The following is a 230,686-nucleotide window of genomic DNA, read 5'->3' as shown; positions in this document are numbered from 1 at the left end:
CGCCAGCTCGTCCGGTGAGGAGGCCTACAGCATGGCCATGACCCTGGCCGAGCGGGCGCGCACCCAGCATTGGTCGATCTTCGCCAGCGACCTCAGCCTGCGGGTGCTGGATCGGGCGCGTCAGGCCATCTACCCGTTGGAGCAGGCCGCGCAATTCCCCAGTGGCTGGCTGCAACGCCACTGCCTGCGGGGCGTCAACGAACATGCCGGCAACTTCCGCATCGGCCAGCCGCTGCGTCACCGTGTGGCCTTCGCCGAGCTCAACCTGATGCGCGATCTGCCCTCGGAAGTCGGCCCGTTCAACGTCATCTTCCTGCGCAACGTGCTGATCTATTTCGCGGCACCGGACAAGCGCGCCATCGTCCAGCGCCTGATTGGACGCCTGCGCCCGGGCGGCCTGCTGTTCATCGGCCACGCCGAGAGCCTGCACGGTTTCGACCTGCCGCTGCGGGCGCTGCGCCCTTCCGTGTTCGAACGCCAATGAGGTCGTCATGATCAAGGTCTTCATCGTCGACGACTCGGCCCTGGTCCGCCAGGTGCTGACCGCCTGTCTCGACAAGCATCCGGGCATCCACGTCATCGGCCAGGCCGCCGACCCGTTGTTCGCCCTTGAGAAGATGCGCCGGGAATGGCCCGACGTGCTGGTGCTGGACGTGGAGATGCCGCGCATGGATGGCATCACCTTCCTGCGCAAGATCATGGCCGAGCGCCCGACCCCGGCGATCATCTGCTCGACCCTCACCGAGGCGGGTGCCGACGTGACCCTCGAGGCCCTGGCTGCCGGCGCCGTGGGCGTGTTCACCAAGGCGCGCCTGGGCCTGAAGGACAGCCTGCAGCAGATCTCCGGCGACCTGATCAAGCAGATCGAGACCGCCGCCCGCAGCCAGCCGCACGCCATGCCGCGCGCCGCCGCGCCGGCGGCCACCACACCGGCCAGGGAGGCGAAGCCGGCCGCGCCCATGGGCTTCGCCACCACCGACCGGGTGGTGGCCCTGGGCACCTCCACCGGCGGCACCCAGGCGCTGGAAGTGCTGCTGCGCCAGCTGCCGGAGGACTGTCCCGGCATCGTCATCGTCCAGCACATGCCGGAGAAGTTCACCGCCGCCTTCGCCCAGCGCCTGGACAGCGTGTGCCGCATCGAGGTGCGCGAGGCGCGGCACATGGACCGGGTGCGTTCCGGCCTGGCGCTGGTGGCGCCGGGCGGGCGGCACATGCAGCTCAAGCGCAGCGGCGCGCAGTACCTGGTCGAGGTGCTCGACGGCCCGCCGGTGAACCGCCACAAGCCGTCGGTGGACGTGCTGTTCCGCTCCGTGGCGCGCCATGCCGGGCACAACGCCCTGGGCATCATCATGACCGGCATGGGCGACGACGGCGCCCGCGGCCTGCTGGCGATGCGCGAGGCCGGCGCGCGCACCGTGGCCCAGGACGAGGCCAGCTGCGTGGTGTTCGGCATGCCCAAGGAAGCCCTGCGCCTGGGCGCGGCGCAGAGCAGCGAAGCGCTGCAGTACCTGCCGTCGCTGATCGTCCAGTACGGCCGGGCACGACCGCAGGTCGCTTCGGGCGAACCTTGACCGTTCGGACGACTCCCTAGCTGAAACCGCTACCACTCGCCCCGGCGTGGCCAACGGCTACGCGTGTTCGGAATCGGGGCCGACGGGAGGGAACCAGAGATGCACGCCTTTGCGCCCTGCGCCGACTGCCCCGCACCACACGCCAGGAGATGGCGATGAGTCGCCGCCTGCTGCTCGCCGACGATCATGCCCTGATCCGCGTCGGCGTCCGCGCCATGGTCGACGACCTGCCCGACTTCGAGATCGTCGGCGAGGCCGAGGACGGCCAGCAGGTGGTCGAGAAGGCCCGCGAACTGAAGCCGGACATCATCCTGCTGGACATCTCGATGAAGGACGTCAGCGGCCTGGAGGCGCTGCAGCCCCTGGCCGAGGTGGCACCGACCAGCAAGGTGCTGATGCTGTCCATGCACAGCGAGGCCGGCGTGGTGCTGGACGCGCTGCGCCGCGGTGCCCAGGGCTACCTGCTGAAGGATGCGGCGATGGTCGAGCTGCCGCTGGCCCTGCGCGCCATCGACCGTGGCGAGCGCTATCTGAGCTCGGCCATCGCCCAGCCGGTGATCGAGCAGGCCCTGTCCAACGAAAACGCCCGGGCGGACCACGAGCTGACCCAGCGGCAGGTGGAGATTCTCCGGCTGATCACCCGCGGCGCCTCGACCCGCGCCATCGCCGACGGCCTGGGCCTCAGCGTGAAGACGGTGGAGGCCCATCGCGCGCAGATCATGAAGCGCCTCGACATCCACGACGTGCCCGGCTTGGTGCTCTACGCCCTGCGCGAGGGGATCATCAGCACCGACGACTAGCCGCCGAGCAGCGGCGAGATGTTCGGCAGGTGCAGGCGCAGAGCGCCCGGGCGGGCGGCGAAGCGCAGGCGGTGCCCTTCCAGCGGCTCGCCATCGAGGTTGATATCCAGCCCCTCGGGCGCCTCCACCTCCAGCCACGGCAGGCGCGCGCTGACCGACACCGCCTCGAGACCGAGAATGCCACCCGACAGCAGAGTGCCGAGGGTGCCGACCAGGTCCTGCGAGGCCGGCACGATGCAGATGTCCAGCAGGCCGTCGTCGATACAGGCCTGCGGACACATCACATGGCCGCCGCCGGCCTGGCGTCCGTTGCCGATGCCCAGAGCGAGGAAATCCCCTTCCCAACTGAAGTCCGGCCCGCGGAAGCGGCCGAAGGCCGAACGCACCTCGGAGAAACGACGCAGGCCGGTGAGAAAATAGGCGGCGCCGCCGAGCAGGCTCTTGAGTTCTTCCGGGGTATTGGCCGTGACTTTGGAGCCGAAACCGCCGGTGGCCATGTTGAGGAACAGCTGGCCGTCGACCTCGCCCAGATCGATCGACCGCGCCTCGATCCCCAGCAGGGACAGCGCCTCGGCCGGTGCCAACGGAATGCCGGCGGCGCGGGCGAAGTCGTTGGCGGTGCCCAGCGGCAGCAATGCCAGGCTGGCCGTGCCACCGGCCAGCGCCAGGGCCTCGGCCACCTCGCGCAGGGTGCCGTCGCCACCGCCGGCGATCAATGTCGGATAGCCGGCGGCCAGCGCCTCGTCCACCAGCCGCGCCGCGTCGCCGCCTTCCCAGGTCAGGCGCACGCCCAAGTCCCAACCCGCCTCGCGCCAGGCTGCCACGGCGGCGCGCACCTCCTCGTTCTGCGCCTGCTTGCCATGCAGGATCAGCAGTGCCCTTTGCTCGCTCACGGATCGCTCTCCCTCGGCGGTTCATCCGAGTACAGCAGACCGCGGACAACACGTGAAAGTGCCGGCTACCGCTGCGCTTGCCCGGCTAGGCCGGGTAGCCGGTGATCTCGCGAATGCTGCCGTACAGCGGCTTGAGCTGCCGGTACATGCGCAGGTAGACCTCGCGGTACAGGCGCTCGTACACCGCCACCGCCTGCGGGTTGGGCTGGAACACCTTGCCGACGCGAGTCATGGCGGCAATGGCCGTGGGGAAGTCCGGGTGCAGGCCGAGGCCGACAGCGCAGTCGATGGCCGCGCCCAGGCCGGAGGCCTCGTATAGGTGCGGGCGCTCGGCCGGCAGGTTGAAGATATCGGCGGTCAGCTGCATGGCCGCGTCGCTCTGCGAGCCGCCGCCTGAAATGCGCAGGCGCTGGATGCGCGTGCCGGAGCGCTTCTCGATGCGTTCCTTGCCCTGGCGCAGGGCGTAGGCCAGGCCCTCGAGAATCGCGCGGTACAGGTGCGCGCGGGTATGCACGTCGCCAAAACCGATGATCGAGCCCTTGGCCTCCAGCCCGGGCTCGCGGATGCCCGGCGACCAGAACGGCTGCAGCATCAGGCCCATGGAGCCCGGCGGCACACCCTCCACCAGTTCGTCGAACAGGGTCTCGGCGGCCACCCCCAGCTCCAGGCCGCGCTGACGCTCGGCATGGCCGAACTGCTCCTTGAACCAGCTGACCATCCAGAAACCGCGGAACACCATGACCTCGGTGTTGTAGTGGTCGGGAATCGCCGCCGGGTACGGCGGGATCAGCGGGATGGTCTCCAGATACTTGGCGCGCGTGGTGTTGATGGTCGCCGTGGTGCCGTAGGACAGGCACGCGGTGCTCGGCTCCACGCCGCCGGCGCCGATCACCTCGCAGGCCTTGTCGGAGGCGGCGGCGATCAGCGGCAGGCCCTCGGGGATGCCCGTGTGCCGGCTGGCCTCGGCACTGATGCTGCCGATGCGCTCACCCGGCTTGACCAGCTCCGGCAGCATGTCCGGGCGCACCGGGATGGCCTGCCACTTCCAGTCGCTGGGTTTGGCCCAGCACAGGCGCTTGTAGTCGAACGGCAGGTAGGCCACGCAGCTGCCCACCGAGTCGGCGAAGCGGCCGCAGAGGCGATGGGTGAGGAAGCCCGAGAGCAGCAGAAACTTGTGCGTACGCGCCCAGATCTCCGGCTGCTGCTGGGTGATCCAGTTGGCCTCGGCCTGGCTGCGGAAATAGTCGATGGTCTCTTCTTCGCGGATCAGCTTGAACAGCCAGCCCCATGGCCCGGTGATGCGGCCCTCGACCTCGGCGCGGCGCTGATCGAGCCAGAGGATGGCCGGGCGTAGCGGTTTGCCGGCCTCGTCGACGTTGATCAGGGTGCCGCGCTGGGTGGTCAGCGACACCCCGGCGATCCGGCTCTTGTCGATATCGACGCTGGCCCACAGCTGGCGGCACGCCTCACCGAGGCTGGCCCAGTAGTACTCCGGGTCCTGCTCGGCCCAGCCGGGGTGCTCGGAGTAATAGGGTTCGAGCTCCACCTTGCCCTTGCCGACCAGATTGCCGGCCAGGTCGAAGAGCAGCGCGCGCACGCTCTGGGTGCCGTTGTCGATGGCCAGCAGATAGCGTTCGGTCAACTCACAGTCCTCGAGTAGGGTGCGCCGCGCGCACCAGCCGGATGGTCACGGTGCGCAGGGCCTTGGCGGCCCCGCGCACTCTACGAGCGGGGCAGGCTGTAGCAGCTGCGCCACAGCTCCAGATAGCGTTGTTGTTGTTGTTCCCAGCGCGCATCGCTCCAGCCCAGGCGTGGCTGGCACAGAACGCGGATGCGCGGCATCTCGGCCGCGGCGCCGTTCGGCAGCAGCAGGCCGATGCGGGTGCGGCGCAGCAGCAGGTCGTCCAGCTGCAGCACCAGCTCGTTGTCGCAGGCCAGGGCCAGCTCGGCCCAGAGCGCGTTGCTGGTGCCGACGCATTCATTGCCCAGCTCGCCGATCAGCTCGGCCAGACGCGGTAGCGCATGACCATGGCGCCCAGCCAGGCGGCGCCGCTGGCTCAGGCACAGGTCAGGCAGTGCCACTTGCGGCGGCGCGCGGAAAACCGCCTGGCCGATGTCCGCCACCTCGCGCCCGAGCATCGGCGCACAGGCGCGCAGCACCTCCAGCGCCAGCAGGCGGAAGGTGGTCAGCTTGCCGCCGGCCAGGGTCACGCAGCCGGGCTCGATCCACAGGGCATGCTCGCGTTTCTCGTCCGAAGGCTTCCTGTTCAAGCCCTCCTCTGCTCTGACCACCGGGCGCACGCCGGCCCAGGTCGACAGCACATCGATGCGGCCGACGCCGGCACGGGGGAAGACGCTGGCGCAGGCCGCCAGCAGGTATTCGACCTCGGCATCAGTGATTCGCGCATCGCGGCTCAGCGCCTCGTCGTGGTCCAGGTCGGTGGTGCCGACTACCGTGGCGGCTTCCCAGGGAAATACGAAGACCGGCCTGCCATCCTCCGGGTGCATGAAGCTGATGGCCTGGGCCACCGGCAGGCGCCAGGCCGGCAGCAGCAGGTGGCTGCCGCGCAGCGGGCGGATGTGTTCCAGGCCGGTCTTCTTGCGCAGCTCATCGGCCCAGGCGCCAGTGGCCTGGGCCACGGCGCGGGCGCGGAACGCGAAGCGCCGACCGCTCTCGCTGTCCTCGGCGACCAGGCCGTTCACTCGTGCGCCGTCGCGGCTCAGCTCGATCACGCGCATGCCATTGAGCGCCTCGCCGCCTTCGGCCCGCGCCTCGCCCAGCACGCGCATCACCAGGCGCGCATCGTCGGTGACGGCGTCGGTAAACAGGGTGCCGCCGAGCAGCCCGGTGTCGTTCAGGCCCGGCGCCAGGTAGCGCAGCTCGCCGGTCGGGTGATAGCGGTGCAGGCGCTGGCCGGCCAGGGCGTCGTAGACGCCGAGCAGGCCGCCGAACACCCTGGGCCCGGGGAACTTGCCGCGGTAGTGGGGGAACAGGAACGGTAGCGGATCGACCAGGCCCGGGGCCTCGCCGAGCAGGCGCTGGCGCTCGCGCACCGAGTCGCGGGTCAGGCCCAGCTGGCCCTTGGCGATGTAGCGCAGGCCGCCGTGGACCATCTTCGACGAACGACTGGAGGTGCCCCAGGCGAAGTCGCGCTGCTCCAGCAGCAGGCAGCTCCAGCCACGCCGCGCCGCCTCGCGCAGGATGCCGGCGCCACTGATGCCGCCGCCGACGACGATCAGGTCCCAGTCGCGCGCCGCCAGCTCGGGCAGCGCCGCCTCGCGCCACTGCGCGTTCCAGCTCATCTCAGTCTTCCAGCAATACGCCCGGTGCCAAACGGCTTTCGGGATCGAAGTGCTGCGCCATGGCCTTGATCGCTGCCATGCCCAGCTCACCCTTCTCCGCCGCCAAGTACGGCGCATGGTCGCGGCCGACGCCGTGCTGGTGGCTGATGGTGCCGCGGTTGGCGGCGATGGTCTGGCTGGCCGCGTGCTTGAGCTTGCTCCAGCGCGCCAGGGTCTGCTCGTAACTGGTGCCCGGGCGGAACACGTAGGTGGTGTAGATGCTCGAGCCCTGGCCGTAGACGTGCGACAGGTGGGTGAACACGTGAACCCGCTCGCCCTCCTCCGCCAGGCCCTGACGCAGGCTGGCCTCGACCTGGTTCAGCAGGTGGTCGACGTTGTTCCAGTCGGTGGCGGTTTCCAGGGTGTCCACCGCGTAGCCGGCCTCCCACAGGCCGTGGCGCAGGTAGGGGAAACGGAAGCGATTCTCCGCCCACTTCTTGCCCAGCAAGGTGCCGGTGAACACGCCGCCGAAGCCCTTCAGCAGCTTTTTCGCCTGCTTCACCGACAGGGCGTTCTGGCCGCGGTTGCCGGTGACGCCGAAGGTCAGCATGCATTTGCCGGTGCGGGCGCCGCGCAGGGCCAGGTATTTCTCCAGCAGCGCGATCTGCTCGGGGTGGCCGGCCAGGGCCAGCTGGGTCTCGGTCTCGATGGCGTTGGACAGGCGCAGCATGGACAGCGGGATACGTGCCTGCACCAGCGCGCGGATGCCGGCCAGGGCCTGCTGCCAGCTGGGCAGGAACACGGCGAAGAACTTCTCCTGCTCGGCCAGCTTGGTCACCCGCACCTTAACCTCGGAGATCACGCCGAAGCGGCCCTCGCTGCCGAGGATCAGCTCGCGCAGATCCGGCCCCGCGGCCGAGGCCGGGAAGGTCGGGATGTCCAGGGTGCCGGCGAAGGTCTCGACCTTGCCGCCGGCGAACAGCTGCTCGATGCGTCCGTAACGCAGCGACTGCTGACCGCTGGAGCGGCTGGCGACCCAGCCGCCGAGGGTGGACAGCTCCCAGGACTGCGGGAAGTGGCCGAGAGTGTAGCCGCGTGCGCGCAGCTGCGCCTCCACCTGCGGGCCGTTGGCGCCGGGGCCGAAGGTGGCGATCTGGCTTTGCTCGTCGAGGTCGAGCAGCTGGGTCATGCGCTCCAGCGACAGGGTCAGCACCGGCTTCTCGGACTCGACCGGGTTGATATGCCCGGCCACCGAGGTGCCGCCGCCGTAGGGAATGACGATGGCGTCCTGCTGCCTGGCCCAGGACAGCAGCTCGCGGATCTGCGCGGCGGTTTCCGGCAGGGCCACGCCATCGGGGAACACGCCGAACTCGCCGGAGCGCATGGCCAGCCAGTCCGGCAGGCTCTGGCCGCGGGCGTGGCGCACGCGCATCTCGGCGTCCACGCAGACCAGCGGATGGCGCACGCCCAGACGCGACGCCGGCACCCGCGCCAGCACCTGTTCCAGGCTGGCATCCGGCAGGCGCCGGCCCGCGCCGACCAGCCCCTCGAGGAAGGCCGCGCCATGTGCCGGCAGCTCCACCGCGGTCGCCTCGTCGCCCCATCCGTTCCAACGTCGCATGCTTGCTTCCCGCCTATTCCGGTCATTCTCGATGGCTGCCTATACTAGCCAGCCGCCCGCTCCGGTCACTGTCGTATCGGGACAGGCGCTGTCGCCAATCAAGCCAAGCAGAACAACAAGAACATTATGCTGACCCTCGGCTATACCTCCGTCCCCGCCCTGCTCAAATACCTGCGCCATGCCGAACAGCTCGGCCTGGACATGGAGGCCGCGCGCGCCGCCGCCGGCGTGACGCTCGAGGACCTGGCCGACAATGGCCGGCGTATCCCCAGCGAGGCGCACGAGCGGTTGCTGGCGCACCTGATAAAGGTCTCGGGCGACCCGCTGTTCGGCCTGCACTCGGCTCGCCACGTGCAGCCAGGCTCCTGGAGCGTGCTCGGCTACATCACCATGAACTGCGCCACGCTCGGCGAGGCGATGAGCCGCATCGTGCCGTACGAGAAGCTGGTCGGCGACATGGGCACCAGCCGGGTGGAGATGGCCGGCGACCATGTGCGGCTGATCTGGAACTGCCGCCACGAGAGCGCCGGCATCCGCCGTCACATGGTGGAGAACGTGCTGGCCTCGTGGATGCTCTACGCGCGCTGGATCGCCGAGATGGACAAGTCACCGCGCGAGGTGTGGTTCGAGCACGAGTGCCCCGCCGAGGCGCCGCTGGCGGACTATGAGGAAGTGTTCGGCTGCCCGGTACTGTTCGGTCAGCCCTGCAACGCCCTGCTGGTTCCGCTGGACTATCTGGCCATTCCCCTGCGCCAGGCCGACGCCAACCTGTTGCGTACCCTGGAAGAACACGCGCTGACCATGATGGCCGGCCTCGACGACAACGAGCCGCTGCCGCTGCGGGTAAAGAACGCCCTGCGCCTGCTGCTCAAAGACGGCCTGCCGCGCAAGGAGCGCGTGGCGGAGAAATTCCACATGACGGTGCGCACCCTGCAGCGTCATCTGCAGCAGTCCGGTACCAGCTATCAGGAAATCCTAGATCAGCTGCGTCAGGAGCTGGCCGAGCACTACCTGCTGCGCAGCGATCTGGCAGTGCAGGACATCGCCAGCTACCTTGGTTTTACCGAGTCCCGATCGTTTCATCGCAGCTTCAAGACATGGACCGGGATGACGCCGGGTGCCTACCGGCAGAAATATCAAAAGGCCATTAGTTTTTAATTGCTGCCAGCACGATCTTCGTGATCCAATCGACAAAAAAGCGGCGACCATTAGCGTCAAGAAAATAATCGCCAATAGTTTGACCAACCAAACCCCGTCGACTACCGATTTAGTGGCCACTGCCGGGCCGACCGGGAGAGTTATTTTTGCGAGCGCAATCCACCGAAAGCCTGCTCTTGTCCAAGCCGGGCTTCGTTCAGTACTTCATCGCCTTCACCCGTTTGCTCCACGGCTTCACCTCCGTCTTGCCCGGGTTCGCCCTGCTGTGGATGCTCGACGGCGGCATCGCCGATCAGCGCTACCATTTCGCACTGCTGGTGTTCTTCGGCCTGATCACGGTGCTGGTATTCCAGGCCGGCGGCGTCTACAACGACGACTTGTTCAGCAAGCGGCTGCGCTTTCGCCTGATGTTCTTCAGTTGGCTGGCGGCCTTCTCGGTGCTGGTGTTCATGCACCAGGTGCTGGGCCTGTTCGCTTTCCTCTCCCCGCAGCAGCTACTGCTGTGGTTCCTCGCCGGCCTGACGCTGTACGGCGCCGAGCGCCTGCTGCTGCAGGCCATCCTGCGCCACTTCATCCGCCAGGGGCGGCACCTGCAGAACGCGGTGATTCTCGGCGGTACCGAGAACGGCGAGCGCATCGCCGAATACATGCGCCGCAACGGCGATATCCGCCTCGGCATCATCGGTTTCATCGACGACCGCCTCAGCCGCGTCAACGGTGAGCTGGCCGAACTGCCGGTACTGGGCGATTCCAAGACCCTCGAGCAGCTGATCCGCGAGGAGCGCGTGCAGCAGGTACTGGTAGCGCTGCCCTGGTCGGCGGAGAACCGCATCGGCCATATCGTCAGCCGCCTGCGCCGCCTGCCGGTCAGCGTGCTGCTGGCACCGGACATGCTGGCCCTGCGTCATGCCCACAATCGCATCACCGAGGTGGCCGGGCTGCCGATGTTCAATGCCTCCGAGCTGCCGCTGCGCGGCTGGTCGCCGCTGATCAAGCGCATCGAGGACCTGATCCTGGCCGGCCTCGCGCTGATCGCCGTGGCGCCACTGATGCTGCTGATCGCCATCGCCATCAAGCTGGATTCGCCCGGCCCGGTGCTGTTCCGGCAGAAGCGCTACGGCTACAACAACCGGCTGATCGAGGTGTACAAGTTCCGCTCGATGTACCACCAGATGGCCGACGCCAATGCCGAGCGCCAGACCGTGCGCGGCGATGCCCGCATCACGCGGGTCGGTGCCTTCATCCGGCGCAGCAGCATCGACGAGCTGCCGCAGCTGTTCAACGTCCTGCTCGGCAGCATGTCGATGGTCGGCCCCCGTCCCCATGCCACGGCCACCAAGGCCGCCGGCGTGCTCTTCGAGGACGCGGTGGAGGCCTATAGCGCGCGTCACCGGGTCAAGCCGGGCATCACCGGCTGGGCACAGATCAACGGCTACCGCGGCGAGACCGACACGCTGGAGAAGATCGAGCGGCGCATCGAGTTCGACCTGGAATACATCGAGCACTGGTCGGTCTGGTTCGACCTCTACATCCTCTTTCGCACCGTTCCGGCACTGGTCTTTACCAAGGAGGCCTACTGATGAGCATCCTGACCCCCTGCATCGTCGCCGGCGGGGCCGGAACTCGTCTCTGGCCGGTCTCCCGCGAGGCGCGACCCAAGCCGTTCATGCGCCTGCCCGACGGCGAGAGCCTGCTGCAGAAGACATTCCTGCGCGCCAGCCGCCTGCCGGGTGTGAACCGCGTGCTGACGGTGACCAACCGCGAACTGGTGTTCGGCACCCAGGATGACTATCGAGCCGTCAACGCCGGCCAGCTGCCGCTGGACTTCCTGCTCGAGCCCTGCGGTCGCAACACCGCGCCCGCCATCGCCGTCGCCGCCCTGCACGCCCAGCGCGAATATGGCGATGACGTGCAATTGCTGATCCTGCCGGCGGACCACCTGATCGGCGACGAAACGGCCTTCGCCGCCGCCGTGGCGCAGGCGCGCACGCTGGCCACCGCCGGTTATCTGGTGACCTTCGGCATACAGCCGACGCACGCCGAAACCGGCTACGGCTACATCGAAGCGGGCGAGGCGCTGGCGCAGGGCGGCCAGCGTGCGCAGCGCTTCGTCGAGAAGCCCGACGCCGCTACCGCCCAGCAGTATGTCGACGGTGGCCGCCACCTGTGGAACGCCGGCATGTTCTGCCTGCAGGTGGACACGCTGCTGGCCGAGCTGGCGCGCTGCGCGCCGGACGTGCTGGAGACGGCGCGCGTCAGCCTGGAAAGCGCCAGCGCCATGCGCGGCAGCGACTGCGTGCAGTGCGAACTGTCCGGCGAGACCTTCTCCCTGACGCCGGACATCTCCATCGACTACGCGCTGATGGAGCGCTCGGACAAGGTGGCCGTGGTGCCCTGCGACCTGGGCTGGAGCGACATCGGCTCCTGGCACGCCATGCGCGGCCTGTCGGCGACCGACGAGGCCGGCAACCAGGTGAACGGCGAGGCGATCCTGCACGAAGTCAGCAACTGCTTCATCGACAGCCGCGACCGCCTGGTCGGCGCGGTGGGCGTGCACGACCTGATCGTGGTCGACACCCCCGACGCCCTGCTGATCGCCGACGCCCGGCGCAGCCAGGACGTCAAGCACATCGCCCTGGAACTCAAGCGCCGGGGCCACGAGGCGTACCGTCTGCACCGCACGGTGAACCGCCCCTGGGGCACCTACAGCGTCATCGAAGAAGGCTCCAACTTCAAGATCAAGCGCATCGTGGTGCGTTCCGGCGCATCGCTGTCGCTGCAGATGCATCACCACCGCAGCGAGCACTGGATCGTGGTCAAGGGCATGGCCAGGGTGGTCAACGGCGAGCGCGACTTCCTCCTGGACACCAACCAGTCCACCTTCATCCCCGCGGGCCACAGCCATCGCCTGAGCAACCCGGGCATCATCGACCTGGTGATGATCGAGGTGCAGAGCGGCGAGTACCTGGGTGAAGACGACATCGTGCGTTTCGACGACATCTACGGCCGCGTCGCGAGTACCGAGACCAAGCCCTGATGCGGACCGCGCTGATCATTCCGACCCGCAACGCCGGCAGCCACCTCGACCGGCTGCTGCCCGCGCTTGCCGCGCAGACGTTGCGACCGGACGAGTTCCTGGTCGTCGACAGTGGCTCGCGTGACGAAACGGCCGCGCGCTGCCGCGCAGCCGGTGCGCGTGTCGAAGTGATCGATCCCGCCACCTTCAATCACGGCGGCACCCGCGGCTGGGCAGCGAGCCAAGTCGAAGCCGACGTACTGATCTATCTGACCCAGGACGCCATCCCCGCCGACCCACAAGCGTTGCAGCGGTTGCGCGACGAGCTGCTCTCGGAGCCCGACATCGGCGTGGCCTACGGCCGCCAGCTGCCGCACCCGCACGCGGGCCTGCTCGGCGCCCAGTCGCGCCACTTCAATTATCCGCCGCAGGGCCGCACCAAGCGCCTCGCCGACGCCGCCGAACTGGGCATCAAGACCTGCTTCAGCTCCGACTCCTTCGCCGCCTACCGACGCGAGGCGCTGCGGGCCGTGGGCGGATTCCCCGAGGACGTGATTGGCAGCGAGGACGCCTACGTGGCCGGCAAGATGCTGCTCGCCGGCTACGCCGTGCGCTACGCCGCCAGCGCCCGCGTCGAGCATTCGCACGATTATCGGCTGGCGGAGGAGTTTCGCCGTTACTTCGATATCGGCGTGTTTTACGGGCGAGAGAATTGGATCCACCACGCGTTTGGCTCGGCCGGTGGGGAAGGAAAGCGCTATGTAAGAGCCGAACTCCAAGCGGTGCGTGCCGCAGGCGCCTATCAACGAATACCTGAAGTCTTTTTACGCAGTGCATTGAAGCTACTGGGTTATCAGATCGGGCGTCGGGAGCGTTTTCTCGACGTCAAGTTGAAACGCCGACTCAGCATGTTCCCAGGCTATTGGAAGTGAAGATAATGTTTTTTAAGAAAGCTCCTGCAATAAAAGCACTTTTACTGCTGTTGCTGGCACTGGGTCTCACAGCCTGTACCACCCCCGCTCGCATCAGCCTGCCGGACTCCGATACCATGGAAGCCGGCCAAGCCGCCGCACGCACTCTTGCCGACCTGCCCCCGGTGGAAGAGCGTATTTATCCCGGCGATGTGTTGCGCATTGTCCGAAATAGCGGCGAAACCCCGACGATTTCAGCGTTTACGGCCAACTCCATCTACGAACTCACCCTTTATACCGTGATGAACGACGGCAGCTTCTCGTACCCGTTCATCGGCAAGGTACAGGCGGCAGGCAAGACGCCCGAGCAACTGAGCGACGAGCTTCAAGAGCGAATGACGCCGTACTACCGGGAGCCGGGAGTTACCGTGAATATCAACCAAGCGCCGGGGAATACCGTCTTCGTAGGAGGCTCGGTGCGCAATCCACAACCCTATTCGACCAACGTCGCGACCACATTGGAGCGGGCCATCATTGCGGCTGGGGGGGTCATGCCGAACGCCGATAGCCGCCACGTCGCCCTCCTACGCTCTGACGCTAGCGGTCGTTATAAAACCTATTTCGTCGACTTCAGCAAGCTTCTCCATGGTGGACAGCAGGGCCGGCAGGCCATCGCCCTGCAGCGCGGCGATGTCGTATTCATACCCAAATCGGGCGTGGGCGACCGGATAGAAGGTGTCGATCTGTATCTCAACCAGTTGATCCCCTTTACCAAATCAATCGGTATCGGCGCCAACTATGACCTGCGTAACAACAACTGACCGTTAGCGAAGAGCACATGATCGAAATCCGTACATTCCGTGATCTCCTACGTTTGTTCTTCATATTCCTACGGGAATTCAGACTGGCAGTGATCCTAACTTTCGCGGTGGTCGTACTGGGCGCATTTCTGCTGCCTACCTCTTACGAATCCAGCGCAAGACTCTTGGTCAAACCGGGGCGCGACACCAACACCTTGCCTATCGAGGTGGCGGATCGTCAGTCCATCGTCATGCCGGCCACGCAGCGCGATCCGATTCTGGATGAAGAGCGTCTGCTTACGGGAAGACCGATCAGCCGCCAGGTCGCCGAGCGATACCTGGAGCAGTTGGCCAACGCGCCTCGTCCGGTAGGTTTCTTCGCCAATATCAAGTACTACATCGGCCAGGCTATTGGGGGTGTTGTCGAGCTTGCCCGCGATGCGGTACAGCTGCTCGGCCTTACTGAAGAGCAGACGCCTGTAGATCGTCTGGCCACGAAGTTGAAAAAGAACTTCAGCGTCACCCATGCACCCGGATCATCCGTCATGGAAATCAGTTTCCGCTGGAGCGACCCCTCGGTTGCACAGTCGGTTGTACAAAGCTGGGTCGATCTCTACATGGAGGAACGTACCCGGGCACTGAGTAGACGTAGCCTCTACGACTTCTACGCGGCCCAAAGCGAAGCCAGCACCGCAGACATTCTGAAGCTCAAGAAGGGACTCGCGACGCGGCTCGACGAGTTGGGTGCGATAGGCATCGAAGCGCACCTGCAAAATCTTTCCGAGCGAATCAATCAGCTGCGCAGCGATCGATTCAATACTCGCCGACTTATTTCGTCGACCGAAGGCAGCCTGGCCACGCTCGACCAGCAGATAAAAAGCCTACCGGCGGAAGTACGCACCGTTCGAGAAATGGCGCTTAACCCCATCCACCAAGACCTCCTGCGGACTCTGAACGCCAAGAGGGCGGAGCGTGAGGACTTGCTGCGAACGTTCACAGAGAGCGCCCCGCCGGTAAAAAGCATCGACGAGACCATCGCTAGCCTAGAAAAGCGAATAGCCGTCGAGCCCGCAAACGTGCAGGTTTCCCAGAACCAGGCGCCCAACCCGATCGCCGAGCGCCTCAAGAGCAATTTCATGGATCAACAATCCGATCTTGCCCGCTTGAAGGCTCAGCTGGTGCGTCAAGAAGAACAATTGAATGCCCTTGAGAAAGATCGTACGAAGGCGTTGTCCATCGAACCCGAACTTGCTCGCATGCAAAGGGAATTGGACGCGGCAGAAAAGAACTTCGTGCTGTACAACGAAAGCCTCGAAAAAGCCCGGATCGACCGCGAACTCGACAACAGTCAGATCAGCAACATCGCTGTTATCGAGCAGGCGACGTTCAATCCCAGTCGAGTGTTCCCCAAAAGCCTGCTAATGATCCTGCTGGCGCTCCCCTTGAGCGTCTTAGTCGGGTTCCTGGTGGTGTATCTCTGCTATCTGTTGGATCAGCGCATACATGACGGGGGCCGCTTCGCCGACAAATTCGGGATCCCACTCTGGACTACGCTTCCCGAAGTGATCGGAGATCCACATAGCAATAGCGGCTTTGTCGCTGCACTGTATCGACTCTATGGTCTTCTACCGCTTGATCGGATTGAGCAGCAGGGCCTGGTCATAGCGCTCACCGCCGCTCGGCGGGGAGAAGGCGTCAGCTTCATCATCAGCCATCTACAGCGCCTGCTGGAGGAGCGTGGATACAAGACCCGTGTTGGCGAGGGTCCTGCCCTGCCAGGCGAAGTGGTATTGGTAGACGCTTCCGCACTGCTATCGAATCCGCAAGCGTTCGTCAGCCTGCGAGGAGCCGATCTTGTCGCCTTGGTGGTAGAGGCCCAGCAAAGTAATGTTCCCACTGTGGCTCACGCCATTGGTGTACTTAACACGGCTTTCAGTAAGGTTGACGGCGTGATCATCAACCGTCGCCGTTTCGAGGTGCCAGATCGAGTACTAAGAGTCATGGCCAAGGTGAGAGGCGCGGTCTGATGCGCATTGCGCTGTTAGCGCCGTTACCACCCGAACAGACCGGCATTGCCGATTACGCGGTTTTGCTCAGGAGCGCGTTGCAGTCTACAGGCCTTGAGGTGCTTACTCCTCTGGTGGGCTGCGGTAATGATCCGGAGCGCGCCATTGTCATGGTGGACCAGTTCGATTGGACAGGCATCGATCTTGTGCATGCGGAACTGGGCGGAGGCCGCCTTGCAGAATTTCATGCTCTGCGCACATTGCGCGCACGCTTTCCCAACTTGCCACTGACCGCAACGGTACACGATCCCGAGCGGCTGGTTTGGCGTCGAGCCGCGCTGCCTTGGCCGCTATCACTGGCTAATGCACTCGGCTCACCTTGGACTCAGATGGCCACGGTATTGGCAGACCCCCTTTGCCTGTATGAAGAGCGCGAGCTGGCTAACAGCCTCGATGCCCTAATTACCCTGACGGCCACCGGTCGCGATTGCCTGGCCAGGCGAATGCGATTGAAGGAAAGCAAAGTCCATGTCATTCAGCATGGAAACCAGAATATTGCATTCAAGCCTTTGCCTCCGATGGAGCCGCTGCGCCTGCTCTACTTCGGCTTCATTTACAGGGGAAAAGGCATCGAAGACCTGATCGATGCCTTTGCCATGGTCATCGGCCGTGTGCCTGCGATGGGCTCTCGGTTGCGCCTGACACTGGCGGGCGGCAGCGCTCCCGAGATGGCCTTCGAGCCTGGAGAAAGTTATCTCGACCAGTTGAGAAAACGCATTGTCGAAAAAGGGCTGGCGGCACAGATTGACTGGCGCCTGGATATTCCTGCAGCTGAAATCGCGGAAGAAATCCAGGCCCATCATGTGATGGTTCTGCCCTATCGAGAGTCGAAAAAGCTCGCCCTACTGGGCGCCCAGCGAGGTACTAGCGGTGCGCTGTCCTGGGCGGCGGCTTGCGGGCGAGGTGTTATCACCTCAGACGCACGGGCTTTCGCCGAAGAGGTTTCGACGGGCAACGGTACTATCTTTCCCGAGGGTGATGTCAGGGCCCTGGCCGACCGGCTACATGAGCTGCTGGAGCAGCCAGAGCGTTGTCAGCGGTGGGCCGAACGCGCGACCGAAATTGCACGCGAACGGCTCTGGCCAACGACCGCGGCACGCTTCAAGGCTCTGTTTACTGGCTTGAGCGGAGGAAAGAACCATGTCGCATAGACTCGCTCTCTGGGTAATGCTGTCCGTCATCTGCCTAGTAGTGGGCGCCGCCATATTCAGCTCCCGCGACGCCGAAGCGGAGATCACCAGCCTTAAGCCGACCCGAACTGTCGTCTGGAATGACTATCTGGGGGTCAACGCCCAGTTCCACTTTTTCCCGGAATCGACCTATCGCAAACAGATGGTCCGCCTGCGCGAGTTGGATCTGGAGTGGGTACGTATCGCAATGCACTGGGCAGTGCTTGAACCGAAGCGGGGTGAATATTTCCGTCCCTTCGACGAAGCCGCGCTGGTAATGAGCGAGTATGGGCTCAAACCCGTTGGTTTCCTGGCTGGATCCGCTCCCTTTGCCACTAGCGCTCCCAATGAGTCGCCTTATCAGGATTCGTACCCGCCGACTAATTACCGTCTGTACAGCGACAGTTTGACTCGATTCATCGAACGCTATCCCAACTTCCAGGCTTGGCAGATCTGGAACGAACCGAACCTGCCTTCTTTTTGGCGCCCACGGGAGGACCCGGATGCCTATGCGGCGCTCCTGGCGGATGCAGTTGATACGGTACGCCGACGCTTCCCCGACAAACCGCTGGGCACTGCCGGCATGGCCTATTTCAGCCAAATGCCGTCGCGCAACATGGAGCTGATGCTGAAAGCTCTGTTGGAGAAAGGGCTGGCGAGCAAAAACCTCATTGTTTCCTACCACCCCTATACCGAATACCCAGAGGGCAACGCGGCCGGCAAAAACGAGCTATTGGACACCGTGCGGTACATCAATGACGGGCTGCGCGGTGCAGGAATCAAACAGATCTGGGCGACCGAATGGGGATGGTCCAGCTACGCCGGCCCGGAAGAGGCACAGGCCATCATCGGAGTTTCCGGCCAGGCAGATTACACACTGCGCCGACTGGCCCTGATGAGCGCTTTGGATTTTGATCGGATATTCTTGTTCAACCTGAGCGATCTGGATGCAAGAGCCAGCATTCGAGACCAATCCTACGGCCTGCTCGATCTCAACGGCGACCCGAAACCCGTGTTCAATGCTTTGAAAAATTTCCTCAGGGTAACGGGCCCCAAGCTATCCCCGGCCGATCCTCCCTCCTTCGGCATCGCGCCAAAGGATCTCTACAGTGTGGCCTGGAAACGCGACGATGGGCGCCGGTTGCTTATGGTCTGGAGCGCTTCAGCGGGCAAGCTGAGCCTGCAAGGCATTCGTCAGGCGACTCTGCACGACCCCCTCACCGGTAAGGCAAAAAGTCTCACGGCGGAAGGGGATGTCTTAACGGTTCCTCTCAAACCCAGCCTGCAATTGTTGGTGACGGACTGATCGATGCCACTGAAGATTCTATGGGTTCTTCCCTATCTCCCCTGGCCAACCAGCAGCGGAGGCAAGACGCGCCAGTTTCACCTGTTGAAGGCACTTTCCGGAGCCGGCAATCGCATCACGCTGCTGGTACAAAGCAAGACGGCGCTCGACGACGAAGCCCGTGAAGCGCTGGAGCCCCTGCTCGAGCGATTGATCGTGCTACCGCGCCGACCGCTACGCAGTGCCAAGACGTTACTCGCCATGGCCGCTTCGCCCTTGCCAATGCTTGCCAGCGTCAATGGGTATTCGCCTACCCTGACCAAGAGCTTCGCCACTTTGCTGCGCGAGCCTTGGGACATCATTCAGATAGAGCACAGCTACAGTTTTCAGCCGTTCGAGCATGCGCTGAGAATGAGCAGTCATCCCTTCATTCTGACCGAGCACAACGTGGAGTCAGCTCTGGGCGGTGCGACCTACGACCGCTTCCCGGCCTGGCTAAAACCTCTGATCCTGCTCGACCAATGGCGTTATAAACGCTGGGAGCAGCGCGTCATGCGCCAAGCCGCCCGGGTCATCGCGGTGACCGAGAGCGACGCTGCTGCTTTCGGCCACATTGTCGGGAGGCCCGTTCCGGTAGTCGTCAATGGAGTCGATTGTGCGCGCTATGCCTCAGTCACTCCTGCCCACGGCAGTTCCCGAATGCTATTCATCGGCAATTACGAGTACCCACCCAATATCGATGCGGTGGAATGGGCGCTGAACGAAGTAATGCCCAAGGTTTGGCAAGCATGTCCGGATGCCTCCATCACTATCGCTGGATATGCACTACCAAAGAACTGGCCCCAGCGCTGGCCAGATGCCCGTATCGAGTGGCACGGTTTCGTCCCGGACCTGACCGCCTTGCAATCCAGCGCAGCGGTGTTTTTCGCCCCGCTGCGGCAAGGTGGCGGGTCGAAGCTAAAAGTACTCGAAGCAATGGCCGCTGGTCTCCCTGTGGTGACTACTTCACAAGGCGTCTCCGGCCTCGCCGTCAAGGCCGGACGTGAGTATGACGGCGCGGATACCTCCGATGAGCTCGCAGCCGCGTTATTGCGTCAACTGTCTGACCCAGCGGGTGCTGCTCTCATGGGTGAAGCGGGACGAGCGTATGTACGCCAGGCGCATGACTGGTCTGCCGCAGCCAGTCAGCTGGAAAGCGTCTACGCCGATTGCCTCGCCAAAAACCTAGAGGCTCTGTCATGCGCGTAGGGCTCGACTACCGTCCTGGAATCAGTAATCCAAACAACGGCATCGGCCGCCAAAATGTGGCACTGGCTTCGGTTCTAGGCAACCTTCCGGAAGTCGAGCTACATCTGTTCACACCCGCGCCCTTGGGCCATCCGCTCAGATTGAGCGCTCATTGCCCCTCCTGGGGCTGTAACACTGAGGGTCAACATCGCCTGCCTCGTCGTCTGCGTTTCGAGCTGGGCTATCTACCGAGCGCTCTGCGGCGCGCGAGTATCGACGTGCATATCAGTACGTTCAACATGGGCTTGCCTCTACCGCCCAAACCCCCAGCGACACGCTATGTCCTGCAGCTGCATGACCTATTTCAGCTACACCTGAAGAATCGCCACAGCTCTTGGGTGCGCGAAACGGTCTATCGGATCAGCGATAACCTCTCTATTCGTTACTCGGTAGCTGTCGCCGACCGCATCTGGACTCCGTCACAGTTCAGCGCCGACGAGGTGGCGCGCGCTTTTCCCAAGGCGGCCGGCAAAGTTCGAGTACTGCCTAATCTCGTGCCGGCATGTACCGCCGTGCCCACTCGACCAGCCACCGAGCTGCCGGAACGCTTCTGGCTGGCCGTCGGCACTCGAGAGCCACGCAAGAACATTCCCTGGTTCGTCGAGCACTGGGCTCAGGCACGCGTAATCTGCCCAGCGGTGCCAGAGCTGGTCTTGGTCGGCGGTGCAGAATTCTTGCCAACCGCGCAGCACGCGCTTCCGGGGCTGCATTTCATGCCCCCCCTCGGCGATGGAGAGTTGCTCTGGCTTTATCAGACCGCCGAACGCCTCTGGCAACCATCCTATGCCGAAGGTTTCGGCCTCCCGGTTATCGAAGCAATGGCAGCCGGCACACCTGTCGCTGTTGCTACCGGCACCTCCCTTGATGAAATCGTTCCGCCGGGAACGCCTCGGTTTAGTCCCTACAACGGAGCTGACGTAACTGCGCTGATGCTGGAGCTGTCTCGCCCCACTGCAACGGATCGCCAAATGCTGTTCGACTGGGCAGACAGGTTCGCAGAGCGCCCCTACCGAGCGAGGGTGACAGAGCTACTGCAGGAACTAAAAGCGTGACATTACCTTCCGGATTCCCCATCGCGGTCGCTGCGGGGCTGATGTTCGGCGTTCTGCTCTGGTTCCTTTCTCCACTGAAGGTAGCCGTGCTGATTGTCGCCATGGTGGTAGGCCTCAACCTACTGCGCCGTCCGCTTCTGGGCCTCCTGCTGTTCGCTGCCATTGCCACTTTCCTGCCCTACTCAACTATCAATCTGGGGATTCGTACCACCGTTTCAGAACTGCTCATCCTGGTCGTCTGGGCCTGCATCCTGTTTCAGAACATCTTCGAGCAAGCGCGCCCCAGGTTGATTAACGGCAGTACTGAGCGTTATGTGCTCGCGTTGATTCTATTCAGTGCCTTTCCATTCGTGGTGGGTCAGGTCATGGTCAATGCTGCCGGCAGCGGCGTGGCCAACTGGATTCGCTGGCTGGCCAACGTGTCGCTGCTATTTCTCGTCGCGCGCCTGGTTAGAGACGAATTGACGCGCGAACGAATAGTCCAGGCTCTGCTGATCGGCTCGCTGGCAATGCTAATGCTGTCCCTACCAATATTTTTACTGGAGCGATCTGCGGCGGCGATCAACCCGCTTCTTACCAAGCTGGGTTATGCCACGCTGGACGAAGTGATCCGCGATACGTCTGGTGCGGTTTTCCTGCGCATGGGCTCACCATGGATCCACCCCAATACCCTTGGCGGTGCTATGGCTCTGATTCTGCCATTGGCTCTCTGCTACGGGCTTACTCGAAGCAGATGGTGCCGAGCGCTCGGCATCAGCGTGGGTTCTCTGGGCGTGATCGCCCTATTGCTCAGCGGATCTAGGGGAGCCCTTTTGAGCTTGGCGGTCGTGCTGGTATGGATGGCGATTCGGCGCGTGCCATTTACCGGCCGCTTGCTGCTTACTGGCTCAGCCTTAGGTTTGCTGTTGGTGCTGTCCTATCCGCCGCTTCAGGAGCGCATCTCGACCATGTTCGAGTTTAGCGGCGATGCCAGTACTTCGGTTCGCTTCGACGAATACGCTAACTTCCCCCGAGCGATGGCGGCCTATCCTCTCGGCATCGGCTTCAAGGTGGAGCCACCAGTGCCAGGAACAGATTTGCTGGGCATCTCCAATCTTTGGCTGAACTTCATATATCGGCTCGGCCTACCTGGCATGCTGCTCTTTATTGCCGCCATTTGGAGCTGGTGGCGAGAGACGAAGCCACGCACCGCAAAAATCGACCTGACGCCAGACAACGCTATCTGGCTGGGTACGACCGCCGGCCTGGTGGCAGCTCTGTTTAGTGGCCTCTTCGACCATTATTTCGGCTTCCAACCGGTATTGGTCGGGTTGTTCTGGCTCATGATCGGATTGAGCTTACAGGAGGCACGCCGGCTAGGAACGATCGAGAATCGCGCCGAGAGCACGCCCTCTTCGTCATACGGCATCTAGCGGCATGTTCGGCTCTACACTATGGCTCACCCTGGCGACGCTAATCGGCCTGATGGCGGGCTTCGCACGAGAGTGGCTTTTGGTTGACGCCTGGGGGGCCAGCCTGCGCAGCGACGCCTTCCTGGTCGCGCTGTTCCTACCCGAGGCAGTGCGGATGGCAATGGCCACGGGCCTGTTCAGCTCCGCCGCTCTCCCCCTATATCAGGAGCGTAACGAAGATCGGCGAGCAGCCTGGCTGTCAGCATTGACTGTGCGGGTACTCTGCACCGGAGTTGCCATGGCGGGACTCTTTTACCTCGCGGCGCCTCTCTGGGTGTGGCTCATCGGCCCCGGTCTATCCGATGCCGGGCGAGACCTGGCCACGCAAAGCCTGCAATTGCTGGCTTGGTGCGTGCCCGGCTTTCTGCTTCATGCGTTGCTATGTATTCCATTGCAGGCCAATGCCCGCTTCGTCTTGGCCGGCCTGGGTTCACTGCTATTCAATCTGCCGCCGGTAACCTACCTGGCCCTCCAAGGAGGGCGGGCCGAGCCGACCGGGCTCGCCGCTAGCTGTCTGGTAGGCAGCCTGCTGATGCCTTTGGTCCTGATACCCGCATTACGCGGCATTGGCTGGCAGCCTTGGAGAGCGAGGGCGGATGAAAACTGTGGCCGACAACTGTTGAGCCGACTCGGCCCGCTGCTGGCCAGCACAATGGCGAGCCAAGGGCTGGCACTGCTAGAAAGAATGATCGCTTCTTTACTGGGAGAGGGTGCGGTCACCTGGCTGAACTTTGCTCGCAAGCTGATCAACCTGCCAATGGTCGCACTGATGAGCCTGAACCAGGTTCTGCTCGGCATGATGGGCGGTAAGTCGGAGTCGGAGCGATTGATGCTGTTGCGCCGCGGCACCGCGCTGGCGACGCTGCTGACACTACCGGTTGCGGTCGGCGTAGTCGGCGCAGCTGCGCCTCTAATTGAACTGCTCTTACCCTCTCAATCCAGTCATGGCGTGCTGGCCGCCTTGCTCGGCTGGCTAGGCCTGACGCTTCTGTTCGCCGCCTGGAACGCCCTACTGGCACGCTACGCGTACTCTGTTGGCGACACTCGTACACCGCTGGCCTGTGAGCTCAGTGGTAATGCGCTGAATGCCGGATTGCTTCTAACTTTTCCATGGTGGCTAGGACTAAAAGGCATCGCGCTGGCCGCACTATTGGGTGTGGTACTGACCGGTCTGTTGCTGATGCGCAAACAACAGCTGCTGAATAGCCTGGAATGGCGTAAGCAGTGGATACTCGCACTATCGCTGCCGGCCTTGGCCTCATTCATCCCTCAGGCCCTGACTCACGGCTGGTGGCAGCTCGGAGCCGCCGGCCTAGCAGGAGCAAGCCTGTTCGCTGTACTTGCATCGCTGCTCAAGCCCTGGAAATAGCCCACGCGGCGCGCAAGCCCGATGCTAGTTAGGCATTGGTCTTGTCAGCCAGCTGCGCCATGCCGTCCTGTGCGCGAACATAATGACTGTTCTTGAGCAACCAGCGCCTCTCAACGCAATGCCACATCAACACTGCTCCTAAAAGGGTTAGGGACACCGTGAGCGCCAGAGCCAGCCAAGGGTCTGCATCGAAAAAACCGAGGTGCACCAAGGTCTGCACGATGGGGAAATGCAGGATGTACACACCATAGGAAAAGTCACCAAACTTGCCGAAATTGCCCAAATAGTTGTAAAGCGCAAAGAAGATCACCAGAACGCCCAATGCCAGAGGCTTTAATGCCTCTGCTCCAGATGTCACAGGCAAAAGGAAGTACATACCCGACGCCAGTACGAGCCACTTTAGATGTCTTTCGTAATACGGAAGAAAGTAGTAGAGCAAAGCTCCCGCTATGAAGAAGCGCAGCTGCCCCGGCAACTGCTTTTCCAGAAGCTCATACACGCCACGCCCTGTGCTTTCGTGCAGATGCGACATAGCCATTGAATAAAGCGTCGACGCAACGAACAGCATCAACATCACTCGGGCATAGCCGGCACGCCGGCTTAACCAGGCAATAGCCGGTACACTTAAATAAAACATCACTTCAATCTTGATGGTCCACAGCGCGCCGTTCACTGAAGAAATTCTATTTTCGGCGAACACACCGGGAAGATCAGGTTGAATGAAATTTAGGAAACCCAGATTGAAAACCAAGTAGCGAAAGAATTCGTCAGACCGAAAGTAGCTCGCCACAGAAAGTTCACTTAGACCGCAAAGCAAAACCGCAGCTAATGCTACCGACACAAAATAAGCAGGGTAAATGCGGCGCCCGCGTTTTTCGAAGTAATCGACTAGCGAACGCGACTTCTCGTAACTCATAAAGATCAGGAAGCCACTGATCACAAAGAAAGACTCGATAGCAATTTTGCCAGAAAGAAGTTTATCGATGATCGACAATTCATCTCTAGCTGACAACTCGTAGGCATGCAGTAAACAAACCGCTATCGCCAGTAGCAGCCGGATCAGGTCAAAGTTATTTTGCCGCAAACGCGGACTGTCGACTCGCATTACCTTCTCAATCACTTGGCGTGTTTCACTGCCAGCTTGGCAGTATTTCCAAGATCGGGCTTCTTGAATAAGCGTTTACCCAAACGATTGGCTCCATTCATCAAAGGCTCCTCGACGAGCTTGAAGCCGACCAAGCCATAGATCATCACTGCCGCGAACATCATCACCAAGAATACAATATGGCCAAACAGACTTGGCGTGGCCGGCCCCAACAATACCCAAAGCTTGCCTACCACCCCTAACACCAAAAGATGTGAAAGGTATGTTGTATACGAGCTATCGCCGATAGCCACCATAAAACCGGGAACCTCCAGCTTCCCTCTGCGCTCGAGCAACGTCGCACCCATCGTCAGCAGGCCGAAGAGGCAGCCCAAACTGAACACCCGAACCAGTCCCTCACCTCTAAACAATCCATACGTATATCCGAGAGGCACCCCTACCAAAGGAACGAACAACAACATGCCAAGAGCAAGACGGTTGGAAACCCGTTCGCTGGAGGGGCTGAAATAGAATAATGCGATTATGCTTCCGAGAACAAATTCAATAGCGTATGGGTGCAGAATCAAGCGAAGGAAAGGATTCAGTTTAGATATATCAAGCAGAAGATTAGCGGAGATGATTAAAACAGCCCATGCAGCAAGAATCAAAGGCAAATAGCGTTCACTACAGAACATAAACGATGTGAACACTAAGTAGAACCACATCTCGAAGATCAGCGACCAAGCGACGATAACCAGAGGCAGACTCTTATCTGGAATCAAAAAAAATGACTTCCAGAGATTAGGCTCGTCATGCCCACTGTTAACCCACGCCGGCATAATCAAGAAAACCGCCAATGTGATAAAAAAATACACCCAGTAAGGCGGATATATTCTCGCGACTCGAGCATAGGCGAACTTCAAAATTTCCCGAGGGACTTGAAATCGTCCTCGGGAAACCATCACCATAATGAAACCACTTACGACAAAGAACCAATCGATGAATAGCTGATTGAAATCCTTGATAGCAGCTGGCAACAACGAAAAACCTGCGTACTTTTCCTCTGCAAAAGTCATGTGCCCGATAATCACCCCGGCCAGGCCTAGACAACGAAAAGCCTGGAGGCTGTTTAACTTCGACATGCCACATGCTCCGAAACGACAACGCCACTGGGGCGCAAAATGGACGCCAATAATTTGGCGAATGAAAAAGTACCTGATAAGAGACGATGCATCTCATGGGGCAGGATGCCATCATGCTTGCGAATCTGGCAAGACACGGTCGCCTCGATGAACACCCTCCCACCACCACGGCAGAGTTCTGACTACATTGCCTGCCGTTACGCTAGAAAAAACTCTTTAGGAAAAAGCGGTCGCTTATGAAGTATCACGCCAAAATCTGGAATATTGTTCGACTCCTGCTCACATCGCCGGCCTTGGTTTTTTCTCTCTCAGCCTATGCTGCTGACGATGAGCCGATTCGGATGATAGTCAAGCAGTATGACCGTGACGTGTACTCCACCATGGATGACCTTCTCTACATCCGCACCCATCAATGCCTTGAGCCTGCCTACAGCGAAAACGCCATCCTTTTCTATATCCCTTATTCCGACGATAACAAATTACAGTTCAGCTCGAAGGTAGAGTGCAAAGTTCTAGAGTTGTACGACCGGGGCGCGCATTACAGCAAGGAAGGTCGCTAGAGAACCCACAGCAGCTCAGCCCAGCAGCTCGCTCATGGGGATGAAGCGCAGCGCTTCGCCCTCGGCATAGGTCCGCTCTTCCAGCACCTCGACGAGCCCGTCGGCCCAGGCCGCACTGCGCAGCACCCCGGAACTCTGATTGGGATGCAGCACCGCGCGACCATTCTCCAGCCGCGCGCGCAGATACTCGCGCCGCTTGCCCGGACGCGGCCAGGCGAAGCCGGCCGGCACCTCGAAGGCTAGCGGCTCGACCCGCGGTACGCCGAGGCGGCGCAGCAGATACGGTCGCGCCAGCAAGGCGAAGGTCACCAGGGTCGAGGCCGGGTTGCCCGGCAGACCGAGCACCGGCACGCCGCGGAAATGGCCGCAGGTCAGCGGCTTGCCCGGTTTGATCGCCAGCTTCCACAGCGCCAGTTCGCCGTCCTCGCGCAATACCTGGCCGAGATAGTCGGCCTCGCCCACTGATACGCCGCCGGTCGACAGGATCAGGTCGGCGTCGCTGAGTGCCGCCAGGGCGTCGCGGGTGCGCTGGGCGTCGTCGGGCAGGATGCCGGCGTCGCGCACGTCGCAGCCCAGGCGCTGCAGCCAGACGCAGAGCAGGCTGCGGTTACTGTTGTAGATCTGCCCTGGGCCCAGCGGTCGACCGGGCTCGATCAGCTCGTCACCGGTAGAGAGCACCGCCACGCGCGGGCGTCGACGAACCGCCAGCACGGCGCAACCGAGCGACGCGGCCAGGCCGAGTTCCACCGGGCCCAGGCGCGTGCCGGCGCCCAGCACCACCTCGCCCACCCGGGTTTCCTGGCCTTGTGGGCGCACGTTCTGCCCGGCCTCGAGCGGCTCCTGGAACTGCACCCGCCCCTCCTCGAGCAGCTCGACGTTCTCCTGCATTTCTACCGTATCGGCGCCGGCCGGCATGGGCGCACCGGTGAAGATGCGCGCGCAGGTCCCGAGCTGCAGAGGCTCGGGCGCCTGGCCGGCGAGGATGCGCTGGGTGACCGGCAGCGGCTCGCCGCGCCAGTCGGCCAGGCGCAGGGCATAGCCATCCATGGCGCTGTTCGGCCAGGGCGGCAGATCCAGGCCGGCGACCAGATCGGTGGCCAGCACGCGTCCGTCGGCCGCCGCGAGGGTGACGATTTCCTGCTCGCGGATGGGGCTGGCCTGGGCCAGTGCCAGCAGACGCTGCAGGGCCTGCTCGACCGGCAGCAGGCTCATCCGCGCGTCTCGCAGGGAGCTGCGGCCTTGAGATGGGGCACGAAGTTGCAGGGCCGGTGACGGCTGTCCAGCTGTTCGCCAAGGATGCCGTCCCAGGCGGTGCGGCAGGCATTGGTCGAGCCCGGCACGCAGCACACCAGCGTGCCGTTGGCCAGGCCGGCCAGAGCCCGCGACTGCATGGTGGAAGTGCCGATGTCCGCCACCGAAATTTGCCGGAAATACTCGCCAAAACCATCCACCTGCTTGTCCAGCAAGCAGGCCACCGCCTCGGGCGTGCTGTCGCGAGCGGTGAAGCCGGTGCCGCCGGTGATCAGCACCACCTGGACCTCGTCCTCGGCGATCCACTGCGCCACCTGTGCGCGGATGCGGTAGAGATCGTCCTTGAGCAGCACCCGTGCCGCCAGGTGATGGCCGGCGGCGGTGAGGCGATCGACGAACAGTTGGCCGGAGGTGTCGGTGTCCAGGGTACGGGTATCGCTGACGGTGAGCACCGCGATGTTCAGCGGCGCAAAAGCCGCCTCGGCCTTGTGGCTCATGGCATGGTCCGGTTGTGGCGAAAACTGGCCGGTGTTATATCACAGGCCCCGACCCAGAGCGCCGCCATGACCACTGCCCTGCCGCCCTGCTCCATTCTGCTGCTGGCCGGCGGCCGCGGCCAACGCCTGGGCGGCCGGGACAAGGGCCTGGTCGAATGGCGCGGCCGTCCGCTGATCGATCACCTTTATCAGGTAGCGCGACCGCTGACGGACGACCTGATCCTCTCCTGCAATCGCAACGCCGAGCGCTATGCCGCGTTCGCCGATCGGCTGGTCGCCGATGACGCTGCCGATTTCCCTGGACCGCTGGCCGGGCTGCTGGGTGGACTGACTGCCGCACGCCACGACTGGCTGCTGATGCTGCCCTGCGACGCGCCCCGGGTCGACGGAGCGCTGCTGCGGCAGTTGCGTCAATGCGCCCTCCACTACGGCGACAAACCGGTGATGATTCGCCAGGGAGAACAGTGGCAGCCGCTGTTCGCAATGATGCCTGGCATGCTGCTGGCCCCGCTGCGCCAGGCCTGGGATGACGGCGAGCGCAGCCCGCTGCGGGCGCTGTTGGCGCTGGATGCCCGGCCCTGCCCATGCGACGAGACGGACCCACGCCTGGCCAACCTCAATACACCGGAGCTTTTGCGCGGCTAGCAGGGAACCGAGAGCCGCCTCGCTCGTCATACGTACCCCAACACAGGAGGTACCCATGACTCAGAGATTCCTCATCGCCTTGCTGGCCGCCGGCCTGCTCGCGGGCTGCTCGATGCCCAGCGTGATCACCCTCAACGACGGTACCCGCATCCAGACCGTGGACGTTCCCGATTTCGACGAGGATTCCGGTTTCTATGAATTCGAGGAACTCGACGGCAAGGCCGCGCGGGTGAACAAGGATCAGGTAATCACCGTCAGGGAACTGTGACCCTCGCACGGTCACAAGGAGCGAACCACTAAAAAACTTCTAGCTAACCCCTTGTGCCGCAAAACTTTTTCGGTAGAATGCGCGCAATTCTTCGGAGCGTAGCGCAGCTTGGTAGCGCGTCTCGTTCGGGACGAGAAGGTCGCTGGTTCGAATCCAGTCGCTCCGACCATTTCCCGAATCGGCGAAAGCCGATCAGAAAAACCGGCCCTGGCGCCGGTTTTTTCGTTTTCGTCGCCATAAAAAGAAAGCCCGCGCACCTCTATGGTCGCGGGCTTTTTCATGTGGCGTCCCAGAGAGGGGTCGAACCTCCAACCTTCCCCTTAGGAGGGGGATGCTCTATCCAATTGAGCTACTGGGACAACGGGGCGGCATGTTAACGGCCGGGCCAATATTTGTCATGCCATTCGCTTTGTTACGATTTTGCTTCAGCCAGCCTTCATAGCTCTAGCCCGCGCCATGCGTAGGCTTCGCACGCATCGACTCGGCCGCTTTTTGCCTACCTGCGCGCATTTCGGATAATTGGTGCTGGCAAAGCGCCTGCATTCGCACGACAATAGCGACGTGCAATTGGCGTCAAATAATCGACCAATCGATTAAAAATGAACTCGATGCTGTTACCGGCTGAACGGCTAGCGCCTATCATGGTCAAAGCAGCGACAATCCAGTAGCTGAATGCCAGCATCGCTCTCGTGAACTAACCGGTTAATTCAAACCCCCTATGAAACAGGCCATCTATTCCAGCCGCACGGCTGACAAGTTCGTAGTCCGCCTCCCCGATGGCATGCGCGAGCGCATCGCCGACGTGGCTCGCAACCATCATCGCAGCATGAACTCGGAGATCATCGCTCGCCTGGAGCAGAGCCTGATCCAGGAAGACGCGCTGGGTGACGATCTGAATCTGCGCCTGGACAGCCCGGAGCTGTCGCTGCACGAGCGCGAGCTGCTGCAGCGCTTCCGCCAGCTTTCTCGTCGACAGCAGAACGCCCTGGTGTCGCTCATCGCTCACGATGCGGAAATGGCGGCCGAAGAAGCCTGATAGTGATCTCATGAAAAAAGCCGGCTGATGCCGGCTTTTTTGTGTCCATCGATCAGAGCAGGAAGAGCGTTGCCAGCCCAAGGAAAATGAAGAAGCCGCCACTGTCGGTCATGGCGGTGATCATCACGCTGGCGCCCATGGCCGGGTCGCGCCCCAGGCGCATGAGCGTCATGGGAATCAGCACCCCCATCAGCGCCGCCAGCAGCAGATTCAAGGTCATCGCGCCGGTCATGACCAAGCCGAGAGACCAACTGTCATACAGCCAGAAGGCCACGGCGCCGATCACCCCGCCCCATAGCACGCCGTTGATCAGAGCCACGCCCAGCTCCTTACGCAGCAGGCGGGAAGTGTTGCCGGTGCTGACCTGGTCCAGCGCCAACGCGCGCACGATCATGGTGATGGTCTGGTTGCCCGAATTGCCGCCGATGCCCGCGACGATCGGCATCAGAGCCGCCAGCGCCACCAGTTTCTCGATGGAGCCCTCGAACAAGCCGATCACTCGTGATGCGAGGAAGGCCGTGACGAGGTTGACGGCGAGCCACGCCCAGCGGTTGCCGACCGACTTCCACACCGAGGCGAAGATGTCTTCTTCCTCGCGCAGACCGGCCATGTTGAGCACTTCGCTCTCGCTCTCCTCGCGGATCAAGTCGACCATTTCGTCGATGGTCAGACGCCCGATCAGCTTGCCATCCTTATCCACCACCGGTGCCGAGACGAGGTCGTAACGCTCGAAGGCCTGGGCCGCGTCATACGCATCCTCATCGGGGTTGAAGCTGACGGGATCGCTGGCCATCACTTCCACAACCTGCTTGTCGGGATCGTTGACCAGCAATCGCTTGATCGGCAGCACACCCTTGAGAACACCGTCGTAGTCGACCACGAACAGCTTGTCGGTATGGCCCGGTAGCTCCTTGAGCCGCCGCAGGTAACGCAGCACCACCTCGAGTGTGACATCCTCGCGGATGGTCACCATCTCGAAGTCCATCAGCGCGCCTACCTGATCCTCCTCATAGGACAGCGCCGAACGCACTCGCTCACGCTGCTGCGCATCCAGCGTCTCCATGAGCTCGAGTACCACATCGCGCGGCAACTCGGGAGCCAGGTCCGCCAGCTCGTCCGCATCCATATCCTTGGCGGCGGCGAGAATCTCGTGGTCGTCCATGTCCGCGATCAGCGATTCGCGGACCGCATCGGACACTTCAAGGAGGATATCGCCATCGCGCTCGGCCTTGACCAGCTGCCATACGGTCAGGCGATCGTCGAGCGGCAGGGCTTCGAGGATATGGGCGATGTCGGCGGAGTGGAGTTCGTCGAGCTTGCGCTGCAGCTCGGCGAGATTCTGCCGGTGGACCAGGTTTTCTACGAGGTCGTGATGCTGGCCTTCCTGACGGTGGGTCAGGTTTTCTACCAGCTTGTGACGGTGCAGCAGTTCGACCACCTGAGCGAGGCGATCCTGCAGGCTTTCTTGCGGCTTTTTGGCTTCTACTTCAGTCATACGGCACGCTCCACCCCAGCAGCGGGGCGCGCCACGGAGGTCAATCAGTCAAAACGATTGGGCGAAGAAAATATTGAGTAACTACTGGGTAAGTCCATGGTGGCGATCCACAAGCCCCGGCGGGGCTGACTTGGCAATCATAGCACCCCACACCGTTTCGACGCGAAAAAATCAGGCCTAGAACAAACGCTTGCAGCACTTTCCTAGAGCCCTACGCAGCTACTTTTCCGACGCATGCGCTACGTCACAAGACACGCTGGCGCAACGAAAAAGCCGGGCTAGGCTGCAGAGGCCAACGTCAAGGAGGACGAATATGCTGCGATCAATCTGCGCAGGTTTGTGCGCATGCCTGCTCTACCCCACCACTCATGCTCAGGCCGCTACCGTGCAGCGTTGCGAGGACGCCCAGGGCCACGTCACCTACACCCTGCATGGCTGCCCGGAAAACGCGAGCCTGGATCTGCAAGAGGCCTACAACCCCACGCCAGGAAAAGGCAAAGCAGTGCCCCTGGCAAAGGCGGCGAAGGTTCGCGCCAAAGCGAAGACCAACAAGAAGGACACGCAGCTGGTGGTGGTCGGGACCAAGCAGGACGGCTGCGGCAATCAGCTCAGCAGCAGCGACCGGCGCCGCGCGGTGATTCGTCAGCAGGTGCGTAGCGGGATGACTCAGAGCGACGTCAAAAGTACCCTGGGCGAGCCGGACAGGATCACCAGCAACGACGGCCAGACTCGCTATCACTACGACGATGAGAAGGGCAACAAGCGCCAGGTGAACTTCGATGAGTCCGGCTGCGTAAAAGCAAAAGGCAAACGCTAGAAAGACAAAAGGCCCGCATCACTGCGAGCCTTTTGCTGTATGGCGCACTCAGGAGGATTCGAACCTCCGACCGCCCGGTTCGTAGCCGGGTACTCTATCCAGCTGAGCTATGAGTGCGTGTGGCGCTTTTAGACCAGATCACCGCTGGTTGAAACAAAATGGCCTGCATCGCTGCAAGCCATTCGAGTGTGGCGCACTCAGGAGGATTCGAACCTCCGACCGCCCGGTTCGTAGCCGGGTACTCTATCCAGCTGAGCTATGAGTGCGTGTGGCGCTTTTAGACCAGATCACCGCTGGTTGAAACAAAATGGCCTGCATCGCTGCAAGCCATTCGAGTGTGGCGCACTCAGGAGGATTCGAACCTCCGACCGCCCGGTTCGTAGCCGGGTACTCTATCCAGCTGAGCTATGAGTGCGTGTGGCGCTTTTAGACCAGATCACCGCTGGTTGAAACAAAATGGCCTGCATCGCTGCAAGCCATTCGAGTGTGGCGCACTCAGGAGGATTCGAACCTCCGACCGCCCGGTTCGTAGCCGGGTACTCTATCCAGCTGAGCTATGAGTGCGTGGGCTGCGCATTTTAGTGGTCTCAACCATCAGGTCAAGCACTTTCCGAGTCAGCTCAACAACTTATCGGACTTCGCGCAAACACAACCGAAGTTGTGAATATGGCGGAGAAGGGGGGATTCGAACCCCCGACACCCTTTTGAGGTGTACTCCCTTAGCAGGGGAGCGCCTTCGGCCACTCGGCCACCTCTCCGCAACACGGGGCGCATGATAACCATGTTTTCCCCGTTTGCAAACCAAAATTTCGAGAAAAATTAGTGGCTTGGTTCGTCGCCCTTCTCTTTTTGGATGCGCTGGTAAATCTCTTCGCGGTGCACGGCAACTTCCTTCGGAGCATTGACGCCGATGCGCACCTGATTACCTTTCACACCCAACACGGTGACGGTGACATCATCACCCACCATCAGGGTCTCTCCGACCCGGCGAGTCAGAATCAGCATTCCTTTCTCCTTACGGATTCAATTACGGGACAACAGTCTGCAAGAACTAAAATGGTGGGTAGCAACGCACATATCAAGTGCAATGCCCTCCCCCAGTATTGACCAGCCTCGGCAAAAGAAAAGTCCCCTCCCAGGCAGCCAAAAAAACGAAAGGCGCGGAAGACCGCGCCTTTTGAGAAGACATCACTCGGCCTGTCGGGCCGGAGCGTCGAGCTCGAAAGCGGTGTGCAGGGCACGCACGGCCAGCTCGAGATACTTCTCTTCGATGACCACGGACACCTTGATCTCGGAGGTGGAAATCATCTGGATGTTGATGGTTTCCTTCGCCAGCGCCTCGAACATGCGGCTGGCGACGCCGGCGTGGGAACGCATGCCGACGCCTACAATCGAGACCTTGGCGATGTTGATGTCGCCGATCACCTCACGGGCACCCAGTTCGCGTGCGGTGTTCTCCAGCACGGTCTTGGCACCGTTGTAGTCGTTGCGGTGCACGGTGAACGTGAAGTCCGTGGTGTTATCGTGGGCCACGTTCTGCACGATCATGTCCACTTCGATGTTCGCGGCGCTGATCGGGCCGAGAATCTTGAAGGCCACGCCGGGGATATCCGGTACACCACGGATGGTCAGCTTGGCTTCGTCGCGATTGAAGGCGATGCCGGAAATGATCGGCTGTTCCATGGATTCCTCTTCGTCAAGGGTGATGAGGGTGCCCGGCCCCTCCTGGAAGCTGTGCAGCACGCGCAGCGGGACGTTGTACTTGCCGGCGAACTCCACCGAGCGAATCTGCAGCACCTTGGAACCGAGGCTGGCCATTTCCAGCATTTCTTCGAAGGTGATCTTGTCCAGACGCTGGGCCTTGGCCACCACGCGCGGGTCGGTGGTATAGACGCCGTCTACATCGGTGTAGATCTGGCACTCGTCGGCCTTCAGCGCCGCGGCCAGCGCCACGCCGGTGGTGTCGGAGCCACCGCGACCGAGGGTCGTGATGTTGCCCTCCTCATCCACACCCTGGAAGCCTGCGACCACCACGACCTTGCCGGCCTTGAGGTCGGTGCGGATGCGCTGGTCGTCGATCTGCAGGATGCGCGCCTTGGTGTGCGCGTTATCGGTGAGGATGCGTACCTGGTTGCCGGTGTAGGACACCGCCGGCACACCGCGACGGATCAGCGCCATGGCCAGCAGGGCGATGGTCACCTGCTCGCCCGTGGAAACCATCACGTCCAGCTCGCGCGGAACCGGGTCGCCGTCGGTAATCTGCTTGGCCAGCTCGATCAGGCGGTTGGTTTCGCCGCTCATGGCGGAAACCACGACGACGATGTCATCGCCGCCCTCGCGGAATTTCTTCACCTTGTCGGCCACCTGCTGGATGCGCTCGATGCTGCCGACGGAGGTGCCCCCAAATTTCTGTACGATCAACGCCATGTCAAAAAGCCGCCTGATTCCTCGAAGGGCGCCCATTAAACCCGCATCGGGTCACACTGCCAAGGCCCGCCGGACGCACTGCGGGCCCCGGTCTAGCCGTATCAGGCGCCTTGTTCGACGAAGGCCGCCGCCAGTGCCAGCGCCTCGTCCAGCTTGCCGGCATCCACGCCGCCGCCCTGGGCCATGTCCGGGCGGCCACCGCCCTTGCCGCCCACGGTGGCAGCGGCCTGACGCATCAGGTCGCCGGCCTTGAGCTTGGCGGTCAGGTCCTGGGTCACGCCGGCGACCAGCACGACTTTGTCCTCGAGCACGCCGCCGAGCAGGATCACCGCGCTGCCGAGTTTGTTCTTCAGCTGGTCGACCATGGCCAGCAGCGCCTTGCCGTCCAGCCCGTCGAGGCGAGAGGCCAGGACCTTGACGCCCTTGACGTCCACCGCCGAGCCGGCGAGGTCGTTGCCGGCCGCGCTGGCGGCCTTGGCCTTGAGCTGCTCCAGCTCTTTCTCCAGCTGACGGTTGCGCTCGATCAGCGCGGACAGCTTGTCCAGCACGTTGTCGCGGCTGCCCTTGACCAGGTTCGCCGCTTCCTTGAGCTGCTCCTCGGCGCCGTTCAGCCAGGCCAGAGCCGCCGCGCCGGTCACCGCCTCGATGCGGCGCACGCCGGCAGCCACGCCGCCTTCGCTGGTGATCTTGAACAGGCCGATGTCGCCGGTACGCGACACATGGGTACCGCCACACAGCTCGACGGAGAAGCCGCCGCCCATGCTCAGCACGCGCACCTGATCGCCGTACTTCTCGCCGAACAGCGCCATGGCGCCCTTGGCCTTGGCGGTGTCGATGTCGGTTTCCTCGGTCTCGACCGCGGAGTTCTTGCGGATCTCGGCATTGACCATGTCTTCGAGCAGCTTCAGCTGCTCCGGCTTGATCGCCTCGAAGTGACTGAAGTCGAAGCGCAGGCGCTGACTGTCGACCAGCGAGCCCTTCTGCTGTACGTGATCGCCCAGCACCTGACGCAGTGCGGCGTGCAGCAGGTGAGTGGCCGAGTGGTTCAGCGCGGTGGCCTGGCGCACCGAGGCGTCGACCTCGGCGCTGATGTCGGCACCGACGCTCAGGCCGCCCTGGGCGACCACGCCGTGATGCAGGAAGGCGCCGCCGGCCTTGGTGGTGACACGCACGTCGAAGCGCACGTCGGCGCCCTGCAGGTAGCCGCTGTCGCCGATCTGGCCGCCGGACTCGGCATAGAACGGAGTCTGGTCCAGCACCACCACGCCCTCGTCGCCTTCGGCGAGGCGGTCGACGGCAGCGCCGGCCTTGAACAGCGCCAAGACCTTGCCGTTGCCACGAGTGCCGGCGTAACCCATGAAGACGGTATCGCCGTCGACCTTGACCAGGCTGTTGTAGTCCATGCCGAAGGCGCTGGCGGAACGGGCGCGCTCGCGCTGGGCCTCCATCTCGCGTTCGAAGCCTTCTTCGTCGATGGACAGCTCGCGCTCACGGGCGATGTCGGCGGTCAGATCCACCGGGAAACCATAGGTGTCATACAGCTTGAACACGATGTCGCCGGGAATGACCTTGCCCTGCAAGCCGGCCAGATCCTGCTCGAGAATCCTCAGGCCCTGCTCCAGGGTCTTGGCGAACTGCTCTTCCTCGGTCTTCAGCACGCGCTCGATATGCGCCTGCTGCTGTTTCAGCTCGGGGAAGGCTTCGCCCATCTCGGCCACCAGGGCGGCGACGATCTGATAGAAGAAGCTGCCCTTGGCGCCCAGCTTGTTGCCATGACGGCAGGCGCGGCGAACGATGCGGCGCAGCACGTAGCCACGGCCCTCGTTGGACGGGGTCACGCCGTCGGCGATCAGGAAACCGCAGGAACGGATGTGGTCGGCGACGACCTTGAGCGAAGCCTGGCCTTCGTTGGCGCAGCCGATGGCCTTCGCCGCGGCGTTCAGCAGGCTCTGGAACAGGTCGATCTCGTAGTTCGAGTTGACGTGTTGCAGCACGGCGCTGATGCGCTCGAGGCCCATGCCAGTGTCCACGCTCGGCGCCGGCAGCGGGTGCAGCACGCCGTCCGCGGTGCGGTTGAACTGCATGAACACGTTGTTCCAGATCTCGATGTAGCGGTCGCCGTCTTCTTCCGGCGAGCCAGGCGGGCCGCCCCAGATGTGGTCGCCGTGGTCGAAGAATATCTCGGTGCAGGGGCCGCACGGGCCGGTGTCGCCCATCGCCCAGAAGTTGTCGGAAGCGTAGGGAGCGCCCTTGTTGTCGCCGATGCGCACCATGCGCTCGGCCGGGATGCCGACGTCCCGGGTCCAGATGTCGTAGGCCTCGTCATCGGTGGCGTAGACGGTGACCCAGAGCTTTTCCTTCGGCAAGTTCAGCCACTTTTCGCCGGTCAGGAATTCCCAGGCATAGGCGATGGCGTCGCGCTTGAAGTAGTCGCCGAAGCTGAAGTTGCCCAGCATCTCGAAGAAGGTGTGGTGGCGCGCGGTGTAGCCGACGTTCTCCAGGTCGTTGTGCTTGCCGCCGGCACGCACGCACTTCTGGCTGGTGGTGGCGCGGGTGTAGGCGCGCTTTTCCAGGCCGAGGAAGCAGTCCTTGAACTGGTTCATGCCGGCATTGGTGAACAGCAGGGTCGGGTCGTTCGCCGGGATCAGCGAACTGGAGGCGACGCGGGTGTGCCCCTTCTCTTCGAAGAAGCGGAGGAAGGCTTCACGGATTTCTGCGCTTTTCATCTATGTCATCCAGGCAAACGGCGGCCACGGCAGAGCCGGCAAAGGGCCGCATTATATCGGCCCTGCGCGGCGGGGACAGCCCGCCCGAAGGGAATTTGGATAGAAAACGACTATCGAGCGGCGCGACGGTCACGGAGCGAGCGGGCGGATGCGCCCCCGCTCCGCCGATCAGAGCTCGGCAGGGACGATCAGGATGCCGGCACGCAGGCCGTTCTTGACCTTGGGGTTGGGAAAGATGATGCGCGCGCCCTGCTCTTCGACCAGCCAGCGCGTGCCGGCGATATCCTCGGCCAGCAGAAAGCCCGTCTCCAGCTCGGTGAAGTTCTCGATGTCGTCGGGCAGGTGCAGCTTGAAGGCATCGCTGTGCTTGATCACCTCGCGGGACACCGCGAACAGCAGCAGGCCTTCAAGCGAGTCGCCGGCCGGCTCGCAGTTCTCGATCAGCTCGCGCAGGCGCTTCTCCAGCAGGTCGAGGTTGACCAGCTGGTTCTGCCCGAATGGCCGCGCCTTGCCCAGCTCCAGAGTGAAGGCCTCGGCGCCGAGGCGCGCATAGGTGTAGGAGCTGAAGGTGATGCCGGTCTTGCGCTGCAGCAGCACCGCGTCGATGCCGGCCGCATTCAGGCGGGCCAGTTCGGCGCGTGAGTGCTCGCGGCCTTCGACATAGGGATAGAGGGCGAACTGCTCGATCTTCGAGCCACGGATCGCGGTGTGCAGGTCGTAGTGCAGCCGCGCACGGCCTTCCCTGCTGAAGAACACCGCGGCATGTCGCTCCAGCTCGTTGGCACGCAGCGCCTCGGAACCGCTGCTCTGCTCGTGGCGACCGTCGAACAGACGATTGATGTCCTGCTCCACATAGCGCTCGCCGCGGCGCATAGCCTCGGGGTTGCCGAACAGGAACAGGATGCGCGCCCTCGGCAGCAGCTGGCCGGAGGCGACCGCCTGCACCAGGCGGTCGAGCAACTCGATCGGTGCCGTCTCGTTGCCGTGGATGCCGGCCGACAGCAGCAGGTCGAGACCGCTGTCCTCCTGCGCTGGCGGCGTCACTTCCAGCACGCCCTCGGCCAGCCAGTGCAGGCGCGCTCCCTCGCGGGTCAGCTGAATCTTCTCGGTCGGCTCGCGGCCGGCGAGGGTGAGTTCGAGCAGTTTGCCGAGGGCGAGCATGGGATTACCTCAGTCGGGCTCAATGATTGCAGTCGGGACCGTGCACATGATCCTCATCGTCGCCGCCCAGATCGGCCGGCTCCATTTCCAGCTGCAGGCCGACCAGGTTGGTCGCCTGTGGGCGCAGCAGCAGGTTGGCGTACTCGGTGTCGCCCTCCTCCACGTCGACGCCGATCAGCAGTTGATCACCCACTGCCTGGATCCACACTTCCTTGCCCTGCCAGATCACGGCGAAGCGTGTGCAGGAGGTTTCCAGCTGGGTGCCATCGGTGTCTTCAAGGACGAGTTGCAGGGCTTGGGACATGGTCGGGACTCTCACACGAGTTGGAAGGGGTAGACGGAGCCCAGTTTAAGGATCTGCGTCAGTTCATCCAATGCCGTACGGCATTCGATCAGCAGCTGCGGGTCGGCCAGGTCGCTTTCGGCCATACGGTCGCGGTAGTGCTTGTCGACCCAGGCGTTGAGGGTGTCAAACAGCGCGGGGGTCATCACCACACCCGGATTCACCGCGGCCAGCTCCTGCTGATTGAGCGCCACGCGCAGGCGCAGGCAGGCCGGGCCGCCGCCGTTCTGCATGCTCTGCTTGAGGTCGAAGACCTTCACCTCGCGGATCGGGCCGCTGCCGCTGGTGAGCTCGCTCAGGTAGCTCCACACGTTGGCGTTGTTGCGGCACTCCTCCGGCACGATCAGCAGCATGCCGCCGTCGGCGCGGGTCAGCAGCTGGCTGTTGAACAGGTAGGAGCGCACCGCGTCCTCGACGCTCACGGCGCTGGCCGGCACACGCACGGCCTGGAAGTTGCCGCCCCGGCGAGCCAGCTTGTCGCCCAGTTCGGCAAGGACCTTGTCGGTGTCGAGGAAGGCGTCCTGGTGATAGAACAGCACCTCGCCGTTGCCCACCGAGATCACGTCGTTGTGGAACACGCCCTGATCGATCACCGCCGGATTCTGCTGGGCGTAGACCACGCCCTCCTCGCCCAGCCCATGCAGGCGGGCCACCGCCTGGCAGGCTTCCAGAGTCTGCCGCGCCGGGTAGCGTTGCGGCGCCGGAAAGCGGCTGTCGAAGGCGCTGCGGCCGAACACGAAGAATTCCACGCCGGCCTCGCCATACCCCTTGCAGAAACGCGTGTGGTTGGCCGCGCCCTCGTCGCCGAACTGACCCACGGCCGGTAGCGCCGCGTGGTGGGCGAAGTGCTGTTCGTCGTTGAACATGGCGCGCAGCACGCGGCTGGTGGTCGGGTGCTCGATGCTGCGGTGGAACTTGCAATTGAGGTTGGCGGCGGTGAAGTGCACGCGGCCGTCCGCGGTGTCGGCGCTGGGGCTGACGGTGCAGGAGTTGGCCGTCCACATGCTGGAGGCGGAGCTGACGGCGGCCAGCAGTGGCATGGATTCCTTGGCGGCCTTGGCGATCACCTCGGCATCGCTGCCGGTGAAGCCGAGGCTGCGCAGCGCGGCGACGTCCTGGCGCTCCTGGGGGGCGAACACACCCTGCTGGAAGCCCATGTCCATCAGCGCCTTCATCTTGCCCAGGCCCTGCTTGGCGGCTTCCTTGGGGTTGGACACCGCCTGGCTGTTGCTCTGCGACGCCACGTTGCCGTAGGACAGGCCGCCGTAGTTGTGCGTCGGCCCGACCAGGCCGTCGACATTCATTTCAACAGCGGACATTTCATGGGCGGACATCAGAGACTCACTCCCGGGGTCAGGGTGGCGGGCAGGCTCAGGGTTTCGCTCTCCAGCGAGGCGACCGGGTAAGCGCAGTAGTCGGCGGCGTAATAGGCGCTGGCGCGGTGGTTACCGGAGGCGCCCACACCGCCGAACGGCGCGCTGCTGGCGGCGCCGGTCAGCTGCTTGTTCCAGTTGACGATGCCGGCACGGCTCTCGATCAGGAACTGCTGGTAGCGCTCGGCGCTATCCGATAGCAGGCCGGCGGCCAGGCCGTACTGGGTGTCGTTGGCCTCGGCAATCGCCGCGTCGAAATCGGCATAGCGAATCACCTGCAGCAGCGGGCCGAAGAACTCTTCGTCCACGCGCTCGGCGACTGCAGTGACGTCGAGAATGCCCGGGGTCAGCAGCGCGGCGTTGGCAATCGGCTGGATCATCTCCAGCAACGCCACGGCCCCGTTATCGAGCAGGTGACGCTGGGCCTCGAGCAGGTGCTCGGCGGCGGCGAGCGAGATCACCGAGCCCATGAAGGGCGCCGGCTGCTCGTCGAAGGCACCGACCTTGAGGGTCGCGGCCACCGCCACCAGGCGCGCCAGCAACGCATCGCCCCAGGCGCCGTCCGGCACCAGCAGGCGGCGCGCGCAGGTGCAGCGCTGGCCGGCCGAGATAAAGGCGGACTGGATGATGGTGTAGACGGCGGCATCGACGTCGGCGACCTCGTCCACCACCAGCGGGTTGTTGCCGCCCATCTCCAGCGCCAGGATCTTGTCCGGGCGGCCGGCGAACTGGCTGTGCAGCAGGTTACCGGTACGGCTGGAGCCGGTGAAGAACAGGCCGTCGATGCCAGTACTGCCGGCCAGGGCCACGCCGGTCTCGCGGGCGCCCTGCACCAGGTTGAGCACGCCGGCCGGCAGGCCGGCCTCGATCCAGCATTTGACGGTCAGTTCGGCGACCTTGGGGGTCAGCTCGCTGGGCTTGAACACCACCGCGTTGCCGGCCAGCAGCGCCGGCACGATGTGGCCGTTGGGCAGATGGCCGGGAAAGTTGTAGGGGCCGAACACGGCGACCACGCCGTGCGGCTTGTGGCGCAGCACGGCGGTGGCGTCAGCCAGCGGGCCGCTCTTCTCGCCGGTACGCTCGCGATAGCTCTGGACGGAGATGGCGACCTTGTTGACCATGCTGGTCACCTCGGTGGCGGACTCCCACAGCGGCTTGCCGGTTTCCTCGCCGATGGCACGGGCCAGTTCGTCGGCATGGCTCTTCAGCGTGGCGGCGAATTGCTCGAGCACGGTGATGCGCTCATCCAGCGAACGGCGGGCCCAGGCCGGGAAAGCGGCGCGGGCGGCGGCGACGGCCTGCTCGACCTGCGCGGCGCTGGCGCCCTGGCCGTTCCAAACGGATGCCTGGGTCACCGGATTGAGCGAGTCGAAGGCCTCGCCCTGCCCCGCCTGCCAGACGCCTGCGATGAAATGGGTCATGTCAGTTCTCCTTGGCCGACAGCGGCACGGCACGCACCTGGGCGCCGGCGCTGAGCTGCAGGCGCTTGGCGGTCAGCGGGTCGACCACCAGCGTGCCGGAGGCCACCCGCGCCGGCGCGGCGGCGATACGGCATTCCTGGCGTTTGCGGTTGTGGATCAGGTAGGGAACGGCGTCCTCGCCCGGGGTGCCCACGGCCAGCACCAGCGTCTGGCTGCCCTGCACCGCGCGAATCTTGTCGGTCTCCACCTCGATGGCCGGGCCGGCGTCGAAGATGTCGACGTAGCCCTGGTAGCTGAACCCCTCACCCTTGAGCATGGCCAGCGCCGGCTCGGTATCCGGGTGCACGCGGCCGATGACGCTGCGCGCCTCCTCGGACAGGAAGCAGGTATAGAGCGGAAACTTGGGCATCAGCTCGGCGATGAACGCCTTGTTGCCGACGCCGGTCAGGTAGTCGGCCTGGCTGAACTCCATCTTGAAGAAGTGGCGGCCCAGGCTTTCCCAGAACGGCGAGCGACCGCCCTCGTCGGACATGCCGCGCATCTCGGCGATCACCTTGTTGCCGAACAGCTCGCGGAACTCGGCGATGAACAGCAGGCGCGCCTTGGACAGCAGCCGGCCGTTCAGCCCGCTGCGATGGTCGGCATGCAGGAACAGCGAGCACAGCTCGGAGTTGCCGGTCAGGTCGTTGGCCAGGAACAGCGTGGGAATCTCGCGGTGGATCTTCAGCTCCTGGGAGGCGCTGACGGTGAGGCCGACCCGGTAGTTGTACCAGGGCTCGCGCAGGCCCACGGCGCCGGCCACGGCGGAGATGCCGACTACCCGGCCGTCGTCGTCCTCGAGCACGAACAGGTAGTCGGCGTCGGCACGCTCGACCTCGCCGCCGAAAGTCTTCTCCGCCCAACCGACCCGGTGCGCCAGGCGCTCCTCGTTGGCCGGCAGGGTGGTCAGGCCGGTGCCGGTGCTGCGGGCCAGGTCGATCAGCGCCGACAGGTCGCTGCTACGGACGGGACGAACGATCATATTGCCTCCAGAATTCTCTCCCCTCTCCTTGGAGAGGGGCCGGGGTGGCCCGCAGGCCGCCTTCTCCCGACGGGAAAAGGATCAACGCATCACACCGCTACCAGCCGGACGCTGCCGCCCTCGCCCACGCCCAGGGCCTCGATCGCTTCGGCGCTCAGGGAAACCGGCTTGCCGGGCACCCAGTCGAGCTCGGCGATGATGGCGCGGAAATCCTGCAGCTGGCCGTTGCTCACCAGATACTGGCGGCCGCCCTTGCGCGCTTCGCGCTCTTCGCTCGGCGCGGCCTGTACCGGCACCACGCGGCTCTGGGCGATGGAACGGATGCCCGAGGTGCGCGCATGCAGGGTCGGACCGCCATCGAAGATGTCGATGTAGTGGTCGGTCTCGAAGCCTTCGCGCATGAGGATGTCGAAGGTCACCTGCGCGCGGCTGTAGACCTGGCCCATGGCTTCCTGGGCGCTGTCCGGCAGCAGCGGCACGTAGATCGGGTAATGCGGCATCAGCTCGGCGAGGAAGGTGCGGCTCTTCAGCCCGCACAGGCGCTCGGCCTCGGTGTAGCTCATGTCGAAGAAGTTGCGCCCGACCGCGTCCCAGAACGGCGAGTCGCCGTTCTCGTCGCTGTAGCCAACGATCTCCACCACCACCGCATCGGCGAAGCGCTCCGGGTGGGCGGCCATGAACAGCAGACGGCCGCGCGAGTTGAGCTCGGCGAATGGCGAGTCGACCAGGTCGCGCTGCACGTAGAAGCTGGTCAGCAGGCTGTTGCCGGTGAGGTCGTGGCACAGCGAGAGAACATGGATCTTGTTGTGGATCTTCAGCTCGCGCGAGGCGTGCACGAAGGTCTCGTTGCGGAAGCTGTAGAACGGCTCGGAATAGCCCGCCGAGGCGACGATGGCCGAGCAGCCGACCAGCTTGCCGCTGGCGGAGTCCTCGAGCACGAAGAAGTAGCTCTCCTCGCCGTTGAAGCTGACCTCGGCGGCGAAGGAGGCGTCCGATGCGGCGATCTTGTCGCTCAGGCGGCCGGCATCGTCGGGCAGCGAAGTCACGCCCACCGGGCTGTCCGCGGCCAGACGCTGCACCTCGGCAAGGTCGGACATCTGCGCAGGGCGCATCACCAGCATGGCGTCACTCCTTCAAGAACCGCGCTCCACCGCAGCGGAGCGACTTCGAATAAAAACTCCAGCAGGCGCGCAGCCTCCCGGAGAAAGGCCGGAAGCAATCCGGCCTACGCATGGAACGGTCGTCCTGAGACAGCGGGCGGCGCCTCCTGCGCCGCCCCTCGGCGTCAGGCCTGGGTCAGCTTGGCGACGGCGCGCTCGAAGCGGTCCAGGCCCTCGGTGATGTCGGCGTCCTCCACCACCAGGCTGGGCGCGAAGCGCACGGTGTCCGGGCCGGCCTGCAGCACCATCAGACCTTCGGCGGCGGCGGCGTCCAGCACCACCTTGGCCTTGCCCTTCCAGGCATCGGTCAGGGCGCAGCCGAGCAGCAGGCCGAGCCCGCGGATCTCGCTGAACAGGCCGTACTTCTCACCGATTGCCTGCAGGCGCAGCTTGAACTGGGCGTGCTTGGCCTTGACGCCGTTCAGCACTTCCGGGGTATTGACGATGTCCAGCACCGCCTCGCCCACCGCACAGGCCAGCGGGTTGCCGCCATAGGTGGTGCCGTGGGTGCCGACGGCCAGGTGCTTGGCCAGCTCGGTGGTGGTGAGCATGGCGCCGATGGGGAAACCGCCGCCCAGGCTCTTGGCGCTGGAAAGGATGTCCGGGGTGACGCCGTAGTGCATGTAGGCGAACAGCTCGCCGGTACGGCCCATGCCGCTCTGCACTTCGTCGAACACCAGCAGCGCGTTGTGCTGGTCGCACAGGGCGCGGGCGCCTTCCAGGTAGGCCTGGTCGGCCGGCAGCACACCGCCCTCGCCCTGGATCGGCTCGATCACCACGGCGCAGGTCTTGTCGGAGATGGCGGCCTTCAGGGCATCCAGGTCGTTGTAGGGGATGTGGGTGATACCCTCGATCTTCGGACCGAAGCCATCGGAATACTTGGGCTGGCCACCGACGCTGACGGTGAACAGGGTGCGGCCATGGAAGCTGTTGAACGCGGCGATGATCTCGTGCTTCTCGGGACCGAAGCGGTCATGGGCGACGCGGCGGGCCAGCTTGAACGCGGCCTCGTTGGCCTCGGCGCCGGAGTTGCAGAAGAACACGCGCTCGGCGAAGGTCGCGTTGACCAGCTTGTGGGCCAGACGCAGGGTCGGCTCGTTGGTGAACACGTTGGAGATGTGCCACAGGGTGTTGGCCTGCTCGGTCAGCGCCTTGACCAGCGCCGGGTGGCAGTGACCGAGAGAATTGACGGCGATGCCGCCGGCGAAGTCGATCAGCTCGCGACCGCTCTGATCCCAGACTCGCGAGCCCTGACCGCGCACCGGAACGAAGGCGGCGGGGGCATAGTTGGGCACCAGGTACTGGTCGAAATCGGCGCGTTGCACCGGCTCGTGCTGAACGGACATCGGGGCTCTCCTGAAGAAGGAACACCGCCCAAAAGGCGAGTGATGAAAGGATTGTAGGGGCTGCCCACGGGCCCGCATTGCCGCCATGCGACAACTTCTTACAGCGGCAACCCGCGGATTTCCTGGGCTTTCGGCAATGCGACAGAAAGCTCTGGAATTGCGCAGTTTAAACGCTGCGTGGGGGGATCGGGGCATTTCGCTTCCCCAGATTGCCGGCCCGCATTCAATAACCTGAGCGCAACACTTTTCTCGGCACCGGGCTACAGATTGCACCCTACACGGCGCCTCACTTTTCTTTGTTTGCGCAAAGAAAGTAAGCAAAAGAAAGCGCACCCCGACATCCGTGTTCGGGCTGCGCCCGGACTTCCCTCTTTCCGGTGCCGCTCCAGGGGCCGGCTTACAAGGGCCATCCTTGGCCCTTCAAGCCTCTCGCCGCATCCATGCGGCTCGCTCCCCTACGCAACACCTCCACTCGGCCTACTGACGGGGACTTGGGCTCCGAGCCGCCTAATGGCTTTTCTTTATCTGATCGTTTGCACGCAATCCGCGGAAAAAGAAACGCAGAGCTATCAGGCAGCACCAGACGCCCCTTCAGGAGGGTGAGCGGAATCGTTGTGGAAGGAGTTGAGCGGCATGGATGCCGCGAGAGCGACGATGGACCAAGGATGGCCCTTCGACGCGCGCCCCTGGAGCGGCGATGGAGTGAACGACTCGGAGCGAAGCGTAGGGCCGGATGGCGGGGCAAGCGTTTTGGTTACTTTTGCCGCGACTGGCAAAAGTGACCCGCCAGGGCGGAACAGAAACATCAAACAGCGATACAAGCGGCAGCGGCACGGAAAACCGCAGACGAACCGGTTATCCGCGCTCGACAGAGGCCGGAGCAATCTCGAACGGGCTGGCGCTACGGCGCTGGTTACGATCTTCCCGCGGAGTGGCACCGAAGAAGTTGCGATAGGCGCTGGAGAAATGCGGCCCCGAGGAGAAGCCGCAGGACAGGCCGATCTGGATGATCGACTTGCTGGTCTGCATCAGCAGCTGGCGCGCCTTGTTCAGGCGCAGCTCCAGGTAGTACTGGCTGGGCACGCGATTGAGGTACTGCTTGAAGATCCGCTCCAGCTGGCGCCGCGACACGCACACGTGCTGGGCGATCTCGTCGGTGGTCAGCGGCTCCTCGATGTTCGCCTCCATCAGCAGCACCGCCTGGGTCAGCTTGGGATGGCTGGAGCCGATGCGATTCTGCAGCGGGATGCGCTGGCGCTCGCCGCCCTCGCGGATGCGCTCGACCACCAGCTCCTCGCTCACCGCGCCCGCCAGCTCGGCGCCGTGGTCACGGGCCAGCACGGCCAGCAGCAGGTCGAGCACGGCCAAGCCACCACAGGAGGTCAGGCGGTCGCGGTCCCAGTCGAACAGGTGACTGGTGGCGATGACCTTGGGGAAGCGCTCGGTGAAGTCGTCCTGCCAGCGCCAGTGCACGGCGGCGCGGTAGCCGTCGAGCAGGCCGAGCTGGGCGAGCGGGTAGACCCCGGCGGACAGCCCGCCGATAACCATGCCGCCGCGGGCCAGCTGCTTGAGCGCCTGGGCCAGTGCCGGGGCGACCTGGGCCGGCGGCTCGTCGGCCAGCAGGAACAGCTTGTGGCAGCCCTCCAGCCGCCCGCCCCAAGGCTCGCCGGGCATCTGCCAAGCGCCGGCCACCGGCGCCTCGGCCTGGAGAAAACGCAGTTCGTAGGAGACTTCCGGGTGGACACGCTGCGCCACGCGCAGGGCTTCCTCGGCCAGGGCCAGGGTCATGGGCCTGGTTTCCGGCCAGATCAGGAAACCGATGCAGTGGGCAGTAGCTGTCATGGGGGGCAGTTTAGTGTGCTGTCACGAAAATAACTGTTCATTTCTGATGGCATCTCTCGCGCCATCTCGCAGGGTGGCTCGCGGCCAGGGCGTGGCCGCGGGCTACTTCAGGCTGCCGGACAGGAACTGCTTGAGACGCTCGGATTGCGGATTGGCCAGCACCTCTTTCGGGCACCCGGTCTCTTCCACCAGCCCCTTGTGCAGGAAGATTAGCTGGTTGGACACCTCGCGGGCGAAGCCCATCTCGTGGGTCACCACCACCATGGTGCGGCCTTCCTGGGCCAGGTCCTGCATCACCTTGAGCACTTCGCCGACCAGCTCCGGGTCGAGGGCCGAGGTCGGCTCGTCGAACAGCATGACTTCCGGCTCCATGGCCAGGGCGCGGGCGATGGCCACGCGCTGCTGCTCGCCGCCGGACATATGCGCCGGGTACGCATCCTTCCTGTGCGCCACGCCGACCTTGGCCAGGTAGTGCTCGGCCTTCTCGATGGCTTCCTTTTTCGGCACACCGAGCACGTGCACCGGCGCCTCGATGACGTTCTCCAGCGCGCTCATGTGCGACCACAGGTTGAAGTGCTGGAACACCATGGACAGCCGCGAACGCATGCGCTGCAGCTGCTTGGCGTCGGCGGCCTTGAGCGCACCGTCCTTGTTGGCCACCAGCTTGAGCTCTTCGCCGTTGAGCAGGATCTTGCCGCCGTGGGGCTGCTCGAGCATGTTGATGCAGCGCAGGAAGGTGCTCTTGCCCGAGCCGCTCGAGCCGATGATGCTGATCACGTCGCCCGCCTTGGCCGCCAGGGAAACGCCCTTCAGCACTTCGTGGCTGCCGTAGCGCTTGTGCAGATCCTGAACTTCGAGTTTGTACATGGTTGGGTTCTCGTGTGGCTCAGTCGCTCAGCAGGCGACCCTGACGAATGGGGTGACGATCGGCTCGGCCAGCCACAGTCGGCAATGGACGGCGGCCTGGGACGGAGGGTGATCGATGCGCGGCATGACGTCGGCCTCAGTGCTTGCGCGGGGCCAGGTAGGCCAGCCAGCGGCGCTCGGCCAGCTTGAACAGGCGCACCAGGATGAAGGTCAGCGCCAGGTAGAACAGGCCGGCGGTGATGTAGGCCTCGAACGGCAGGTAGAACTGCGAGCTGACGGTCTTGGCCGCACCGGTGATGTCGATCAGCGTCACCACCGAGGCCAGGCTGGTGGTGTGCAGCATCATGATCACCTCGTTGCTGTACTGCGGCAGCGCGCGGCGCAGGGCCGACGGCAGCAGGATGCGGCGATACAGCTTGGCGCGCGACATGCCCATGGCCTTGGCCGCCTCGATCTCGCCGTGGGGCGTGGCCTTGAGGCTGCCGGCGAGGATTTCGGCGCTGTAGGCGCTGGTGTTGATGGCGAAGGCCAGGCAGGCGCAGAAGGTGGCGTTGGACAGGTAAGGCCACATGAAGCTCTCGCGCACCGCCTCGAACTGGGCCAGGCCGTAGTACAGCAGGTACAGCTGCACCAGCATCGGCGTGCCGCGGATCACGTAGGTATAGAGCCAGGCCGGGAAGTTGATCAGCGGCTGCCTGGACACCCGCATCATGGCCAGCGGCACGGCCGCGAGCAGGCCGACGGCCAGGGCGATCGCCAGCAGCTTGAGGGTGACCAGCACGCCGTCGAAATACAGCGGCAGGCTGTCGAGTACCACGTTGTAGTCGAAAAGCATGGCAGCTCCCTCAGATCTCGGCCGCTTTCACGCCGACCGAATAGCGGCGTTCGAGGTAGCGCAGCACCAGCAGCGACACGCTGGTCATCGCCAGGTAGATGGCGGCTGCCAAGAGGATGTAGGTGAACGGCTCGCGGGTCGCGTCGCCGGCGCTCTTGGCGCGGGCCATCATGTCCTGCAGGCCGACCAGGGAAATCAGCGCGGTGGCCTTGACCAGCACCAGCCAGTTGTTGGTCACGCCGGGAATGGCCAGGCGGATCATCTGCGGCACGAGGATGCGTAGGAACACCCGCAGCGGGCTCATGCCATAGGCCACGCCGGCTTCGCCCTGGCCCTTGGGGATGGCCATGAAGGCGCCGCGGAAGGTCTCCGACAGATAGGCGCCATAGATGAAGCCCAGGGTGCCGACACCGGCAACGAAGGGGTTGATGTCGATGTACCCGTCGTACTCCACCATCATGGCGATACGGTTCACCAGGTCCTGGCCGCCGTAGAAGATCAGCAGGATCAGCACCAGGTCGGGAATGCCGCGGATCACGGTGGCGTAGGTCTCGCCCATCAGCGCCAGCCATCTCACCGGCGACAGGCGAAAAGCCGCGCCGATCAGGCCGAGCACGACGGCCACCGCCATGGACAGCAGCGCCAGCTGAACGGTGAGCCAGGCGCCGTCGAGAATGGTCGAGCCGTAGCCGTTGAACATGAAATTTGTCCTCTGAAGCAGGAGGAGCGCTCTTGCCAGGAGCGAGGGGCATGGGGTGAGTCCGGGCTCACCCGGCCCGTGCCCACCCTCCCCGACCCGGGAAGGATGGGCGCAGCGGCGTTATTTGCCGTAGACGTTGAACTGGAAGTACTTGTCCTGCACTTCCTGGTACTTGCCGTTGGCGCGGATCGCCAGGATAGCGGCGCTGATCTTGTCGGCCAGGGCCTTGTCGCCCTTGCGCACGGCGATGCCCTGGCCTTCGCCGAAGTACTTCTCGTCGGTGAAGTCCGGACCTACCAGGGCAAAGCCCTTGCCGGCGTCGGTCTTGAGGAAGCCGTCGTCGATGTTGACGACATCGGCCAGGGTGCCGTCCAGGCGACCGGAGGCCAGGTCCAGGAAAACTTCGTTCTGCGAGCCGTAGCGCACGATCTCGGCACCCGCCGGGGCGAAGACGTCGGTGGCGTAACGGTCATACACGGACGAGCGCTGCACGCCGATCTTCTTGCCCTTGAGGCCGGCCACATCGCTGTACTCGGTGCCGGCCTTCATCGCCAGACGCGCCGGGGTGGCGTAGTACTTGCCGGTGAAGTCCACGGAGCGCTTGCGCTCTTCGGTGATGGACATGGACGACAGCACCGCGTCGAACTTGCGCACCTTGAGGGCCGGAATCAGGCCGTCGAACTCCTGCTCGATCCACTGGCACTTGACCTTCATCTCCTCGCACAGCGCGTTGCCGATGTCGTAGTCGAAGCCGGTGATGTTGCCGTCCGGGGTCTTGTAGGCGAAGGGCGGGTAGGCCGCTTCGATACCGATGCGCAGGGGTTTGTCTTCTGCCTGAACCAGCGCACTGAATGCGGTCAGCGCCAGGGCGCCGAGCAGGACGATCTTCTTCATCTTGTGCTCCTTCGAATGGGTACAGCGATGGGCAGAACGGGGGGTCGCCATGGCCATGGTGAATTGTAGAAAGTGTCACCGGCTTTGCTGCCGCCGAACGCGGCGCGAGCGGGTCGGCCAAGTGGGCGGCATTCTATCGACAGGGGGTAGGTCGATATTTCTTCAAAGCGACAACAAATTACAGAAGCACTGGACGGACGCGGGGTCTGTATTGACAGGTCAGCCGAAACGTGACCAGCGGGACATAAAAGCTCAACCGGTTACTCAGGCAATAACCACGCCACTTCCCCAGCACCCTGCGGATAGCGCGGCCTGCAGCACTAAGGGCATTTTTCGCGAGCTCTGCGCATGGGCGCAAGGTGTTCCCGCGCGCCCCGTTTCGGTGCGCCGCGTTACCGCCACGCCAATAAAAACCCCGGCTCGTGGCCGGGGTCGTGCATGTCCGCGGGTGCGCCGGGTCAGGCGGCCTGCATGGTGCGATGGGTGTCGATGAGGTGTTGCACCACGCCGGGGTCGGCCAGCGTGGAGATGTCGCCGAGGGCATCGTATTCGGCGGTGGCGATCTTGCGCAGGATGCGGCGCATGATCTTGCCCGAGCGGGTCTTCGGCAGTCCCGGAGCCCACTGGATGACGTCGGGCGAGGCGATCGGGCCGATCTCCTTGCGCACCCAGTTCTTCAGTTCCTGACGCAGCTGCTCGGAAGGCTCCTCGCCCGCATTCAGGGTCACGTACACATAGATGCCCTGCCCCTTGATGTCGTGTGGCACGCCGACCACGGCGGCCTCGGCGACTTTCGGGTGGGCGACCATGGCGCTCTCGATCTCGGCGGTGCCCATACGATGGCCGGAGACGTTGAGCACGTCGTCGACGCGGCCGGTGATCCACCAGTAGCCGTCTTCATCGCGACGGGCGCCGTCGCCGGTGAAATACATGCCCTTGAAGGTCTTGAAGTAGGTGTCGACGAAGCGGTCGTGATCGCCGTACAGGCTGCGCGCCTGGCCCGGCCAGGAGTCGATGATCACCAGGTTGCCTTCGGCCGGCCCCTCGATCAGGTTGCCCAGGTTGTCTACCAGCGCCGGCTGCACGCCGAAGAACGGACGGGTCGCCGAGCCGGGTTTGAGCGCGGTGGCGCCCGGCAGCGGACTGATCAGTACGCCGCCGGTCTCGGTCTGCCACCAGGTATCGACGATCGGGCAGCGCTCGCGGCCGACGTTCTCGTGGTACCAGTGCCAGGCTTCCGGGTTGATGGGCTCGCCCACCGAGCCGAGCAGGCGCAGGCTGGAGCCATCGGCGCCCTCCACGGCGGCCCTGCCCTCGGCCATCATGGCGCGAATGGCGGTCGGCGCGGTGTAGAGGATATTGACCTTGTGCTTGTCGATGATCTTGGCGACGCGGGTCACGTCCGGGTAGTTCGGCACGCCCTCGAACAGCAGGGTGGTGGCGCCGTTGGCCAGCGGGCCGTAGACGATGTAGCTGTGGCCGGTGACCCAGCCCACGTCAGCGGTGCACCAGTAGACTTCGCCCGGCTTGTAGTCGAACACCCGCTCGTGGGTCAGCGCGGCGTACACCAGGTAGCCGCCGGTGGTGTGCAGCACTCCCTTGGGCTTACCGGTACTACCCGACGTATAGAGGATAAACAGCGCTTCCTCGGCGCCCATCTCCTTCGGCGCGCAGACGCTGCCGGCCACCTTCATCAGGTCCTCGAACCAGATGTCGCGGTGCTGGTTCCACTTGATGTCGGAACCGGTGCGCTTGACCACGATGACCTTCTGGATGCTGCGGGTCTCGGGGTTGGTCAGGGCGTCGTCGACGTTGGCTTTCAGCGGGATCTTCTTGCCGCCGCGCAGGCCCTCGTCAGCGGTGATCACGACCTTGGACTGGCAGTCGATGATGCGTCCGGCCAGGGCCTCCGGCGAGAAGCCGCCGAACACCACGGAGTGGATGGCGCCGATGCGCGCGCAGGCCAGCATGGCCACCACGGCCTCGGGGATCATCGGCATGTAGATGGTCACCACGTCGCCGCGGTGCACGTCCTGGCCACGCAGGGCGTTGGCGAACTTGCAGACCTGCTCGTGCAGCTCGCGGTAGGTGATTTCCTTGTGCTCGGAGGGATCGTCGCCTTCCCAGATGATTGCCAGCTGATCGCCGCGCTCTTCGAGGTGACGGTCCAGGCAGTTGGCCGAGACGTTGAGGGTGCCGTCGGCGAACCACTTGATGTCGACATGGTGGTCGTCGAACGAGGTCTGCTTCACCTTGGTGAAGGGCTTGATCCAGTCGATGCGCTTGGCCTGCTCGCGCCAGAAGCCGTCCGGGTTGATCACCGACTGCTGATACATCGCCTTGTAGGTGGCTTCGTCGGTCAGCGTGTTGGCGGCCACCTCGGGGCGGACGGGGTAGAGGGAAGCAGCGGTCATTTGGGTACCTCGGCGGGCGTTGTTTTTGTATGCCGCCTTTTGTATCCCCCGACCCGGAGTGGGGCCATTCGACCATGGTCTTACCGCTCTACGACCATGGTCGCGAGCGCGTGCACCGGGCCTCGCGCGGCCATGACCAGGAGCGGTCCGCGGCGGTCATCCGGGTGGTCCAGCCCCATTCGCCGGGCAAAAAAAAGGCGACCCATCGGGGCCGCCGCCAACTTCATTCCGGGGAGGAATGTCAGAAACGCATCCGGGTATCGCAGGAGCCGGATGGGGCCAGTCTGGCGATGTCCCGCCGCGCCTGCCATTACACCTTGGTCTTAGTCGCCGCCCTGTTCCTTGCCCAAGCCGTGCTGGCGCAGCTTGTTGGCGATGGTGGTGTGCGACACCCCCAGGCGCTTGCCCAGCTGGCGGCTGCTCGGGTGGTCGGCGTACAGGCGCTCCAGCACCGCGCGCTCGAAGCGACCGAGGATGGTGTCCAGATCGCCCTCGGTGGAGAACTCGCCCAGCGGCTGGGGCGCGCCGTAGTCCGGCAGGCGGATGTGCTCGGCCTTGACCGTGCCGCCGTCGCACAGCGAAACGGCCTGGAACAGCACGTTCTCCAGCTGACGCACGTTGCCCGGCCAGTGGTAATGGGCCATGCGCTCGAAGGCCTGGGGCGCCAGCTTGGGCAGCGGGCAGCCGATCTGCCGGCTGGCCGAATCGAGGAAGTGCTCCACCAGCGGACCGAGGCCATCCAGACACTCGCGCAGCGGCGGAATGTGCAGGCTCAGCACGTTCAAGCGGTGGTACAGGTCCTGGCGGAATTCGCCCTTGGCGCACAGCTCGGACAGGTCGACCTGGGTGGCGCAGATCACCCGCACGTCTAGGTACACCTCCTCGTCGCTGCCCACCCGGCGGAAGCAACCGTCCTGCAAAAAACGCAGCAGCTTGGCCTGCAGGCGCGGGCTCATCTCGCCGACGCCATCGAGAAACAGCGTGCCACCGGCGGTCAATTCCAGCAGGCCGAGCTTGCCTTCCGGCCGCGCGCCCTCGAAGGCGCCGGGGCCGTAGCCGAACAGTTCGGTCTCGGCCATGGACTCTGGCAATCCCGCGCAATTGAGCGCCATGAACGGCGCCTGGCCGCGCGGGCTGGCCAGGTGGCAGGCGCGCGCCAGCAGCTCCTTGCCGGTGCCGGTCTCGCCCTCGATCAGCAGCGGCGCATCCAGCGGCGCCATGCGCCGCGCCTCACGCACCACCGCGGCCATCACCCTGGAGCTCTGGAAGATCGAGTCGAAGCCGCGCAGCTCGTGCTTGCGCACGTTGTAGATGCGCTCGCCGACCCGGTCGGCGCGGTGCAGGGTGAGTACGGCGCCGGCCAGCGCCTCGCTCTCGTCGTGCTCGGACTGCAGCGGCGCGATGTCGGCGAGGAACACGTCGCCCTTCACCTTGACCCGCAGACCGTTGACCCGCGACTTGTTGGCGCGCACCAGCTCGGGCAGGTCGAAGTCTTCGATATAGCGCGACAGCGCCATGCCCGGCACCTCGTCCACCCGCACGCCGAGCAGCTGGGCGGCGCTGCGGTTGGCGGCGACGATGGAGCCGCCCATGTCGATGGACAGCACCGGGAAGTCCAAGGCTCCGAGCAGCGCGTTGAGCTCCAGGTGGCGGCGCTCGCTGGGCATCAGGCCGACGCGCTTGACCCCGAACACCCCGGCGATGGACTCCAGCTTGGGCCGCAGGGCCTGGAACTGCAGGTTGATGAGATTGGGGCAGTGCAGGTAGATGGCGTTGCCCTGCTCGCCGCCGACTTCGCCGCGGGCGACATTGATGCCGTAGTCGACCAGCAGTTCGAGGATGTCGCGCAGGATGCCGACGCGGTTCTGGCAATGGACCTTGATTCGCACGGTGATTCGACCCTGATTCGTTGTTGTGAGTGGGTCGCGGCCTGATTTTCTGCATGGCGGCCGTCGATTTCCGTCAAGAATATGTGACAGATCGCCGTGCCGACAACGCGAACAATCGCAGCCCGGCGGCTTTTGTCACTGTTTCTTTACGAAAGTCCCGAACAGCGGACCGCCTCGCCCTCGCCCACCCCCGCTGTAAGCGCCGCGCTTTCGCGGTACCTATGGGTCAACACAACAACACTCCGCGGCCCGCCCGCAGACGAGGAGGCGATTCGATGACGCAATACGTGGCCCGGCAACCCGACGAAGCGGGTTTCATCCACTACTCGGACACCGAGCATCAGGTGTGGAACACCCTGATCACCCGGCAGATGAAAGTGCTCAAGGGCCGCGCCTGCCAGGAATACTTCGACGGCATCGAACAGCTCGCCCTGCCCACGGACCGCATCCCCCAGCTGGGCGAGATCAACAAAGTGCTCGGCGCCACCACCGGCTGGAGCGTGGCCCAGGTGCCGGCGCTGATCCCCTTCCAGACCTTCTTCGAGCTGCTGGCCAGCAAGCGCTTCCCGGTCGCGACCTTCATCCGCACTCCGCAGGAGCTGGATTACCTGCAGGAGCCGGACATCTTCCACGAGATCTTCGGCCACTGCCCGCTGCTGACCAATCCCTGGTTCGCCGAATTCACTCACACCTACGGCAAGCTCGGCCTGGCCGCGACCAAGGAGCAGCGCGTGTACCTGGCGCGGCTGTACTGGATGACCATCGAGTTCGGCCTGGTCGACACGCCGCAGGGTCGGCGCATCTACGGCGGCGGCATCCTCTCCTCGCCGAAGGAGACGGTGTACTGCCTGTCCGACGAGCCGGAGCACCAGGCCTTCGACCCGCTGGATGCGATGCGCACCCCTTACCGCATCGACATCCTGCAGCCGCTGTATTTCGTGCTGCCGGACCTCAAGCGCCTGTTCCAGCTGGCCCACGAAGACATCATGGGCCTGGTGCACCAGGCCACGGCGCTCGGCCTGCACGCACCGAAGTTTCCGCCCAAGGCCGCCTGATCCGGCGGAACCCGACCCCGCTTTTCATCTCTACCCTTAAGCACTCTCACCCTGGAGACCCGAATGTCCCTCGCCCAAGCCCAATGCGAAGCCTGCCGCGCCGATGCGCCCCACGTCTCGGACGAGGAGCTGGCCACGCTGATCCGCGAGATCCCGGACTGGAACATCGAAACCCGCGACGGCCACATGGAGCTGGAGCGCGTCTACCTGTTCAGGAACTTCCGCCACGCCCTGGCCTTCACCAACGCGGTGGGCGCCATCGCCGAGGAAGTCGGCCACCACCCGGCGCTGCTCACCGAATGGGGCAAGGTCACCGTCACCTGGTGGAGCCACGAAATGAAGGGCCTGCACCGCAACGACTTCATCATGGCCGCGCGTACCGACGTGCTGGCCGCCAGCGCCGAAGGCCGCAAGTGAGCCATTTCGCCGCCATCGACCGGGTGCCGGGCGACCCCATCCTCGGCCTCCTCGACGCCTACCGCATCGACACCAACCCGGCCAAGCTGGACCTCGGCGTGGGCGTGTACAAGGACGCCACCGGGCTGACGCCCATTCCCCGTGCCGTGAAGCTGGCAGCCCAGCGCCTGCTGGAGAGCGAGACCACCAAGACCTATATCGGCGGCCACGGCGCCGTGGAGTTCGGCGAGCGCCTGTTGCAGCTGACCTTCGGCAGCGGCAACGCGCTGCTCGCCGATCAGTTGGTCGGCGCCACCCAGGCCCCCGGCGGTACCGGCGCCCTGCGCCTGGCCGGCGAGTTCATCGCGCGCCACCTGCCGGGCCGCGGCATCTGGCTGAGCAACCCAACCTGGCCGATCCACGAGACGCTGTTCGCCGCCTGCGGCCTGCGCGTCGAGCATTACCCCTATGTCGGCGCCGACAATCGCCTGGACGTCGATGCCATGCTCGACGCCCTGCAGCGTGTGCCGGCCGGCGACGTGGTGCTGCTGCATGCCTGCTGCCACAACCCCACCGGTTTCGACCTCACCCCGCGCGACTGGAAACGCGTGCTGGAAGTGGTGCGCTCGCGCGAGCTGCTGCCGCTGATCGACTTCGCCTACCAGGGTTTCGGCGACGGTCTGGAGGAAGACGCCTGGGCCGTGCGCCTGTTCGCCGCCGAGCTGCCGGAGCTGCTGATCACCAGCTCCTGCTCGAAGAACTTCGGCCTGTACCGCGAACGCACCGGCGCGCTGATCGTGCGGGCGAGCCACCACGACAAGCTGATCGACCTGCGCAGCCAGCTGGCCTCGCTGGCCCGCAACCTGTGGTCCACCCCACCGTCCCACGGCGCCGCGGTGGTGGCGGAGATTCTCGGCAATGCCGAGTTGAAGACCCTGTGGGCCGGCGAGGTGGACACCATGCGCCAGCGCGTGGCCGACCTGCGCCGCGGCCTGGTCGAGGCCCTGCGCCCGCACGGTCTGGCCGAGCGCTTCGCCCACGTGGCGGCGCAGCGCGGCATGTTCTCCTACACCGGGCTGACGCCGGAACAGGTGGCGCGGCTGCGCGACGAGTTCAGCGTCTACATGGTCGGCAGCGGCCGCGCCAGCGTGGCGGGGATGAGCGAGGAGCGCCTGGACTATCTGGCCGGCGCCATCGCCAGGGTGTGCGAGGCTTGAGGTCACTCGGTTCCTTCGTGGGGGCAGTCCCTCTCCCTAACCCTCTCCCCGCTGGGGAGAGGGGACGGTCTGCACCGTGCGGATGCTATCGGTGCGCATGGCGCACCCTACGTCGCGTCGACTCCGCGTAGGGTGCGCCATGCGCACCAGCGGGCCTTACCGCTACACCAATGCCTCGCCAGCGTGGCGGGAACGAGCGAAGAATGCCTCTGGCCATATCGCCACACCGACGGTGCGCGCAGCCCGTAGCCCGGATGAAATCCGGGAATGCGCTCAGGACCATGCAAGCCCCGGATTGAATCCGGGCTACGAGCATGTACCGGCTTCGGATTGACCTCCCCTATCCCTAACCCTCTCCCCGGTGGGGAGAGGGAATACCTCCGGGCCGTAGCCCAGATGAAATCCGGGAAATGCGCTCAGGACCATGCAAACCCCGGATTGCATCCGGGCTACGAGCTGGGGAGAGGGGATGGTCCGCACCGTGCGGATGCTATCGGTGCGCATGGCGCACCCTACGTCGCGTCGACTCCGCGTAGGGTGCGCCATGCGCACCAGCGGGTCTTACCGCTACACCAATACCTCGCCAGCGTGACGGGAATGAGCGGAAATGCGCTCAGGGCCATGCCAGCCCCGGATTGCATCCGGGTTAAGAATGCACCGGATTCGGGAGTGGTCTTTCCGGTGGGGAGAGGGAAGCCTCCGTCAATCCAGCTGGTCGTCGCGGATCAGCACATAGCTGGCGTCGGCGCGGTCGTAGACGTAGTACATCTCCACCGTCATCCCGCGCATCACCGCCACGTAGTCACCGGGCTCGGCGATGAAGAAATCGTTGCTGTCGGCCTTGGCCGGGCTTTCGATGCGGGCGTTGAAGAACAGCGCCGGGTCGCTGCCGTCGAAGTAGTCCTCGCGTTCGACGGCGTCCCATTCGGCCGGCGCCTCGAAGGCGCCCTCGAACAGCACATGACCGTCGCCGAGCTCTGCTTCCTCGGCATCCGGGTCGTTCTCGTCCGGACGGTAGAGGGTGCAGTCCAGCGCGTCGGGGTGGTCTTTCAGGCTCATCAGCTTCTCCGTTGCGCGCGTTCGCGCAGGTAGGCCAGCACCGCATCCTGCTCGCCGGCGAATTCGATGCGCGAGGCCTTGCTCTCGCGCTGGTAGGCGTACATGGGATCGTAGTACTCGCTCAGCAGGCCCTCGATCCAGCCGCGGTGCAGGTCCACCGCGCCGCTGCTGCCCTGCTCTTCCAGCGCCTGCTGGAGAATGCCGCGCAGCCGCGCGTGGCGCTCGCCGCCCAGGCGTTTCTGGATATTGTCCATGCTCTGCAGCAGGCGCGCGGCGAACAGCGCGAAGCCCTGCTCCTCGCCATGCACGGCGAGGAATTCGGCGGCCAGGTCGATCACGTAGTCCTTGAGGATGCGCTCGACGCGGCCCTCGACGCTGTCCTCCAGCCACACCAGCGGGTACTGCTGCATGCCGTGGTGCAAGGACAGCGGCAGCGAGCAGGTGCCGATCAGACGGCTCTCGTCCTCCAGCACGAACTGCTGCTGGCCGCGGGCGCGGCGCTTGAGCAGGTCGATGGCCAGGCGGTTTTCGAAGTCGATCTGCGCCGGTTGCCCGGTGGCGCGTTTGCCGAAGCTGGAGCCGCGGTGGTTGGCGTGGCCTTCGAGGTCGACGCTGTTGTCCAGGGCCGCGACCACCTCGGTCTTGCCGGTGCCGGTCATGCCGCCGACGATGACAAAGTCGCACTCGGCCACGGCGCTGTCCAGGGTCTCGATCAGGAAGGTACGCATGGCCTTGTAGCCGCCGATCACCCGCGGGTAATCGATGCCGGCGTCCTTCAGCCACTGCTGGACGATCTGCGAGCGCAGGCCGCCGCGGAAGCAGTACAGGTAGCCATTCGGGTTGGCCTTGGCGAAGGCCGCCCAGGCCTCGACGCGCTCGGCCTTGACCTTGCCGGCGACCAGCTGGTGGCCCAGCTCGATGGCCGCCTGCTGGCCGTGCTGCTTGTAGCAGGTGCCGACCTTCTGCCGCTCGATGTCGGTCATCAGCGGCAGGCTGACGGTGTGCGGGAAGGCGCCCTTGGTGAATTCGACCGGGGCGCGCATGTCCATCATCGGCAGGTCGCCCAGGAAGATCTCGCGGTAGTCGGCGGTGTTGTCGCGCATCACAGCACCTCTACCGCGTGGCTCTGTCGCGAGACCAGTCGGCCGATGGGCGCCAGGTCCAGGCCCAGCTCGGCGGCCACGGCGAGGAACTCGGCCTCGCCCTCCGGCGCCACGGCCACCAGCAGGCCGCCACTGGTCTGCGGGTCGCACAGCAGGTCGCGCTGCGCCTCGGAGATCGGCGCGATCTTCTCGCCGTAGCTGTCGAAGTTGCGCAGGGTGCCGCCGGGCACGCAACCCTCGGCCAGGTAGTGCTCGACGCCCGGCAGGCGCGGCACGGCGGCGTACTCCAGCTGGGCGGTGAGACCCGCGCCATCGGCCATCTCCACCAGATGGCCGAGCAGGCCGAAGCCGGTGACGTCGGTCATCGCCTTCACGCCGGCCAGCTTGCCGAAGCGCGCGCCCGGCTTGTTCAGGGTGCACATCCAGTCACGCGCCAGGCCCACGTCCTGCTCGCGCAGCTTGGCCTTCTTCTCGGCAGTGGTGAGGATGCCGATGCCCAGCGGCTTGGTCAGGTACAGCTGGCAGCCGGCGCTGGCGGTGTCGTTGCGCTTCATGTGCTTCTTCTCGACCACGCCAGTCACGGCCAGGCCGAAGATCGGCTCCGGCGCGTCGATCGAATGGCCGCCGGCCAGCGGAATGCCGGCGGCGTCGCACACGGTGCGGCCGCCGCGGATCACCTCGCGGGCCACTTCCGGCGGCAGCAGGTTGACCGGCCAGCCGAGGATGGCGATGGCCATCAGCGGGTCGCCGCCCATGGCGTAGATGTCGCTGATGGCGTTGGTGGCGGCGATGCGGCCGAAGTCGAACGGATCATCGACGATGGGCATGAAGAAGTCGGTGGTGGAGACCACCCCGCGCTCCTCGTCCAGCGCGTAGACCGCCGCATCGTCCTTGGAGGCGTTGCCGACCCACAGCTTCGGGTCGAGATTCTGCGCGCCACTGCCGGCGAGTATCACTTCCAGCACCTTGGGGGAAATCTTGCAGCCGCAGCCAGCGCCGTGGCTGTACTGGGTCAGGCGGATCGGCTCGCTCATCGAACTCTCTCGGCAAATGCAAAAAACAGGCGGCGGATTCTAGCAAAGCTGACCAATCGGCAATCGCTCTCTATAATCGCGCCGCTTTCGACGAACCCTTCAGGGGACTCGCGAGCGACCGAAGGGCCACGTAGCAGGCACCCCGGGCCACGCCCAGGCGATCTGCGAGCACCACGCAACGCCGCCATTCTGTCGCGCAGCCGTCCCAACAAGCCTTTTCCGCTATTGAACCGGAGAATCCTTATGTTCAAGCGTACCCTGGCGCTCGCCGCCGGTTTTGCCCTGTCCCTGTCCGCCACCCTGGCCCAGGCCGCCGACGTGCTGAAAGTCAGCGCCATCCCCGACGAGGCTCCCACCGAGCTGCTGCGCAAGTTCAAACCACTGGGCGCCTACCTGGAAAAACAGCTGGGCATGAAGGTCGAGTTCGTCCCGGTCGCCGACTACCCGGCGGTGGTCGAGGCCCTGGCCACCGACCGCCTGGACCTGGCCTGGCTCGGCGGCTTCACCTTCGTTCAGGTGCACCTGAAGACCGGCAACGCCATCCCGCTGGTGCAGCGCGAGCAGGACGCCCAGTTCACCAGCAAATTCATCACCGCCAACCCGGAGGTGAAGTCGCTGGCCGACCTCAAGGGCAAGACCTTCGCCTTCGGCTCCATCTCCTCCACCTCCGGCAGCCTGATGCCGCGCTACTTCATGCTCAAGGACGGCATCAAGCCGGAGAGCTACTTCAGCCGTATCGGCTACTCCGGCGCCCACGACGCCACCGCCGCCTGGGTGCAGGCCGGCAAGGTCGAAGCCGGCGTGCTCAACGCCAGCGTGTGGGACAAGCTGGTCGCCGCCGGCAAGGTCGACACCAGCAAGGTCAAGGTCTTCGCCACCACTCCGGCCTACTACGACTACAACTGGACCGTGCGTGGCACTCTCGACCCGGCGCTGACCGAGAAGATCAAGCAGGCCTTCCTCGCCCTCGACCCGGCCAACCCGGAGCACAAGGCGATCCTCGACCTGCAGGCCGCCAGCCGCTTCATCGAGACCAAACCGGAAAACTACAAGGGCATCGAGGACGCCGCCCGCGCCGCCGACCTGCTGAAATGAGCCTGCGCCTGACCGGCGCCGACCTGCAGCACGCCAATGGCGTCCACGCCCTGCGCGGCGTGGACCTGGCTATCGCGGCCGGCGAGCGGGTCGCCGTCATCGGCCCGTCCGGCGCCGGCAAGTCCAGCCTGCTCGCCTTGCTGGCCAGCGCCCTGCAACCCGGCGGCGGCAGCGTCGAGCTGCTGGGGGAGAACCCCTGGCAGCTCTCCGCTCGCGCCCGCCAGCAGCTGCGCGCCCGCATCGGCCTGATCCACCAGGCGCCGCCGCTGCCACCGCGGCAACGGGTGGTCACCGCCGTGCTGGCCGGCAAGCTCGGCCAGTGGGGCCTGGGCAAGAGCCTGTTCAACCTGCTGCATCCGGTCGATATCCCCGGCGCCCGCGACGTGCTGGCACGTCTGGACCTGGCCGACAAGCTGTTCGCCCAGTGCCAGCAACTCTCCGGCGGCCAGCTGCAGCGCGTCGGCATCGCCCGCGCGCTGTACCAGGACCCCGAGCTGCTGCTGGCCGACGAGCCGGTATCGGCCATGGACCCGGTGCTCGCCGACCACACCCTGAGCGTGCTCTGCCGGCATGCCGAGGCGCGTGGCGTGACCCTGGTCGCCAGCCTGCACGCGGTGGACCTGGCGCTGGCGCACTTCCCGCGCATCGTCGGCGTGCGCGAGGGCCGCATCGCCTTCGATTGTCCGGCGAATGAAGTCACCCGGGAGCTGCTCGACGCCCTCTACGCCAACGAGCAGCTGGTGTCGCCACAGGCGCCGGCGGTGACGCTGACCCTGCAGATTCCGCGATGCTGAGCCCCATGCCGCGAAAGTCGCCTGCAGAACCAGCCTTGGCCGCGCCGCTATCGCGCTGTCTGAATCGCGGCGAGGGCCGCCGCTCCTCGGGCAGAGCCGAGATGGGCGAGAGCGGCTTCGGCCGCGACGGGAGCAATCGCAAAAACCTCGCGGCTATGGCGGAGTGTCGTTCAGCCGCTCCCACCGGGAACCGTAACCGCGCCGGGGCTGCGCCATGCTGAGCCGGGATAATCGCGACCCCGCCGCCCTGCCCCGCCTGTTGCTGACGGTGCTGGCTGTGGCGTTGCTGTGGCCGGGCATCCAGCTCGCCGAGCTGAACCCGGGCGTGCTGCTGGCCGCCGACAGCCGGAGCGAGATGGGCCGTTTCGTCGCGGGCTTCTGGCCGCCGGCGCACACGCCGGACTTCCTCGACCTGCTACTGCAGGCCACCCTGCAGACCCTGGCCATCGCCACCGCCGGCATGGCCCTGGCGCTGCTGGTGGCGATCCCCGCCGGCCTGGCCGCTAGCCGCGCCCTGTCGCTGTCGGCGGCCTCACGGGGCGGCCGCCCGAGTGCGTTCGGCCAGGCTTTGCGCTGGCCAGTACGCGGACTGCTGATCTTCCTGCGCAGCGTGCCGGAGATCGTCTGGGCGCTGTTGTTCGTCCGCGCCGTCGGCCTCGGCCCCACCGCCGGGGTGCTGGCCATCGCCATCACCTACGCCGGCATGCTCGGCAAGGTCTACGCGGAAATCCTCGAGTCGGTCGATCAGCGCCCCATGCACGCCCTGCTGCAGGGCGGCAGCGGCCGGCTCGCCGCCTTCGTCTACGGCCTGCTGCCGAATGCCGCCGCCGAGCTGACCTCCTACACCGTGTACCGCTGGGAATGCGCGATCCGCGCCTCGGTGGTCATGGGCTTCGTCGGCGCCGGCGGCCTGGGCCAGCAGATCGACCTGTCGCTGCGCATGTTCGCCGGCGGCGAGGTGGCCAGCATGCTGCTGACCTTCCTGCTCCTGGTGCTGCTGGCCGACGCGCTGAGCCGCGTGCTGCGCGGGAGGCTGGCATGAACCGGCTGGTCAACCTCGCGCTGCTGCTGGCAATGCTCGTCGCGGTGATCGCTTCTTTCGCCTACCTGGGCCTGGACCTGGCCGCACTGGGGCAGACGGACAACCTGCGGCACATGGCCGATTACGCCGCGCGCTTCCTGCAGCCGGACCTGAGCGGCGGGCACCTGTTGGCCATCGGCCGTGGCGCCCTGGAGACCCTGGCCATGTCGGCCCTCGGCACCCTGCTCGCCGCCCTGCTCGGCCTGCTCCTGGCGCTGCCCGCGGCCGGACGCTTCGGCGGTCTCGCCCAGAGCCTGGTGCGCCTGCTGCTCAACGGCCTGCGGGCAATTCCCGAGTTGGTATGGGCGGCGCTGATGGTGCTGGCCGCCGGCCTCGGCCCCAACGCCGGCACCCTGGCCCTGGCGCTGCACACGGCGGGTGTACTCGGCAGATTGTTCGCCGAGGCGCTGGAGAACACCCCCACGGCGCCGGCCGAAGCGATTCGCCTGCAGGGCGGCAGCCAGCTCGCGGCCTTCTGCTACGGCACCCTGCCCAACCTGTGGCCGCAGTTGCTGGCCTATACGCTGTACCGTTGGGAAAACAATATCCGCATGGCCAGCGTGCTCGGCTTCGTCGGCGCTGGCGGCCTGGGGCAGATGCTCTACGTCAGCCTCAGCCTGTTCCAGGAAGCCCAGGCCAGCACGGTGATCCTGGCCATGCTGGTGCTGGTGTTCGCGGTAGATGCCCTGAGCGGCTGGACCCGCCAACGCTGGGTCCGCGCCTGACGACGCCGAAGGGCTGTCACACCGTAGGGCGGCCTCGCCGCGCAAGCGGCAGCCTGCCAAGTGAAGTCCCGTACGCCACCGTCGGTGGGCTGTCGCTGCGCTCCGAGACCACCCTACGGAGCCCGACGCCGGCCATGACGCCGCAACCACCCGCCACACCCGCCCACCCGTAGGGCGGCCTTGCCGCGCAGCGGCAGCCCGCCAAGGAAGCCCGGTGCGCCACGGTCGGTGGGCTGTCGCTACGCTCCGAGACCACCCTACGAGCCCGACGCCAGCCATAACGCCGCAACCACCCGCCACTCCCGTAGGGCGGCCTCGCCGCGTAGCGGCAGCCCGCCAAGGGAGACTCCGGAGTGCCACGGTCGGTGGGCTGTCGCTTCGCTCCGAGACCACCCTACGAGCCCGACGCCGGCCATAACGCCGCAACCACCCGCTCACCCCGTAGGGCGGCCTCGCCGCGCAGCGGCAGCCCGCCATGTGGTATCCGGCGCTGGCTCGGAGCATGGGACGGCGAAGTCGTGGCCTCAGTAATCCACCTTGCCGCGTCCGGCCTTGATCGCGCCGCGCTTGGACTTGCCCTCCAGGCGGCGCTTCTTCGAGCCTAGGGTCGGCTTGGTCGGGCGGCGCGCCTTCTCGGTCTTGCCGGCGCTGCGGATCAGCTCGGCCAGGCGTTCCAGGGCGTCGGCGCGGTTCTGCTCCTGGGTGCGGTACTGCTGGGCCTTGATGATCACCACACCGTCTTCGGTGATGCGGCTGTCGCGCAGCTGCAGCAGGCGCTCCTTGTAGAACGGCGGCAGCGACGAGGCCTGGCTGTCGAAGCGCAGGTGCACGGCGCTGGAGACCTTGTTGACGTTCTGCCCGCCGGCACCCTGGGCGCGTATGGCGGTCAGCTCGACCTCGCTATCGGGTAGGTGGACGCTGTTGGAAATCACCAGCATGAAAAACGGCCTCGAAAAAATCCGCCCAGCATACCCCGGCGCGCATTGCCGGCCCTGCAGCTTTCTCCGTGGCCTGCCCTTCGAGAAGGCCAGCGCATGCCGTGCGCTAGCCGACATCATAAGGGTCATCCGCTCCGCGGGCCTCGACCGGCCACCAAAGAACTCGGCGCGATTGAGGACATGCACGAGAGTAAACGTGCCGGTGCCGTCGGAGTTCGCTGGCGTCGCGGCAGAACCGAGATACGCCCCCCCCCGCATGCCTCGGCGGACCTGCCGCACACGCGCTAACCAATCCCAGCCCACCGATGAACGAGGCGCAGGCATGCCTGCGCGAGCAGTTCGACCGGGAAACCACCGAGGCGCTGCAGCGGGCCGTCTGAGGCTCAGGCCGGGGGCTGGCAGTCGCCGCTGTAGTTGATCATCCACGGCACGCCGAAGCGGTCGGTGAGCATGGCGAAGCCCTCGGCCCAGAAGGTCCTCTGCAGCTCCATCTGCACCGAGCCCTGGGCGCCGAGCTCCCGATACAGGCGCTCGGCGTGGGCCATGTCGTCGGCCTGGATCGACATGTGGCAGCCCTTGACGCCCTCGTGGTCATCGCCCGGCATGCAGTCGGAGGCCATCAGCAGCTGGTCGCCGACGCACAGGCAGGCGTGCATGGTGTGGTCGCGGTGCTCCGGCGCCACATCGCCGCAGGCCGGGCTGTCGCCGAAGGTCATCACCTGCAGCTCCCCGCCGAGCACCTGCTGGTAGAAGCGGAAGGCCTCGGCACAGTTGCCGTCGAAGATCAGGTAGGCATGGATGTTCATCGCGTCTCTCCTTATTCGTTGGCCAGGCGGGCGCGCAGGCGTTCTTCCTGCTCGCGCAGCTCGGGGGTGAATTCCTCGCCGAAGTCCTCGGCCTCGAACACCTGGCGGATCTCGATATCCGACTCGCCCGGCATCGGGTTGGGGCAGCGCTTGACCCACTCGATGCACTCTTCCAGCGAGCCGACTTCCCACAGCCAGAAGCCGGCGATCAGCTCCTTGGTTTCGGCGAAGGGCCCGTCGATCACGCTGCGGTCGGCCCCGGAGAAACGCACGCGCACGCCCTTGCTGCTCGGGTGCAGGCCCTCGCCGGCCTTCATGATGCCGGCGGCCACCAGTTCCTCGTTGTACTTGCCCATGGCCGCCAGCAGTTCCTCGCTGGGCATCACGCCGGCTTCCGAATCGGCCGTGGCCTTGACTATCACCATGAATCGCATCGTCCTTCTCCTCGTCGTGGTGGGCTCGCCGAAGGGCGACCCGGGCTGATCGATGAACCCCGACAGGGGGTTCTGTCCCTTGGTCGATTGGCGTTTCGGCAAATCGACAGGCCCGCGAAAAAATTTTCGCCGCCGCCGCAGATTGTGCCTGCACAGAAAGGTCACGGCGCAGATCGTAGGGTGCGCCGTGCACACCGCCTCCCTCGCACGCACCTCGCGCCGTTACGGCGACCAATGCACCTGCAGCGGCGCCTGCAGGAATGCGCGGATCGGCAATTCGCTGGCGGGCCCCGGCCGCAGGGCCTGGTTCAGCGTAGCCAGCTTGCCGGCCCCCTGGATCGCCAGCAGCGCCAGGTGCGCCCCGGCCAGCGCCGGCAGCGTCAGGGTCAGGCGCTGGCGGGGCTCGCTCGGCGCCTGCATCGGCAACACCCGGCGCGGGCAGCCGGCGTCGAGCGCGGCGGTCAGATTCGGGCTGTCGGGAAACAGCGAGGCGGTGTGGCCGTCGTCGCCCATGCCCAGCACCAGCACGTCGATGGCCGGCAGCCCGGCCAGGGCCTGCTCGGCCAGCCGTGCCGCCTCGTCCAGATCCTCCGCCGCCCGATACAGGCCGAGCATCGTCGCCTGGGCCGCAGGCCCCTGCAGCAGGTGACGGCGCGCCAGCGCCTCGTTGCTGTCGGCATGGCTCGGCGGCACCCAGCGCTCGTCGGCCAGGCTCACCTGGACCTTGGCCCAGGGCAGGTCTTCACGCGAAAGCCGCTCGAAGAACGGCACCGGGCTGCGCCCGCCGGACACCACTAGCAGCGCCCGGCCCCGCTCGGCCACGGCGCCGCGCAGCGCCTCGGCCACCTGCTCCGCCAAGGCCTCGGCCATGGCCGCGGCATCGGCGTGGGTGTGGCCCAGCACACCGTCCGGCAGGATCAGGTCGGCGACGTCGCTCATTGCAGCGTCCTCAGATTGGCGATGAAGGCACTGGCGCCCTCTTCCGCCGAGCTGAAGCTGGCACGCATGAAGGCGAACAGCTCGCGGCCGCAGCCGATCTCCGCCGGCGGCGGCGCCACCGCTTCGCGCACGGCGAATTCGCCGGCGTCCACCCGCACGTTGAGCTCGCCGCTGCGGCCGTCCACGCAGATCAGGTCGCCGTCGCGCACCCGTGCCAGCGGACCGCCGTCGAAGGCTTCCGGGCACACGTGGATGGCCGCCGGCACCTTGCCGGAGGCGCCGGACATGCGCCCGTCGGTGACCAGCGCCACCTTGTAGCCGCGGTCCTGCAGCACGCCGAGGAACGGCGTGAGTTTGTGCAGCTCCGGCATGCCGTTGCAGCGCGGCCCCTGGAAGCGCATGACGGCGACGAAGTCGCGGTCCAGCTCGCCGGCCTGGAAGGCGTCGGCGAAGGCCTGCTGATCCTGGAACACCCGCGCCGGCGCCTCCACCACATGGCGCTCGGGCGCCACGGCGGAAAGCTTCATCACCCCGCGGCCGAGGTTGCCGTCGAGCAGGCGCAGCCCGCCCTCGGGCGAGAACGGCTGCGCCGCCGGGCGCAGGATGTTTTCGTCGAGGCTGGCGCTGGTGCCCTCGCGCCACACCAGGCGGCCGTCGTCGACGAAGGGCTCCTGGGCGTAACGCAGCAGGCCAGGACCGGCGACGGTGTTGACGTCGGTGTGCAGCAGGCCGGCGCCGAGCAGCTCGCGGATCAGCAGCGCGGTGCCGCCGGCGGCGTGGAAGTGATTGATGTCGGCCTTGCCGTTGGGATAGACGTGGGCCAGGGTCGGCACCACCTCGGAGAGATCGGCCATGTCCTGCCAGGTCAGCTGGATACCGGCGGCCTGGGCGATCGCGGGCAGGTGCAGGGTGTGGTTGGTCGAGCCACCGGTGGCGTGCAGCGCCACCACCGAATTGATCAGGCAGCGCTCGTCGACGATCCGCCCCAACGGTAGGTACTGGCCACCCTGGCGGGTCAGGCGCACCACCTGCTGCGCCGCCTCGCGGGTCAGGGCGTCGCGCAGCGGCGTGCCGGGGTTGACGAAGGAGGCGCCGGGCAGGTGCAGGCCCATCACCTCCATCAGCATCTGGTTGGTGTTGGCCGTGCCGTAGAAGGTGCAGGTGCCGGGGCTGTGGTAGGCGGCCATTTCCGAGGCAAGCAGTTCCTCGCGGCTGGCCTTGCCCTCGGCGTAGCGCTCGCGCACCTCGGCCTTTTCCTTGTTGGAGAGGCCCGAGGGCATCGGCCCGGCCGGCACGAAGATCGTCGGCAGGTGGCCGAAGCGCAGGGCCCCGACCAGCAGGCCGGGGACGATCTTGTCGCAGATGCCCAGGCACAGCGCGGCGTCGAACATGTTGTGCGACAGCGCCACGGCGGTGCTCATGGCGATGGTCTCGCGGCTGGCGATGCCGATCTCCATGCCCGGCTCGCCCTGGGTCACGCCGTCGCACATGGCCGGCACACCGCCGGCCACCTGGCCGACCGAGCCGACCTCGTGCAGCGCCGCCTTGATCCGCTGCGGGTAATCCTCGTAGGGCTGGTGCGCCGAGAGCATGTCGTTGTAGGCGGTGACGATGGCCACATTGGCCGCGTCCGGCAGGCGCAGGGTCTGCTTGTCCGCGCCGCTGCAGCCGGCCACGCCGTGGGCGAAGTTGGCGCACTGCAGCTTGCCGCGCTGCGGGCCCTGGTCGGCGGCCGCGGCGATCATCGCCAGGTAGCGCGCGCGGGTGGCGCGGCTGCGCTCGATCAGGCGCTCGGTGACTTCGAGAACGCGGGGATGCATGGGTCGGCTCCTCAGGCTTTGCTATTGCGACACTGTAACCCCGCAGGCGGTTGAAATCTTTCGTCGGAATTCCGGGCTGCCGCCCATACCGCACCGGCGCTAACGTAGCCGCCTGGCTTTCTCAAGGACGCATCATGGATTCACTCACCCAGGCGGTACTCGGCGCCAGCATTCAGGGCGCCCTGCTCGGCCGCTGGCAGGGCCGCCGCGCGCTGCTCTACGGCGCCATGCTCGGCACCCTGCCCGACCTCGACGTGGTGATCGATTACGGCGACGCCGTGGCCGACATGACCTACCATCGCGGCTTCAGCCACTCACTGCTGGTGCTCAGCCTGCTGGCGGTGGCGATCACCCTGCTGGCGCGCTGGCTGCGGCCCGATCCGGGCTACTCGGGGCGACGGCTGTTCTTCGCCGTGTGGCTGGTGTTGATCACCCACCCGCTGCTCGATGCCTTCACCAGCTACGGCACCCAGCTGTTCTGGCCGCTGCAGACGCCGCCGATCGCCTGGTCGTCGATCTTCATCATCGACCCGCTGTACACCGTGCCGCTGCTGGTGGCGGTGGTGGTCGGCCTGGTCCGCGGCCTGCGTGACCGCCCGCAGTGGCTGGCGATCTCGGCGCTGTGCCTGTCCAGCGTGTACCTGGCCAGCACCCTGGCCGGCAAGTGGATGGCCGAACAGCGCGTACAGGATGTGCTGGCCGAGCGCGGCATCCAGTCCGACGTGCTGTTCAGCACGCCGACGCCGTTCAACAGCCTGCTGTGGCGGGTGACGGTGGTGGACGGCGCCGACTACCACGAGGCATTGGTCAGCTGGTTCGACGAGCGCCCGCCGCGGCTCGAGCGCATCCCGCGTGGCACCGAGCTGGCCGAACGGCTGCGCGACTCGCCGCAGCACCAGCGCCTGGAATGGTTCACCCACGGCGTGCTGCGCTACGACCAGGTCGGCGACCAACTGATCGTCACCGACCTGCGCCTGGGCATGACCGGCTACCACCCCTTCCGCTTCGTCATGGCCGAGCGGAGCGACGGCCAGTGGCAGCCGCTGCCCTGGGTGGACCGTCTGCCCTTCAGCCGCGGCGGCGCCGAACAGTTGCAGGTGCTCTGGCGGCGCATCTGGGACGAGCGCCAGCCGATAGCGCTGCTGGCCTGGTCCAGGGCGCTGCAGGAAAAGCCCTGAGCCTCGCGCGCTGCCGCCTCTGAACTAGGCTTGACGAACAGTCGGCCCTCGGAGACAGCAGCATGAACATCCGCCAGAAAATGATCGCCTGCGGCGCCATCAGCGTGGTCGCCGCCACCCTGCTCGGCGGCGTCGGCTTCTGGGGGCAGATGCGCCTGAGCGAGGTGCTCGCGGACAGCGAGCTGAGCGTCAGTGCCCTGCGCAACCACCTGGAAGGCGACATGATGCACGACGCCCTGCGCGCCGACGTGCTGGCCGCCTTCTATGCCCAGCCGGGCGACACGGCGGCGGCCGAGCAGGTCCGGGCCGACCTGCGCGAACACAGCCAGTGGTTCCAGCGCACCATGGCGGCCAACGCCGAGCTGCCGCTGAGCGAGGAAATCCGCAGCGCCATCGGCCAGTCGCAACCGGCGCTCAACGCCTACATCGCCCAGGCCGAGCGCATCGTCGGCCTGGCCCTGGGCGACCCGCAGCGCGCACGCGGCGAGATGCCGGCGTTCGAGCAGAGCTTTTCCGAACTGGAAGCGAAGAACGAGGCCTTGAGCGAGCTGATCGAACAGCACGCCGCCCAGGTACGTGCCGAGAGCCAGGCGGCCACGCGCAACGCCGCCTGGCTGCTGGTCGGCGGCATCCTGCTGGTCTGCCTGCTGCTCGCCCTGCTTACTGGCCACCTGATGAAGGCCGTGCTTCGTCCGCTCGGCAAGACTGTTGCCGTGGCCCGCGCCATCGCCCAGGGCAACCTGCGCAGCATCATCCAGGTCGACAGCAACGACGAAGCCGGCCAGCTGCAGCAGTCGCTGGCCGACATGCAGAACAACCTCAAGCAGATGATCGAGACCATTCGCCGCGATAGCGAACAGCTGCAGGACACCGCGCAGAACCTCAGCGGCGCCTCGCAGAGCATCGTCCACAGCGCTCACGAGGAGTCGGACAATGCCACCAGCATGGCCGCGGCCATGGAGCAGATGATCCTCAACATCGCGCAGATCGCCGAGCACGCACGCAACGCGCAGACCATTTCATCCCAGTCCGAGCGGCTGGCCAGCGACGGCGGTCAGGTGATTCTCGGCGTGGTCGACGGCATGAGCCGCATCGCCGAGGCGGTCAACGAGTCGTCCACCACCATCACCGCGCTGGGCCAGTCGTCCGAGGAAATCCACTCGATCATCCAGGTGATCAACGGCATCGCCGAGCAGACGAACCTGCTGGCGCTCAACGCCGCCATCGAGGCGGCGCGTGCCGGCGAGGCCGGCCGCGGCTTCGCCGTGGTCGCCGACGAGGTGCGCAACCTGGCGGCGCGCACGGCGCAGTCGACCCAGGAGATCACCGGCATGATCGAACGCATTCGCAGCAGCACGACGCAGGCGGTGAACAGCATGCAGGCCGGGGTAACGCAGGTGAACGACGGCGTGCACCTGGCGCGCCAGGCCGGCGAGTCGATCAGCGAGATTCGCGGCGGCGCCCAGCGGGCGGCCGAGGTGGTGGAGGAGATTTCCCACACCATCGGCGAGCAGAGCAAGGCCTCCGGCGAGGTGGCCCAGCGCGTCGAGCAGATCGCCCGCATGTCGCAGCAGAACAGCCAGACCGTGGACGAACTGGCCGCCGCCGCGCGGCACCTGGACAAGGTCGCGCGCAGCATGCAGAGTTCGGTGCTGCAGTTCCAGACCTGACCCGCGCCCTCCAAGCAGCCAGCGCAGGGCGGCCTCGCCGCAAAGCGGCAGCCCACCAAATACGCCCGCACGCAGCCCCGGCGGTGCGCACGGCGCACCCTACGCCGGATGCCTCGCCGCAGAGCCCGCCACAACGGACCTCCCTCGAACGCTCAACGCCCAGCCGGCACGTCACCCTCGTAGGGTGGTCTCGCCGCAAAGCGGCAGCCCACCAACCGCACCCGCACGCAGCCCCGGCGGAGCGCACGGCGCACCCTACGTCGAATGCCCCTCCGCGTAGCCCGCCACAACGGGCCTCGCCCGAACGCTCAACGCCCAGCAGACACGCCGCCCTCGTAGGGTGGTCTCGCCGCAAAGCGGCAGCCCACCAACTACGCCCGCACGCAGCCCCGGCGGTGCGCACGGCGCACCCTACGTCGATGCCTCGCCGCGAGCCAACCCCAAGGGGCGTCCCCGAACGCTCAACGCCCAGCCGCCACGCCGCCCTCGTAGGGTGGTCTCGCCGCAAAGCGGCAGCCCACCAAATACGCTCGCACGCAGCCCCGGCGGTGCGCACGGCGCACCCTACGTCGATGCCTCGCCGCGAGCCAACCACAATGGGCGTCCCCGAACGCTCAACGCCCAGCAGACACGCCGCCCTCGGAGGGTGGTCTCGCCGCAAAGCGGCAGCCCACCAACTACGGCCGCACGCAGCCCTGGCGGTGCGCTCGGCGCACCCTACGTCGATGCCTCGCCGCGAGCCAACCACAATGGGCGACCCAGAACCCTCAACGCCCAGCAGACACGCCGCCCTCGGAGGGTGGTCTCGCCGCAAAGCGGCAGCCCACCAAATACGGCCGCACGCAGCCCTGGCGGTGCGCGCGGCGCACCCTACGTCGCAAGCCCGCCAGAACGGGCCTCCCCCGAACGCTCAATGCCCAGCCGGCACGCCGCCCTCGTAGGGTGGTCTCGCCGCAAAGCGGCAGCCCACCAAATACGGCCGCACGCAGCCCTGGCGGTGCGCGCGGCGCACCCTACGTCGCAAGCCCGCCAGAACGGGCCTCCCCCGAACGCTCAATGCCCAGCCGGCACGCCGCCCTCGTAGGGTGGTCTCGCCGCAAAGCGGCAGCCCACCAACTGCACCCGCACGCAGCCCCGGCGGTGCGCACGGCGCACCTGTCGGGATCAGCCCTGGCTGGCCAGCGACCTCGCCCCGATCGCCAACTTGGCGCGGTAGCAGACCCAGATGAACGCCAGCCACACCGGGATGGCGTACACCGACACCTGAATGCCCGGGATCATCAGCATCACCCCGAGGATGAACAGCACGAACGCCAGGCACAGGTAGTTGGCGAAGGGGAACCAGAAGGCCTTGAAGCTCGGCTGCACACCCTTGGCCATCATGGCCTTGCGGAACTTCAGGTGCGCCAGGCTGATCATCGCCCAGTTGATCACCAGGGCGGCAACCACCAGCGACATCAGCAGCTCCAGCGCGCTCTGCGGCACCACGTAGTTGACCACCACGCAGAGCAGCGTCACCGCCGCCGACAGGGCGATGGCCAGCACCGGCACGCCACGCGCGTTGACCTTCATCAGCGCCCTGGGCGCGTCGCCCTGCTCGGCCAGGCCGTAGAGCATGCGGCTGTTGCAGTACACGCCGCTGTTGTAGACCGACAGCGCCGCGGTCAGCACCACGAAGTTGAGCACGTGGGCAGCGGTGCCCTCGCCGATCAGCGAGAAGATCTGCACGAACGGGCTGCTGGCGTAGGCGTCGCCGCCCGAGTTCAGGGTCTTCACCAGATCGTCCCAGGGGTGCAGCGACAGAAGTATGGTCAGCGCGCCGATGTAGAAGATCAGGATGCGCCAGACCACCTGGTTGATCGCCTTGGGGATCACCGTCTTCGGCTGATCGGCCTCGGCGGCGGTGATGCCTACAAGTTCCAGGCCGCCGAAGCTGAACATGATGATGGCCATCATCATCACCAGCCCGGACACGCCGTTGGGGAAAAAGCCGCCATGGCTCCACAGGTTGCTGACGCTGGCCTGCTCGCCGCCCGCACCGCTGAACAGCAGGTAGCCACCGAGCAGGATCATGCCGATGATCGCCACCACCTTGATGATGGCGAACCAGAACTCGGTCTCGCCGAAGGCCTTCACGTTGACCAGGTTGATCAGGTTGATCAGCACGAAGAAGGCCAGCGCCGTGGCCCAGGTTGGGATCTCCGGCCACCAGTACTGCACGTATTTGCCCACGGCCGTCAGTTCGGCCATGCCCACCAGCACGTAGAGCACCCAGTAGTTCCAGCCGGACAGGAAGCCGGCGAACGGGCCCCAGTAGCTATGGGCGAAGTGACTGAAGGAGCCGGCGACCGGCTCCTCGACGATCATCTCGCCAAGCTGGCGCATGATCAGGAAGGCGATGAAACCGCCGATGGCGTAACCCAGGATCATCGAAGGGCCGGCACTCTGCATCACCCCGGCGGAGCCGAGGAACAGGCCGGTGCCGATGGCGCCGCCGAGGGCGATCAGCTGGATATGGCGGTTCTTCAGGCCGCGCTTGAGCGGGCCGGTGTGCAACTGCTCGGACATCAGCGAGCGCTCCAGATCGAGCGGAGGGAGAGGCAAGTGCGAGGCATGGGTTCACCTGTCTGGAAAATATGCCGCCGGACTTGTGATCCGGCGGGCGAGGCCCGCGGGCCGTGGGCTCCGGGGCGCGGGGAGTATACACCCGCCGGGCCGGCGGCCGGCAGGCGGGGCGGGAACTGGCGGGGCGGGAGACGAGCAAAAAGCCACCCTCTCCCCGACCCTCTCCCGTGAACGGGAGAGGGAGTGAAGCCCCGGCCTGTGGCAATGTCGGCGCTTAGCGGCCCAGGCGCTCCCGGGCCATGCGGTCGGCGATAGCGGTGGTGGTCGCGCCTTCCTGGGTCGCACGCTCGAAGATCTCCTCCAGGGTGGTTTCGATGCCTTCGATATGCGCCTTCAGCTCGGCCGCGCTGCCGCCGGTGCGCTCGTAACACACGTCGATGATGCCGCCGGCGTTGATCGCGTAGTCCGGCGCGTACAGGCAGCCGCGGCGGCGCAGCGCCTCGGCCAGCTCCGGGCTGGCCAGCTGGTTGTTGGCGGCGCCGGCGATGATCGGCGCGCGCAGCGCCTCGAGGGTCTGCGGATTGATGATGGCGCCCAGGGCGCAGGGCGCGAACACATCGACATCGAGACCGAAGATCTCGTGCTGGTCCACGGCCCGGGCACCCAATTGCTCGACGGCGCGGCGCTGGTTGGCCTCGAAGATGTCGGTCACCCACAGCTCGGCGCCGGCGTCCTTCAGATGCTTGGCCAGGCCGAAGCCGACCTGCCCGACGCCCTGGATGGCCACCTTGAGACCGTTGAGATCGTTGCGACCGAGGCGATGGCGCACGGCCGAGCGAATGCCGACGAACACGCCATAGGCGGTGGACGGCGACGGATCGCCATCGCGGGTGCCGCCGCCGAACGCCTCGCGCTGGCCGGCGCCCGCCACGTGGCGGGTACGCTCGGCCATGATCTGCATCTCGGCCACGCCGGTGCCGGAGTCGGCGGCGGTGATGTAGCGCCCGCCGAGGCTGTCGACGAAATCGCCCATGGCCTGGAACAGCGCTTCGCTCTTGCCGCTGCGCGGGTCGCCGATGATCACCGCCTTGCCGCCGCCCAGTGGCAGGCGCGCCAGGGCGGATTTGTAGGTCATGCCGCGGGACAGGCGCAGCACGTCGCGCAGGGCCTCCTCGTCGCTGGCGTAGTTCCACATGCGGCAGCCGCCCAGGGCCGGGCCGAGGGTGGTGTCGTGGACGGCGATGATGGCCTTGAGGCCGCTGGCCTGGTCGTGGCCGAAGACCACCTGCTCGTGGTGGTCGAAGTCGATATGGGTGAAGACGGGCATGGGAATTCCTTGATGTTCTTGTTGGATACGCAATGTTGGGTATGCACGGAGACCCCTCTCCCTCCGGGAGAAGGTGGCCGAAGGCCGGATGAGGGAATCCCAGGTGCCCGGAGACCCTCACCCCTGCCCCTCTCCCAAAGGGAGAGGGGTGGTCTGCTCCGGAGGGGGGTTCGATCAGGCCGCAGGCTCGAACAGCTGGACGGCGGAGATCTCGCTGACCAGCAGGCGCGTCTTGAGCTGCTCGGCCTGCTCGCGGGCCTTGGCCAGGGACTTGTCCTTGACGTGGCCGTAGCCGCGGATCTGCCCCGGCAGCTCGGCCAGGGCCACCGCGGTGCGGTAGTTGTCCGGGCGCTGTTCCTTGAGCAGCAGCTCGACCAGCTCCTCGTACTCGCCGATCAGCTCGCGCTCGACCTTGCGCTCGGCGCTGTGGCCGAACGGGTCGATCACGCTACCGCGCAGGAACTTGAAGCGCGCCAGTACGGCGAAGGCCTTGAGCATCCAGGGCCCGAAGGTGCGCTTGATCGGTGCGCCGGTGCGCGGGTCGGGCTTGGCCAGCCAGCTCGGCGCCAGGTGGAACTGCAGCTGGTAGTCGCCCTCGAACTGCGCTTCCAGGCGCTGACGGAAGGCCGGCTCGCTGTACAGCCGCGCCACCTCGTACTCGTCCTTGTAGGCCAGCAGCTTGAAGTAGTAGCGCGCCACGGCGCGGCTCAGGGCCTGGTCGGCGCCGCTGTCGGCCTGGCGCACACGGGTCACCAGGTCCAGGTAACGCTGGGCGTAGGCGGCGTCCTGGTAGGCGGTGAGACGGGCCATGCGGTCGGCGACGATCTCGTCGAAGCTCTCGCAGCGCGGCGCCTCGGGGTTCTTCGGCTTGGCCAGCTGCTCCACGGCGGCCAGGTCATGGGCGGCACGACGGCCCCAGAGGAAGGCCTGCTGGTTGAGCTTGATCGACACGCCGTTGAGCTCGATGGCCTTGTCGATGGCCTCGGCGGACACCGGTACCAAGCCCTTCTGATACGCATAGCCGAGCATAAACAGGTTGCTGGCGATGGTATCGCCGAGCAGCGCGGTGGCCAGGCGGGTGGCGTCGACGAAGTGGGTCTTGCTCTCGCCCACCGCCTCCACCAGCGCCTCGTGCATGGCCGCGCCGGGCACCCGGGCGTCCGGGTTGCGGGTGAACTCGGCGGTGGCCGCCTCGTGGCTGTTGACCACGGCGTTGGCGATCTTGTCGTTGAGCTTGGCCAGGGATTCCTCACCGGCCGCCACCACCAGGTCGCAGGCCAGCAGCAGGTCGGTCTCGCCGGCGGCGATGCGCACGGCGTAGATATCGTCCTGCTTCGCGGCGATGCGGATATGGCTGATCACCGGGCCGAACTTCTGCGCCAGGCCAGCCTGGTCGAGCACGGTGCAGCCCTTGCCTTCCAGGTGCGCGGCCATGCCCAGCAGCGCGCCGACGGTGGTCACACCGCTGCCGCCGACACCCGGCAGGAGGATGTTCCACGGCCGCGCCAGATCAGGCTGACGCGGTTCCGGCAGGGCCACGAACAGCGCCTTGGCACCCAGCGCCTCGGGCTTGCGCAGGCCGCCGCCGTGCACGGTGACGAAGCTCGGGCAGAAGCCTTCGACGCAGGAGAAGTCCTTGTTGCAGGCGTTCTGGTCGATCTCGCGCTTGCGCCCCAGCTCGGTCTCCAGCGGCAGCACGGAGAGGCAGTTGGACTTCACGCTGCAATCGCCGCAGCCCTCGCACACGGCCGGGTTGATGTAGGCGCGCTTCTGCGGGTCGGCCAGCTTGCCGCGCTTGCGCCGACGGCGCTTCTCGGTGGCGCAGGTCTGGTCGTAGAGGATCACCGAGGTGCCCTTGATCTCGCGCAGCTCGCGCTGCACGGCGTCCAGCTCGCGGCGATGGTGGAAGGTGACGATGGGCGCGAAGGTGGCGCGGGTCGGGTACTTGTCCGGCTCGTCGCTGACCAGGGCGATGCGCTTCACACCCTCGGCGAACACCTGCTGGCTGAGCTGGTCGATGCGCAGCTCGCCGTCGATGGGCTGGCCGCCGGTCATGGCCACCGCATCGTTGTAGAGGATCTTGTAGGTGATGTTGACGCCTGCGGCGACCGCCGCGCGCAGGGCCAGCTGGCCGGAGTGGAAGTAGGTGCCGTCGCCGAGGTTCTGGAACACGTGGGGAGTGTCGGTGAACGGCGCCTGGCCGATCCAGGTGGCGCCCTCGCCGCCCATCTGGGTGAAGGTGTCGGTGCGGCGGTCCATCCACTGAGTCATGTAGTGGCAGCCGATGCCGCCGAGGGCGCGGCTGCCTTCCGGCAACTGGGTGGAGCTGTTGTGCGGGCAGCCGGAGCAGAAGTGCGGGGTGCGCTTGGTGTCGTGCTTGGGCGCGGCCAGCGCGGCTTCCTTGGCGGCGAGGAAGGCCAGGCGCTCGTCGATGGTGGCGCTGGTGTAGATCGGCGCCAGGCGCTTGGCGATGACCCGGGCGATCATCGCCGGGGTCAACTCGGCCAGGTTGGGCAGCAACGAGTTGCCCTCCTCGTCGAACTCGCCGACCACCCGCGGACGCTTGCCGACTGGCCAGTTGTACAGCTGGCCGGTGAGCTGGTCCTCGATGATGCTGCGCTTCTCCTCGACCACCAGGATCTCGTCCAGGCCCTCGGCGAACTGGTGTACCGAGACCGGCTCCAGCGGCCAGCTCATGCCGACCTTCAGCACGCGCAGGCCCACTTGGGCGCACAGCTCGTCGTCCAGGCCCAGGTCGTTCAGCGCCTGGCGCACGTCCAGGTAGGACTTGCCGGTGGTGATGATGCCCAGGCGCGGGTTGGGCGAATCGAGCTTGATCTGGTTCAGGTCGTTGGCCAGGGCGAAGGCCCGGGCGGCGTAGATCTTGAACTGGTTGAGGCGCTTTTCCTGGGCCAGGGGCGGGTCCGGCCAGCGGATGTGTACGCCGTCTTCCGGCAGCTGGAAGTCGGTCGGCAGCTTGATCTGCACGCGCAGCGGATCAACTTCCACCACCGCCGAGGAATCGACGTTCTCGGCGATGGTCTTCAGCGCCACCCAGCAGCCGCTGTAGCGCGACAGCTCCCAGCCGATGATGCCGTAGTCGAGAATCTCCTGGACGTTGGCCGGGTTCAGCACCGGAATCGACGCGGCGATAAAGGCATGCTCGCTCTGGTGCGCGATGGTCGAGGACTTGCAGCCGTGGTCGTCGCCGGCCAGCAGCAGCACGCCGCCCTTCTCCGCCACACCGGCCGAGTTGCCGTGCTTGAACACGTCGCCGCAGCGGTCCACGCCCGGGCCTTTGCCATACCACATGGCGAACACGCCGTCGTAGCGCGCGCCGGGGAACAGGTTGGCCTGCTGGCTGCCCCACACGGCGGTGGCGCCCAGTTCTTCGTTGACGCCGGGCTGGAAGTGGATGTGGTTTTCCTGAAGAAACTGCTTGGCCTCCCACAGGCTCTTGTCGAGGTTGCCCAGGGGCGAACCCCGGTAACCGGAGATGAAGCAGGCGGTATTCAGGCCGAAGGCAGCATCACGCTGCTTCTGCAGCATGGGCAGGCGGGTCAGGGCCTGGGTACCGGTGAGGTACAGCTGGCCCGTGGCTACACGGTATTTGTCGTCCAGACGGATTTCGGCCAGAGACATGGGGCGCGCTCCTTTTGTTCTTGTGGTGAGCGAGGCGTGCCGGTTAGGCACAGCCGTTGAACCCTGGCGCGGGATCACCGCGACGGGTCGTTGCCAAAACTATGACCGAGGGGTTCTGGCTTTTTCTTTCTTTTTTTGAGCGGCAAGCGGGATACTGCGCATGAGTTATCCCGCCATGACAAATAAAGAGAAGAATTCATGCAGGAAAAACTGAGCCCCATCGATCGCCGCATCCTTCGTCTGCTGCAACACGACGCCGACCTCTCCGCCGCGGAGATCGCCGAAAAGGTGGAGCTGTCGCAATCGCCCTGCTGGCGGCGCATCCACCGCATGCAGGAAGAAGGGCTGATCGAACGCAAGGTCGCCCTGCTCAACCCGAAGAAGCTCGGCCTGGGCATCACGGTGTTCGTCGACATCAAGCTCTCGGCCCACGGCCGCAATAACCTGGACGAGTTCGAACAGGCGGTGGTCGGCTACCCCCAAGTGCTGGAGTGCCACACCATGGCCGGCGGCTCGGACTACCTGCTCAAGGTAGTGGCCAAGGACATCGCCGATTACGAACGCTTCCTGCGCGACCACCTGCTGCAACGCCCGCACGTGCACGAGGCGCACTCGCATATTGCGATGAGTGAGGTGAAGAGGACTACGGAGTTGCCGTTGGATTGACCGCCGCAAGGGCGAGGCACTTGATTATTCGAAGGGCAGATGGGTATTTGTATCGATATGAATGATCAACTGCACCCAGATTAACCATTAACCAACAACATGCAGCAAAAAATCCAAAGTTGAAACAGCCAGCTGCAACCTACTACAAACAATAAAGCCTTGCATAACCGCTAGGAGACTGGATGAGTATTGAAAAGTACCAGCAGGAGATCCGACTTATAAGTCACGAATTGGAAAGATACAACCATTTCTCAGTGATAAGCGCTGCAGTAGGTTCCCTAACAGCTGACAACTCAGACCGCAAAAAAGCAATTATGCGCATGCCCTGGGTTTTGCTATTGCTTTTAAAACTGGCGCTACTTGGTAAAAGTGGCGAAAAAAGCATGTCTCGAGAAGAATATTATGGATTCTCCAACAGACTATATGGAATCCAACACCTCGCATCAAATCTTGACGCGCAAACAATAGAGCTACAACTGCGCCCAATGCTTCTTCAGCAATTGTGGTACCAGCGCGGAGACGAATCAGCGCTGCTTTCCCTTTTTAGACAAAGCCTATTATTGAATGGAGAGAACCCTTGGTATGCAGATGAATTCAGAAAAATCAGCGGCATAAAGCTCCGAAATTTTTACATAATCACCATACATATAATGCTATCAGTTAAAAATCATAAATTAACCGTGTTGGATATAAATCTATTCCAGCTAATACACAATCTTTGCCCACAGATACCCTTCAATGAACTATTTCGCTATCTTGCCTTGATCGGCGTGAGGACCAGCGACCTTCAAGCCTTCATTGAATCGCATCGCCTCGATGATATTTACCAGAGCGAATATTACCAAGACACACCATTCAAAGAACGCCCAATATTAATCAATGGAGACCAACTCCTAGTAGTTGATTCAACTTTATTCTTTGCGAGCATGGCAGAATTCGTCCCTAGGTATCTAAAGAAAATCCCCGGACACAAAGATCAATTCGGACCGGATTTTGAAAAATATATTAACGAACTCTTAGAATTCTCCAAACTAAAATATTGGCCAGAAAATATCATAGAATCGCTTTACAAGAAGTACGGAATCCAAGGCAAAGTTGTTGACTTTCTAACCCACGACGAAAAACATGTCATCCTCATTGAAAGCAAGGCCATAGAGCCCAGCTCAATAGTTAAGACAGCAACAGATCCAGAGCTACTTAAGAAATTATTAGAGAAAAGCTTTATCAAGGCAATTCACCAAGGCATGCACTCCGCGACAGAGCTGGCAAAAACACCCGAGTTCAAGGATAAGAAATTCTCTTTATTGATAGTAACCCACGAGGACTTTGGAATTTTCGGGGGGCGCTGGGTTGCAGATCACATCGATACAAACTTACAGTGTGAATTAAATAAAAAACACCCTACCACACCTCTTTCTTTAGACGACATCTTCTACTGCACAATTAATGACCTAGAAGATCTAGCACGAGGTCAAGCAGCGGGAACAGTTGATTTATTTAACTTGGTTGAGTCGGCCTCAACGGCCGAGAAATCAGGACTTGAGCGTCGCATGATTTTTCAACAGGTAATTGACGACCATCTAAAAGGATCTGCTGATCGACATCAGAGCATGATGAGAGAAATGGATCTATACCTAGCAGACATGAGGCATGTAATTGAGTTAAATATTAAATTCTGGAGTGGCAAAGCAATGCTACTGATGGCAACCAGAGAGCAATTCTTGCGCGAGCTGAATCTTCGACAAGGTCAGTTCTAAATTTATTTCTAACCCACCACACGGAACTAACCAGCCCCTTTCGCCCTTACGGCGAGTCACTTTCTCTTGCCTGGCCAAGAGAAAGTAACCAAAGAGAAGGCCACTTCGACATCCGGGTCTGGCCTACGGCCAGACTTCCCTCCCTCCGGTGCCGCTCCGGGGGCCGGCTTACAAGGGCCGTCCCTGGCCCTTTAAGCCTCTCGCCGCATCCATGCGGCTCGTCCCCCTGCGCAACACCTCCACTCGGCCTACTGACGGGGACTCTGGCTCCGGGTTGCCTTGTGGTTTTTGTCTCGGCAGGTCGCGGCCAAACGCCCTCCTAGAGGAACTAGTCAGCATGGTTATGGTTGTGGGAGCGGTCAGCCGCGATATTTGGCAACTGCTGGGTAACCTGAATCGCGGCTGAAGCCGCTCCAACAGACAGCATTCGCTGGTGCCCTTTCAGGCCGCGCCAAACGCCCCATAGGGAGAGTGAGCAGAGCGGCATGGACCTCCGAGAGCACCATGCCGACGGACAGACGCAGTGGGAAAAGGGGACTGATTTATTTTCCATTGGATGAAGTTCAAGGGTGCCCGTTTGATGCCCTATCAAATCCAGTAACTATCGAGCATCGCTCTGCGCCGCCAGCACTATCGGCACGCAAAAACCTGACCGAATCGGTGAAAATGGGCGAGCTGACTTGATTTCGTCCAAGCCCCGCCGCTAGATTCCGAGACCTCTCTGCCGTAGGGCTTTTCGCCCTGCGATGGTCTCAACAGCAAAGGATTGTCGCCATGTGCCCTTCTCTCAGGCATTTACTGCCTGCCTTGCTCCTCAGTACTTCGTTCGCCGCGCAGGCGGATGTCCCGCCTACCGGCGACTTCTGGATCGTCCATCAGGAAGAGGCGGAGTCTGGATACCGCCACATTTACTACATCGATGATCGTACGGGGGCTAATGCCAGTCGCCCTGGGGGCATTCGCACGGCAGGCGTTTTCCAGTCGGAAAGTCGGGAGGGTGGAGCAGCGTGGGTCGGTTTCCTCGATATCGAAGTGGACTGTGCCAAGCAAAGAGCTCGCGTCACCAACATCCAGGTGCATAACGACTGGAGCAACACCTGGTCCGGCAAGGATGTAGACGGCGAATGGCTCAAGAAACCAGAAGACTGGATGATCAAGAGCCGGGACTTTGTCTGCAAGCCCGGTGAACGAGCGTCGAATCGTGCATACCACCACCTTGGGAAGATGCAGGTTTCGACCTTGGACGAGCAGTCCGGTGCGATTTTCGCCGCTCAAGGACGTGAGCTGGCAAAAGAAGCCATCCTGAAGAAAATCGATGAAGCATTCGACATGATGCCTCAGCCGGCAACCGGCGGCTCGAAGGAGAGCGTGCAATGAAAAAGATCATCGCGCTCGGAATGACGACCCTGCTGCTGAGCGGCTGCGCGGGCATGAACGTCCCGGATACCCTGGCCCGTAATTACTGGCAGGGTCGGCCGGCGGCTGAAGTCATCGACTACTTCGGCGCGCCACAACAGATAGGCGGAATAACCGACAAGCAGTGGGTCGTACTGGTGTATGGCTACGACACCTCGTACACCACGCGCGAAGCCCTCGGCACCTACACCGGCCCGGTAAATGGGCAAGTGGTGCACCAAGAATACTGGGGTGATGTGTTTAACCAAGCCAACTGCGAAATGCGTGTTGCAATCAACCGGGACAGGCGGGTGGACATGATCGCCACCAAGGGCTCCAACTGCGGCAGCATTGATCTGGTTCCGAACTAGCCGCGTGCCTTTCGCAGACGCAGATCGCCGCCTGCATGACCCAGAAAGCAAAACGCCCGGATGTTCCGGGCGTTTTGTTTAAAGCATTGAAACTGCATCAGCCAGCTCATTGCAGCTTCTCACCGCCATCAAACTACAGCCGTCTGCAGCCGACATCAGCTCTCCACTTGATCGTTGCCACCCTGTGCGTGGGAATGTTGCTTTCGGCGCTCTGCGTCCATTGCGTGTTTTGCGCTGCCGGCGGCTCTGTGACGCGGAGCGTCACGGGATGGGTTCCCACGCGGAGCGTGGGAACCATCGGGAAAGGAATACAGAGCTTTCAGGCAACTCCAAACGCCCCCTTCAGGAGGCCGAACGGAATCATTGCGCAAGGGGTTGAGCGGCATGGATGCCGCGAGAGACGCGATGGGCCAGGGATGGCCCTTCGCGGCGTGCCCCTGGAGCGATGATGGAGTGAGGGAACCCCGCCGCAGGCGGGGCCGGATGTCGGGGGCAAGCGTTTTTGGTTACTTTTTCCGCGATTGGAAAAAGTGACCCGCCCAGCAGGGCGGAACCACTGCCGAAGCCAACACGAAAACCAGCAGCGGCACGAAAGCACGCAGGAACAAAAGCGCCCTCTCCCTAACCCTCTCCCGTAAACGGGAGAGGGGATTAGAGCTAGAGCACTGCGTCTGGCTGAGCTTCCGGTGCTGCGGCCTTGAAAGCATCCAACGCCAGGCAGCGATCCTCCATCTCCAGCAGCTTCGGAAAAGCATCCAGCGAGCAGGCAAACCGCCGCGCGTTGTACAGCTGCGGAATCACGCAGGCCTCCAGATAGCCCGGCCGGTTGCCCAGCGACAGGCCACCCCTGAGCCCACCCAGCCCCTGCTCCACCGCCGCCAGGCCCTTCTCCACCCAGTGGCGGTACCAGGTGTTCTTCGCCTCGTCGTCGACGCCCAGCTCGGCGCTGAGGTACTGCAGCACGCGCAGGTTGTTCAGCGGGTGGATATCGCAGGCGATATGCAGGGCCAGGGCGCGCACCTGGGCGCGATGGACCGGATCGCCAGGCAACAGCGCCGGCACCGGGAAGACCTCGTCGAGGTATTCGAGGATGGCCAGCGACTGGGCGATGCGTGCGCCGCCGTTGACATCGTCCACCAGCAGCGGCACCAGTTCCTGCGGGTTCAGCTCACGGTACTCGGCCGCGTGTTGCTGGCCGCCGTCCTTGACCAGGTGCACCGACTCCTGCCGGTAGGCCAGGCCCTTGAGGCCCAGGGCGATGCGTACCCGGTAGGCGGCGCTGGAGCGCCAGTAGCCGTAGAGCGTCAGCATGGACTCGCCCACCCCGTAGCCCGGATGCAATCCGGGACAGGCCTGAGGATTTCCCGGACTGAATCCGGGCTACTCATACTTTTCCACCGTCTGGTCGATGGCGCCGAAGATGCTCTGGCCGGCGGCGTCGAACATCTCGATGCGCACCCGGTCGCCGAACTTGAGGAACGGCGTTTTCGCCTCGCCCTGCTCGATGATCTCCAGCATGCGCTTCTCGGCCAGGCAGCTGGAGCCGGCGCTGCGGTCGTAGTTGGACACGGTGCCGGAGCCGATGATGGTGCCGGCGCCCAGGGGGCGGGTCTTGGCGGCGTGGGCGACGAGGATCGGGAAGTTGAAGGTCATGTCCACGCCGGCGTTGGGCTGGCCGAACAGCGCACCGTTGATATGCGAGACCAGCGGCCGATGCACCTTGCCGTCCTTCCAGGCCTCGCCCAGCTCGTCCGGCGTCACCGCCACCGGCGAGAAGCTCGACGACGGCTTGCTCTGGTAGAAGCCGAAGCCCTTGGCCAGCTCGCCGGGGATCAGGTTGCGCAGCGACACGTCGTTGACCAGCATCAGCAGCTGGATGCGCTCGGCCGCCTGGGCCGCCGTGGCGCCCATGGGCACGTCGTCGGTGATCACCGCGATCTCCGCCTCCAGGTCGATGCCCCAGGCCTCGTCGGCCATCTGGATCGCTGCGTGCGGCGCGATGAAGCTGTCGGCGCCGCCCTGGTACATCAGCGGGTCGTGCCAGAAGGATTCCGGCATTTCCGCGCCACGCGCCTTGCGCACCAGCTCGACATGGTTGACGTAGGCGCTGCCGTCGGCCCAGTGATAGGCGCGCGGTAGCGGGCTGTGGCAGTCGGCCTGGTCGAAGACGAAGGCCTCGTCGATCAGCCCGTCGTTGAGGCGCTGGTAGACCGACTCCAGCAGCGGGCGCTTGGTCGCCCAGTCGTCCAGCGCGGCCTGCAGGGTAGCGGCGATCTGCGGCACCTTGACGGCGCGGGTCAGATCGCGGGAGACGACGACCAGTTCGCCGTCGCGGCCCTGGTTGAGTGATGCGAGTTTCATGAGTTGTTCCTATGCATTGAGCTGTTCTCCCCTCTACCACTCGTGGGAGAGGGGTCGGGGCGGGCCGCGTAGGCAGAGGGTGAGATTGCCTGCCCCTCTCCCTGGCCCTCTCCCCCGAGGGGAGAGGGAATAGTCCGTGTAGTTCTCAGCCTTGTTTCCCCGGCGCACGCCAGGAGTTCACGTACTCGGGCACGTCCACCGCGGCGGCGGCCTCGGCCACCTCCAGCGCGCGGCGGGTGTCGATCATCACGGCCACTTCCTCGGCGAAGGTGGCCGGGTCTTCCTGGGCCTTCTTCAGCGCCTTGGGGTGCGGGCCATGGGGGAAGCCGCAAGGGTGCAACGTCACCATCCCAGCCTCGATGTTGTCGCGGCTGAAGAAGTTGCCGCGGTGGTAGAACAGCACCTCGTCGTAATCGTCGTTGTTGTGGAAGAACGGCACCTTGAGCGCGCCGGGATCTGACTCGACGGGACGCGGAGTAAAGGTGCAGACCACGAAGCCGCTGGCGACGAAGGTGGTGTGCGCCGACGGCGGCAGGTGGTAGCGATGGCTCATCAGCGGGCGGATATCGCGCCAGTTCAGGCGCACCACCGTGTTGTCGCCGTGCCAGCCGACCGCATCCAGCGGGTTGTACGGATAGGTGACGGTGCTGATCTGGTTGCGCCGCTTGATGCGGATCTGCCAGGTGCGCTCGTCCTGCTGGGCCTTGAAGGCGTCGTCGATGCGCGGGTGGTCGAGCACCGCCGGGTCGAAGATCGCCTGCGGGCCGAGCAGGCCCTTGTCCGGCAGCTGGTAGGCGCCGTCGGTGTTCTCGATCAACAGGAAGTGGCTGGGCGCGCTCGGCTCGATGCGCCAGGCGGTGCCGCGCGGGATTACCAGGTAGTCGCCATCGCGGTATTCCAGGTGGCCGAAGTCGCAGTAGAAGTGCCCTGCCCCGTCATGCACGAACAGCAGCTCGTCACCGTCGCTGTTGCGCACCAGGTGGCGCATGGTTTCGGCGGTCTTCCACACGCGCAGCTTCACGTCGGCGTTGTGCAGGCACAGCGGCGCCTCCAGCGGGCAGTCGCGCTCGCTGGCAATCCTGTTGAAGTTGAACGCGTGTGGGCGCAGCGGGCCTTCCCAATCGATCCAGCCGGTGGGCGGGTGCTTGTGGTGCAGGTGGGTCACCGGGCCGAAGAAGCCCTCGCGGCCCATCTCCCGCTCGTAGGTGCCCTCGGGAAAATCGCAGTGGGCCTGGCGCGAATGCTCGCCCTCGCGCAGGGGGAAGCTGATCCATTTGCGGCTCATGAGCTGACTCCCGGCAGGGTGTCGCGGGCGCACCGCATGACGAGGCCTTTATGGTGCGCGCGGCGCACCCTACGGAAGGGGCTCATCGTTCCTCGGCCTTGATCACGCCGCGACGGACCTGGTCCTCTTCGATGGATTCGAACAGGGCCTTGAAGTTGCCCTCGCCGAAGCCCTGGTTGCCCTTGCGCTGGATGATCTCGAAGAAGATCGGGCCGATCACCGTGTTGGTGAAGATCTGCAGCAGGATGCCGTCGTCGCCGGGCGCGCCATCGATGAGGATGTTCAGATCGCGCAGGGTGGCGGTCGGCTCGCCATGGCCGGCCACGCGGGTGTCGACCTTTTCGTAGTAGGTGTCCGGGGTGGACATGAAGTCCACGCCGTTGGCGCGCAGGCGGCGCACCGTTTCGTAGATATCGTCGGTGCTCATGGCGATGTGCTGAATGCCTTCGCCCTCGTACTCGCGGATGAATTCCTCGATCTGCGACTTGTCGTCGGCCGACTCGTTGATCGGGATGCGGATCTTGCCGCAGGGCGCGGTCATGGCCCGGGAGAACAGGCCGGTGAGCTTGCCCTCGATGTCGAAGTAGCGGATCTCGCGGAAGTTGGCGATGCGCTCGTAGAAGCCGGACCAGACGTCCATCTGCCCGCGCTTGACGTTGTGGGTCAGGTGGTCGATCTGCTGCAGACCGACGGCGTTGTCGCCCGGCTTGCGGCCCTCGATGTACTCGAAGTCGACGTCGTAGATGGTCTTGTCGCCAAAGCGGTCCACCAGATACAGCAGCGAGCCGCCGATGCCCTCGACACAGGGGATGTTCAGCTCGCCGAAGTTGGCGTGGCTGCCAACCAGGGTGGCGCCCTGCTGCTCGACATAGGCGGCGGCCTGGGCGGCGTTCTTCACCCGGAAGGCCATGGCGCAGGCGCTCGGCCCGTGCTTCTCGCCGAAGGCGCGCACGTGGCCGGTGGGGCTGCCGTTGAGCACAAAGTTGATGTCGTTCTGCTGGAACAGCCAGACCTGCTTGGAGCGGTGCTTGGCGGTTTCGGTGAAGCCCATGGCGCTGAACAGCTGGCGCAGCTGCTCGATGCCCTCGGCGGTGGGCGCGGTGAATTCGACGAACTCGAAACCGTCGGTTCCGATGGGGTTGTGCTGATCGATCTTGGCCACGGCGTTCATCCGGCCTCCATGATTGTTGTTGTGGGCGGTCGCCCGTGCTCGCTGTGGCACGGGTGGATGACCTCATCACAACCGCGCGGCGGCCCTGCGACAAGCCGCCGCAACAGTCGCCGCCGTGCTCGGCACCGGGGGCCTCGGCAAGTTTTCCTTACAGCGCCGCCGGCCACCTAGATGCACTCGAAACTGCGTAAGGAATTCTTGCCAAGGCGGTGCGAAGAGCTGCCACTCGCTCGCAGGCCGTTCCCTGGCCCGCCCTGACACGGCGCTTCAAGCCTGAATGTGCTGCATGTTCGCCTCGCTCAGTTGATCGGCGACCACGCCGAGCAGGTACACCTTGCTGTGGTTGTTCGCCTCGATCAGGGTGCCGGTGCCGGACGCGCTCTGGTGCTCGCTGATGTTCAGCTGACTGAAGGCGCTGGTGGAGGCGACGAACTGGAGAAGGTCTTCCCGGGGATTGAAATCCAGGATCGTATCGGTACCGAAGTCGGCATCCAGAAAGCCGCCCGAATCCGGCTCCCGGATGCTCAGGCGAACCTGGAAGGTGTCCCGGCCCTCGCCGCCGCTCAGGTAGTCGTTGCCATCCGCCTCGACGCTGCTCACGCCACCGAACAGCCAATCGTCGCCGGCCCCGCCGTACAGACGATCGCTGCCGCCCAGGCCGATCAGCCGGTCGTCGCCGTCACGGCCGTAGAGACGGTTGTCGCCCTGACTGCCGCGCAGGTCGTCGTCGAATCGGCTGCCGCCCAGGTTCTCGATGTTCAGCAGCAGATCACCATCGGCCTCGCTGTCGTCCACCAGGGCGGTCAGCGAATCGAGACGGACCCAGACGCGCGACGCGGCATCGGCGTAGTCGGCGGTGTCCTGGCCCTCCCCGCCGTCCAGGTGGTCGGCGCCGGCACCGCCACGCAGCAGGTCGTTGCCCCAGCCGCCATACAGACGGTCGTCACCGGCGTTGCCGGAGAGACGGTCGTCGCCGCTGGGCTGCCAACGCGAATCGCCGTGGATGACATCGTCGCCGTTGCCGCCACTGATACGGTCCGCGCCGCCCTCGCCGCGCAGCTGGTCGCTACCGACGCCACCGCTGATCACATCGCCGTCATAGCCGCCGTAGAGCCAGTCGGCCTCCCCACTGCCACGCAGCACGTCCTCGCCGAAACCGCCCCAGGCATAACCACTGGAACGCAACTGCATGGCGTCGTCGCCGCCGCGGCCGTAGAGCAGGGTCAGCTCGTTCCCGCCGGTCAGCACCTCGTCGCCGTCGCCGCCGATCACCTGGCCGACGACCGCATCGTCCGGTACCCAGGCGCCGTAGAGATGGATCTGCACGTCGTCGTCATCGCGGAAGAAGAAGCCGCCGGCGTCGGCCTGGCTCATCCAGAAGTTCGGCCCATCCGGATCGTCCTCGGAGAACAGGAAGGCCTGGGCATCGGCCAGCGGCTTGTCCAGGCCCTGGCTGGTCAGGGTCAGCACCGGCGCGCTCCAGGGCGTGAAGTCGTCTTGGTCCAGCCCGCCGACCCGCGGCACCGGCAGCGCAAAATCTACGCCGGCGCCGGCATCCAGGGCCACGCTGCCCAGCCCGGCGCCGTCCAGCGCGGCGAGGTAGGCGGTCAGCGCCGCGCCGCCGAGGGTGAGCTGGCCCTGCACCTGCTCGCCGGCGCTGTAACCGTAGGCGCCGGGGTCCATGTTGACGTAGTGATCGCCGCTGTCGTCGAAGAAGCGGTCTTCGACCAGACCGTAGAAGGTCCAGCCCATGCTGTCGGTGGTAGCCATATCCAGTTCCTGTCAGCGATTAGACCGACCGGGCCGGCGCATGATCCGAAATGCGCCCGGGTGGAATCCTCATGCACGCCCCGGCGGGATTGCCCCGCCCGCGCATTGGACCGGCCCGCCTGGGCTAACGCTCGGGCCCCTCCGACGAAAGGCCGACCGCACCATCTGATACGGTTTTTGCCGATCAACCTGAGTCTGTTATCCAAACAGCCCGACGCGCACAGTTCGCTCAGCCTGATTACAAGCCCGAGGGGCACCACCATGAGCGAGCGCATCCCCGCGCGGATCATCGAGAGCATCGACCCGCGCCAGCCCATCCGCCTGACGCCGGCGCAAGCCGGCGGGCCGATCCACACCCGCAGTTTCAGCGGCCGCTTTCGCGATCTGCGGCGCTACGGGGCGGGCCTGCTGTTCCTGTTGTTCTTCGGCACCGCCTGGCTGAACTGGGGCGGGCGCCAGGCCGTGCTCTGGGACCTCTCCGAACACCGCTACTACATCTTCGGTGCCACCTTCTGGCCGCAGGACTTCATCCTGCTCTCGGCGCTGCTGATCATCTGCGCCTTCGGCCTGTTCACCATCACCGTATTCGCCGGCCGCGTCTGGTGCGGCTACACCTGCCCGCAGAGCGTGTGGACCTGGGTGTTCATGTGGGTGGAAAAGGTCACCGAGGGCGAACGCCACCAGCGCATCAAGCTCGACGCCGCGCCCTGGGGGCCCGCCAAGCTGCTGCGCCGCGGCGCCAAGCACGGCCTGTGGCTGGTGGTGAGCCTGGTCACGGCGCTGACCTTCGTCGGCTATTTCACGCCGATCCGCGAGCTGGTCGCGGCGCCCTTCAACGGCGAGCTGGACGGCGCCACGGCGTTCTGGGTGCTGTTCTTCACCGCCGCCACCTACCTCAATGCCGGCTGGCTGCGCGAGAAGGTCTGCGTGTACATGTGCCCCTACGCGCGCTTCCAGGGCGTGATGTTCGACCAGGACACGCTGATCGTCTCCTACGACGCCGGCCGCGGCGAGCGGCGTGGCCCGCGCAAGAAGGAGATCGACCACAAGGCCGAAGGCCTCGGCGACTGCATCGACTGCACCGTCTGCGTGCAGGTCTGCCCCACCGGCATCGACATCCGCGACGGCCTGCAGGTCGACTGCATCGGTTGCGCCGCCTGCATCGACGCCTGCGACAGCATCATGGACCGCATGGGCTACGAGCGCGGGCTGATCCGCTACACCTCCGAGCGCGAACTGCAGGGCGGCCGCACCCGGCTGCTGCGCCCGCGCCTCGTAGGCTATGCGGCGGCGCTACTACTGATGATCGGCGCCTTCTGCTGGGCCCTTGACGCCCGCTCGCTGGTCTCGCTGGACGTGGCCAAGGACCGCGGCATGTTCCGCGAGAACGCCGCCGGGCAGATCGAGAACGTGTACCGGCTCAAGGTGATCAACAAGACCCAGCAGCCGCAGCGCTACCACCTCGGCCTGGCGCCGAACCAGCCGTTCCGGCTCAGCGGGCCGGGCGACCTCGCGCTGGCGGCCGGCGAGATCGTCGACGTGCCGGTGAGCGTGGTACTGGAGCGCGAGCCTCTGGGCCGCAGCGCCGCGCCGGTGTATTTCGAGGTGATCAACCTGGCCGACCCGAGCCAGCGCCAGGAGGCCGACAGCACCTTCCTCGCCCCGAGCGGCCGCTGATGGCGGATGGCCGCACGCTGCCCGTAGACTGTGGCCCGTCATGGACCACAGTCGGGAACGGGATGAAGCGCTACGAGCAGTTGGCCGACCAGATCGCCGAGCTGATCCGCAGCGGCGTGCTCGCCCCCGGTGAGCGGGTGCCCTCGGTGCGCCACGCCCGGCGTACCTACGGGGTCAGCCCGTCCACCGTGTTCCAGGCCTATTACCTGCTGGAGGACCGCGGTCTGATCCAGGCCCGCGCCCGCTCCGGCTACTTCGTTCGCGAACTGGCCCGCCAGCCGCTGGCCGAGCCGGGCAGCAGCGCGCCGACCGCCGCCAGCACCGAGGTGGACGTCAGCGAGCTGGTGTTCTCCGTGCTCGGCTCGCTCAAGGACCCGCACACCGTGCCGTTCGGCTCGGCCTTCCCCAGCCCCGAGCTGTTCCCCCTGCCGCGCCTGGCCCGCTCCATGGCCCACGCGCTGCGCGACATGCCCGGCCACGCGGTGATCGCCGACATGACCGCCGGCAACCCGGACCTGCGCCGGCAGATCGCCCTGCGCTACATGGTCGCCGGGGTGCGCCTGCCACTGGAGGAACTGGTGATCACCACCGGCGCGCTGGAAGCCCTCAACCTCTGCCTGCAGACGGTGACCCGCCCCGGCGACCTGGTGGCCATCGAGTCGCCGGCCTTCTACGCCACGCTGCAGGTGCTCGAGCGCCTCAAGCTCAAGGCGGTGGAGATCCCCGTGCACCCGCGCGAGGGCATCGACCTCGGCGTACTGGCCGAGCGCCTGGAGCACCTGCCGATCAAGGCCTGCTGGTTCATGAGCAGCCTGCAGAACCCCATGGGCGCGAGCCTGAGCGAGGCGAAGAAGATCGAGCTGTATGCCCTGCTCAAGCGCCACCAGGTGCCGCTGATCGAGGACGACGTGTACGCCGAGCTGCACTACGGGCCGCAGCCGCCCAAGCCGGTGAAGAGCTTCGACGACGACGGCCTGGTGATGCACTGCGGCTCCTTCTCCAAGAGCCTGGCGCCGGGCTATCGGGTGGGCTGGGTGGCCGGCGGGCGCTACGCCGACCAGGTCGCCCGGCTCAAGCTGATGACCACCATTTCGCCGTCGGTGCCGGCCCAGGCCGCCATCGCCGACTACCTGCAGCACGGCGGCTACGACCGTCACCTGCGCAAGCTGCGCATCGCCCTGGAGACCCAGCAGGCGGCGATGCTCGCCTCCGCCGCCCGGCACTTCCCGGCCGAGACGCGGGTCACCCGGCCCAACGGTGGCTACTTCCTGTGGTTCGAATTCCCCGAACGGGTCGACTCGCTGCAGCTGTTCCAGCTCGCCCTGGCCCAGGGCATCAGCCTGGCGCCGGGGCCGATCTTCTCCGCCACCCGCGGCTTTCGCAGTTGCGCCAGGCTGAACCATGGGCACGCCTGGGATGCCCAAAGCGAGAGGGCGATGGAAGTGCTCGGGCGCATCCTCGCCTCGTTCTAGCGCGCCGCCGTTGCCTGCGACGGCCGCTGGAGCGCGCTGTCTATGCTGCCAGTAGGCAGCCAGCGACTCGCCGACCATAATGGCAACATGCCATGCCAAAGCAAGGACAGACGATCATGAGCGACGACAGCGAAACGCCCAGCAGCGATGGGCTCACCGAACAGCAGCGCCTCGAGCAGCTGGAAAAGGCCGGCCGGCTCAACCGCATGCTGATCTTCGGCCTGGCCGGCGCGCTGGTGCTGAACCTGGTTGCCTGGGTGCTGGTCGCCATCTTCGGCGGCTCGGAGACGCCCGAAGGCGAGGAGCAGCCGAGCGCCGCGAGCATGGCCAGCGTCGAGGCGCTGCAGAAGGAAATCGGCGCGCTGCAGTTGCAGATCGCCCCGCTGCAGCAGCAGGTCAAGGACCAGCAGCGGCTGATCCTGCTCCAGGCGCAGCAGCAGGTAGTCCCGCCTACTGAGGCCGAGGCCCCGGAGGTGAACCCGGCCCCGCGCGAACAGGACCGGGAGAACGTGCGCATGGTGTCACGCACCCTGATCGGCCAGGAGCACAACTACCAGCAGACGCTCAACGCGCTCAAGGAAGGCATGCGCGAACTGGCCGCCATGACCCCGGGCTCGCGCAGCTGGCTGGACTTCTACGTCGAATCCCTGGCCAAGCCGATGGCCGACAGCCAGGCGCGGGTCAAGGCGCTGCAGGCGTGGGAGAGCAAGCAGGCTGCCAACCCCTGAGTTTCTCTCGTCTCATGCCACCTCGCCGCAAAACGTCACCGCAACCCGTCGGCGAAGCCGCGATCCACGGCTGCCTGACCTTTATCATGAGATGGCCTCAATACCGGCGGATAGACCTCCGACAGTGATGACGCCGCCTTCCCCCAGGGGTAATACCAGCGGCACCGACATCGAAGCCGACTATTGGCTCCAGCTGCAGCTTCTCCGCCGACCTGCACCTGCACCTGCAAAGTAAAGCCATCCGCAGCAAGCCGGTGGAACAGCTACCTGATCGCGCCCAGGGTCAGCACGGCTCCGACTGGCAATAACTACGGCGGAGGGTCAGGAACTTATCCGACTTTCACTTGGGCCCGCTACGAATGCGAGCTGCCATACGAAATCACCGCCTCCGTCCCAGGCTGACGCACTATAAGGCCGACGGCGAGGCTACCACCGACCTGGGCCAGAGCATGCTAGCTTGGGTTTCAGCCCCCATACAGCGAACCGATCGGCGCGGAAGTCTGCGAAGGCTTCTACGACAGGGACGACTGACTACTGCAGGTTCCAACCTGACCATCGCCGGATCCAAGTCCCTCTGATCGCAACCGCTCGCCATCTAACATCGTGCATGACCTTTTTTGAGCCGCCATCCGGAACGGTTTTTACTAGTCGCCCGCACAACATTTGCGGCTTGGTACTTCTTCCGTACACTGCCGGCACAAGAAATACAGGGACGCCGCCATGCATTACTCGCCAAGCCTCTTTGGCCTAGCTCTGAGCCTGATCATCGCCCAAGCGAGCCACGCGGAAAGCCCAGCAGACGACCCGCTCCTGGATTCGACGCTCAGCGCTGTCCAAAGCACCAGTGAACGTGCCGTGCGAGGCGTGCTGCGCGCCCGCGATCAGGCAGTACTGTCCAGCGAGCTGGCGGGGCGCATCGTCGAAATGCCTTACGCCGACGGCCAGGACTTCAAGAAAGGTGCCGCATTGGTGCGCTTCGACTGCAGCGCTTATCAGGCCCAGCTCAATGCCGCCCAAGCCGCCGTGCGAGCTGCGCGCGAGGAATTAGGCCACAACAAACAGCTGGCCGCCCTCAACTCGGTAGGCCGCTTCGAAGTGGCACTCTCCGAAGCCAAGCAGGCCCAGGCCCAGGCCGAAGCCCAGGTCTATCAGGTACAGGTCAAGCGCTGCAGCGTGACCGCCCCCTTCGACGGCCGTGTCGTGCAGCGCAGGGCACAGCCGCACGAGAGCGTCGCCAGCGGCACGCCGCTTCTGGAGATCGTCGACAACCGCACCCTGGAGGTTCGTCTGTTGGTGCCGTCGAGCTGGCTCGGCCGCCTGCAACCCGGCACGCACTTCGAATTCACCCCCGATGAAACCGGCAGGCCACTGCAGGTCGAGATCAAGCGCCTCGGCGCACGTATCGACGAAGGCAGCCAGACACTGCTATTGATCGGCACGTTGCCGACCGATACTCAGGGCCTGCTAGCCGGCATGAGCGGCAGCGCCCGCTTCACGGAGGCGCCATGACCGCGCAGGTTCCTGGTCTGGCCGAGCGGGTATTCGCACAGATACTGGCTCTGCAACAGCAGGCACGCGCCGCCAAGGACATCGACAGCCTGGCCTACGCTCTGGTCAACGATGCACAAGGCCTGTTCGGCTTTCGCCATGCAGCGCTGCTGATTGCCGGCAAGGTACGCGCGCTGACAGGCATCAGCGTGGTCGAGCCCAACGCGCCCTTCGTCGCCTTTGTCGAGAACGCAGCCGGCCAGCTGCACGTCCAAGGCCGTTCGGCGCAGGCACAAAGCGTGGCCTCCGACTCACTCGACTCTCAGGCTCAAGCCGACTGGCACAGCCTGTCCTCGGGCTTCGTGTTCTGGTTGCCACTGCTGGACCGCCAGCAGCAACCCTTCGGCGGCCTGTGGATTGCCCGGGAGCAACCCTGGAGCGAGGCCGAGCAGGCACTGCTGAGTCAGCTCGGCAACTGCTACGCGCATGCCTGGCTGGCCCTGCAGCCCCGCAAGCCCTGGCGCCTGCGCTGGCCACGCAAGAAGATTCTCGCGGTAGCTGCAGCAGCCCTGTTGCTTCTATTAATACCGATACGCCAATCCGTGCTGGCCCCTGCCGAAGTGGTGCCACTGGGCGGCCAGGTAGTGGCAGCCCCTCTGGACGGGGTTATCGCCGAGTTCCTGGTCAAGCCCAACCAGACCGTGAATAAAGGCGACGTACTGCTGCGTTTCGACGCCACCAGCATCAAGGCCCAGGCCGACGTTGCCGAACGCAGCCTGAATGTCGCCGAAGCCGAGCTCAAATCCAACACTCAGCGCGCCTTCGCCGACGCCGAATCCAGCGCGCGAATCGATCTGTTCGCCGCCCGAGTGGAACAGAAGCGTGCCGAGCGCGACTATGCCCGCAAGCTGCTGGCCCGCACCGAGGTACGCGCCGAGCGCAACGGCATTGCGGTATTTGCAGACGCTCAGCGCTGGATCGGCAAACCGGTACAGACCGGTGAGCGTCTGATGGAGATCGCCGATCCCCTACAGGCGGAACTGCGCATCGAGCTGGCCGTCGGTGATGCCCTGGGCTTCCAGCCCGGCAGCGAAATCGCCCTGTTCCTCGACAGCGACCCGCTCCACCGCCATGAAGCACGCCTGCAACGCAGCGCCTACGAGGCGCAGAAAACAGCAAGCGGACAACTGGCCTATCGCCTGGATGGCGAATTCACCGACGCACCACCTCGCATAGGCCTGCGTGGCACCGCCAAACTCTATGGCGAACGCGGCCCGCTGGCCCTCTATCTGCTGCGCCGCCCACTCGCCGCGCTGCGCCAAACGATAGGTCTGTAAATGCAACTGCCCGCACTGCGCGCCGATCTGCAGTTATCCGAAGCGGCACCGGGCTTGGACGGCGCGCCACAATGGACGCTTGCCGACCCGTTGCGCGGCCGCTACTTCAAGCTCGGTGCCCAGGCCATACGCCTGCTCCGCCATTGGCCACTCGGCGACGCCGCACAAGTACTGCAGGCGGCCAATCGCGAGCCTGGTGCACCTCTGGGAGAAACGGATCTGCAAGAGCTACTGAGCTTTCTGCGCAGCTATGATCTGATCGCTGCCGTGGATACCGAGCAGCGCCAGAGCTACACCGGCAAGGCCGCCCAGCAGCGCCAGGGCCTGTGGAAAAGCCTGCTGCACCAGTACCTGTTCTTCCGTATCCCGCTATGGCGCCCCGATGCATTTCTGGACCGCACCTGGCCCTGGCTGCAGCGTCACGGCATCAAGCTGCTGCGCATCGGCCTGCCGTTGCTGCTGTGTTTGGGCATATTCCTGGTAGCCCGCGACTGGGAACGCTTCATCGCCACCTTCCCCCATCTATTCAGCCTCGGTGGCGCCCTGTCGTTCGGCATCGCCCTGACCTTTGCCAAACTCTGTCATGAGTTCGGCCATGCCTACATGGCCAAGCGTGCCGGCTGCCGGGTACAGAGCATGGGACTGGCATTCATGGTCATGCTGCCGATGTTCTATACCGATGTCAGCGATGCCTGGCGCGTCAAAGACCGCCGCTCGCGCCTGCTCATCGGTGCCGGCGGCGTGCTCGCCGAACTGCTGCTGGCCTGTATCGCCCTCCTCGCCTGGTCGCTACTGCCTGACGGGCCGGCGCGTACGGCAGCCTTCATGCTGGCCAGTGCCACCTGGATCACCACGCTGATCATCAACCTCAACCCCTTTATGCGATTCGACGGTTACTTCCTGCTCAGCGACTTGTGGGGCGTGGACAACCTGCAGGGGCGCGGCTTCGCCCTGTGTCGCTGGCGCCTGCGCGAAGCATTGTTCGGCTATGGCGAGCCGGCCCCCGAGCCGTGGTCGCCGAGCATGCAGCGCAAGTTGCTGATCTGGGGCTACGGCTCCTGGCTGTGGCGTGCAGCACTGTTCCTCGGCATTGCCCTGGCCGTGTACCACATGTTCTTCAAGGTGCTGGGCATCTTTCTGATGCTGGTCGAACTGGTATGGTTCATCGGTCTGCCGGTCTGGCGGGAAATGCAGGAGTGGTGGCAACGCCGCGGCCATGCCCATCCGGGCAAGAGCCTGCTGACAGGTGCCGCCCTGCTGCTGGTGCTTGGCATTCTCGTCGTCCCTTGGCGCAGCTCTGTGGAAATCCCAGCCATGCTGGAGGCCGCCGGCAACCATGCACTACACGCCCCCGTGGCGGCGCGCCTCAAGCAGCTACACGCACGCGATGGGCAACAGGTGGAAAAAGGCGCCTTGCTGCTGGAGCTGGAGTCTCCCGACCTCGACTCACGCCAGATCATCGTGCGCCGCGAGATAGACATCCTTCAGCTGCAGTTGCGCCGCCAGGCCGGACGCAGCGAGACCATCGGCGATGCCGCCGTGCTCGAACAGCAACTGGCCGAAGCCATCGCCGAGTACCGCGGCCTGGCGGCACAACGCCAACGATTGGAGATTCGTGCTCCGGCGGCCGGTACCGTACGCGATCTGCCGTCCGACCTCGCGCCTGGGCGCTGGCTATCGCCGCAGACGACTCTGGCCCGCATCGTCGAACCCGGCCTGCAACTGCGCGGCTACCTGGCAGAAGCAGAACTGTGGCGCATCGAGCCGGGCACGGAAGGCAGCTTCATTTTCGATGACCCCAGCCACAGTGCTGCAGCGGTCCGTCTGGACGAGATCGATACCACCGGAGTCGCGCACATCCAGCTCGAAGCCCTGACCTCGGACCATGGCGGCCCCCTCGCCGTACGCCGCAACGAGCTTCAGGAAGCCGAGCCGACCAGCGCCCAATACGGCGCTCGCCTGCAGCTGCTCGACACACAGCTCGAAGTGACACAACCCCTGCGCGGCCTGGTGGTACTGAGCGGGCAAGGCCAGTCGATCCTGGGCTTCGTCTGGCGCAGGATCGCTGCACTGGGCATACGCGAGAGTGGTTTCTAAGCGGTAAAAAAGTGGCTCTGTTACATAAGCGGGGTTGCGCCGACCCGCGATTCTCTCGATAGTTCCGCAAAATCTAAGAATTGGTACAACCGTGCCGACATGGAGGTTCCTGTGAAATTCCTTGACCTGTTCAAACGCCAGGCAAGCCCCTACACAGCCAAGCGCGCCTCTGGTGGCCGCGCTGGAACCTCGCACCAATAACGCATGCCAGCCCCCATCCCACGAAGCCCAGGTATGTCAGCAGCCAACTACCACTTCATCTCTGGATTGCCGCGTTCGGGCTCGACGCTACTGTCAGCGTTGCTCTTACAAAATCCACGCTTCCAAGCAGGCATGACCAGCCCAATAGGCACGCTGTTCAGTGCCGTGCTGGCGCAATGTAGCGCCGGTAGTGAGTTCGGCGCAGTGATCGACCGGGAGCAGCGGCGCCGACTGCTAAAGGGGCTGTTCGACAACTACTACGCCGATTGCCAACAACCGGTGATATTCGACACCAATCGACAGTGGTGCTCACGCCTGCCGGCTCTGCATGATCTTTTCCCACAGGCCAAGGTAATCGCCTGTGTACGCAACGTGGCCTGGGTAATGGATAGCATCGAGCGGTTGTACCGTGCCAATCCTTACGAGAATACCAAGCTGTTCGTGGACGACGCAGAGCGCAATACCGTCTACAGCCGAGTAGATACCCTCGCGCAGCGCAACCGGTTGGTGGGCTTCGCTTGGGCTGCGCTGAAGGAAGCCTATTACGGCGAACATGCAGACTCTTTGCTGCTGGTGGATTACGACCTGCTGGTTCGTGCACCCGAACAGGTGCTACGGCTCATATACGCTTTCATTGGCGAACAGTGGTTTGAGCACGACTTCAATAACCTGCACTACGACGCTCCGGAGTTCGATCAGGCTCTGGGGGTCAGTGGGTTGCATCGAGTAAGACCACAAGTGACGCCGCAGGCACGAAACACCGTACTACCGCCTGACTTGTTCGAGCAGTATTCCAAATTGTCATTCTGGGAAGATGGTTCAGCGAGCACCGCCAGCGTCATCCGGCGAAATCAGGAACAAAAAGCAGTCGTTGCGACGGCATAGACACGCCAGAAATTTCAGGCCGCCGGGAACGATCAGGCGGTAAATGCCGCCAAGGCGGTCGCATGTCAGGGGATAGAAGCATGTGGTGGAACAAGCTTAAGACAACAAAAACTGCCCACGACAATAAGCGCACCCAAGCCCGCTCGCCTCTAATGCAAGCACTTGAACCACGCGTCATGTTCGACGGCGCTGCCGTTGCCACCGCGACTCAAGCCGCCGAAGCTGCGCCCAAGGACTCTTCTGCCCATTCAACCCCCACCACGGACAGCTCCGACTATGGCCAAGCCGCGGCAGCGGCTGCGCCCTCGCAAGACACACCCGGCACACGCAACGTCCTGTTCATCGATGCCCGCGTGAAGGACGCCAGCGGATTGGTCGCCGACCTCAAGCCCGGCACCGAGGTGGTTTATCTGCGCGCCGACCAAGACGGCCTGGCCCAGATGAGTGCCTATCTTGCCGAGCACGCCGGAGCTGCCTCGGTGCAGATCCTGGCCCACGGTTACAGCGGCGACCTGTGGCTGGGCAGCAGCTACCTCTCCGCGGAGAACATCAACAGTTACTCTGACAACCTCGCGCGCCTCGGCAGCAACATGGCGCAGGGCGGCGACATCCTGATCTACGCCTGCAATACCGCCGACGGCGAACGAGGGCTGGCCTTCGTCGATGCACTGGCCATCAGCACCGGACGCGACATCGCCGCGTCCAGCAACCGCACCGGCGCCGGCAGCGACTGGGTGCTGGAAGTCACGCGCGGCAGCATCGAAAGCACCTCGGTGCTGTCGGCCCAGGCCGAGCGCGGCTATCAGTACAACCTGGCTACCATTACCGTCACCAGTAACGCCGACACCGGCGCCGGCACCCTGCGCAACCAGATCGCCGCAGCCACCACCGGCGACACCATCACCTTCAACAGCGGCATGACCGTTGGCCTGACCTCGGGCCAGTTGGTGATCAACAAGAACCTGACCATCGATGGCGACCTCAACAATGACGGCGTCGCCGACGTGACCCTGGACGCCAATTACCGCAGTCGGGTGCTCCAGGTGCAGGCCGGCAGCAACGTGATGCTCGACGGTTTGGTGATCACCCGTGGCCTGGTATCTGGCGACGGCAGCGATGCCGGCAACGGCTTGGCCGCCGCCAACGCCCTCGGTGGCGGCATTTGGAACGCCGGCACGCTCACCCTCCTCAACACCTCGATCACCGCCAACGCAGCGGCCGGCGGCGGTGGCGGCGGCGGCAACTTCGCCTATGACGGCGGGGGCGGGGGCGGCGGCGGCGCGCTGGGCGGCGGCATCGGCGGCCGCGGCGGCGAATCGGGCGTCTCCAACAATCTGGGAGGCAGCGGCAGCGCCAACCAGGGTGGCCGTGGCGGCGCCGATAGCGCCTTCCCCGGCATGGGCGGCCAGGGCGGTACCGGCGTCGGCGGCGCCGGCGGCAGCTACCTGGGCTACTCCACCGGTGGCACGGGCGGCACCGCCACCAACGGCAGCATCAGCATCGGCGGCGGCGGCGGCGGCCTGGGCACCGACGCGACGGGCGGCCGAGGCGGCTCCGCGGCAGGCGGCCTCTACAACGCGGTCGGCGGCACCATCAACGTCATCGGCAACTCGATCATCAGTAACAACCTCGGCGCCGGCGGCGGCGGCGGGGGTGGCGGCGCTGGCGGCTCGCTGGGCAACCAGAACGGCGGCGAAGGTGGGCGTGGCGTCGGCGCAGTGTGGAACAAAGGCACTTTCAATATCACTGCGGCCAACAACGCGGCCATGACCAACAACGGTGCCGGCAGTGGCGCCGGCGGTCAGGAACTGGGCACCGGCTCGCCTGGCGCTAGCCCCGCCGCAGTCACCGGCATATACAACGACGGCGGCGCACTCAATACCAGCTACGTGCCCAATGCTCCGTCCGTGCTAGGCGGTCTGCAAGGCGACAGCGTCACCTTCACCGAGGGCGACAGCGCCCGGCTGATCGACCTGGGCAGCAATGCCACGGTGTCGGACGGCGACTCAGCCGATTTCAACGGCGGCAGCGTGCGGGTGTCGATCACCACCAACCGCGTCACCACCGAAGACCTGCTGTCGATCCGCAACCAGGGCACCGGCGCCGGGCAAATCGGCGTCAGCGGCAGCACCATCACCTATGGTGGCGTCGCCATCGGCACCTTCACCGGCGGCAGCGGCAGCAACGATTTGGTGATCACCTTCAACTCGGCCTCGGCCACGCCGGCCGCAGTCGAAGCGCTGCTGCACAACTTGGTGTACGACAACAGCAACGTCGACAACCCCACCGCGTCGGCGCGCACCCTGAGCGTCACCGTCTACGACGGCGACAGCTACACCGCCACCACCAACACCGTCACCGTCACCGTGGTGGCGGTGAACGACGCGCCGACGCTCAGCCCGGCCAACAGCAACACCAGCTACACCGAGGGCGGCAGCGCTGTCGTGCTCAGCGGCAGCCTGACGCTCGCCGACGTGGACAGCACCACCTTCCAGGGCGCCACCGTCACCGTCAGCGACTTCCGTGCCGGCGACGTGCTGTCCGTCGGCGCACCCAACGGCTTCACCGTCAGCTACGACAGCGGCACCGGCGTGCTGACACTGAGCGGTGGCGGCTCGCTGGCCTCGTTGCAGGCCGCGCTGCGCTCGATCACCTATTCCTCGACCTCGGACGACCCCACCGCCGGCGGCACCGACGCCACCCGCCAGATCAACTTCACCGTCACCGACAGTGGCGGCGCCACCTCCACGGCGGTCACCGCGCAAGTGGCCCTCACCGGCGTCAACGACGCGCCCACGCTGTCCGGCGGCCCTTACACCTGGGCCGGCACCAGCGAAGACGCCACCTCGTCCGCCGTCACCGTCGCCACCCTGCTGGGCAGCGCCACCCACGCCGACCCGGACGGCCCCGCCAGCGGCATCGCCATCACCGGCAGCAGCGGCGGCGGCGCCTGGGAATACTCCACCGATGGTGTCACCTGGACCGGCGTCGGTGCCGTCTCCAACAGCGCCGCGCTGCTGCTATCCAGTACCACCCAGTTGCGCTTCGTGCCGGATGGCGCCAACGGCAGCGCGGCCGGCCTCACCTTCCGCGCTTGGGACCAGAGCGCCGGCACCGCCTCCAGCAACGGCATACGCAGTACCGCCGATACCAGCACCAACGGCGGCAGCGCCGCGTACTCCAGCGGCACCGCGCAGGCTTCGCTCACCGTCAGCAGCGTCAATGACGCCCCGGTGCTGACCCCGGTCGGCCCGACGCTGACCGGCCTGACCGACTCCGACACCAACAACCCCGGCGTGGCGGTGTCCAGCTTCCTGACCGGCCATGTCACCGATGCGGACACCAGCGCGGTGCAGGGCATCGCCCTCACCGGCCTGACCTCCGGTACCGGCACCTGGCAATACAGCACCAACGGCGGCGCTAGCTGGCAGAACGTCGGAGCGGTCTCCGACGCCTCCGCGCTGCTGCTGCGCAGCGGCGACCGGGTACGCTTCGTGCCCGATGGCATCAACGGCGGCAACGTTAGCCTGACCTACCACGCCTGGGATCAGAGCGGCACCACCGCCGGCCAGCAGGGCACCAAGGTCGACGCCAGCGCCACCGGCGGCGCCAATCCGTTCTCGGCCGCCAGCGATACCGCCACCCTGACCGTCACCGCCATCGATGACGCGCCGGTGGTCACCGCCAGCGGCGGCAGCGCCGCCTTCGTCGAAGGCAACAACGTGACCTCGACCCCGGTAGTGATCGACAGCAGCCTCACCGTGTCCGACAGCGATTCGCCGCAGCTCTCCAGCGCTACGGTGGCGATCAGCGGCAACTTCCTCGGCAGTCAGGACGTGCTGGCCTTCACCAACAATCCGGCCACTATGGGCGACATCGTCGCCAGCTACGACAGCGGCACCGGCATCCTGACGCTGAGCTCGGCCGCGGGCGCTTCCGCCGCGCAATGGCAGGCCGCGCTGCGCAGCGTCACCTACAGCAACAGCTCGGATATCCCATCGAGCCTCGACCGCACCATCACCTTCAAGGTCAACGACGGCAACAGCGACAGCAGCGGCGCCAACCGCACCGTCACCATCGCTGCCACCAATGACGCGCCGACCGTGTCGATGCCAGCCAGCCTGACCGCAGCCGAGGACACCGCCACCGCCATCACAGGCATCAGCTTTGCCGACGCGGACGCCGGCAGCGCCAGTGTCACCGTCACCCTGTCGGTCGGCAGTGGCACGCTGTCCGCCACCAGCGGCGGCGGCGTCACCATCGGCGGCACCGCCAGCGCGCTGACGCTGTCGGGCTCGATCGCCAACATCAACGCCTTCATCGCCGGCGGCGCCGTGCAGTTCCTGGGTGCGGCCAACAGCACCGCCAGCGTCACCCTCACCGCCGGCATCGACGACGGCGGCCAATCCGGCGGCGCAGCGCAGACCGGCAGCGGCACAGTCACCATCGCCATCACCCCGATCAACGATGCACCGCACGTCAGCGCGCCCCCGTCCATCGCCGTCACCGAGGACGTGACCACCGCGCTGAGCGGCATCAGCTTCAGCGACGTCGACGCCGGCTCGGGCACGGTGAGCGTGCAGTTCAGCGTCGCGCCGGGCAGCGGCACCCTCAGCGCCACCGGCGCGTCCGGCGTCACCGTGCTCGGCTCGGGCACCGGCACGCTCAGCCTCAGCGGCACGCTGTCCGACATCAATGCCTTCGTCACCGGCGGCGCGGTCAGCTACACCACCGCCGTCAACGCCACCGGCAACGTGGCGCTCGACGTGACCATCGACGACGGCGGCAACACCGGCAGCGGCGGCAGCCAGACCGACCACACCACCGTCACCCTTACCGTCACCACCGTCAACGACGCCCCGGTCAACAGCGTGCCAGGCACCCAGAGCGTGTTGCAGGACGGCACCCTGGTGTTCAGCACCGGCAACGGCAACGCGCTGTCGATCACAGACGTGGACGTCGGCGGCGGCACGATACGCGTCACCCTCACCGCCAGCAACGGCCTACTCACCCTGGGCAGCCTCAGCGGCTTGAGCTTCCTGGTCGGCAACGGCACCGGCGACGGCACCATGGTGTTCGAAGGCAACCTCAGCGCCATCAACAACGCCCTGGCCGGTCTGTCGTTCGCCCCCACCGGTGGCTACTACGGCCCCGCCTCGGTGCAAATCACCACCAACGATCTCGGCCAATCGGGCAGCGGCGGTGGCCAGACCGATACCGACACCATCCTGATCAACGTGGCCCAACCGAACCCGGGGATCATCAGCGTGGCCAGCAGCAGCGCCAACGGCAGCTACAAGGTCGGCGAGACCGTCAATATCACCGTCACCTTCGACCAGGCCGTCAACGTCAGCGGCGGCACGCCGACCTTGCTGCTGGAAACCGGCGCCATCGACCGCAATGCCGTCTACGTGGGCGGCAGCGGCAGCAGCACGCTCACCTTCGCCTATGTGGTGCAGGCTGGCGACCACAGCGCCGACCTCGACTACATCGGCACCAACGCGCTGTCGCTCAATGGCGCCACCATCGACAGCGTCAGCCTTGGCAACCCGGCCTTCAACACCCTGCCCTTGTCCGGTGCGGCGGATAGTCTGGGCGCCAATGCCGCGCTGGTGATCGATGGCGTAGCACCTGTCGTCAGCTCGGTCAGCGTGCCCGCCAACGGCACCTATGTGGCCGGCCAGAACCTCGACTTCACCGTCAACTTTAGCGAGAACATCACCGTCGACACTAGCGGCGGCACGCCGCGTCTCGCCATCACGCTCGATACCGGCGGTACCGTCTATGCCAGCTACCTGTCCGGCTCGGGCACAAGCGCACTGGTGTTCCGCCTCACCGTCGCGAGTGGCCAGAATGACAGCAACGGCATCAGTGTGGGCAGCACCATCCAGATCAATGGCGGCACGCTGAAGGATGGCGTCGGCAACGATGCCGTCACGACGCTGAATGGTGTCGGGACCACCAGTAGCGTGAGGATCGATGCAGCACCTCCCACCGCTACGATCAGCGTGGCCGATAACGTCTTGGCCGCCGGCGAAACCACTACCGTCACCATCACCTTCAACGAGGCCGTCACCGGCTTGACTACCGCCGACTTTGCAGTCGCCAACGGTACGCTCAGCGGACTGAGCTCGTCCGATGGCGGCATCACTTGGACCGCCACCCTGACGCCAACGGCCAACGTCAATGACGTCAGCAACGTGATCACTTTAAATAACGCCGGATTACAGGACCTCGCTGGCAATATCGGCAGCGGCAACACTGACTCCAACAACTACGCCATCGATCATCTGCCGCCAACTGCCAGCATTGTCGTGAGTGATACAGAGCTCACTGCCGGCGAAACATCAACGGTGATCATCACCTTCAACGAGGCCGTTACCGGGCTTACGGCTGCAGACTTCACCGTCGCCAATGGCACCTTGAGCAACTTGAGCAGCAACGACGGTAGCATCACCTGGACGGCCGCCTTCACACCGACTCTCAACGTCGAAAATGCGGCCAACAGCATCACGCTGAATAACGCAGGCGTACAAGACGCTGCTGGCAATGCCGGAGTTGGCACAACCACCTCAAACAGCTATGCCATCGACACCCTACGTCCGACAGCCAGCATTGTCGTCAGCGACACGGCACTGATCGCTGGCGAAACATCGACTGTCACCATCACCTTCAGCGAGGTCATCACTGGCCTGACTGTCGCGGACTTCACCGTCGCCAATGGCACCTTGAGCAACTTGAGCAGCAACGACGGTGGCATTACCTGGACGGCGGTGCTGACACCGTTCACCAATATCAACAACACAAACAATCTGATCACGCTCAATACCGACACTGTGACGGATCTCGCTGGTAACACGGGCAATCAGCTGATCAGCTCCAATGCCTACACGGTCACGACAATTGCCCAAGGCGGTGATCCAGAGTTCATGGCCTATCCACCCGTAACCGCACAACCTACTCAAGCGCCACCGATCCAACCGCTGCTGCCGGCGGCATCTCAGGCGCCAACCATGTCTCCGCTGTTGCCTCCACCGTTGTTTGAGGCGCCTACGCTGGGCAGCGGCATCTCGACTCTGGGCAATATCTTTATCACCCAGGGAGCGCTGGCACCCAGCTTCCTCGCCCAGGTATTCGCGAGCAACTCCAGCGATATCGGCGGTGATGGCTCAGGCAACGGTTTCCTCGGCTTTGGTGGCGGCGATGGCGGGCTCTTCGGTTCCAGCTCGCTATCCAACATCTTCGGCCAGGACGCTCTGCAGGAGTCGGAGCCGCTGAAAGTCTTCGATGGAAAGAAATGGAGCAGTGGCTTCGGCGGCGAGCGTGGGGGAAGTGCAGTCTTCGGCGCACCATCTCTGGGTCAGCAGCTGCATGATCTGCACGAGAACGAACAAGCTCAGTTGCGCACACTGGTCTCGGCCTTCAGCCAGATCGGCAATGCCGACGCTGCTAGCTGAAACAAACAATAAAGCTGCAAATTTAAGCCGTTTTTAGGGGGCGGCCCAAGGATGAATAAAAGTCAGAAACTCTTCGGCGTGAGCCTGCTCGCGCTGGCCATCAGCGGTTGCGCCGTCACCAGCCAGCCTATCGAGCGCAGCACCAGCGAGCAGCGGGCACAGAGCGATCTGCAGAGCATGTTCAAGGACCAGGAGCCCCTCAGCGGCCCACTGACCCTGCACGAGGCCATGGCTCGTGCGGTGAAGTACAACCTCGAAGCTCGCCTGAAGGTCATGGAAGAAGCCATGGCCCAGCGCCAGGTCGACCTGGCCACCTTCGACATGCTGCCGCGTATGGCGCTGTCCGCCGGTTATGCGGGCCGCAACAACGTCAGCGCCTCCAGCAGCCAGAGCATCGAGACCGGCACCCAGTCGCTGGAGCCGTCCACCTCGCAGGATCGCGACCGTGGCGTGGCCGATCTGACCATGGTGTGGAACGTACTCGACTTCGGTGTCAGCTACGTCAGCGCCAAGCAGCAGGGCGACCAGCGCCTGATCGTGCAGGAGCGCCGCCGCAAAGTAGTTCACACCATCATCCAGGACGTGCGCTCCGCTTACTGGCGCGCCGTGGCGGCCGAGCGCCTGCTGAAGCAGATCGACAGTCTGATGGCGCGTGTCGACGAGGCGCGCAGCAGCAGCCAGCGCATGAGCAGCGAACGCATCGGTGACCCGGTCCAGGCGCTGAGCTACCAGCGCGCGCTGATCGAGGCCACCCGCCAGCTGGAAGAGCAGCGCAGTGCCTTGTCGCTGGCCAAGACCGAACTGGCCACCCTCATCAACCTGCCCCTGGGCACCGATCTGACCCTCGCCGCCAGCAACGATTATTCGGTGCCAGAGCTGAAGGTCGACATGGATCACCTCGCCCAGGTGGCGCTGGCCAACCGCCCGGAACTGCGTGAGCAGGACTATCAGGCTCGCATCAGTGCAGCAGAAACGCGCAAGGCCATGCTGCGCCTGCTACCAGGCCTGGAGTTCTCCGCCGGCGGGCACTATGACAGCAACAGTTTCCTGGTGAACCAGAGCTGGGCAGACTATGGCGTCAAGGTGACCTGGAACCTGTTCAACGTGCTGTCCGCGCCTGCCGCCATCGATGTCGCCAAGGCCGGGCAGGAAGTAGCCGATGCGCGGCGCCAGGCCATGTCCATGGCGGTGCTAGCGCAGCTGTATGTCGCCAACGCCAACTTCAACGAGGCACAGCGCCAGTTCCAGACCAGTCAAGAGCTAGCCCAGTTGGACAGTCAGATCGCCGATCAGCTGCGCAATCGCCACAAGGCACAGGGAATCGGCGAGTTGGAGCTGATTCAGGGCGAACTCAACGCCCTGCAGGCCGACCTGCGCCGGGACCTAGCCTATGCAGAACTGCGCAACAGCTATGGCCAACTGTTCGCCAGCGTCGGTCTCGATCCGCTGCCCAAGGAGCTGCCGTCGACTCAGCTAAGTGATATTGCCCAGGCGCTCAATGACAGCGAAAACCGCTGGCAGTCCGGTGACATTCAGCCCCGCTGAGCACTTCGTCAAATGAAAAAGGCCGCCTGCGGGCGGCCTTTTTTATTCAGTGCTGCAGATGGCCGTAGAGTTTGGCGTACAACCCGCCTTCGGCGATCAACTGCTGGTGGTCGCCGTCCTCGGCGATGCTGCCGCCGTCGAACACCAGCACCCGGTCGGCCTGCTTAACCGCGGAAAGGCGGTGAGCGACGATCAGCGTGGTGCGGCCGCCGAGGAAGCGACCGAGGGCCTCGTGCAGGGCGTATTCGGTGGCGGCGTCGAGGGCCGAAGTGGCCTCGTCGAGGATCACCACCTTGGGTTCGGCCAGCACCATGCGGGCGATCGCCAGGCGCTGGCGCTGACCGCCGGAGAGGCGCACGCCGGAGCGGCCGACCATGCTGTCGAGCCCTTCCGGCAACGCGCGGATGGTCGTCGCCAGCTGAGCGATTTCCAGCGCCTGCCAGCAGGCCTCGTCGCTGCGTTCGCGGCCCATGCACAGGTTGGCGCGCACGGTGTCGTTGAACAGCGCCGGATGCTGCAGCACCACCGCGACATGCTCGCGCACCCGCTCCAAGCCGATCTCTTCCAGGCTGGCGCCGCCGAAGCGGATGGTGCCGGCCTGGGCCGTGTAGAGGCCGAGCAGCAATTGCACCAGGGTGCTCTTGCCGCCGCCGCTGGCGCCGACCAGGGCGACCTTCTCACCCGGCGCGATGGACAGGTCGAGACCGTGCAGCACCGTGTCGTCGCGGTAGGAAAAGGACAGGCCGCGCACCTCGATGCCGACCGTCTCACGGCCCTCGAAGGGGTCGACGCGGCCCGCGTGCTGCGGTTCGTCGGCGCGGGCCAGCAGCTCGTTGATCCGCGCCATCGCGCCGCCGGCCGCGTAATAGGCGTACTGCAGGCTGAGCAGTTGCTCCACCGGGCCGATCATGAACCAGAGGTAGCTGAACACGGCGAGCATCTGGCCGATGGTGAGGTCGGAGAACAGCACGGTGAGCATGGCGGCGGCGCGGAAGGCGTCGATGCCGAACTGGAACAGCAGGCCGCTGGTGCGCCCGGCCGCATCGCTCTTCCACTGCGAGGCGACGGCGTAGTCGCGCACCTCGCGGGCGCGCAGGCCGAGGCGACCGAGGAAATAGCCCTGGCGGTTGCCGGCGCGCACTTCCTGGATCGCCTCCAGGGTCTCGGTCAGCGCCTGGGTGAAGCGCGAGGTGCTGTCGTTCTCCAGCTTCTTCAGGTGCTTGACCTGCTTGCCCAGCTGCACCGTGGCGTAGATCACCAGCGGGTTGAACAGCAGGATCAGCAGGGCCAGCTGCCAGTGCATCCAGATCAGGATCGCCGCGGTGCCGGTCAACGTCAGCAGCGCCACCAGGACCTTGCTCAGGGTCTCGCCGACGAACTTGTCGAGGGTGTCCAGATCGGTGACCAGGTGTGCGCTGACGGTGCCGCCGCCGAGGTTCTCGTACTCGCCCAGGGCGATGCGCTTGAGCCGCTCGATCAGGCGCACGCGCAGTCGGTAGATCACGTCCTTGGACAGGCGCGCGAACAAGCGCGCCTGCAGCACGTTGCTGACCAGCGCGCCCAGGCGCAGCGTCAGGGTCAGCGCCAGCATCAGGCCGATGTAGCCGGCGGCCGTCTCCCATGCGGGGGGCAGGAAGCGGTCCATCACCTTGAGCGCCGCGTCGCCCTGCTCCAGCAGGATCTCGTCGACCAGCAGCGGCAGCAGCAGCGGGATCGGCACGCTGCACAGGGTGGCGACTACGGCGATCAGGTTGGCCAGGATCAGGCCCTTGCGGTGGCGCAGCGCGAGGCGGCGGATCTCCGCCCAAGTCAGCCGGTCAGGCATGGGCCGCGTGCTCCAGCCAGCGGCCCAGCAGCGGTTGCAATACCTCCAGCGGCTGGTAGCCATTGGTCAGCAGGGCCAGCTGCCCCTCGCGCTCGGCCAGCAGGGTCGGGAAGCCGGCGATACCGAGGTCCTGAACCCAGGTGAAGTCGGCTTCGGTGGCCGCCTGCATGGCAGGGCTGTCGAAGGCCGCGGCGAACTCGATGCGCGGAATCCCGGCGCGCTCGGCCAGTTCCACCAGCACCTGGGCGCGGGTCACGTCGCGGCCTTCGGCGTAGAAGGCTTCCTGGATCAGCTTGGCCAACGGCCAGACGCTCTGCTCGTCCAGCTGGCGCGCGATGACCAGGGCGCGGCAGGCCGGCTCGGTGTCGTAGACGAAGCCTTCGGGCAGCGCATCGTGAAAGTTGAACAGTTGGCCGGTGCTGGCGTTGACCGCCTGCCAGTGGGCGAGGATGCGCACCCGCGCGGCCGGCTCCATGGCCGCGCGCTCGCGGCGCAGGCCGCCGGTGACCAGATGCAACGGAACACCCGCCGCGGCGGCCTGCTCGGCCAGGACCTCGACCACCGGGGCGAAGCCCCAGCACCAGGAGCACATGGGGTCCATCACGTAGATCAGGCGGGCTGGGCGCACTGGCGGTCCTTAGTCGGCGGGCGACGTCGAGTGGAGGCTGCAGTGTAGGCACAGAGCAGCCGTTCCGGGGTGGTGGTTCAGCCTTCCTGCAGCGCCTTGTAGTTGAAACCGATGGGGTGCGGCAGGTTGCGCGCCTGGGCGATCTCGATCTGCTTCTGGCGCTCGCGGGCGGCCTGGCGGGTCTTCTCCGGCAGCGAGTCCCAGCAATGCGGGCAGCTGATGCCGGGCGAATAGTGCTCGCTCTCGCGGTCGGCGGCCGAGATCGGGTTGCGGCAGGCATGGCACTGGTCGTAGTCGCCCTCGGACAGGTCGTGGCGCACCGTCACCCGGTTGTCGAAGACGAAGCAGTCGCCCTGCCACTTGCTCTGCTCCTGCGGGACCTCCTCGAGGTACTTGAGGATGCCGCCCTTGAGGTGGAAGACCTCCTCGAAGCCTTCGCCGAGCATGTAACTGGAGGCCTTCTCGCAACGGATGCCGCCGGTGCAGAACATGGCGATCTTCTTGTGCCTGGCCGGGTCGTAGTGCGCCTTGACGTACTGCGGGAAATCGCGGAACGACTTGGTCTTCGGATCGACGGCGCCCTCGAAGGTGCCGATGGCCACCTCGTAGTCGTTGCGGGTGTCGATCAGCAGCACCTCGGGGTCGCTGATCAGGGCGTTCCAGTCCTGCGGCTCGACGTAGGTGCCGACCCGCTGGTTGGGGTCTACGCCCGGCACGCCGAGGGTGACGATTTCCTTCTTCAGCTTGACCTTGGTGCGGTAGAAGGGCTGCTCGTCGCAGTAGGACTTCTTGTGGTCCACGTCGGCGAGGCGCGCATCGCGCCTGAGCCAGGCCAGCAGGCCGTCGATGCCGGCGCGCGTGCCGGATACGGTGCCGTTGATGCCTTCCTCGGCGAGCAGCAGGGTGCCCTTCACGCCGTGTTCGACCATGGTGTTCAGCAGGGGCTCGCGCAGTGCCTCGTAGTCCGGCAGGGAGACGAACTTGTACAGCGCGGCGACGACGATCTTCGCAGTCATGAGGCTCTCCAGTGGTCACCCTCGCAAAGGGCGGACCGGGGATAGAAATGAAAGCGCCGGCTGGGGCCGGCGCGGGGGCGATTCTAACCCAGGCGGGCGTGGCTCACATCCTACCTTGGACCAATGGCCGGCCTCGCAGCGGGGGTCAGAGGTCGTGCTTGCTGCCGCCGCGGCAGGTCGGCGAGTCGGGCGCGGCGCCCTGCGCCTGCCATTCCTCGGGGGTGTAGGTGTGCAGCGCCAGGGCGTGGAACTGGCGCATCAGCTCGCCCAGGGTGGCATAGACCTTCTGGTGGCGCCTGACCGCGTTGAGGCCGGCGAAGGCCTCGCTGACGATTACTGCCTTGTAGTGGGTCTCCTGGCCGCGGCTGTGCATGTGGCTCTCGTCCAGCACGTCCAGGTGTTCGGCCTGCAGCGGTTGCAGGGCGGCGATGATGCTGTCGCGCATGCTCATGTCGGAGTACTCCTTATTGCTTGGAAGGCGCGAGTTCGGCGGCCATCTCGCCGAGCAGCTTGTCGACTTCCGGCACGGCGCGCTGCAGGCGCTCCTGGGTCAGCTGGGCGGCGTGCGCCATCAGCTGCGGCATCTGCTCCAGCACCTTGCGCCCGACCGGAGTCTGGTAGAAGGCCAGCAGTTCCTTTAGTTCGGCCTCGGTGAAGGCGTCGGTGTAGAGGGCCACCAGCGCCTCGTCCAGCTGGCCCTCACCCACCACCTTGTCCAGCGCGGTGTTGGCCTGGGCCTGATAGCGCTCCAGCACCGCCTTCTGCGCCTCGCCGCCGCCCGCCTGGGCGAAACGCTGGGCGAACATCTGGCGCACCTGCATGTAGGCCGGCACGGCGAGCCTGTCGGCGCGGCTCAGCTCGAGGAAGCGCTTAGCCTCGGCGACATGGCTGGGCGAGGCATCGGCCAGCAGCGGCCCGCTGGCGAGCAGCAGCAACAGGGAACAGAGGGCGCGCAGGCGAATCATGGGATTTCCTCGGGAAATAGAGCGGGCGGCCATTCTGCGCGCAGCGCCTGCCCCGCTCAAGCGCGGCGCGCAGAGCAAAGGGCCAGTACTTGCCCCTGGGCCCGGCAACTGGGCATGATTGTCATTCTCTGGCGGCGGACCGGCATTTCAGCAACCGCCCCACACATGGATGTGTTCGATGAACAGCTTCGCCCGACCGCTCGCTCCGCAGCGCCTGTGCGACCCCCGGGGGCGCCTCGACCCCGCCGCCGTCGGCTGGTCGAACCGCCCGCAGGTGAGCTGCGCCCTGCCCTGCAACCTGGGCCGGCGCAAGCGCTGGAACCACTGGTGCATCACCACGCCGGACTGGATGCTGGCCCTGACCTTCGCCGACCTCGACTACCTAGGCTACGGCGCCGCCTATTTCCTCGACCTGCACAGCGGCAAATCGGCCTCGCACACCCGGATACGCCCGTTCGGCCGTGGCTGCAGCCTGCCCGAGACGCCGCTGGAGAGTCATGCCTTCCAGCACGCCCAGCTGTCGATGCGCGCCGAGGACCGCGGCAGTGCGGTGCGGCTGAGCGTGATGGCCACGGATATCGGCGGCCAGCCGCTGCAGGTGGGCCTGGACATCCTGCGCCCGCCGCACCTGGAATCGGTCAATCTGGTCTGCCCCATGGGCCGCCGCACCTTCCACGCCACCACTCGCCAGCTCGGCCTGCCGGTGAGCGGCAACCTGCAGCTCGGGGGCCGGCAGTACCTGTGCACGCCGGGGCAGAGCTTCGCCTCGCTGGACTTCGCCCGCGGCGTCTGGCCACTGAACAGCCACTGGACGCGCGCCGCCTTCGCCGCCCCCGGCGGCATCGCCGGCAACTTCGGCGCGGGCTGGACCGACCACAGCGGGCTCTCGGAAAACGCCCTGTGGTTCGGCGGCGAGTTGCGCCATCTGGAACAACCGGTGCAGATCGAACAGAGCCCCCAGGGTCCCTTGGAGCCCTGGCACCTGCATGGCGCCGACGGCCAGGTCGACCTCTGTTTCACCCCCCGCCAACTGCACGAGGCCTGCCCACGGCTGGGCCCCTTCTACGCCGACACCCGCCAGTGGTTCGGCCGTTTCGACGGCGTGCTGCGCGGCCCGCAAGGCGAGAAGGTACCGGTCAGCAGCGCCTATGGGTGGCTCGGTGCCACGCGCGCGCGCTGGTAAATCGAACCGATAGAGACGGCGGGGAACCCGTCCCACCCCCGGCAGCCTAAACTGCCGGAAACAGACCGGAGACCGTTCATGAGCCGTATCGAAACCGACAGCATCGGTGCCATCGAAGTACCCGAGGAGGCCTACTGGGGCGCCCAGACCCAGCGCTCGCTGATCAACTTCGCCATCGGCGAGCAGCGCATGCCGCTGGCGGTGGTGCACGCCCTGGCGCTGATCAAGAAGGCCGCTGCGCGAGTCAACAACCGTATCGGCGACCTGCCGCCCGATATCGCCCGGCTGATCGAACAGGCCGCCGACGAGGTGCTGGCCGGCCAGCACGACGAGCAGTTCCCGCTGGTGGTCTGGCAGACCGGCAGCGGCACCCAGAGCAACATGAACGTCAACGAGGTGATCGCCGGCCGCGCCAACGAGCTGGCCGGACAGGGCCGCGGCGGCAAGAGCCCGGTGCACCCCAACGATCACGTCAATCGCGCGCAGAGTTCCAACGACAGCTTCCCCACCGCCATGCACATCGCCGCGGTGCAGGCCGTGCAGCACCAGCTGCTGCCGGCCGTGGCCGAGCTGTCCGGAGCGTTGTCGGAACAGGCCACCCGCCACATGCGCCTGGTCAAGACCGGGCGCACCCACCTGATGGATGCGACGCCGGTAACCTTCGGCCAGGAGCTGTCGGCCTTCGTCGCCCAGCTCGACTACGCCGAGAAGGCCATCCGCGCCGCCCTGCCGGCGGTGTGCGAGCTGGCCCAGGGCGGCACCGCCGTCGGCACCGGGCTCAACGCCCCCAAGGGTTTCGCCGAGGCGATGGCCGCGGAGCTGGCCGCGCTGGCCGGCCTGCCCTTCGTCTCTGCGCCGAACAAGTTCGCCGCCCTCGCCGGCCACGAGCCGCTCACCGCGCTGTCCGGCGCGCTGAAGACCCTGGCCGTGGCGCTGATGAAGATCGCCAACGACCTGCGCCTGCTCGGCTCCGGCCCGCGCGCCGGCTTCGCCGAGGTGAAGCTGCCGGCCAACGAGCCGGGCAGCTCGATCATGCCCGGCAAGGTCAACCCCACCCAGTGCGAGGCGCTGTCCATGCTCGCCTGCCAGGTGCTCGGCAACGACGCCACCGTCGCCTTCGCCGCGAGCCAGGGCCATCTTCAGCTCAACGTGTTCAAGCCGGTGATCATCCACAACCTGCTGCAGTCGATCCGCCTGCTCGCCGACGGCAGCCGCAACTTCGCCCAGCACTGCGTCGCCGGCATGGAGCCGGACGCGCGGCAGATGGCCGCCCACCTGGAGCGCGGGCTGATGCTGGTGACCGCGCTGAACCCGCATATCGGCTACGACAAGGCCGCGGACATCGCCAAGAAGGCCTACGCCGAAGGACTCAGCTTGCGCGAGGCGGCCCTGCAGCTCGGTCATCTGAGCAACGAGCAGTTCGACGCCTGGGTGCGCCCGGAAAACATGCTGGAGTCCGGACAACATGGTTGACGAGGCGAAGAGTGGCGCCACCCCGCTGGAGGGCGACGGCAAGCGCATCCTGCTGATTCTCGGTACGTCCAAGCACGACAGCCTGTGCCACGCCCTCGCCGAGGCCTACAGCAACGGCGCGCGCGGCAAGGGCCACGTGGTGCGGCAGCTCCGCCTCGGCGAGCTGCAGTTCGACCCCATCCTGCGCGAAGGCTATGGCCAGAACCAGGCACTGGAGCCGGACCTGCTGGAGGCCCAGCGGCAGATCCACTGGGCCGAGCACCTGGTGTTCGTCTACCCGGTCTGGTGGGGCGGCGTGCCGGCGCTGCTCAAGGGCTTCTTCGATCGCACCTTCCTGCCCGGCTTCGCCTTCAAGTACCGCAACCGCTCGCAGCTGTGGGATAAGCTGCTGACCGGGCGCAGCGCCGACCTGCTGGTAACCCTCGACACGCCGCCCTGGTATTTCCGCTGGGTATACGGCGCGCCGGCGCACCGGCAGATGGTGCGCACCATCCTCGGTTTCTGCGGCATCAAGACCCGCCGTCTGACCGAGTTTTCCCCGGTGCGCCCCTCCTCCGAGGAACAGCGCCAGGGCTGGCTGCGCAAGGCCGAGAACTTAGGCATCAGAGCCTAGGCCGGGGGCACCACGGCCATGAGAAACCCTCGGTGCGCGCGGCGCACCCTATGGCACGACCACCCTGCGGGTCCGGCGTGCCTGCCAGCCGGCCAGCAGTGAGGGGCCGAGCGCGGTCAGCGCCGAGCCCAGCACCACCAGCAAAGCCCCGCCGTAGCCGAGCAGGTTGATCTGCTCCGGCTGCACATGGTCGGGCCACCACAGCGCGGCCAGCGCCACGGCGCAGAAGGTCACCAGAGGCGTGACGGACAGCGTCGCACTCACCCGCGAGGCCTCCCAGTGCGCCAGCGCCTCGGCGAAGGCGCCATAGGCCACCAGGGTGTTCAGGCAGCAGGCCAGCAGCAGCCAGAACTGCAACGGGCTGAGCTGCAGCACCTGCAGCGGATGGGCCCAGGGCGAGAGCAGCAGCGCGCAGGCGAGGTAGATCACCATCATGATCTGTGGCGAGCTCCACTGGGTCAGCAGCTGCTTCTGCGCCAGGCCGTAGAAGACCCAGACGAAAGCCGCCAGAAGAATCACCAGCACGCCCGTCGTGTAGGTAGTCAGCGACGTCAGCAGCTCGTCCAGGCGCTGGTTGAAGAACAGGCCGAAGCCCGCCAGCAGGATCAGCATGCCGATGCCCTGGGCGAGGCTGAAGGACTCGCGGAACACGATGAGGCTGGCGACCAGGAACAGGATCGGCGCCATCTGGATCACCAGTTGCGTGGTACCCGGGGTGAGCATGCGCAGGCCGATCAGGTACAGCACGTAGTTGGCGGTGAGGCCGCCGATGGCCAGCCCCAGCAGCCCGAGGCCGCGCCGGCCCAACGGGGCGAAACGCGGCAGCCGGCGGCTGGCCGACAGCCAGATCAGCAGCAGCGCGCCGGAGACCAGCAGGCGGTACCAGGTGACGGTGATCGGGTCCATCACCTGCAGCACTTCCTTGAGCTTGATCGGCAGGATGCCCCAGAGCACGGCGGTGGTCAGGGCGAGCAGCAGACCGGCGAGCCAGCGGCCGGATGAAACGTGCATGGGAGCCTCGGAGGAAAACGAGCAGGCGGGCCGATCATTCTAGGGCGCCGGCAGCAACGGTCGGCAGCCACAGTTGGGCGCCGCTGGCGGCAGCAACTGTGTCGCAGCTGATCATTTTATGACCACCCGTCGCACGCAGCGGCGCCCCTCGCCCTGCGCACTACACTCAAAACAGTGCACCCTTCGCGCAGGAGCCACCGCCATGTACGGACAACGCGTCGTCGATCCCAGCCCCGCCACCCACTACCGCAGCGAGCGGATCAGTTCAGTAAACGGCCAGTACTTCTTCGCCACCCGCGAGGGCACGCTGGAAGGCCCCTACTTCACCCGTGTCGACGCCGAGCGGGAAATCGCCTTCTACGTCCGCCGCATGAAGCAGGCCAACGACATCATCGAAAGCCGCGCCTTCTAGTCCTGCGCGAAGGCCCGCTCCAGGGCCTCGTTGATGGTGCGCAGCACCTTGACCCGGGCAAAGCGCTTGTCGTTGGCCTCCACCAGCGTCCAGGGCGCAATCGAGGTGCTGGTTCGGTCGACCATGTCGCTCACCGCATCGCAGTAGGCCTCCCACTTGTCGCGGTTGCGCCAGTCCTCTTCGGTGATCTTGAAGCGCTTAAAGGGGATTTCCTCGCGCTCGGTGAAACGGCGGAACTGCTCCTCCTGGTCGATGGCCAGCCAGAACTTCACCAGCACCACACCGGCATCGACGAGCTGCTCTTCGAAATCGTTGATCTCGCCGTAGGCGCGCAGCCAATCGCCCGGTTCGCAAAAGCCCTCCACCCGCTCCACCAGTACCCGGCCGTACCAGGAACGGTCGAACACGGTGAATTTGCCGCGTGCCGGGATGTGCCGCCAGAAGCGCCACAGATAGGGCTGAGCACGCTCTTCCTCGGTGGGCGCGGCGATCGGCACGATGCGGTACTGGCGCGGGTCCAGCGCCGCCGCCACGCGGCGGATGGCGCCGCCCTTGCCGGCCGCGTCGTTGCCTTCGAACACTGCTACCAGGGCGTGCCGGCGCATGCGCTTGTCGCGCATCAGCGTGGCCAGGCGCGCCTGTTCGGCATCGAGCGCCTGGCGGTAGTCGAGCTTTTCCAGATGCTGGCCGAGATCCAGGCTGCTGAGCAGGGTGCGACTGTCCAGGCTGGCCACCAGCGGCGCGGTATGCGCCCGGTGCGGGCGTGGCGCCTGGTCCTTGAGCGCGGCCTGCAGGCCGTCGAGCAGGATGCGCCCCACGGTCAGGCTGCGGTAGCACTCGTCGCTGCCCTCCACCACGTACCAGGGCGCGAAGTCGCGGCTGCTGCGGCGCAGCACGCGCTCGCCGTGGTGCACGAACTTGTCGTAGGTCTTCGACTGCTGCCAGTCCAGCGGGCTGAGGCGCCAGGCGCGTTGCGGGTCGTCCTGTAGCTCCTTGAGCCGCGCCTTCATGCGCTTCTTGGACAGGTGGAACCAGAACTTGAAGATCAGCGCGCCCTCGTCGCAGAGCATCTCCTCCAGCGCCAGCGCCCGGTCGATCGCCTGATCCAGCACCGCGTCCTTGAAATGCCCATGCACGCGGCCCTGGATCATCTGGCTGTACCAGTTGCCGAAGAAGATGCCGATGCGGCCCTTGGGCGGCAGCTGGCGCCAGAAGCGCCAGGCCGGCGGCCGCGCCAGTTCCTCGTCGGTCTGCACATCGAAGGTGTTGACCTGAATCAGCCGCGGGTCCATCCACTCGTTGAGCAGCTTGACCGTCTCGCCCTTGCCGGCGCCCTCGATGCCGTTGATCAGGATGATCACCGGGAAGCGCTTCTGCTGCTGCAGCTCGAACTGCGCCTCCAGCAGCGCCTCGCGCAGTGCGGGCAGCTCCTTCTCGTAATCGGCCTCGTCGATCTTGTGCCCCAGTTCGGCGGATTCGAACATGCTCACCTCCGTGCGTCGATTTGCCCAGCCTAGCGGATCACCCCGGTTTTTGGCATGCCGCTACAATGCCGCACCTTCCTTTTCGGTGCCCCGATGTCCGACTCCAGCAACGCCCAGCTCGACTGGGACGACCAAGGCCAGCCGCTGTCGCGTCAGTACGGCGACGTGTATTTCTCCCGCGAGGGCGCGCTGGGCGAGACGCGCCACGTGTTCCTCGACGGCAGCCAGCTGGCGCAACGCTGCGCCGAGCTGACCGTCGACGACCGCCTGGTGATCGGCGAAACCGGGTTCGGCACCGGACTGAATTTTCTCTGCGCCTGGCAACTGTTCGACCGGCTCGCCCCGGTCGGCGCCCGGCTGCATTTCGTCAGCGTCGAGAAGTACCCGCTGGCGGCGGCCGACCTGCGACGCGCCCTCGCCCTGTGGCCGGAACTGGCGCCCTGGTCGGCGCAGCTGCTGGAGCAGTACGTGGCCATCCACCCGGGCTTTCAGCGCCTGGTGCTGGCTGGCGGACGGGTCATCCTGACCCTGCTGATCGGTGATGCACTGGAACAGCTGCCGCAGCTGGATGCGCGCATCGACGCCTGGTTCCTCGACGGCTTCGCCCCGGCGAAGAACCCCGAGATGTGGACCGACGCCCTGTTCGCCCAGCTGGCGCGCCTCTCCGCGCCCGGCGCCAGCCTCGCCACCTTCGCCAGCACCGGCTTCGTGCGGCGCGGGCTGATCGCCGCCGGGTTCGCCGTGCGCCGACTGCCCGGCCATGGCACGAAATGGGAGATGCTCGGCGGCCGCTACGAGGGCGCCACACCACGGTACGACAAGCCCTGGTACGCCCACCCGCCGCGCAGCACCGTGCGCCAAGCGCTGGTGATCGGTGCCGGCATGGCCGGCTGCGCCACGGCCGCCAGCCTGGCCGCGCGGGGCTGGCAGGTGACGCTGCTGGAGCGTCATGCAGACATCGCCCAGGAAGCCTCGGGCAACCCCCAGGGCGTGCTCTATCTCAAGCTGTCCGCCCATGGCACCGCGCTGTCGCAGCTGGTGCTGGCCGGCTTCGGCCACACCCGGCGCCTGCTGCAGCGCCTGCAACCGGACGACTGGGCCGCCTGCGGCGTGTTGCAGCTGGCCTTCGATGCCAAGGAGGCCGAGCGCCAGGCCCGGCTGGCCGAGGCCTTTCCCACCGACCTGCTCTACACGCTAAGCCGCGACGAGGCCGAGGCCATCGCCGACGTCGGCCTGCCCGCCGGCGGGCTGTTCTACCCGCAGGCCGGCTGGGTGCATCCGCCGGCGCTGTGCCGGCTGCTGGCCGAGCATTCCAACATCCGCCTGCTGCGCCACAGCGAAGCCCTGGAGCTGCGCCGCGTCGATGGCCAGTGGCAGGCGCTGGACAGCGAACGGCTGCTGGCCGCGGCGTCGGTCGCCGTGCTCGCCGGCGCCGCCGAGGTGCGCCGCTTCGCCGAGCTGCCGCTAAAACGCATCCGCGGCCAGATCAGCCGCCTGCCACAGACCGAAGCCAGCGCCGCGCTGAGCTGCGTGGTCTGCGCCGAGGGCTACGTCGCCCCGCCGCGCCATGGCGAGCACACTCTGGGCGCCAGCTTCGACTTCCAGCGCCAGGATTGCGAGCCGACCGCCGCCGAGCACGCCGGCAACCTGGAGCTGCTGCGCGAGATCTCCACCGATCTCGCCACCCGCCTGCACGCCGACACCCTCGACCCGGCGCAGCTGCAGGGTCGCGCCGCCTTCCGCTGCACCAGCCCGGATTACCTGCCCATCGTCGGGCCGCTGGCCGACGAGGCCGCCTTCGCCGAGGCCTACGCGGTGCTCGGCAAGGATGCGCGCCAGGTGCCGGAGATCCCGTGCCCCTGGCGCGAGGGCCTGTACGTCAATAGCGGCCACGGCTCGCGCGGGTTGATCAGCGCGCCGCTGTCGGCCGAGCTGCTGGCCGCCTGGCTGGAAGACGAGCCGCTGCCGCTCCCCCGCGCGGTGGCCGAGGCCTGCCACCCCAACCGCTTCGCCCTGCGCAAGCTGATCCGCGGGCAATAACGGCCGCGCCGCGGATCAGTCCGCCTCCCCGCACAGCTCCGCCACCCGCAACAGCGCCGCGGTGAGGCTGTGTCGTTCCCACTCCGGCAGCGCCGCGAAGGCGTCGCGCAACGTCGGCGGTAATAGCGGCGGCGCCTCGCCCAGCAGCGCACGCCCGGCGTCGCTGACCGTCAGCCACTGCCGACGACGATCCTCATCGTCGCGCTGGCGCATCAACAGGCCCTTTTCTTCCAGACGCTCGAGCATGCCGGACAGAGTCGCCGCGCTGAGGCTGACCCGGCCGCTCAGCTCGCTGGCGGTGAGCCGCCGCTCTCCGGCCAGCACCCCGAGAATCAGCAGCTGCATGGGCGTCAGCCCGCCGTAACGGGTCAGGCGTTTGGCGTGCACTTCGCCGGCTTGTTGCAGGCGCCGAATGGCACGGAACAAGGCGGGCTCGAACAATGTCATATCAGATTGAGTTGTAAGCATATTTATTAATTAGCGGAGTCCTTAGCAGGAATAAAGCTTTGACATCAAAGCATTTTCTTGTTTGGCTGAAAAAGGTTCGTGACCGCACGAACCACTCCCCAACGGCAAAACCGGTAAGGAATTATGTGCGGAATAGCTGGAGAGTTACGTTTCGATCAACAACCGGCCGATCTGGCCGCCCTCGCCCGGATCACCCATCATCTCGCGCCGCGCGGCCCCGACGCCAGCGGCTTCCACGCCAGCGGCCCGCTGGCCCTGGGCCACAGACGCCTGAAGGTCATGGACCTGGCGCCGGCCTCCGGCCAGCCCATGGTCGACCAGCAGCTCGGCCTGGCCATGGTGTTCAACGGCGCCATCTACAACTACCCCGAACTGCGTAGCGAGCTGCAGGCGCTGGGCTACCAGTTCCACTCCGACGGCGACACCGAGGTCCTGCTCAAGGGCTACCACGCCTGGGGCGAGAACCTGCTGCCCCGGCTCAACGGCATGTTCGCCTTCGCCATCTGGGAGCGCGACACGGAACGCCTGTTCCTCGCCCGCGACCGCCTCGGCGTCAAGCCGCTGTACCTCAACGAGGACGGCAAGCGCCTGCGCTTCGCCTCCACCCTGCCGGCCCTGCTGCAGGGCGGCGACGTGGACACCTCGCTGGACCCGGCGGCCCTCGACCACTACCTCAACTTCCACTCCGTGGTGCCCGCGCCGCGCACCCTGCTCAACGGCGTGCGCAAACTGCCGCCGGCCACCTGGCTGCGCATCGAGCGCGACGGCCGCCGCGAGCAGCACACCTGGTGGCAGCTGCCGTTCGGCCCGCACGAGAGCGAGCGCGACTTCAGCCTCGACGACTGGCGCGACCGCGTGCTCGACGGCATGCGCCAGGCGGTACAGGTTCGCCAGCGCGCGGCACTGGATGTGGGCGTGCTGCTGTCCGGCGGGGTCGACTCCAGCCTGCTGGTCGGCCTGCTGCACGAGGCCGGCGTCGACAACCTGGCGACCTTCTCGATCGGCTTCGAGGATGCCGGCGGCGAGCGCGGCGACGAGTTCTATTACTCCGACCTGATCGCCCGTCACTACGGCACCCGCCACCGCCAGCTGCGCATCGGCGAGCACGAAATCATCGAGCAGCTGCCGGCGGCCTTCCGCGCCATGAGCGAGCCGATGGTCAGCCACGACTGCATCGCCTTCTATTTGCTCGGCCGCGAGGTGTCGCGCCACTGCACCGTGGTGCAGTGCGGCCAGGGCGCCGACGAGCTGTTCGCCGGCTACCACTGGTATCCGCTGGTAGACGGTGCGGCGGACCCCGAAGCCGCCTACCGCGCCGCCTTCTTCGACCGCGACCGCGCCGAGACGCTGGCCACCCTGCGCCCGCAATGGCATGGCCCGGACTGGTCCGGCGAGTTCCTTCGCGAGCACTTCGCCATGCCCGGCGCCGAGGCGGCGGTGGACAAGGCGCTGCGCCTGGACGGCACGGTGATGCTGGTCGACGACCCGGTGAAGCGGGTCGACAACTTGACCATGGCCTGGGGCCTGGAGGCACGCACGCCGTTCCTCGACTACCGCCTGGTGGAGCTGGCGGCGCGCGTCCCGGCACGCTTCAAGCTGCCGGACGGCGGCAAGCACGTGCTCAAGGAAGCCGCCCGCCTGGTGATTCCCCACGCCGTGATCGATCGCCCCAAGGGCTACTTCCCGGTGCCGGGCCTCAAACACCTGCAGGGCGCGACGCTCGGCTGGGTGCAGCAGTTGCTGCTCGACCCGAGCCAGGACCGCGGCCTCTATCAGCCCGCCGTGCTCGACCGCCTGCTCAGCGACCCGGCCGGCCAGCTCACGCCCCTGCGTGGCTCCAAGCTCTGGCAGCTCGCCGCTCTCAACCTTTGGCTCAGTGAACAGGGCCTGTAGATCGACACAAGGAGTCTCATCATGCGTGCATCTGCCTTCACCCAACGCCTGCAGCGCGGCCAACCGCCCTCGTACGAGCGCCTGCAGGCGCACCTGGCCAAGGACGGCATCGAACAATCCGCACCACTGTGCCTGCGCTGCGGCTGGGGTCGCCTGCTGATCGGCCACACCTATCCGAACGCCGAGGCCCTGGCCCAGGCGCTACTCGAGGAGCGCCCCGGCGAGCGCGACATCGCCCTGTACGTCGCCGCGCCGCATCAGGTGCTGGCGCACGCGCCGCAGCAGCTGTTCCTCGACCCCTCCGACACCCTGCGCCTGTGGTTTACCGACTACCGGCCGGCCCGCGACAGCTTCCGGGGCTTCCAGATCCGCCGGGTGCAGAGCGAACAGGACTGGGAGGCCATCAACGGCCTGTACCGCCAGCGCGGCATGCTGCCGATCGACACCGAACAACTGACCCCGCGCGAGGACGGCGGCCCCAGCTACTGGCTGGCCGAGGACGAGAGCGACGGCCGGGTCATCGGCGCGGTGATGGGTCTCAACCACCGCGAGGCGTTCGCCGACCCGGAGGCCGGCAGCAGCCTGTGGTGCCTGGCGGTCGCTCCGGACTGCCAGCGTCCCGGCGTCGGCGAGGCGCTGGTGCGCCACCTGATCGAATACTCGATGAGCCGCGGCCTGAACTACCTGGACCTGTCGGTGCTGCACGACAACAAGGGCGCCAAGTCGCTCTACGCCAAGCTCGGCTTCCGCGTGTTGCCGACCTTCGCGGTGAAACGGCGCAACGGCATCAACCAGTCGCTGTTCCTCGGCCCCGGCCCGGAGGCCGAGCTCAATCCGTACGCCAAGATCATCGTCGACGAGGCCCGTCGGCGCGGCATCGAAGTGCGCGTGGACGACGCCGAGGGAGGGCTGTTCACCCTCAGCCAGGGCGGCCGGCGCATTCGCTGCCGTGAGTCGCTGTCCGATCTCACCAGTGCGGTCAGCATGACCCTGTGCCAGGACAAGCGCCTCACCCATCGCACCCTGGCCCGCGCCGGCCTACGCCAGCCGGCCCAGCGCCTGGCCGGCAGCGCCGAGGACAACGCCGACTTCCTCGCCGAGCACAGCAGCATCGTGGTCAAGCCGGTGGACGGCGAGCAAGGCCAGGGCGTGGCCGTGGACCTGCGCAGCGAGGAAGCGGTGCAGCAAGCCATCGAACGCGCGCGCCAGTTTGACCAGCGCGTGCTGCTGGAGAGCTATCACCATGGCCAGGACCTGCGCATCGTGGTGATCGGCTACCAAGTGGTGGCGGCCGCCATTCGCCACCCGGCGGAGGTGATCGGCGACGGTGTGCACACCATCGGCGCGCTGATCGAGGCCCAGAGCCGTCGACGCCAGTCCGCCACCGGTGGCGAGAGCCGCATCCCGCTGGATGCGGAGACCCAGCGCACCCTGCACGACGCCGGTTACGACTACTCCAGCGTGCTGCCCGCCGACACCCGCCTCGCCGTGCGCAAGACCGCCAACCTGCATACCGGCGGCGTACTGGAAGACGTGACCGAACGCCTGCACCCGACCCTGCGCCAGGCGGCGGTGCAGGCTGCCCGCGCCCTGGATATCCCGGTGGTCGGCCTGGACCTGCTGGTGCCCGACGCGGAGCAGGAGGAGTACGTGATCATCGAGGCCAACGAGCGGGTCGGCCTGGCCAACCACCAGCCGCAGCCCACCGCGGAGCGCTTCGTCGACCTGCTGTTTCCGCTGAGCCGCGCCCATCCCTGAGGCGCATCTGCCTTCACTGCTGCGCGGGACGCGGGGCCTCGGCCCCGCTCCCGCTGCACACCGCTGAACTCGGCACGTCCTGAGGAGGATTTCATGCATCGTCTGCCCGAACCCGACCTCGGCTACCTGCGCCAGGTCCTGCTGGAACTGCTGGCCATTCCCAGCCCCACCGGCTTCACCGACACCGTGGTGCGCTACGTGGCCGAGCGCCTGGACGAATTGAAGATACCCTTCGAGCTGACCCGCCGCGGCACTATCCGCGCCACCCTGCGCGGACGCCAGTCCAGCCCGGACCGAGCCGTCTCGGCGCACCTGGACACCATCGGCGCCATCGTCCGCGAGATCAAGGACAGCGGACGCCCGGCCCTGGCGCCGGTGGGTTGCTGGTCCAGCCGCTTCGCCGAAGGCAGCCGGGTCAGCCTGTTCACCGATCACAGCGTGCTGCGCGGCAGCGTGCTGCCGCTGATGGCCTCCGGCCACGCCTTCAACACCCAGGTCGACAGCCTGCCGGTGAGCTGGGAACACATCGAGCTGCGCCTCGACGCGCCCTGCTACAGCCGCGCCGAGTGCGAGGCGCTGGGCGTTTCGGTGGGCGATTTCGTCGCCTTCGATCCGCTGCCGGAATTCACCGACAGCGGCCACATCAGCGCCCGCCACCTGGACGACAAGGCCGGCGTGGCCGCACTGCTGACGGCGCTCAAGGCCGTCGTCGACAGCGGCCTGGAGCCGCAGATCGATTGTCACCCGCTGTTCACCATCACCGAGGAAGTGGGCTCCGGGGCCGCGGCGGCCCTGCCCTGGGACGTCAGCGAGTTCGTCGGTATCGACATCGCCCCGGTGGCGCCCGGCCAGCAGTCCACCGAACACGCGGTGAGCGTGGCCCTGCAGGATTCCGGCGGCCCGTACGACTATCACCTGTCGCGCCACCTGTTGCGCCTGGCCGGCGAGCAGGACATCCCGGTGCGCCGCGACCTGTTCCGCTACTACCACAGCGACGCCCAGTCGGCGGTGACCGCCGGCCACGACATCCGCGTCGCCCTGCTGGCGTTTGGCTGCGACGCCACCCACGGCTACGAGCGCACCCACATCGACAGCCTGGCCGCGCTGACCCGACTCATCGGCGCCTACCTGCTCAGCCCGCCGGTGTTCGCTTCGGACGCCAAGCCGGCCCAGGAGCATTCACTGGAGCGCTTCAGCCATCAAATAGAGCACGACGCGCAGATGGCCAACGATACCCAGGTGCCCAACTTGGACAGCGTGCTCGGAGCGCGCCCGGAAAGCAGCGACTAAGCTTCCCTTCCCGGCCGCGCGCAGGCTCTGCGGCGGCCGCTTGAAGGCTGGCCGACAACTAGGCAAAGTGCTGGCATAACCGATAAGAAAGATGAGGTAGGCCAATGCCTCGCTTGTGTCTGGCCATGTTGCTGCTCTGCCTGAGCGGGCCGCTGTGGGCACTGGCCCCGGCGCCACTGGATCGCGACGAGCTGCGTCTGTCCCTGGCGCCGTACATGGGCTATTACCGCGACCGCGACGGCCGGCTGGAGGCCGATGCGGTGCAGCACTTGCCGGACAGCGCGTTCCAGCAGGTTCGCGGCGATCACGCCAACCTGGGCAAGAACGACTCCGTGTGGTGGTTCAAGGTGCGCCTGGTCAACAGCCGCCCGCAGCCGCTGTCCGGCTACCTGGAAGTCAACTACGCCCTGCTCGACCGCATCGATGTCTTTTTGCAGGACGAACACGGCCGCCTGCAACGGCAGTCCAGCGGCGACAGCTACGCCTTCGCCCAGCGCCCGGTGCAGGTGCGCCACTTCTGGTTTCCCATGACCTTGCCGCACGGCAGCAACACCGTGCTGGTGCGGGTGCAGAGCACCAGCACCGTTTTCGTGCCGATGTTCTTCAGCACCCATGGTGCCAGCGCGGCGGCCCAGGAAAACCTGATGGGCATCAACGGCGCGTTCTACGGCGTGCTGTTCGCCATGTTCATCTACAACCTGTTCCTGTTCATCTCGCTGCGCGAGCGGGCCTACCTCTGGTACCTGGTGTACAACGTCAACGTCGGCCTGTTCGCCGCCTGCTTCGACGGCATGCTGTTCAAGCTGCTGCCCGAGCACGTGGGCCTGCAGTCGGTGAGTATCTACGTGCTGATGTACCTGCACTGTCTGACCGCAGCCCAATTCAGCCGCCACTTCCTGCACATCCCGCAGCACTTCCCGCGCCTGGACAAAGGCATGCGCGTGCTGATGCTGGGCATCGTTGGCTGCCTGCTGTCGGTACCGCTTATCGGCCTCGCCGCCTGGAACATCCTCGCTAGCCTGGCAGTGCTGTGCATGTCGCTGATCCTGCTGCTCACCGGCATCTACGCCTGGCGCCGCGGCGTGCGCCACGGCTCCTACTACGTGCTGGCGTGGAGCGTGCTGCTGGTGGCCTTCATGCTGGTCACCAGCGGCTCTCTGGGCGTGGAGATCTTCGGCATCTACGGCTCGGCGGTGGTGAAAGTGGGCGTGACCATCGAGCTGCTCAGCCTGTCCATCGGCCTGGCCGATCGCATCAACCTGCTCAAGGAAGAGGGCTTCCGCTCACGCCGCGCGGCCGAGCAGGCCGAGTACGAGAACCAGGCCAAGAGCCGCTTCCTGGCCAAGATGAGCCACGAGATCCGCACCCCGCTCAACGGCGTGCTAGGCATGCTGCAGCTGCTGCGCGAGACCCCGCTGGACCGCAACCAGCGCTTCTATGTCGACACCATCAGCAGTTCCGGCAGCTCGCTGATGGCGGTGATCAACGACATCCTCGACTACGCCCGCATCGAGTCCGGCAAGCTCAGCCTGGAGGAGATCGAGTTCGACCTGGAGCAGATGATCTCCGAGACCCTGGTGCTGTTCACCGCCCAAGCCCTGGAGAAGCGCCTGCGCCTCTACGTCCGCCTGGAGGGCGGCGTGCCGCGGCGCATCCAGGGCGACCCGACGCGGCTCAAGCAAGTGCTGATGAACCTGCTGGGCAACGCCCTGAAGTTCACCCAGGAAGGCCAGGTGTCGCTCTCGGTGAGCCGGCGCAGCGACAGCCAGGGCGGCCAGCATCTGGTCTTCGCCGTCAGCGACAGCGGCGTCGGCATCCATGCCGACAGCCTCGGCCAGCTTTTCAGGTCCTTCGCCCAGGGAGACTCCAGCACCACCCGCCGCTACGGCGGCAGCGGCCTGGGCCTGGCCATCAGCAAGGAGCTGGTGGAAATGATGGCTGGCCATATCGAGGTGCAGAGCACGCCCGGCCAGGGCTCGCGCTTCGCCTTCAATATCCCGCTGCGCAGCGCCGCGGACGATCACGACGAGCTGCTGGCGCTCCTGGAGAACCGCTCCGCCCTGCTCTGCTCGCTCGACAGCCAGGGCCTCGACTGCCTGGGCCACCTGCTCGGCCGCTGGGGCATGCGTACCCAGCGCTGCCAGGACCCGGAGCGGCTGCGCGAATACCTGGAGGACTTCACCGCACCGCCACTGCTGGTGCTGATGGCGCCCTGGCCGGGCAGCAGCGGGCACTGGCTAGACAGCCTGCGCCCGCACCTGGAGAGCGGCCAGCGCGTGCTCATCCTCAGCCCGCCGGAGCAGCACCAACAACTGCCGGACTGCCGCGGCCTGCGCCTGCTCGCCCAACCGCTGCCGCTATCGGTGGTCGGTCTGCGCGACGCGCTGCAAGAGCTGTACAGCGAGCGGCGCCGCGACAAGCCGGCGCCGACACCGCCGCACTGGCAGCGCCCCGACGGCGCGCCGTGCATCCTGGTGGCCGAAGACAATCGGGTAAACCAGATGGTGGTGCAGGGCTTTCTGGCCAAACGCGGCTATTCGGTGCGCATGGTGGGCGACGGGCGTGCCGCGGTCGAGGAATACCGCCGCGATCCGAGCGCCATCCAGCTGATCCTGATGGACTGCGAGATGCCGGAGATGGACGGATTCGAGGCGACCCGGCAGATTCGCCGGCTGGAGCATGGCCAGCAGCTCGCCGCCGTGCCGATCATCGCGCTGACCGCGCACATCCTCGAAGAGCACCGCGACCAGGGCCTGGCCGCCGGCATGGACGAATTCCTCGGCAAGCCGCTGGATGGCCAGGCGCTCTACGCCCTGCTCGACCGTTACCTGCTCGCGCAGGCGCACGCGACCGATTAGCATGGCCGCCCGCGGTAGAGTCTGTTGAGGCTTAACCGCGGCCGCGACGGAGCCAGTTTTTGCGCGAGAGGCGAAGTTTGGTCGTTCGAGTAACGACGTTCCGCGCAAAAACCGGCCCGTCCCTACGGTTCGCGCCGAAACGTCAACAGACCCTAGAAACCGCCATGCTGATCCCGCACCACATGCTCGAAGCCGATACCCTCGTACGCCTGCTCGAGGACTTCGTCACCCGCGAAGGCACCGACAACGGCGACGACACGCCGCTGGAAATCCGCGTCGAACGGGCACGGCGGGCGCTGGAGAAGGGACAGGCGGTGATCGTCTTCGACCCGGACAGCCAGCAATGCCAGCTGGCCCTGCGCGACGAAGTACCGAAGGAGTGGCTGGCGGACTAACGGCCTCAGCCGCGCACGCTACCCTCGCGCTCCCACACGCAACGCATGCGCAGGTCGCCTTCCTGGGGGCTGTGGAAGCCGCTCTCGGACTCCCAGCGGAAGGTGTGCAGGCCGTTCAGCTCGGTCTCCAGATGCACCACGGCGCTGGCCCAGTACAGCCGCTGCAGCAGCGCCTCGAACTCCTTGACCCACAAGGCCCACTCGTACTCGATGGCCTGGTAGCTGGCGCCGAAGTGGATCACCTGGGTCTGGTACAGGCCCTGCCCTTCGTGGCCGCAGAAGGAAAACATCTCACGCCCGAGGAACGGCCAGGCCTCATCCCGGGGCAATTGCTCCAGCACCCGGCGATTGCTACCACGGCGCAGCTGATGTTGCTCGCGGTCGCCGGAAGGCCAGTCACGGATGCAGCCATAGACGATGGATTCGGACTCCACGCGGGTACTCCAGAAAGTGCAGGCAGCCTTCTAACACAGGGCCTGGCCGATGCAAAGGAACCAGCGCCCCGTCTGCGACAAAAACCCAGCAGGCAATGCCGAAGCCCCAGGTCGCACCGCGCGTGTCCCGCCTGTGCATCTGCCGCGTCGGCGTTGGGACTCGGTGCGCGCGGCGCACCCTACGGCCCTGCATGGCCGATGACGGCGAGCGGTCGCGGGCCTGCGGCTGAGCTAGCGAGGCTGACGCGGCGTTCGCAGCGCCCAGGCGATCAGGGTCATCAACGCGCCCAGGAAGATCAGCACCATGAACGGCGTCTGATAGTTGCCGGCCAGGTCGCGGCCGAGGCCCGCCAGGATCGGCGCCAGGCAGGCCATGCAATAGCCTGCGCAGAGCATCATCGCGGTCCAGCGGCTGACGGCCAGCGGCGTGTGCACCTCGTACAACGGCAGTACCAGCGACAGGGCGAAGGAGCCGCTGAGGGCGAAGCCCATCAGCACCGCCCAGACCTCCGGCAGCAGGGTGGGCTGGAAGGTGATCATGGTCAGGCACAGGGTCAGGGTCAGCCCGCAGGCCACCAGCAGCGGCTGGCGGATATCGAAGCGCTGGGCCAGCCAGGGCAGCAGCCAGGAGCTGGGCAGGCCGACCAGCATGAACAGGCTGAACAGACCGTTGCTGTACAGCAGGCTCAGGCCGGCCTCGTGGTAGCGCGCCACCAGCCAGGTGGCCATGGTGTAGAAGAAGCCGGCCTGGATGGCGAAGAAGCCGGTCACCAGCCAGGCCCGCGGTTCACGCCACGGCAGGCCCTGGCCGTCGTCGGCCAACGCTTGCTCGGCTCGATTGGGCAGGCGCAGCCAGAGCAGCAGCGCGAGCAACGCGGGAACGCACCAGGCCGCCAGACCAAAGGCCCAGTCGTCGCCCAGGCCACGCGTCAGCGGCACCGTGAGCACGGCACCGCCGGCGCCGCCGATGGCCATGCTGAAGGAATACCAGCCGACCACCTTGCCGACCTGGTCGCGGAAATGGCGCTTGATGAAGCCCGACAGCAGCGGCCCCGCCACGGCGATGCCGGTGCCGAGCAGCGCGGCGCTGCCGATCAGCAGCGGGCCGAGATGGCCGCCCATACGCAACAGCAGCGCCAGCGCGATCAGCCCAAGGCAACAGGTGATGGTGCGCTCCAGCCCGAAACGCACGGCCAGGCGCGGCGCCAGCGGCGCCAGCAGGCCCATGCAGAGCACGGGCACGGCGGTCGTCAGGCTGATCAGGCCGCGGCTGAGGGAAAGCTCTTCAGCGATACGCTCGATCAGCGGGGCAAAGGAAGTGATGCCGGGGCGCAGGTTGATCGCCGCCAGCACCAACGCCAGCATCAGCATGGCCCTGGATACGGATTTCACGTGATTTCAACGACATGACGACCTGGCCGGTCGGGGCAGTCACCCTACCCTCGACCACCAGGACGGGCAAGCTCCACGGCGATAATTCTGACCATACGGGCAAGTATCGGCGAAGCCCGATTACGATTGGGCGGTTATGACGGCGCGAAAACTTCAGCTCGCTTCATTACGAGGTCGATACGACGCCTCGCCTGAGCTTCGCGATGGGATAGCCATAGCGCGCCGCAAAGCCATTCACGCCATGCCATGGCGCCCCCGTGATCTCTAGGCCAGCCGCTACCTGCGCAAGAAGCGCCGCGTCGAGGAGCCCTGGATATTTTCGCGACTAGGGTTTGCAGCGCCCCTCTTCGCGCCACTCGGACAGCCAGGCGAGGCTATCCGTGGTAGCGCCGGAAGGACGATATTCGGCGCCCAGCCAGCCTCGATACCCGGTTTCTGCCAGCCTCTGCAGCAAGGGTTCGAAGATGAGCGCCCCCGTCCCTGGCGCCCCGCGTCCCGGACAATCGGCGAACTGCACGTGCCCCGTCCGGTCCGCGAGGAAGGCAATGCCGGCGCCAACGTCCAGGCCCTGGCGAGCCATGTGGTAGAAGTCGAGCTGCGCCAGACAGTTCGGGTGGCCGACGCGCTCGAGTAACTCACCCAACTGCTCCGCCGTGTTGACCAGGAAGCCGGGCATGTCCAGCGGGTTGATGGCCTCGCACAGCACCTTGACGCCCAGCTCCCCAAAGCGCTCCGCCGCTCGGCGCAGATTGGTCTCGAGCGTGACCAGTGCGCTCGCGCGGGAGACGCCTTCGGCCAATCGGCCCGGCAATACGTTGACGCACCGCGGACGCACCTCGACCGCATAGTCGAACGCCTCCTGTAGCGCGGCATCGAATTGCACCTGGCGCTCGGGAACTGCGGCCAGGCCGCAACCGCCGGCCATCAGGTCGCCGGCTGGCAGGTTGATCAGTACCAGCGGCATCGCCGCGCGCTCCAGTTCCTCACGCAACTGCGATGCAGGCACCTCGTAGGGGAACTGGACTTCCACGCCGTCGAACCCCGCTGCGGCGGCTGCCTGCACGCGCTGCAACAGCGGCAGTTCGCAAAACAGCAGGGACAGGTTCGCCGCGATCTTCACGAGCGTTCCTCGCTAAACAATTCGACCAGAGTCGCCGGGTCGTGCTCGAGGTGGCCCTGGCTGCCATGCAGCCGCATCAGTTGGGCGGCGAGCCCGCTCATGGGAATCGCGCTGCCCTGCTGGTGCGCTAGCCCAACGGCCGTATCCAAGTCCTTGAGCAGCGTACGCACGTGCCACTTGATCGGCTCGAAACGGCGCTCGGCCATTTGCGGAGCCAGTATCTGCAATGGGCGGGAATCGGCGAAGCCTCCCGCCAATGCCTGCGCGAGCGCGCCGGCATCGACTCCGGAACGCTCGGCCAGGGCGACCGCTTCGGCGATCACCAGCGCATTGCAGGCGACCAGCATCTGGTTGCAGACCTTGGTGACCTGACCGGCGCCGACTTCGCCCATGCGTGTCAGGCGCTGCCCCACTTGCATTAGCACGGGGCGAACCCGCTCGATGTCCTCGCGGCGCCCGCCCGCCATGATGGTCAGCGTGCCGGCCTCGGCGCCGGGCGTGCCACCGGAGACCGGCGCGTCGACCCAGCGCATTCCCGTCCGGCTCTCCAGCTCGGCCGCCATCTGGCGGGTCGCTTCGGGATCGAGACTGGAGAAGTCGACCAGCAGCTGCCCGGGCCGGGCCCGCTCGACGATGCCTCCCGGGCCGAAGATGACTTGCCTCACCGCCGCGGTGTCGGCCAGGCAGAGCATCACCAGCTCGGTTTCGTCACACAGAAGCGCCGCCGAGGTGACGGTTGCAGCACCGGCGTCGACCAGTGCCGTGCATTTCTCCGGCGACCGATTCCAGACGCGTAAGGGATGGCCCGCCGCAAGCAGGCGGCGCGCAATCGGCAAGCCCATCAGGCCGATGCCGGCGAATCCGAGAGAAGGTTGCATGGAAGACTCCTGGCAGCTGCGACGCGGCATTGTATATCCGCCCCGCAGAAAGCAAAAAAGCCGGTCAGGGACCGGCTTTTTCTTTGCTGCAGGACTTCAGTTGACGCTCAGCCTGTCGCGGTTCTTCTCCAGCGTCGCCGGGCCGATGCCCTTGACCTCGAGCAGCTCGTCGACCGACGCGAACGGCCCGTTGCTGTTGCGGTGATCGACGATGGCCTGGGCCTTGGCCGGACCGATGCCGACCATCCCCGACTCCAGCGCGGCGGCATCGGCGGTATTCAGATTGAGCTGACTGGCTGCCGCCTGAACCTGCTCGGCAGTGCCCGTCGTGGTTGCGGCGGTCTCGGCTGAATAGGCTTGGGCGGACAACAGGGCGAAGCAGGAGAACAGCAGTGCGGCAAACGACTTCTTGATCATGGCGAAGCTCCTTTTCATGAGGGGTAGCGTGAACTCCAAATCACGCTCCGAGAAAAGCTAGCCAGTGTCACGAAGCCGTCAAATGGCCACTACTTGGGTTCTGTGAGGCGCTGCACATGCATCCAGTCGACTATGTCACCTTCCGGAACGTATCCGCTGACCGACTCACGCAACAGCTGCCGAACCCGGTCGTAATCGTCCTGATCCAGGGCGAGCAAGAGGTCATTCAGCAAGGCCTTCACCCGATCCCAGGTCAGGTGCTCCTCGCTGGCGCGCATGATCATCGGATGGGCTGTGGGGCTGACGTTGTCGCCGATCAGCAGCTCCTCGTAGAGTTTCTCGCCAGGGCGAAGGCCGCTGAACTGGATCTCGATATCGCCCTGCGGGTTGCCTTCGGAACGGACGCTGAGGCCAGAAAGATGAATCATCTTTTCGGCCAGCTCGAGAATCTTGACCGGCTGTCCCATGTCCAGCACGAAGACTTCGCCGCCCTGCCCCATGGCGCCTGCCTGGATCACCAACTGAGCGGCCTCGGAGATGGTCATGAAGTAGCGGGTGATGGCGGGATGGGTCACGGTGACCGGACCGCCCCGCTTGATCTGCGCACGGAACAGCGGAATGACCGACCCCGACGAGCCCAGCACGTTGCCGAAGCGGACCATGGTGAAGCGCGTCTTGTTGACCTGGTGCACGGTGCCCGAGTCGCGGAACAGAACCGGCGCCGATTCCCGGCTCAGGGCCTGCAACACCAGTTCGGCCAGTCGCTTGGTGCTGCCCATGACGTTGGTGGGGCGAACGGCCTTGTCGGTGGAGATCAATACGAAATGCTCGACGCCCGCCTTGAGGGCGGCCTGCGCGGCGCTCAGGGTGCCCAGTACATTGTTGCGCACCCCTTCGGCGATATTGTGCTCGACCATCGGCACATGCTTGTAGGCCGCGGCGTGATAAACGGTGTGCACGCCCCAGGCCCGCATCACCTCGACCAGTTGCTCCTGGGAGCGCACGTTACCCAGGATGGGCAGCAGCCGCACGGACAGCGCTTCACGGCGAATCAGCGCCTCCAGCTCGCCATGAATGCTGTAGAGGTTGAATTCGGCGTGCTCGAACAGGATCAGTGTCCGCGGCTGGCTGCCGATCAGTTGCCGACACAACTCCGAGCCGATCGACCCTCCCGCTCCGGTGACCAGCACCACCTTGTCACGAATGCAACGCTCGAAGAGTTGGCGCTGGGGAGGTACCGCATCGCGGCCGAGCAGATCCGCGATATCGACTTCCTGGATATCGTCGACGCGCACCCGGCCGCTGGCCAGATCCATGATTCCGGGTACGGAACGAACATGCAGGGGAAAAGGCTCGAGCAGATGGAGGATTTCCTTGCGCCGTGCCCGGCTAGCCGAGGGGATCGCCAGGAGAACTTCCTGGGCACCGGTCTCGTTGATCAGCTGGGCGATATGCTTGGGTTTGTAGACCTTCAGCCCGGCGATGACTCGGGTGGCGATGCTGTGATCGTCGTCGATGAAGGCCACGGGGCGCATCGAGCGGCCCATGCGCAGGGCCGCGACCAGCTGGTTGCCGGCGGTGCCGGCACCGTAGATGGCCACGCGCGGCAGGCTGTCATCCTTGCTCGGCAGGTTGATGACCGCGCGCACGTTGAACCAGTCGCCCAGGAAGTACTGCCGCATCACCAGGCGCAGGCCGCCGGCGAGAATCAGGCTCAGCCACCAGTAATTGAAGACGATGGAACGTGGCACCACCGCGGGCGAGCCCTTGTACCAGTAGACCGCCAATGCCAGCAGCAGCGCCGATATCGCTACCGCCTTGAAGATGGTCACCAGCGCGTCGTTGCCCATGTAGCGCAGCACCGCGCGGTACATGCCGGAACGGATATACACGGGGATGGCGACCGCCGGAGCGGCGAGGAACAGCCACAAGTAGTCGCCCAGGGGGTTGATCAGCCGATCGGAGCCGAGACGCACCCAGAAGGCCAGCCAGAGCGCGATCCAGCAGACCAGTATGTCGGCGCTGACCTGCAGCAGGCGTTTGTAACGGCGGGGCTGGTTGACCAGCCAGAGACGCAAATTCATAAGCTCCATGCCCTATTCCATCAGACTACTCTGCTAGACCCGCTCGATACTTGAGCGCCAAGCAGACCAACGGCACATATGCCAGTGGCAGGATGATCATGGCATTGCCCCCCAATGCCACCCATATCGCCAGAGGCGTCAGCCAGCACCAGTTTATCGCCATCACCGCCAAGGTGACCGGCAGATGTCGACCATGCATGCGCGAGGCATGCTGATAGGCATGGCTGCGATGCGCCTGGTACACCTTTTCGCCACGCACCAGTCGGCGCAGGAGGGTGATACTGGCGTCCACCAGGAATACCCCCAGCAGCACCAGCCAGGCGAACAACAGCTGCGACTCGCTCCAGGCCATATGGAACGACAGCAGGCCCAGCATCAGGCCGACGAAACCGCTGCCCGCGTCACCCATGAAAATCTTCGCTGGGGGGAAGTTCCAGATCAGGAAGCCGGCCGCCGCCAGGCCGAGCATGGCGGGCAACAGAGCGGCGCTCCAGTCGTTCAGAAGAAGACAGATGAGCACGATCGAGAGGCAGGTGGTCACGGCCTCGACTCCCGCGATGCCATCGATGCCGTCCATGAAGTTATAGAGGTTGAGGAGCCAGACCAGATAGAAGACGCCCAGTAGCGCTCCTAGCCAGCCAAGCTCGATGCTCGTACCGCCAAGCACGAGGCTGGGCGCTCCTCCGAGCCAGTAGAGCCCCCAGCTCGCCGACGCAACGTGCACCAGTAGGCGCCAGCGAGCCGGCACATGACCGTGATCGTCGAGAAAGCCGATGAGCGCAACAGCAACTCCCGCCCCCAGTAGACCCACCGCGGACTGCCAGGCAATCCACCCGAAGGCCAGCGACAGAAGCAATGCCAGGACGAAGCTGACGACGATCGCCATGCCACCGCCACGGGGTGTCGGCACGCTGTGAGAGCTGCGCTGATTCGGCACATCCAGAAGATTACGCCGCAGGGCGTAGTGCCGCAGCCGCCCCGTCATCGCCCAGGACAGCAGCAGCACTGCGGGCAGGCTCGCCAGCGTCAGCATGTCTGTCTCCCCAGGAAATCCTGAGCGGTCTGGTTCAAGGCGTCCCCGCTGGTCATCACCGGCGACCAGCCGAGCAGTGTGCGGGTCTTGTCGATGTCCACCTGCAGCGACCCGAACAAGCGCTGAACCAGAGCCTCGCGCCCCGCCCAGCGCAACAACAGGCGAAGCGGGCGCGACGCCCACGCCACGAGGCGAGCAGGCCGACGTAAGGCATGACCGAGACGACGCAGGAGTTCGCTGGTGGACAGATCCTCGCCATCGCTGACGAGAAAGGTCTGATTGGCTGCCGCCGGATGCCGCAGACAGCACACCAGCAGATCGACGAGGTTGTCCAGCGCCACCAGGCTGCGCCGGTTGTCTATCCCGCCGAGTGGCAGGGGAATGCCGCGGTGCAGCCAGCGCATCATGCTCAGGAAATTGGCACGCACCCCTGGCCCGTAGACCAGAGGGGGGCGCACGATCACCACCTCTAGGCCGGTTTCATCGGCAATGCGCTGCAGCCCTCTTTCGGCCTCTAGCTTGGAGAGGCCGTACGGGTCCTGCGGACACGGTGGGTCATCGGCACGAAACGGAACGCCAGGCAGGCTCGACTCGCCGTTGACCTTGATCGAACTGAGAAACACGAAGCGCCTTACCCCCGCCTCGGCCGCCATTCGAGCGAGAGCCAGGGTGCCTTCGACATTGACGCGCCGGAACTCCGACAGCGGATCGCTGGAGCGCTCGTGCATGACGTGCACACGTGCCGCGGTATGCACGATCACCGACACGCCTTGCAGCTGCTGAGGGCCGATCAACAGGTCTTCGAGGTTACCCAGAACCAGCTGTTCGCAATGAGGCGAGGCAGGATCCTGCTCGCGTACTCCGGCGACCCCCTCGACATCAGGCTCCTCGGCGAGGCGCCGCAGCAATGCGCCACCTACGAAGCCGGAGGCTCCGGTCACCAGCACACGCGCTGGCAAGCGTTCAGAATCCATTTTTTCACGCGTTACGAAACGAAAGATGATTACTTAGACTTGCCGCTGCTTTTGAAGGCCCGGCGCCCTGCGAGCCACAGACTCAACAGCAAGGCAGTAACGGAGCCCAGCGCGAAGGCCAGCATCAGCAGGATGGAAAACGGCAGCTCCGGAGTGATCCAGAACAGAAAGCGGAATTGGGACTGCTGCGGATTCTGCAGGATAAGCACCAGGACCGAAACCCCGATGAGCAGAAGTACCGCCAGCCAGACGAGTCGTTTAACACCACTCAGCATGCCTTGGCTCCTTGCACGACTTACTCCTCGTCATTGACGCGATCACGCAGCTCCTTGCCGGGCTTGAAATGCGGCACATATTTGCCGTCCAACCGCACGGACTCGCCCGTCTTGGGATTGCGTCCTACCCGGGGGGCGCGATAGTGCAAGGAAAAACTGCCGAAGCCGCGAATCTCGATACGATCTCCCGTGGCCAGAGCCTGGGACATCTGCTCCAGCATCGTCTTGATCGCCAGTTCCACGTCCTTCGAGGACAGCAGGCCCTGATGGCTGACTATGCGCTCGATCAACTCCGACTTGGTCATGGTTTTCCCTTCTTTTTCAAGCGGCTAGATCAACTGAGAGGTGTTTTAGCACGCTCACCAGCGTTTGGATAGCCCGCTGTCAAGAGGAAAATGTATCGACTCGCCGGAAAAGAAAAAGGGCGACCTGAGTCGCCCTTTCTCGATGCACCGAAACTGTTAGTTCTGGTTCATCTGTGCACGGATCAGATCGCCGATGGTGGTCGGACCGGTGGTTTCGGCTTCCTGCTTGTTACGCAGCTCTTTCATCGCGTCCTTTTCGTCTTCGACGTCTTTGGACTTGACGGACAGGCTGATAACGCGGGACTTGCGGTCGATGCTGATGATCTTGGCTTCGACTTCGTCGCCTTCCTTCAGCACGTTACGGGCGTCTTCAACGCGGTCGCGGCTGATTTCGGAAGCCTTCAGGATGCCTTCGATGTCGCCACCCAGGCTGATCACGGCGCCCTTGGCGTCCACTTCCTTGACGGTACCGCGCACGATGGTGCCTTTCTCGTTCAGGGAGGCGTAGTTGGAGAACGGATCGTCTTCCAGCTGCTTGATGCCCAGGGAGATGCGCTCGCGCTCCGGATCAACGGAGAGGATGACGGTTTCTAGCTCGTCGCCCTTCTTGAAACGACGTACGGCTTCTTCGCCCACTTCGTTCCAAGAGATGTCGGACAGGTGAACCAGGCCGTCGATGCCGCCGTCCAGGCCGATGAAGATACCGAAATCGGTGATCGACTTGATGGTGCCGGAGATCTTGTCGCCCTTGTTGAACTGGCCGGAGAAATCTTCCCACGGGTTCGACTTGCACTGCTTGATGCCCAGGGAGATACGACGACGCTCTTCGTCGATGTCCAGAACCTGAACTTCCACTTCGTCGCCGACCTGAACGACCTTGGACGGGTGGATGTTCTTGTTGGTCCAATCCATCTCGGAAACGTGCACCAGGCCTTCCACGCCCTCTTCCAGCTCGGCGAAGCAGCCGTAGTCGGTCAGGTTGGTGACTTTGGCAGTGACACGGGTGCCTTCCGGATAACGGGCCTTGATGGCGACCCACGGATCTTCGCCCAGCTGCTTCAGACCCAGGGAGACGCGGTTGCGCTCGCGGTCGTACTTCAGGACCTTGACGTCGATCTCGTCGCCAACATTGACGATCTCGGACGGGTGCTTGATGCGCTTCCAGGCCATGTCGGTGATGTGCAGCAGACCATCTACGCCGCCCAGGTCAACGAACGCACCGTAGTCGGTGAGGTTCTTGACGATACCTTTGACCTGCTGGCCTTCCTGCAGGGATTCCAGCAGAGCTTCGCGCTCGGCGCTGTTCTCGGCTTCCAGCACGCTGCGACGGGAAACGACAACGTTGTTGCGCTTCTGGTCCAGCTTGATGACCTTGAACTCCAGCTCTTTGCCTTCCAGGTGGGTGGTATCACGCACCGGACGGACATCGACCAGGGAGCCCGGCAGGAACGCGCGGATGCCGTTGACGTCAACGGTGAAGCCGCCTTTGACCTTGCCGTTGATAACGCCCTTGACCACTTCCTCAGCGTTGAACGCAGCTTCCAGAACCAGCCAGGACTCGGCGCGCTTGGCTTTCTCGCGGGACAGCTTGGTTTCACCGAAGCCGTCTTCCACAGCGTCCAGCGCAACGTGGACTTCGTCACCGACCTTGATGGTCAGCTCGCCTTGTTCGTTGAAGAACTGGTCGAGCGGGATGACGCCCTCGGACTTCAGGCCGGCATGTACGGTAACCCAGTCACCGTCGATGTCGACCACGATGCCGGTGATGATTGCACCCGGCTGCATGTCGAGGGATTTCAGGCTTTCTTCAAAAAGTTCTGCAAAGCTTTCGCTCATGTTGATTCCTGTTGATCAAGGGCGGGGATTCGCCCAAACCACACTCCAGACAATGTGGGTTCGTTCATGTAAAAAGAGGCCTGCGGGACTATGACTGGTCTCCCGCATGCCTCCTTGCGAGCCTTTCGACTTAAGTCAGCCGCGGCTCATTTACCCGGCGAGATCGCGATCGGCGACCTCACTGAGAATTCTGTCCAGCACCTGCTCGATGCTCAGCTCGGTGGAATCCAGCTGGATGGCGTCTACCGCCGGCTTCAGCGGAGCCACCGCACGCTGCATGTCGCGCTCGTCGCGAGCACGAATCTCGTCTAGCAGACTCGGCAGGCTAACACCTTCGACTTTTCCTTTCAACTGCAGGTAGCGACGGCGAGCGCGCTCCTCCGCACTGGCGGTCAGGTAGATCTTCAGCGGGGCATCCGGAAATACTACGGTGCCCATGTCGCGGCCATCGGCCACCAGACCCGGCGCTTCGAGGAAGGCACGCTGACGCTGCAGCAGCGCCTCGCGCACGGCGGGCAGGGAGGCGACCATGGAAGCACCGGCACCGACCTGCTCGTTGCGAATGGCGTCGGTGACCTCCTCGCCCTCGAGGATGATGCGCTTGTCGACGAACTGCACGTCCAGGTGGGCAGCCAGGGTCTTTAGCGCCTCCTCGTTGGTCAGGTCGATACCATGATTGCCGGCGGCGAAGGCCAGCAGGCGATAAAGAGCCCCGGAATCCAGCAGTTTCCAGCCCAGCTTGTTGGCCAGCAGACCGGCGATGGTCCCCTTGCCCGAGCCGCTCGGCCCGTCGATGGTGATGACTACGGCGCTCATTTGCCCTCCTCCGTTACGCGAATACCGGTCTGAGCGGCCAAACCGAGGAAATTCGGAAAGGACGTAGCGACGTTGGCGCAATCATGGATGCGAATCGGCGCCGTGGCGCGCAGGGAGGCGACGCTGAAGGACATGGCGATGCGGTGGTCGCCGTGACTCCACACCTCGCCGCCGCCAATGGCGCCGCCCTCAATGATGATGCCGTCCGGCGTCGGCTCGGCTTTCACGCCCAGGGCGATCAGGCCGTCGGCCATCACCTGGATACGGTCGGATTCCTTGACCCGCAGCTCCTCGGCGCCACGCAGCACGGTGCGCCCTTCGGCGCAGGCGGCGGCGACGAACAGCACCGGGAATTCATCAATGGCCAGCGGCACCAGGTCTTCCGGAATGTCGATGCCCTTGAGCTTGGCGGCACGCACGCGGATGTCCGCAACCGGCTCACCGCCGACTTCGCGTTGGTTTTCCAGGGTGAGGTCGGCACCCATCAGCTTGAGGATGTCGATCACGCCGGTGCGGGTCGGGTTGATGCCGACGTGCTCCAGCACCAGCTCCGAGCCCTCGGCGATGCTGGCGGCAACCAGGAAGAAGGCAGCCGAGGAGATATCCGCCGGCACTTCGATATGGGTGGCGCTCAGCTTGTGGCCGGACTCGACGGTGGCGACGTTACCGTCGACGGTCACCGGATAGCCGAAGCCGCGCAGCATGCGCTCGGTGTGGTCGCGAGTCGGCGCCGGTTCGGTCACGCTGGTTTCGCCGGCGGCATACAGACCGGCCAGCAACAGGCAGGACTTGACCTGAGCGCTGGCCATCGGCATCTCGTAGCTCATGCCAGTCAGTCGCTGACCGCCCTTGATGTGCATCGGCGGACGACCTTCCGGGCCGGTCTCGATCACCGCGCCCATCTCGCGCAGCGGCTTGGCCACGCGGTTCATCGGGCGCTTGGACAGTGAGGCGTCGCCGGTCAGCACGGTATCGAACGGCTGCGCGGCCAGCAGGCCGGAGAGCAGGCGCATGGAGGTGCCGGAGTTGCCCAGGTACAGCGGGCCGGGTGGCGGCTTCAGGCCATTCAGGCCTACACCGTGAATGGCCACTTTGCCGTGATGCGGACCTTCGATCACCACGCCCATGTCGCGGAAGGCCTGCAGGGTAGCCAGGGCATCTTCGCCCTCGAGGAAGCCCTCCACCTGGGTAGTACCCTCGGCCAGCGAGCCGAGCATGATCGAGCGGTGCGAGATGGACTTGTCGCCCGGTACGCGGATACGGCCGGAGAGGGAACCACCGGGATTGGCGAGGTAGATCAGGTCGTTCGAGTGCATGGCGTCCACATAGGCCCTGCGGGCCAGGATTTTGCTGAAATGCTCGCGGGCGTGACGGGCGCGGGTGAACACGCCCAGCAGCTGACGCCCGTCCCCAGCGTCGACCGCGCCGCGCAGGGCGTCGAGGTCGTCGCGAAACGCGTCGAGGGTGCGCAACACCGCCTCGCGATTGGCGAGGAAGATGTCGTGCCACATCACCGGATCGCTGCCGGCGATCCGCGTGAAATCGCGGAAGCCGCCGGCGGCGTAACGGAAGATCTCCAGGTTCTCGCTGCGCTTGGCCAGCGAGTCCACCAGGGTGAAGGCCAGCAGGTGCGGCAAGTGGCTGGTGGCAGCGAGCACCTGATCGTGGTGCTCCACCTCCATGTGTTCCACATCGGCGCCCAAGGCGCGCCACAGGCCGTCGATCAGCGCCAGCGCGCCGGCATCGGTGCACGGCTGCGGAGTAAGGATGACCTTGTGACGGCGGAACAGTTCGGCATTGGAGGCCTCCACCCCGCTCTGCTCGGAGCCGGCGATCGGATGACCAGGAACGAAGCGCTTCACCTCGCCACCGAAGGCCAGGCGCGCCGCGCGCACCACATTGCCCTTGGCGCTGCCCACGTCGGTGAGCACCGCATCGCCAAGGTCGCACTGCGCCAGCTGGGCCAGCACCTTTTCCATGGCCAGGATAGGCACCGCCAGCTGGATCACCGCGGCGCCCTGACAGGCGGCCGACAGCTCCGTCTCGCAGCGATCGACCACGCCCAGCTCCACGGCCAGGCGGCGCGACTCGGCATCCAGGTCTACGCCTACCACTTCGCTGAACAGCCCTTTCTCGCGAATCCCCTTGGCGAAGGAGCCGCCGATCAGGCCGAGCCCCACCACCACGAGGCGGCCGAGTTTGCGCGAGGCTTGTTGCAGCGGCATTGCCTCAACCACGGAGAATCGACTCCAGGGCCTCGAGGAAACGGGCGTTCTCCTGCTCAGTGCCGATGGACACGCGCAGGAAGGTCGGCATGCCGTAGCCGGCCACCGGACGCACGATCACGCCGGCCTGCAGCAGCGCCTGGTTGATCGGCGCGGCGTCGCGGCCGAAGTCCACTGCGATGAAGTTGCCCTTGGATGGAATCCAGGTCAGGCCCAAGCGGTGGAAGCCCTCTTCCAACTGCGCCATGCCGGCATCGTTGGTACGGCGGCTGGCCGCCAGGTAGTCGGCATCGTCCAGCGCCGCGCAGGCGGCGGCCAGGGCCAGGCTGTTGACGTTGAACGGCGCACGCACGCGATTGAGCGCATCGGCGACCTGCGGCGAGCTCAGCGCGTAGCCGACGCGCAGCGAGGCCAGGCCGTAGGCCTTGGAGAAAGTGCGCGAGACCAGCAGATTCGGATAGCGCGCCAGGTAATCGAGGCCGTCCGGCAGCTCGTCACCCTCTGCGTATTCGATATAGGCCTCGTCCAGCACCACCAGCACGTTCTCCGGCATACGAGCGAGGAAGGCCTCCAGCGCGTCCGGGCCGAACCAGGTGCCGGTCGGGTTGTTCGGATTGGCGACGAACACCACACGGGTGTTGGTATCGATGGCCGCCAGCATGGCTTCGAGGTCGTGCCCATGTTCCTTGGCCGGCACCACCTTGCCCTGGGCGCCGACCGCCTGGGTGGCAATCGGGTACACGGCGAAGGCGTACTGGCTGAACACGGCATTCAGCCCCGGCGCCAGCCAGGCGCGTGCGACCAGATCGAGAATGTCGTTGGAGCCGTTGCCCAGGGTTACCTGGGCCGGAGTCACGCCACAGCGTGCGGCCAACCTGGATTTCAGCTCGAAACCATTGCCGTCCGGGTAACGGGTCAGCTCGGCCAGTTCGGCGCGGATCGCTTCCAGTGCCTTGGGCGACGGGCCCAGCGGGTTCTCGTTGCTGGCCAGCTTGACGATGCCGGCGGGATCGAGATTCAGCTCGCGGGCCAGCTCATCGACCGGCTTGCCCGGCACGTAGGGCGAGAGTTTCTGCACGCCCGGCACGGCCAGGGCGAGGAAGTCGCAGCTCATGAGCTCTCCTCAGGCAATCACGCGGCTCAAAGAACCGCTTTCGGGTAGGAACCCAGCACTTTCAGGGCGACGGCTTCGCCGTTGATCTTTTCCAGCACGTCCTTGATCAGCGGGTCGCGATGGTGGCCAACGAAGTCGATGAAGAACACGTAGGTCCACTTGCCGCTGCGCGACGGGCGCGTCTCGATGCGGGTCAGATCGATGCCGTTGGTGTGGAACGGCACCAGCAACTCGTGCAGCGCCCCCGGCTTGTTACGCATGGAGACGATGACCGAGGTCTTGTCGTCGCCGGTCGGCGGCACTTCCTGGCTACCGATAATGAGGAAGCGCGTGGAGTTGTCCGGACGATCTTCGATCTTTTCCTGCAGTTTGGTCAGGCCGTAGAGGTTGGCCGCCATATCGCCGGCGATCGCCGCCGAGTTCCACTCGCTCTTCACCCGTTTGGCCGCGTCGGCGTTGCTGGAAACCGCCACGCGCTCGACGTTCGGGTAGTGCGCGTCCAGCCATTTGCGGCACTGGGCCAGGGACTGGGCGTGGGAATAGATGCGGGTGATCTTGTCGGTCTTGGTGGTCTCGCCGACCAGCAGGTGGTGGTGGATACGCAGCTCCACCTCGCCACAGATGACCATGTCGTGCTCGAGGAAGCTGTCCAGGGTGTGGTTGATCGCGCCCTCGGTGGAGTTCTCCACCGGTACCACGCCGAAGTTGACCGCACCGGCGGCCACTTCGCGGAACACCTCATCGATGGCGGCCATCGGCACGCTGATCACCGAGTGGCCGAAGTGCTTCATCGCTGCCGCCTGGCTGAAGGTACCTTCCGGGCCGAGATAGGCGACCTTGAGCGGCTGCTCCAGAGCCAGGCAGGAGGACATGATCTCGCGGAAAAGCCGCGCCATCTCCTCGTTGTCCAGCGGCCCCTTGTTCAGCTCCATGATGTGCTTGAGCACCCAGGCTTCACGCTCGGGACGGTAGAACACCGGCTTCTCGCCCTCTGGCAGGGACTGCATCTTGACCCGCGCCACGTCCTGGGCGCAGCGCGCGCGCTCGCTGATCAGCTCGAGGATCTTTTCGTCGAGGCTGTCGATGCGAACCCGCAGCGCCTTGAGCTGATCGGCGTCGCTCATCAGCCGTGCTCCTTCTCGAACTCCGCCATGTAGGCCACCAGCGCCTCCACGGCGTCCAGGCCGGTGGCGTTATAGATGGAGGCGCGCATGCCGCCCACCGAACGATGGCCCTTGAGGTTGAGCAGGCCGCGCGCATCGGCGCCGGCGAGGAAGGTCTTGTCGAGCTTCTCGTCGGCCAGACGGAATGGCACGTTCATCCAGGAGCGCGAACCGGTCTGGATCGGGTTGGTGTAGAAGTCGCTGCCGTCGATGAAGGTGTAGAGCAGGTCCTTCTTCGCGCGGTTGCGCTGCTCCATCGCGGCGACGCCGCCCTGTTCCTTCAGCCACTCGAAGACCAGGCCGGAGAGGTACCAGGAATACGTCGCCGGAGTGTTGTACATGGAGCCGTTGTCGGCGGCGATCTTGTAATTGAGCATGGTCGGGCAGACGCTGCGGGCGCGACCCAGCAGGTCTTCACGGACGATGACGACGACCAGGCCGCTCGGGCCGATGTTCTTCTGCGCGCCGGCGTAGATCAGGCCGAACTGCGACACGTCGACCGGGCGCGAGAGAATGTCCGAGGACATGTCTACCACCAGCGGCACGTCGCCGGTCTGCGGCACCCAGTCGAACTGCAGACCACCGATGGTCTCGTTGCTGGCGTAGTGCAGGTAGGCAGCGTCCTTCGACAGCTGCCATTCGTTCTGCCCGGGAATGGCGAAGTAGTCGTAGCCCTTGGCGCTGGCGGCGACATTGACGCTGCCGTAGCGACGCGCCTCCTCGATGGCCTTCTTTGACCAGATGCCGGTCTCGATGTAGTCGGCGGTGCCGTCTTCCGGCAGCAGGTTCAGCGGGATCTCGGCGAACTGCTGGCTGGCGCCGCCCTGCAGGAACAGCACCTTGTAGTCGCTGGGAATGGCCATGAGATCGCGCAGATCCTGCTCGGCCTTCTCGGCGATCGCCACGTACTCATCGCTGCGGTGGCTCATCTCCATCACGGAGAGGCCGCGGCCCTGCCAGTCGAGCATCTCGGCCTGGGCGCGTTGCAGTACAGCGGTCGGCAGTGCGGCCGGGCCGGCGCAGAAGTTATGGGCGCGTTTGCTCACTTCGACTCTCTCACTCTTCGTCGCTGGGGGCGTCCACCGGGGTCTCGCCCTCGTCCGCCGCTTCCACTGGTTCGGCCTCGGCGCCTTCGGCAAGCACCTCGCCTTCGATGTCGTCATCCGAGCCGGACGGCTCCTGCACACGCTCCAGGCCCACCAGTGTCTCGTCGTCGGCCAGCTTGATCAGGATCACGCCCTGGGTGTTACGGCCGGCGCCGCGGACCTCGTCGACACGGGTACGCACCAGAGTGCCCTGGTCGGAGATCAGCATGATCTCCTCGCCGTCCTGCACCTGCACGGCGCCAACCAGCTTGCCGTTACGCTCGTTGATCACCATGGCGATCACGCCCTGGCCGCCACGGCCGCGGCGCGGGTAGTCGGCCAGCGGAGTGCGCTTGCCGTAGCCACGCTCGGAAGCGGAAAGGATCTGCGCGCCGGCTTCCGGAATCAGCATGGAGATGATGCGCTGCTCGTCGGCCAGGCGCATGCCACGCACGCCACGGGCCAGGCGACCCATGATGCGCACCTTGCTTTCCTTGAAGCGGATGACCTTGCCGGAGTCGGAGAACATCATCACATCCTTCGAGCCATCGGTGATGGCGGCGGCGATCAGCGAGTCGCCCTCCTCCAGCTTCAGCGCGATCAGGCCATTGGAGCGCGGCTTGGTGAACTGGATCAGCGGAGTCTTCTTCACGGTGCCGTAGGCGGTCGCCATGAAGATATAGGCGCCGGTCGGCTCGTCCTGGCTGAAGTCGGCGTCGTCACCTTCTTCGGCTTCCTCGACCTCGACCACCTCAGCGACCTGCTCGGCGACGACGTCGTCGTCATCGTTTTCTTCGTCGACGAAGCGTGCACGCACGGCCTCGAGGTCGATCTGCAGCATGGCGGTGATGCGCTCACCCTCGTCCAGCGGTAGCAGGTTGACCAGCGGACGACCACGCGCGGTACGCGAGGCTTCCGGAATCTCGAAGGTACGCAGCCAGTAAACCTTGCCCTTGCTGGAGAACAGCAGCAGGGTGGCGTGGCTGTTGGCGACCAGCAGGTGTTCGATGTAGTCCTCGTCTTTCACTCCGGTGGCCGACTTGCCCTTGCCGCCACGACGCTGGGCCTGGTAGGCGGCCAGCGGCTGGGACTTGGCGTAGCCGCCGTGGGAGATGGTGACGACGCGCTCTTCCTCGGTGATCAGGTCGGCGATGGTCAGGTCCATCTGCGAAGCCATGATCTCGGTGCGACGGGCATCGCCGAACTCGGCCTTGACCTTTTCCAGCTCCTCGCGGATGACTTCCATCAGGTGCTCGGGGCTGGTCAGGATGCGGATCAACTCGCCGATCTGAGTCAGGATTTCCTGATACTCGGACAGCAGCTTCTCGTGCTCCAGACCGGTCAGGCGGTGCAGGCGCAGCTCGAGGATGGCCTGAGCCTGCTCGGGCGACAGGTAGTACTTGCCGTCGCGCAGGCCGTACTGCGGGTCCAGGTCTTCCGGACGGCAGGAATCGGCGCCAGCGCGCTCGACCATCGCCTCCACGGCGCTGGAAGCCCAGGCGGTGGCGATCAGGCGCTCCTTGGCCTCGGCCGGGGTCGGCGAGGTCTTGATCAGCTCGATCACCGGGTCGATGTTCGACAGCGCGACGGCCTGACCTTCGAGGATGTGACCACGCTCGCGGGCCTTGCGCAGCTCGTAGACGGTCCGGCGGGTCACCACTTCGCGGCGGTGACGGACGAACACTTCGAGCATGTCCTTGAGGTTCAGCGTGCGTGGCTGGCCATCGACCAGGGCCACGACGTTGATGCCGAACACGCTCTGCATCTGGGTCTGGGCGTAGAGGTTGTTCAGCACCACCTCGCCGACTTCGCCACGGCGCAGCTCGATGACCACGCGCATGCCGTCCTTGTCGGACTCGTCGCGCAGCTCGGTGATGCCCTCGATCTTCTTCTCTTTGACCAGTTCGGCGATCTTCTCGATCAGACGCGCCTTGTTCAGCTGGTACGGCAGTTCGGTGACGATGATCTGCTGGCGGTTGCCGCCCTTCTCCATGTCCTCGATCGTCGCACGGGCACGCATGTAGATGCGGCCACGGCCGGTGCGGTAGGCCTCGATGATGCCCGCGCGACCGTTGATGATGCCGGCAGTGGGGAAGTCCGGACCGGGGATGTACTGCATCAGCTCGTCGACGGTCAGCTCGGGGTTGTCGATCAGCGCCAGGCAGCCGTCGATCACCTCGGCCAGGTTGTGCGGCGGAATGTTGGTCGCCATGCCCACGGCGATACCGGACGAGCCGTTGACCAGCAGGTTGGGGATCTTGGTCGGCATGACCGCCGGGATCTGCTCGGTGCCGTCGTAGTTGGGCACCCAGTCGACGGTTTCCTTGTCCAGGTCGGCCAGCAGCTCATGGGCCAGCTTGGCCATGCGCACTTCGGTGTATCGCATGGCCGCGGCGTTGTCGCCGTCCACCGAGCCGAAGTTGCCCTGGCCATCGACCAGCATGTAGCGCAGGGAGAATGGCTGAGCCATACGCACGATGGTGTCGTAGACAGCCGTGTCGCCGTGCGGGTGGTACTTACCGATCACGTCACCGACCACACGGGCGGACTTCTTGTAGGCCTTGTTCCAGTCGTTGCCTAGCTCGCTCATGGCGTAGAGCACGCGGCGGTGCACGGGCTTCAGGCCGTCACGCGCATCTGGCAGCGCACGCCCGACGATCACGCTCATGGCGTAGTCGAGGTAGGACTGTTTCAGCTCGTCTTCGATGTTGACCGGGAGGATTTCTTTGGCCAGTTCGCCCATGAGAAGCCTGGTTCCTTATTCTGGTGAAACCCCGCCGCACCCATCCTGGGTCGGACCGGAGTCCGCCGTAGTCGCCCCTGCTCGGCAGCGACTCACGACAAATCAAAGAGTTAACTCGGTTATTTGCGCTATTGAAGCGACCCTCACGGGGCCGCCCGAGAACTGGCGGAGATTACCACAGTCACCCGCCGGCACCTACCCCGCCCGGCGCCCCCACCAAGGGATTCAGTGCAGACGCTTGCGACACATGAGTTGCGCCATTTTCGCCGCATCCGGCCGCTCGACCACACCCTTTTCGGTGACGATCGCGTCGATCAGGTCGGCCGGAGTCACGTCGAACACCGGGTTGACCGCGTGCACGTCGGCGGCGATGCGCTGGCCGCCGACATCCAGCAGCTCGCAGCCGTCGCGCTCCTCGATGGGGATGTCCTCGCCGTCTTCCAGGTTCATGTCGATGGTCGAGCTGGGCGCGACCACCATGAAGCGCACGCCGTGGTGCATGGCGTTGACCGCCAGCTGGTAGGTGCCGATCTTGTTGGCCACGTCGCCATTGGCGGTGATGCGGTCGGCCCCGACGATGACCCAGGTGATGCCTTCGGTCTTCATCAGATGCGCGGCGGCGGAGTCGGCGTTCAGGCTCACCGGCACGCCCTCGCCCGCCAGCTCCCAGGCGGTCAGGCGCGAGCCCTGCAGCCAGGGACGGGTCTCGTCGGCGAAGACGCGCTCGACCAAGCCGGCCAGATGCGCGGCGCGGATCACGCCCAGGGCCGTGCCGAAGCCGCCGGTGGCCAGCGCGCCGGTATTGCAGTGGGTGAGCAGCTTCTGCGGGGCCGCCTGGTGCTTGCGGATCAGCTCCATGCCGAGCTGGGCCATGGTCAGGTTGGCCTCGCGGTCGCTATCGAAGATGCCGACGGCCTCCGCCTCCAGCGCCGCCAGGGTGTTTTCGCCCTCCTTCAGGCGCTGCAGGCGCTCGCGCATGCGATCCAGGGCCCAGAACAGGTTGACCGCGGTCGGCCGCGATTCGGCCAGCACCTTGAAGTCTTCTTCCAGCGCAGCCCGCCAGTCGCCACCTTCGGCCAGGCGCGCCCGCGCGCCCAGCACCACACCGAAGGCGGCGGCGATGCCGATGGCCGGTGCGCCGCGCACCACCATGCTGCGGATCGCCTCAGCCACACCGGTGGCCGAATCGTAGGCCAGCCAGGTCTCCTCGCGCGGCAGTACGCGCTGGTCCAGGAGGAACAACGTGCCGTCGCGCCACTCGATGGCTTTAACCTTCTCTGCTGCCAACAGTTCGTCGCGCATGACATCCCCTCGAAAAGCCGCGGATTATAGCGAGCCGCCGCCAACATGGCTCAGTTATACTGCCGCCCTGTTTCTCCAGCCCGGATGCCTGTCATGCCCGAACCGCACCAGCCGCTCGACCTGTTGCTCCTGCCCACCTGGCTGGTGCCCGTCGAGCCCGCTGGCGTGGTACTGCGCGACCATGCCCTGGGCATCCGCGAGGGCCGCATCGCCCTGATCGCGCCGCGCGCCGAGGCCCTGCGCCATCCGGCCACAGAGGTACGCGAGCTGCCGGATTGCGTGCTCACTCCCGGCCTGGTCAACGCCCACGGCCACGCCGCCATGACCCTGTTCCGCGGCCTGGCCGACGACCTGCCGCTGATGAGCTGGCTGCAGGATCATATCTGGCCGGCCGAGGCCAGGTGGGTCGACGAGGCATTCGTGCGCGACGGCACCGAGCTGGCCATCGCCGAGCAGCTCAAGGGTGGCGTCAGCTGCTTCTCCGACATGTACTTCTTCCCGGAGGTGGCCAGCGAGCTAGTGCACAAGAGCGGCATCCGCGCCCAGCTGACCATTCCCGTGCTGGACTTCCCCACCCCCGGCGCCCGCGACGCCGAGGAGGCACTGCGCAAGGGCCTGCGCCTGTTCGACGACCTCAAGCAGCACCCGCGCATCAAGGTCGCCTTCGGCCCCCATGCACCCTATTCGGTCAGCGACGACAAGCTGCAGCAGGTGCTGATGCTGGCCGAGGAGCTCGACGCCGGCGTCCACATGCACGTCCACGAGACCGCCTTCGAGGTACAGCAGAGCCTGGAGCTGCACGGCGTGCGTCCGCTGCAGCGGCTGGCGAACCTGGGATTGCTGGGCCCGCGTTTCCAGGCCGTGCACATGACCCAGATAGACGAGGCGGACATCGAGCTGCTGGTGGCCAGCAACAGCAGCGTGATCCATTGCCCCGAGTCCAATCTCAAGCTGGCCAGCGGCTTCTGCCCGGTGGAGAAGCTCTGGCAGGCCGGCGTCAATGTCGCCATCGGCACCGACGGCGCCGCCAGCAACAATGACCTGGATCTGCTCGGCGAGACCCGCACCGCCGCCCTGCTGGCCAAGGCGGTGGCAGGCAGCGCCACCGCCCTCGGCGCCCACAGCGCCCTGCGCATGGCCACTCTGAACGGCGCCCGCGCCCTGGGCCTGGACGACTGCACGGGCTCCCTGGAGCTGGGCAAGCTGGCCGATCTGGCGGCATTCGATCTGTCGGGCCTGGCCCAGCAACCGGTCTACGACCCGGTCTCGCAGCTGATCTACGCCGGCGGCCGCGCCTGCGCCAAACATCTGTGGGTCGGCGGCAAGCAGCTGCTCGACGACGGCCGTCTGACCCGCCTGGACGAGCAGCGCATTGTCGCCAACGCGCGCGCCTGGGGCGAGCGCATCGCCGCCAAACACTGAATTCGTTTCGAGACTTAAGAGCACGCCATGAGCAACGTCGACCACGCCGAAATCGCCAAATTCGAGGCCCTCGCCCACCGCTGGTGGGATCGCGAGAGCGAGTTCAAGCCGCTGCACGACATCAACCCGCTGCGGGTCAACTGGATCGACGAGCGCGTCGGCCTGGCCGGCAAGAAGGTGCTGGACGTCGGCTGCGGCGGCGGCATCCTCAGCGAGGCGATGGCCCAGCGCGGCGCGACGGTGACCGGCATCGACATGGGCGAGGCACCACTGGCCGTGGCACAGCTGCATCAGCTGGAGTCCGGAGTGGCGGTGGAGTACCGGCAGATCACCGCCGAGGCCCTGGCCGAGGAGATGCCTGGCCAGTTCGACGTGGTCACCTGCCTGGAGATGCTCGAGCACGTGCCCGACCCGTCGTCGGTGATCCGCGCCTGCCACAAGATGGTCAAGCCCGGCGGCCAGGTGTTCTTCTCCACCATCAACCGCAACCCCAAGGCCTATCTGTTCGCCGTGGTCGGTGCGGAGTACCTGCTGCGCCTGCTGCCGCGCGGCACCCACGACTTCAAGAAGTTCATCCGCCCCTCCGAGCTGGGCGCCTGGAGCCGCGCCGCCGGCCTGCAGGTCAAGGACATCATCGGCCTGACCTACAACCCGCTGACCAAGCACTACAAGCTGGAGGCGGATGTCGACGTCAACTACATGATCCAGACCCTGCGCGAGGAGTAAGCGCATGACCCTGCGAGCAGTTCTCTTCGACATGGACGGCACCCTGCTGGACACCGCGCCGGACTTCGTCGCCGTGTGCCAGGCCATGCGCGCCGCCCATTGCCTGGAACCGATCGACGACCAGTTGGTACGCGACGTGATTTCCGGCGGCGCCCGCGCCATGGTCGCCGCCACCTTCGGCATCGAGGTCGGCGCCGAAGGCTTCGAGGCCCTGCGCCTGGAGTTCCTCGAGCGCTACCAGCAGCACTGCGCGGTGCTCAGCAAGCCGTTCGACGGCATGCTCGAACTGCTCGACGACATCGAGCGCGCGCGACTGATCTGGGGCGTGGCCACCAACAAGCCGGTGATCTTCGCCGAACCGATCATGCAGCAGCTGGAACTGGCCGACCGCTCCGCCGTGCTGGTGTGCCCGGACCACGTGGCCCGTAGCAAGCCGGCGCCGGACATGCTCCTGCTGGCCTGCGAGAAGATCGGCATCGCTCCCGCCGACGTCCTGTTCATCGGCGACGACGCCCGCGACATTGAGGCCGGCCGCGCCGCCGGCTGCAAGACCGCCGCCGTCACCTACGGCTATATCCACCCCGAAGACAACCCCCGCCACTGGGGCGCCGACGTGGTGGTGGACCATCCCCTGGAGCTGCGCGCCGTGCTCGACCGCGCCCTGTGCAGCTGCTGATCCGATTACGCAACAACGAGATTTCGCCCATGTTCGACTACAGCGCCCGCCCCGACCTGCTCAAGGGCCGCGTGATCCTGGTGACCGGCGCCGGCCGTGGCATCGGTGCCGCCGCCGCCAAGGCCTATGCCGCCCATGGCGCCACCGTGTTGCTGCTGGGCAAGACCGAGGAAAACCTCAACCAGGTGTATGACGAGATCGAGGCCGCCGGCCACCCGCAGCCGGTGGTGATCCCGTTCAACCTGGAAACCGCCCTGCCGCACCAGTACGACGAACTGGCCGCCACGGTGGAGACCGAGTTCGGTCGCCTCGACGGCCTGCTGCACAACGCCGCCATCGTCGGCCCACGCACACCGCTGGAGCAGCTGTCCGGCGACAATTTCATGCGCGTCATGCAGATCAACGTCAACGCCATGTTCATGCTGACCAGCACCCTGCTGCCGCTGCTCAAGCTCTCCGACGACGCCTCGGTGGTTTTCACCTCCAGCAGCGTCGGCCGCAAGGGCCGCGCCTACTGGGGCGCCTACGGCGTGTCGAAGTTCGCCACCGAGGGCCTGATGCAGACCCTGGCCGACGAGGTAGAAGGCGTATCCATGGTACGCGCCAATAGCGTCAACCCCGGCGCGACCCGCACCGGCATGCGCGCCCAGGCATACCCTGGCGAGAATCCGGCGAACAATCCGCTGCCGGAAGACATCATGCCGGTCTATCTGTACCTGATGGGCCCGGACAGCCGGGACGTGAACGGCAAGGCCTTCAACGCCCAATAGGTTGGCCGAGCGGGCGCCGGTTTTCCGGCGGCTGCAAGCGCAGCGGCATCAGATTGCCAGCATCGGCGTCAACGCGACGGCAATGCATTGCCGGAAACGCACCCGCAAATCTCTTAAGTACATGAAATAAAAGATATTTTCCAAATTGGCACAGAATTAGCTCTATCTCGGCCAACGGGCGCTCAAGCGCCAGAGGTCGAGCAGCATGATTCCAACCCCCCCATCCAACACCGTCGATTTCGATGCCGCCAAACTGCAGCGCCTGGGCTACGCGAGCCGTGGCCAGCGTCTGCTCAAGCCGGTCAGCCTGGCGCAGCTGCGCCAGCAATTGAGCCTGCAGCTGCAGACCTCACTGGAAGTCGACCGCATCCTCGACCTGTTCTTCCGCGAAGTGCAGCGCCTGGTGCCGCTGGATGCCCTGAGCTATCAGTTGGCGGCCCGCGATCTGCGCATCGAGCTGGGCGCTCGCGCCAACCATTCGGCCGCCTACCGCCTGAGCCACCAGGGCGAATACATGGGCGAGCTGACTTTCCGCCGCAATCAGCGCTTCAGCGACGAGGAGCTCGGCCAGCTGGAATCCCTGCTGGCCAGCCTGCTGTTCCCGCTGCGCAATGCCCTGCTCTACCGCGCCGCGCTGCAGAGCGCGCTGCGCGACCCGCTGACCGACACCGGCAACCGCATCGCCATGAACCAGGCGATGCAGCGCGAGGTCGACCTGGCCCGCCGCAGCCTGCAGCCACTGTCGGTGCTGATGGTCGACATCGATCTCTTCAAGAACATCAACGACCGCTTCGGCCACGCCACCGGCGACGAAGTGCTGAAAGGCGTGGCCGCCGTGATCAAGGGCAGCCTGCGCAATATCGACATGGTGTTCCGCTACGGCGGCGAGGAATTCCTGGTGCTGCTGGCCAATACCAGCCGCGAGGCCGCGCAGATGGTCGGCGAGCGCCTGCGCCTGGCGGTCATGGGCCTGCAGCATCTGGAGCAAGGCCAGGCACTGGACCTGTCCATCAGCCTGGGTTGCGCCACCCTGCTGGCGGGCGAGTCGATGGACAGCCTGCAGCGCCGCGCCGACAGCGCCCTCTACGTCTCCAAGCGCGAGGGCCGCAACCGCCTGTCCATGGCTGGCTGATACTTATCGGCATGAAAAAGGGGCTCCGCGGAGCCCCTTTTTTTTGCGCCTGTCGGACCGGTTGCCGGACCGATGCGTCCTGCATCAACGCTTGCGGCCGAACCCCGGACGCTGGCCGTCGCCGCTGGGCGGGCGCTTGCTCGGCGCGGCCGGGCGCGGCTTGCGGGCCGGCCGGTCGGCCAGCTCACTCGCCGGACGCGGCGTGCGCTTCTTGTTCACATCGGCCGGACGCTCGGCCACCGGAGTACCACGTCCGCCCTCGCGGCGCTCACCCCGCTCGCCGGCCGGCTTGCGCGGCGCGCGCTGCGGACGCTCGCTACCCTCGCCACGCGGAGCGCGAGCCGGGCGCGACTGCTCGGCCGGGGCGCCTTCACCCTGGGCCGGGCGCAGAACGCGCTTGGGCCGCTCGCCACGCCCCAGCGGCTTGGCCGCCTTGCGCTGCAAGCGGTCGAGCTTCTCGCGCATTTTCTCTTTCATCGCCGGCAGGGCCACCGGCTTGAGACCGACTTCCTCGCTGAGGATGTCCACCTCGCGCTGCTCCATCTCGCGCCAGCGCCCCATCGGCAGGTCGGAAGTCATGAAGACCGGGCCGAAACGCACGCGCTTCAGGCGGCTGACCACCACGTCCTGGGATTCCCACAGGCGGCGCACCTCGCGGTTGCGACCTTCCATCACCACGCAGTGATACCAGTGGTTGAGGCCGTCGCCGCCCGGCGCTTCCTTGATGTCGGTGAATTTGGCCGGGCCGTCTTCCAGCATCACGCCGGCCTTGAGCTGCTCGATCATCTCCTCGGTGACCTCGCCGCGCACGCGCACGGCGTACTCGCGGTCCATCTCGTAGGAGGGGTGCATCAGGCGGTTGGCCAGCTCACCGTCGGTGGTGAACAGCAGCAGGCCGGTGGTGTTGATGTCCAGCCGGCCGATATTGATCCAGCGGCCTTCCTTCGGTCGCGGCAGGCGGTCGAACACGGTGGGGCGGCCTTCCGGGTCGTCGCGGGTGCAGATCTCGCCTTCCGGCTTGTTGTAGATCAGCACGCGACGCACGACCTGGGCGTCTTCGCGCTTGAGCAGTTGGCCGTCGACGCTGATGGCGTCGCGCGGCTCGACACGGGCACCGAGGTTGGCGACCGCGCCATTGACCTTGACGCGGCCGTCGGCGATCCACTGCTCGATGTCGCGGCGCGAGCCGAGGCCGGCGCGGGCCAGGACCTTCTGCAGTTTTTCGCCGCTGGGACGGGGTTCGAATTCGGATTCGCTCATCTGGGCACCTCCCGGTGTAACTGAGGATGAAAACTCATGGACTGCGTAAGCGCACACGCCGCCGGCCATGAAAGGGCCGCGCATCATACGCGGATCGCCGCGTCCGCGCACGGCCGTCTGACTATAGCCCCTGGCAACCGGCTGGACGCGCTCGACGGGCGGAAACGAGACGGACGGAGCTAGCGCGTCTTGCGCCGCCCCGTGGCCTCGAAGGCCAGCAGGCGCATGTCGGCCTCGGCCAGCAAGGCCATGCGTTCGGTCTTGCCAAGCTTCTTCCAGCCTTTGATTTCATGCTTGCTGCGCCCGCAGCCGACGCAGATATCGGCGTCGAACTCGCAGACCTTGATGCAGGGATTCTTGCTCATGGCGGCACGTGTGAAAGAAGGCGCCGCCAGCTTAGGCCGAGACGGCCTCTGGCCGGGATTGAATGTCTCAATCCCCTCAATGCACGGAGTCGCCGGCGTCCAGGGTTTCGCCCTGGTCCTCCTCGGATTCCTCGGCGGCCTGCGGCAGGTCGCTGAAATCGGTCTTCAGCCCCTGCTCCATCTGGTCCAGCTCCACCAGCAGGCTGCGGAAGCTGGTTTCCTCGCGCGGCTCGGCCGGCGCTTCGTCGCCCAGCTCGGCATCCACCCGTGCCTGCAGCGCCGCCGGCACCGGCAGGTCGTCGTCCAGCGCCAGCATCGGTTCGGGCTCCAGCTCGCGCAGGGCGGCAAGCGGCGGCAGCTCTTCCAGGCTCTTCAGGTTGAAATAGTCGAGAAAGGCGCGGGTAGTGGCGAACATCGCCGGCTTGCCCGGAACGTCGCGGTAACCGACCACGCGAATCCAGTCACGCTCCTGCAGGGTCTTGACGATCTGGCTGTTGACCGCCACGCCGCGGATGTCCTCGATCTCGCCGCGGGTGATCGGTTGGCGGTAGGCGATCAGCGACAGGGTCTCGAGCATGGCGCGCGAGTAGCGCTGCGGGCGCTCCTCCCACAGCCGGCCGACCCAGGGCGCGAACTTCTCGCGCACCTGCAGGCGGTAGCCGGAGGCCACTTCCTTCAGCTCGAAGGCGCGTCCCTCGCAGGATTGGCGCAGCACCTCCAGGGCCTCGCGGATCTGCGCCGGTTCCGGGCGCTCGGCCTCCTCGAACAGCTCGCCGAGGCGCTCCAGCGACAACGGTCGGCCCTGGGCCAGCAGCCAGGCTTCGAGCAGGGAGGCGAGTTCCTTCGGGTCGTTCAGGTTCATCATTCGGCTCGGGCACGGACGTGGATAGGCGCGAAGGGCTCATTCTGCACCAGTTCCACCAGCTGTTCCTTGATCAGTTCGAGCACCGCCATGAAGGTGACGACCACGCCGAGCCGGCCCTCCTCGGCCGTGAACAGCGTGACGAACGGAACGAAGCCGGCGCCCTTGAGGCGCTCCAGCACCTCGCTCATACGCTCGCGGGTGGACAGCGCCTCGCGCGTCACCTGGTGGCTTTCGAACATGTCGGCGCGGCGCAGTACCTCGGCCATGGACAGCAGCAACTCCTCCAGGCTCACATCCGGCAGCAGCTTGCGCGCCCGCGCCTCGGGGGCGTCGAGACGCGGCACGCTGATGTCGCGACCGACCCGCGGCAGCTCGTCCAGGCCCTCGGCGGCGGCCTTGTAGCGCTCGTACTCCTGCAGGCGGCGGATCAGCTCGGCGCGCGGGTCGTCTTCCTCTTCCTCGGTTTCGGCCGAACGCGGCAGCAGCATGCGCGACTTGATCTCGGCCAGCATGGCGGCCATCACCAGGTACTCGGCGGCCAGCTCCAGGCGCACCGACTTCATCAGCTCGACGTAGCCCATGTACTGCTTGGTGATCTCGGCCACCGGGATGTCGAGGATGTCGATGTTCTGCTTGCGGATCAGGTACAGCAGCAGGTCCAGCGGGCCCTCGAAGGCCTCGAGGAACACTTCGAGAGCATCCGGCGGGATGTACAGGTCGATCGGCAGCTCGGTGACCGCCTGACCGTAGACCAGGGCAAACGGCAGCTCTTGCTGGGCGCCGGCCTGGCTGTCCTGTTCGGCAACCTCACTCATGCGGCGTCATCCTGAAACGGGCTCGGATCGCCGCAGCCGACGCGAATCACCTCCGGCTCGCCCTCGGCCAGATTGATCACGGTGGAGGCTTCGAGGCCGCCGTAGCCGCCGTCGATGATCAGATCGACCTGATGTTCGAGGATCTGGCGCATCTCGTAGGGGTCGCTCATCGGCAGGTCGTCACCGGGCAGGATCAGGCTCACGCTCATCAGCGGCTCGCCCAGCTGCTCGGCCAACGCCAGGGCGATGGGGTGCGCAGGCACGCGCAGGCCGATGGTGCGGCGCTTGGGGTGCAGCAGCATGCGCGGCACCTCGCGGGTGGCGCCGAGGATGAAGGTGTAGGGCCCCGGCGTATGCGCCTTGAGCAGGCGGAAGGCGCCGGTGTCGACCTTGGCGAACAGGCCGATCTGTGACAGGTCGCTGCACACCAGGGTGAAGTTGTGCTTGTCGTCCAGCTGGCGCAGGCGGCGTATGCGCTCCACCGCGCCCTTGTCGCCGATCAGGCAGCCGATGGCGTAGGAGGAGTCGGTGGGATAGACGATCACCCCGCCGCTACGCAGGATCTCCACCGCCTGCTTGATCAGCCGCGGTTGCGGGTTCTCAGGATGAACCTGGAAGAACTGGCTCATGAACTCTCCCTGTTCAGGCGGTAGCAGCGCGTGCATGGTCGAAACGCTCCCACAGAGGAGACAGGTCTTCCGGCAACGGACGGTACATGCCCAGCTCCGACCAGTCTCCCGGGGCGTGAAAATCGCTGCCGACACTGGCCAGCATGCCGAACTCGCGGGCCAGGATGGCCAGGCCGCCAACCTGCTCGGCCGGCTGCAGGCCGTTGACCACTTCCAGCGCGTGGCCGCCGGCGGCGAGGAAGTCGGCCACCAGGCGACGGCGCTTGCTGCGGGTGAAATCGTACTGCCAGGGATGCGCCAGGCTGATCCAGGCGCCGGCGGAGCGAAGCGTGCCGACCGCCTGCTCCAGGCTCGGCCAGTGCTGCTTGACGTCGCCCAGCTTGCCGGAGCCCAGCCACTTGCGAAACGCCTCGGCGTGGTCGCGCACGTGCCCCGCACGCACCAGGAACTCGGCGAAGTGCGGGCGCGCCGGGGCGTTGCCGCTGTCGCCCAGGCCCTGCTGGATCGCCCGTGCACCTTCCAGGGCGCCGGGCATGCCCTTGGCGGCGAGGCGGCGGTCGATTTCCTCGGCGCGCAGCCAACGGCCCTGATGCAGATCCTCGATGGCCTGGCGCAGCGCCGGGGCGTCGGTGGCGAAGGCATAGCCGAGCACGTGGATGGTCGCGCCGCCCCAGGTGCAGGACAGCTCCACGCCGTTGACCAGACGCATGCCCAGCCCGTCGGCGGCGTGCCGCGCTTCGTCCAGCCCTTCGAGGGTGTCGTGGTCGGTCAGCGCCAGCAGTTCCACGCCACGACCATGGGCGCGCGCGACCACTTCCGCCGGCGCGAGAACGCCGTCGGACGCGGTGCTGTGGCAGTGCAGATCGACCTTCATGGGCGCGTCTTTCGTTAACGGGGTTGTTTGTTATTATGCCGCCACATCCCGCTTCTGGCTGCCGCAGTGAAACAATTCATCGATTTCATCCCGCTCATCCTGTTCTTCATCGTCTACAAGCTCGATCCCCGCACCGTCGAACTGGCCGGCCAGACCTTCGAGCTGGGCGGCATCTTCAGCGCCACCGCGGTGCTCATCATCAGTTCGATCGTGGTGTACGGCATCCTGTTCCTCCTGCAGCGCAAGCTGGAGAAGAGCCAGTGGCTGACGCTGCTGGCGTGCCTGATCTTCGGCAGCCTGACCCTGGCCTTCCACAGCGAGACCTTCCTCAAGTGGAAGGCGCCGGTGGTCAACTGGCTGTTCGCCGCGGGTTTCCTCGGCAGCCACTTCATCGGCGACAAGGTGCTGATCCAGCGCGTCATGGGCCATGCCGTGAACCTGCCGCAGCCCATCTGGACGCGCCTGAACCTGGCCTGGGTGGCGTTCTTCATCTTCAGCGGCTGCGCCAACCTGTTCGTCGCCTTCACCTTCCACGACATCTGGGTCGACTTCAAAGTCTTCGGCAGCCTCGGCATGACCGTGCTGTTCCTCGTCGCCCAGGGCGTTTACCTGGCGCGCCACATCCACGATGACGCCCCTCAGCAAAGCAAGGACTGACATGCTCTACGCCATCATCGCCAGCGACGCCCCCGAATCCCTGGAGAAGCGCCTGGCCACCCGCCCGGCCCACCTGGCCCGCCTGGAGCAGTTGAAGAACGAGGGCCGCCTGGTGCTGGCCGGCCCGCATCCGGCCATCGACAGCAACGACCCGGGCCCGGCCGGCTTCTCCGGCAGTCTGGTGGTCGCCGAATTCGAGTCCCTCGCCGCCGCCCAGAGCTGGGCCGACGCCGACCCCTACCGTGCCGCCGGCGTCTACGCCAGCGTGCTGGTCAAGCCCTTCAAGAAAGTACTGCCCTGACCGACCGGTCCATAACAATAATTCGCCAACAGGGAATGCCATGCGCCAAGGTCCGTTGCTCCTGCTGTTCGTCGCGCTCTCCGTCACGCCGGGCCTGCAGGCCGAGGAATCCCAGCCGCAACCGATCGCCCCGCCCCAGGCGCCCGCCGTCGCCGACGACAGCGCCGCGCGCATCGCCGCCCTGCAGCAGGAGCTGACCGAAAGCCAGCGCCAGCTCGGCGAGTTGCAGGCCGCGACCGGCGAGCGCGAGAGCGCGCAGATCGGCCGCCTGCGCCAGGACAATCAGCGCCTCAAACTGCAGCTCAAGCAGGCCCAGGCCAACGTCCCGCCGCGCCTGTTCAGCGAGCAGCAGCTGTGGTTCGCCATCGGCGCCGGCACTGCGCTGCTCGCCTTCATCGTCGGCCGCCTGAGCGCCGGCGGGCGCAACAAAAGGCGCAGCGAGTGGGTGTGAAGCACCGACCATGACCGACCTGCTGCTGATCGACGACGACCACGAGCTCTGCGAACTGCTGGCCAGCTGGCTGCAGCAGGAGGGCTTCTCGGTGCGCGCCTGCCACGACGGCGTCAGCGCCCGCAACGCCCTGGCCGCAACGGCGCCGGCGGCGGTGATCCTCGATGTGATGCTGCCCGACGGCAGCGGGCTGGAGCTGCTCAAGCAGCTGCGCGGCGAGCACCCGGACCTGCCAGTGCTGATGCTCTCGGCCCGTGGCGAACCCTTCGACCGCATCCTCGGCCTGGAGCTGGGCGCCGACGACTACCTGGCCAAGCCCTGCGACCCGCGTGAGCTGACCGCGCGCCTGCGCGCCGTGCTGCGCCGCAGCCAGCCGGTGGCGAGCCCGTCGCGCCAGGAGCAGGGCGACCTCAGCTACAGCCCGCAACGCGGCATGGCCAGCCTCGGCGAACACGAGATCGCCCTGACCCTCTCCGAAGGCCGCATCCTCGAGGCGCTGCTGCAGCAGCCCGGCGAACCGCTGGACAAGCAGGCCCTGGCGCAACTGGCTCTGGGACGCAAACTGACCCTCTACGATCGCAGCCTGGACATGCACGTCAGCAACCTGCGCAAGAAGCTCGGCCCGCACCCGGACGGCCGCCCGCGCATCGTCGCCCTGCGCGGTCGCGGCTACTACTACGCGCCCTGATCCGGAGGCCGGCGATCAGGCGCGCCGGCTTTACCCTGTCTTTACCCACCGCTGACCGCGCTTGACCTTGCCCTCCCTAGACTGGGCTCATCCGATAACCCACCGGTTTAGAGACAAGGAGACACACCATGCGCAAGACCCTTACCGCCCTGTTCCTGGCCGCCAGCCTGCCGACCCTCGCCGTGGCGATGCCGGAAGGCGCGCCCTGCCACAAACCGTTGCATGGCGAGCACCGCGGCCACGGCATGCGGATGTTCAAGGACCTGGACCTCAGCGCCGAACAGCGCGAGCAGCTCGGCAAACTGATGCACGAACGCAGGAACGACCCGCGCGAGATCACCCAGAAGTATCTGCAGAAGCTGCCCAAGGCCGATCAGGACGCGCTGAAGAAAGAGCTGGAAACCGCCCGCCTGGAGCACGACAAGGCCTTCCGCGCCATCCTCACCCCGAAGCAGCAGAAGACCCTCGACGCACGCAAGGCCGAGATGCAGAAACGCCGCGCCGAACGCGCCGAGTTCGAGGCCTGGAAAGCCGAGAAGGCCAAGCAGGCCCAGTAATTCCCACGCCCTACCCGCCCGGCTCCTCGAGCCGGGCTTTGTCGTTCGAGGAGCCCCTCCATGCGTTCACTGTTCTGGCGCATCTTCGCCAGTTTCTGGCTGGCGGTCGCCCTGGTCGCCGGCCTGTCCATGCTGCTGGGCCGGGCACTGAACCAGGACGCCTGGGTGCTCGCCCACCACCCCGCGCTGGACGACTTCGCCGAGCGCTGGAGCCGGGTGTATCGCAGCGAAGGGCCGGTCGCCGCGCAGCGTTTTCTCGAGCGACGCAAGCAGCGCTACCGGGTCGACACCCAGGTGCTCGGCGAAGACGGCCAGCCGTTGGTAGACGGCACCTTCCCGGCCCGGGCCGCCGCCTACGAGGCGCGCCAGGACAATCCGCGCCGCCTGCCCTGGCGGCGCCTGACCGAGGAATACAGCAATCCCGCCACGGGCGAGACCTACCTGTTCATCTACCGCATCCCCCACCCGGAAATGATGGCCTGGCACCGCGAAAGCCTGTTCTGGCCGCTCAGTGCGCTGGCCATCGCCCTGGTGGTGCTGACCGCCGTCAGCCTGCTGCTGACCCTGTCCATCACCCGCCCGCTCGGGCGCCTGCGCGGCGCGGTACACGACCTGGGCCAGACCACCTACCAGCAGAACAGCCTGGCGCGGCTGGCCGACCGCGGCGACGAGTTCGGCGTACTGGCCCGCGACTTCAACCGCATGGGCTCGCGCCTGCAGGACCTGATCGGCAGCCAGCGCCAGCTGCTGCGCGACGTGTCCCACGAGCTGCGCTCGCCACTGGCGCGCCTGCGCGTGGCGCTGGCACTGGCCGAACGCGCCGAGCCGGCCCAGCGCGAGCAGCTGTGGGGGCGCCTGACCCAGGAGTGCGACCGCCTGGAGGCGCTGATCGGTGAGATTCTCGAACTCGCGCGCCTGGACGCCGACCCCGGCGCCGCGCGCCCGGTGGCGCTGCGCCCGCTGCTCGAGGAACTGATCGGCGATGCCGCGCTGGCCGCGCCCGAGCAGCGCGTGGAAGTCGTCCTGCAAGACACGCAGGCCACGGCCCAGGGCTGGCCGGACATGCTGGCGAGGGCGCTGGACAACCTGCTGCGCAATGCCCTGCGCTTCAACCCCGCGGACCGGCCGATCGAGGTGACCGTGACGCAGCAGGCCGGTCAATTGAATATCGCCGTGCGCGACCACGGCCCCGGCGCCCCGCCGGAACTGCTCGAGCGGCTCGGCGAGCCGTTCTTCCGCGCCCCTCACCAGCAGGCGCCGGGCCACGGCCTGGGGCTGGCCATCGCCCGTCGCGCCGCCGAGCGCCATGGCGGTCGGCTGCTGCTAGCCAACCATCCGCAGGGCGGCTTCGTCGCCACCCTGGAGTTGCCGCTGACGGCCTGAACAGCGGGCTCAGCCCTGCCAGGCGCTGACGAAATCGGCCGTGGCCAGCACCGGCGGGCTGCGGCGCTCGCCCTCGAAGCTACCAATATAGAGGAATCCGACGATCCTCTCGTCGGCGCCCAGACCGAGACCGGCCAGCACGTGCGGATGATGAGCCAGATCGCCGGTCCGCCAGATCGCGCCGAAGCCCAGCGCCTGGGCCGCCAGCTGCATGCCGTGCACGGCGCAGCCGGCCGACAGCACCTGCTCCTCCCGCGGCACCTTGGGATGGTCGCCCAGACGCGCGACGGCCACCACCAGCAACGGCGCGCGCAACGGCATGGCGCGGGCCTTGTCCAGCATCTCGGGGCGCGTGGCCGGGTCGCTCGCCAGCGCGCCGGCGAACAGCTCACCGAGGCGACGGCGCGCCTCGCCTTCCACCGTGATGAAACGCCAGGGCCGCAACTGGCCATGGTCCGGTGCGCGCAGGGCGGCGCGGAACATCAGTTCGCGCTGGGCCGCGTCGGGCGCCGGCTCCAGCAGACGGCCGACAGAGACGCGATTGAGCAACAGATCGAGGGCTTGCATGGCCTTCTCCCGAGGAAACAGGCGGCCATTCTAGGGGCTTAGGCGCGACGCGCCAAAGCCGCGGGCGCTCAGGCGACCTGTTCCGGCATCAACGGCGGGGTCAGCGGCGGCAGGCCGTGGGCGGCGCGGGCGGCGTCGCAACGCGGGTTGTGCTCGCCGTCCTCCCAGCTGGCAGTGAACTCGCGACAGGAGCTGGATCGCTGCTCGTAGATGCTGCAGCGGGTGCCGCAGCCGACGTCGCCGAGCAGGCTGGTGCAGCGCGCGGGCTTGGCGGTGGTGCCGATCATCGCCACCAGATGCGGGCTGATCTGCTCCACCAGATGATCGGGCACGCTGCCGCCGGCGGACTGGCATTCGCCCCAGAAGAAGGACACACGGAAATGCGCGCAGCAGGCGCCGCACGTGAGACAGGGATTTTCGAACATGGTCGTTTGACTCTGGAAACCGGTGGGCACCGGCGAGCTGCGCCTATTCTATGAATCGGCATGCCGCTGGGAAGCCCCCTCAGCGAAGATTTACAGCGCAGGTCGTCGGGGTAGAATGGCGCCCCGCCGCTCTCCCGGCCCGCTCGCGGGATTTCCTGGCACACTCGACTCACGGCAACCGCGCAAAGGAACCCGATGTCCCTGCCCACCCTTCGCATCCTGGCCTTCATCAACGGCATCTTCCTGATCACCCTGGCCGTGAGCATGCTGGTGCCGGTGGGCACCTTGCTGGTGTTCGAGCAGCCCCAGGGCATCAACGCATTTCTCTGGTCGAGCCTGATCACCTTCGTCACCGGCATCGCCATGATCGCCCAGGGCCGCCCGCAACACGGCCAGCTGCGCCCGCGCGACATGTACATGCTGACCGTCTCCAGCTGGGTGCTGGTGTCGGTCTTCGCCACCCTGCCGTTCATCTTCACCCAGCACGCCAGCTTCACCGACGCCTACTTCGAGAGCATGTCGGGCATCACCGCCACCGGCGCGACCATCTTCACCGGTCTCGACGACATGTCGCCGGGCATCCTGATCTGGCGTTCGCTGCTGCACTGGCTCGGCGGCATCGGCTTCATCGCCATGGCCGTGGCGATCCTGCCGATGCTGCGCATCGGCGGCATGCGCCTGTTCCAGACTGAATCCTCGGACCGCTCGGACAAGGTCATGCCGCGCTCGCACATGGTGGCCAAGTACATGGTGGTGGCCTATGTCGGCCTCAGCGCGCTGGCGGTGCTGGGCTTCTGGCTGGCCGGCATGAGCCTGTTCGACGCCATCAACCACGCCATGTCGGCCATCTCCACCGGCGGCTTCTCCACCTCCGACTCCTCGCTGGCGAAATGGCAGCAGCCGGCCGTGCACTGGGTGGCCGTGGTGGTGATGATCTGCGGCAGCCTGCCGTTCGTGCTCTATGTCTCGACCCTGCGCGGCAACTTCCGCGCGCTGGTGCGCGACGACCAGGTACGCGGCTTCATCCTGGTACTGGTCGGCAGCTGGCTGGTGCTGGCCACCTGGTACACCCTGACCACCCAGCTGCACTGGCTGGAAGCCCTGCGCCACGTGGCGGTGAACACCACCTCGATCATGACCACCACCGGCTTCGCCCTTGGCGACTACAGCCTGTGGGGCGGCTTCTCGACCATGCTGTTCTTCTACCTGGGCTTCGTCGGCGGCTGCTCCGGCTCCACCGCCGGTGGCCTCAAGGTGTTCCGCTTCCAGGTCGCCTTCATCCTGCTCAAGGCCAACCTGATGCAGCTGGTGCACCCGCGCGCGGTGATCAAGCAGCAGTACAACCGCCACCGTCTGGACGAGGACATCGTCCGCTCGATCCTGGCCTTCTCGTTCTTCTTCACCATCACCATCGCCGCTCTGGCGCTGGCCCTGAGCCTGTGCGGGCTGGACTGGATCACCGCGCTGTCCGGCGCGGCCAGCATCGTCTCCGGCGTGGGTCCGGGCATGGGTCCGATCATCGGCCCGGCCGGCAACTTCTCCAGCCTGCCAGATACGGCCAAGTGGCTGCTGAGCGCCGGCATGCTGCTGGGCAGGCTGGAAATCCTCACCGTACTGGTACTCCTCCTCCCCGCCTTCTGGCGCCACTAAAAAATTCGCCCTGACCTGCTGCGCACGCCTGATCCGCGTGCGGGCAGTGCTCGCAATGCTCATGGACCTTGCGTCCACTGCGCTTGCTGCGCGCTGGCCGCCCACGGCTGAGGCGCGCTCGCGACGCTCAGAACGAATTTTTTACCCAGAAAAAACCCGCTGAAACCTCACAACCGCGCGCGGTACTCGCCCGGGGTGGCGTCGAACCAGCGGCGGAAGGCGCGGAAGAAGTTGCTGGGGTCGGCGAAGCCGAGCAGGTAGGCGATTTCCAGCAGGGTCAGATTGGGCTGGGCCAGGTACTGTTCGGCCAGCTCGCGGCGGGTGTCGTCGAGCAGGTGCTGGTAGCTGGTGCCCTCCTCCTGCAGGCGGCGCTGCAGGGTGCGTTCGGACAACAGCAGGGCCTGGGCCACCGCCTCGCGCTTGGGCTCGCCCTGGGGCAGCAGGCGGCACAGCACCTGGCGCACCTGGTGGGTGACGCGGCTCTCGGAGAAGCGCGCCAGGTACTCGCCGGCGAAACGGTCGTGCAGCTGCGCCAGCGCCTCGTTGGCCGTGGGCAGCGGCGCCTCCAGGTCGGCGCGGGCGTAGAGCAGCGAATAGTGTTCGGCGTTGAATTTCAGCGGCGCCTGGAAGGCCTGCTGGTAAGGCTCCAGGCTCGCCGGCGGCGGCCCCTGGAAGCTCACCCGCAGCGGCGTGATCGGCTTGCCGGTGAGCCAGCGGCAGAAGGCCAGCGAATAGGCCAGCGACGCCTCGGCACTCTGCCGTGCCGGCGGCAGACGATCGCCGTGGATCGCCAGGATCAGCTCGTAGCCCTCCGGCAGCGGCCGCAGGCTGAGGTCGGAGCCCTCGGCGATGATGCGCTGGTAGCGCACCAGGCGATTGAAGCCTTCCAGCAGGTTGCGGCTGGACATCAGCGCGTAGCCCACCACGTGGAAGGACGAAGGCCGCACCACGCGCGCCATGTTCAGGCCGATGGCCGGATCGCCCGAGGTCTCCACCGCCAGGTGCCACAGGCGGGTCATGGCGTCCTGCGGGAAGCGTGCGTCCGGATCGTCGAGGGCGCGGTAGTCGAGGCCCAGTCGCTCGAACAGCGCCCGGCAGTCGACGCCGCCCAGCTCCAATGCCTGGACGATGCCGGAAGCCCAGCTGGAGGAAGTGGTACGTTCGCTCATCGGCTTTTTTGTTTTATGAATCGCACGGGTTGGCGGCGCAAGGATACTAATCCGCCCCGGCAATTGACAGCGCCGGCCCCGAGCGTGCCGCGGCCATGAGCCGACCGGCGCCCGGTTTCGGCGCAGGCCATTTGGCGCTAGGATTCGGCAAAACAGCACAGGCAGTACGGGGCATCATCATGATCGGATCGGACGACGAGCTGCAGGCAGCCGAAGACCGCAACGCGCAACAGGCCACCGAGGCGGAGGTCGCTACCAAGCCGGCGGACGAAGAGACCCTGGCCGACGACGTCCTCGTCGATATCGCGCCCGCGCAGCCGGAAGACGTCGCCAGAAAGATCCTGCGCGAGACGCTGAAGTCCTTCCCCATTCCCGGCAAGAAGTAAGCGGGGCCGGCGCGCAGGGATACTAAACTGGCACCCTATGTCACTGACCGTCGGGGCGAGGCCCGCCTAGACTGCGGTCGACAATGACAGGAGGTACGCCATGAGCGCTGAAACCACCGCACGCTTCAACAGCTTTGCCGAGTTCTACCCCTACTACCTGCAGGAACACAGCAACGACGTGTGCCGCCGGCTGCACTACGTCGGCAGCCTGCTGGTGCTGAGCATCCTCGCCTACGCCATCGTCACCCAGCAGTGGCTGTGGCTGCTGGCCCTGCCCCTGGCCGGATACGGCTTCGCCTGGGTCGGCCATTTCGTCTTCGAGAAGAACAAGCCGGCCACTTTCAAATACCCGCTGTACAGCTTCATGGGCGACTGGGTGATGCTCAAGGACGCCTTCACCGGCCGCATCCGCTTCTGATCTCGGGATAAAAACCCTCGCGGGCGACGCCGCCCAGCTCGAGGGCCCGAACCGCAAGACCTGCCGGTCAGTTCAGGAGCGCCGCTCGGCGCTCCGGGCTGGCTGTGTGACCTGCGTCCCGCTATGATCCCGCCTGGCTCGGCTCTTGCAGAGCCCGTAGACGCCCGCCAGAGGCGTCAGAAATCCAGCAGGGATCGTCCACACTTGATGAAACTCACCGTCCAGGAAACACCCAGGGCGCAGCCTGCCCCGTTGCTTCGCGAATACTATTCGCGCGTGCTGGCCTACATCGCGCCTGCCGCGGCGGTCGCCGCCGGCACCTACAGCCAGCACTTCGGCTACGAGATTCTCTGGCTGGTGCCCTACGCCCTGCTCTATCCGCATCTGGCCTATCACCTGGGCAACCGCTTCAAGCGCGATTACCCGCAGCAGACCAACCTGATCCTGCTCTTCCTGGACGCCGTCCACGCCGGCGCGGCCGCCGTGCTGATGGGCTTCTCCGTCGTGCCGACGCTGATGTTCCTGCTGACCCTGGCCTTCAGTTCGCTGGTCGCCGGCGGCCTGCGCAACATGGGCGTGGCCCTGCTGGTGGCGACCGGCAGCATCGCCCTGAATACCGCGCTGATCCGCCCGGAAATCGACGTTGCCACGCCCAGCCTGGTGGCGCTGGTCAGCATGCTGCTGACCACGCTGTACATCTGCATCACCGCCTTCTTCGTCCACGAACAGGGCATGCGCCTGACCCAGGCGCGCGTCGAGATCAAGCGCGAACAGGAAAAGGCCGCGCGGCTGGCGCGCAACCTGGCCAAGTACCTGTCGCCGCAGGTCTGGGAAATGATCTTCAGCGGCAAGAAGCACGTACGCCTGGAGACCCAGCGCAAGAAGCTCACCGTGTTCTTCTCCGATATCAAGGGCTTCACCGAGCTCTCCGAGGAGCTGGAAGCCGAGCAGCTCACCGACCTGCTCAACACCTACCTCAACGAGATGTCGAAGATCGCTCTCAAGTACGGCGGCACCATCGACAAGTTCGTCGGCGACAGCGTGCTGGTGTTCTTCGGCGACCCTTCCAGCCAGGGCGCCAAGAAGGACGCGCTGAACGCCGTGTCCATGGCCATCGCCATGCGCAAGCACATGAAGGTGCTGCGCCAGCAGTGGCGCTCCCAGGGCATCACCAAGCCGCTGGAGATCCGCATGGGCCTCAATACCGGCTACTGCACCGTGGGCAACTTCGGCGCCGACACGCGCATGGACTACACCATCATCGGCCGCGAAGTGAACCTGGCCAGCCGCCTGGAAAGCTCCTCCGAGGCCGGCGAGATCCTCATCTCCCACGAGACCTACTCGCTGGTGAAGGACCTGATCATGTGCCGCGACAAGGGCCAGATCGCGGTCAAGGGCTTCAGCCGTCCGGTGCAGATCTACCATGTGGTGGACCATCGCCGCGATCTGGGCGCCCGCTCCAGCTATGTCGAGCACGAGTTGCCGGGCTTCTCCATGTACCTGGATACCAACGGCATCCAGAACTACGACAAGGAGAAGGTCATCCAGGCGCTCAACCTGGCGGCCAAGAAGCTGCGCGACAAGGTCATCGTCTGACCGCGTCGATCTGCCAGCAGGCCGCCACGAATTCCACCCGATCGCCTCTCACGAACGGCTCGAAGGCCTCCCGCAACCGCGCCGCCAGCGCGGTTCGCGCGCCCTCCTCCAGTTGCTGCAGCGCCAGCCCGACCGGTCCCAGGCGGCTCAGATAGGGCAACAGCGCCGCCTCCGCCATGCTCAGCGGCACATCCAGCCTGCGGATTTCCACGTCACTCCAGCCGGCCGTCTGCAGCAGCCCGCGCACCCGCTGCGCGTCGGCGAAGGCGAACTGCCCCGGCGCGCCCGGCCGGCGCACCGGCAGATCCGGCAACGATCCGGCGGCCGCCCGCTCGGCGGTGGTCATGAAGGGATTCTCGGCGGCGCTGCGCCAGACGACCAGGCGCAGGCACGCGCCTTGCCGCGCGGCGCCACGGAGGTTGGCGAACGCCGCAACCGGGTCGGCGAAGAACATCACGCCGAAGCGCGAGATCAGCCGGTCGAAGGACGCCGGCGCGAAGTCGTGGCTCTGAGCATCGGCGCAGACGAAGCGGGCCGCGCTGCCCGCTTCCCGCGCGCGGTTCCGGGCCAGTGCGAGCATCGGCCCGGAGAGGTCGACGCCCAGGCAATCGGCGCCGAGGCCCGTCGCGGCCAGGCTGGTTGCGCCGGTGCCGCAGCCGATGTCCAGCACCCGTTCGCCCGCGCGCAGGCCCTCGAGCAACGGTGCTACCAGCGGGGCGAACAGCTCATCGAGCAGCGGCTGGGAGTCGACCCAGGCGCGGCCGCCGGGGCCGTTCCACAGGCGGCTCTGTTCGTCGGGTGGGGATTGCAGGGTCATGTCGTGCTCCGCGTCATCGAGTGAGGGGAGCACCTTGCCGGTTCAAGTGGACTTGAGGTCAAGCCCCTGCAGTCGATACCACGCCCAGAGCCTCCAGCGCCGGCTCGCCGTCCAGGCGCGGCTGTCCGGCCAGGAACTGCAGCGCCGAGGCACGCCAGGACTGACGCGCGGCCTGCTCGGCGCAGCGCTGACGGTCCAGCTGCAGCGCCGCCAGGCAGGCGCGGCCCAGGTCCTCGTCCATCACGCCGGTCACGCCCGGCTGCAGCACGTCCAGCGGGCCGGGCACCGGGAAGGCCGCCACCGGCGTGCCGCAGGCCAGCGCCTCGAGCATCACCAGGCCGAGGGTGTCGGTGCGCGACGGAAACACCAGCACGCTGGCGGTGGCGAACTGCGCGGCCAGCGCCTCGCCCTGCTGGTAACCGAGGAAGCGCGCCTGTGGGTACTGCGCCTGCAACGCCTCGCGCTCGGGGCCGTCGCCGACCAGGCGCTTTTCGCCCGGCAGGCCCAGTTCGAGAAAGGCGCGCAGGTTCTTCTCCGCCGCCAGGCGGCCGACGTAGAGGAACACCGGCTCGCCGGCCGCGCGCGGGCGCGGCTGGAACAGTTCGGTGTCCACGCCCTTGCGCCACAGCCGCAGTCGACGCAGGCCGTGGGCGGCGAACTCGTCGCGCAGACGCTCGGTGCTCACCAGTACCGCCTGGCTCGGCCGGTGGAAGCGGCGCAAAAAGGCGTAGCCCCAGGCCAGCGGGATGCGCGGCCAGCGGGTGTTCACGTATTCGGGGAAGCGCGTGTGAATGGCGCTGGAAAAGGCCAGCCCGCGGCGCATCAGCCAGCGTCGCGCGGCCCAGCCCAGCGGACCCTCGGTGGCCAGGTGCACGCAGTCCGGGCGGAAGTCGCGAATCGCCGGGCCGACCCGCCACAGGTCCCAGGCCAGCGGAATCTCCGGGTAGCTCGGGCACGGCAGATGACGGAAATCGTGCGGCGACAGCACCTTGACCAGGTGCCCCATGCCGCGCAGTTCGGCCACCAGCGCCTGCAGGCTGGTGACCACGCCGTTGACCTGCGGCGCCCAGGCATCGCTGACGACGAGAATCCTCATGCCGCCTGCCCGATGGCCGCCACTTCGGCGGTCTGCGCCTGGTCCTCGGCCAGCCGGTAGAGCTGGATGCTGCCGTCCAGGTGCTCGATCAGCGCGGAGCAGGACTCGACCCAGTCGCCGCAGTTCATGTACTCGACGCCGTTCACGCGGCGAATCTCGGCGTGGTGAATGTGGCCGCAGACGGCGCCATCCAGACCGCGCTTGACGCACTCATGGGCGATGGACTCCTCGAAGTCGCTGATGAAGTTCACCGCCGTCTTGACCTTGTGCTTGAGGAACGCCGACAGCGACCAGTAGCCGTAGCCCCAGCGCTCGCGCCAGTGGTTGAGCCAGCGGTTGAGGGTCAGGGTGAACTCGTAGGCGGAGTCGCCGAGGAAGGCCAGCCACTTGTGGTAGCGGGTGATGACGTCGAACTGGTCGCCGTGGATCACCAGCAACCGGCGGCCATCGGCGGTCTCGTGCACCGCCTCGTCGACCAGTTGGATGTTGCCGAGGATCAGCGTGGAGTAGCGGCGCAGGAATTCGTCGTGGTTGCCGGTGACGTAGATCACCTCGGTGCCGCGCTTGCTCATGGTCAGCAGGCGGCGGATCACGTTGGTGTGGGCCTGCGGCCAGTAGATGCCGCCGCGCAGCTTCCAGCCGTCGATGATGTCGCCGACCAGGTACACCCGGTCGGCCTGGTAGCGTTTGAGGAAGGCCGCCAGGCGCTCGGCCTGGCAGTCTCGGGTACCGAGGTGGACATCGGAAATCCACAGGGTGCGGACATGCTGCTTGCGGCTGGGCTTGCTGCGCTCGGCGATGCTCATGGGCGGCCTCCGGCTGGGTTTAGCCGAGATTGCGCGAGGGTGGTGAATCGGACATGACAGGCGAATGACGATTGCATGACCACCAGCCGGACCGCCTCGCCATGTACACTGACCGTTCGATCAGGAGCCCGTCATGTCATCGCTGCTCTCCCTGCGCCACTACCATGAACAGATCGCCCACAGCCACGACCACGGGCAACTGGTGTTCGGCCTGTCCGGCATGCTCGATTTCGAGGTGGAGGGCCGCGGTTGCCGCGTCGCCAGCCACAGCCTGGCCGTCGTGCCGCCGGGCAGTCATCACGTCTGCGCCAGCCCGCGCGGCAGCCTGTGTCTGGTGCTCGACGTACCGCACGACGGCTGGCTGCAGCAGCGCCTGGGCCATCATCTGGACGCCGGTCGTCGCCTGCTGGAGACGCCCGGCCGCCTCGACCTGAGCCCGGCCCAGGGCCGCCTGGTCGACTGGCTGGCGGCCAGCCCGATCAACGACGACGTCATCGCCCAACAGGGCGCCGCCCTGCTGCTGGCCAGCCTCAGCGGCGCGCCCTCGCGGCCGGCGGCGCCACGGGCCGGACTGCCCCTGGCGGCCATCGATGCGCACATCGACCGGCACTGTGCCCATCCGCTGCAGGTGGCTGACCTGGCGCGCCTGTGCGGCCTTTCCAGCGCGCGTTTCCACGCCCGCTTCCTGGCCGAGACCGGCCACACACCGATGGACCATGTGCGCCTGCGTCGTCTGCGCATGGGCCGCGAATTGCTGCTGTCCAGCCACCTGCCGGTCGGCGAGGTGGCCGCGCGGGTCGGCTACGGTTCGCAAAGCGCCTTCACCGCGGCGCTGGTGCGAGAGTTCGGCACCACTCCGCGCCAATTGCGCGCCGGAATCTGACGCGAGTCCCGCGACAAAGCCCGCGAGCGGCGCGACAGAATCCGCGCCGGGGTGTGCCTAGACTCTGCCGATCACTCAGGAGCCATCCATGCAGACCATCGAATGGCAGGACTTCGAACGCGTGGAGCTGCGCGTCGGCACCCTGCTCAGCGCGCGCCTCAACGACAAGGCGATCAAACCGGCCTACGTGCTGGAAGTGGACCTCGGCGAACTCGGCGTAAAGACCTCCAGCGCCCAGCTCACCGCCCACTATGGCGCGGACGAGCTGGTCGGCCGCCAGGTGCTCTGCGTGTGCAACTTCGCGCCCAAGCGGGTTGCCGGAGTGCGTTCGGAGGTGCTGGTCACCGGCGTCTACGACCAGGACGGCAAGGTGGTGCTAACCAGCTTCGACAGGCCCCTGCCCAACGGCGCGCGCCTGGCCTGAGAAGCTGCGCGCCGCCCTCGTCTGCCACGGATGTGAATCGCGCGATCCACGAAAAGCGTCAACCACTCACCCTAACCTACACTCAGTCGTCTGGAACGCCCCATGCAACACCGCACCGCCCTCTTCGCCCTGCACCTGGGCGCCCTGTTCTTCGGTCTCTCCGGCATCTTCGGCAAGCTGGCCCTGGCCGCGCCGCTGGTGATCGTCTGCGGCCGCGCCCTGTTCGCGGTCGGCGCGCTGGCGGTGTTCGCCCGCCTCGGCGAACCGCTGGCCAGGATCACCTGGCGCCGCCGCCTGGCCCTGGCCGGCGCCGGCCTGCTGCTGGGCGGCCACTGGTGGTCGTTCTTCATCGCGGTGAAAGTGTCTGGCGTGGCGGTGGCGACCCTCGGCTTCGCCAGCTTCCCCGCTTTCACCGTGCTGCTCGAGGGCCTGCTGTTCCGCGAGAAAGTGCGCCTCGCCGAGTGGGGCGTGGTGGCGCTGGTCAGCCTCGGGCTGGTGCTGGTCACCCCGCATTTCGACCTGGGCAGCGACGCCACCCTCGGCCTGGCCTGGGCGGTGCTCTCGGGGCTGCTGTTCGCGATGGTCTCGGTGTCCAACCGCGCCACCACCGCCGGGGTCAAGCCGGCCCAGGCCGCGCTCTGGCAGAACCTGGCGATCCTGCTGGCCAGCCTGCCGCTGGTTTGGTCGGCGCTGCCGGAGGTACGGGCGCTGGACTGGCTGTGGATCGCCCTGCTCGGCCTGCTCTGCACCGCGCTGGCACACAGCCTGTTCGTCGCCAGCCTGCGGGTGCTCAATGCGCGCAGCGCCTCGGTGGTGTTCGCCCTGGAGCCGGTCTACGGCATCCTCTTCGCCTGGTGGATCTTCGCCGAGCAACCGAGTCTGCGCATGCTCTTCGGCGGCGCGCTGATCCTGCTGGCGACGCTGGTTTCGGCGCGCCTGAGCAAGCGCGCGGCGAGCCCGGAGAATGTCGGTCAGGACCAGGGCTGCGCAGACGGTTCCCGCCGCTAGCGGTCGTTGTGGCCCAGGTCGCGCTCGGGGTCGATCAGGTCGCGCAGCCGCTGCTTCAGCACCTTGGCCTCGGGGAAGCCGCCGTCGGCCTTGCGTTCCCACAGCTGCGCTTCGCCGCAGGTGATGCGGAACACCCCACCGGTGCCCGGCTCCAGGCTGACGCGGCCCAGCTCCTCGGAAAACGTACTGAGCAGCTCCTGGGCCAGCCAGGCGGCGCGCAGCAGCCATTGGCACTGGGTGCAGTAGGTGATCACCACTTCGGGCTTGTTCGACATGACGCGCTCCGGCTGACGGGGCGGCCATCATAACCCGCACAAAGAACAACGCCGCGGTCGTGCCGCGGCGTCGCCCTCCCGCCCTGATCGTCAGGCGATCTTCGCCAGCAATTCCCGCGCCTGGGCGCGTTCCTGCTCGTCGCCCTCGCTGATCACCTCGTTGAGAATGTCGCAGGCGCTACCGATGTCACCCTGTTCGATATAGGCCAGCGCCAGGTTGAGCTTGACCAGGTGCTCGCGGTTGCCGGCCAGCTCGTCGAGGTCGCCGCCGGTCTCGCGCAGGAAGGCCTCGGAAAGCTCGTCGTCCAGCGCCTGCTCCTGCGGCAGCTCGTCCATCTCCAGCACCTCCGGCAGGCGCTGCAGGTCCGAGTGGAAGTGCGGATCGATCTCGTGCCCCTGGCTGGGCCGAGCCTTGGCGGCCCGCTCCGGCTTGAAGGGGCTGACCAGGTCCCAGTCGGCATCCAGCGACAGGTCGTCGAGGTTGAGTTGAAAATCGTCCTGGGGAACGACCGGCGGCTCCGCGTCGTCTAGCTGCAGCACGGCGTCGGCCAGTGTCGCTTCCTCCTCAGGGCGTCGCAAATGGGCGTAGCGGGCACCGATCTGCTCCAGCTGGGCCGGATTGGCCCCCCGTTCGCGCAGTTCGTGCTCCTGCTCGGCGAAGGCGCCGCCTTCGCCCAGCTCGCCCAGCACCTCCAGCAGGCGCAGGCGCAGCTCGAGCCGCGCGGGCTGCTGGTCGACGCCACGACGCAGCACCTTGGCCGCCTCGGCGAAGCGACCGTAGGCGATATAGATGTTGGCGCCTTCCAGAGGATCGGACGAACTCCCGGGAAGGCGCGGCGGTGCCAGCCCCGGTGCGGCGGCCGGCAGGATTGGCTCGTCGACCTCCGGCTCAGGCCGCGCCAGCGGCTGAGAGGCGACAGTACCCGCGGCCAACACCTTGGGTTCAGCTTCCGGCCTGGGCGGCTCGGCGCGCCGCGCGGGCCAGCGACGACGCGCGAACAACAGGATCGCAAGCAGTACCAACAATAGGAGTAGCGCTGCGACCGCCCATGGATACCAGCGGCCTTCTGCTTCTGCCTCGACAACGGGCGCCACCGGCTCGGCTGGCGCTGCCGCAGTGGGCTCTGCCACCGGCTCTGGTCGCGCCTCCTGGCGCTGGCGAAGCTCATCCTGAATCTGCTGCAACTGGCGATCCTTTTCCGCCATCTGCGCCTGCAGCTGTTCGAGCTGACTCTGCAGCTGCAGAAGGCTGCTCTGCAGCGCCTGGTTCTGCTCGTTGACCAACGCCAGTTCACCGTCCACCTGCCGCTGCTCGGACTCGGCCTGAGCCGCGTCGGTGCTGGCCTCCGGCGCAGTGGGTGCGTCGGGAACAGTGGTTGCTGTGGTTGCTGTGGTTGCTGTGGTTGCTGTGGTTGCGGAAGGCTGTGCTGTCGGCGCTACGCTGTCAGGTAGCAGCAACTCGACGTCGGCGAGCAGGCGATTGCGATCGCCTCCACCGAATGCGGCCGGGTTGAGCGCGTGGATATCGGCCATCAGCGCCTCACGATCAGTCGTGCCACCGGCGGCCTGCAGCCGCCCGGCGATAGTCCACAGGCTATCGCCACGTTGCACCCGATAACGTTCGCCGCGGTTGGCCGTGGGCAGCGGGCGCTGCGATACCGCCGACGCCTCGTTGCGCGCTACCGGGGCAGCCATTTCGAACTCCGGCTCGGGCTCACGCGCGGTCGAGTAGGCCATGCCCGGAGGATCGATCAGCACCGTGTATTCGCGCAGCAGGCTGCCGCCTGGGCGCACCAGCTCGACGATGAAATTCAGGTAGGGCTCGCGCACCGGCTTGGCGGATGTCACACGGATGTGCGGCCGCCCTCCGCTCAGCACGGGCGTGAAGCGCAGATCGCTGAGGAAGAACAGGCGCTCTACCCCGGCGCGCTGGAAATCCTCGTTGGAGGCCAGGCGCACGTTGAGGTCATCGCTGCCGAGATCGCCGACCTGGTACAGCTCGATGCGCGCGTCCAAAGGCTGGTTGAGCGCCGACTGCAGATCGATATCCCCCAGGCCCAGTGCGGATACCAGCCCGGAGTAGAACGTCGAAGTCGACGCCAAGGTCAAGAAAAGGTTACGGATTCGAGCCATGCGGCCCCTCTAGCTCCCGGTCACACGGCCTGGCCGGCTGTCCCTGGGTGGAATGGTTATCCCCGTCGGGCCTGGCATGTGGGATGAGGTCGCGGGTGGCTCTCCGTCGCGACCCGCAGGCCCGCTGCCCGGGCCTGGTTATCAGCTTATGTAAGAGACGCCGGGAAAGCCAAGCGGCAGTTATGTCTAATCGCGATTAGACAGGCGGCCAGCGCAACGGGAATAACGGCGTCAGTTCTTTTCCAGATTGCCCAGGATGCGCGCATGAATGTCCTGGCATAGACGCTGCTCTTCCTCGCTGACCCCGGCGAACAGCTCCTTGCGCAGCTGCAGCGCAATGCTCTCGATCTGCTCGATCAGCGGCCGCGCCTTGTCGGCGAGTACCACCTTCTTGGCGCGGCGGTCCTCGGGCACGGCAATGCGCCGCACCAGCTCCTGAGCTTCCAGGCCATCGAGCAAGCGGGCCAAGGTCGGACCCTCGACACCTACGGTCTGCGCCAGCTCACGCTGGGTCGGTGCCTCTTTGAGCAGGGCCAGGTGAAGCAGCACCAACCAGCGCGCCTGGGACAGGCCGAGGCCGGAGAGACGACGGTCCAGCTCGGCGCGCCAGGCGCGGGAAAGTTGGGCCAGCTGCATGCCGAAACTGTGGTGCGCGAAGTTGTGCATAGAAGACTCTCGTGGGTTCCTGCCACGGTCCACTCCCCAAGATCGTGTGGACAGCAGAAAAACCTAATTATTAGTCAACTAACCATAACTCCCGAACAGCGCGTCGCCAACCCCGCTGTCACCATTTGACATACTGATCCTCGACGAAGCCCCACAGACTGTCGATCACCAACGGCGCCCGTCCCGGCGGCCGCAGGGTGCCCTGGAAACAGCCGAACACCTGCTTGAAGTTGCTGGCCAACAGGCCCAGGTTGAGGTGTTCGCGGTGCAGGCCATGGCCGCGGAAGCTCAGCTCCACCTGGCCATCGCCCGACACGATGCGCCAGGGTTTGAGCGGGTCGTCGCGGTCGAACTGGAAGTGCACACCGCCCACCGGCAGCAGTTCGCCGTCCAGCCAGTAGCAGTTCTCGCTGAAGCTGGTCTCGTTGACCCCGCATGACAGGTTGAGCCCGACCCGCGTGCCGCCGACCTGGCCGGACAGGCAGGCCCAGTTCCAGAACGTTTCGGGGCGCATGTAGCCGGCCGACCAGTCGTGGTGGGCGAAGGCGTCCAGCGCCTGCAGGTCGAAGTCGCCCAGCGCGCTGCGCACGCTGCCGCGGCAACGCACGCCAGCGACCTTCTGCGCATAGACCCAGCCGTTGACCGCAGTCGGCGTGCATAGGCACATTGGCTGAAACTGCTGCTCGGTGAAGCTCGCCTCGATGCGCGTGCCATCGTCCAGCTCCACCAGCAGCTGTTTGTCGAGCCCTTGGTTGCTCAGGCGCAGCAGGTTGGCGCCGCTGCGCAGCTCGCAGATGCCCTCGTTGGGCCGCTGCGAAAACGCGGTGCCATGGCCCAGCGGCCGCTTGAACTCGCGCTCGACCATGCGCCCGCTGGCCGGATGGAACAGGTAGACGAAGCCCGCGGTGAGCAGGCTGATGTCGGCCAGCGCGCAGCCGCCGATCAGCTCGTCACTGACGATGCCGAAGTACTGGAACTGGTGAAAGCGCCGCCACTTGGCCAGCGCGCCGAGGCGCCGGCCCATGGGCGAGCGGAAGTCGAAGTCGCGCCAGTTCACCTCGCCCGGCGCCGTCGGAAAGATGCCGTAGTGGGGCTGGCCGTCGGCCTGGATTAGACGTTCCATGAATCCGGCTCCGCAGAAAGCGCCGATGCTAGCAGCCGCAACGGCGGCCGGCAGGGACGATTCGCGCCAGCCCGGGTGGCGCTTCAGGTCACCACCTGGTTGCGACCGAAGGCCTTGGCCTCGTACAACGCGCGGTCGGCATGTTCGAACAGGCTGTCCACACTCGCCTGCGCCGTCGGCCGCACGCAGCACAGGCCGACCGACAGGGTCAGCACCGCCGCCGCGGACGAGCCGGCATGCTCGATGGCGCGAGCCTCGAGGCTCTGGCGCAGCGCCTCGGCGCGCTGCCTGGCCTCGTCGGGCGCGATGTCGTAGAGCAGCACGGCGAACTCTTCGCCGCCCAGGCGCGCCGCCATGTCCAGCGGACGCCGGGCGGCCTGCAGCAGCACCTCACCGACCTGCTGCAACGCGCGGTCGCCGGCCTGGTGGCCGTAGCGGTCGTTGTAGGCCTTGAAGTGGTCGACGTCGCACAGCAGCAGGGCCAGCGAGCGCTCCTCGCGCTGGGCCTGGCGCCACAGCCGGCCCAGCTCGCGGTAGAAGCTGCGCCGGTTGTGCAGCCCGGTGAGGCCGTCCTGGTCGGCCAGTACACGCAGCAGGCCATCCACCAGGAAATGCTCGCGCGATTTCAGTTCGAGCTGATAGCAGCCCACCGCGCCGATCAGGTTGCCGGCCAGCAGGAACAGCAGGTTATTGAACAGCCGCTCCGGCGCCAGGCCGCCGAGCCACTCGAGCACCCCGTAGGCCAGCAGCACCAGGAACGAGGTGACCGCCGCTTCCACCAGGCGCAGGCCGACCAGGAAGTAGGCCGCGATGCACACCAGCAGCAGCCCCTCGTAGGGGAACGAAGGATCCTGCCCGTGGGCCAGAGCGATGATGACCGCCGCCCCGAGCCCCATGGTGCCGATGCAGGCGATGCCCAGCGGAGCCGCCAGATGGGGATGGCGCCGGCTGAGGATCAGCCGGCCGCAGACCACCAGCAGCAACGCCACGCCGACGCGGATCGCCAGCAGCGCCGCCAGCAGCGGGCCCTCGATCATCCAAATGTCGACGCCGGCGAAGGACAGCCACACCAGCAGCGCGAAGATCACCGCGACGCGCTTGAGCTCCAGCGTGTCGCGCAGCATGTAGGCGCGGTATTCCAGCTCCAGGCCTGGCGCGAAACGCAACAGGCGATAGCCGCGCGAGAGCTGCTCGGCGTAGGGATTGGGGCGGACATCGGCCAGCCAGTCGGAGTGCAGCGACACAGAACCTCGCAAAATCGATCGCCTGGAGCCACCCTAGCGTTTTGAGAAGCACGTCACAAGTTTGTCGCCAATCCTTTGGCGTAAAGAATCGTTACCGCAGCGACATCAGACCTCGAACTCCGCCTGCAGCGCGGCGCGCACGCAGTGCAGCACGCCCTCCGGCACCTGACCGGCAAACTGTTCGGCCACCGCTGCCACCGGCGGCAGCTCGCCCTCGCCGTCGAGGAAGGCATCCTGAATCTCGCCGAGCAGGTCTTCAGGCAAATCCAGTGCCTGCTCCAGGGACAACTGCTGGCGACCGATGGCGTCGGCCAGCAGGTTATACACGCTCTTCTCGCCGCAATTCAGCTGGCTGGCGATCTGGGCGGGCGTCATGCCGGCGCGGGCCAGGCTGACCAGTTCGTGGCGCAGGTCGGTGACGACCTTGGGCGCCTCGGCGGACTCGCCACCATTCAGCACTTCCAGGAAGGCCTCGCCATAGCGCTCCAGCTTGCGCGCGCCGACGCCACTGACCTGGGCCATGTCGGACAGCGTGCGCGGTTGGCTGCGCAGCATCTCCAGCAGGGTCGAATCGGGGAAGATGACGTAGGGCGGCACGCTGTGCTCCTCGGCCAGCTTGCGCCGCAGGGCGCGCAGGGCTTCCCACTGCTCGCGCTCCTCGCCGCGCACCAGTTGGCTGGCGCTGCTGCCGCTGGCCTTGGCCGCCTGCTGGGGCTTGAGGTCGCGACGCAGTTCGAGCTTCACCTCGCCACGCAGCAGCGGCCGGCAGGCGTCGGTCAGACGCAGGCCGCCGTAGCCGTCCAGATCGACGTCGGCCAAGCCGCGCGCCACCAGCTGGCGGAACAGCGTGCGCCACTCGGCCTCCGCCAGCGTCTTGCCGATGCCGAACACCGGCAGGTGCTGGTGGCCGGAGGCACGGATCTTGTCGTTCTCGCGGCCCAGCAGGATGTCCACCAGGTGGCCGACGCCATAGCGCTGGCCGCTGCGATAGATGGCCGACAGCGCCTGACGAGCCGGCTCGGTGGCGTCCCAGGTCTGCACGTTGTCGACGCAGGAGTCGCAGTGGCCGCAGGGCTTTTCCAGTACCTCGTCGAAGTACGCCAGCAGGGCCTGACGACGGCAGCGGGTTTCCTCGCAGAGGGCGAGCATGGCATCGAGCTTGTGCTGCTCGATGCGCTTGTGGCGTTCGTCACCCTCGGAGTTGCTGAGCATCTGCTTGAGGAAGATCACGTCCTGCAGGCCGTAAGCCATCCAGGCGTCCGCCGGCAGGCCGTCGCGGCCGGCGCGGCCGGTTTCCTGGTAATAGGCTTCCAGGCTCTTGGGCAGGTCCATGTGGCAGACGAAGCGCACGTTGGGCTTGTCGATGCCCATGCCGAAGGCGATGGTCGCCACCATGATCAGGCCCTCCTCGTTGAGGAAGCGCTTCTGGTGGTAGGCACGCAGCTCGTTGGCCAGACCGGCGTGGTACGGCAGCGCCGGAAAGCCCTGGGCGCTGAGGAAGTCGGCGACCTCCTCCACCTTCTTGCGCGACAGGCAGTAGACGATGCCGGCATCGCCCTTGCGCGCGGCGAGGAAGGCCAGCAATTGCTTGCGCGGCTGATCCTTGGGCTGGATGCGGTAGAAGATGTTCGGCCGGTCGAAGCTGGAGAGAAAGCGCTCGGCCTGCTCCAGGTGCAGACGCTGGGCGATTTCCTCGCGGGTGCGCATGTCCGCCGTGGCGGTCAGGGCGATGCGCGGCACGCCGGGGAACAGTTCGGCCAGTTGGCCCAGTTGCAGGTACTCGGGACGGAAGTCGTGGCCCCACTGCGAGACGCAATGCGCCTCGTCGATGGCGAACAGGGCGATCTGCGGCAGGCGCTGCAGGAAGTCGAGCATGCGCGGCTGCACCAGGCGCTCGGGCGCCAAGTAGAGGAACTTGATCTCGTTGCGACGAATGCGCTCGGCGATGTCGCGCTGCTCATCGGCGCTCAGGGTGGAGTTCAGCGCCACGGCCGCCACGCCCAGTTCGTCGAGGGTGGCGACCTGGTCGTCCATCAGCGCGATCAGCGGCGAGACGATCACCGCCAGCCCTTCGCGCAGCAGCCCCGGCACCTGGTAGCACAGCGACTTGCCGCCGCCGGTGGGCATCAGCACCAGGGCATCGCCGCCGCCCGCGACGCGCTCGATGATCGCCGCCTGGTTGCCGCGGAAGGCGTCGTATCCGAAAACGTCTTTGAGAATGCGTAGGGCGGCGGACATGGGCGGCGAGATCATCCGAAGACAGGAAGCGGTCGCGCAGTATACGCGAGCGAGGACGGCGGCAGACCCTCGCCCGTCGGCCGTGCTTTTGCCGGCCCGGGCGGCTAGAATCCCGGTGTTGACCCACTCAAGGTAGTTCCCACGATGTCCTTCGCCGAGCAACTGTCCCGCCTGCAAGCCTTCCTCGATGCCGACGACCTGCACGAGGAGGCCCTGGACTACGTGGCCGCGCATGGCTACCTGACCGCCCTCTGCATCTGCCCCGAGCAGGTGCCGGAGCGTGAATGGATTGACGCACTGTTCGCCGAGCCGCCGCACTACCGCAGCGACATCGAGCGCGAGTCGATCGAGGCCAGCCTGCAGTTGCTCAAGGGCCACATCGCCCGCCAGCTGGCCAGCGACGACGACCCGGAAATCCCCTGCGACCTGGACCTGGGCGACGAGCCGGACGACTCCGACCTGCGCGGCTGGTGCATCGGCTTCATGGAAGGCGTGTTCCTGCGCGAGGCCGTCTGGTTCGAGGACTCCGAGGACGAAGTCAGCGAGCTGCTGCTGCCCATCATGGTCGCCTCCGGCCTGTTCGACGAACAGCCGGAATTCGCCGAGATCGCCCGTGACCATCAGCTGGTGGACAGCATGGTCGACCAGATTCCGGAAGTGCTCACCGCGCTGTTCCTGCTCTGCCAGGCGCCGGAAGAGAAGCCCGCACTGCTCAAGCCCCGCCATCACTAAGCCGCGCTTGTGGCGCACCAGGACATTCGGCAGAGCCGCCACCGCAGCGTTCGTTACCTGCTGCTGGCGGTTGGCTGGCTGAGCGTGGTGCTGGGGGTGATCGGCATCTTCATCCCGGTGCTGCCGACCACGCCCTTCCTGCTGCTCGCCGCGGCCTGCTTCGTGCGCAGCTCGCGGCGCTTCTATCTGTGGCTGGTCGAGCATCCGCGGCTCGGGCCGTGGATTCGCGAATACCTGGAAGGCAACGGCATTCCGCTGAAGGGCAAGGTCTACGCGCTGGTGACGATGTGGCTCAGCATCGGCCTGTCCTGCTACCTGGTGCCGATGCCCTGGGCACGGGCCTTCATGCTCACCAGCGCGGTGCTGGTGAGCGGCTACATCCTCCGCCAGAAGACCCTGCCGCCACGCAATCGCGCCTAACCGGGCGGAAAATGGGCGCGCGCCTGCCTACACTTTCTCCACTTCCCGTGGAGAGCCCCACATGCAGCTCCGGCCGCGCCTTCAAGGACGAGCCCCGTGCCGCCCGGCAGCTCGGCTGCTGCTCGGCGCCCTGCTCGTCCTGCTGCTGGCGTTCACGGCGCGGGCCAACTGGGACTTCGGCCTGGTGTTGCAGAAGGCCGAGCAGCGCTACGGCAACTTGGGCATGGCCAAGGGCCGTATCGAGGCCTGGGACGAGCTGATCCGCGCCAGCGAAAGCCTGCCGGAGAGCCAGAAGCTGGCCGCGGTGAACCGCTTCTTCAATCGCCAGTTCCGTTTCGCCGACGACATCCGCATCTGGCAGCTGAACGACTACTGGGCCACCCCCGTCGAGGCGCTGGTCAAGGGCGCCGGCGACTGCGAGGACTACTCCATCGCCAAGTACTTCACCCTGCGCCGCCTCGGCGTGCCCAGCGAGCGGCTGCGCATCACCTACGTCAAGGCCCTGCGCTACAACCAGGCGCACATGGTGCTCACCTATTACGCCAGCCCGGCCGCCGAGCCGCTGGTGCTGGACAACCTGATCGGCGAGATCCGCCCCGCCTCCCAGCGCAAGGATCTGCTGCCGGTCTACGCCTTCAATGCCGAGGGCCTGTACCTGCCGGGCCAGAGCGGCAGGAAGAGCGACACCAAGAAACTGTCGCGCTGGCAGGATCTGTTGAAAAAGATGCGAGCCGAAGGCTTCGACATCGGAGAAGGTTAGGAGAGCCTATGTCCCTGCTGAAACAGCTGTTTCTCGCCATCTGCCTGTTCCTCGTGGTGGCCTTCACGGGCAGCTTCGTCGCCAGCGTGGAGAACTCCCGCGAACAGTTGCTCAGCCAGCTGCGCTCCCACGCCCAGGACGCGGCCACGGCGCTGGGCCTGTCGATGACCCCGCACGTGGACGACCCGGCGATGATCGAGCTGATGGTCAATTCCATCTTCGACAGCGGCTATTTCGCCACCATCCGTGTGGTGCGCATCCCCGGCGAGGAGGTGATCGTCGAACGCAACGTGCCGCTCGGCTCGGACCGAGTGCCGCAGTGGTTCATCGATCTGGTCGACCTCGACCCGGAAGGCGGCGACGCGCTGATCATGCGCGGCTGGGAGCAGGCGGCGCGGGTCGAGGTGCTCAGCCATCCGCAGTTCGCCCTGGCCCGGCTGTGGGACGGCGCCATCGGCAGCCTGCTCTGGCTGCTGCTGTGCGGCGTGATCAGCGCCATCCTCGGCGGCTGGCTGCTGCGCACCCAGCTGCGCCCGCTGGACAACATGGTCAACCAAGCCCAGGCCATCAGCCGCCGCGAGTTCTTCACCCTGCCCCGCGTCCCGCGCACGCCCGAACTCAAGCGTGTGGTGCTGGCCATGAACCAGATGGTGGAGAAGCTCAAGCAGCTGTTCGCCGAAGAAGCCGCACGCAGCGAAAAACTGCGCGAGGAGGCCTATCAGGACAGCCTCACCGGCCTGGCCAACCGCCGCCTGTTCGAGATCAAGCTGGCCAACCAGCTAGCCGTGACCGAACAGAACGCCTCCGGGTACCTGATGATGCTGCGGGTCAACGACCTGGGCGGCCTCAACCAGCGCATGGGCGGCCAGCACACCGACGCGCTGATCTGCAGCATCGGCGACTTGCTCAAGCGCCTTCTGGAGCAGCGCGGCACGCCGGAATGGCTGGCCGCGCGCAGCCGCGGCGGCGAGTTCACCCTGCTCGCCCCCGGCCTGGCCACCGAGGACGCCGACCGCCTTGCAGCCGAACTGGCAGGAGGCCTGGATAGCCTGTGCCAGACCGGCGCCAGCGACTGCACGCCGGTGGCCCATCTGGGCATTGCCGCGTTCCGCCCGGGCGAGACCCCGGCCAACGTCATCGGCCGCGCCGACCAGGCCCTGGCCCAGGCACAGAGCAACGTCGGCAAGGCCTGGGAGCGGCTGGACGACTTCACCACCACCAACGGCCAGGGTCTGTACGACTGGCGTCGCTGGATCGACGATGCCCTCAACCAGAGCATGCTGCAGCTGTATTTCCAGCCGGTGGTCACTTGCGCCGATACCGAACGACTGCTGCACCGCAAGGTGCTGGCGCGCCTGCTGGCGCCGGACGGCGAGGCGGTGCCGGCGGGGCGCTTCCTGCCGTGGATCGAGCGCCTCGGCTGGACGGCACGCTTCGACCTGGCCATGCTCGAACACAGCCTGGCCCATCTGGCCAAGCATCCCCAGCCGCTGGCCCTCAGCCTGTCCGCCACCACCCTGCGCGACGCTGCCAGCCGCGAGCGCCTGCTGGACATGCTCAGGACCAACCCGCAGCAGGGCGACCTGATGACCCTGGAGCTGGACGAACGCTACCTGCCGCCGGCCGCCGAACTGGAGGCGCTGAGCCAGCAGATCCGCGAGGTCGGCTATCAGCTGGGGCTGCAGCACTTCGGTGGGCGCTTCAGCCTGATCGGCAACCTGACCCACCTGGGCCTGGCCTATCTGAAGATCGATGGCAGCTACATCCGCGGCATCGACCAGGAAAACGACAAGCGCGTGTTCATCGAGGCGATCTTCCGCGCCACCAACAGCATCGATCTGCCGCTGATCGCCGAGATGGTGGAAACCGAAGGCGAGCTGAACGTGCTCAGGGAACTGGGCCTGGACGGCGCCATGGGCCGGCTGATCGGTGCACCGGCGCCCTGGCAGGGCTGATCGGCGCGGTCGTATCGCGGCAGGGACGCCGCATGGCGATCAGAGCAGGTGGTGCTCGTCGTCGCCCAGCAGACCGCTGAGGCCCACGATCTCGGCGCGGGTCTCGGCGCGCCGGTCCAGCTTGCGCCGGGCCGCCTCGGGCAGGTCGGTATAGCGGATCAGCCCGCGCGCCACCAGCACGCCGACCACGTCCTCCAGCACGCGGACCAGTTCCAGGTCGGACTCCTTCAGGCTGGCCAGCCGGTCCTTCACCTCTTCGCGCGCCGACAGCCAGTTGTGCAACTCCTCGCTCTCAACCGCCAGCGTCTCCGTCATGCCCTCGAACGGATCGTGCTCCACCCGCAGCAGCCGTCCCTCGGCATCCCTTTGCGCGTACACCATGTGGTTTCCTCCAGGCATGAAAAGCCCGCTACCCCGTAAGGGTAGCGGGCCGCCGTACAAATGCCCGATCAGGCCGTTTTCAGTGCGTTGTCGTCCATGAGGTTGGTGATGATGGTCGCCTCGTTGGTGGTGGCGTACAGGGTCGACAGGTTGACGTTGTCCAGCACCACCTGCTGCTCGACCGGGCCCGCCGCCACCGAACGAACGCCGATGGTGGTGGTGCTACCGGAGAACGCGAAGTCCAGGTAGTTCTGCAGGTCGGTCGGGTTGCTGCCCACGCCCGACAGCAGCTGCGACAGGTCGAGGATGTCGGAGTTGGCTCCGCTGGCATCGATGTTGAAGTCGGTGATGTGGTCCACACCACCGCCCAGGCCGCCCTTCTGCCAGACGTAGGTGTCCTTGCCCGAACCGCCGGTCATGGTGTCGGCACCCTGCCCTCCGATCAGGAAGTCCGCGCCGCCGAGGCCGAACAGGCTGTCGTTGCCGCCGCCACCGGCCAGCAGGTTGGAACCGCCGTCGCCCGTCAGGACGTCGGCGAAGTTCGAGCCGATCAGGTTCTCCAGCTGGCTGAGGGTGTCGTTGCCCGCGCCGACCGTGTTCTGGGCACCGCCGACGCTCAGGCTGACCGTCACCCCGGCCGTCGCATCGACATAGGTGGCGGTGTCGACGCCGACGCCGCCGATCAGGGTGTCGTTGCCCGCACCACCGGCAAGTATGTCGTTGCCGCTGCCGCCGTTCAGGGTGTCGTTGCCACCCAAACCGATCAGTACGTCGTCGCCATCGCCACCGTTGAGCGTGTCAGCCGTGCCATTGCGCCCCAGCAGGATCTCGTTGCGGAAGGTGCCGTTGAGAGTTGCGACACCGCTGTTGCGGACAACCTCTACCGTCGCCGTATCCAGCGCCGAGCTGCCGTTCAACGATGCACCGTAGGTGAAGGCGCCGCCATCGCTGGAGTTGCCATCCTCAGTGAAAGTCACGGCGCCCGCGCCTAGCGCCGCCGAGCCGTCGGAAACGCCGGAGACATTCAGCACCGACAGCAGGCCACTGTTCGGACCGGTATCGTTGGCCAGCAGCGCCCAGGTGGGGATATTGATGACATCCGCCCCGGACTGAGTATCGACGTTGGTCAGCACCATGTCGTCGCGTACCACCATCGGACTCTGGCTGGGACTAATGCTGATATTGAGGCTGGCGGCCGCCGTATCGCCGTCGCTGTCCATCAGGATGAAGGCGATGGTCGCCACCACCACGGCGTTGACTGCGCTGGGCGGCGTGTAGGTGTAGGAACCGCTGAGCATGTTCACCGCGATGCTCGAACCGCCCCCCATGCTCACCGTCAGCGTATTGCCGGTGAGGCTGCCGTTATTGGCCCCCGGTCCGGACGCCGAGAAGCTGTTGCTCGCCTTGTCGTAGGTGTACAGCTTGCCGGCGATCTCGATGCTACGGACGAAACCGCCGTCATTGCCGAAGCCGCCGCCGTTGGTGAGGTTGCCGGGAATCGGCGAGGCCTGGGCCGTGGCGACCAAGGTGGCGGTCAGGTCGTTCAGGTCATCGACCACGATCGCATTGCTCTGGCTGCCGCCGTTGGTGCCGTTGTAGGCGATCGGGTTGAGCGCCGACGCGTCCACATTGGTGCCCATGCCCAGGGCATAGGCACGGATGTTGTTGGCGGTAAGGAAGTTGATCCAGGCCTGTTCCTCGGAGGCAGAGCCTCCATAGGGGGTCGGCCACCCCCAGGACGACCAGCCAGAGTTGGAGATGCCGGCATCGCCAACCGGCTCGTTGGGATAACCGTCCGAGAGGAAGTACGCGACGTTCTGCACGGTGCCGCTGGAGAGCTTGCCGCCGTCGTTATAGACGTTGATGGCGTCGATCAGGGCCGCGTCGTAGTTGGTATTGCCACCCGAACTGGTGGCGAGGATGGCCGCTTTGGCCTGCGCCACCGTGACCCAGGTGCTCTCGACATCCGCACCGGAGGAGAAGGTCACGAAGCTGATCCGCACGTCGCCCATGGCGTCGTACTGCTCCAGCAGTTCCAGCAGCGCGTTCTTCGCCACCTGCAGGCGATCCATGTCACCCACGCCGGAGTCGTCCGCCATGCTGCCGGACACATCCAGCACGATCAGCAGGTTGCTGCTGATGTTGACCGCGGCCTGTCCGGACTGGGTCTGGTTGGCCGCCGTCGGTGCATCGTCCCTGAAGCTGATTGCGTTGCCCAGGTTGAGCGTGGCGCTGCTGGTGTCGCCATCCTTGTCGGTAATGGTGGCGGTGAGCCGCACCAGATTGGCGGCCAGGCTGGTTTCCTGATCGGCACCGCTATTGGGTGTGTGCAGGATCGCCCGCTGCTGGTCGAGAGTGACCTGGCCATTGCCGCTGTTCACCGACAGAGTGAAGGCCACCGGCCCGCCGGCACCGACCTTGCCCACCACATTGCCGCCTTCGAGGTACAGCAGGATGCTGTTGCCGGTGGCGGAATCGTCCAGCCCGCTGTCCACCCCGGAGGAGCTGACGCCCAGGCTGTAGGTGGTGGTGCCTGCCCCATCGGCGCCGTACTGGCCATTGAAGGCCCCCGCGAAGGAGGCACTGGCGTTGGCGGCCAGGTTGGTTTCGTCCACCTGCAGCGAGTCGGCGCTGGCGGAGCCGGCCGAGACGGTCGGCACGTCATCTTCGATCTGCACCAGGAAGTCGCCCGCCAGCACAGCCGGTCCCGAGCCATTGCTGGCCTGCAGCACGCTGGCGAAATTCATCGCCAGCAGCTCGGCGTCGTCGCCATTGCCCTGCGGATGGTCGATCCGCTGGTTCAAGGTAAAGATGTAATCGCCGTTGCTCAGCACCTGCAGCGTGAATACGGTAGCCCCGGCCGCACCGGCCTTGGCCGTCAGGGTGCTGCCCGACACGCTGTAGACCAACGCCACGCCACCCGAGCTGGCAGACGCCAGCCCTCCGGTGTTGCCGGAGAGGCTGAACTGCACGCCGGTCGGCGCGCCGACCAACAGCTCGCCGAGGTTGCCGGTGGCGACGGTGGTCACCCCGTCCCCATCGGAAATGCCGCCGGACAGCTCGTCCTCGTCGACCTTGGCCACCAGCGGGCCGGTGTCTTCCACGTAGACGGTCAGGGTGGAGGTGGAGGGATCGCCGTCCTTGTCCACCAGGGTGTAGGTGAAGGTTTCGCTCTGGTCGCCGCTGACGCTGCCGGGCGCACGGTAGCTCCACGCCCCATTGGCGAAGTTGAAGCTCAGCCGGCCGCCATCCGCGGTGACGATGTTGCTCAGCTGGCTGCCGGCGATGTTCGCCCCGCTGCTCGGATCGATGGTGCCGACGCCATCCCAGACGTAGGTGATGCCGTTGATCTCGATGGACTGGATGCGACCGGGGCCATCGGCGCCGTAACCGTCATCGTCGCCACCGCCGACGGCGTTGTCGCTGCCCAGCAGGACGTTGCCGCTGACCAGGCCGCCGACGACCTGATCGACCAGGGTATCGACCAAGTCGTCGAAGTCGTCGACCCGCAGCGGGTCGTTGTTCGGGCCGGCATCCAGGTCGACGTCCTCCAGCCGGTCATCGTCGATTCCGTCACCGACGCCGATGGTGGTGACGGTGATGTCGTGGTCTTCGATGTACTCGTCCCACGCGGTTCGGGTGGTGCTATTCAGCGAATTGCCGCCAGGGCCGGTCTGCTGGTTGGGATTGCCGTCGCTGATGAACACCACCTGGTTGTTCCAGCCCACCAGCGGCTGGTAGGCGGCGATGGTCTCCTGGATCGCGTCGGTGAAGTCGGTTTCGTCGTCCAGCGGCCGTGTGCCGCCCGGCTCCGCCGGGTTGAGCGAGTTCACCAGGGCGGTGAAGGCGGCGACGTTCTCGACGACCGGATAGGATAGCGAGTCACTGGAGAAGGCCACGATCTGCACCTTGACCTCGCCGGTCGCGGTGGCGAATAGCTCCTGCCCCGCCGTACGCACGGCATCCAGCATCTGATCCAGTTCGCTGTTGCTGATGCTGCCGCTGAAGTCGAGGACGAATACCAGGTTGATGTCCTCGGTCTGGCCGGTCGACACGTAGGCGGTGTCGTTCTGCGAGACCGGCGAATCGTCGTCGACGTTGATCGACAGAGTACCGGTGGCGTTGTCGCCGTCCTTGTCGGTGACCCGGTAGGTCAGCTCGAAGGCCTGGTTATTCTCCTGGTTGGCCTCGGCGTGCCGGATCGGCGCGTTCTGGGTGACGCTGTAGGCGCCCGTGGTGGCGTTCAGCGTCACGGTCAGCACCGTGGCGCCGCCCTGCTTGATCAGCAAGGCGCCGCCGGGGCCCGACTCGTAGCTGAAGCCGCTGGGGCTGCCGCTGGTGAGCCAGCTCACGCTGCCGGCTCCGTCGGCGCCGAAGTTCAGCGCCAGGGTGCCGTTCACGTTTACCGCATTGGCATCGTCACTGCCGCCCGGACCGCCGGGAATGCCATTGGCCAGCGCATCGTCGTCCAGCCGCACCACGGAATTGCTGCCGGTGCTCGGGCCGTCGTCGCGGAAGCTGATGGCGGCGCCCAGGTTGACGGTGGCGGTGGCGCTGTCGCCGTCCTTGTCGGTGAGGGTCGCGGTCAATTGCACCAGGCCGGAGAAGCCGAGGCTGGACTCCTGGTCGGCGCCGTTATTGGGTGAATGGACGATCGAGCGTTGCTGGTCGAGCGTGACCTGGCCAGCGCCGTTCACCGCGACGGTGAAGGACACCTCCCCGCTCGGCCCGCCGACCCGCCCGACGACCACGCCGCCCTCCTTGTACAGCAGGATGCTGCTGCCGGTGGCCGAGTCGTCCAGGCCGCTGTCCACGCCAGTCGAACTCACGTCCAGGCTGTACGTGGTGGCGCCTGCGCCATCGCCGCCGGGGTTGCCGCTGAACAGGCCGGCGAAGTTGACGGTGGCATCGGTACCCAGGACCGTTTCGTCGACTTGCAGGGAATTGGCGGTGGCGGAGCCGGCCGAGAGGGTCGGCACGTCATCCTCGATGTGCACCAGGAAGTCGCCGGCCAGGGCGACCGATGTCGCTCCGTTGGTGGCCTGCAACAGGCTGGCGAAGTTCATCACCACCAGCTCGTTGTCGTCACCGTTGCCCAGCGGATGATCGATCGGCTGGCTGAGGGTGAAGGTGTAGTCGCCGTCGCTGTCCACCGTCAGGGTGAACACGGTCGAGCCGGTTGCCCCGGCCTTGGCGGTCAGGGTGTTGCCCGACACGCCGTAGACCAGCGCCACGCCGCCGGAGCTGGCAGGTGCCAGCCCCGCGGTGTTGCCGGAGAGGCCGAACTGCACCCCGGCCGGAGAGCCGACGACCAGTTCGCCGAGATTGCCGGTGGCCACGGTGGTGACCGTGTCGCCATCGGAGATGCCGGTGGGCAGCTCGTCCTCGTCGACCTTGGCGATGACCGGGCTGAGGTCCTCCACATAGACGGTCAGCGTGGCGCCGGACGGGTCGCCGTCCTTGTCGACGATGACGTAGTCGAAGGCCTCGACCTGGTCGCCGCTGGCGCTGGCGGGCGCACGGTAGGTCCAGGCGCCGGTGGCGAAGTCGAAGTCCAGCTTGCCACCGGAGGCGGTGGCGATGCCGGTCAGCTGGCTGCCGGCGATGTTGGCTCCGCTGCTCGGATCGATGGTGCCCACGCCGTCCCAGACGTACGTGACGCCGTTGATCTCGATGGACAGGATCCGTCCAGCGCCGTCGGCGCCGAAGCCGTCGTCGTCACCACCGCCCACGGCGTTGTCGCTGCCCAGCAGCACATTTCCGCTCACCAGGCCGCCCACCACGTCGTCGAGCAGGGTATCGACCAGATCGTCGAAGTCATCGGCGCGCAGTGCGTCGTTCGAGCCACTATCGATATCAATGTCTTCCAGGCGAGCGTCGTCGATGTCGTTACCGACCCCGATGGCGGTGACGTTGATGCTGTTGTTGGCGACGAAGTCGGCCCACTGGCTGGCCGTCGGCTCGATCAGCGACGGTGCGCCGCCGGGGCCGGTCTGCTCGTTGGGGTTGCCGTCGCTGATGAACACCACCTGGTTGTTCCACCCCGGCAGCGGGGTGTAGGCGCTCATGGTTTCCTGAATCGCATCGGCGAAGTCGGTGGTGCTGTGCACCGGACGGGTACCGCCCTCGACCGGGTTGATCGAGGCGATGAGCGCGGCGAAATCGGCGAAGTTGTCGATCGCCGGGTAGGATCTCGAGTCGTCCGAGAAGGCGACGATCTGCACTTTCACCTCACCGGTCGCGGTGCTGAACAGCTCCTGGCCGGCGGTGCGCACGGCATCGAGCATCTGGTCCAGCTCGATGTCGCTGATGCTGCCGCTGAAGTCGAGGACGAACACCATGTTGATGTCCTCGGTCTGGCCGTTGGCACCGAAGGCCACGTCGTCCCGGGCAACCGGGGTGTCGTCGTCGACATCGATGTTCAGCGTGCCATTGACCGTGTCGCCGTCCTTGTCGGTGACCTGGTAGCTCAGGGTGAAGCCCTGGTTGTTCTCCAGGTTGGCGTCGGCATGGCGGATAGCCGCGTTCTGCGTCACGCCGTACTCACCGGTGGCGGTGTTCAGCGCCAGGGTCAGCACCGTGGTGCCGCCCTGCTTGACCAGCAGCTGCGAGCCATCGGCGCTGGCCTGGTAGGTGAAGCCACCCGGCGCGCCCGAATCCAGCCATTTCACCGTGCCGGCACCGTCGGCGCCGAAGCTGTGGTTCAGGGTGCCTGTCAGGTTCAGCGCGTCGGCGTCGTCGGTGGCGCCGGGGCCGCCGGGGATGCCGTTAGCCAGGGCGTCATCGTCCAGCCGCACCGCAAGGTTGCTGGTGACGCTGGGACCGTCGTCCTTGAAGCTGATGGCGTGGCCGAGGTTGACGGTGGCCGAGTCGCTGTCGCCATCCCGGTCGGTCATGGTGGCGGTCAGCTGCACCATGTTGGCGTTGGCCAGGCTGGCTTCCTGATCCGCCGTGGTGTTGGGGTCATGCTCGATGGCGCGCAGCTGGTCCAGCTTGACCACGCCGTTGCCATCGACCGACAGGCGGAAGGCAATAGCGCCGCCCGAGCCGCCGACGCGACCGACCACGTCGTTACCATCCATGTACAGGCGAATATTCTGGCCGGTGGCGCTGTCGTCCAGCCCGCTGTCGGCGCCGCTGCTGCTGACGCCCAGGCTGTAGGTCAGCGTGCCCGCCCCATCGGCGCCATAGCTGCCGCTGAAGTTGCCGCTGAAGTCCTGCGAGGCATCGGTCGCCAGGAAGCTTTCATCCACCTGCAGACTGTCGGTGGAGGCGGCGCTGGCATTCAGGGTCGGGCCGTCGTCGCGGAAGCTGATGGCGTTGCCCAGGTTGATGGTGGCCGAGTCGCTGTCACCGTCCTTGTCGGTGATGGTGGCGCTGAGCTGGATCAGGTTGGCGGACGCCAGGCTGGTTTCCTGATTGCTGCCGGTGTTCGGCGAATGGACGATCGCCCGCTGCTGGTCGAGGGTGACCACGCCGGTGGCGGGATTCACCGAGACGGTGAACGACACTTCGCCCGTGGGGCCACCGACCCGGCCGACGATCACTCCGCCCTCGTTGTACAGCAGGATGTCCTGCCCGGTGGCGGTGTCGTCCAGCCCGCTGTTGGCACCGGCCGCGCTGACATTCAGGCCGTACACCGTGTTACCGGCACCGTCGGCGCCGTAGTCGCGAGCGAAGCTGCCGGAGAAGTCGGTGCTGTCGTTGACGGCCAGGCTGGTCTCGTCCACCTGCAGGCTGTCACTGGCCGGGGTACGCCCGTCGATCTCGGGAGCATCGTCTTCGAAGGCCAGGCTCTGGCCGATGTTGATGGTCGCGCTGGCGTCGTCGCCGTCCTTGTCGGTGATGGTGGCGGTCAGCTTGATCAGCTCGGCCGCGGCCAGGAAGGCGGTCTGATCGGGACCGGCGTTGGGTTCGTGGAGGATCGCACGCTGCTGATCCAGGGTGACGTCGCCGCTGCCGTCGACCGAGACGCGGAAGGCGATGGCACCGCCCGCTCCACCGACGCGGCCAACTACATCACCACCCTGCATGTACAGGAGGATGTCCTGGCCGCTGGCCGAGTCCCGCAGCCCGCTGTCGGCGCCAGTGGCGCTGATGCTCAGGCCGTAGTCGATGTCGCCTGGGCCGTCGGCGCCGAAATTGCCACTGAACAGGCCGCTGAAGTCATCCGTGTCGTTACTACCCAAGGCACTCTCATCCACCCGCAGGGTACCTACCGAGGCGGCGCTGCCGGTGATGCTCGGGGCGTCGTCCTTGAAGCTGATGGCGTTGCCGAGGTTGAGCACCGCGCTGCTGCTGTCGCCGTCATCGTCGACGATGGTGCCGACCAGACGGATCTGGTCCGCTGCCGCCAGGCTGGCTTCCTGATCCGGCCCGCTGTCGGGGCTGTGCTCGATGGCGCGGATCTGATCCAGCGTCACCTCGCCGGTGGCGGCGTTGACCGACACGCGGAAGGCGACCGTACCGAGGTAGTTGCCGACCCGGCCGACCACGTCGTCGCCGTCCGTGTACAGACGGATACTCAGCCCGGTGGCCGAATCGTTCAGGCCGGTATCCGTGCCGTTGCTGACCTGCAGGGCATAGGTCGTGGTGCCGGGGCCGTCGCCGCCGAACAGCTCGGTGAACTGGGCGCTGAAGTCGGTGGTGGCATTGGTCGCCAGGCTGCTTTCGTCCACCTGCAACGCGTCATCCGGCTCGGTGCCCGGCTGCAGGACAGGCAGGTCATCCTCGATCTGAATCAGGAAGCCACCGGCCAGGGCGACCGGAGATCCGCCGCTGGTGGCCTGCAGGATGCTGGCGAAATCCAGCACCAGCAATTCGTTGTCATCGGTGCCGGGGGTGGGATGATCCAGCGGGCCGAGCAGGGTGAAGGTGTAATCGCCGTTGCCGCTCACCTCCAGGGTGAACACGGCCGGGCCGCCCACACCCGCGGTGGCAGTCAGCACGTTACCGGCAACGCTGTAGACCAGCCCAACACCATTCGAGGTGGCGCCATCCAGGCCGCTGGTGTCGCTGGACAGGCTGAACTGCGCGGCGACCGGCGGGCCGACGATCAGGTCGGCCAGGTTGCCGGTGGCTACGGTATTGACCGCATCGCCGTCGGTGTTGCCGGACGGCAGCTCGTCCTCGTCGACACGGCCTAGCACCGGGCTGGTGTCTTCGACGTAGACGTTCAGGGTGGCGGACGAGGGATCGCCGTCGTTGTCGACGATGGTGTAGGTGAAGCTCTCCACCTTGTCGCCGGCCGGATTGCTCGGCGCCTGGTAGCTCCAGGCACCGGTGGCGAAATTGAAGCTGAGCTTGCCGCCCGCGGCGGTGGCGATTTCCGTCAGTTGCTCGTCGCCATCGGCCACTCCATCCCAGCTGTAGGTGGCGCCGTCGATCACGATGGACTGGATCTGGCCGGGGCCATCGGCGCCGAAGGCATCGTCGTCACCGCCGCCGACGACGTTGTCGCCGCCCAGCAGCACATTGCCGCCGACCAGGCCGACGACGACCTGATCGACCAGGGTATCGACCAGGTCATCGAAGTCGTCCACACGCAGCGGGTCGTTGGGCCCACCGTCCACGTCGATGTCCGCTAGCCGCGGATCGTCGATGTCGTTGCCGACGCCGATGGCGGTGACGTTGATGCCGTTACCGTTGACGAAGTCGCTCCACTGGGTCGCGGTCGGCTCGGACAGCGACGGCGCGCCGCCGGGGCCTCCGGTCTGCTCGTTGGGGTTGCCGTCGCTGATGAACACCACCTGGTTGCTCCAGCCCGGTATCGGGCTGTAGGCGGCCATGGTCTCCTGGATGGCATCGGTGAAATCGGTGGTGCTGTGTACCGGGCGGGTGCCGCCCTCGGCAGGATTGATCGAATTCACCAGGGCGATGAAGTCGGCGAGGTTGTCGATCGGCGGGTACGACACCGAGTCGCCGGAGAACGCGACGATCTGGACGCGGATGTCGCCGTCGGAATCATTGAACAGCGCTTGGCCGGCGGCACGTACGGCGTCGAGCATCTGGTCCAGCTCGATGTTGTTGATGCTGCCGCTGAAGTCCAGCACGAACACCATGTTGACGTTCTGCGCCTGGCCGGCGAGGACGGTGGCGCTATCGTTCTGCGCCACGGGAATGTCGTCCTCGACGTCGATCACGAAGCTGCCGGGCGCGAAGCCATCCACCGGGTCGCCGTCGCCATCGGTGGCGCTGAGCACGCCGGAGAAGTCGATCGGCAGCCCCAGCAGCTGGTCGTCATCGGTGCTCCCGGGGCGCAGATGGTCGAGCGGCCCTTGCAGCAGGAACTCGTAGCTGCCGTCGGCATTCACCGTCAGGGTGAAGACCGGGTTGCCGCCCGCGGTGGCGGTGAGCACGTTGCCCACCACCGAGTAGCTCAGCGGCGTGGCGTCGGAGGTCAGGCCCTGGGCTTGCAGGGTGGCAATGGCGGCCGGATCGTCGTTCAGGCCGAAGTCGCCGGGGCCGTCGGCACCGAAGTCGACCAGGGCATTGAGGGCGCCAACACCGCCGGACACCGAGGTGCCCTCGCCATCGCCATCACCGATGCCGTTCGCCAGCTCATCCTCGTCCACCTCGCCCAGCACCAGGGGAATCGGATTCTGCTCCGCGTCGTACTGCAGCGGCCTGGCCGCCGGCACGTCGTCCTGTACGTCGACGGCAAAACTGCCCGGCGGGAAGCCGCCGACCAGCGGGTCGCCGTCGCCATCGGTCGCGGTGAGGATGCCGGAGAAGTCGATGCCCAGGCCCGGCAGGTCTTCCAGATCGTTGCCATCCGCATTCGGATGATCGATCGGCCCCTGCAACTGGAAGGTCCAGCTGCCGTCCGCGTTGACTGTCAGGGTGAAGATGGTTTCGCCGCCGGCGGTGGCGATGAGCACGCCACCGACCAGGGCATAGGCCAGCGGCTCGCCGCCGGAAGTCAGGTTTTGCAGCGTCATCGAACTCAGGTCGGCGGACAGGCCGAACACGCCCGGGCCGTCGGCGCCGAAGTCGACCAGCGCCGACAGCGAGCCGGCCGGGCCGGACACGCTGGTGGTCTGCCCGCCTTCCGCGTTGCCGTCATGCGGCGCGCCGCCGCCTACGCTGAGGGCGTCCTCGTGGACCATCGCACCCTGCCAGTCCACCTGGATGTTGATGTCGTTGAAATCGCCATCGCCACCGGCGCTGACGTCTTCCCAGTTCTGGTTGCCGGGGGCGCCGTTGTCGGTGAACTGTGCGCTGCCGTTCGGGTTGAGCGCCGGGTTGTCGAACAGCACATTGGCGCCACCGCTGCCCACCAGCGGCTGGCCATTGAGGAAGGCTTGCCACTCGCCAGCGACCTCGACGAAGGTCAGCTCGGCGCCATTTTTGTAGCCGGCCAGCGGGTTGTTCGCCGCGCCGTTGGGAATGATGAAGAAGCCGATGGAATCCGGGTTCACGCCTTCCAGCTGGATGGGCGCACCCACCGCCTGCACGTTGGCCCAGACGATGGTACCGCCAACCGGGTTGCCCAGAGCGTCCTTGACGTAATAGCCATAGGTATTGGCATAGCCCGCGTCGCCGCCCTCCAGGCTCACCGTCAGCGTGGTGCCCACGGCAACGCCGCCGTTGAGCACCGGCACGTCGTCCTGCACGTCGATGGCGAAACTGCCCGGCGGGAAGCCCCCCACCAGCGGGTCGCCGTCGCCATCGGTGGCGGCCAACACGCCGGAGAAGTCGATGCCCAGACCCGGCAGATCTTCGGCATCGTTGCCATCCTTCTGCGGATGATCGATGGGCCCCTGCAGCTCGAAGGCCCAGCTGCCATCCTCGTTCACCGTGAGGGTGAAGACGGGTTCGCCGCCGGCAGTGGCGGTGAGCACGTTGCCCACCACGGCGTAGGCCAGGGGCACGCCACCGGAGGTCAGGTTCTGCAGGTTCAGCGAGCTCAGGTCGCCGGAAATACCGAAGTCGCCCGGACCGTCGCCACCGAAGTTGACCAGCGCCGACAGCGAGCCGGCCGGGCCGGACACCGTGGTGGTCTGCCCGCCTTCCGCGTTGCCATCGTGCGGCGCGCCGTCGCCGGTGCTCAGCGCATCCTCGTGGACCAGGCCGAGCACCTGCGGGAATTCCTGCTCCTCGCCGCCGCCAACGGCCACCGGCACGTCGTCCTGAACATCGATGGCGAAGCTGCCCGGCGGGAAGCCGCCCACCAGCGGGTCGCCGTCGCCATCGGTGGCGGTCAACACGCCGGAGAAGTCGATGCCCAGGGCCGGCAGGTCTTCGGCATCGTTGCCATCGGCATCCGGATGATCGATGGGCCCCTGCAACTCGAAGGCCCAGCTGCCATCCTCGTTCACCGTGAGGGTGAAGACGGGTTCTCCACCGGCGGTGGCGGTGAGCACGTTGCCCACTACGGCGTAGGCCAGGGGCACGCCGCCGGAGGTCAGGTTCTGCAGGTTCAGCGAGCTCAGGTCGCTGGAAATACCGAAGTCGCCCGGACCATCGGCCCCGAAATTGACCAGCGCCGACAGCGATCCGGCAGGGCCGGACACCGTGGTGGTCTGCCCGCCTTCCGCGTTGCCGTCGTGCGGCGCGCCATCGCCAGTGCTCAGTGCATCCTCATGGACCAGGCCGAGTACCTGCGGGAACTCCTGCTCCTCGCCGCCGCCGACCAGCTGCGGCACGTCGTCTTCCACATCAATGACGAAGCTGCCTTCGCCGAACGCACCCACCGGGTCGCCATCGCCGTCCACCGCGGACAGCAGGCCGGAGAAGTCGATCGGCAACTCGAGCGATTCGTCATCGTTGCCGTCTGCGGTCGGGTGATCCAGTTGCCCGACCAGGGTGAAGGTGAAGCTGCCGTCGGCGCCCACTTCCAGGGTAAAGATGGTTTCGTCGCCGGCCGAGGCGGTCAGTACGTTGCCCACCAGGCTGTAGCTGAGGGCTGTTCCGCCGGAGCTGAGCCCCTGGGACTCGAGACCGGCAATGGCGCTCGGACTTCCCGACAGCCCGAAGCTGCCGAGCCCGTCGGCGCCGAAGTTGACCATAGCGCCAAGCGCGCCCGGGCCGCCGCTGGCGACGTTGGTTACCGAGTCGCCATCGCCGATGCCATCGGCAGTCTCGTCCTCATCGACGGAAACCGACACCTGGGCACCCTCGCCCTCGGCGAGTTCAGGGCCGTCGTCATTGACCAGCACGTCCAGCTGCACGGTCGGCGATACATCGCCATCCGCGTCGAACATGCGCACGGCGAAGCTCTCGCCGACCTGGTCGGCGGCGCCGGTCGCGCCGGGATTGCCGTGGTCGAGGGTGTTGTCGGTGAGCGTGTAGGTCCAATTGCCGGCCGCATCCACCGTCAGGACGCCGTATTGGCCCTGCACCACACCGCCATTGGTGACGTCGATCCAGTTGCCGTCGACGTCCTGGATTTCGATGGCGGAAACGCCATCGGGGGAATCGATGATCAGCGAACCGAAAGCCTGCTCGGCATCGCTGTCGGGATTGGTGCCGTCGGAAAGACCTTCCTCGTCGACGACCGCCGGGCCGGTGACGATATTGCCCTGGGCATCTTCGTACTCTACGTCGATGGAAGGGGTGGAATCCGCCGCCAAGTCTGCGGTGGCGAAGATCTCCGGATCAGGGAATTCGGGGCCGCTGTTGAAGCCTGCGGTAGGGAAGCCGATCACCGGATCGAGCGCGCCACCAACGGCATTCAGCAGGACGAAACTGTGACCGCCGCCAATGCCACCGGCACCGCCCGCGCCACCAGCGCCCGGGCCTGCCGCGGTGGCCTCGCCGACCTGCGTCGGGTCGACGCCCGCCTCGATTGCGGCCTGCAGCTGTTCGACATCGGTGAGGTCGTCGTCGGAGGGTGCGGCTGGCTCTTGCGCCTGGTTCTGGGCGCCACGGCCATCGCCACCGGCCAGCATCTGCTCGTTGAGGGCGAGGCTGCTGTCGCGCCCCACCGTCAGCATCTCGCCGTTGGCGAGAGAGATCGCAACCGCGCCGGCGGCGCCGGTGACCAGTTGTTCGCCGGCATAGACGCGATCGCCTTCGATTAGCGGTCTGCGCGATCCATCGCCGGCTACCGCGAAGACTTCGCCGACGACCTGACTGACGACACCTATCAAAGTAGCCATGATTCCTTCCTCCGCACTACAGCTGCCGACCACGTCGACAGGTTTCAAAAGGGGTCAAATCACCTTCCGAACCGGGGGTATGCGCGAAGAAAACCCTGAGAATCGAGCGGTGCGCCTGCTCGTTAATGTCAAATGCGACAAAAAAGTGTCGCTCCAACTGCACCGGCCTACTCCTTCAGAAACATCCCCGCCCCTTATGTTCCAAAACTGCATTTGACCGACTGGTTAGTCGCGAAAAGGCCTGAAGGCCCCGTTTTTCGCGGCTTGCGGAAGAAACAATGTGCTGGTTCTCACAGAGTGCATAAGACTTTTTCCTCATAACTCTTGTGAAGAATTCTTCTTAGCTTCCTGTGCAGATGTTCTTAGCTGTGATGTTACAGGCCTGATGCGCCCGGCCAGACGAGAAATCGTCAGTTTTTTGGCGACAGGAACCGAGCATTACTAATAAGGAGAAACCTCATGCGCGTTCTGAAACCGCTCTGCAATGGCATTTTGCTGGCCATTGCCTGCACCCAGGCCCAAGCCATGACGCTCTCGGAAGCGATCCAGAGCACCATCGACAATCATCCCGAGCTGCATGCCAGCATGAATGATCGTCTCTCCGCGGATGAGGAAGTGAAGATCGCCAGGGGCGGCTACCTGCCTACCGTCGATCTGCTCATGGGCTACGGCCGCGAGCAGACCGATAGCCCGAGCACCCGTGCACTCGGCGACCACAACAAGGAAACGCTGAACTATCGCGATGCCGAGCTGCGCCTGCGGCAGATGCTGTTCGACGGCTTCAACACCCCGAACGAAGTGGCCCGCACCGAATCGGTGGTCGACTCGCGCGCCTATTACGTGCTCGGCACCTCCGAGAGCCTGGCCCTGCGCACCGTCGAGGTCTATCTGGAGGTGCTCAAGCGCCGCGAGATGGTGACCCTGGCGCAGAACAACCTGCAGGCGCACCAGCGCATCGGCGATCAGATCGGCCTGCGCAGCGAGCGCGGCGTGGGCAGCGCTGCGGACCTGGACCAGTCCGAGGCGCGTTTGGCCCTGGCCGAGAACAATCTCTATACCGAGCAGGTCAACCTGGCGGACGCTGAGGCCAACTTCTTCAGCGCCACCGGACGCATGCCGAGCGAACTGGAGACCCCCGCCACCATCAAGGGCGAGATGCCGGCCGACCTGCTCGCCGCGCGCCAGGCGGTGGTCGACAACAACCCCTTCCTCAAATCCGCCCAGGCCGACGTGCACGCCGCGGAGAAACAATATGAAGTGGCCAAGTCGCCCTTCTACCCGCGCTTCGATCTGGAGCTGGCCACCACTGCCGACGACAACGTGCAGGGCGACGAGGGCCATTACAACACCTGGCGCGCCGCCGTGGTGATGAACTACAACCTGTTCAACGGCATGCGCGACAAGGCCCGCCTGCAATCGGCCGCGCACCAGATCAACCAGTCCATGGACATCCGCAACAACGCGCTGCGGGTACTCAACGAGAACCTCTCGCTGGCCTGGAACGCGATGGAAAACTCGCGCCTGCAGACCCCCAAGGCGCGGGACTACGCGGAATACACCTCGCGGGTGCGCGAGGCCTACCAGCAGCAGTTCGGCCTCGGGCAACGCACCCTGCTCGACCTGCTGGACAGCGAGAACGAACTGTTCACCGCCAATCGCCGCTATACCGAGGTGCGTTACACCGAGGAGTTCTCCATGTATCGCGTCATCGCGGCCATGGGCGAACTGCTCAGGAAGCAGAACATCGCAGTCCCAGCCGAAGCTGTAGCCCTCACCGAAGTGAAGAGCGAAGCCCGCCTGCCGGACATGAAGTAAGTACCGGCCAGCTGCCCGCATCTGGCGGGCAGCGCTGAGGAGTAGTGACTGTTGACCATCATGGAACGGAGACCCTCCGACGATCAGCGGCAGAGTCATGACGACCCGTTGCTGGACGGCCTGCTGATTCTTTGCAACCTCCACGACTGTTCGGCCAGCCGCGCCAGCCTGACCGCCGGCCTGCCGCTGCCCGAGCAGCGCCTGAGCCCCGAGCTGTTGCCCCGCGCGGCCGCCCGTGCCGGTTTGCAGGGGCGCGTGCTGCGGCGCGAACTGGACGCCATTTCCCCCCTCAACCTGCCGGTGCTGCTGATTCTCAAGGACGGCCGCAGCGCCGTGCTGCGTAAGATGGCGCCGAAGAACCAGCTGCTGATCCTGCCGTGCGAGGCCGACGGCGGCGAGCAGTGGGTCAGCCGCGACCACCTGGCCATCGAGTACAGCGGCCAGGCCTTCTTCGCCAAGCCGCAGCACGAACTGGAGGAATCCCGCGCGCCCCTCGTGCCACGGGTCGAAGCCTGGTTCCGCGACACCCTCAAGCTGTCGCGCTGGCTCTATACCGATGCGGTGCTGGCCAGCCTGCTGATCAACCTGCTGGGCCTGATGGTGCCGCTGTTCGTGATGCAGACCTACGACCGGGTGGTGCCCAACCAGGCCGTTTCCACGCTCTGGGTGCTGGTCATCGGCCTGTTCATCGGCACCGGCTTCGAGTTGCTGCTGCGCGTGCTGCGCGCCTATCTGCTCGACGTGGCCGGCAAGAAGACCGACGTGGTGCTGTCCGCCACGCTCTTCGAGCGCATCACCGGCATGTCGATGATGGCGCGCCCGGCCAGCGTCGGCGGCTTCGCCCAGAGCATCCACGACTTCCAGGGGCTGCGCGAATTCCTCACCGCGGTGACCCTGACCAGCCTGATCGACCTGCCCTTCTCCCTGCTGATGATCCTGGTCATCGGCCTGCTCGGCGGCTGGCTGGTGGTCATTCCGCTGCTGGCGTTCCCCATCACCGCCTTGTTCGCCCTGATCATCCAGGCCCGGCTGCGCGACACGGTGCAGAAGAGCCTGACCCTGGGCGCCGAACGCCAAGCCCTGCTGATCGAGACCCTCGGCGGCCTGGAAACCCTCAAGGCCTGCAGCGCCGAGAGTGAACGCCAGCACCGCTGGGAGAAGACCCACGTCGCCCTCACCCGCCTGGACAGCCACGCCCGCTTCCTCGCCGCACTGGCCACCAACGGCACCATGTTCCTGCAGCAGTTCGCCGGCATGGCGACCATCGTCGCCGGGGTCTACATCATCATCGCCGGCAACCTCAGCGTCGGCGCGCTGGTGGCCAGCTACATGCTCGGCAGCCGCGTGCTCGCGCCGCTCGGTCAGATCGCCGCGCTGATCACCCGCTACCAGCAGGCGCGCCTGACCATGGCCAGCACCGACGCGCTGATGACCCTGCCCCAGGAACGCCAGGCCAAGCAGCGGCCGCTGGAACGTACCCACCTGAAAGGCGCGCTGGACGTGCGTCAGGTCAGTTTCAGCTACCCGGGCCAGAGCGCTCCGGCGCTGAACAAGATCAATCTGCGCCTGGCCGCTGGCGAGCGGGTCGGCATCATCGGCCGCAGCGGCTCGGGCAAGAGCACCCTGGCGCGCCTGGTGATGAACTTCTACACCCCGAGCGAGGGGCAGATCCTGCTCGACAACCTCGACCTGCGGCAGCTGGACGTCGCCGACCTGCGCCACCAGATCGGCTACGTCGCCCACGATCTGCCGCTGCTCGCCGGAAGCCTGCGCGACAACCTCACCCTCGGCGCCCGCTACGTCAGCGACGCGCGCATGCTGGAGGTCGCCGAACTGACCGGCGTGACCGAGCTGGCCCGCCAGCATCCGCAGGGCTTCGACCGCCCAGTGGGCGAGCGCGGCCAGCTGCTCTCCGGCGGCCAGCGCCAGGCCGTGCTGCTGGCCAGGGCGCTGTTGCTGGACCCGCCAATTTTGCTGCTGGACGAGCCGACCAGTGCCATGGACAACACCAGCGAAGACATCCTGCGCAACCGCCTGCAGACCTGGTCCCAGGGCAAGACGCTGCTACTGATCACCCATCGCAGTTCGATGCTCAGCCTGGTCGACCGCCTGGTGGTGCTGGACTATGGCCATGTGGTGGCCGACGGCCCGAAGGAGGCAGTTATCGACGCCCTGCGCAAGGGCCGTGTCGGCCCCGCCGCGGTCTGACGGAGAGGCGACATGGAACTCACCCAATCCCTGCGCGACTATTTCGGCAGCCTGCAGCGACAGAAGCAGGACACCGAGTTCATGCCCGAAGTGGACGGCGCCGTCCTCGAGGACTCGCCCTGGCTGGCCCGCGCCACCGTCTGGGCGGTCAGCGCGTGTCTGATCGTGGCGCTGATCTGGGCCAAGTTCGCCGTGCTGGAGGAAGTCACCACCGGCGAGGGCAAGGCGATTCCGTCGAGCAAGGTGCAGGTCATCCAGAACCTCGAAGGCGGCATCGTCACCGAGATCTTCGTGCGCGAAGGCCAAGTGGTGGACAAGGGCGATGTACTGCTGCGCCTGGATGACACCCGCTTCGTCTCCAACAAGGGCGAAACGGAGGCCGACCGCCTGGCCCTGCAGGCGCGCGTTGAGCGCCTGAGCGCCGAGGCCGAGGGCCGCACGCTGGCACTGCCCGACGACCTGACGAAAGCCGCGCCGCAGTTGGCCGAGGATGAAATGGCGCTCTACCGCTCGCGCCAGCAGCGCCTGGAGAGCGAACAGAACACCCTCAAGGAACAGCTGCGGCAGAAGACTCAAGAACTTGCCGAGTTCCGCGCCAAGGCCCAGCAGTACCGCTCCAGCCTGGGCCTGGTGCAGCAGGAGCTGAACATGTCGCAACCGCTGGTGGCCGCCGGGGCCATCTCCGAGGTGGAGATCCTGCGCCTGCGCCGCAGCGCGGTGGAGATGCGCGGCTCGCTGGAGGCCACCAACCTGGCCATCCCGCGGGCCGAGGCCGCCATGCAGGAGATCGAGAGCAAACTCAACGAATCCACGTTGACCTTCCGTACCGAGGCACTCAAGGAGCTCAACGAGGTACGCACCGAGCTGAAGAAGGTGACCTCTACCAGCGTGGCCATCGAGGACCGGGTCAGCCGCACCACGGTCGACTCGCCGGTGCACGGCGTGATCAAGCTGCTCAAGGTCAACACCATCGGCGGCGTGGTGCAGCCGGGCGACGCCATGGTCGAGGTGGTACCGCTGGAGGACAACCTGCTGATCGAGGCGCGCATTCGTCCCCAGGACGTGGCCTTCCTGCACCCGGGGCAGAAGGCCATGGTCAAGTTCACCGCCTACGACTACACCATCTACGGCGGGCTCAAGGCCAAGCTGGAAATGATCAGCGCCGACACCATCACCGACGAGGAAGGCAACAGCTTCTATCTGATCCAGGTACGCACCGACAAGAGCCACCTGGGCAACGACCAGAACCCGTTGCTGATCATCCCCGGCATGGTCGCCACGGTGGATATCGTTACCGGCGAGAAGAGCGTGCTGGACTACCTGCTCAAGCCGGTGCTCAAGGCCCGCGCCGAGGCCATGCGCGAGCGATAAACCTCAAAGCCGCGGCGGGCATCATGACGGCAGGTCATTCCGCCGCCTGCCAATGCGCGCCGGGACCTTCCGCCGCCAACTGATCGCCGGGATTGCGCAACGGGCAATCGTCCAGCGACAGGCAACCGCAGCCGATGCAGCCGTCCAGCTGATCGCGCAGCAGCTGCAGCTTGGCGATGCGCTGGTCCAGATCCGCACGCCAACGCGCCGACAATGCGGCCCAGTCACCGGCGTTGGGCGTGCGCCCCTGGGGCAGGCTCTCCAGCGCGGCAGAAATCTCGGCCAGGGGAATGCCCACCCGCTGCGCCACCTTGATGACCGCGACCCTGCGCAACGTTTCCCGCGGATAGCGGCGCTGGTTGCCGGCGTTGCGCGTGCTGCCGATCAGCCCCTTGGACTCATAGAAATGCAAGGCGGAAACCGCCAGCCCGCTGCGCCTGGCCAGCTCGCCCACACTCAGGTCACGCGCGGGCTGTGTGTGCTTCTTCATGGCTATTGACCTCAAGCTAAGTTGAGGTTTTAACCTCGCCTGGCCTCTTCGATCAACCCCAGGACGCCACGCCATGAACCCATCCCGCGCGCACCCGCACGACACCGATGACAACGCCTCACCCCGGTTCACCCTGCTGATACGCATCGAGGTGGACGAGTGCCACCGCCCCGCCATCGCCAGCCGCCTCGACGACTACCTGCAGCAGATGGGTCGGCTGTTCCAGCCTCAGAGCGGCTACCTCGGCGCGGAGCTGCAGGAAGGCGCCGGGCCTCAGTTGGTGGGCCTGCTGAATTGGCGGCGCCGCGAAGACTGGGAAAGCGCCTGGGACTGCCAGCACACGCGCAGCGATGTGTTCGCCGACAGCCTGCTGCGTCTGGGCGCCCGGAGCATCCGCTTCGACAGCCAGGGCGCCTAGCCGCCGTGGTTGCGCCGATAGGTGTCCTCGCCCATCGCAGCGATCTGGGCCTCGATCAGCGCGTCGAACGGCCGTAGCAACTCATCGAAGCCTGTGCCTTCTTGCAGCGTGAGGGCGGCGACTATGGCCTCGATGGTCGCCAGCGCGCCTTCGGCAGGCGCCTTGCGCAGGCGGTAGCGCGAGCGCGCGCCGGCGGGCAGGCACACCCGCGGCAATGCGGCCAGCTGCGGGTTGAGGTGCAGCAGCTTGCGCGCCTTGCGCCAAGTGCCGTCGGGCACCACCAGCAATAACGGGCGCTCGTCGCCCGGCGGCGGCGCCAGCGGCAACATCTGCGCCGTCTCGCCGGGGAACAGCAGGCAGGCGCGGTACGCCGGGTCCAGCGCCAGGTCGGCGAAGTGCTCGCCCACCCGCAGCTCGGCGTTGGTCAACCCCAGCGCGGCCAGGCGCGCGGTGTTCAGCGCGTGGCCGACCTCGTCCGGGTGCTGCAGGATCAGCACCCGGGTGCGGCTCGGTAGGTTCGGAATCAGGTGGCAGAGACAGTGGGTCTGCGGTCTGGCGCAACGCTCGCAGCGCGCTCGGGACATGGCGGTTTCCTCCGGGCCGCGCAGTGTGCCACAGGCCTCCGGCATCCGCCGCCGGCCGGGCCGAAGCCCGGCCGGATCGGTCAGCGGTTGAAGCGCTCCGCCAGGCTGTGCAGGTAGGCCGCCATGCTCTCCAGCTCCTGGCTGATGCCCACGCCCTGCTGCGCCTGCCCGGCGCTGTTGTCGGACAACTGGGCGATGCGGGTGATCTGCCGGCTGATGTCCTCGGCCACATGCGCCTGCTGCTCGGACGCCGCGGCCATCTGCTGGCTCATGCTGGTGATGCGGGTCACCGCCTGGCTGATGCCGTCCAGCGCCTCACGCACCGCCTCGACGCTGCGCACGCTGTCGCGGGAGATCTCCTCGCCACGGCTGGCGGTGTTCACCGCCTTGTCGGCACCGCTGCGCAGGGACGAGATGATCTGGTGAATCTGCTCGGTGGATTCGCGGGTGCGCCCGGCCAGCGCGCGCACCTCGTCGGCCACCACGGCGAAGCCGCGGCCCTGTTCACCGGCCCGCGCCGCCTCGATGGCCGCGTTGAGCGCCAGCAGGTTGGTCTGCTCGGCGATGGAGGTGATCACGTCGGCCACGCTGCCGATGGACTGGGTGGACTCGGCCAGCTCGTTCACCGCCTGGCCAATCTCCTGCACCGCACCGGCCATCTGTTGCATGGCCTGCAGGCTGCCGCCGGCCAGATCGCGGCCCTGCAGGGCGAGGCGATCGGCCTCCTCGGCGGCATGCGAGGTGTTCTGCACGTTGTGCGCGACCTCCTGGATGGTCGCCGCCATCTGGTTGATGGCCGTGGCCGACTGGTCCGTCTCGCTGCGCTGCTGCTCCAGCAGTTCGGCGCTGGAGCGCGACAGATCGGCGGATTGCGAGGCACGCTGGCGCACGTTCTCGCCGGCATCCTCCAGGCGCGTCAGCGCGGTTTGCAGACGCGCCTCCTCGCTGATCATGGCCATGTCCAGCAGCGCCTGGGCGCCGCGGTTGTCGCTGTAGGTCAGGGCCACCAGCGCGCTGGTGAAGGCCCGGGGATGCTCGGCCAGGGTGCGGCGGATCATCTGCCGCTTGTTGTAGAGCTGGTAGGAACCGAGGGCGAACATCACCGCGACGATGAACGCCAGCAGCCAGGCGCCGCTGAACACCCAGTGGCCCGCCACGATTACCAGCCCGGCGAGGATCAGCGGCCAGGAACGGATGATGTCGTAGGTCCAGTAATCGATCCGCGGCACCGGCGGCTTGCCCGCGCGCAGGCGGGCGTACAGGGCCTCGGCCCGGCGCTTCTGCGCCTCGGTGGGCAGCGAGCGCACGGACTCGTAACCGGCCATCTTGCCGTTCTCGTAGATCGGCGTGACGTAGGCGCTGACCCAGTAGTAGTCGCCGTTCTTCGAGCGGTTCTTGACCACCCCCATCCACGGCTTGCCCTGCTTGATGGTGTCCCACATGTGGCCGAACACCATCGGCGGCATGTCCGGGTGGCGGACGAGGTTATGTGGCTGGCCGATCAGCTCTTCACGGGTGAAGCCGCTGATCTCGACGAAGGCATCGTTGCAGTAGGTGATCTTGCTGTTCAGGTCGGTCGTGGAGATCAGGCGTTCGTCGGCGGCAAAGGTACGTTCGCGCTGAGTCACGGGCAGATTTTGACGCATAGGCTTACCGTCCTTGGACAATGGGATAGGTGACTTCCTGGCCTTGCCTTAATGGTCTAGCACATGCGTGCCAGATCCGCACAGCCCGGCAGCCACCTCCCTTGCCCGACGCAGACCTCAGGCGATCAGATCGGCCTTGCGCCGATAGGGGAACACGTCGATCACCTTGCCCGCGCGAATCGCGTCCTGCAGGCTCTTCCAGTAGTCGGCCTCGTACAGATCGCCGTGCAGCTGGCTGAACAGCCGGCGCTGGCCGATATCGACGAACAGGAAGCGCGGAAACTCCTCGGGGAACACGTCGTTCGGCCCCACCGAGTACCACGGCTCGCTGGACATCTCGTCTTCCTCGTAGCGTGGCGGCGGGATGCGACGGAAGTTCACCTCGGTGAGGTAGCTGATCTCGTCGTAGTCGTAGAACACCACGCGGCCGTGGCGGGTGACGCCGAAGTTCTTCAGCAGCATGTCGCCGGGGAAGATGTTCGCCGCGGCCAGCTGCTTGATGGCCAGGCCGTAGTCTTCCAGCGCCTCGCGCACCTGGGCCTCGTTGGCGTGCTCCAGGTAGATGTTCAGCGGCGTCATGCGGCGCTCGGTCCAGCAGTGGCGGATCAGCACGGTGTCGCCGTTCTCGATCTCCACGGTGGACGGTGCCACCTCCAGCAGCTCCGCCAGGCATTCGGGGTCGAACTTGGCCAGCGGGAAGCGGAAGTCGGAGAACTCCTGGGTGTCGGCCATGCGCCCTACCCGGTCGACGCTCTTCACCAGACGGTACTTCTCGATCACCGTGTTGTGATCGACGTTCTTCGACGGTGAGAAGCGGTCCTTGATGATCTTGAACACGGTGTTGAAGCCCGGCAGGGTGAACACGCTCATCACCATGCCGCGCACGCCGGGGGCCATGACGAACTTGTCGTCGGTGTTGGCCAGGTGGTTGATCAGCGACCGGTAGAACTCCGACTTGCCGTGCTTGTAGAAACCGATGGAGGTGTACAGCTCGGCGATGTGCTTGCCCGGCAGGATGCGCTTGAGGAAGCCGATGAATTCCGCCGGGATCTCCACCCGCACCATGAAGTAGGAACGGGTGAAGGAGAAGATGATCGACACCTCCGCCTCGTCGGTGATCAGCGTGTCGATCTGCACGCCCTGCCCCTCGCGGTGCAGCAGCGGGAACACCAGCGGCCACTGCTCGTCCGGGGTGAAGATGCGGCCGACCAGGTAGGCGCCCTTGTTGCGGTACAGCGTGGACGAGAACAGCTCGATGGTCAGCTGCTGGTCCTTGCACACCCAGTCCGGCAGGTTGGTGCGCAGCTGCTGCTCGAGCTTGGCCAGGTCGCGCTCCAGGTCCTCGAAGGGCGCGTTGTAGCTGTAGTCGGTGAAGATCTGCCGCAACGCGTGGTTGAGGTCGCCGCGCGGCTGGTAGCTGCGGGTCTGCGGCGTACGCTCGTGGGGGCGCAGCGAAGGCCGGGTGGTGTGGATGAACATGCAGCCGTCGCTGATCTGGTCGTGACTGAACAGGCCGCAGAAGATCGAGTTGTACCAGGTCTCGGCCAGCTCATCGTCGTTGCGCAGGTCGATCAGGCCGATGTAGGCGCTCTTGGCCAGCGGCCACAGGTCGATGTCCAGCAGCTGCTCGTCGTTGAAGGCCTCGCGCAGTCTTCCGCTGACCTCCGCCACCTTCTCCTCGTACAGCGCGATGCGTGCGGCCGAGGCGCGCTGGGCCTCCTGCCACTGCGCCTGCTCGAAGCGGGCACGGGCGCCGTTGGTGATCTCGCGGAAATGGTCACGATAGTCATCGAACCCGTCGAGGATCATTCGGGCGATATCGGCGGCAGGCCGTTGCTGCGACATGGGAAAGCCTCTGCTGCATGTGCGGAACCGCGAGCTTAGCCACAGCCGACGCGGAGGAAAAGCAGCAGCAACGATCCGCCAGCACGGCTGACGACGCGCGGGGCAAAAAAAAGCCCGTCGCGGGGACGGGCCAGGAGAGCCGCCCGCGAACGGGCGGTGAAACAGGATCAGACGATCTCGGCGCTGGCCGGTACCTGGGCCTTGTTGCCCTTCCCGGCCAGTTCGCGCTGCAGGGTGTCTTCGTCCAGCTGCTTGCACCACTTGGCGACCACGAGGGTGGCCACGCCGTTGCCAACCAGGTTGGTCAGCGCGCGGGCCTCGGACATGAAGCGGTCGATGCCGAGGATCAACGCCAGGCCGGCGACCGGCAGGTGGCCCACGGCGGACAGGGTGGCGGCCAGCACGATGAAGCCCGAACCGGTGACACCGGCGGCGCCCTTGGAGGCGATCAGCAGCACGGCCAGCAGGGTCAGCTGGTGGGTGATGTCCATCGGCGTGTCGGTGGCTTGGGCGATGAACACGGCGGCCATGGTCAGGTAGATCGAGGTGCCGTCCAGGTTGAAGGAGTAGCCGGTGGGAATCACCAGGCCGACCACGTTCTTCTTCGCGCCCAGCTTCTCCATCTTGTTCAGCATGCGCGGCAGGGCCGACTCCGACGAGGACGTGCCGAGCACGATCAGCAGCTCCTCGCGGATGTAGCGGATGAACTTGAGGATGCTGAAGCCATGGGCGCGGGCGATGCCGCCCAGCACCACGAGGACGAAGAACACGCAGGTGATGTAGAAGCACAGCATCAGCTGGCCCAGCTGCACCAGCGAACCGACGCCGTACTGGCCGATGGTGAAGGCCATGGCGCCGAAGGCACCGATGGGCGCGACCTTCATGATCATGTTGATGATGCCGAACATGACGTGGGCGATGCGGTCGATGAACTCCAGCACCGGCTTGCCGTAGTCACCCATGCGCTGCAGGGCGAAGGCGAAGATCACCGAGAAGAACAGCACCTGCAGGATGTCGCCGCTGGCGAAGGCGCCGACGATGGTCGACGGAATCACGTTGAGCAGGAAGGCCACGGTGCTCTGCGATTCGCCGGCCTTGGCGTAGGCGGCGATGCTGCTGGCGTCCAGGGTGCTCGGGTCGACGTGCATGCCGACGCCCGGCTCGACGACGTTGACCACCACCAGGCCGATGACCAGCGCCACGGTGGAGACGATCTCGAAGTACAGCAGCGCGTAGCCGCCGGTCTTGCCCACCGCCTTCATGTCCTGCATGCCGGCGATACCGCTGACCACGGTGCAGAAGATGATCGGCGCGATGGCCATCTTGATCAGTTTGACGAAGCCGTCGCCGAGCGGCTTGAGCGCCACGCCGGTCTCGGGATAGAAGTGGCCCAGCAGGATGCCGATGGCGATGGCCACCAGGACCTGGACGTACAGACTCTTGTATAGGGGGGTGCGGGTCATGGCAGTTCCTCGCTCGCCGCCGACGCATCGCTTTCCCGGTGATCGCGCGGCTGCTCAAAGTGCTAACCCTCCTGCTGTGGAGGGATTTGTTGTTGGCCCCGGCTGCGGGGTCTGCCGCACCTATCGCAAGCGCTATGCCAGCCGCATGAAAATCAAATAATCCCTTACCAAACAGTGACTTAGATTAATAAAAGAACTGCCGAAACAGGGCTTTCTGGCGGCATTTCGCCAGCCCCGAGGCGAAATGCCGCCCAGCCCGATCGGGCACACGCCTTCGACGCGGCGCGCACGAATCACAATGGGGCAGCGCAGCGGCCCAGCGCCTCCTTTTGGGTCCCCCCCATGGCTGGCAGATAGGCTCGAGACCGGCTGCAGGCCTTGCCAGCACTGGGCTGCGGCCGTGCCGAAACAAACTGGCACAGCCACTGCATAGGACCCTGCGAGCCAGTCCTGACGATCAATGGCGATCGCAAACGGACCCAGGTGCCCACGAAGGCACCGCATAGAACAGGCAAAGGCGCCTGAGACCGCGAGGTTTCAGGCGCCTTTTTATTTGCCGGGGAAAAACCTGATGAGCTTTGGCCGGGAAACGCTATGAACAGCACAGCAGCTACCACTGACAAGCAACGACTGATCGTCGTCGGCAACGGCATGGTCGGCCACCACTGCGTCGAGCAACTGCTCGCGGGCGGCGCCCTGGCGCACTACCGCATCGAGGTATTCGGCGAGGAAGCGCAGCGCGCCTACGACCGCGTGCACCTGTCCGAATACTTCGGCGGCCGCGATGCCGAGTCCCTGGCCATGAGTGCCGCCTCCCTCTATGAAGCGGAAGGTCTGACCCTGCACCTCAGCGCCCAGGTGCTGGAGATCGACCGCGCCAAGCGCGAAGTGGTCACCGCCAAGGGCCGCTTCGGCTATGACAAGCTGGTGCTGGCCACCGGCTCCTACCCCTTCGTGCCGCCGATCGACGGCGCCGAGGGCGACTCGCGCCTGGTCTACCGCACCCTCGACGACCTCGACGGCATCCGCGCCGCCGCCAACGGCAAGCGCCGCGGCGTGGTGGTCGGCGGCGGTCTGCTCGGCTTGGAAGCGGCCAACGCGCTGAAGTCCCTGGGCCTGGAAGCCCACGTGGTGGAATTCGCCCCGCGCCTGATGCCGGTGCAGCTGGACGACTTCGGCGGCGCCGCCCTCAAGCAGCGCATCGAGGACCTGGGCGTGGGCGTGCACCTGTCCAAGGCCACCCAGAGCATCAGCGCCGGCAGCGAGTACCGCTACCGCATGAACTTCGCCGGCGAAGACTTCCTCGAGACCGACCTGATCGTGTTCTCCGCCGGCATCCGCCCGCAGGACGCCCTGGCCCGTGCCTGCGGCCTGGAGCTGGGTCCGCGCGGCGGCATCAACATCAACGACCAGTGCCTGACCAGCGACGAACACATCTTCGCCATCGGCGAGTGCGCGGCGTGGAACGGCAGCATCTTCGGCCTCGTCGCGCCCGGCTACCAGATGGCGCGCCTGGTGGCGGCCCAGCTGTGCGGCCAGGAGGGCTCGCCCTTCCTGGGCGCGGACATGTCGACCAAGCTCAAGCTGCTCGGCGTCGACGTCGGCTCCATTGGCGACGCCCACGGCGCCATGCCCGGCGCCAAGAGCTACCGCTACATCGACGAAGCCACCTCCAGCTACCGCCGTCTGGTCGTATCCGCCGACGGCAAGCAGGTGCTGGGCGCCGTGCTGGTCGGCGACAACAGCTACTACGACACCCTGCTGCAGTACGCGCAGAACGGCATCAAGCTGCCGGAAGATCCGGCCAGCCTGATCATGCCGGCCGGCGAAGGCGCCCCGGCGCTGGGCGCCGATGCCCTGCCGGATACCGCCACCATCTGTTCCTGCCACAACGTCAGCAAGGGCGCGATCTGCTCGGCCATCGACGGCGGCTGCAGCGACATCGCCGGGGTCAAGGCCTGCACCAAGGCGGCCACCGGCTGCGGCGGCTGCGCGGCGCTGCTCAAGCAGGTGGTCGAGCACGAACTCACCGCCCGCGGCGTGGAAGTCGACAAGAGCCTGTGCGAGCACTTCGCCTACACCCGCCAGGAGCTCTACCACTTCGTCCGCGTGGAGAACATCGAGAGCTTCGAGGAGCTGCTGGCCAAGCACGGCAAGGGCCATGTCGGCTGCGACATCTGCAAGCCGGCCGTGGGTTCGATCCTCGCCTCCTGCTGGAACAAGCCGATCATGAACCCGGCGCTGGTGCCGCTGCAGGACACCAACGACACCTTCATGGCCAACATGCAGAAGAACGGTACCTACTCGGTAGTACCGCGCATCCCCGGTGGCGAGATCACCCCGGAAGGCCTGATCGCCATCGGCGCGGTGGCGAAGAAATACGACCTCTACACCAAGATCACCGGCGGCCAGCGCATCGACCTGTTCGGCGCCCAGCTGCACGAGCTGCCGGAAATCTGGGGCGAGCTGATCGCCGCCGGCTTCGAGACCGGCCACGCCTACGGCAAGTCGCTGCGTACCGTGAAGAGCTGCGTCGGCAGCACCTGGTGCCGCTACGGCGTGCAGGACAGCGTCGGCATGGCGCTGCTGCTGGAGGACCGCTACAAGGGCCTGCGCTCGCCGCACAAGATCAAGTTCGCCGTCTCCGGCTGCACCCGCGAATGCGCCGAGGCGCAGAGCAAGGACATCGGCGTGATCGCCACCGAGAACGGCTGGAACCTCTACGTCTGCGGCAACGGCGGCATGCGCCCGCGCCACGCCGAGCTGTTCGCCACCGATCTGGATGACGCCACCCTGGTGCGCTACATCGACCGCGTGCTGATGTTCTACATCCGCACCGCCGACAAGCTGCAGCGCACCTCGGTGTGGCGCGAATCGCTGGAAGGTGGCCTGGCCTACCTGCAAGACGTAGTGATCAACGACAGCCTGGGACTGGGCGACGAGCTGGAAGCGCAGATGCAGCTGGTGGTCGACCGCTACGAATGCGAATGGGCCAACGCGTTGAAGGACGAGGAGAAGCTCAAGCGCTTCCGCACCTTCGTCAACGAGCACGGCGGCGACCCGGACATCCACTTCGTCCGCGAACGCGGCCAGCGCCGCCCGGCCCGCGCCGATGAACTGCACCTGATTCCCGTCACCGAGGAGACCGTCTGATGAACACCGCACTCAACCTCGAAGCCGCCTGGCAACCGCTGTGCAGCGCCGCCGACCTGGTGGCCAACTCCGGCGTGGTCGCCCTGGCCGCCGGCGAGCAGGTCGCCCTGTTCTACCTGCCCGAGACAGAGCAGAAGGTCTTCGCCATCGGCAACCGCGACCCCAAGTCCGGCGCCAATGTCATCGGCCGCGGCATCGTCGGTCATCTGCAGGGCGAGCTGGTGATCGCCTCGCCGCTGTACAAGCAGCACTACCGGCTGCACGACGGCGGCTGCCTGGAATACCCCGACCAGCAGCTGCCGGTATGGCCGGTGCGGCTGCACGGCGAGCGGGTGGAAATCCTCCGCTGAGTCCATCGCGCCGCCCCGGGCGGCGCCTATCCCTACGACAGAGAACCTAGCCATGTCCTACCTGGTCCCCGCCGAGTTCGCCAGCAAGATGGTCGATGCCGGCGAATCGAAGATCTACATGTCCACTCGCGACACCCTGATCCGCGCCTTCATGGCCGGCGCCATCCTCTCGCTCGCCGCCGTGTTCGCCGTCAGCATCACCGTGCAGACCGGCTCGCCGCTAGTGGGCGCGATGCTGTTCCCGGTCGGTTTCGTCATGCTCTACCTGATGGGCTTCGACCTGCTCACCGGGGTCTTCGTGCTCACCCCGCTGGCCCTGCTGGACAAGCGCCCCGGCGTCACCGTCGGCGGCGTACTGAAGAACTGGGGCCTGGTGTTCTGCGGCAACTTCGCCGGCGCGCTGACGGTGGCCTTCATGATGGCCTTCGTCTTCACCATGGGCTTCTCTACCGAACCCGGCGCGATCGGCGAGAAGATCTCGCACATCGGCGAGGCCCGCACCCTGGGCTATGCCGAGTACGGCGCGGCCGGCTGGCTGACCATCTTCCTGCGCGGCATGCTGTGCAACTGGATGGTGTCCCTGGGCGTGGTCGGCGCGATGATCTCCACCGCCGTCAGCGGCAAGACCATCGCCATGTGGATGCCGATCATGCTGTTCTTCTACATGGGCTTCGAGCACTCGGTGGTAAACATGTTCCTGTTCCCCTCGGCGATGATCATGGGCGGCGACTTCTCGGTGATGGACTACATGCTGTGGAACGAGATCCCCACCGCCCTGGGCAACCTGGTCGGCGGCCTGGCCTTCACCGGCCTGACGCTCTACGCCACCCATGTGAAGACCGCGCCGAAGCGCTCCTTCGTCTGAGCCCCGCGGCCCCGCCAGCCGGCGGGGCCCACGCGCACATCGTATGAGTAATCAGCTGCGGATTTCCGTCGGCCAGCACTCCGACAAGGGGCGCAAGGAGGTCAACCAGGACTTCCACGGCCTGTGCATCCCCGACGAACCCCAGCTCTCCACCAAGGGCATCGCCATCGCCCTGGCCGACGGCATCGGCAGCAGCTCGGTCAGCCATGTGGCCAGCGAGGCGGCGGTGACCAGCTTCCTCGAAGACTACTACTGCACCTCCGACGCCTGGTCGGTGAAGAGGTCCGCCTGGCGCGTACTGATGGCCGCCAACTCCTGGCTGCACGCGCAGACGCGGCAGAGCCAGTACCGCTACGACATGGACCGCGGCTACGTCTGCACCCTCAGCGCCCTGGTACTCAAGGCCACCACCGCGCACCTGTTCCATGCCGGCGACACACGCATCCAGCGCCTGCGCGACGGCGCCCTGGAACGCCTGACCGAGGACCACCGCCTGTGGGTCTCGCGCGACACCAGCTACCTCAGCCGCGCCCTCGGCGTGGGTCCGCACCTGGAGCTGGACTATCGCCAGCTGGCCCTGGAGCCGGGCGACATCTTCCTGCTGACCAGCGATGGCGTGCACGAATACCTCGAACCAGCCGCCATGGCTGCCCTGATCCGCGCCTATGGCGACGACCTGGACGGTGCCGCCCGCACCCTGGTGCAGCAGGCCTACTCGCGTGGCAGCGACGACAACCTCACCGTGCAACTGGTGCGCATCGACCAACTGCCACGCCAGGATGCCGGCGAGCTGCAGCAACGGGTCGGCGACCTGGCCCTGCCGCCACTGCTGCAGGCTCGTATGGAGTTCGACGGCTACCGCATCGTGCGCGAGATCCACGCCAGCAGCCGCAGCCATGTGTACCTGGCGCTGGACGGCAAGACACCGGTGGCGCTCAAGGCCCCGGCCACCGAACTGCAGCACGACCGCGCGCACCTCGAGCGCCTTCTGACCGAGGAATGGATCGCCCGCCGCATCGACAGCGCCCACGTGCTCAAGGCTCCGGCGCAGACCCGCCGACGCAGCTACCTGTACAGCATCACCGAGTACATCGAGGGGCAGACCCTGCGCCAGTGGATGGTCGACAACCCGCGGCCGGGCGTAGAAAAAGTGCGCGCCCTGGTCGAGCAGATCGCCCGTGGCCTGCAGGCCTTCCACCGCCTGGAGATGCTGCACCAGGACCTGCGCCCGGATAACCTGCTGATCGACGCCACCGGCACCGTCAGGCTGATCGACTTCGGCTCGGCGCGGGTCGCCGGGCTCAGCGAGCAGGCCCCGCAGCGCGTGCAGAACCCGCTGCCGGGCACCCTGCAGTACATGGCTCCGGAATACTTCATCGGCGAGGCCGGCTCGCCGCGCTCGGACCTGTTCTCCCTGGCCGTGATCACCTACCAGCTGCTCAGCGGCCGCCTGCCCTACGGCGCGGAAGTCGCCAAGTGCCGCAACCGCAGCGAGCAACTGCGCCTGATCTACCACTCGGTGCAGGATGCCGAGCGCAGCATCCCACCCTGGATCGACGAAGTGCTACGCAAGGCCCTGCACCCCGACCCGAACCGGCGCCACGCCGAGCTCTCCGAATTCGTCCACGACCTGCGCCAGCCCAGCGCCGAATACCTCGACCGCGCCCGCCCACCGTTGCTGGAACGCAACCCGCTGCTGTTCTGGCGCGGCGCCAGCCTGATCCTGGCCGCCCTGCTCGGCTGGCAACTGCTGAGTCGTTGATCTCTGCAGACCAACACACCCTCACCCCCGGCCCCTCTCCCGAAGGTAGAGGGGTGACTGACTTCCGCAGCCTCGGACTTATATCCCCTCTCCCTCCGGGAGAGGGCTAGGGTGAGGGGCTGTTGACGCCTCGCCCACGAAACTTGTTCCACCCCGCCATGCCGCCTTACCATCCGGGCACCTTCACGCCGAGCCACGCCATGCGCGAACGCACCATCGCCAGCCACTTCGTCCGCGCCGCCTTGCGCGGCGCCGACCGCCAGGGCTACAACTACGCTGCCCTGCTGCGCGAAGTGGGCATCCAGCCGGCGCTGCTCGACGAACCGCGCGCGCGCATCGCCCCCGAGCAGTTCACCCGCCTGCTGCAGGGCCTGTGGGCGCTGCTCGACGACGAGTACATGGGCTTCGGCGTCATCCCCAGCAAGCGCGGCACCTTCGCCATGATGTGCCACGCCATCATCCACTGCCACAGCCTGGAAAAGGCCCTGGTGCGCGGCATGCTGTTCTACGGCCTGTTCCCGGATGCGCCGCGCGTACAGTTGCAGCGCGAGGGCGAGCAGGTGCGCCTGACCCTCGACAGCTCGGCCCTGTGGGACCCGGACCACTTCCTCACCGAGAGCCTGCTGGTGATCTGGCATCGCCTCGGCAGCTGGCTGATCGGCCAGCGCATCCGCCTGGACGAGGCGACCTTCACCTACCCGGAACCCGCCCACAGCGGCGAGTACGACCTGCTCTACCCCTGCCCGCGGCGCTTCGACGCCGCGAGCACCAGCCTGCTGTTCCACGGCCGCTACCTGGCCATGCCGCTGCTGCAGGACGAGCGAACGCTCAAGCAGTTTCTCGAACACTCGCCGGCCGATTTGCTGGCCCGTCCGGACGGCGGCGACAGCCTGACCGGCCGCCTGCGCCGCCTGCTCGGCCGCGACTGCGCGCACTGGCCGGACCTGGAGAGCGTCGCCGCCCAGCTGCACATCAGCCCGCAGACCCTGCGCCGCCACCTGCGCGAGGAAGGCAGCAGCTTCCAGGAGCTCAAGGACCACCTGCGCCGCGACCTGGCCATCTACCACCTGGGCCGCGACGAGCTGTCGATCCAGGCCATCGCCGAGCAGCTCGGCTTCTCCGAACCCTCGGCCTTCCACCGCGCATTCAAGAAGTGGACAGGCCTCACTCCCGGTGCCTATCGGGCGCAGGAAAATTGAGCCAGTTCGTGCGTATCGATCCTGCCACCGGGCACCTGCACCTCGGCGAGGGGCTCATCACCCCGGCCACCACGCCGGCCGACCTGGGCGCGGACTTCCGCCTCGACGAACCGCGCCCGGTTCAGGTCCTGGAGCGCCAGGTGTCCTGCCACTTCGCCCACCTTGCGCTACGGGACGGACTCCTGGACATCGAACTGAGCCTGCGCTTCGAAGAGGAGCGACTGGTCAGCCTGTTCCTCACGCTGAAAGACCCGGCCGATAGCGACGACGACTTCGACGCCGCCCTGCCACGGCGAGAACGCCTGCACCGCCATTGGCTGACCGCCCGGCTCGGCGAGCAGAACGACTTCCCCTGGGGCACCGCCGGCGTCGCTCGCGACAAGAGCGAGAACGTCTTCATCTACCTGCACAACCGCAACAACGGCTGGGCATTCGCCGGCTGAACGACTCGCCTCACGCCCTGCCCAACCAAGGGCAACAGGGGCTGGGAATCGAGGCTCCAAAACTCTCTACATCACGCTGCGGCCCGCCACGCCTTGGCCTGCCGCTCCGCGCTCAACTGCCGTCGAGGAGAGAAGCGAATGGAACAGGTGTTTTTCAGCGGCTGGAACAGCCTCCTGCGGACGTTGCTGGTTGGTGCGCTGGCCTACGTTCTGCTGATCGTGTTCCTGCGCATATCTGGCAAACGGACGCTGTCGAAGATGAATGCCTTCGACCTGATCGTGACCGTTGCCCTGGGTTCGACCCTGGCCACCGCGCTGCTGACCAAGGACGTGACCCTGGCCGACGGCGCGCTGGCCTTCGCCCTGTTGATCGGGCTGCAATTCGTCGTCTCCTGGTCCAGCGTCAGGGTGCGCTGGCTGCACCAGTTGATCGCCGGAGAGCCGCTGATGCTGCTGTATCGAGGCGAGTTTCTGTCGGCCGCGCTGGTGCTAGCTCGTCTGACCGAGGCCGAGGTGCGCGCCGCGGTGCGTTCGGCGGGACTGGCGTCGTTGGCGGAAGTGGAGGCGGTGGTGCTGGAAACGGATGGTTCGATCAGCGTCGTGCGCCGCACCGCGGATAGCGGCCCGTCGAGTCTCGAGGGCGTCAAGAAGCTCTAGCTCCACACGGGCGAGGAGCCGAACGGGACAGCCAGGCGCTTTTGCAATAGCCTTGCGGCGCACCCGCCACGGACTTTCCCCATGTTCAAACGCAGCTTCGAATCGATCCTCACCACCTGGCTGGCCGGCCTGCTCGCGTTGCTGCCGCTGGCCCTGTCGCTGGCCCTGCTGGGCTGGGTGGTGAGCCTGCTGAATCGGCTGATCGGCCCCTCCAGCACGGTCGGCAAGCTGTTCGCCGGGCTCGGCCAGCCCTTCGTCAGCAGCCCCGAGCTGGCCTGGCTGCTCGGCACCCTGGCGCTGCTGGTGGCGCTCTATCCGCTGGGCCTGGCCGTGCAGCTGGGTCTCAAGGGTCCGCTCAGCCGGCTGCTGGCGCGCATCCTGCGGCGCATTCCGCTGCTCGGCCCTCTGTATGGCCTGGCCGACCGCTTCGTCGGCCTGCTGGACAAGAAGGAAGACGCCGACCTGGCCGCCATGAGCCCGGTCTGGTGCTTCTTCGGCGGCGACGGCACCGCGGTGCTGGCCCTGCTGCCCAACCCGCAGCCGATCGAGATCGACGGCCGCGCCTACCACGCCATCCTGGTGCCCACCGCGCCGGTGCCGGTGGGCGGCGGCCTGCTGTACGTGCCGGTGGAGTGGGTCAAGCCGGCGGAGATGGGCATGGAGCGCTTCACCAGCATCTACGTCTCGATGGGCATCACCCCGCCCGGCCCGGCGCGCTAGAGCACAGGCGTGCAAGCCGTGGGCGGCGCGCTGGTCTATCTTGGCAACTCCAGCCCCAGGATCGGAACGCCCACCATGCGCACACTACTGCTCGCCCTGTTCTGCCTCGCCGGCACCGCCCAGGCCGCCATCCAGACCCAGGAGATCCCCTACACCGCCGCCGACGGCACGCGCCTGATCGGCTACCACGCCTGGGACGACGCCATCGAGGGCAAGCGCCCCGGCGTGGTGGTGGTGCACGAGTGGTGGGGGCTGAACGACTACGCCAAGCGCCGCGCCCGTGACCTCGCCGCCCTCGGCTACAGCGCCCTGGCCGTCGACATGTACGGCGACGGCAAGCACACCGAGCACCCGCAGGACGCCGGCGCCTTCATGAAAGCCGCGCTGGCCGACCCGGCGGTGCCAAAGGCGCGCTTCCTCGCCGGCCTGGAGCTGCTCAAGGCCCAGCCGCAGACCGATGCGCAGCGCCTGGCCGCCATCGGCTACTGCTTCGGCGGGCGCATCGTGCTGGACATGGCGCGCCAGGGCCTGCCGCTGGCCGCCGTGGTGAGCTTCCACGGCGCGCTGGTCACCGACACCCCGGCCACGCCCGGCAGCGTCAAGGCCAAGGTGCTGGTGGAGCACGGCGCGGCCGACAGCTTCATCACCCCGCAGCAGATCGCCGCGTTCAACGCCGAGATGGACAAGGCCGGTGCCGACTACCGCTTCGTCGAGCTGCCCGGAGCCAAGCACGGCTTCAGCAACCCGGACGCCGACGCGCACAAGGGCCACGGCCTGGACATCGGTTACCAGAAGGAGGCCGACGAGCGTTCCTGGGCCGACATGCAGGCGCTGTTCAAGCAGGTTTTCTGAGCGCAAAAAAAACGGGAGTCCCAAGGGACTCCCGCACTCGATCAGTAGAGTAAAACCACGGTGGCGACACGCCGTGCCGTGGCTACAACCTCACCAGCGTTCCGAAGAACGCATGCCGCATTCTGACCATAAGCAAGCGCTTGCTCTGTAGCGCTTCGTTATCGCCGTGCAAAGAAATGTAAACGGCTGGCCCGGCTCAGCCGGCCACGGCAGAATGCCGGGCATGACCGCCCCACTCCCGCCCTTCTTCCAGTTCCGAGCCGAAACGCCGCCCCTGGGCCTGGCGGATGCGCGCCTGGTGTGCGCCGGGTTCGATCACACCCGGCTGCAGGTCGACGACTTCCAGCGCTGCGCCATCGAGCCGGTGCGCGGCGTGGCCAAGCGCCAGGGCGAATATCTGGCCGGCCGCCTCTGCGCCCGCGAGGCGCTGCGCCAGTTGTGCGGCCAGGCCCTGGTACCGGGGCGCGACGAGGACGGCGTGCCGATCTGGCCCGCCGGCGTGGTCGGCTCCATCACCCATGGCGCGGGTCAGGCAGCCGCCGTCGTCGCCAGCAACCGTCATTGGCGCGGCCTGGGCCTGGACCTGGAGAAGCACCTGAGCGCCGAGCGCGCCGCCAAACTGGCCGGGGAAATCCTCACCCCCGCCGAGCTGGAGCGTGCCCGGAACCTGGACCCGCAGGCCTTCGCCCAGCGGGTGACCCTGACCTTCTCGCTGAAGGAGAGCCTGTTCAAGGCGCTCTATCCGCTCGTGCTGCGGCGCTTCTATTTCCACGATGCCGAGCTGATCGGGCAGGACGACGCCGGCGGCGCGCGCCTGCGTCTGCTGCTCGACCTGCATGGCGACTGGCCCAAGGGTAGCGAGCTGGACGGCCGCTACGCCGAGTTCGACGACTACCTGCTCAGCCTGGTGGCGGTGCCGCGCTAGACGAATGCCTGATCGCCGAAGCCGCGCGGCAGGCGCTGGCGCCCCGGCAGGCCGCTGAGACGCGCCTCCCAGGCGGAACGCCAGTCCGGAGCCGGACGCTCGACCTTGGCCTTTCGCGAGGCCCGCCGGGCGGCGTTGCGCGCGGTGCGGCGGGCCTCGGTGAAGGCCTCGGTCTTGCGGCAGTTGCGGCACTTGACCTTGCCCAGTTCGTGGGTGGACGACAGCTTCTCGCCATGGGTGCCGCAGGCCAGGTGACCGGCGACCTTGTAGTGCATGACCATGGGATCTCTCCTTGCTTGCGGGCGGCCGGCCCGCTGGCCGGTTCGCGCCCCTCAAGGGTTCCGACCCGCCGGCCGGCGCTGCGTTCAAGCCAAACGCCGGGGCCGCAAACGCGAAACGGAGCGCGAGGCTCCGTTTCGTCTGCGCCGGCCCGACTCAGGCCAGCTCGCTACGCAGCTGCCTGGCGGCGGCCACCATGTTGACCAGCGCCGCCTCGGTCTCCGGCCAGCCGCGGGTCTTCAGGCCGCAGTCGGGGTTGACCCACAGGCGTTCGGCCGGCACGCGCCGCGCCGCCTTGCGCATCAGGCGCACCATCTCGCCGCTGTCCGGCACCCGTGGCGAGTGGATGTCGTACACGCCCGGGCCGATCTCGTTGGGATAGTCGAAGCGCTCGAAGGCATCCAGAAGCTCCATGTCCGAGCGCGAGGTCTCGATGGTGATCACGTCGGCATCCATGGCGGCGATGGACTCGATCACGTCGTTGAACTCGCTGTAGCACATGTGGGTGTGGATCTGCGTCTCGTCGCGCACGCCGGAGGCGGTCAGGCGGAAGGCCTCGGTGGCCCAATCCAGGTAGCCCTGCCATTGCGCCTTGCGCAGCGGCAGGCCTTCGCGGAAGGCGGCCTCGTCGATCTGGATGACCTTGATGCCGGCGGCTTCCAGGTCGACCACCTCGTCGCGGATGGCCAGGGCCAGCTGGCGCGCCTGCTGCTCGCGGGAAATATCGTCGCGCGGGAAGGACCACATCAGCATGGTCACCGGGCCGGTCAGCATGCCCTTCATCAGCTTGTCGGTGCAGCGCTGGGCGTACTCGATCCACTCCACCGTCATCGGCTTGGGACGCGCCAGGTCGCCATAGATGATCGCCGGTTTCACGCAGCGCGAGCCGTAGCTCTGCACCCAGCCGAAGCGGGTGAAGGCGTAGCCGTCGAGCTGCTCGGCGAAGTACTCGACCATGTCGTTACGCTCGGCCTCGCCGTGCACCAGCACGTCCAGGCCCAGTTGCTCCTGGATGCTCACCGCGTGGCGGATCTCGCTGTGCATGGCCTCGGTGTAGTCGGCCGCGGACAGCTTGCCGGCCTTGAACGACTGGCGCGCCAGGCGGATGGCCGAGGTCTGCGGGAAAGAGCCGATGGTGGTGGTCGGGAATGCCGGCAGCTTCAGGCGGGCCCGTTGCAGTTCGATGCGGGTGGCAAACGGCGACTGGCGCCGGCTGTCGGCCGTGGTGACGGCCGCCAGACGGGCCTGCACGGCCGGCTTGTGGATGCGCGGCGAGGCGGCGCGGCTGGCCTGCACGGCGTCGCTCTCGGCCAGCGCGGCCTGCACCTCGGCGGCCTGCGGCTCACGCAGCGCCTTGGCCAGCACGGCGACCTCCTGGCATTTCTGCACGGCGAAGGCCAGCCAGCTCGCAAGCTCCGCATCCAGCTTGTCCTCGCGGGCCAGATCGACCGGGCTGTGCAGCAGCGAGCAGCTCGGCGCCACCCACAGCCGCGAGCCCAGGCGCTCGTGGGCCTGCTGCAGCACGGCCAGGGCCTTCTGCAGATCGGTACGCCAGACGTTGCGGCCGTTGACCACGCCGAGCGAGAGCACCTTGTAGGCCGGCAGCCGGTCGAGAATGGCCGGGAACTGTTCCGGCGCGCGCACCAGGTCGATGTGCAGGCCGTCCACCGGCAGGCCGGCGGCCAGGCCGAGGTTGTCTTCCAGGCCGGCGAAGTAGGTCGCGATCAGCTTCTTGCCCGGCTCCCTCTGCAGCAGGTTGTAGGCACGCTCGAAGGCGTTCTTCCAGGCCTGCGACAGGTCGAGGGCGAGAATCGGCTCGTCGATCTGCACCCACTCGATGCCCTGAGCGGCGAGGCGCTGGAGGATCTCGCCGTAGACCGGCAGCAGACGCTCGAGCAGATCGAGACGCTCGAAGTCGCTACCTTTCTCCTTGCCCAGCCACAAATAAGTCAGCGGGCCGATCAGCACCGGCTTGAGGTTGTGGCCCAGGGCCTTGCCCTCCTCCACCTCCTCGAACAGCTGCTCCCAGCTCAGCGCGAACTGCTGGTCGGCGGAGAATTCGGGGACCAGGTAGTGGTAGTTGGTATCGAACCACTTGGTCATCTCCTGGGCATGAGCACCGCCGCAGCAGGTGTTGTGGCTGCTGGTATTTCCGGAAACCCCACGCGCCATGCCGAACAGCGTGTCCAGACCCGGCTTGCCGCCGTGGACATGGAAGCGCTCGGGAATCACGCCGAAGGTCAGCGAGTGGGTCAGTACCTGGTCGTACCAGGCGAAGTCACCGACCGGCAGCAGCTCGATGCCGGCGTCCTTCTGGATCTGCCAGTGAGCGGCGCGCAGTTCGCGGCCCACGGCGCGCAGGCCGGCTTCGTCCAGTTCGCCCTTCCAGTAGGCCTCCACGGCTTTCTTCAGTTCGCGGTCGCCGCCGATGCGCGGGAAGCCGAGGTTGTGTGCCAATGCCATTGTCTGTCTCCGGTGTTCGTCGATGGCGCACATTCTCGACACCGACCTTGTCATGAGACAAACTCAACATATTCTCGATCATCACAAGTTTTATTCATTGAGATCCGCTCATGTTAGAACTGCGCCACCTCAAGACCCTGCACGCCCTGCGTGAGACCGACAGCCTGGTGGAGGCCGCCGAACGCCTGCATCTGACCCAGTCGGCGCTGTCCCACCAGTTCAAGGAACTGGAGGAACGCCTGGGCATGCAGCTGTTCGTGCGCAAGACCAAGCCGGTGCGTTTCACCAGCGCCGGCCTGCGCCTGCTGCAACTGGCCGACAGCCTGCTGCCGCAGTTGCGTGCCGCGGAGCGCGACCTGGCGCGGCTGGCCGGCGGCACTGCGGGACGGCTGCACATGGCCATCGAATGCCACAGCTGCTTCCAGTGGCTGATGCCGACCATCGACCAGTTCCGCGATGCCTGGCCGGAGGTGGAGCTGGACCTGGCCTCGGGCTTCTCCTTCGCCCCGCTGCCGGCGCTGGCCCGCGGCGATCTCGACCTAGTGGTGACCTCCGACCCGATGGAGCTGGCCGGCATCACCTACGTGCCGCTGTTCACCTACGAGGCCCTGCTGGCGGTGGCCAACCAGCATGCGCTGGCCGGCCGCTCCTACGTGCTGCCCGAGGACCTGGAGCGGGAGACGCTGATCACCTACCCGATCGACCGCGACCGCCTGGACATCTTCTCGCGCTTCCTCGAGCCGGCCGACGTCGAGCCGGCGCAGGTACGCACTTCCGAGCTGACGGTGATGATGATGCAGCTGGTGGCCAGCGGCCGCGGCGTGTGCAGCCTGCCCAACTGGGCGCTGCACGAATACAGCTCGCGCGGCTACGTGACCGCCAAGCGCCTCGGCGAGAAGGGCCTGTATGCCACGCTCTATGCGGGCATCCGTGCCGACATGCTGGACGCGCCGTTCATGCGCGACTTCCTGCTCACCGCCAAGGACACGTCCTTCGCCACCCTCGAGGGTGTCAGCGCCGCCACGAAGAACCGTTGAGCCGGCGCACCAGGTACCAGCCCGCTGCCGCCGCGCCCAGAGCGCCGAGTGCCAGCAGCGTGTTGGTCTGCTTCGACGCGGGCTGACGCCAGCCACCGTCGATGCGGCGCTGCCCCAGCGGCGGATGGAACAGGTTGCCCGACGAGACCGGCGTGTGCCGCGCCCGGCCGATGGCGCGCGCCGTCCCCCAGCCGGCCAGTTGGGCGAAACCCGGCACCAGGAAATGCGCCAGGCGCAGCAGGTGCGCCATGCCGCCGACCGTGCTGCTGGCACGCGGATGCAACGCCAGGCGCACCATGGTCGCGGCGACTTCGCGCGGGTCGTAACGCGGCGGTGGCGGGGTCAGGGCATGGCCGCTGTAGTTGCCGCCGTCGCGGAAGCCGGGGGTATCGATCACCGCCGGGTAGACATCGCAGACATGGATGCCCGGCCAGTCGGTCAGCTCGCCGCGCAGCGCCTCGCTGAAGCCGCGCAGGCCGAACTTCGCCGCCGAATAGGACACCGCGTACGGTTGCGCCACCCAGCTGCCCACCGAGAGGGTGTTGATCAGCACGCCGCGGCGCTGCTTCTTGAACAGCGGCAGCACCGCGTGGGCGCCGCGCAGGTAGCCGAGCAGGTCGGTCTGGATCACCTGCTCGTGGACCCGCAGTGGCGTGTCTTCGAAACCGCCGACACTGCCGACGCCGGCGTTGTTGATCCACACGTCGATGTGCCCGCCGAACGCCTGCGCGCGGTCGGCCAGATGCTGCAGGGCTTCGCTCTCGGTCACGTCGGTGGGCACGGCGACGGCCTCCGCGCCGAGTCGCTGGCATTCGTTCACCACGTCGGCCAGCGCAGTTCTGTCGCGCGACGCCAGTACCAGGCGCGCACGCTCCCGGGCGAAGGCCTGCGCCGTGGCGCGGCCGATGCCGCTGGAAGCGCCGGTGATGACCACCACCGCGCCGTCGAGTGATCGCAAGTCGCTCATGCTGCTTCTCCTGTCCTCAGGGTGTATCCCTGCCGACAGTGGCGGGCTTCGCACAATTCAGTCGTTCTGCCGAGTGGACGCGACTTCGTGGTCATGCGCGGCGCCTATACACTCGCGGTTTCCCTGCGGAAGGCCGGCCATGCGCACCCTCTACCAGTTCCCCATCTCCCACTACTGCGAGAAGACCCGCTGGCACCTGGACCACAAGGGCCTCGACTACCGGGTGGACAACCTGTTCCCCGGCTTCCACCGCCTGAAGAGCCAGCGCCTGGCCGGCATCGCCACCCTGCCGATCCTGCGCGACGGCGACCAGGTAGTGGGCGACTCCACCGCCA

185 protein-coding genes, 7 tRNA genes and 3 pseudogenes (2 of these 195 only partly in view) are annotated in these 230,686 nt (G+C 66.1%); 92 read left to right on the top strand and 103 right to left on the bottom strand.

The window, feature by feature from the left end; translation table 11 throughout:
• From NF616_RS02650 to NF616_RS02640, 3 genes are all read left to right on the top strand, one after another.
• On the top strand, positions 1-484 hold the 3' portion of the coding sequence (locus NF616_RS02650; protein ID WP_252271488.1) for a CheR family methyltransferase. 326 nt of this gene lie to the left of the window's left edge; only the last 484 of its 810 coding nucleotides appear in the window; its start codon lies off the left edge, out of view; it ends in the stop codon at positions 482-484.
• A 7-nt stretch (positions 485-491) separates the two neighbouring features.
• Complete coding sequence (locus tag NF616_RS02645; RefSeq protein ID WP_252271487.1) at positions 492-1,571, top strand: protein-glutamate methylesterase/protein-glutamine glutaminase; 1,080 nt, start codon at positions 492-494, stop codon at positions 1,569-1,571.
• Between the two features lie 155 nt (positions 1,572-1,726).
• Entirely contained in the window at positions 1,727-2,371 is a 645-nt protein-coding gene (locus tag NF616_RS02640) for a response regulator (RefSeq protein ID WP_252271486.1), read from the top strand.
• Here the strand turns inward: NF616_RS02640 and yegS are convergent.
• The 4 genes from yegS to NF616_RS02620 form a co-directional block, all read right to left on the bottom strand.
• The gene (yegS, locus tag NF616_RS02635) at positions 2,368-3,264 is read right to left on the bottom strand and encodes a lipid kinase YegS (RefSeq protein WP_252271485.1); all 897 of its coding nucleotides are present in this window, start codon (positions 3,262-3,264) and stop codon (positions 2,368-2,370) included. The two genes, NF616_RS02640 and yegS, sit on opposite strands and share 4 nt — an antisense overlap.
• 85 nt (positions 3,265-3,349) lie before the next feature.
• Positions 3,350-4,906, bottom strand: coding sequence for an FGGY-family carbohydrate kinase (locus NF616_RS02630; RefSeq protein WP_252271484.1), 1,557 nt, complete (start codon positions 4,904-4,906; stop codon positions 3,350-3,352).
• A gap of 80 nt (positions 4,907-4,986) precedes the next feature.
• Positions 4,987-6,567 carry a glycerol-3-phosphate dehydrogenase/oxidase gene (locus NF616_RS02625; RefSeq protein ID WP_252271483.1) on the bottom strand — a complete coding sequence of 527 codons (1,581 nt, stop codon included), beginning with the start codon at positions 6,565-6,567 and terminating at the stop codon, positions 4,987-4,989.
• Position 6,568: 1 nt separating this feature from the next.
• Positions 6,569-8,167, bottom strand: coding sequence for an FAD-binding oxidoreductase (locus tag NF616_RS02620; RefSeq protein WP_252271482.1), 1,599 nt, complete (start codon positions 8,165-8,167; stop codon positions 6,569-6,571).
• A gap of 126 nt (positions 8,168-8,293) precedes the next feature.
• Between NF616_RS02620 and gliR the strand changes: the two genes are divergently transcribed.
• From gliR to NF616_RS02560, 12 genes are all read left to right on the top strand, one after another.
• Entirely contained in the window at positions 8,294-9,325 is a 1,032-nt protein-coding gene (gliR, locus tag NF616_RS02615) for an AraC family transcriptional regulator GliR (protein ID WP_252271481.1), read from the top strand.
• A 146-nt stretch (positions 9,326-9,471) separates the two neighbouring features.
• Positions 9,472-10,905, top strand: coding sequence for an undecaprenyl-phosphate glucose phosphotransferase (locus NF616_RS02610; protein ID WP_252271480.1), 1,434 nt, complete (start codon positions 9,472-9,474; stop codon positions 10,903-10,905).
• A complete protein-coding gene (locus tag NF616_RS02605; protein WP_252271479.1) occupies positions 10,905-12,362 on the top strand; it encodes a mannose-1-phosphate guanylyltransferase/mannose-6-phosphate isomerase in 1,458 nt (485 codons plus the stop codon). Before NF616_RS02610 ends, NF616_RS02605 begins: the two co-directional genes overlap by 1 nt.
• Positions 12,362-13,273: a glycosyltransferase family 2 protein gene (locus NF616_RS02600; RefSeq protein ID WP_252271478.1), complete on the top strand. Its 912-nt coding sequence runs from the start codon at positions 12,362-12,364 to the stop codon at positions 13,271-13,273. Before NF616_RS02605 ends, NF616_RS02600 begins: the two co-directional genes overlap by 1 nt.
• A 29-nt stretch (positions 13,274-13,302) precedes the next feature.
• Positions 13,303-14,073, top strand: a complete 771-nt coding sequence (locus NF616_RS02595; protein WP_252271599.1) for a polysaccharide biosynthesis/export family protein — start codon at positions 13,303-13,305, stop codon at positions 14,071-14,073.
• 17 nt (positions 14,074-14,090) lie between these two features.
• Complete coding sequence (locus NF616_RS02590; protein WP_252271477.1) at positions 14,091-16,079, top strand: GumC family protein; 1,989 nt, start codon at positions 14,091-14,093, stop codon at positions 16,077-16,079.
• Positions 16,079-17,269: a glycosyltransferase gene (locus tag NF616_RS02585; RefSeq protein ID WP_252271476.1), complete on the top strand. Its 1,191-nt coding sequence runs from the start codon at positions 16,079-16,081 to the stop codon at positions 17,267-17,269. The genes NF616_RS02590 and NF616_RS02585 overlap by 1 nt, the downstream gene beginning before the upstream one ends.
• Positions 17,259-18,593, top strand: coding sequence for a cellulase family glycosylhydrolase (locus tag NF616_RS02580; protein WP_252271475.1), 1,335 nt, complete (start codon positions 17,259-17,261; stop codon positions 18,591-18,593). The genes NF616_RS02585 and NF616_RS02580 overlap by 11 nt, the downstream gene beginning before the upstream one ends.
• A gap of 9 nt (positions 18,594-18,602) precedes the next feature.
• Positions 18,603-19,820 carry a glycosyltransferase family 4 protein gene (locus tag NF616_RS02575; protein ID WP_252271598.1) on the top strand — a complete coding sequence of 406 codons (1,218 nt, stop codon included), beginning with the start codon at positions 18,603-18,605 and terminating at the stop codon, positions 19,818-19,820.
• The gene (locus NF616_RS02570) at positions 19,811-20,911 is read left to right on the top strand and encodes a glycosyltransferase family 4 protein (protein WP_252271474.1); all 1,101 of its coding nucleotides are present in this window, start codon (positions 19,811-19,813) and stop codon (positions 20,909-20,911) included. The genes NF616_RS02575 and NF616_RS02570 overlap by 10 nt, the downstream gene beginning before the upstream one ends.
• Positions 20,908-22,323: an O-antigen ligase family protein gene (locus NF616_RS02565; RefSeq protein ID WP_252271473.1), complete on the top strand. Its 1,416-nt coding sequence runs from the start codon at positions 20,908-20,910 to the stop codon at positions 22,321-22,323. Before NF616_RS02570 ends, NF616_RS02565 begins: the two co-directional genes overlap by 4 nt.
• A gap of 4 nt (positions 22,324-22,327) precedes the next feature.
• Complete coding sequence (locus tag NF616_RS02560; protein WP_252271472.1) at positions 22,328-23,731, top strand: lipid II flippase MurJ; 1,404 nt, start codon at positions 22,328-22,330, stop codon at positions 23,729-23,731.
• A gap of 28 nt (positions 23,732-23,759) precedes the next feature.
• On the opposite strand, the gene NF616_RS02555 is transcribed toward NF616_RS02560, so the two are convergent.
• Both NF616_RS02555 and NF616_RS02550 read right to left on the bottom strand, forming a co-directional pair.
• A complete protein-coding gene (locus tag NF616_RS02555) occupies positions 23,760-24,836 on the bottom strand; it encodes an acyltransferase family protein (protein WP_252271471.1) in 1,077 nt (358 codons plus the stop codon).
• Positions 24,837-24,847: 11 nt separating this feature from the next.
• Positions 24,848-25,957, bottom strand: coding sequence for an acyltransferase family protein (locus NF616_RS02550; protein WP_252271470.1), 1,110 nt, complete (start codon positions 25,955-25,957; stop codon positions 24,848-24,850).
• Positions 25,958-26,193: 236 nt separating this feature from the next.
• Between NF616_RS02550 and NF616_RS02545 the strand changes: the two genes are divergently transcribed.
• Positions 26,194-26,517 carry a hypothetical protein gene (locus NF616_RS02545; protein ID WP_252271469.1) on the top strand — a complete coding sequence of 108 codons (324 nt, stop codon included), beginning with the start codon at positions 26,194-26,196 and terminating at the stop codon, positions 26,515-26,517.
• A 15-nt stretch (positions 26,518-26,532) separates the two neighbouring features.
• On the opposite strand, the gene NF616_RS02540 is transcribed toward NF616_RS02545, so the two are convergent.
• A complete protein-coding gene (locus NF616_RS02540; RefSeq protein ID WP_252271468.1) occupies positions 26,533-27,729 on the bottom strand; it encodes a molybdopterin molybdotransferase MoeA in 1,197 nt (398 codons plus the stop codon).
• A complete protein-coding gene (gene moaB, locus NF616_RS02535; RefSeq protein ID WP_252271467.1) occupies positions 27,726-28,265 on the bottom strand; it encodes a molybdenum cofactor biosynthesis protein B in 540 nt (179 codons plus the stop codon). Before moaB ends, NF616_RS02540 begins: the two co-directional genes overlap by 4 nt.
• Positions 28,266-28,331: 66 nt before the next feature.
• Here moaB and mobA point away from each other — a divergent pair, with 66 nt between their 5' ends.
• The 3 genes from mobA (at position 28,332) to NF616_RS02520 (ending at position 29,347) form a co-directional block, all read left to right on the top strand.
• Entirely contained in the window at positions 28,332-28,910 is a 579-nt protein-coding gene (gene mobA / locus NF616_RS02530) for a molybdenum cofactor guanylyltransferase MobA (protein ID WP_252271466.1), read from the top strand.
• Between the two features lie 55 nt (positions 28,911-28,965).
• Positions 28,966-29,178 (top strand): YgdI/YgdR family lipoprotein, encoded by a 213-nt coding sequence (locus tag NF616_RS02525; RefSeq protein ID WP_252271465.1) that lies wholly within the window; start codon positions 28,966-28,968, stop codon positions 29,176-29,178.
• Positions 29,179-29,270: 92 nt separating this feature from the next.
• Positions 29,271-29,347, top strand: a tRNA-Pro gene (locus NF616_RS02520).
• Between the two features lie 113 nt (positions 29,348-29,460).
• Here the strand turns inward: NF616_RS02520 and NF616_RS02515 are convergent.
• Positions 29,461-29,537: transfer RNA gene (locus NF616_RS02515), tRNA-Arg, on the bottom strand.
• A 359-nt stretch (positions 29,538-29,896) separates the two neighbouring features.
• Between NF616_RS02515 and NF616_RS02510 the strand changes: the two genes are divergently transcribed.
• Positions 29,897-30,214, top strand: coding sequence for an Arc family DNA-binding protein (locus NF616_RS02510; protein WP_252271464.1), 318 nt, complete (start codon positions 29,897-29,899; stop codon positions 30,212-30,214).
• A 52-nt stretch (positions 30,215-30,266) separates the two neighbouring features.
• On the opposite strand, the gene mgtE is transcribed toward NF616_RS02510, so the two are convergent.
• Positions 30,267-31,709, bottom strand: a complete 1,443-nt coding sequence (mgtE, locus tag NF616_RS02505) for a magnesium transporter (protein ID WP_252271463.1) — start codon at positions 31,707-31,709, stop codon at positions 30,267-30,269.
• Positions 31,710-32,022: 313 nt separating this feature from the next.
• On the opposite strand from mgtE, the gene NF616_RS02500 reads away from it, so the two are divergent.
• A complete protein-coding gene (locus NF616_RS02500; RefSeq protein WP_252271462.1) occupies positions 32,023-32,526 on the top strand; it encodes an outer membrane protein assembly factor BamE in 504 nt (167 codons plus the stop codon).
• A gap of 40 nt (positions 32,527-32,566) precedes the next feature.
• On the opposite strand, the gene NF616_RS02495 is transcribed toward NF616_RS02500, so the two are convergent.
• From NF616_RS02495 to NF616_RS02390, 22 genes are all read right to left on the bottom strand, one after another.
• Positions 32,567-32,643 (bottom strand) — tRNA-Arg (locus NF616_RS02495).
• Between the two features lie 72 nt (positions 32,644-32,715).
• A tRNA-Arg gene (locus NF616_RS02490) sits at positions 32,716-32,792 on the bottom strand.
• A gap of 72 nt (positions 32,793-32,864) precedes the next feature.
• Positions 32,865-32,941 (bottom strand) — tRNA-Arg (locus NF616_RS02485).
• Positions 32,942-33,013: 72 nt separating this feature from the next.
• Positions 33,014-33,090: transfer RNA gene (locus NF616_RS02480), tRNA-Arg, on the bottom strand.
• Between the two features lie 103 nt (positions 33,091-33,193).
• A tRNA-Ser gene (locus NF616_RS02475) sits at positions 33,194-33,284 on the bottom strand.
• A gap of 61 nt (positions 33,285-33,345) precedes the next feature.
• Positions 33,346-33,531 carry a carbon storage regulator CsrA gene (csrA, locus tag NF616_RS02470; protein WP_003244478.1) on the bottom strand — a complete coding sequence of 62 codons (186 nt, stop codon included), beginning with the start codon at positions 33,529-33,531 and terminating at the stop codon, positions 33,346-33,348.
• 183 nt (positions 33,532-33,714) lie between these two features.
• Positions 33,715-34,953 carry an aspartate kinase gene (locus tag NF616_RS02465; protein WP_252271461.1) on the bottom strand — a complete coding sequence of 413 codons (1,239 nt, stop codon included), beginning with the start codon at positions 34,951-34,953 and terminating at the stop codon, positions 33,715-33,717.
• 101 nt (positions 34,954-35,054) lie between these two features.
• On the bottom strand, positions 35,055-37,679 hold the full coding sequence (alaS, locus tag NF616_RS02460; RefSeq protein WP_252271460.1) for an alanine--tRNA ligase: 2,625 nt from the start codon (positions 37,677-37,679) through the stop codon (positions 35,055-35,057).
• A 168-nt stretch (positions 37,680-37,847) separates the two neighbouring features.
• The gene (gene astE / locus NF616_RS02455; RefSeq protein WP_252271459.1) at positions 37,848-38,840 is read right to left on the bottom strand and encodes a succinylglutamate desuccinylase; all 993 of its coding nucleotides are present in this window, start codon (positions 38,838-38,840) and stop codon (positions 37,848-37,850) included.
• A 19-nt stretch (positions 38,841-38,859) separates the two neighbouring features.
• Complete coding sequence (locus tag NF616_RS02450) at positions 38,860-39,144, bottom strand: topoisomerase II (RefSeq protein ID WP_252271458.1); 285 nt, start codon at positions 39,142-39,144, stop codon at positions 38,860-38,862.
• Positions 39,145-39,155: 11 nt separating this feature from the next.
• Entirely contained in the window at positions 39,156-40,502 is a 1,347-nt protein-coding gene (gene astB / locus NF616_RS02445; RefSeq protein ID WP_252271597.1) for an N-succinylarginine dihydrolase, read from the bottom strand.
• Positions 40,503-40,516: 14 nt separating this feature from the next.
• Positions 40,517-41,977, bottom strand: coding sequence for a succinylglutamate-semialdehyde dehydrogenase (gene astD / locus NF616_RS02440; protein ID WP_252271457.1), 1,461 nt, complete (start codon positions 41,975-41,977; stop codon positions 40,517-40,519).
• Between the two features lies 1 nt (position 41,978).
• On the bottom strand, positions 41,979-42,998 hold the full coding sequence (gene astA, locus NF616_RS02435; RefSeq protein ID WP_252271456.1) for an arginine N-succinyltransferase: 1,020 nt from the start codon (positions 42,996-42,998) through the stop codon (positions 41,979-41,981).
• Between the two features lie 89 nt (positions 42,999-43,087).
• Entirely contained in the window at positions 43,088-44,119 is a 1,032-nt protein-coding gene (gene aruF, locus NF616_RS02430; protein WP_252271455.1) for an arginine/ornithine succinyltransferase subunit alpha, read from the bottom strand.
• Positions 44,120-44,283: 164 nt separating this feature from the next.
• On the bottom strand, positions 44,284-45,504 hold the full coding sequence (locus NF616_RS02425) for an aspartate aminotransferase family protein (protein WP_252271454.1): 1,221 nt from the start codon (positions 45,502-45,504) through the stop codon (positions 44,284-44,286).
• A gap of 855 nt (positions 45,505-46,359) precedes the next feature.
• On the bottom strand, positions 46,360-47,346 hold the full coding sequence (gene argR / locus NF616_RS02420; RefSeq protein ID WP_252271453.1) for a transcriptional regulator ArgR: 987 nt from the start codon (positions 47,344-47,346) through the stop codon (positions 46,360-46,362).
• Between the two features lie 102 nt (positions 47,347-47,448).
• On the bottom strand, positions 47,449-48,213 hold the full coding sequence (gene aotP, locus NF616_RS02415) for an arginine/ornithine transport ATP-binding protein AotP (protein ID WP_252271452.1): 765 nt from the start codon (positions 48,211-48,213) through the stop codon (positions 47,449-47,451).
• 136 nt (positions 48,214-48,349) lie between these two features.
• On the bottom strand, positions 48,350-49,048 hold the full coding sequence (locus tag NF616_RS02410; protein ID WP_252271451.1) for an ABC transporter permease: 699 nt from the start codon (positions 49,046-49,048) through the stop codon (positions 48,350-48,352).
• A 10-nt stretch (positions 49,049-49,058) separates the two neighbouring features.
• Positions 49,059-49,748, bottom strand: a complete 690-nt coding sequence (locus tag NF616_RS02405) for an ABC transporter permease (RefSeq protein WP_252271450.1) — start codon at positions 49,746-49,748, stop codon at positions 49,059-49,061.
• A 120-nt stretch (positions 49,749-49,868) separates the two neighbouring features.
• Positions 49,869-50,642, bottom strand: coding sequence for an ABC transporter substrate-binding protein (locus NF616_RS02400; RefSeq protein ID WP_252271449.1), 774 nt, complete (start codon positions 50,640-50,642; stop codon positions 49,869-49,871).
• Positions 50,643-51,100: 458 nt separating this feature from the next.
• Positions 51,101-53,056 (bottom strand): acetate--CoA ligase, encoded by a 1,956-nt coding sequence (acs, locus tag NF616_RS02395; protein ID WP_252271448.1) that lies wholly within the window; start codon positions 53,054-53,056, stop codon positions 51,101-51,103.
• Positions 53,057-53,379: 323 nt separating this feature from the next.
• The gene (locus NF616_RS02390) at positions 53,380-54,945 is read right to left on the bottom strand and encodes a sigma-54-dependent transcriptional regulator (protein ID WP_252271447.1); all 1,566 of its coding nucleotides are present in this window, start codon (positions 54,943-54,945) and stop codon (positions 53,380-53,382) included.
• 275 nt (positions 54,946-55,220) lie between these two features.
• On the opposite strand from NF616_RS02390, the gene phhA reads away from it, so the two are divergent.
• The 3 genes from phhA (at position 55,221) to NF616_RS02375 (ending at position 57,613) form a co-directional block, all read left to right on the top strand.
• The gene (gene phhA, locus NF616_RS02385) at positions 55,221-56,000 is read left to right on the top strand and encodes a phenylalanine 4-monooxygenase (RefSeq protein WP_252271446.1); all 780 of its coding nucleotides are present in this window, start codon (positions 55,221-55,223) and stop codon (positions 55,998-56,000) included.
• A 63-nt stretch (positions 56,001-56,063) separates the two neighbouring features.
• Positions 56,064-56,417 carry a 4a-hydroxytetrahydrobiopterin dehydratase gene (locus NF616_RS02380; protein ID WP_252271445.1) on the top strand — a complete coding sequence of 118 codons (354 nt, stop codon included), beginning with the start codon at positions 56,064-56,066 and terminating at the stop codon, positions 56,415-56,417.
• Positions 56,414-57,613, top strand: a complete 1,200-nt coding sequence (locus NF616_RS02375) for an amino acid aminotransferase (RefSeq protein WP_252271444.1) — start codon at positions 56,414-56,416, stop codon at positions 57,611-57,613. The genes NF616_RS02380 and NF616_RS02375 overlap by 4 nt, the downstream gene beginning before the upstream one ends.
• A 702-nt stretch (positions 57,614-58,315) precedes the next feature.
• Here the strand turns inward: NF616_RS02375 and NF616_RS02370 are convergent.
• The 3 genes from NF616_RS02370 to selD are packed head-to-tail and all read right to left on the bottom strand — an operon-like array spanning position 58,316 to position 60,809.
• The gene (locus NF616_RS02370; RefSeq protein WP_252271443.1) at positions 58,316-58,672 is read right to left on the bottom strand and encodes a hypothetical protein; all 357 of its coding nucleotides are present in this window, start codon (positions 58,670-58,672) and stop codon (positions 58,316-58,318) included.
• A complete protein-coding gene (gene mnmH, locus NF616_RS02365) occupies positions 58,672-59,775 on the bottom strand; it encodes a tRNA 2-selenouridine(34) synthase MnmH (RefSeq protein WP_252271442.1) in 1,104 nt (367 codons plus the stop codon). The genes NF616_RS02370 and mnmH overlap by 1 nt, the downstream gene beginning before the upstream one ends.
• Complete coding sequence (gene selD / locus NF616_RS02360) at positions 59,775-60,809, bottom strand: selenide, water dikinase SelD (protein WP_252271441.1); 1,035 nt, start codon at positions 60,807-60,809, stop codon at positions 59,775-59,777. The genes mnmH and selD overlap by 1 nt, the downstream gene beginning before the upstream one ends.
• A 243-nt stretch (positions 60,810-61,052) precedes the next feature.
• Here selD and NF616_RS02355 point away from each other — a divergent pair, with 243 nt between their 5' ends.
• The 4 genes from NF616_RS02355 to phnE all read left to right on the top strand — a co-directional run bounded on the left by NF616_RS02355 (position 61,053) and on the right by phnE (position 64,504).
• Positions 61,053-61,904: a putative selenate ABC transporter substrate-binding protein gene (locus NF616_RS02355; protein WP_252271440.1), complete on the top strand. Its 852-nt coding sequence runs from the start codon at positions 61,053-61,055 to the stop codon at positions 61,902-61,904.
• On the top strand, positions 61,901-62,698 hold the full coding sequence (locus NF616_RS02350; protein WP_252271439.1) for a phosphonate ABC transporter ATP-binding protein: 798 nt from the start codon (positions 61,901-61,903) through the stop codon (positions 62,696-62,698). Before NF616_RS02355 ends, NF616_RS02350 begins: the two co-directional genes overlap by 4 nt.
• 214 nt (positions 62,699-62,912) lie before the next feature.
• Entirely contained in the window at positions 62,913-63,740 is an 828-nt protein-coding gene (locus NF616_RS02345; RefSeq protein ID WP_252271438.1) for a PhnE/PtxC family ABC transporter permease, read from the top strand.
• A complete protein-coding gene (gene phnE / locus NF616_RS02340; RefSeq protein WP_252271437.1) occupies positions 63,737-64,504 on the top strand; it encodes a phosphonate ABC transporter, permease protein PhnE in 768 nt (255 codons plus the stop codon). The genes NF616_RS02345 and phnE overlap by 4 nt, the downstream gene beginning before the upstream one ends.
• 524 nt (positions 64,505-65,028) lie before the next feature.
• On the opposite strand, the gene arfB is transcribed toward phnE, so the two are convergent.
• The 5 genes from arfB to edd all read right to left on the bottom strand — a co-directional run bounded on the left by arfB (position 65,029) and on the right by edd (position 69,441).
• Entirely contained in the window at positions 65,029-65,442 is a 414-nt protein-coding gene (gene arfB / locus NF616_RS02335; protein WP_252271436.1) for an alternative ribosome rescue aminoacyl-tRNA hydrolase ArfB, read from the bottom strand.
• Positions 65,443-65,825: 383 nt separating this feature from the next.
• On the bottom strand, positions 65,826-66,248 hold the full coding sequence (locus NF616_RS02330; protein ID WP_252271435.1) for a VOC family protein: 423 nt from the start codon (positions 66,246-66,248) through the stop codon (positions 65,826-65,828).
• 11 nt (positions 66,249-66,259) lie between these two features.
• On the bottom strand, positions 66,260-66,682 hold the full coding sequence (locus tag NF616_RS02325) for a YciI family protein (protein WP_252271434.1): 423 nt from the start codon (positions 66,680-66,682) through the stop codon (positions 66,260-66,262).
• A gap of 222 nt (positions 66,683-66,904) precedes the next feature.
• The gene (pgl, locus tag NF616_RS02320; RefSeq protein WP_252271433.1) at positions 66,905-67,621 is read right to left on the bottom strand and encodes a 6-phosphogluconolactonase; all 717 of its coding nucleotides are present in this window, start codon (positions 67,619-67,621) and stop codon (positions 66,905-66,907) included.
• Positions 67,618-69,441 (bottom strand): phosphogluconate dehydratase, encoded by a 1,824-nt coding sequence (edd, locus tag NF616_RS02315; protein ID WP_252271432.1) that lies wholly within the window; start codon positions 69,439-69,441, stop codon positions 67,618-67,620. The genes pgl and edd overlap by 4 nt, the downstream gene beginning before the upstream one ends.
• A gap of 134 nt (positions 69,442-69,575) precedes the next feature.
• Here edd and NF616_RS02310 point away from each other — a divergent pair, with 134 nt between their 5' ends.
• From NF616_RS02310 to NF616_RS21305, 3 genes and pseudogenes are all read left to right on the top strand, one after another.
• Positions 69,576-70,619: a metal-dependent hydrolase gene (locus NF616_RS02310; RefSeq protein WP_252271431.1), complete on the top strand. Its 1,044-nt coding sequence runs from the start codon at positions 69,576-69,578 to the stop codon at positions 70,617-70,619.
• Between the two features lie 62 nt (positions 70,620-70,681).
• Positions 70,682-71,434 (top strand): annotated as a pseudogene (locus NF616_RS21310) (HAMP domain-containing protein); the annotation flags it as partial.
• The gene (locus NF616_RS21305) at positions 71,426-72,289 is read left to right on the top strand and encodes a methyl-accepting chemotaxis protein (protein WP_434091849.1); all 864 of its coding nucleotides are present in this window, start codon (positions 71,426-71,428) and stop codon (positions 72,287-72,289) included. The pseudogene NF616_RS21310 and the gene NF616_RS21305, both read left to right, overlap by 9 nt.
• Positions 72,290-73,453: 1,164 nt before the next feature.
• On the opposite strand, the gene NF616_RS02300 is transcribed toward NF616_RS21305, so the two are convergent.
• The 3 genes from NF616_RS02300 to NF616_RS02290 form a co-directional block, all read right to left on the bottom strand.
• A complete protein-coding gene (locus tag NF616_RS02300; RefSeq protein WP_434091844.1) occupies positions 73,454-74,857 on the bottom strand; it encodes an amino acid permease in 1,404 nt (467 codons plus the stop codon).
• Positions 74,858-75,128: 271 nt separating this feature from the next.
• Positions 75,129-76,181: a Glu/Leu/Phe/Val family dehydrogenase gene (locus NF616_RS02295; protein ID WP_252271429.1), complete on the bottom strand. Its 1,053-nt coding sequence runs from the start codon at positions 76,179-76,181 to the stop codon at positions 75,129-75,131.
• A 174-nt stretch (positions 76,182-76,355) separates the two neighbouring features.
• Entirely contained in the window at positions 76,356-79,823 is a 3,468-nt protein-coding gene (locus tag NF616_RS02290) for an indolepyruvate ferredoxin oxidoreductase family protein (protein WP_252271428.1), read from the bottom strand.
• Positions 79,824-80,021: 198 nt separating this feature from the next.
• Here NF616_RS02290 and NF616_RS02285 point away from each other — a divergent pair, with 198 nt between their 5' ends.
• The 4 genes from NF616_RS02285 (at position 80,022) to NF616_RS02270 (ending at position 84,012) form a co-directional block, all read left to right on the top strand.
• Positions 80,022-80,489, top strand: a complete 468-nt coding sequence (locus NF616_RS02285; protein WP_252271427.1) for an Lrp/AsnC family transcriptional regulator — start codon at positions 80,022-80,024, stop codon at positions 80,487-80,489.
• Positions 80,490-80,671: 182 nt separating this feature from the next.
• Positions 80,672-82,246 (top strand): GapS1 family protein, encoded by a 1,575-nt coding sequence (gapS1, locus tag NF616_RS02280; RefSeq protein ID WP_252271426.1) that lies wholly within the window; start codon positions 80,672-80,674, stop codon positions 82,244-82,246.
• Positions 82,247-83,020: 774 nt separating this feature from the next.
• Positions 83,021-83,623 carry a hypothetical protein gene (locus tag NF616_RS02275; protein WP_252271425.1) on the top strand — a complete coding sequence of 201 codons (603 nt, stop codon included), beginning with the start codon at positions 83,021-83,023 and terminating at the stop codon, positions 83,621-83,623.
• A complete protein-coding gene (locus tag NF616_RS02270; protein ID WP_252271424.1) occupies positions 83,620-84,012 on the top strand; it encodes a putative periplasmic lipoprotein in 393 nt (130 codons plus the stop codon). The genes NF616_RS02275 and NF616_RS02270 overlap by 4 nt, the downstream gene beginning before the upstream one ends.
• 657 nt (positions 84,013-84,669) lie before the next feature.
• Here the strand turns inward: NF616_RS02270 and maiA are convergent.
• The 5 genes from maiA to NF616_RS02245 form a co-directional block, all read right to left on the bottom strand.
• Entirely contained in the window at positions 84,670-85,323 is a 654-nt protein-coding gene (maiA, locus tag NF616_RS02265; protein ID WP_252271423.1) for a maleylacetoacetate isomerase, read from the bottom strand.
• A gap of 69 nt (positions 85,324-85,392) precedes the next feature.
• Entirely contained in the window at positions 85,393-86,373 is a 981-nt protein-coding gene (locus NF616_RS02260) for a fumarylacetoacetate hydrolase family protein (protein ID WP_252271422.1), read from the bottom strand.
• 145 nt (positions 86,374-86,518) lie between these two features.
• Positions 86,519-87,658, bottom strand: coding sequence for a homogentisate 1,2-dioxygenase (locus tag NF616_RS02255; RefSeq protein ID WP_252271421.1), 1,140 nt, complete (start codon positions 87,656-87,658; stop codon positions 86,519-86,521).
• A gap of 82 nt (positions 87,659-87,740) precedes the next feature.
• Positions 87,741-88,829, bottom strand: coding sequence for a 4-hydroxyphenylpyruvate dioxygenase (hppD, locus tag NF616_RS02250; RefSeq protein WP_252271420.1), 1,089 nt, complete (start codon positions 88,827-88,829; stop codon positions 87,741-87,743).
• A 267-nt stretch (positions 88,830-89,096) separates the two neighbouring features.
• Positions 89,097-90,599, bottom strand: a complete 1,503-nt coding sequence (locus tag NF616_RS02245; protein ID WP_252271419.1) for a calcium-binding protein — start codon at positions 90,597-90,599, stop codon at positions 89,097-89,099.
• A gap of 261 nt (positions 90,600-90,860) precedes the next feature.
• On the opposite strand from NF616_RS02245, the gene ccoG reads away from it, so the two are divergent.
• The 9 genes from ccoG (at position 90,861) to NF616_RS02195 (ending at position 109,486) form a co-directional block, all read left to right on the top strand.
• Positions 90,861-92,276: a cytochrome c oxidase accessory protein CcoG gene (gene ccoG / locus NF616_RS02240; protein WP_252271418.1), complete on the top strand. Its 1,416-nt coding sequence runs from the start codon at positions 90,861-90,863 to the stop codon at positions 92,274-92,276.
• Between the two features lie 62 nt (positions 92,277-92,338).
• Positions 92,339-93,748 carry a GntR family transcriptional regulator MpaR gene (gene mapR / locus NF616_RS02235; protein ID WP_252271417.1) on the top strand — a complete coding sequence of 470 codons (1,410 nt, stop codon included), beginning with the start codon at positions 92,339-92,341 and terminating at the stop codon, positions 93,746-93,748.
• Positions 93,749-93,864: 116 nt separating this feature from the next.
• A complete protein-coding gene (locus NF616_RS02230) occupies positions 93,865-94,476 on the top strand; it encodes a hypothetical protein (protein WP_252271416.1) in 612 nt (203 codons plus the stop codon).
• A 720-nt stretch (positions 94,477-95,196) separates the two neighbouring features.
• Positions 95,197-95,985: an efflux RND transporter periplasmic adaptor subunit gene (locus NF616_RS02225; protein ID WP_252271415.1), complete on the top strand. Its 789-nt coding sequence runs from the start codon at positions 95,197-95,199 to the stop codon at positions 95,983-95,985.
• Positions 95,982-97,301: an efflux RND transporter periplasmic adaptor subunit gene (locus NF616_RS02220; protein ID WP_252271414.1), complete on the top strand. Its 1,320-nt coding sequence runs from the start codon at positions 95,982-95,984 to the stop codon at positions 97,299-97,301. The genes NF616_RS02225 and NF616_RS02220 overlap by 4 nt, the downstream gene beginning before the upstream one ends.
• Positions 97,302-99,398 (top strand): site-2 protease family protein, encoded by a 2,097-nt coding sequence (locus NF616_RS02215; RefSeq protein WP_252271413.1) that lies wholly within the window; start codon positions 97,302-97,304, stop codon positions 99,396-99,398.
• Positions 99,399-99,632: 234 nt separating this feature from the next.
• On the top strand, positions 99,633-100,484 hold the full coding sequence (locus NF616_RS02210) for a sulfotransferase (protein ID WP_252271412.1): 852 nt from the start codon (positions 99,633-99,635) through the stop codon (positions 100,482-100,484).
• Positions 100,485-100,636: 152 nt separating this feature from the next.
• Positions 100,637-107,941, top strand: coding sequence for an Ig-like domain-containing protein (locus tag NF616_RS21200; protein WP_434091843.1), 7,305 nt, complete (start codon positions 100,637-100,639; stop codon positions 107,939-107,941).
• Between the two features lie 51 nt (positions 107,942-107,992).
• A complete protein-coding gene (locus NF616_RS02195; protein WP_252271411.1) occupies positions 107,993-109,486 on the top strand; it encodes a TolC family protein in 1,494 nt (497 codons plus the stop codon).
• Positions 109,487-109,532: 46 nt separating this feature from the next.
• Here the strand turns inward: NF616_RS02195 and NF616_RS02190 are convergent, their stop codons facing one another.
• The 5 genes from NF616_RS02190 to NF616_RS02170 form a co-directional block, all read right to left on the bottom strand.
• Positions 109,533-111,311: an ABC transporter ATP-binding protein gene (locus NF616_RS02190; RefSeq protein WP_252271410.1), complete on the bottom strand. Its 1,779-nt coding sequence runs from the start codon at positions 111,309-111,311 to the stop codon at positions 109,533-109,535.
• Complete coding sequence (locus NF616_RS02185) at positions 111,304-111,912, bottom strand: DsbA family protein (protein WP_252271594.1); 609 nt, start codon at positions 111,910-111,912, stop codon at positions 111,304-111,306. Before NF616_RS02185 ends, NF616_RS02190 begins: the two co-directional genes overlap by 8 nt.
• Positions 111,913-112,016: 104 nt before the next feature.
• Positions 112,017-112,955 carry an oxygen-dependent tRNA uridine(34) hydroxylase TrhO gene (gene trhO / locus NF616_RS02180; protein ID WP_252271409.1) on the bottom strand — a complete coding sequence of 313 codons (939 nt, stop codon included), beginning with the start codon at positions 112,953-112,955 and terminating at the stop codon, positions 112,017-112,019.
• Between the two features lie 145 nt (positions 112,956-113,100).
• Positions 113,101-113,406: a BolA family protein gene (locus tag NF616_RS02175; RefSeq protein ID WP_252271408.1), complete on the bottom strand. Its 306-nt coding sequence runs from the start codon at positions 113,404-113,406 to the stop codon at positions 113,101-113,103.
• 13 nt (positions 113,407-113,419) lie between these two features.
• Positions 113,420-113,920: a DUF2059 domain-containing protein gene (locus NF616_RS02170; RefSeq protein ID WP_252271407.1), complete on the bottom strand. Its 501-nt coding sequence runs from the start codon at positions 113,918-113,920 to the stop codon at positions 113,420-113,422.
• Between the two features lie 178 nt (positions 113,921-114,098).
• Here NF616_RS02170 and NF616_RS02165 point away from each other — a divergent pair, with 178 nt between their 5' ends.
• From NF616_RS02165 to NF616_RS02155, 3 genes are all read left to right on the top strand, one after another.
• Positions 114,099-115,103 carry a DUF2804 domain-containing protein gene (locus NF616_RS02165; RefSeq protein ID WP_252271406.1) on the top strand — a complete coding sequence of 335 codons (1,005 nt, stop codon included), beginning with the start codon at positions 114,099-114,101 and terminating at the stop codon, positions 115,101-115,103.
• A gap of 78 nt (positions 115,104-115,181) precedes the next feature.
• On the top strand, positions 115,182-116,576 hold the full coding sequence (locus NF616_RS02160) for a class II fumarate hydratase (RefSeq protein ID WP_252271405.1): 1,395 nt from the start codon (positions 115,182-115,184) through the stop codon (positions 116,574-116,576).
• Positions 116,569-117,189, top strand: coding sequence for an NAD(P)H-dependent oxidoreductase (locus NF616_RS02155; protein WP_252271404.1), 621 nt, complete (start codon positions 116,569-116,571; stop codon positions 117,187-117,189). The genes NF616_RS02160 and NF616_RS02155 overlap by 8 nt, the downstream gene beginning before the upstream one ends.
• A gap of 48 nt (positions 117,190-117,237) precedes the next feature.
• Here the strand turns inward: NF616_RS02155 and NF616_RS02150 are convergent, their stop codons facing one another.
• Positions 117,238-118,200 (bottom strand): DMT family transporter, encoded by a 963-nt coding sequence (locus NF616_RS02150; RefSeq protein WP_252271403.1) that lies wholly within the window; start codon positions 118,198-118,200, stop codon positions 117,238-117,240.
• A gap of 202 nt (positions 118,201-118,402) precedes the next feature.
• Between NF616_RS02150 and NF616_RS02145 the strand changes: the two genes are divergently transcribed.
• Entirely contained in the window at positions 118,403-118,612 is a 210-nt protein-coding gene (locus NF616_RS02145) for a DUF6316 family protein (protein WP_252271402.1), read from the top strand.
• Here the strand turns inward: NF616_RS02145 and pap are convergent.
• Complete coding sequence (pap, locus tag NF616_RS02140) at positions 118,609-120,096, bottom strand: polyphosphate:AMP phosphotransferase (protein WP_252271401.1); 1,488 nt, start codon at positions 120,094-120,096, stop codon at positions 118,609-118,611. The two genes, NF616_RS02145 and pap, sit on opposite strands and share 4 nt — an antisense overlap.
• Before the next feature lie 93 nt (positions 120,097-120,189).
• On the opposite strand from pap, the gene mnmC reads away from it, so the two are divergent.
• A complete protein-coding gene (gene mnmC / locus NF616_RS02135; RefSeq protein ID WP_252271400.1) occupies positions 120,190-122,136 on the top strand; it encodes a bifunctional tRNA (5-methylaminomethyl-2-thiouridine)(34)-methyltransferase MnmC2/FAD-dependent 5-carboxymethylaminomethyl-2-thiouridine(34) oxidoreductase MnmC1 in 1,947 nt (648 codons plus the stop codon).
• Between the two features lie 15 nt (positions 122,137-122,151).
• Here the strand turns inward: mnmC and NF616_RS02130 are convergent, their stop codons facing one another.
• The gene (locus NF616_RS02130) at positions 122,152-122,583 is read right to left on the bottom strand and encodes a MarR family winged helix-turn-helix transcriptional regulator (RefSeq protein ID WP_434091842.1); all 432 of its coding nucleotides are present in this window, start codon (positions 122,581-122,583) and stop codon (positions 122,152-122,154) included.
• Between the two features lie 144 nt (positions 122,584-122,727).
• On the opposite strand from NF616_RS02130, the gene NF616_RS02125 reads away from it, so the two are divergent.
• The 5 genes from NF616_RS02125 (at position 122,728) to NF616_RS02105 (ending at position 130,798) form a co-directional block, all read left to right on the top strand.
• Positions 122,728-124,497, top strand: coding sequence for an N-acetylglutaminylglutamine amidotransferase (locus NF616_RS02125; protein WP_252271398.1), 1,770 nt, complete (start codon positions 122,728-122,730; stop codon positions 124,495-124,497).
• Between the two features lie 21 nt (positions 124,498-124,518).
• A complete protein-coding gene (ngg, locus tag NF616_RS02120; RefSeq protein WP_252271397.1) occupies positions 124,519-126,255 on the top strand; it encodes an N-acetylglutaminylglutamine synthetase in 1,737 nt (578 codons plus the stop codon).
• A gap of 93 nt (positions 126,256-126,348) precedes the next feature.
• Positions 126,349-127,545: an osmoprotectant NAGGN system M42 family peptidase gene (locus NF616_RS02115; protein ID WP_252271396.1), complete on the top strand. Its 1,197-nt coding sequence runs from the start codon at positions 126,349-126,351 to the stop codon at positions 127,543-127,545.
• A 104-nt stretch (positions 127,546-127,649) separates the two neighbouring features.
• Positions 127,650-130,403 carry a hybrid sensor histidine kinase/response regulator gene (locus NF616_RS02110; protein ID WP_252271395.1) on the top strand — a complete coding sequence of 918 codons (2,754 nt, stop codon included), beginning with the start codon at positions 127,650-127,652 and terminating at the stop codon, positions 130,401-130,403.
• Between the two features lie 164 nt (positions 130,404-130,567).
• Positions 130,568-130,798, top strand: coding sequence for a YheU family protein (locus NF616_RS02105; protein ID WP_252271394.1), 231 nt, complete (start codon positions 130,568-130,570; stop codon positions 130,796-130,798).
• A gap of 5 nt (positions 130,799-130,803) precedes the next feature.
• Here NF616_RS02105 and NF616_RS02100 read toward each other — a convergent pair whose 3' ends face one another.
• From NF616_RS02100 to mtnA, 18 genes are all read right to left on the bottom strand, one after another.
• Positions 130,804-131,232 carry a hypothetical protein gene (locus tag NF616_RS02100; protein ID WP_252271393.1) on the bottom strand — a complete coding sequence of 143 codons (429 nt, stop codon included), beginning with the start codon at positions 131,230-131,232 and terminating at the stop codon, positions 130,804-130,806.
• A gap of 231 nt (positions 131,233-131,463) precedes the next feature.
• Positions 131,464-132,624, bottom strand: coding sequence for an MFS transporter (locus NF616_RS02095; RefSeq protein WP_252271392.1), 1,161 nt, complete (start codon positions 132,622-132,624; stop codon positions 131,464-131,466).
• Between the two features lie 325 nt (positions 132,625-132,949).
• Positions 132,950-133,744 (bottom strand): hydroxypyruvate isomerase family protein, encoded by a 795-nt coding sequence (locus NF616_RS02090; RefSeq protein WP_252271391.1) that lies wholly within the window; start codon positions 133,742-133,744, stop codon positions 132,950-132,952.
• Positions 133,741-134,652 carry an NAD(P)-dependent oxidoreductase gene (locus tag NF616_RS02085; protein WP_252271390.1) on the bottom strand — a complete coding sequence of 304 codons (912 nt, stop codon included), beginning with the start codon at positions 134,650-134,652 and terminating at the stop codon, positions 133,741-133,743. Before NF616_RS02085 ends, NF616_RS02090 begins: the two co-directional genes overlap by 4 nt.
• A 66-nt stretch (positions 134,653-134,718) precedes the next feature.
• On the bottom strand, positions 134,719-135,039 hold the full coding sequence (locus NF616_RS02080) for a ComEA family DNA-binding protein (RefSeq protein WP_252271389.1): 321 nt from the start codon (positions 135,037-135,039) through the stop codon (positions 134,719-134,721).
• 89 nt (positions 135,040-135,128) lie between these two features.
• Positions 135,129-137,132 (bottom strand): polysaccharide biosynthesis protein, encoded by a 2,004-nt coding sequence (locus tag NF616_RS02075; RefSeq protein WP_252271388.1) that lies wholly within the window; start codon positions 137,130-137,132, stop codon positions 135,129-135,131.
• Between the two features lie 16 nt (positions 137,133-137,148).
• Positions 137,149-138,156 carry an MraY family glycosyltransferase gene (locus NF616_RS02070; RefSeq protein ID WP_252271387.1) on the bottom strand — a complete coding sequence of 336 codons (1,008 nt, stop codon included), beginning with the start codon at positions 138,154-138,156 and terminating at the stop codon, positions 137,149-137,151.
• Complete coding sequence (locus tag NF616_RS02065; protein WP_252271386.1) at positions 138,150-139,130, bottom strand: UDP-glucose 4-epimerase family protein; 981 nt, start codon at positions 139,128-139,130, stop codon at positions 138,150-138,152. The genes NF616_RS02070 and NF616_RS02065 overlap by 7 nt, the downstream gene beginning before the upstream one ends.
• Before the next feature lie 29 nt (positions 139,131-139,159).
• Complete coding sequence (locus tag NF616_RS02060; protein ID WP_252271385.1) at positions 139,160-139,405, bottom strand: lipopolysaccharide assembly protein LapA domain-containing protein; 246 nt, start codon at positions 139,403-139,405, stop codon at positions 139,160-139,162.
• 20 nt (positions 139,406-139,425) lie between these two features.
• Positions 139,426-139,710 carry an integration host factor subunit beta gene (gene ihfB, locus NF616_RS02055; protein ID WP_252271384.1) on the bottom strand — a complete coding sequence of 95 codons (285 nt, stop codon included), beginning with the start codon at positions 139,708-139,710 and terminating at the stop codon, positions 139,426-139,428.
• Between the two features lie 156 nt (positions 139,711-139,866).
• Complete coding sequence (gene rpsA, locus NF616_RS02050; RefSeq protein ID WP_043310839.1) at positions 139,867-141,546, bottom strand: 30S ribosomal protein S1; 1,680 nt, start codon at positions 141,544-141,546, stop codon at positions 139,867-139,869.
• A gap of 150 nt (positions 141,547-141,696) precedes the next feature.
• Positions 141,697-142,362 carry a (d)CMP kinase gene (cmk, locus tag NF616_RS02045; RefSeq protein ID WP_252271383.1) on the bottom strand — a complete coding sequence of 222 codons (666 nt, stop codon included), beginning with the start codon at positions 142,360-142,362 and terminating at the stop codon, positions 141,697-141,699.
• The gene (locus NF616_RS02040) at positions 142,359-144,599 is read right to left on the bottom strand and encodes a bifunctional prephenate dehydrogenase/3-phosphoshikimate 1-carboxyvinyltransferase (RefSeq protein WP_252271382.1); all 2,241 of its coding nucleotides are present in this window, start codon (positions 144,597-144,599) and stop codon (positions 142,359-142,361) included. Before NF616_RS02040 ends, cmk begins: the two co-directional genes overlap by 4 nt.
• Complete coding sequence (hisC, locus tag NF616_RS02035) at positions 144,592-145,701, bottom strand: histidinol-phosphate transaminase (RefSeq protein WP_252271381.1); 1,110 nt, start codon at positions 145,699-145,701, stop codon at positions 144,592-144,594. Before hisC ends, NF616_RS02040 begins: the two co-directional genes overlap by 8 nt.
• 26 nt (positions 145,702-145,727) lie before the next feature.
• Positions 145,728-146,825 (bottom strand): prephenate dehydratase, encoded by a 1,098-nt coding sequence (pheA, locus tag NF616_RS02030; RefSeq protein ID WP_252271380.1) that lies wholly within the window; start codon positions 146,823-146,825, stop codon positions 145,728-145,730.
• Complete coding sequence (gene serC / locus NF616_RS02025) at positions 146,825-147,910, bottom strand: 3-phosphoserine/phosphohydroxythreonine transaminase (RefSeq protein WP_252271379.1); 1,086 nt, start codon at positions 147,908-147,910, stop codon at positions 146,825-146,827. The genes pheA and serC overlap by 1 nt, the downstream gene beginning before the upstream one ends.
• Positions 147,911-147,920: 10 nt before the next feature.
• Complete coding sequence (gyrA, locus tag NF616_RS02020) at positions 147,921-150,692, bottom strand: DNA gyrase subunit A (RefSeq protein ID WP_252271378.1); 2,772 nt, start codon at positions 150,690-150,692, stop codon at positions 147,921-147,923.
• Positions 150,693-150,917: 225 nt separating this feature from the next.
• Entirely contained in the window at positions 150,918-151,994 is a 1,077-nt protein-coding gene (gene mtnA, locus NF616_RS02015; protein ID WP_252271377.1) for an S-methyl-5-thioribose-1-phosphate isomerase, read from the bottom strand.
• 93 nt (positions 151,995-152,087) lie between these two features.
• Here mtnA and NF616_RS02010 point away from each other — a divergent pair, with 93 nt between their 5' ends.
• The 5 genes from NF616_RS02010 to NF616_RS01990 all read left to right on the top strand — a co-directional run bounded on the left by NF616_RS02010 (position 152,088) and on the right by NF616_RS01990 (position 156,720).
• A complete protein-coding gene (locus NF616_RS02010; protein WP_252271376.1) occupies positions 152,088-153,416 on the top strand; it encodes a TRZ/ATZ family hydrolase in 1,329 nt (442 codons plus the stop codon).
• A 27-nt stretch (positions 153,417-153,443) separates the two neighbouring features.
• Positions 153,444-154,142: a bifunctional 2-polyprenyl-6-hydroxyphenol methylase/3-demethylubiquinol 3-O-methyltransferase UbiG gene (gene ubiG, locus NF616_RS02005; protein WP_252271375.1), complete on the top strand. Its 699-nt coding sequence runs from the start codon at positions 153,444-153,446 to the stop codon at positions 154,140-154,142.
• A gap of 4 nt (positions 154,143-154,146) precedes the next feature.
• Positions 154,147-154,818: an N-acetylmuramic acid 6-phosphate phosphatase MupP gene (gene mupP, locus NF616_RS02000; RefSeq protein WP_252271374.1), complete on the top strand. Its 672-nt coding sequence runs from the start codon at positions 154,147-154,149 to the stop codon at positions 154,816-154,818.
• A gap of 29 nt (positions 154,819-154,847) precedes the next feature.
• Positions 154,848-155,588 (top strand): YciK family oxidoreductase, encoded by a 741-nt coding sequence (locus tag NF616_RS01995; RefSeq protein ID WP_252271373.1) that lies wholly within the window; start codon positions 154,848-154,850, stop codon positions 155,586-155,588.
• Between the two features lie 205 nt (positions 155,589-155,793).
• Positions 155,794-156,720: a GGDEF domain-containing protein gene (locus tag NF616_RS01990; RefSeq protein ID WP_252271372.1), complete on the top strand. Its 927-nt coding sequence runs from the start codon at positions 155,794-155,796 to the stop codon at positions 156,718-156,720.
• Between the two features lie 84 nt (positions 156,721-156,804).
• On the opposite strand, the gene rluB is transcribed toward NF616_RS01990, so the two are convergent.
• From rluB to NF616_RS01960, 6 genes are all read right to left on the bottom strand, one after another.
• Entirely contained in the window at positions 156,805-157,980 is a 1,176-nt protein-coding gene (gene rluB, locus NF616_RS01985) for a 23S rRNA pseudouridine(2605) synthase RluB (RefSeq protein WP_252271371.1), read from the bottom strand.
• 179 nt (positions 157,981-158,159) lie between these two features.
• Complete coding sequence (locus tag NF616_RS01980) at positions 158,160-158,345, bottom strand: DUF1289 domain-containing protein (protein ID WP_252271370.1); 186 nt, start codon at positions 158,343-158,345, stop codon at positions 158,160-158,162.
• A 76-nt stretch (positions 158,346-158,421) separates the two neighbouring features.
• Positions 158,422-159,207, bottom strand: a complete 786-nt coding sequence (gene scpB, locus NF616_RS01975; protein ID WP_252271369.1) for an SMC-Scp complex subunit ScpB — start codon at positions 159,205-159,207, stop codon at positions 158,422-158,424.
• A complete protein-coding gene (locus tag NF616_RS01970) occupies positions 159,207-160,025 on the bottom strand; it encodes a segregation and condensation protein A (protein ID WP_252271368.1) in 819 nt (272 codons plus the stop codon). Before NF616_RS01970 ends, scpB begins: the two co-directional genes overlap by 1 nt.
• The gene (locus NF616_RS01965) at positions 160,022-160,654 is read right to left on the bottom strand and encodes an L-threonylcarbamoyladenylate synthase (protein WP_252271367.1); all 633 of its coding nucleotides are present in this window, start codon (positions 160,652-160,654) and stop codon (positions 160,022-160,024) included. The genes NF616_RS01970 and NF616_RS01965 overlap by 4 nt, the downstream gene beginning before the upstream one ends.
• A 13-nt stretch (positions 160,655-160,667) precedes the next feature.
• The gene (locus NF616_RS01960) at positions 160,668-161,528 is read right to left on the bottom strand and encodes a PHP domain-containing protein (RefSeq protein ID WP_252271366.1); all 861 of its coding nucleotides are present in this window, start codon (positions 161,526-161,528) and stop codon (positions 160,668-160,670) included.
• Between the two features lie 66 nt (positions 161,529-161,594).
• Here NF616_RS01960 and NF616_RS01955 point away from each other — a divergent pair, with 66 nt between their 5' ends.
• The 6 genes from NF616_RS01955 (at position 161,595) to NF616_RS01930 (ending at position 165,565) form a co-directional block, all read left to right on the top strand.
• Positions 161,595-162,185 (top strand): septation protein A, encoded by a 591-nt coding sequence (locus NF616_RS01955; protein ID WP_252271365.1) that lies wholly within the window; start codon positions 161,595-161,597, stop codon positions 162,183-162,185.
• 1 nt (position 162,186) lies between these two features.
• Positions 162,187-162,486, top strand: a complete 300-nt coding sequence (locus tag NF616_RS01950) for a YciI family protein (RefSeq protein ID WP_252271364.1) — start codon at positions 162,187-162,189, stop codon at positions 162,484-162,486.
• A gap of 40 nt (positions 162,487-162,526) precedes the next feature.
• A complete protein-coding gene (locus NF616_RS01945; protein ID WP_252271363.1) occupies positions 162,527-162,937 on the top strand; it encodes an SH3 domain-containing protein in 411 nt (136 codons plus the stop codon).
• Between the two features lie 10 nt (positions 162,938-162,947).
• Complete coding sequence (locus NF616_RS01940; protein WP_252271362.1) at positions 162,948-163,625, top strand: response regulator transcription factor; 678 nt, start codon at positions 162,948-162,950, stop codon at positions 163,623-163,625.
• Positions 163,626-163,753: 128 nt separating this feature from the next.
• Positions 163,754-164,182 (top strand): Spy/CpxP family protein refolding chaperone, encoded by a 429-nt coding sequence (locus NF616_RS01935; protein WP_252271361.1) that lies wholly within the window; start codon positions 163,754-163,756, stop codon positions 164,180-164,182.
• A 60-nt stretch (positions 164,183-164,242) separates the two neighbouring features.
• A complete protein-coding gene (locus NF616_RS01930) occupies positions 164,243-165,565 on the top strand; it encodes a sensor histidine kinase (protein WP_252271360.1) in 1,323 nt (440 codons plus the stop codon).
• Between the two features lie 9 nt (positions 165,566-165,574).
• Here the strand turns inward: NF616_RS01930 and NF616_RS01925 are convergent, their stop codons facing one another.
• Together NF616_RS01925 and NF616_RS01920 are read right to left on the bottom strand one after the other, a co-directional pair.
• Positions 165,575-166,132, bottom strand: coding sequence for an NAD(P)H nitroreductase (locus NF616_RS01925; RefSeq protein WP_252271359.1), 558 nt, complete (start codon positions 166,130-166,132; stop codon positions 165,575-165,577).
• A 68-nt stretch (positions 166,133-166,200) separates the two neighbouring features.
• A complete protein-coding gene (locus tag NF616_RS01920; protein ID WP_252271358.1) occupies positions 166,201-166,557 on the bottom strand; it encodes a YkgJ family cysteine cluster protein in 357 nt (118 codons plus the stop codon).
• A 195-nt stretch (positions 166,558-166,752) separates the two neighbouring features.
• Between NF616_RS01920 and NF616_RS01915 the strand changes: the two genes are divergently transcribed.
• Positions 166,753-168,207, top strand: a complete 1,455-nt coding sequence (locus NF616_RS01915) for a TrkH family potassium uptake protein (RefSeq protein ID WP_252271357.1) — start codon at positions 166,753-166,755, stop codon at positions 168,205-168,207.
• A 167-nt stretch (positions 168,208-168,374) separates the two neighbouring features.
• Here NF616_RS01915 and NF616_RS01910 read toward each other — a convergent pair whose 3' ends face one another.
• The gene (locus NF616_RS01910; protein WP_252271356.1) at positions 168,375-169,376 is read right to left on the bottom strand and encodes an AraC family transcriptional regulator; all 1,002 of its coding nucleotides are present in this window, start codon (positions 169,374-169,376) and stop codon (positions 168,375-168,377) included.
• Positions 169,377-169,471: 95 nt separating this feature from the next.
• Between NF616_RS01910 and NF616_RS01905 the strand changes: the two genes are divergently transcribed.
• The 3 genes from NF616_RS01905 to NF616_RS01895 all read left to right on the top strand — a co-directional run bounded on the left by NF616_RS01905 (position 169,472) and on the right by NF616_RS01895 (position 171,776).
• Positions 169,472-169,762, top strand: a complete 291-nt coding sequence (locus NF616_RS01905; protein ID WP_252271355.1) for a hypothetical protein — start codon at positions 169,472-169,474, stop codon at positions 169,760-169,762.
• Between the two features lie 100 nt (positions 169,763-169,862).
• Positions 169,863-170,180 (top strand): Mpo1-like protein, encoded by a 318-nt coding sequence (locus NF616_RS01900; RefSeq protein ID WP_252271354.1) that lies wholly within the window; start codon positions 169,863-169,865, stop codon positions 170,178-170,180.
• A 207-nt stretch (positions 170,181-170,387) separates the two neighbouring features.
• Positions 170,388-171,776: an adenylate/guanylate cyclase domain-containing protein gene (locus NF616_RS01895; protein ID WP_252271353.1), complete on the top strand. Its 1,389-nt coding sequence runs from the start codon at positions 170,388-170,390 to the stop codon at positions 171,774-171,776.
• Here NF616_RS01895 and NF616_RS01890 read toward each other — a convergent pair.
• From NF616_RS01890 to NF616_RS01880, 3 genes are read right to left on the bottom strand one after another with little or no spacing between them, the layout of a single operon-like run.
• Entirely contained in the window at positions 171,766-172,593 is an 828-nt protein-coding gene (locus NF616_RS01890) for a class I SAM-dependent methyltransferase (protein ID WP_252271352.1), read from the bottom strand. The genes NF616_RS01895 and NF616_RS01890 overlap by 11 nt on opposite strands.
• Positions 172,594-172,651: 58 nt before the next feature.
• Entirely contained in the window at positions 172,652-173,689 is a 1,038-nt protein-coding gene (locus NF616_RS01885; protein WP_252271351.1) for a glycosyltransferase family 4 protein, read from the bottom strand.
• A complete protein-coding gene (locus NF616_RS01880) occupies positions 173,686-174,495 on the bottom strand; it encodes a UDP-2,3-diacylglucosamine diphosphatase (protein WP_252271350.1) in 810 nt (269 codons plus the stop codon). Before NF616_RS01880 ends, NF616_RS01885 begins: the two co-directional genes overlap by 4 nt.
• Positions 174,496-174,628: 133 nt before the next feature.
• On the opposite strand from NF616_RS01880, the gene NF616_RS01875 reads away from it, so the two are divergent.
• From NF616_RS01875 to NF616_RS01865, 3 genes are all read left to right on the top strand, one after another.
• Positions 174,629-175,378, top strand: coding sequence for a helix-turn-helix transcriptional regulator (locus NF616_RS01875; RefSeq protein WP_252271349.1), 750 nt, complete (start codon positions 174,629-174,631; stop codon positions 175,376-175,378).
• A gap of 88 nt (positions 175,379-175,466) precedes the next feature.
• On the top strand, positions 175,467-175,802 hold the full coding sequence (locus NF616_RS01870) for a tRNA-binding protein (protein WP_252271348.1): 336 nt from the start codon (positions 175,467-175,469) through the stop codon (positions 175,800-175,802).
• Positions 175,803-175,904: 102 nt separating this feature from the next.
• Entirely contained in the window at positions 175,905-176,810 is a 906-nt protein-coding gene (locus NF616_RS01865) for a DMT family transporter (protein ID WP_252271347.1), read from the top strand.
• Here the strand turns inward: NF616_RS01865 and NF616_RS01860 are convergent.
• From NF616_RS01860 to recQ, 6 genes are all read right to left on the bottom strand, one after another.
• Positions 176,807-177,085, bottom strand: a complete 279-nt coding sequence (locus NF616_RS01860; protein WP_252271346.1) for an Rdx family protein — start codon at positions 177,083-177,085, stop codon at positions 176,807-176,809. The genes NF616_RS01865 and NF616_RS01860 overlap by 4 nt on opposite strands.
• A gap of 90 nt (positions 177,086-177,175) precedes the next feature.
• Positions 177,176-179,218, bottom strand: a complete 2,043-nt coding sequence (locus tag NF616_RS01855; protein WP_252271345.1) for a motility hub landmark protein FimV — start codon at positions 179,216-179,218, stop codon at positions 177,176-177,178.
• Positions 179,219-179,449: 231 nt separating this feature from the next.
• Positions 179,450-179,884: a MarR family transcriptional regulator gene (locus NF616_RS01850; protein ID WP_252271344.1), complete on the bottom strand. Its 435-nt coding sequence runs from the start codon at positions 179,882-179,884 to the stop codon at positions 179,450-179,452.
• A 118-nt stretch (positions 179,885-180,002) separates the two neighbouring features.
• Positions 180,003-181,007 carry a DUF2804 domain-containing protein gene (locus tag NF616_RS01845; protein ID WP_252271343.1) on the bottom strand — a complete coding sequence of 335 codons (1,005 nt, stop codon included), beginning with the start codon at positions 181,005-181,007 and terminating at the stop codon, positions 180,003-180,005.
• A gap of 83 nt (positions 181,008-181,090) precedes the next feature.
• Positions 181,091-182,251: a GGDEF domain-containing protein gene (locus tag NF616_RS01840; protein WP_252271342.1), complete on the bottom strand. Its 1,161-nt coding sequence runs from the start codon at positions 182,249-182,251 to the stop codon at positions 181,091-181,093.
• 105 nt (positions 182,252-182,356) lie between these two features.
• The gene (gene recQ, locus NF616_RS01835; protein ID WP_434091841.1) at positions 182,357-184,504 is read right to left on the bottom strand and encodes a DNA helicase RecQ; all 2,148 of its coding nucleotides are present in this window, start codon (positions 184,502-184,504) and stop codon (positions 182,357-182,359) included.
• A 129-nt stretch (positions 184,505-184,633) separates the two neighbouring features.
• Here recQ and NF616_RS01830 point away from each other — a divergent pair, with 129 nt between their 5' ends.
• The 4 genes from NF616_RS01830 to lapD all read left to right on the top strand — a co-directional run bounded on the left by NF616_RS01830 (position 184,634) and on the right by lapD (position 188,356).
• Positions 184,634-185,221, top strand: a complete 588-nt coding sequence (locus NF616_RS01830; protein ID WP_252271340.1) for a UPF0149 family protein — start codon at positions 184,634-184,636, stop codon at positions 185,219-185,221.
• Between the two features lie 9 nt (positions 185,222-185,230).
• Complete coding sequence (locus NF616_RS01825) at positions 185,231-185,641, top strand: YbaN family protein (protein WP_252271339.1); 411 nt, start codon at positions 185,231-185,233, stop codon at positions 185,639-185,641.
• 61 nt (positions 185,642-185,702) lie between these two features.
• Positions 185,703-186,401, top strand: a complete 699-nt coding sequence (gene lapG, locus NF616_RS01820; RefSeq protein ID WP_252271338.1) for a cysteine protease LapG — start codon at positions 185,703-185,705, stop codon at positions 186,399-186,401.
• An 8-nt stretch (positions 186,402-186,409) separates the two neighbouring features.
• On the top strand, positions 186,410-188,356 hold the full coding sequence (gene lapD / locus NF616_RS01815) for a cyclic di-GMP receptor LapD (RefSeq protein ID WP_252271337.1): 1,947 nt from the start codon (positions 186,410-186,412) through the stop codon (positions 188,354-188,356).
• A gap of 39 nt (positions 188,357-188,395) precedes the next feature.
• On the opposite strand, the gene NF616_RS01810 is transcribed toward lapD, so the two are convergent.
• The gene (locus NF616_RS01810; RefSeq protein ID WP_252271336.1) at positions 188,396-188,737 is read right to left on the bottom strand and encodes a tryptophan synthase subunit beta; all 342 of its coding nucleotides are present in this window, start codon (positions 188,735-188,737) and stop codon (positions 188,396-188,398) included.
• 68 nt (positions 188,738-188,805) lie between these two features.
• Positions 188,806-202,839, bottom strand: coding sequence for a retention module-containing protein (locus tag NF616_RS01805; RefSeq protein WP_252271335.1), 14,034 nt, complete (start codon positions 202,837-202,839; stop codon positions 188,806-188,808).
• 459 nt (positions 202,840-203,298) lie between these two features.
• Between NF616_RS01805 and NF616_RS01800 the strand changes: the two genes are divergently transcribed.
• The 3 genes from NF616_RS01800 to NF616_RS01790 are packed head-to-tail and all read left to right on the top strand — an operon-like array spanning position 203,299 to position 208,233.
• Positions 203,299-204,654 (top strand): TolC family outer membrane protein, encoded by a 1,356-nt coding sequence (locus tag NF616_RS01800; protein WP_252271334.1) that lies wholly within the window; start codon positions 203,299-203,301, stop codon positions 204,652-204,654.
• A gap of 60 nt (positions 204,655-204,714) precedes the next feature.
• Positions 204,715-206,862, top strand: coding sequence for a type I secretion system permease/ATPase (locus tag NF616_RS01795; RefSeq protein WP_252271593.1), 2,148 nt, complete (start codon positions 204,715-204,717; stop codon positions 206,860-206,862).
• Positions 206,863-206,874: 12 nt separating this feature from the next.
• The gene (locus tag NF616_RS01790; protein ID WP_252271333.1) at positions 206,875-208,233 is read left to right on the top strand and encodes an HlyD family type I secretion periplasmic adaptor subunit; all 1,359 of its coding nucleotides are present in this window, start codon (positions 206,875-206,877) and stop codon (positions 208,231-208,233) included.
• A gap of 34 nt (positions 208,234-208,267) precedes the next feature.
• Here NF616_RS01790 and soxR read toward each other — a convergent pair whose 3' ends face one another.
• Positions 208,268-208,723: a redox-sensitive transcriptional activator SoxR gene (soxR, locus tag NF616_RS01785; RefSeq protein WP_252271332.1), complete on the bottom strand. Its 456-nt coding sequence runs from the start codon at positions 208,721-208,723 to the stop codon at positions 208,268-208,270.
• A gap of 73 nt (positions 208,724-208,796) precedes the next feature.
• Between soxR and NF616_RS01780 the strand changes: the two genes are divergently transcribed.
• Complete coding sequence (locus tag NF616_RS01780; RefSeq protein ID WP_252271331.1) at positions 208,797-209,141, top strand: antibiotic biosynthesis monooxygenase; 345 nt, start codon at positions 208,797-208,799, stop codon at positions 209,139-209,141.
• On the opposite strand, the gene NF616_RS01775 is transcribed toward NF616_RS01780, so the two are convergent.
• The 5 genes and pseudogenes from NF616_RS01775 to NF616_RS01760 form a co-directional block, all read right to left on the bottom strand.
• Positions 209,138-209,725, bottom strand: a complete 588-nt coding sequence (locus tag NF616_RS01775; RefSeq protein ID WP_252271330.1) for a tRNA-uridine aminocarboxypropyltransferase — start codon at positions 209,723-209,725, stop codon at positions 209,138-209,140. The two genes, NF616_RS01780 and NF616_RS01775, sit on opposite strands and share 4 nt — an antisense overlap.
• Before the next feature lie 80 nt (positions 209,726-209,805).
• Positions 209,806-210,780, bottom strand: a pseudogene (locus NF616_RS21300) (methyl-accepting chemotaxis protein); the annotation flags it as partial.
• A 312-nt stretch (positions 210,781-211,092) separates the two neighbouring features.
• Positions 211,093-211,371 (bottom strand): annotated as a pseudogene (locus tag NF616_RS21295) (PAS domain-containing protein); the annotation flags it as partial.
• 117 nt (positions 211,372-211,488) lie between these two features.
• The gene (gene aceK, locus NF616_RS01765) at positions 211,489-213,216 is read right to left on the bottom strand and encodes a bifunctional isocitrate dehydrogenase kinase/phosphatase (protein ID WP_252271328.1); all 1,728 of its coding nucleotides are present in this window, start codon (positions 213,214-213,216) and stop codon (positions 211,489-211,491) included.
• A gap of 167 nt (positions 213,217-213,383) precedes the next feature.
• Positions 213,384-214,679, bottom strand: coding sequence for a dicarboxylate/amino acid:cation symporter (locus NF616_RS01760; RefSeq protein ID WP_252271327.1), 1,296 nt, complete (start codon positions 214,677-214,679; stop codon positions 213,384-213,386).
• A 594-nt stretch (positions 214,680-215,273) separates the two neighbouring features.
• On the opposite strand from NF616_RS01760, the gene nirB reads away from it, so the two are divergent.
• The 10 genes from nirB (at position 215,274) to NF616_RS01710 (ending at position 225,605) form a co-directional block, all read left to right on the top strand.
• Positions 215,274-217,832, top strand: a complete 2,559-nt coding sequence (gene nirB / locus NF616_RS01755; protein WP_252271326.1) for a nitrite reductase large subunit NirB — start codon at positions 215,274-215,276, stop codon at positions 217,830-217,832.
• The gene (nirD, locus tag NF616_RS01750) at positions 217,832-218,182 is read left to right on the top strand and encodes a nitrite reductase small subunit NirD (protein WP_252271325.1); all 351 of its coding nucleotides are present in this window, start codon (positions 217,832-217,834) and stop codon (positions 218,180-218,182) included. Before nirB ends, nirD begins: the two co-directional genes overlap by 1 nt.
• A gap of 52 nt (positions 218,183-218,234) precedes the next feature.
• On the top strand, positions 218,235-219,047 hold the full coding sequence (locus tag NF616_RS01745) for a formate/nitrite transporter family protein (RefSeq protein WP_252271324.1): 813 nt from the start codon (positions 218,235-218,237) through the stop codon (positions 219,045-219,047).
• A 43-nt stretch (positions 219,048-219,090) separates the two neighbouring features.
• Entirely contained in the window at positions 219,091-220,809 is a 1,719-nt protein-coding gene (locus NF616_RS01740) for a bifunctional protein-serine/threonine kinase/phosphatase (RefSeq protein ID WP_252271323.1), read from the top strand.
• A gap of 200 nt (positions 220,810-221,009) precedes the next feature.
• On the top strand, positions 221,010-222,008 hold the full coding sequence (locus tag NF616_RS01735; protein WP_252271322.1) for an AraC family transcriptional regulator: 999 nt from the start codon (positions 221,010-221,012) through the stop codon (positions 222,006-222,008).
• Between the two features lie 8 nt (positions 222,009-222,016).
• On the top strand, positions 222,017-222,451 hold the full coding sequence (locus NF616_RS01730; protein WP_252271321.1) for a hypothetical protein: 435 nt from the start codon (positions 222,017-222,019) through the stop codon (positions 222,449-222,451).
• A 138-nt stretch (positions 222,452-222,589) separates the two neighbouring features.
• Positions 222,590-223,108, top strand: a complete 519-nt coding sequence (locus NF616_RS01725) for a DUF421 domain-containing protein (RefSeq protein WP_252271320.1) — start codon at positions 222,590-222,592, stop codon at positions 223,106-223,108.
• 81 nt (positions 223,109-223,189) lie between these two features.
• Positions 223,190-223,828: a DUF502 domain-containing protein gene (locus tag NF616_RS01720; RefSeq protein WP_252271319.1), complete on the top strand. Its 639-nt coding sequence runs from the start codon at positions 223,190-223,192 to the stop codon at positions 223,826-223,828.
• 75 nt (positions 223,829-223,903) lie between these two features.
• Positions 223,904-224,680, top strand: coding sequence for a dienelactone hydrolase family protein (locus NF616_RS01715; RefSeq protein ID WP_252271318.1), 777 nt, complete (start codon positions 223,904-223,906; stop codon positions 224,678-224,680).
• Between the two features lie 214 nt (positions 224,681-224,894).
• Complete coding sequence (locus tag NF616_RS01710; protein ID WP_434091840.1) at positions 224,895-225,605, top strand: 4'-phosphopantetheinyl transferase family protein; 711 nt, start codon at positions 224,895-224,897, stop codon at positions 225,603-225,605.
• Here the strand turns inward: NF616_RS01710 and NF616_RS01705 are convergent.
• Both NF616_RS01705 and metE read right to left on the bottom strand, forming a co-directional pair.
• Positions 225,602-225,886 (bottom strand): hypothetical protein, encoded by a 285-nt coding sequence (locus NF616_RS01705; RefSeq protein ID WP_252271313.1) that lies wholly within the window; start codon positions 225,884-225,886, stop codon positions 225,602-225,604. The genes NF616_RS01710 and NF616_RS01705 overlap by 4 nt on opposite strands.
• A 154-nt stretch (positions 225,887-226,040) precedes the next feature.
• Entirely contained in the window at positions 226,041-228,347 is a 2,307-nt protein-coding gene (metE, locus tag NF616_RS01700) for a 5-methyltetrahydropteroyltriglutamate--homocysteine S-methyltransferase (RefSeq protein WP_252271312.1), read from the bottom strand.
• A 110-nt stretch (positions 228,348-228,457) separates the two neighbouring features.
• On the opposite strand from metE, the gene metR reads away from it, so the two are divergent.
• Positions 228,458-229,384, top strand: coding sequence for a transcriptional regulator MetR (gene metR, locus NF616_RS01695; protein WP_252271309.1), 927 nt, complete (start codon positions 228,458-228,460; stop codon positions 229,382-229,384).
• Here the strand turns inward: metR and NF616_RS01690 are convergent.
• Positions 229,359-230,351, bottom strand: coding sequence for an SDR family oxidoreductase (locus NF616_RS01690; protein WP_252271308.1), 993 nt, complete (start codon positions 230,349-230,351; stop codon positions 229,359-229,361). The genes metR and NF616_RS01690 overlap by 26 nt on opposite strands.
• Before the next feature lie 139 nt (positions 230,352-230,490).
• Here NF616_RS01690 and NF616_RS01685 point away from each other — a divergent pair, with 139 nt between their 5' ends.
• Positions 230,491-230,686 carry the start of a glutathione S-transferase family protein gene (locus NF616_RS01685; protein WP_252271307.1) on the top strand. Its footprint extends 542 nt past the window's final position, so only the first 196 of its 738 coding nucleotides appear in the window; its start codon is at positions 230,491-230,493; its stop codon lies off the right edge, out of view.

Origin of the sequence: Pseudomonas subflava, from assembly GCF_023823685.1 — a bacterium.
Lineage (GTDB): Bacteria > Pseudomonadota > Gammaproteobacteria > Pseudomonadales > Pseudomonadaceae > Aquipseudomonas > Aquipseudomonas subflava.
Note: the sequence above shows the minus strand (reverse complement) of the source record. Positions and strands in the feature narration are given on the sequence as shown.

Coding starts and splice junctions, on each gene's coding strand:
- nirB (WP_252271326.1), top strand. CDS start 215,274: ATGAACAGCACAGCAGCTACCACTGACAAGCAACGACTGATCGTCGTC.
- NF616_RS02540 (WP_252271468.1), bottom strand. CDS start 27,729: ATGAGCCTGCTGCCGGTCGAGCAGGCCCTGCAGCGTCTGCTGGCACTG.
- NF616_RS02350 (WP_252271439.1), top strand. CDS start 61,901: ATGAGCCTGCGCCTGACCGGCGCCGACCTGCAGCACGCCAATGGCGTC.
- NF616_RS02370 (WP_252271443.1), bottom strand. CDS start 58,672: ATGAGCCTGAAAGACCACCCCGACGCGCTGGACTGCACCCTCTACCGT.
- maiA (WP_252271423.1), bottom strand. CDS start 85,323: ATGCTGACGCTCTACGGCTACTGGCGCTCCAGCGCCGCCTACCGGGTA.
- NF616_RS02070 (WP_252271387.1), bottom strand. CDS start 138,156: ATGCTGACGCTGGCGAGCCTGCCCGCAGTGCTGCTGCTGTCCTGGGCG.
- NF616_RS01760 (WP_252271327.1), bottom strand. CDS start 214,679: ATGACCCGCACCCCCCTATACAAGAGTCTGTACGTCCAGGTCCTGGTG.
- hisC (WP_252271381.1), bottom strand. CDS start 145,701: ATGAGCTGCGACTTCCTCGCCCTGGCCGTGCCGGGCGTGCAGAAACTC.
- NF616_RS01940 (WP_252271362.1), top strand. CDS start 162,948: ATGACCGACCTGCTGCTGATCGACGACGACCACGAGCTCTGCGAACTG.
- selD (WP_252271441.1), bottom strand. CDS start 60,809: ATGAGCGAGCCGATCCGCCTGACCCAGTACAGCCACGGCGCTGGCTGC.
- pap (WP_252271401.1), bottom strand. CDS start 120,096: ATGTTCGAATCCGCCGAACTGGGGCACAAGATCGACGAGGCCGATTAC.
- NF616_RS02300 (WP_434091844.1), bottom strand. CDS start 74,857: ATGTCCGAGCAGTTGCACACCGGCCCGCTCAAGCGCGGCCTGAAGAAC.
- NF616_RS02400 (WP_252271449.1), bottom strand. CDS start 50,642: ATGAAGAAGATCGTCCTGCTCGGCGCCCTGGCGCTGACCGCATTCAGT.
- ccoG (WP_252271418.1), top strand. CDS start 90,861: ATGAGCGAGCGCATCCCCGCGCGGATCATCGAGAGCATCGACCCGCGC.
- NF616_RS02175 (WP_252271408.1), bottom strand. CDS start 113,406: ATGAGCATGCGCGACAGCATCATCGCCGCCCTGCAACCGCTGCAGGCC.
- mnmC (WP_252271400.1), top strand. CDS start 120,190: ATGTCCGACTCCAGCAACGCCCAGCTCGACTGGGACGACCAAGGCCAG.
- NF616_RS01920 (WP_252271358.1), bottom strand. CDS start 166,557: ATGTTCGAAAATCCCTGTCTCACGTGCGGCGCCTGCTGCGCGCATTTC.
- NF616_RS01810 (WP_252271336.1), bottom strand. CDS start 188,737: ATGGTGTACGCGCAAAGGGATGCCGAGGGACGGCTGCTGCGGGTGGAG.
- NF616_RS02210 (WP_252271412.1), top strand. CDS start 99,633: ATGTCAGCAGCCAACTACCACTTCATCTCTGGATTGCCGCGTTCGGGC.
- arfB (WP_252271436.1), bottom strand. CDS start 65,442: ATGCTGGTGATTTCCAACAGCGTCCACCTACCCGATAGCGAGGTCGAG.
- NF616_RS01880 (WP_252271350.1), bottom strand. CDS start 174,495: ATGAGCATCGCCGAGCGCAGCAAGCCCAGCCGCAAGCAGCATGTCCGC.
- NF616_RS02145 (WP_252271402.1), top strand. CDS start 118,403: ATGTACGGACAACGCGTCGTCGATCCCAGCCCCGCCACCCACTACCGC.
- NF616_RS02275 (WP_252271425.1), top strand. CDS start 83,021: ATGTGCCCTTCTCTCAGGCATTTACTGCCTGCCTTGCTCCTCAGTACT.
- NF616_RS02270 (WP_252271424.1), top strand. CDS start 83,620: ATGAAAAAGATCATCGCGCTCGGAATGACGACCCTGCTGCTGAGCGGC.
- astA (WP_252271456.1), bottom strand. CDS start 42,998: ATGATCGTTCGTCCCGTCCGTAGCAGCGACCTGTCGGCGCTGATCGAC.
- NF616_RS02225 (WP_252271415.1), top strand. CDS start 95,197: ATGCATTACTCGCCAAGCCTCTTTGGCCTAGCTCTGAGCCTGATCATC.
- ihfB (WP_252271384.1), bottom strand. CDS start 139,710: ATGACCAAGTCGGAGTTGATCGAGCGCATAGTCAGCCATCAGGGCCTG.
- NF616_RS02060 (WP_252271385.1), bottom strand. CDS start 139,405: ATGCTGAGTGGTGTTAAACGACTCGTCTGGCTGGCGGTACTTCTGCTC.
- scpB (WP_252271369.1), bottom strand. CDS start 159,207: ATGAACCTGAACGACCCGAAGGAACTCGCCTCCCTGCTCGAAGCCTGG.
- NF616_RS02640 (WP_252271486.1), top strand. CDS start 1,727: ATGAGTCGCCGCCTGCTGCTCGCCGACGATCATGCCCTGATCCGCGTC.
- aotP (WP_252271452.1), bottom strand. CDS start 48,213: ATGTACAAACTCGAAGTTCAGGATCTGCACAAGCGCTACGGCAGCCAC.
- pgl (WP_252271433.1), bottom strand. CDS start 67,621: ATGAGCGACGTCGCCGACCTGATCCTGCCGGACGGTGTGCTGGGCCAC.
- NF616_RS01930 (WP_252271360.1), top strand. CDS start 164,243: ATGCGTTCACTGTTCTGGCGCATCTTCGCCAGTTTCTGGCTGGCGGTC.
- NF616_RS01885 (WP_252271351.1), bottom strand. CDS start 173,689: ATGAGGATTCTCGTCGTCAGCGATGCCTGGGCGCCGCAGGTCAACGGC.
- mnmH (WP_252271442.1), bottom strand. CDS start 59,775: ATGCGCGACAACACCGCCGACTACCGCGAGATCTTCCTGGGCGACCTG.
- rpsA (WP_043310839.1), bottom strand. CDS start 141,546: ATGAGCGAAAGCTTTGCAGAACTTTTTGAAGAAAGCCTGAAATCCCTC.
- NF616_RS01790 (WP_252271333.1), top strand. CDS start 206,875: ATGGAACTCACCCAATCCCTGCGCGACTATTTCGGCAGCCTGCAGCGA.
- NF616_RS01935 (WP_252271361.1), top strand. CDS start 163,754: ATGCGCAAGACCCTTACCGCCCTGTTCCTGGCCGCCAGCCTGCCGACC.
- NF616_RS02255 (WP_252271421.1), bottom strand. CDS start 87,658: ATGAGCCGCAAATGGATCAGCTTCCCCCTGCGCGAGGGCGAGCATTCG.
- NF616_RS02620 (WP_252271482.1), bottom strand. CDS start 8,167: ATGCGACGTTGGAACGGATGGGGCGACGAGGCGACCGCGGTGGAGCTG.
- NF616_RS02195 (WP_252271411.1), top strand. CDS start 107,993: ATGAATAAAAGTCAGAAACTCTTCGGCGTGAGCCTGCTCGCGCTGGCC.
- alaS (WP_252271460.1), bottom strand. CDS start 37,679: ATGAAAAGCGCAGAAATCCGTGAAGCCTTCCTCCGCTTCTTCGAAGAG.
- NF616_RS02245 (WP_252271419.1), bottom strand. CDS start 90,599: ATGGCTACCACCGACAGCATGGGCTGGACCTTCTACGGTCTGGTCGAA.
- NF616_RS02405 (WP_252271450.1), bottom strand. CDS start 49,748: ATGTTCAACGGCTACGGCTCGACCATTCTCGACGGCGCCTGGCTCACC.
- NF616_RS02155 (WP_252271404.1), top strand. CDS start 116,569: ATGGTTGACGAGGCGAAGAGTGGCGCCACCCCGCTGGAGGGCGACGGC.
- NF616_RS02220 (WP_252271414.1), top strand. CDS start 95,982: ATGACCGCGCAGGTTCCTGGTCTGGCCGAGCGGGTATTCGCACAGATA.
- NF616_RS01905 (WP_252271355.1), top strand. CDS start 169,472: ATGAGCCGACCGGCGCCCGGTTTCGGCGCAGGCCATTTGGCGCTAGGA.
- ngg (WP_252271397.1), top strand. CDS start 124,519: ATGCGTGCATCTGCCTTCACCCAACGCCTGCAGCGCGGCCAACCGCCC.
- trhO (WP_252271409.1), bottom strand. CDS start 112,955: ATGACTGCGAAGATCGTCGTCGCCGCGCTGTACAAGTTCGTCTCCCTG.
- acs (WP_252271448.1), bottom strand. CDS start 53,056: ATGACCGCTGCTTCCCTCTACCCCGTCCGCCCCGAGGTGGCCGCCAAC.
- NF616_RS02230 (WP_252271416.1), top strand. CDS start 93,865: ATGAGCGACGACAGCGAAACGCCCAGCAGCGATGGGCTCACCGAACAG.
- NF616_RS02215 (WP_252271413.1), top strand. CDS start 97,302: ATGCAACTGCCCGCACTGCGCGCCGATCTGCAGTTATCCGAAGCGGCA.
- NF616_RS02085 (WP_252271390.1), bottom strand. CDS start 134,652: ATGCCGCGTCGCAGCTGCCAGGAGTCTTCCATGCAACCTTCTCTCGGA.
- NF616_RS01990 (WP_252271372.1), top strand. CDS start 155,794: ATGATTCCAACCCCCCCATCCAACACCGTCGATTTCGATGCCGCCAAA.
- soxR (WP_252271332.1), bottom strand. CDS start 208,723: ATGAAGAAGCACACACAGCCCGCGCGTGACCTGAGTGTGGGCGAGCTG.
- NF616_RS02590 (WP_252271477.1), top strand. CDS start 14,091: ATGATCGAAATCCGTACATTCCGTGATCTCCTACGTTTGTTCTTCATA.
- NF616_RS02310 (WP_252271431.1), top strand. CDS start 69,576: ATGGATTCACTCACCCAGGCGGTACTCGGCGCCAGCATTCAGGGCGCC.
- NF616_RS02545 (WP_252271469.1), top strand. CDS start 26,194: ATGAAGTATCACGCCAAAATCTGGAATATTGTTCGACTCCTGCTCACA.
- astE (WP_252271459.1), bottom strand. CDS start 38,840: ATGCTCGCCCTCGGCAAACTGCTCGAACTCACCCTCGCCGGCCGCGAG.
- NF616_RS02380 (WP_252271445.1), top strand. CDS start 56,064: ATGTCCCTCGCCCAAGCCCAATGCGAAGCCTGCCGCGCCGATGCGCCC.
- NF616_RS02500 (WP_252271462.1), top strand. CDS start 32,023: ATGCTGCGATCAATCTGCGCAGGTTTGTGCGCATGCCTGCTCTACCCC.
- NF616_RS01925 (WP_252271359.1), bottom strand. CDS start 166,132: ATGCAAGCCCTCGATCTGTTGCTCAATCGCGTCTCTGTCGGCCGTCTG.
- NF616_RS02325 (WP_252271434.1), bottom strand. CDS start 66,682: ATGCGATTCATGGTGATAGTCAAGGCCACGGCCGATTCGGAAGCCGGC.
- NF616_RS02600 (WP_252271478.1), top strand. CDS start 12,362: ATGCGGACCGCGCTGATCATTCCGACCCGCAACGCCGGCAGCCACCTC.
- NF616_RS02555 (WP_252271471.1), bottom strand. CDS start 24,836: ATGCGAGTCGACAGTCCGCGTTTGCGGCAAAATAACTTTGACCTGATC.
- NF616_RS02110 (WP_252271395.1), top strand. CDS start 127,650: ATGCCTCGCTTGTGTCTGGCCATGTTGCTGCTCTGCCTGAGCGGGCCG.
- phhA (WP_252271446.1), top strand. CDS start 55,221: ATGACGCAATACGTGGCCCGGCAACCCGACGAAGCGGGTTTCATCCAC.
- NF616_RS01865 (WP_252271347.1), top strand. CDS start 175,905: ATGCAACACCGCACCGCCCTCTTCGCCCTGCACCTGGGCGCCCTGTTC.
- NF616_RS02605 (WP_252271479.1), top strand. CDS start 10,905: ATGAGCATCCTGACCCCCTGCATCGTCGCCGGCGGGGCCGGAACTCGT.
- NF616_RS02410 (WP_252271451.1), bottom strand. CDS start 49,048: ATGCTTTTCGACTACAACGTGGTACTCGACAGCCTGCCGCTGTATTTC.
- NF616_RS02165 (WP_252271406.1), top strand. CDS start 114,099: ATGAACAGCTTCGCCCGACCGCTCGCTCCGCAGCGCCTGTGCGACCCC.
- NF616_RS01850 (WP_252271344.1), bottom strand. CDS start 179,884: ATGCACAACTTCGCGCACCACAGTTTCGGCATGCAGCTGGCCCAACTT.
- NF616_RS01740 (WP_252271323.1), top strand. CDS start 219,091: ATGAGTAATCAGCTGCGGATTTCCGTCGGCCAGCACTCCGACAAGGGG.
- NF616_RS01725 (WP_252271320.1), top strand. CDS start 222,590: ATGGAACAGGTGTTTTTCAGCGGCTGGAACAGCCTCCTGCGGACGTTG.
- NF616_RS02345 (WP_252271438.1), top strand. CDS start 62,913: ATGCTGAGCCGGGATAATCGCGACCCCGCCGCCCTGCCCCGCCTGTTG.
- NF616_RS01960 (WP_252271366.1), bottom strand. CDS start 161,528: ATGAAGGTCGATCTGCACTGCCACAGCACCGCGTCCGACGGCGTTCTC.
- hppD (WP_252271420.1), bottom strand. CDS start 88,829: ATGAACGCCGTGGCCAAGATCGATCAGCACAACCCCATCGGAACCGAC.
- astB (WP_252271597.1), bottom strand. CDS start 40,502: ATGTCCGCTGTTGAAATGAATGTCGACGGCCTGGTCGGGCCGACGCAC.
- NF616_RS02105 (WP_252271394.1), top strand. CDS start 130,568: ATGCTGATCCCGCACCACATGCTCGAAGCCGATACCCTCGTACGCCTG.
- NF616_RS01995 (WP_252271373.1), top strand. CDS start 154,848: ATGTTCGACTACAGCGCCCGCCCCGACCTGCTCAAGGGCCGCGTGATC.
- NF616_RS01830 (WP_252271340.1), top strand. CDS start 184,634: ATGTCCTTCGCCGAGCAACTGTCCCGCCTGCAAGCCTTCCTCGATGCC.
- NF616_RS02285 (WP_252271427.1), top strand. CDS start 80,022: ATGCAGGAAAAACTGAGCCCCATCGATCGCCGCATCCTTCGTCTGCTG.
- NF616_RS02065 (WP_252271386.1), bottom strand. CDS start 139,130: ATGGATTCTGAACGCTTGCCAGCGCGTGTGCTGGTGACCGGAGCCTCC.
- astD (WP_252271457.1), bottom strand. CDS start 41,977: ATGACCCATTTCATCGCAGGCGTCTGGCAGGCGGGGCAGGGCGAGGCC.
- NF616_RS01690 (WP_252271308.1), bottom strand. CDS start 230,351: ATGAGCGACTTGCGATCACTCGACGGCGCGGTGGTGGTCATCACCGGC.
- csrA (WP_003244478.1), bottom strand. CDS start 33,531: ATGCTGATTCTGACTCGCCGGGTCGGAGAGACCCTGATGGTGGGTGAT.
- pheA (WP_252271380.1), bottom strand. CDS start 146,825: ATGAGCGACGCCGATCAGCTCAAGGCGCTGCGGGTTCGCATCGACAGC.
- metR (WP_252271309.1), top strand. CDS start 228,458: ATGTTAGAACTGCGCCACCTCAAGACCCTGCACGCCCTGCGTGAGACC.
- NF616_RS01870 (WP_252271348.1), top strand. CDS start 175,467: ATGCAGACCATCGAATGGCAGGACTTCGAACGCGTGGAGCTGCGCGTC.
- edd (WP_252271432.1), bottom strand. CDS start 69,441: ATGCATCCCCGCGTTCTCGAAGTCACCGAGCGCCTGATCGAGCGCAGC.
- NF616_RS01720 (WP_252271319.1), top strand. CDS start 223,190: ATGTTCAAACGCAGCTTCGAATCGATCCTCACCACCTGGCTGGCCGGC.
- NF616_RS01715 (WP_252271318.1), top strand. CDS start 223,904: ATGCGCACACTACTGCTCGCCCTGTTCTGCCTCGCCGGCACCGCCCAG.
- NF616_RS02170 (WP_252271407.1), bottom strand. CDS start 113,920: ATGATTCGCCTGCGCGCCCTCTGTTCCCTGTTGCTGCTGCTCGCCAGC.
- gliR (WP_252271481.1), top strand. CDS start 8,294: ATGCTGACCCTCGGCTATACCTCCGTCCCCGCCCTGCTCAAATACCTG.
- aceK (WP_252271328.1), bottom strand. CDS start 213,216: ATGTCGCAGCAACGGCCTGCCGCCGATATCGCCCGAATGATCCTCGAC.
- NF616_RS01795 (WP_252271593.1), top strand. CDS start 204,715: ATGGAACGGAGACCCTCCGACGATCAGCGGCAGAGTCATGACGACCCG.
- NF616_RS02425 (WP_252271454.1), bottom strand. CDS start 45,504: ATGTCCGTTCAGCACGAGCCGGTGCAACGCGCCGATTTCGACCAGTAC.
- NF616_RS02450 (WP_252271458.1), bottom strand. CDS start 39,144: ATGTCCCAAGCCCTGCAACTCGTCCTTGAAGACACCGATGGCACCCAG.
- NF616_RS02010 (WP_252271376.1), top strand. CDS start 152,088: ATGCCCGAACCGCACCAGCCGCTCGACCTGTTGCTCCTGCCCACCTGG.
- NF616_RS01910 (WP_252271356.1), bottom strand. CDS start 169,376: ATGAGCGAACGTACCACTTCCTCCAGCTGGGCTTCCGGCATCGTCCAG.
- mapR (WP_252271417.1), top strand. CDS start 92,339: ATGAAGCGCTACGAGCAGTTGGCCGACCAGATCGCCGAGCTGATCCGC.
- NF616_RS02625 (WP_252271483.1), bottom strand. CDS start 6,567: ATGAGCTGGAACGCGCAGTGGCGCGAGGCGGCGCTGCCCGAGCTGGCG.
- NF616_RS02080 (WP_252271389.1), bottom strand. CDS start 135,039: ATGATCAAGAAGTCGTTTGCCGCACTGCTGTTCTCCTGCTTCGCCCTG.
- aruF (WP_252271455.1), bottom strand. CDS start 44,119: ATGCTGGTGATGCGCCCTGCGCAGATGTCCGACCTTGCCGAGGTGCAG.
- nirD (WP_252271325.1), top strand. CDS start 217,832: ATGAACACCGCACTCAACCTCGAAGCCGCCTGGCAACCGCTGTGCAGC.
- ubiG (WP_252271375.1), top strand. CDS start 153,444: ATGAGCAACGTCGACCACGCCGAAATCGCCAAATTCGAGGCCCTCGCC.
- NF616_RS02150 (WP_252271403.1), bottom strand. CDS start 118,200: ATGCACGTTTCATCCGGCCGCTGGCTCGCCGGTCTGCTGCTCGCCCTG.
- NF616_RS01855 (WP_252271345.1), bottom strand. CDS start 179,218: ATGGCTCGAATCCGTAACCTTTTCTTGACCTTGGCGTCGACTTCGACG.
- NF616_RS02550 (WP_252271470.1), bottom strand. CDS start 25,957: ATGTCGAAGTTAAACAGCCTCCAGGCTTTTCGTTGTCTAGGCCTGGCC.
- NF616_RS01965 (WP_252271367.1), bottom strand. CDS start 160,654: ATGAGCCAGTTCTTCCAGGTTCATCCTGAGAACCCGCAACCGCGGCTG.
- mobA (WP_252271466.1), top strand. CDS start 28,332: ATGACCACTGCCCTGCCGCCCTGCTCCATTCTGCTGCTGGCCGGCGGC.
- gyrA (WP_252271378.1), bottom strand. CDS start 150,692: ATGGGCGAACTGGCCAAAGAAATCCTCCCGGTCAACATCGAAGACGAG.
- NF616_RS02580 (WP_252271475.1), top strand. CDS start 17,259: ATGTCGCATAGACTCGCTCTCTGGGTAATGCTGTCCGTCATCTGCCTA.
- NF616_RS02510 (WP_252271464.1), top strand. CDS start 29,897: ATGAAACAGGCCATCTATTCCAGCCGCACGGCTGACAAGTTCGTAGTC.
- mupP (WP_252271374.1), top strand. CDS start 154,147: ATGACCCTGCGAGCAGTTCTCTTCGACATGGACGGCACCCTGCTGGAC.
- NF616_RS01780 (WP_252271331.1), top strand. CDS start 208,797: ATGAACCCATCCCGCGCGCACCCGCACGACACCGATGACAACGCCTCA.
- NF616_RS02160 (WP_252271405.1), top strand. CDS start 115,182: ATGAGCCGTATCGAAACCGACAGCATCGGTGCCATCGAAGTACCCGAG.
- NF616_RS02185 (WP_252271594.1), bottom strand. CDS start 111,912: ATGGACCCCATGTGCTCCTGGTGCTGGGGCTTCGCCCCGGTGGTCGAG.
- NF616_RS02125 (WP_252271398.1), top strand. CDS start 122,728: ATGTGCGGAATAGCTGGAGAGTTACGTTTCGATCAACAACCGGCCGAT.
- NF616_RS02130 (WP_434091842.1), bottom strand. CDS start 122,583: ATGACATTGTTCGAGCCCGCCTTGTTCCGTGCCATTCGGCGCCTGCAA.
- cmk (WP_252271383.1), bottom strand. CDS start 142,362: ATGAGCGCCGTAGTCATCACCATCGACGGGCCGAGCGGCTCGGGCAAG.
- moaB (WP_252271467.1), bottom strand. CDS start 28,265: ATGAGCCACAAGGCCGAGGCGGCTTTTGCGCCGCTGAACATCGCGGTG.
- NF616_RS02585 (WP_252271476.1), top strand. CDS start 16,079: ATGCGCATTGCGCTGTTAGCGCCGTTACCACCCGAACAGACCGGCATT.
- gapS1 (WP_252271426.1), top strand. CDS start 80,672: ATGAGTATTGAAAAGTACCAGCAGGAGATCCGACTTATAAGTCACGAA.
- NF616_RS02190 (WP_252271410.1), bottom strand. CDS start 111,311: ATGCCTGACCGGCTGACTTGGGCGGAGATCCGCCGCCTCGCGCTGCGC.
- NF616_RS02355 (WP_252271440.1), top strand. CDS start 61,053: ATGTTCAAGCGTACCCTGGCGCTCGCCGCCGGTTTTGCCCTGTCCCTG.
- NF616_RS02295 (WP_252271429.1), bottom strand. CDS start 76,181: ATGCCCGTCTTCACCCATATCGACTTCGACCACCACGAGCAGGTGGTC.
- NF616_RS02290 (WP_252271428.1), bottom strand. CDS start 79,823: ATGTCTCTGGCCGAAATCCGTCTGGACGACAAATACCGTGTAGCCACG.
- NF616_RS01890 (WP_252271352.1), bottom strand. CDS start 172,593: ATGACCCTGCAATCCCCACCCGACGAACAGAGCCGCCTGTGGAACGGC.
- NF616_RS01875 (WP_252271349.1), top strand. CDS start 174,629: ATGTCATCGCTGCTCTCCCTGCGCCACTACCATGAACAGATCGCCCAC.
- NF616_RS01745 (WP_252271324.1), top strand. CDS start 218,235: ATGTCCTACCTGGTCCCCGCCGAGTTCGCCAGCAAGATGGTCGATGCC.
- argR (WP_252271453.1), bottom strand. CDS start 47,346: ATGACAGCTACTGCCCACTGCATCGGTTTCCTGATCTGGCCGGAAACC.
- NF616_RS02645 (WP_252271487.1), top strand. CDS start 492: ATGATCAAGGTCTTCATCGTCGACGACTCGGCCCTGGTCCGCCAGGTG.
- NF616_RS01845 (WP_252271343.1), bottom strand. CDS start 181,007: ATGGAACGTCTAATCCAGGCCGACGGCCAGCCCCACTACGGCATCTTT.
- rluB (WP_252271371.1), bottom strand. CDS start 157,980: ATGAGCGAATCCGAATTCGAACCCCGTCCCAGCGGCGAAAAACTGCAG.
- NF616_RS01775 (WP_252271330.1), bottom strand. CDS start 209,725: ATGTCCCGAGCGCGCTGCGAGCGTTGCGCCAGACCGCAGACCCACTGT.
- lapG (WP_252271338.1), top strand. CDS start 185,703: ATGCAGCTCCGGCCGCGCCTTCAAGGACGAGCCCCGTGCCGCCCGGCA.
- NF616_RS02570 (WP_252271474.1), top strand. CDS start 19,811: ATGCGCGTAGGGCTCGACTACCGTCCTGGAATCAGTAATCCAAACAAC.
- NF616_RS01805 (WP_252271335.1), bottom strand. CDS start 202,839: ATGGCTACTTTGATAGGTGTCGTCAGTCAGGTCGTCGGCGAAGTCTTC.
- NF616_RS01970 (WP_252271368.1), bottom strand. CDS start 160,025: ATGAGTGAGGTTGCCGAACAGGACAGCCAGGCCGGCGCCCAGCAAGAG.
- recQ (WP_434091841.1), bottom strand. CDS start 184,504: ATGATCTCGCCGCCCATGTCCGCCGCCCTACGCATTCTCAAAGACGTT.
- NF616_RS02525 (WP_252271465.1), top strand. CDS start 28,966: ATGACTCAGAGATTCCTCATCGCCTTGCTGGCCGCCGGCCTGCTCGCG.
- NF616_RS21200 (WP_434091843.1), top strand. CDS start 100,637: ATGCAAGCACTTGAACCACGCGTCATGTTCGACGGCGCTGCCGTTGCC.
- metE (WP_252271312.1), bottom strand. CDS start 228,347: ATGGCATTGGCACACAACCTCGGCTTCCCGCGCATCGGCGGCGACCGC.
- NF616_RS01800 (WP_252271334.1), top strand. CDS start 203,299: ATGCGCGTTCTGAAACCGCTCTGCAATGGCATTTTGCTGGCCATTGCC.
- NF616_RS02330 (WP_252271435.1), bottom strand. CDS start 66,248: ATGAACATCCATGCCTACCTGATCTTCGACGGCAACTGTGCCGAGGCC.
- NF616_RS01980 (WP_252271370.1), bottom strand. CDS start 158,345: ATGAGCAAGAATCCCTGCATCAAGGTCTGCGAGTTCGACGCCGATATC.
- NF616_RS02465 (WP_252271461.1), bottom strand. CDS start 34,953: ATGGCGTTGATCGTACAGAAATTTGGGGGCACCTCCGTCGGCAGCATC.
- NF616_RS01950 (WP_252271364.1), top strand. CDS start 162,187: ATGCTCTACGCCATCATCGCCAGCGACGCCCCCGAATCCCTGGAGAAG.
- NF616_RS02075 (WP_252271388.1), bottom strand. CDS start 137,132: ATGGAGCTTATGAATTTGCGTCTCTGGCTGGTCAACCAGCCCCGCCGT.
- NF616_RS21305 (WP_434091849.1), top strand. CDS start 71,426: ATGCAGAACAACCTCAAGCAGATGATCGAGACCATTCGCCGCGATAGC.
- NF616_RS01945 (WP_252271363.1), top strand. CDS start 162,527: ATGCGCCAAGGTCCGTTGCTCCTGCTGTTCGTCGCGCTCTCCGTCACG.
- lapD (WP_252271337.1), top strand. CDS start 186,410: ATGTCCCTGCTGAAACAGCTGTTTCTCGCCATCTGCCTGTTCCTCGTG.
- NF616_RS02115 (WP_252271396.1), top strand. CDS start 126,349: ATGCATCGTCTGCCCGAACCCGACCTCGGCTACCTGCGCCAGGTCCTG.
- NF616_RS01710 (WP_434091840.1), top strand. CDS start 224,895: ATGCCGGGCATGACCGCCCCACTCCCGCCCTTCTTCCAGTTCCGAGCC.
- NF616_RS01900 (WP_252271354.1), top strand. CDS start 169,863: ATGAGCGCTGAAACCACCGCACGCTTCAACAGCTTTGCCGAGTTCTAC.
- NF616_RS01735 (WP_252271322.1), top strand. CDS start 221,010: ATGCGCGAACGCACCATCGCCAGCCACTTCGTCCGCGCCGCCTTGCGC.
- mgtE (WP_252271463.1), bottom strand. CDS start 31,709: ATGACTGAAGTAGAAGCCAAAAAGCCGCAAGAAAGCCTGCAGGATCGC.
- NF616_RS01895 (WP_252271353.1), top strand. CDS start 170,388: ATGAAACTCACCGTCCAGGAAACACCCAGGGCGCAGCCTGCCCCGTTG.
- phnE (WP_252271437.1), top strand. CDS start 63,737: ATGAACCGGCTGGTCAACCTCGCGCTGCTGCTGGCAATGCTCGTCGCG.
- NF616_RS01860 (WP_252271346.1), bottom strand. CDS start 177,085: ATGTCGAACAAGCCCGAAGTGGTGATCACCTACTGCACCCAGTGCCAA.
- NF616_RS02560 (WP_252271472.1), top strand. CDS start 22,328: ATGTTCGGCTCTACACTATGGCTCACCCTGGCGACGCTAATCGGCCTG.
- mtnA (WP_252271377.1), bottom strand. CDS start 151,994: ATGCGCGACGAACTGTTGGCAGCAGAGAAGGTTAAAGCCATCGAGTGG.
- NF616_RS01705 (WP_252271313.1), bottom strand. CDS start 225,886: ATGGTCATGCACTACAAGGTCGCCGGTCACCTGGCCTGCGGCACCCAT.
- NF616_RS02260 (WP_252271422.1), bottom strand. CDS start 86,373: ATGAAACTCGCATCACTCAACCAGGGCCGCGACGGCGAACTGGTCGTC.
- NF616_RS01915 (WP_252271357.1), top strand. CDS start 166,753: ATGTCCCTGCCCACCCTTCGCATCCTGGCCTTCATCAACGGCATCTTC.